Origin of the sequence: Vibrio sp. nBUS_14 (assembly GCF_051201655.1) — a bacterium.
In the GTDB taxonomy this organism is placed as follows: domain Bacteria; phylum Pseudomonadota; class Gammaproteobacteria; order Enterobacterales; family Vibrionaceae; genus Vibrio.
In genome coordinates, this window is record NZ_CP179207.1 from 57,672 (window position 1) to 288,357 (window position 230,686).

At 43.6% G+C, this 230,686-nt stretch carries 175 protein-coding genes and 32 pseudogenes (2 of these 207 only partly in view); 109 read left to right on the forward strand and 98 right to left on the reverse strand.

Annotation, left to right across the window (positions count from 1 at the left end; translation table 11 throughout):
• Window positions 1-808, reverse strand: partial view of an MFS transporter gene (locus tag ACMAZD_RS17835; protein WP_435250022.1) — the 5' portion only. It extends 374 nt beyond the left edge of the window; 808 of the gene's 1,182 nt are visible here — the first part of the coding sequence; it begins with the start codon at window positions 806-808; its stop codon lies beyond the left edge, outside the window.
• Between the two features lie 368 nt (window positions 809-1,176).
• On the opposite strand from ACMAZD_RS17835, the pseudogene ACMAZD_RS17840 reads away from it, so the two are divergent.
• A pseudogene (locus ACMAZD_RS17840) lies at window positions 1,177-1,443 on the forward strand (MFS transporter); the annotation flags it as partial.
• A gap of 89 nt (window positions 1,444-1,532) precedes the next feature.
• Here ACMAZD_RS17840 and ACMAZD_RS17845 read toward each other — a convergent pair.
• Window positions 1,533-3,351 (reverse strand): annotated as a pseudogene (locus ACMAZD_RS17845) (hypothetical protein).
• A gap of 233 nt (window positions 3,352-3,584) precedes the next feature.
• Window positions 3,585-4,013 carry an IS200/IS605 family transposase gene (tnpA, locus tag ACMAZD_RS17850; protein ID WP_435248912.1) on the reverse strand — a complete coding sequence of 143 codons (429 nt, stop codon included), beginning with the start codon at window positions 4,011-4,013 and terminating at the stop codon, window positions 3,585-3,587.
• Between the two features lie 111 nt (window positions 4,014-4,124).
• On the opposite strand from tnpA (ACMAZD_RS17850), the pseudogene ACMAZD_RS17855 reads away from it, so the two are divergent.
• Window positions 4,125-6,356: pseudogene (locus tag ACMAZD_RS17855) on the forward strand (DUF1566 domain-containing protein); the annotation flags it as partial.
• A 586-nt stretch (window positions 6,357-6,942) separates the two neighbouring features.
• Here ACMAZD_RS17855 and ACMAZD_RS17860 read toward each other — a convergent pair.
• A pseudogene (locus tag ACMAZD_RS17860) lies at window positions 6,943-7,647 on the reverse strand (IS5 family transposase); the annotation flags it as partial.
• 500 nt (window positions 7,648-8,147) lie between these two features.
• Window positions 8,148-10,163, reverse strand: a complete 2,016-nt coding sequence (locus tag ACMAZD_RS17865) for a hypothetical protein (RefSeq protein WP_435250023.1) — start codon at window positions 10,161-10,163, stop codon at window positions 8,148-8,150.
• Between the two features lie 241 nt (window positions 10,164-10,404).
• Here ACMAZD_RS17865 and ACMAZD_RS17870 point away from each other — a divergent pair, with 241 nt between their 5' ends.
• The 18 genes from ACMAZD_RS17870 to dsbD all read left to right on the forward strand — a co-directional run bounded on the left by ACMAZD_RS17870 (window position 10,405) and on the right by dsbD (window position 30,709).
• Complete coding sequence (locus ACMAZD_RS17870; RefSeq protein WP_435250024.1) at window positions 10,405-15,264, forward strand: DUF1566 domain-containing protein; 4,860 nt, start codon at window positions 10,405-10,407, stop codon at window positions 15,262-15,264.
• A gap of 70 nt (window positions 15,265-15,334) precedes the next feature.
• Window positions 15,335-15,514, forward strand: coding sequence for a Flp family type IVb pilin (locus ACMAZD_RS17875; protein WP_435250025.1), 180 nt, complete (start codon window positions 15,335-15,337; stop codon window positions 15,512-15,514).
• A gap of 30 nt (window positions 15,515-15,544) precedes the next feature.
• The gene (cpaB, locus tag ACMAZD_RS17880) at window positions 15,545-16,423 is read left to right on the forward strand and encodes a Flp pilus assembly protein CpaB (RefSeq protein ID WP_435250026.1); all 879 of its coding nucleotides are present in this window, start codon (window positions 15,545-15,547) and stop codon (window positions 16,421-16,423) included.
• Window positions 16,416-17,813, forward strand: coding sequence for a type II and III secretion system protein family protein (locus ACMAZD_RS17885; RefSeq protein WP_435250027.1), 1,398 nt, complete (start codon window positions 16,416-16,418; stop codon window positions 17,811-17,813). Before cpaB ends, ACMAZD_RS17885 begins: the two co-directional genes overlap by 8 nt.
• A gap of 7 nt (window positions 17,814-17,820) precedes the next feature.
• Complete coding sequence (locus tag ACMAZD_RS17890) at window positions 17,821-18,444, forward strand: CpaD family pilus assembly lipoprotein (RefSeq protein WP_435250028.1); 624 nt, start codon at window positions 17,821-17,823, stop codon at window positions 18,442-18,444.
• Window positions 18,441-19,601 carry an AAA family ATPase gene (locus tag ACMAZD_RS17895; RefSeq protein ID WP_435250029.1) on the forward strand — a complete coding sequence of 387 codons (1,161 nt, stop codon included), beginning with the start codon at window positions 18,441-18,443 and terminating at the stop codon, window positions 19,599-19,601. Before ACMAZD_RS17890 ends, ACMAZD_RS17895 begins: the two co-directional genes overlap by 4 nt.
• The gene (locus ACMAZD_RS17900) at window positions 19,601-20,944 is read left to right on the forward strand and encodes a CpaF family protein (protein ID WP_435250030.1); all 1,344 of its coding nucleotides are present in this window, start codon (window positions 19,601-19,603) and stop codon (window positions 20,942-20,944) included. Before ACMAZD_RS17895 ends, ACMAZD_RS17900 begins: the two co-directional genes overlap by 1 nt.
• Window positions 20,944-21,858 carry a type II secretion system F family protein gene (locus tag ACMAZD_RS17905; RefSeq protein WP_435250031.1) on the forward strand — a complete coding sequence of 305 codons (915 nt, stop codon included), beginning with the start codon at window positions 20,944-20,946 and terminating at the stop codon, window positions 21,856-21,858. Before ACMAZD_RS17900 ends, ACMAZD_RS17905 begins: the two co-directional genes overlap by 1 nt.
• On the forward strand, window positions 21,855-22,706 hold the full coding sequence (locus ACMAZD_RS17910; protein WP_435250032.1) for a type II secretion system F family protein: 852 nt from the start codon (window positions 21,855-21,857) through the stop codon (window positions 22,704-22,706). The genes ACMAZD_RS17905 and ACMAZD_RS17910 overlap by 4 nt, the downstream gene beginning before the upstream one ends.
• The gene (locus ACMAZD_RS17915; RefSeq protein ID WP_435250033.1) at window positions 22,703-23,443 is read left to right on the forward strand and encodes a tetratricopeptide repeat protein; all 741 of its coding nucleotides are present in this window, start codon (window positions 22,703-22,705) and stop codon (window positions 23,441-23,443) included. The genes ACMAZD_RS17910 and ACMAZD_RS17915 overlap by 4 nt, the downstream gene beginning before the upstream one ends.
• A complete protein-coding gene (locus ACMAZD_RS17920; RefSeq protein WP_435250034.1) occupies window positions 23,443-23,889 on the forward strand; it encodes a TadE/TadG family type IV pilus assembly protein in 447 nt (148 codons plus the stop codon). The genes ACMAZD_RS17915 and ACMAZD_RS17920 overlap by 1 nt, the downstream gene beginning before the upstream one ends.
• Entirely contained in the window at window positions 23,876-24,436 is a 561-nt protein-coding gene (gene tadF, locus ACMAZD_RS17925) for a tight adherence pilus pseudopilin TadF (RefSeq protein ID WP_435250035.1), read from the forward strand. Before ACMAZD_RS17920 ends, tadF begins: the two co-directional genes overlap by 14 nt.
• Window positions 24,429-25,631, forward strand: coding sequence for a vWA domain-containing protein (locus ACMAZD_RS17930; protein WP_435250036.1), 1,203 nt, complete (start codon window positions 24,429-24,431; stop codon window positions 25,629-25,631). The genes tadF and ACMAZD_RS17930 overlap by 8 nt, the downstream gene beginning before the upstream one ends.
• Window positions 25,632-25,715: 84 nt before the next feature.
• Window positions 25,716-26,180 (forward strand): TlpA family protein disulfide reductase, encoded by a 465-nt coding sequence (locus ACMAZD_RS17935; RefSeq protein WP_435250037.1) that lies wholly within the window; start codon window positions 25,716-25,718, stop codon window positions 26,178-26,180.
• The gene (locus tag ACMAZD_RS17940; RefSeq protein WP_435250038.1) at window positions 26,180-26,671 is read left to right on the forward strand and encodes a DUF4266 domain-containing protein; all 492 of its coding nucleotides are present in this window, start codon (window positions 26,180-26,182) and stop codon (window positions 26,669-26,671) included. Before ACMAZD_RS17935 ends, ACMAZD_RS17940 begins: the two co-directional genes overlap by 1 nt.
• A 51-nt stretch (window positions 26,672-26,722) precedes the next feature.
• Window positions 26,723-27,949 (forward strand): DUF3570 domain-containing protein, encoded by a 1,227-nt coding sequence (locus tag ACMAZD_RS17945; RefSeq protein WP_435250039.1) that lies wholly within the window; start codon window positions 26,723-26,725, stop codon window positions 27,947-27,949.
• Entirely contained in the window at window positions 27,939-28,916 is a 978-nt protein-coding gene (locus ACMAZD_RS17950; protein ID WP_435250040.1) for an FAD:protein FMN transferase, read from the forward strand. The genes ACMAZD_RS17945 and ACMAZD_RS17950 overlap by 11 nt, the downstream gene beginning before the upstream one ends.
• Complete coding sequence (dsbD, locus tag ACMAZD_RS17955; RefSeq protein WP_435250041.1) at window positions 28,913-30,709, forward strand: protein-disulfide reductase DsbD; 1,797 nt, start codon at window positions 28,913-28,915, stop codon at window positions 30,707-30,709. Before ACMAZD_RS17950 ends, dsbD begins: the two co-directional genes overlap by 4 nt.
• A gap of 81 nt (window positions 30,710-30,790) precedes the next feature.
• Here dsbD and ACMAZD_RS17960 read toward each other — a convergent pair whose 3' ends face one another.
• Both ACMAZD_RS17960 and ACMAZD_RS17965 read right to left on the reverse strand, forming a co-directional pair.
• Window positions 30,791-31,951, reverse strand: coding sequence for a phosphotransferase (locus ACMAZD_RS17960; RefSeq protein ID WP_435250042.1), 1,161 nt, complete (start codon window positions 31,949-31,951; stop codon window positions 30,791-30,793).
• Between the two features lie 11 nt (window positions 31,952-31,962).
• Window positions 31,963-32,247: a GNAT family N-acetyltransferase gene (locus ACMAZD_RS17965; RefSeq protein ID WP_435250043.1), complete on the reverse strand. Its 285-nt coding sequence runs from the start codon at window positions 32,245-32,247 to the stop codon at window positions 31,963-31,965.
• Window positions 32,248-32,480: 233 nt separating this feature from the next.
• Here ACMAZD_RS17965 and ACMAZD_RS17970 point away from each other — a divergent pair, with 233 nt between their 5' ends.
• A complete protein-coding gene (locus ACMAZD_RS17970; RefSeq protein WP_435250044.1) occupies window positions 32,481-33,227 on the forward strand; it encodes a flagellar brake domain-containing protein in 747 nt (248 codons plus the stop codon).
• Window positions 33,228-33,333: 106 nt separating this feature from the next.
• Here the strand turns inward: ACMAZD_RS17970 and ltrA are convergent, their stop codons facing one another.
• Window positions 33,334-34,626: a group II intron reverse transcriptase/maturase gene (gene ltrA, locus ACMAZD_RS17975; protein ID WP_435249317.1), complete on the reverse strand. Its 1,293-nt coding sequence runs from the start codon at window positions 34,624-34,626 to the stop codon at window positions 33,334-33,336.
• Between the two features lie 680 nt (window positions 34,627-35,306).
• Window positions 35,307-37,667, reverse strand: a complete 2,361-nt coding sequence (locus ACMAZD_RS17980; RefSeq protein WP_435250045.1) for a Lon protease family protein — start codon at window positions 37,665-37,667, stop codon at window positions 35,307-35,309.
• 241 nt (window positions 37,668-37,908) lie between these two features.
• Between ACMAZD_RS17980 and ACMAZD_RS17985 the strand changes: the two genes are divergently transcribed.
• Window positions 37,909-38,403, forward strand: coding sequence for a hypothetical protein (locus ACMAZD_RS17985; RefSeq protein ID WP_435250046.1), 495 nt, complete (start codon window positions 37,909-37,911; stop codon window positions 38,401-38,403).
• A gap of 12 nt (window positions 38,404-38,415) precedes the next feature.
• Entirely contained in the window at window positions 38,416-40,044 is a 1,629-nt protein-coding gene (locus ACMAZD_RS17990; RefSeq protein WP_435250047.1) for an ABC transporter ATP-binding protein, read from the forward strand.
• A gap of 285 nt (window positions 40,045-40,329) precedes the next feature.
• Here ACMAZD_RS17990 and ACMAZD_RS17995 read toward each other — a convergent pair whose 3' ends face one another.
• Together ACMAZD_RS17995 and ACMAZD_RS18000 are read right to left on the reverse strand one after the other, a co-directional pair.
• Window positions 40,330-40,869, reverse strand: coding sequence for a redoxin domain-containing protein (locus ACMAZD_RS17995; protein WP_435250048.1), 540 nt, complete (start codon window positions 40,867-40,869; stop codon window positions 40,330-40,332).
• A 10-nt stretch (window positions 40,870-40,879) separates the two neighbouring features.
• Window positions 40,880-41,632: a hypothetical protein gene (locus ACMAZD_RS18000; protein WP_017107684.1), complete on the reverse strand. Its 753-nt coding sequence runs from the start codon at window positions 41,630-41,632 to the stop codon at window positions 40,880-40,882.
• A 92-nt stretch (window positions 41,633-41,724) separates the two neighbouring features.
• Here ACMAZD_RS18000 and ACMAZD_RS18005 point away from each other — a divergent pair, with 92 nt between their 5' ends.
• On the forward strand, window positions 41,725-42,300 hold the full coding sequence (locus ACMAZD_RS18005) for a MarR family winged helix-turn-helix transcriptional regulator (RefSeq protein ID WP_435250049.1): 576 nt from the start codon (window positions 41,725-41,727) through the stop codon (window positions 42,298-42,300).
• A gap of 312 nt (window positions 42,301-42,612) precedes the next feature.
• Entirely contained in the window at window positions 42,613-43,533 is a 921-nt protein-coding gene (locus tag ACMAZD_RS18010; RefSeq protein ID WP_435250050.1) for an IS5 family transposase, read from the forward strand.
• A 39-nt stretch (window positions 43,534-43,572) separates the two neighbouring features.
• On the opposite strand, the gene ACMAZD_RS18015 is transcribed toward ACMAZD_RS18010, so the two are convergent.
• Window positions 43,573-44,868: a carbohydrate porin gene (locus ACMAZD_RS18015; RefSeq protein WP_435250051.1), complete on the reverse strand. Its 1,296-nt coding sequence runs from the start codon at window positions 44,866-44,868 to the stop codon at window positions 43,573-43,575.
• 53 nt (window positions 44,869-44,921) lie between these two features.
• Between ACMAZD_RS18015 and ACMAZD_RS18020 the strand changes: the two genes are divergently transcribed.
• On the forward strand, window positions 44,922-45,233 hold the full coding sequence (locus tag ACMAZD_RS18020) for a hypothetical protein (protein ID WP_435250052.1): 312 nt from the start codon (window positions 44,922-44,924) through the stop codon (window positions 45,231-45,233).
• Window positions 45,234-45,240: 7 nt separating this feature from the next.
• Here ACMAZD_RS18020 and ACMAZD_RS18025 read toward each other — a convergent pair whose 3' ends face one another.
• Window positions 45,241-47,301, reverse strand: a complete 2,061-nt coding sequence (locus ACMAZD_RS18025) for a prolyl oligopeptidase family serine peptidase (protein WP_435250053.1) — start codon at window positions 47,299-47,301, stop codon at window positions 45,241-45,243.
• A gap of 11 nt (window positions 47,302-47,312) precedes the next feature.
• Window positions 47,313-48,230: a LysR family transcriptional regulator gene (locus ACMAZD_RS18030; RefSeq protein ID WP_435250054.1), complete on the reverse strand. Its 918-nt coding sequence runs from the start codon at window positions 48,228-48,230 to the stop codon at window positions 47,313-47,315.
• Window positions 48,231-48,477: 247 nt separating this feature from the next.
• Between ACMAZD_RS18030 and ACMAZD_RS18035 the strand changes: the two genes are divergently transcribed.
• From ACMAZD_RS18035 to ACMAZD_RS18045, 3 genes are all read left to right on the forward strand, one after another.
• Entirely contained in the window at window positions 48,478-50,172 is a 1,695-nt protein-coding gene (locus ACMAZD_RS18035) for an L-lactate permease (RefSeq protein WP_435250055.1), read from the forward strand.
• A 290-nt stretch (window positions 50,173-50,462) separates the two neighbouring features.
• A complete protein-coding gene (gene lldD, locus ACMAZD_RS18040) occupies window positions 50,463-51,602 on the forward strand; it encodes an FMN-dependent L-lactate dehydrogenase LldD (protein ID WP_435250056.1) in 1,140 nt (379 codons plus the stop codon).
• Window positions 51,603-51,764: 162 nt separating this feature from the next.
• Complete coding sequence (locus tag ACMAZD_RS18045) at window positions 51,765-54,620, forward strand: FAD-binding and (Fe-S)-binding domain-containing protein (RefSeq protein ID WP_435250057.1); 2,856 nt, start codon at window positions 51,765-51,767, stop codon at window positions 54,618-54,620.
• 490 nt (window positions 54,621-55,110) lie between these two features.
• Here ACMAZD_RS18045 and ACMAZD_RS18050 read toward each other — a convergent pair whose 3' ends face one another.
• A complete protein-coding gene (locus tag ACMAZD_RS18050) occupies window positions 55,111-55,356 on the reverse strand; it encodes a hypothetical protein (protein WP_017107691.1) in 246 nt (81 codons plus the stop codon).
• 23 nt (window positions 55,357-55,379) lie between these two features.
• Complete coding sequence (locus ACMAZD_RS18055) at window positions 55,380-56,249, reverse strand: AraC family transcriptional regulator (protein WP_435250058.1); 870 nt, start codon at window positions 56,247-56,249, stop codon at window positions 55,380-55,382.
• A gap of 113 nt (window positions 56,250-56,362) precedes the next feature.
• Here ACMAZD_RS18055 and ACMAZD_RS18060 point away from each other — a divergent pair, with 113 nt between their 5' ends.
• From ACMAZD_RS18060 to ACMAZD_RS18075, 4 genes are all read left to right on the forward strand, one after another.
• A complete protein-coding gene (locus ACMAZD_RS18060; protein WP_435250059.1) occupies window positions 56,363-57,511 on the forward strand; it encodes a PLP-dependent aminotransferase family protein in 1,149 nt (382 codons plus the stop codon).
• 314 nt (window positions 57,512-57,825) lie between these two features.
• On the forward strand, window positions 57,826-58,815 hold the full coding sequence (locus tag ACMAZD_RS18065) for a rhodanese-related sulfurtransferase (protein ID WP_435250060.1): 990 nt from the start codon (window positions 57,826-57,828) through the stop codon (window positions 58,813-58,815).
• Window positions 58,816-58,971: 156 nt separating this feature from the next.
• Window positions 58,972-59,229, forward strand: a complete 258-nt coding sequence (locus ACMAZD_RS18070) for a YdcH family protein (RefSeq protein WP_102268683.1) — start codon at window positions 58,972-58,974, stop codon at window positions 59,227-59,229.
• Between the two features lie 141 nt (window positions 59,230-59,370).
• Window positions 59,371-59,853 (forward strand): GNAT family N-acetyltransferase, encoded by a 483-nt coding sequence (locus tag ACMAZD_RS18075; RefSeq protein WP_372142171.1) that lies wholly within the window; start codon window positions 59,371-59,373, stop codon window positions 59,851-59,853.
• 24 nt (window positions 59,854-59,877) lie between these two features.
• Here ACMAZD_RS18075 and ACMAZD_RS18080 read toward each other — a convergent pair whose 3' ends face one another.
• Window positions 59,878-62,793: an alkaline phosphatase family protein gene (locus tag ACMAZD_RS18080; protein WP_435250061.1), complete on the reverse strand. Its 2,916-nt coding sequence runs from the start codon at window positions 62,791-62,793 to the stop codon at window positions 59,878-59,880.
• A 173-nt stretch (window positions 62,794-62,966) separates the two neighbouring features.
• Complete coding sequence (locus ACMAZD_RS18085; RefSeq protein ID WP_435250552.1) at window positions 62,967-63,302, reverse strand: DUF1840 domain-containing protein; 336 nt, start codon at window positions 63,300-63,302, stop codon at window positions 62,967-62,969.
• 84 nt (window positions 63,303-63,386) lie between these two features.
• Between ACMAZD_RS18085 and ACMAZD_RS18090 the strand changes: the two genes are divergently transcribed.
• Window positions 63,387-64,490, forward strand: a complete 1,104-nt coding sequence (locus ACMAZD_RS18090) for an ISAs1 family transposase (RefSeq protein WP_435247125.1) — start codon at window positions 63,387-63,389, stop codon at window positions 64,488-64,490.
• Window positions 64,491-64,510: 20 nt separating this feature from the next.
• On the opposite strand, the pseudogene ACMAZD_RS18095 reads toward ACMAZD_RS18090, so the two are convergent.
• Window positions 64,511-65,383: pseudogene (locus ACMAZD_RS18095) on the reverse strand (carbohydrate porin); the annotation flags it as partial.
• Between the two features lie 434 nt (window positions 65,384-65,817).
• Here ACMAZD_RS18095 and glgX point away from each other — a divergent pair.
• Together glgX and ACMAZD_RS18105 are read left to right on the forward strand one after the other, a co-directional pair.
• Window positions 65,818-67,791 (forward strand): glycogen debranching protein GlgX, encoded by a 1,974-nt coding sequence (glgX, locus tag ACMAZD_RS18100; protein ID WP_435250062.1) that lies wholly within the window; start codon window positions 65,818-65,820, stop codon window positions 67,789-67,791.
• Between the two features lie 511 nt (window positions 67,792-68,302).
• Entirely contained in the window at window positions 68,303-69,025 is a 723-nt protein-coding gene (locus ACMAZD_RS18105) for a tRNA (adenine(22)-N(1))-methyltransferase (RefSeq protein WP_435250063.1), read from the forward strand.
• 154 nt (window positions 69,026-69,179) lie between these two features.
• Here the strand turns inward: ACMAZD_RS18105 and ACMAZD_RS18110 are convergent, their stop codons facing one another.
• Window positions 69,180-70,124, reverse strand: coding sequence for an acyltransferase (locus ACMAZD_RS18110; protein ID WP_435250064.1), 945 nt, complete (start codon window positions 70,122-70,124; stop codon window positions 69,180-69,182).
• 355 nt (window positions 70,125-70,479) lie between these two features.
• Between ACMAZD_RS18110 and ACMAZD_RS18115 the strand changes: the two genes are divergently transcribed.
• The 3 genes from ACMAZD_RS18115 (at window position 70,480) to ACMAZD_RS18125 (ending at window position 72,966) form a co-directional block, all read left to right on the forward strand.
• The gene (locus tag ACMAZD_RS18115) at window positions 70,480-71,283 is read left to right on the forward strand and encodes a ferredoxin--NADP reductase (RefSeq protein WP_435250065.1); all 804 of its coding nucleotides are present in this window, start codon (window positions 70,480-70,482) and stop codon (window positions 71,281-71,283) included.
• A 134-nt stretch (window positions 71,284-71,417) separates the two neighbouring features.
• Window positions 71,418-71,750, forward strand: a complete 333-nt coding sequence (locus tag ACMAZD_RS18120) for a DUF1971 domain-containing protein (RefSeq protein ID WP_435250066.1) — start codon at window positions 71,418-71,420, stop codon at window positions 71,748-71,750.
• Window positions 71,751-71,973: 223 nt separating this feature from the next.
• Complete coding sequence (locus ACMAZD_RS18125; RefSeq protein ID WP_435250067.1) at window positions 71,974-72,966, forward strand: 2-hydroxyacid dehydrogenase; 993 nt, start codon at window positions 71,974-71,976, stop codon at window positions 72,964-72,966.
• A gap of 119 nt (window positions 72,967-73,085) precedes the next feature.
• Here the strand turns inward: ACMAZD_RS18125 and ACMAZD_RS18130 are convergent, their stop codons facing one another.
• The 8 genes and pseudogenes from ACMAZD_RS18130 to ltnD form a co-directional block, all read right to left on the reverse strand.
• The gene (locus tag ACMAZD_RS18130) at window positions 73,086-73,958 is read right to left on the reverse strand and encodes a patatin-like phospholipase family protein (protein WP_435250068.1); all 873 of its coding nucleotides are present in this window, start codon (window positions 73,956-73,958) and stop codon (window positions 73,086-73,088) included.
• A gap of 230 nt (window positions 73,959-74,188) precedes the next feature.
• Window positions 74,189-75,640, reverse strand: a complete 1,452-nt coding sequence (locus ACMAZD_RS18135; RefSeq protein WP_435250069.1) for a catalase — start codon at window positions 75,638-75,640, stop codon at window positions 74,189-74,191.
• 200 nt (window positions 75,641-75,840) lie between these two features.
• Window positions 75,841-77,010, reverse strand: coding sequence for a glycerate kinase (locus ACMAZD_RS18140; RefSeq protein WP_435250070.1), 1,170 nt, complete (start codon window positions 77,008-77,010; stop codon window positions 75,841-75,843).
• Between the two features lie 113 nt (window positions 77,011-77,123).
• Complete coding sequence (locus tag ACMAZD_RS18145) at window positions 77,124-78,578, reverse strand: GntP family permease (protein WP_435250071.1); 1,455 nt, start codon at window positions 78,576-78,578, stop codon at window positions 77,124-77,126.
• Window positions 78,579-78,723: 145 nt separating this feature from the next.
• Window positions 78,724-79,500 (reverse strand): 2-oxo-tetronate isomerase, encoded by a 777-nt coding sequence (otnI, locus tag ACMAZD_RS18150; RefSeq protein ID WP_435250072.1) that lies wholly within the window; start codon window positions 79,498-79,500, stop codon window positions 78,724-78,726.
• The gene (gene otnC, locus ACMAZD_RS18155; RefSeq protein WP_435250073.1) at window positions 79,500-80,147 is read right to left on the reverse strand and encodes a 3-oxo-tetronate 4-phosphate decarboxylase; all 648 of its coding nucleotides are present in this window, start codon (window positions 80,145-80,147) and stop codon (window positions 79,500-79,502) included. Before otnC ends, otnI begins: the two co-directional genes overlap by 1 nt.
• Before the next feature lie 11 nt (window positions 80,148-80,158).
• Window positions 80,159-81,415 (reverse strand): annotated as a pseudogene (otnK, locus tag ACMAZD_RS18160) (3-oxo-tetronate kinase).
• A 2-nt stretch (window positions 81,416-81,417) separates the two neighbouring features.
• Window positions 81,418-82,332: an L-threonate dehydrogenase gene (ltnD, locus tag ACMAZD_RS18165; protein ID WP_435250074.1), complete on the reverse strand. Its 915-nt coding sequence runs from the start codon at window positions 82,330-82,332 to the stop codon at window positions 81,418-81,420.
• A 280-nt stretch (window positions 82,333-82,612) separates the two neighbouring features.
• Here ltnD and ACMAZD_RS18170 point away from each other — a divergent pair, with 280 nt between their 5' ends.
• A complete protein-coding gene (locus ACMAZD_RS18170; protein ID WP_435250075.1) occupies window positions 82,613-83,371 on the forward strand; it encodes a DeoR family transcriptional regulator in 759 nt (252 codons plus the stop codon).
• Window positions 83,372-83,539: 168 nt separating this feature from the next.
• Here the strand turns inward: ACMAZD_RS18170 and ACMAZD_RS18175 are convergent, their stop codons facing one another.
• Complete coding sequence (locus ACMAZD_RS18175) at window positions 83,540-83,878, reverse strand: Fis family transcriptional regulator (protein ID WP_435250076.1); 339 nt, start codon at window positions 83,876-83,878, stop codon at window positions 83,540-83,542.
• Between the two features lie 223 nt (window positions 83,879-84,101).
• Between ACMAZD_RS18175 and ACMAZD_RS18180 the strand changes: the two genes are divergently transcribed.
• The 7 genes from ACMAZD_RS18180 (at window position 84,102) to ACMAZD_RS18210 (ending at window position 90,657) form a co-directional block, all read left to right on the forward strand.
• Window positions 84,102-84,827: an IclR family transcriptional regulator gene (locus ACMAZD_RS18180; protein WP_435250077.1), complete on the forward strand. Its 726-nt coding sequence runs from the start codon at window positions 84,102-84,104 to the stop codon at window positions 84,825-84,827.
• A gap of 58 nt (window positions 84,828-84,885) precedes the next feature.
• The gene (locus ACMAZD_RS18185; RefSeq protein WP_057623545.1) at window positions 84,886-85,941 is read left to right on the forward strand and encodes a TRAP transporter substrate-binding protein; all 1,056 of its coding nucleotides are present in this window, start codon (window positions 84,886-84,888) and stop codon (window positions 85,939-85,941) included.
• A gap of 135 nt (window positions 85,942-86,076) precedes the next feature.
• A complete protein-coding gene (locus ACMAZD_RS18190) occupies window positions 86,077-86,556 on the forward strand; it encodes a TRAP transporter small permease (protein WP_435250078.1) in 480 nt (159 codons plus the stop codon).
• Between the two features lie 2 nt (window positions 86,557-86,558).
• A complete protein-coding gene (locus ACMAZD_RS18195; RefSeq protein WP_435250079.1) occupies window positions 86,559-87,827 on the forward strand; it encodes a TRAP transporter large permease in 1,269 nt (422 codons plus the stop codon).
• A 14-nt stretch (window positions 87,828-87,841) separates the two neighbouring features.
• Complete coding sequence (locus ACMAZD_RS18200; RefSeq protein ID WP_435250080.1) at window positions 87,842-88,987, forward strand: mandelate racemase/muconate lactonizing enzyme family protein; 1,146 nt, start codon at window positions 87,842-87,844, stop codon at window positions 88,985-88,987.
• 133 nt (window positions 88,988-89,120) lie between these two features.
• Window positions 89,121-90,029 carry a 2-dehydro-3-deoxygalactonokinase gene (locus ACMAZD_RS18205; RefSeq protein ID WP_435250081.1) on the forward strand — a complete coding sequence of 303 codons (909 nt, stop codon included), beginning with the start codon at window positions 89,121-89,123 and terminating at the stop codon, window positions 90,027-90,029.
• Complete coding sequence (locus ACMAZD_RS18210) at window positions 90,019-90,657, forward strand: 2-dehydro-3-deoxy-6-phosphogalactonate aldolase (protein WP_435250082.1); 639 nt, start codon at window positions 90,019-90,021, stop codon at window positions 90,655-90,657. Before ACMAZD_RS18205 ends, ACMAZD_RS18210 begins: the two co-directional genes overlap by 11 nt.
• A 112-nt stretch (window positions 90,658-90,769) precedes the next feature.
• On the opposite strand, the pseudogene ACMAZD_RS18215 reads toward ACMAZD_RS18210, so the two are convergent.
• The 3 pseudogenes from ACMAZD_RS18215 to ACMAZD_RS18225 all read right to left on the reverse strand — a co-directional run.
• Window positions 90,770-91,072: pseudogene (locus ACMAZD_RS18215) on the reverse strand (Gfo/Idh/MocA family protein); the annotation flags it as partial.
• 37 nt (window positions 91,073-91,109) lie between these two features.
• Window positions 91,110-91,397: pseudogene (locus tag ACMAZD_RS18220) on the reverse strand (DNA glycosylase AlkZ-like family protein); the annotation flags it as partial.
• 34 nt (window positions 91,398-91,431) lie between these two features.
• Window positions 91,432-92,079, reverse strand: a pseudogene (locus ACMAZD_RS18225) (DsbA family oxidoreductase).
• Between the two features lie 121 nt (window positions 92,080-92,200).
• Here ACMAZD_RS18225 and ACMAZD_RS18230 point away from each other — a divergent pair.
• Window positions 92,201-93,407 (forward strand): annotated as a pseudogene (locus ACMAZD_RS18230) (MFS transporter).
• Between the two features lie 90 nt (window positions 93,408-93,497).
• On the opposite strand, the gene ACMAZD_RS18235 reads toward ACMAZD_RS18230, so the two are convergent.
• Both ACMAZD_RS18235 and tnpA (ACMAZD_RS18240) read right to left on the reverse strand, forming a co-directional pair.
• Window positions 93,498-94,295 (reverse strand): Cof-type HAD-IIB family hydrolase, encoded by a 798-nt coding sequence (locus ACMAZD_RS18235; RefSeq protein WP_435250083.1) that lies wholly within the window; start codon window positions 94,293-94,295, stop codon window positions 93,498-93,500.
• A 201-nt stretch (window positions 94,296-94,496) separates the two neighbouring features.
• Window positions 94,497-94,925: an IS200/IS605 family transposase gene (tnpA, locus tag ACMAZD_RS18240; RefSeq protein ID WP_140150538.1), complete on the reverse strand. Its 429-nt coding sequence runs from the start codon at window positions 94,923-94,925 to the stop codon at window positions 94,497-94,499.
• Window positions 94,926-95,145: 220 nt separating this feature from the next.
• Here tnpA (ACMAZD_RS18240) and ACMAZD_RS18245 point away from each other — a divergent pair, with 220 nt between their 5' ends.
• The gene (locus tag ACMAZD_RS18245) at window positions 95,146-95,487 is read left to right on the forward strand and encodes an ArsR/SmtB family transcription factor (protein WP_435250084.1); all 342 of its coding nucleotides are present in this window, start codon (window positions 95,146-95,148) and stop codon (window positions 95,485-95,487) included.
• A 105-nt stretch (window positions 95,488-95,592) separates the two neighbouring features.
• Window positions 95,593-96,648, forward strand: coding sequence for an ACR3 family arsenite efflux transporter (arsB, locus tag ACMAZD_RS18250; RefSeq protein WP_435250085.1), 1,056 nt, complete (start codon window positions 95,593-95,595; stop codon window positions 96,646-96,648).
• A gap of 92 nt (window positions 96,649-96,740) precedes the next feature.
• Here arsB and ACMAZD_RS18255 read toward each other — a convergent pair.
• Window positions 96,741-96,836, reverse strand: a pseudogene (locus ACMAZD_RS18255) (LysR family transcriptional regulator); the annotation flags it as partial.
• A 500-nt stretch (window positions 96,837-97,336) separates the two neighbouring features.
• Here ACMAZD_RS18255 and ACMAZD_RS18260 point away from each other — a divergent pair.
• The 4 genes from ACMAZD_RS18260 to glpD all read left to right on the forward strand — a co-directional run bounded on the left by ACMAZD_RS18260 (window position 97,337) and on the right by glpD (window position 102,760).
• Window positions 97,337-98,191: an MIP/aquaporin family protein gene (locus ACMAZD_RS18260; protein ID WP_435250086.1), complete on the forward strand. Its 855-nt coding sequence runs from the start codon at window positions 97,337-97,339 to the stop codon at window positions 98,189-98,191.
• A 59-nt stretch (window positions 98,192-98,250) separates the two neighbouring features.
• Window positions 98,251-99,771 carry a glycerol kinase GlpK gene (gene glpK / locus ACMAZD_RS18265; RefSeq protein WP_435250087.1) on the forward strand — a complete coding sequence of 507 codons (1,521 nt, stop codon included), beginning with the start codon at window positions 98,251-98,253 and terminating at the stop codon, window positions 99,769-99,771.
• Between the two features lie 309 nt (window positions 99,772-100,080).
• Window positions 100,081-100,872 carry a DeoR/GlpR family transcriptional regulator gene (locus ACMAZD_RS18270; protein ID WP_435250088.1) on the forward strand — a complete coding sequence of 264 codons (792 nt, stop codon included), beginning with the start codon at window positions 100,081-100,083 and terminating at the stop codon, window positions 100,870-100,872.
• Window positions 100,873-101,200: 328 nt separating this feature from the next.
• The gene (gene glpD / locus ACMAZD_RS18275; RefSeq protein WP_435250089.1) at window positions 101,201-102,760 is read left to right on the forward strand and encodes a glycerol-3-phosphate dehydrogenase; all 1,560 of its coding nucleotides are present in this window, start codon (window positions 101,201-101,203) and stop codon (window positions 102,758-102,760) included.
• Window positions 102,761-102,940: 180 nt separating this feature from the next.
• Here the strand turns inward: glpD and ACMAZD_RS18280 are convergent, their stop codons facing one another.
• On the reverse strand, window positions 102,941-103,177 hold the full coding sequence (locus tag ACMAZD_RS18280) for a YdcH family protein (RefSeq protein WP_435250090.1): 237 nt from the start codon (window positions 103,175-103,177) through the stop codon (window positions 102,941-102,943).
• 733 nt (window positions 103,178-103,910) lie between these two features.
• Here ACMAZD_RS18280 and nfsA point away from each other — a divergent pair.
• On the forward strand, window positions 103,911-104,633 hold the full coding sequence (gene nfsA, locus ACMAZD_RS18285) for an oxygen-insensitive NADPH nitroreductase (protein ID WP_435250091.1): 723 nt from the start codon (window positions 103,911-103,913) through the stop codon (window positions 104,631-104,633).
• Between the two features lie 76 nt (window positions 104,634-104,709).
• On the opposite strand, the gene ACMAZD_RS18290 is transcribed toward nfsA, so the two are convergent.
• A complete protein-coding gene (locus ACMAZD_RS18290; RefSeq protein ID WP_435250092.1) occupies window positions 104,710-106,239 on the reverse strand; it encodes a phospholipase D family protein in 1,530 nt (509 codons plus the stop codon).
• Window positions 106,240-106,851: 612 nt separating this feature from the next.
• On the opposite strand from ACMAZD_RS18290, the gene ACMAZD_RS18295 reads away from it, so the two are divergent.
• A complete protein-coding gene (locus ACMAZD_RS18295) occupies window positions 106,852-107,142 on the forward strand; it encodes a putative quinol monooxygenase (protein ID WP_435250093.1) in 291 nt (96 codons plus the stop codon).
• Between the two features lie 223 nt (window positions 107,143-107,365).
• Here ACMAZD_RS18295 and ACMAZD_RS18300 read toward each other — a convergent pair whose 3' ends face one another.
• Together ACMAZD_RS18300 and ACMAZD_RS18305 are read right to left on the reverse strand one after the other, a co-directional pair.
• Window positions 107,366-108,364, reverse strand: a complete 999-nt coding sequence (locus tag ACMAZD_RS18300) for a LacI family DNA-binding transcriptional regulator (RefSeq protein WP_435250094.1) — start codon at window positions 108,362-108,364, stop codon at window positions 107,366-107,368.
• Window positions 108,365-108,462: 98 nt separating this feature from the next.
• A complete protein-coding gene (locus ACMAZD_RS18305) occupies window positions 108,463-109,902 on the reverse strand; it encodes a 6-phospho-beta-glucosidase (RefSeq protein ID WP_435250095.1) in 1,440 nt (479 codons plus the stop codon).
• A 350-nt stretch (window positions 109,903-110,252) separates the two neighbouring features.
• On the opposite strand from ACMAZD_RS18305, the pseudogene ACMAZD_RS18310 reads away from it, so the two are divergent.
• Window positions 110,253-110,795 (forward strand): annotated as a pseudogene (locus ACMAZD_RS18310) (bifunctional metallophosphatase/5'-nucleotidase); the annotation flags it as partial.
• 4 nt (window positions 110,796-110,799) lie between these two features.
• Here ACMAZD_RS18310 and ACMAZD_RS18315 read toward each other — a convergent pair.
• From ACMAZD_RS18315 to ACMAZD_RS18325, 3 genes and pseudogenes are all read right to left on the reverse strand, one after another.
• On the reverse strand, window positions 110,800-111,330 hold the full coding sequence (locus ACMAZD_RS18315; RefSeq protein WP_435250553.1) for a hypothetical protein: 531 nt from the start codon (window positions 111,328-111,330) through the stop codon (window positions 110,800-110,802).
• 51 nt (window positions 111,331-111,381) lie between these two features.
• Window positions 111,382-111,603 (reverse strand): annotated as a pseudogene (locus ACMAZD_RS18320) (VOC family protein); the annotation flags it as partial.
• A gap of 1 nt (window position 111,604) precedes the next feature.
• Window positions 111,605-111,846, reverse strand: a pseudogene (locus ACMAZD_RS18325) (transposase); the annotation flags it as partial.
• A 501-nt stretch (window positions 111,847-112,347) separates the two neighbouring features.
• Here ACMAZD_RS18325 and ACMAZD_RS18330 point away from each other — a divergent pair.
• A complete protein-coding gene (locus ACMAZD_RS18330) occupies window positions 112,348-114,315 on the forward strand; it encodes a TonB-dependent receptor domain-containing protein (RefSeq protein ID WP_435250096.1) in 1,968 nt (655 codons plus the stop codon).
• Between the two features lie 40 nt (window positions 114,316-114,355).
• Here the strand turns inward: ACMAZD_RS18330 and ACMAZD_RS18335 are convergent.
• Window positions 114,356-114,658: pseudogene (locus tag ACMAZD_RS18335) on the reverse strand (IS30 family transposase); the annotation flags it as partial.
• Between the two features lie 20 nt (window positions 114,659-114,678).
• Entirely contained in the window at window positions 114,679-116,298 is a 1,620-nt protein-coding gene (locus ACMAZD_RS18340; protein ID WP_435250097.1) for an IS1634 family transposase, read from the reverse strand.
• Window positions 116,299-116,485: 187 nt separating this feature from the next.
• Between ACMAZD_RS18340 and tnpA (ACMAZD_RS18345) the strand changes: the two genes are divergently transcribed.
• From tnpA (ACMAZD_RS18345) to ACMAZD_RS18360, 4 genes and pseudogenes are all read left to right on the forward strand, one after another.
• Window positions 116,486-116,797, forward strand: a complete 312-nt coding sequence (gene tnpA / locus ACMAZD_RS18345; RefSeq protein WP_016767112.1) for an IS66 family insertion sequence element accessory protein TnpA — start codon at window positions 116,486-116,488, stop codon at window positions 116,795-116,797.
• Window positions 116,794-117,147: an IS66 family insertion sequence element accessory protein TnpB gene (gene tnpB / locus ACMAZD_RS18350; protein WP_016785808.1), complete on the forward strand. Its 354-nt coding sequence runs from the start codon at window positions 116,794-116,796 to the stop codon at window positions 117,145-117,147. The genes tnpA (ACMAZD_RS18345) and tnpB (ACMAZD_RS18350) overlap by 4 nt, the downstream gene beginning before the upstream one ends.
• Before the next feature lie 59 nt (window positions 117,148-117,206).
• Window positions 117,207-118,733, forward strand: coding sequence for an IS66 family transposase (gene tnpC, locus ACMAZD_RS18355; RefSeq protein WP_435250098.1), 1,527 nt, complete (start codon window positions 117,207-117,209; stop codon window positions 118,731-118,733).
• A gap of 64 nt (window positions 118,734-118,797) precedes the next feature.
• Window positions 118,798-118,911 (forward strand): annotated as a pseudogene (locus ACMAZD_RS18360) (IS110 family transposase); the annotation flags it as partial.
• A 380-nt stretch (window positions 118,912-119,291) separates the two neighbouring features.
• Here ACMAZD_RS18360 and ACMAZD_RS18365 read toward each other — a convergent pair.
• The 3 genes from ACMAZD_RS18365 to ACMAZD_RS18375 form a co-directional block, all read right to left on the reverse strand.
• Entirely contained in the window at window positions 119,292-119,702 is a 411-nt protein-coding gene (locus ACMAZD_RS18365; protein WP_102267048.1) for a cytidine deaminase, read from the reverse strand.
• A 168-nt stretch (window positions 119,703-119,870) separates the two neighbouring features.
• Window positions 119,871-120,485, reverse strand: a complete 615-nt coding sequence (locus tag ACMAZD_RS18370) for a hypothetical protein (RefSeq protein ID WP_435250099.1) — start codon at window positions 120,483-120,485, stop codon at window positions 119,871-119,873.
• Between the two features lie 108 nt (window positions 120,486-120,593).
• The gene (locus ACMAZD_RS18375; RefSeq protein WP_435250100.1) at window positions 120,594-121,259 is read right to left on the reverse strand and encodes a hypothetical protein; all 666 of its coding nucleotides are present in this window, start codon (window positions 121,257-121,259) and stop codon (window positions 120,594-120,596) included.
• Between the two features lie 299 nt (window positions 121,260-121,558).
• On the opposite strand from ACMAZD_RS18375, the gene ACMAZD_RS18380 reads away from it, so the two are divergent.
• From ACMAZD_RS18380 to ACMAZD_RS18420, 9 genes and pseudogenes are all read left to right on the forward strand, one after another.
• The gene (locus tag ACMAZD_RS18380; protein WP_435250101.1) at window positions 121,559-122,515 is read left to right on the forward strand and encodes an integron integrase; all 957 of its coding nucleotides are present in this window, start codon (window positions 121,559-121,561) and stop codon (window positions 122,513-122,515) included.
• 109 nt (window positions 122,516-122,624) lie between these two features.
• Complete coding sequence (locus ACMAZD_RS18385) at window positions 122,625-123,524, forward strand: homocysteine S-methyltransferase family protein (RefSeq protein WP_435250102.1); 900 nt, start codon at window positions 122,625-122,627, stop codon at window positions 123,522-123,524.
• A gap of 112 nt (window positions 123,525-123,636) precedes the next feature.
• Entirely contained in the window at window positions 123,637-124,647 is a 1,011-nt protein-coding gene (locus ACMAZD_RS18390; protein ID WP_435250103.1) for a Gfo/Idh/MocA family protein, read from the forward strand.
• A 9-nt stretch (window positions 124,648-124,656) separates the two neighbouring features.
• Window positions 124,657-126,161: pseudogene (locus ACMAZD_RS18395) on the forward strand (SgrR family transcriptional regulator).
• Window positions 126,162-126,295: 134 nt separating this feature from the next.
• Complete coding sequence (locus ACMAZD_RS18400) at window positions 126,296-126,694, forward strand: DUF1090 domain-containing protein (RefSeq protein ID WP_372195866.1); 399 nt, start codon at window positions 126,296-126,298, stop codon at window positions 126,692-126,694.
• An 852-nt stretch (window positions 126,695-127,546) separates the two neighbouring features.
• Window positions 127,547-129,130 carry an SgrR family transcriptional regulator gene (locus tag ACMAZD_RS18405; RefSeq protein ID WP_435250104.1) on the forward strand — a complete coding sequence of 528 codons (1,584 nt, stop codon included), beginning with the start codon at window positions 127,547-127,549 and terminating at the stop codon, window positions 129,128-129,130.
• Between the two features lie 617 nt (window positions 129,131-129,747).
• Window positions 129,748-130,485 carry an AraC family ligand binding domain-containing protein gene (locus tag ACMAZD_RS18410; RefSeq protein ID WP_435250105.1) on the forward strand — a complete coding sequence of 246 codons (738 nt, stop codon included), beginning with the start codon at window positions 129,748-129,750 and terminating at the stop codon, window positions 130,483-130,485.
• Entirely contained in the window at window positions 130,472-131,665 is a 1,194-nt protein-coding gene (locus ACMAZD_RS18415; protein ID WP_435247018.1) for an IS91 family transposase, read from the forward strand. The genes ACMAZD_RS18410 and ACMAZD_RS18415 overlap by 14 nt, the downstream gene beginning before the upstream one ends.
• 167 nt (window positions 131,666-131,832) lie before the next feature.
• A pseudogene (locus tag ACMAZD_RS18420) lies at window positions 131,833-131,976 on the forward strand (helix-turn-helix domain-containing protein); the annotation flags it as partial.
• An 88-nt stretch (window positions 131,977-132,064) separates the two neighbouring features.
• On the opposite strand, the pseudogene ACMAZD_RS18425 reads toward ACMAZD_RS18420, so the two are convergent.
• Both ACMAZD_RS18425 and ACMAZD_RS18430 read right to left on the reverse strand, forming a co-directional pair.
• Window positions 132,065-132,286: pseudogene (locus ACMAZD_RS18425) on the reverse strand (glutathione synthase); the annotation flags it as partial.
• Between the two features lie 174 nt (window positions 132,287-132,460).
• A complete protein-coding gene (locus ACMAZD_RS18430; RefSeq protein WP_435250106.1) occupies window positions 132,461-133,396 on the reverse strand; it encodes a LysR substrate-binding domain-containing protein in 936 nt (311 codons plus the stop codon).
• A gap of 120 nt (window positions 133,397-133,516) precedes the next feature.
• Between ACMAZD_RS18430 and add the strand changes: the two genes are divergently transcribed.
• Together add and ACMAZD_RS18440 are read left to right on the forward strand one after the other, a co-directional pair.
• Entirely contained in the window at window positions 133,517-134,515 is a 999-nt protein-coding gene (add, locus tag ACMAZD_RS18435; RefSeq protein ID WP_435250107.1) for an adenosine deaminase, read from the forward strand.
• A 118-nt stretch (window positions 134,516-134,633) separates the two neighbouring features.
• Window positions 134,634-134,771, forward strand: a pseudogene (locus tag ACMAZD_RS18440) (maltose acetyltransferase domain-containing protein); the annotation flags it as partial.
• Between the two features lie 49 nt (window positions 134,772-134,820).
• Here ACMAZD_RS18440 and ACMAZD_RS18445 read toward each other — a convergent pair.
• Complete coding sequence (locus ACMAZD_RS18445; protein WP_435250108.1) at window positions 134,821-135,360, reverse strand: disulfide bond formation protein B; 540 nt, start codon at window positions 135,358-135,360, stop codon at window positions 134,821-134,823.
• A gap of 9 nt (window positions 135,361-135,369) precedes the next feature.
• The gene (locus ACMAZD_RS18450) at window positions 135,370-135,525 is read right to left on the reverse strand and encodes a DUF5993 family protein (protein WP_004736852.1); all 156 of its coding nucleotides are present in this window, start codon (window positions 135,523-135,525) and stop codon (window positions 135,370-135,372) included.
• A gap of 333 nt (window positions 135,526-135,858) precedes the next feature.
• On the opposite strand from ACMAZD_RS18450, the gene ACMAZD_RS18455 reads away from it, so the two are divergent.
• The gene (locus tag ACMAZD_RS18455) at window positions 135,859-138,120 is read left to right on the forward strand and encodes a hypothetical protein (protein ID WP_435250109.1); all 2,262 of its coding nucleotides are present in this window, start codon (window positions 135,859-135,861) and stop codon (window positions 138,118-138,120) included.
• 90 nt (window positions 138,121-138,210) lie between these two features.
• Here ACMAZD_RS18455 and ACMAZD_RS18460 read toward each other — a convergent pair whose 3' ends face one another.
• Window positions 138,211-138,471 (reverse strand): DUF5062 family protein, encoded by a 261-nt coding sequence (locus ACMAZD_RS18460; RefSeq protein WP_017108265.1) that lies wholly within the window; start codon window positions 138,469-138,471, stop codon window positions 138,211-138,213.
• A 449-nt stretch (window positions 138,472-138,920) separates the two neighbouring features.
• Here ACMAZD_RS18460 and ACMAZD_RS18465 point away from each other — a divergent pair, with 449 nt between their 5' ends.
• Window positions 138,921-139,136, forward strand: coding sequence for a hypothetical protein (locus ACMAZD_RS18465; protein WP_435250110.1), 216 nt, complete (start codon window positions 138,921-138,923; stop codon window positions 139,134-139,136).
• Window positions 139,137-139,202: 66 nt separating this feature from the next.
• On the opposite strand, the pseudogene ACMAZD_RS18470 reads toward ACMAZD_RS18465, so the two are convergent.
• A pseudogene (locus ACMAZD_RS18470) lies at window positions 139,203-140,123 on the reverse strand (IS5 family transposase).
• A gap of 288 nt (window positions 140,124-140,411) precedes the next feature.
• Between ACMAZD_RS18470 and ACMAZD_RS18475 the strand changes: the two are divergent.
• Together ACMAZD_RS18475 and ACMAZD_RS18480 are read left to right on the forward strand one after the other, a co-directional pair.
• Window positions 140,412-140,654, forward strand: a complete 243-nt coding sequence (locus ACMAZD_RS18475; protein WP_435250111.1) for a hypothetical protein — start codon at window positions 140,412-140,414, stop codon at window positions 140,652-140,654.
• 413 nt (window positions 140,655-141,067) lie between these two features.
• A pseudogene (locus ACMAZD_RS18480) lies at window positions 141,068-141,509 on the forward strand (IS5/IS1182 family transposase); the annotation flags it as partial.
• Window positions 141,510-141,623: 114 nt separating this feature from the next.
• On the opposite strand, the gene ACMAZD_RS18485 reads toward ACMAZD_RS18480, so the two are convergent.
• Entirely contained in the window at window positions 141,624-142,049 is a 426-nt protein-coding gene (locus tag ACMAZD_RS18485; protein ID WP_435250112.1) for a hypothetical protein, read from the reverse strand.
• A gap of 782 nt (window positions 142,050-142,831) precedes the next feature.
• On the opposite strand from ACMAZD_RS18485, the gene ACMAZD_RS18490 reads away from it, so the two are divergent.
• Window positions 142,832-143,074, forward strand: a complete 243-nt coding sequence (locus ACMAZD_RS18490; RefSeq protein ID WP_435250113.1) for a hypothetical protein — start codon at window positions 142,832-142,834, stop codon at window positions 143,072-143,074.
• Window positions 143,075-143,658: 584 nt separating this feature from the next.
• On the opposite strand, the gene ACMAZD_RS18495 is transcribed toward ACMAZD_RS18490, so the two are convergent.
• Window positions 143,659-144,852: a collagen-like protein gene (locus tag ACMAZD_RS18495; protein ID WP_435250114.1), complete on the reverse strand. Its 1,194-nt coding sequence runs from the start codon at window positions 144,850-144,852 to the stop codon at window positions 143,659-143,661.
• A gap of 417 nt (window positions 144,853-145,269) precedes the next feature.
• On the opposite strand from ACMAZD_RS18495, the gene ACMAZD_RS18500 reads away from it, so the two are divergent.
• Entirely contained in the window at window positions 145,270-147,126 is a 1,857-nt protein-coding gene (locus ACMAZD_RS18500) for an Ig-like domain-containing protein (RefSeq protein WP_435250115.1), read from the forward strand.
• 500 nt (window positions 147,127-147,626) lie between these two features.
• Here the strand turns inward: ACMAZD_RS18500 and ACMAZD_RS18505 are convergent, their stop codons facing one another.
• The 4 genes from ACMAZD_RS18505 to ACMAZD_RS18520 all read right to left on the reverse strand — a co-directional run bounded on the left by ACMAZD_RS18505 (window position 147,627) and on the right by ACMAZD_RS18520 (window position 152,582).
• A complete protein-coding gene (locus tag ACMAZD_RS18505) occupies window positions 147,627-148,808 on the reverse strand; it encodes an EAL domain-containing protein (RefSeq protein WP_435250116.1) in 1,182 nt (393 codons plus the stop codon).
• Entirely contained in the window at window positions 148,801-149,661 is an 861-nt protein-coding gene (locus ACMAZD_RS18510) for a helix-turn-helix domain-containing protein (protein ID WP_435250117.1), read from the reverse strand. The genes ACMAZD_RS18505 and ACMAZD_RS18510 overlap by 8 nt, the downstream gene beginning before the upstream one ends.
• 247 nt (window positions 149,662-149,908) lie before the next feature.
• Complete coding sequence (locus tag ACMAZD_RS18515; protein WP_435250118.1) at window positions 149,909-152,257, reverse strand: ATP-binding response regulator; 2,349 nt, start codon at window positions 152,255-152,257, stop codon at window positions 149,909-149,911.
• 16 nt (window positions 152,258-152,273) lie between these two features.
• On the reverse strand, window positions 152,274-152,582 hold the full coding sequence (locus ACMAZD_RS18520; RefSeq protein WP_435250119.1) for an Hpt domain-containing protein: 309 nt from the start codon (window positions 152,580-152,582) through the stop codon (window positions 152,274-152,276).
• A 268-nt stretch (window positions 152,583-152,850) separates the two neighbouring features.
• Between ACMAZD_RS18520 and ACMAZD_RS18525 the strand changes: the two genes are divergently transcribed.
• On the forward strand, window positions 152,851-153,144 hold the full coding sequence (locus ACMAZD_RS18525) for a helix-turn-helix domain-containing protein (protein ID WP_435250554.1): 294 nt from the start codon (window positions 152,851-152,853) through the stop codon (window positions 153,142-153,144).
• Between the two features lie 204 nt (window positions 153,145-153,348).
• Here ACMAZD_RS18525 and ACMAZD_RS18530 read toward each other — a convergent pair whose 3' ends face one another.
• The 8 genes from ACMAZD_RS18530 to ACMAZD_RS18565 form a co-directional block, all read right to left on the reverse strand.
• Window positions 153,349-156,021 (reverse strand): Lcl domain-containing protein, encoded by a 2,673-nt coding sequence (locus ACMAZD_RS18530; RefSeq protein WP_435250120.1) that lies wholly within the window; start codon window positions 156,019-156,021, stop codon window positions 153,349-153,351.
• A 129-nt stretch (window positions 156,022-156,150) separates the two neighbouring features.
• Window positions 156,151-156,948 carry a LysM peptidoglycan-binding domain-containing protein gene (locus ACMAZD_RS18535; protein WP_435250121.1) on the reverse strand — a complete coding sequence of 266 codons (798 nt, stop codon included), beginning with the start codon at window positions 156,946-156,948 and terminating at the stop codon, window positions 156,151-156,153.
• Between the two features lies 1 nt (window position 156,949).
• Window positions 156,950-157,978 (reverse strand): hypothetical protein, encoded by a 1,029-nt coding sequence (locus ACMAZD_RS18540; protein WP_435250122.1) that lies wholly within the window; start codon window positions 157,976-157,978, stop codon window positions 156,950-156,952.
• Window positions 157,978-158,688, reverse strand: coding sequence for a hypothetical protein (locus tag ACMAZD_RS18545; protein ID WP_435250123.1), 711 nt, complete (start codon window positions 158,686-158,688; stop codon window positions 157,978-157,980). The genes ACMAZD_RS18540 and ACMAZD_RS18545 overlap by 1 nt, the downstream gene beginning before the upstream one ends.
• Window positions 158,688-159,407 (reverse strand): hypothetical protein, encoded by a 720-nt coding sequence (locus tag ACMAZD_RS18550; RefSeq protein WP_435250124.1) that lies wholly within the window; start codon window positions 159,405-159,407, stop codon window positions 158,688-158,690. Before ACMAZD_RS18550 ends, ACMAZD_RS18545 begins: the two co-directional genes overlap by 1 nt.
• A gap of 10 nt (window positions 159,408-159,417) precedes the next feature.
• Entirely contained in the window at window positions 159,418-162,162 is a 2,745-nt protein-coding gene (locus ACMAZD_RS18555; RefSeq protein WP_435250125.1) for a TcfC E-set like domain-containing protein, read from the reverse strand.
• Window positions 162,162-162,677, reverse strand: a complete 516-nt coding sequence (locus ACMAZD_RS18560; protein WP_435250126.1) for a hypothetical protein — start codon at window positions 162,675-162,677, stop codon at window positions 162,162-162,164. The genes ACMAZD_RS18555 and ACMAZD_RS18560 overlap by 1 nt, the downstream gene beginning before the upstream one ends.
• A 197-nt stretch (window positions 162,678-162,874) precedes the next feature.
• Window positions 162,875-163,411: a hypothetical protein gene (locus ACMAZD_RS18565; protein WP_435250127.1), complete on the reverse strand. Its 537-nt coding sequence runs from the start codon at window positions 163,409-163,411 to the stop codon at window positions 162,875-162,877.
• Window positions 163,412-163,598: 187 nt separating this feature from the next.
• On the opposite strand from ACMAZD_RS18565, the gene ACMAZD_RS18570 reads away from it, so the two are divergent.
• Window positions 163,599-164,522: a helix-turn-helix transcriptional regulator gene (locus ACMAZD_RS18570; protein ID WP_435250128.1), complete on the forward strand. Its 924-nt coding sequence runs from the start codon at window positions 163,599-163,601 to the stop codon at window positions 164,520-164,522.
• Between the two features lie 406 nt (window positions 164,523-164,928).
• Here ACMAZD_RS18570 and ACMAZD_RS18575 read toward each other — a convergent pair whose 3' ends face one another.
• Both ACMAZD_RS18575 and ACMAZD_RS18580 read right to left on the reverse strand, forming a co-directional pair.
• Window positions 164,929-165,636: an SDR family NAD(P)-dependent oxidoreductase gene (locus ACMAZD_RS18575; protein WP_435250129.1), complete on the reverse strand. Its 708-nt coding sequence runs from the start codon at window positions 165,634-165,636 to the stop codon at window positions 164,929-164,931.
• 158 nt (window positions 165,637-165,794) lie between these two features.
• Entirely contained in the window at window positions 165,795-166,292 is a 498-nt protein-coding gene (locus ACMAZD_RS18580) for an NADAR family protein (RefSeq protein ID WP_435250130.1), read from the reverse strand.
• A gap of 852 nt (window positions 166,293-167,144) precedes the next feature.
• Here ACMAZD_RS18580 and ACMAZD_RS18585 point away from each other — a divergent pair.
• Entirely contained in the window at window positions 167,145-168,671 is a 1,527-nt protein-coding gene (locus ACMAZD_RS18585; RefSeq protein ID WP_435250131.1) for a phosphatidylinositol-specific phospholipase C domain-containing protein, read from the forward strand.
• A 403-nt stretch (window positions 168,672-169,074) separates the two neighbouring features.
• Here ACMAZD_RS18585 and ACMAZD_RS18590 read toward each other — a convergent pair.
• From ACMAZD_RS18590 to ACMAZD_RS18670, 17 genes and pseudogenes are all read right to left on the reverse strand, one after another.
• Window positions 169,075-169,241: pseudogene (locus tag ACMAZD_RS18590) on the reverse strand (ISAs1 family transposase); the annotation flags it as partial.
• A gap of 12 nt (window positions 169,242-169,253) precedes the next feature.
• A complete protein-coding gene (locus tag ACMAZD_RS18595) occupies window positions 169,254-169,910 on the reverse strand; it encodes a Qnr family pentapeptide repeat protein (RefSeq protein WP_435250132.1) in 657 nt (218 codons plus the stop codon).
• Window positions 169,911-170,226: 316 nt separating this feature from the next.
• Entirely contained in the window at window positions 170,227-170,709 is a 483-nt protein-coding gene (locus ACMAZD_RS18600; protein WP_017105440.1) for a MarR family winged helix-turn-helix transcriptional regulator, read from the reverse strand.
• A gap of 363 nt (window positions 170,710-171,072) precedes the next feature.
• The gene (choV, locus tag ACMAZD_RS18605) at window positions 171,073-172,287 is read right to left on the reverse strand and encodes a choline ABC transporter ATP-binding protein (RefSeq protein ID WP_435250133.1); all 1,215 of its coding nucleotides are present in this window, start codon (window positions 172,285-172,287) and stop codon (window positions 171,073-171,075) included.
• Between the two features lie 2 nt (window positions 172,288-172,289).
• Window positions 172,290-173,132, reverse strand: coding sequence for a choline ABC transporter permease subunit (gene choW / locus ACMAZD_RS18610; protein ID WP_017105438.1), 843 nt, complete (start codon window positions 173,130-173,132; stop codon window positions 172,290-172,292).
• A gap of 108 nt (window positions 173,133-173,240) precedes the next feature.
• Window positions 173,241-174,212, reverse strand: a complete 972-nt coding sequence (locus tag ACMAZD_RS18615; RefSeq protein ID WP_435250134.1) for a choline ABC transporter substrate-binding protein — start codon at window positions 174,210-174,212, stop codon at window positions 173,241-173,243.
• A 157-nt stretch (window positions 174,213-174,369) separates the two neighbouring features.
• Window positions 174,370-176,097: a choline dehydrogenase gene (gene betA / locus ACMAZD_RS18620; RefSeq protein WP_435250135.1), complete on the reverse strand. Its 1,728-nt coding sequence runs from the start codon at window positions 176,095-176,097 to the stop codon at window positions 174,370-174,372.
• Between the two features lie 71 nt (window positions 176,098-176,168).
• Entirely contained in the window at window positions 176,169-177,629 is a 1,461-nt protein-coding gene (gene betB, locus ACMAZD_RS18625; RefSeq protein WP_435250555.1) for a betaine-aldehyde dehydrogenase, read from the reverse strand.
• A gap of 115 nt (window positions 177,630-177,744) precedes the next feature.
• Window positions 177,745-178,347: a transcriptional regulator BetI gene (gene betI / locus ACMAZD_RS18630; RefSeq protein WP_435250136.1), complete on the reverse strand. Its 603-nt coding sequence runs from the start codon at window positions 178,345-178,347 to the stop codon at window positions 177,745-177,747.
• A gap of 429 nt (window positions 178,348-178,776) precedes the next feature.
• On the reverse strand, window positions 178,777-179,280 hold the full coding sequence (locus tag ACMAZD_RS18635) for a hypothetical protein (RefSeq protein ID WP_435250137.1): 504 nt from the start codon (window positions 179,278-179,280) through the stop codon (window positions 178,777-178,779).
• 9 nt (window positions 179,281-179,289) lie between these two features.
• Window positions 179,290-180,972: an LruC domain-containing protein gene (locus tag ACMAZD_RS18640; RefSeq protein ID WP_435250138.1), complete on the reverse strand. Its 1,683-nt coding sequence runs from the start codon at window positions 180,970-180,972 to the stop codon at window positions 179,290-179,292.
• Window positions 180,973-181,181: 209 nt separating this feature from the next.
• Complete coding sequence (locus tag ACMAZD_RS18645; RefSeq protein ID WP_435250139.1) at window positions 181,182-182,366, reverse strand: M24 family metallopeptidase; 1,185 nt, start codon at window positions 182,364-182,366, stop codon at window positions 181,182-181,184.
• Between the two features lie 37 nt (window positions 182,367-182,403).
• A complete protein-coding gene (locus tag ACMAZD_RS18650; protein WP_435250140.1) occupies window positions 182,404-183,747 on the reverse strand; it encodes a TRAP transporter large permease in 1,344 nt (447 codons plus the stop codon).
• Window positions 183,744-184,286, reverse strand: coding sequence for a TRAP transporter small permease (locus ACMAZD_RS18655; RefSeq protein WP_435250141.1), 543 nt, complete (start codon window positions 184,284-184,286; stop codon window positions 183,744-183,746). Before ACMAZD_RS18655 ends, ACMAZD_RS18650 begins: the two co-directional genes overlap by 4 nt.
• A gap of 120 nt (window positions 184,287-184,406) precedes the next feature.
• On the reverse strand, window positions 184,407-185,450 hold the full coding sequence (locus tag ACMAZD_RS18660; protein ID WP_435250556.1) for a TRAP transporter substrate-binding protein: 1,044 nt from the start codon (window positions 185,448-185,450) through the stop codon (window positions 184,407-184,409).
• A 186-nt stretch (window positions 185,451-185,636) separates the two neighbouring features.
• Window positions 185,637-186,848, reverse strand: a complete 1,212-nt coding sequence (locus ACMAZD_RS18665) for a M20 aminoacylase family protein (RefSeq protein ID WP_435250142.1) — start codon at window positions 186,846-186,848, stop codon at window positions 185,637-185,639.
• A gap of 101 nt (window positions 186,849-186,949) precedes the next feature.
• A complete protein-coding gene (locus ACMAZD_RS18670) occupies window positions 186,950-187,744 on the reverse strand; it encodes a maleate cis-trans isomerase family protein (RefSeq protein ID WP_435250143.1) in 795 nt (264 codons plus the stop codon).
• A 310-nt stretch (window positions 187,745-188,054) separates the two neighbouring features.
• Here ACMAZD_RS18670 and ACMAZD_RS18675 point away from each other — a divergent pair, with 310 nt between their 5' ends.
• Entirely contained in the window at window positions 188,055-188,546 is a 492-nt protein-coding gene (locus ACMAZD_RS18675) for an Lrp/AsnC family transcriptional regulator (RefSeq protein WP_004732456.1), read from the forward strand.
• Between the two features lie 175 nt (window positions 188,547-188,721).
• On the opposite strand, the gene ACMAZD_RS18680 is transcribed toward ACMAZD_RS18675, so the two are convergent.
• Together ACMAZD_RS18680 and ACMAZD_RS18685 are read right to left on the reverse strand one after the other, a co-directional pair.
• Window positions 188,722-189,921: a diaminopropionate ammonia-lyase gene (locus tag ACMAZD_RS18680; protein ID WP_435250144.1), complete on the reverse strand. Its 1,200-nt coding sequence runs from the start codon at window positions 189,919-189,921 to the stop codon at window positions 188,722-188,724.
• 337 nt (window positions 189,922-190,258) lie between these two features.
• Complete coding sequence (locus ACMAZD_RS18685) at window positions 190,259-191,359, reverse strand: alpha/beta hydrolase (protein ID WP_435250145.1); 1,101 nt, start codon at window positions 191,357-191,359, stop codon at window positions 190,259-190,261.
• Window positions 191,360-191,639: 280 nt separating this feature from the next.
• Here ACMAZD_RS18685 and ACMAZD_RS18690 point away from each other — a divergent pair, with 280 nt between their 5' ends.
• From ACMAZD_RS18690 to ACMAZD_RS18730, 9 genes and pseudogenes are all read left to right on the forward strand, one after another.
• Window positions 191,640-192,344, forward strand: coding sequence for a response regulator (locus ACMAZD_RS18690; protein WP_435250146.1), 705 nt, complete (start codon window positions 191,640-191,642; stop codon window positions 192,342-192,344).
• A gap of 36 nt (window positions 192,345-192,380) precedes the next feature.
• Window positions 192,381-193,700, forward strand: a complete 1,320-nt coding sequence (locus ACMAZD_RS18695) for a sensor histidine kinase (protein WP_435250147.1) — start codon at window positions 192,381-192,383, stop codon at window positions 193,698-193,700.
• 135 nt (window positions 193,701-193,835) lie between these two features.
• Window positions 193,836-194,111 (forward strand): annotated as a pseudogene (locus ACMAZD_RS18700) (hypothetical protein).
• A 545-nt stretch (window positions 194,112-194,656) separates the two neighbouring features.
• A complete protein-coding gene (locus ACMAZD_RS18705) occupies window positions 194,657-197,041 on the forward strand; it encodes a M4 family metallopeptidase (protein WP_435250557.1) in 2,385 nt (794 codons plus the stop codon).
• Window positions 197,042-197,154: 113 nt separating this feature from the next.
• Complete coding sequence (locus ACMAZD_RS18710; protein WP_435250148.1) at window positions 197,155-198,690, forward strand: M28 family metallopeptidase; 1,536 nt, start codon at window positions 197,155-197,157, stop codon at window positions 198,688-198,690.
• Between the two features lie 657 nt (window positions 198,691-199,347).
• Window positions 199,348-201,240 carry a methyl-accepting chemotaxis protein gene (locus ACMAZD_RS18715; protein WP_435250149.1) on the forward strand — a complete coding sequence of 631 codons (1,893 nt, stop codon included), beginning with the start codon at window positions 199,348-199,350 and terminating at the stop codon, window positions 201,238-201,240.
• Between the two features lie 216 nt (window positions 201,241-201,456).
• The gene (locus ACMAZD_RS18720) at window positions 201,457-204,054 is read left to right on the forward strand and encodes a hypothetical protein (protein WP_435250150.1); all 2,598 of its coding nucleotides are present in this window, start codon (window positions 201,457-201,459) and stop codon (window positions 204,052-204,054) included.
• A 12-nt stretch (window positions 204,055-204,066) separates the two neighbouring features.
• Window positions 204,067-204,816 carry an ADP-ribosyltransferase gene (locus ACMAZD_RS18725; RefSeq protein WP_435250151.1) on the forward strand — a complete coding sequence of 250 codons (750 nt, stop codon included), beginning with the start codon at window positions 204,067-204,069 and terminating at the stop codon, window positions 204,814-204,816.
• A gap of 15 nt (window positions 204,817-204,831) precedes the next feature.
• On the forward strand, window positions 204,832-205,605 hold the full coding sequence (locus ACMAZD_RS18730; RefSeq protein WP_435250152.1) for an ADP-ribosyltransferase: 774 nt from the start codon (window positions 204,832-204,834) through the stop codon (window positions 205,603-205,605).
• A gap of 127 nt (window positions 205,606-205,732) precedes the next feature.
• Here ACMAZD_RS18730 and ACMAZD_RS18735 read toward each other — a convergent pair.
• The 4 genes and pseudogenes from ACMAZD_RS18735 to tnpA (ACMAZD_RS18750) form a co-directional block, all read right to left on the reverse strand.
• Window positions 205,733-205,864: pseudogene (locus ACMAZD_RS18735) on the reverse strand (L-2-hydroxyglutarate oxidase); the annotation flags it as partial.
• Between the two features lie 16 nt (window positions 205,865-205,880).
• On the reverse strand, window positions 205,881-207,407 hold the full coding sequence (gene tnpC / locus ACMAZD_RS18740; RefSeq protein WP_435247105.1) for an IS66 family transposase: 1,527 nt from the start codon (window positions 207,405-207,407) through the stop codon (window positions 205,881-205,883).
• Between the two features lie 59 nt (window positions 207,408-207,466).
• A complete protein-coding gene (tnpB, locus tag ACMAZD_RS18745) occupies window positions 207,467-207,820 on the reverse strand; it encodes an IS66 family insertion sequence element accessory protein TnpB (RefSeq protein ID WP_435247104.1) in 354 nt (117 codons plus the stop codon).
• Window positions 207,817-208,128: an IS66 family insertion sequence element accessory protein TnpA gene (gene tnpA / locus ACMAZD_RS18750; RefSeq protein WP_016767112.1), complete on the reverse strand. Its 312-nt coding sequence runs from the start codon at window positions 208,126-208,128 to the stop codon at window positions 207,817-207,819. Before tnpA (ACMAZD_RS18750) ends, tnpB (ACMAZD_RS18745) begins: the two co-directional genes overlap by 4 nt.
• A gap of 187 nt (window positions 208,129-208,315) precedes the next feature.
• Between tnpA (ACMAZD_RS18750) and ACMAZD_RS18755 the strand changes: the two genes are divergently transcribed.
• From ACMAZD_RS18755 to ACMAZD_RS18785, 7 genes and pseudogenes are all read left to right on the forward strand, one after another.
• Window positions 208,316-209,935, forward strand: coding sequence for an IS1634 family transposase (locus ACMAZD_RS18755; RefSeq protein ID WP_435247103.1), 1,620 nt, complete (start codon window positions 208,316-208,318; stop codon window positions 209,933-209,935).
• A 148-nt stretch (window positions 209,936-210,083) separates the two neighbouring features.
• Window positions 210,084-210,653: pseudogene (locus ACMAZD_RS18760) on the forward strand (porin family protein).
• A gap of 126 nt (window positions 210,654-210,779) precedes the next feature.
• Window positions 210,780-210,893: pseudogene (locus ACMAZD_RS18765) on the forward strand (IS5/IS1182 family transposase); the annotation flags it as partial.
• Window positions 210,894-210,998: 105 nt separating this feature from the next.
• Complete coding sequence (locus tag ACMAZD_RS18770; RefSeq protein ID WP_435250153.1) at window positions 210,999-212,192, forward strand: IS91 family transposase; 1,194 nt, start codon at window positions 210,999-211,001, stop codon at window positions 212,190-212,192.
• Between the two features lie 174 nt (window positions 212,193-212,366).
• Window positions 212,367-212,816: pseudogene (locus tag ACMAZD_RS18775) on the forward strand (IS5 family transposase); the annotation flags it as partial.
• 123 nt (window positions 212,817-212,939) lie between these two features.
• Window positions 212,940-213,778: pseudogene (locus tag ACMAZD_RS18780) on the forward strand (helix-turn-helix domain-containing protein).
• 97 nt (window positions 213,779-213,875) lie between these two features.
• Window positions 213,876-214,514 (forward strand): esterase/lipase family protein, encoded by a 639-nt coding sequence (locus ACMAZD_RS18785; protein WP_435250154.1) that lies wholly within the window; start codon window positions 213,876-213,878, stop codon window positions 214,512-214,514.
• Between the two features lie 159 nt (window positions 214,515-214,673).
• Here the strand turns inward: ACMAZD_RS18785 and ACMAZD_RS18790 are convergent, their stop codons facing one another.
• Window positions 214,674-215,648: an arginine deiminase-related protein gene (locus ACMAZD_RS18790; protein WP_435250155.1), complete on the reverse strand. Its 975-nt coding sequence runs from the start codon at window positions 215,646-215,648 to the stop codon at window positions 214,674-214,676.
• A 625-nt stretch (window positions 215,649-216,273) separates the two neighbouring features.
• On the opposite strand from ACMAZD_RS18790, the gene ACMAZD_RS18795 reads away from it, so the two are divergent.
• The 7 genes and pseudogenes from ACMAZD_RS18795 (at window position 216,274) to ACMAZD_RS18825 (ending at window position 223,829) form a co-directional block, all read left to right on the forward strand.
• Entirely contained in the window at window positions 216,274-218,106 is a 1,833-nt protein-coding gene (locus ACMAZD_RS18795) for an ABC transporter ATP-binding protein (RefSeq protein ID WP_435250156.1), read from the forward strand.
• Between the two features lie 270 nt (window positions 218,107-218,376).
• Window positions 218,377-218,687, forward strand: a pseudogene (gene tnpA / locus ACMAZD_RS18800) (IS66 family insertion sequence element accessory protein TnpA).
• On the forward strand, window positions 218,684-219,037 hold the full coding sequence (tnpB, locus tag ACMAZD_RS18805; RefSeq protein WP_435250157.1) for an IS66 family insertion sequence element accessory protein TnpB: 354 nt from the start codon (window positions 218,684-218,686) through the stop codon (window positions 219,035-219,037). Before tnpA (ACMAZD_RS18800) ends, tnpB (ACMAZD_RS18805) begins: the two are co-directional and overlap by 4 nt.
• A gap of 59 nt (window positions 219,038-219,096) precedes the next feature.
• Entirely contained in the window at window positions 219,097-220,623 is a 1,527-nt protein-coding gene (gene tnpC / locus ACMAZD_RS18810) for an IS66 family transposase (RefSeq protein WP_435247148.1), read from the forward strand.
• Window positions 220,624-220,894: 271 nt separating this feature from the next.
• A complete protein-coding gene (locus ACMAZD_RS18815) occupies window positions 220,895-221,029 on the forward strand; it encodes a hypothetical protein (RefSeq protein ID WP_435250158.1) in 135 nt (44 codons plus the stop codon).
• Between the two features lie 152 nt (window positions 221,030-221,181).
• Window positions 221,182-222,375 (forward strand): IS91 family transposase, encoded by a 1,194-nt coding sequence (locus ACMAZD_RS18820; RefSeq protein WP_435247758.1) that lies wholly within the window; start codon window positions 221,182-221,184, stop codon window positions 222,373-222,375.
• Between the two features lie 260 nt (window positions 222,376-222,635).
• Entirely contained in the window at window positions 222,636-223,829 is a 1,194-nt protein-coding gene (locus ACMAZD_RS18825) for an IS91 family transposase (protein ID WP_435247018.1), read from the forward strand.
• Window positions 223,830-223,988: 159 nt separating this feature from the next.
• Here the strand turns inward: ACMAZD_RS18825 and ACMAZD_RS18830 are convergent.
• Window positions 223,989-225,059: pseudogene (locus ACMAZD_RS18830) on the reverse strand (replication endonuclease); the annotation flags it as partial.
• Window positions 225,060-225,339: 280 nt separating this feature from the next.
• On the opposite strand from ACMAZD_RS18830, the gene ACMAZD_RS18835 reads away from it, so the two are divergent.
• On the forward strand, window positions 225,340-226,044 hold the full coding sequence (locus tag ACMAZD_RS18835) for a DUF445 domain-containing protein (protein ID WP_435250159.1): 705 nt from the start codon (window positions 225,340-225,342) through the stop codon (window positions 226,042-226,044).
• 179 nt (window positions 226,045-226,223) lie between these two features.
• Here ACMAZD_RS18835 and ACMAZD_RS18840 read toward each other — a convergent pair whose 3' ends face one another.
• Window positions 226,224-226,712: an Lrp/AsnC family transcriptional regulator gene (locus tag ACMAZD_RS18840; RefSeq protein WP_102434491.1), complete on the reverse strand. Its 489-nt coding sequence runs from the start codon at window positions 226,710-226,712 to the stop codon at window positions 226,224-226,226.
• A 279-nt stretch (window positions 226,713-226,991) separates the two neighbouring features.
• Here ACMAZD_RS18840 and ACMAZD_RS18845 point away from each other — a divergent pair, with 279 nt between their 5' ends.
• Window positions 226,992-227,162, forward strand: a complete 171-nt coding sequence (locus ACMAZD_RS18845; RefSeq protein ID WP_435250160.1) for a hypothetical protein — start codon at window positions 226,992-226,994, stop codon at window positions 227,160-227,162.
• A gap of 62 nt (window positions 227,163-227,224) precedes the next feature.
• On the opposite strand, the gene ACMAZD_RS18850 is transcribed toward ACMAZD_RS18845, so the two are convergent.
• Window positions 227,225-227,449 (reverse strand): hypothetical protein, encoded by a 225-nt coding sequence (locus ACMAZD_RS18850; protein WP_435250161.1) that lies wholly within the window; start codon window positions 227,447-227,449, stop codon window positions 227,225-227,227.
• 292 nt (window positions 227,450-227,741) lie between these two features.
• On the opposite strand from ACMAZD_RS18850, the pseudogene ACMAZD_RS18855 reads away from it, so the two are divergent.
• Window positions 227,742-228,239: pseudogene (locus ACMAZD_RS18855) on the forward strand (MerR family transcriptional regulator); the annotation flags it as partial.
• Window positions 228,240-228,350: 111 nt separating this feature from the next.
• Here ACMAZD_RS18855 and putP read toward each other — a convergent pair.
• Together putP and ACMAZD_RS18865 are read right to left on the reverse strand one after the other, a co-directional pair.
• Window positions 228,351-229,841, reverse strand: coding sequence for a sodium/proline symporter PutP (gene putP, locus ACMAZD_RS18860; protein ID WP_435250558.1), 1,491 nt, complete (start codon window positions 229,839-229,841; stop codon window positions 228,351-228,353).
• A gap of 152 nt (window positions 229,842-229,993) precedes the next feature.
• Window positions 229,994-230,686, reverse strand: partial view of a 1-pyrroline-5-carboxylate dehydrogenase gene (locus ACMAZD_RS18865; protein ID WP_435250162.1) — the 3' portion only. It continues 12 nt past the right edge of the window; 693 of the gene's 705 nt are visible here — the last part of the coding sequence; its start codon lies beyond the right edge, outside the window; it ends in the stop codon at window positions 229,994-229,996.

The following is a 230,686-nucleotide window of genomic DNA, read 5'->3' on the forward strand; positions in this document are numbered from 1 at the left end:
GTTCACCAATTACACCAATTAATCGACCTATACGTTTTGCAAATAAGAAGTTAAACAGGTAATTGATTAAAAACAGTAGAGTGACGTCAGCTGCAGAGTAACCGAACTTTTCCACCATCAAAAAGCCTGCGAATACGGTAAATATCTGTCGTCTTGCCCCGCTCATAAAGGTCAAAGCATAATAGAGCCAGTAACGTTTTCTAAGCACTAATTTCTTGTTTTGTTGAGTCTTGGTTTGAAATTCAGGGAAGCCAAAAGTTATCACTAGCACCAGAACAAAACCTAGACCACCAGTAATGCCATAGACCCAAGCGAAATCGAGCTTTAACTGCTCCAGCATCACCCAAATAGAGCCATAGGTGATCAACGATGCGAAAGCACCAACCGAGATCATTTTACCCAGCATCTCTGGCGCTTCTTCTTTACTCAGCCATTGCAGGGACAAAGACTGCTTCAGCGTTTCAAAATAGTGAAAGCCCGTCGACATCAAAATAGTCGTCAGCAACAAGCCTGTGAGTGTAGGAAATAAACCGGTAATCGCCGTGCCTACAGTTAACATCGCCAGCGATATCAACATAAAGCGTTGCTCACGAATGAAGGCTAAAACAAACACCACGGTAAACGCTAAAAAGCCTGGGATCTCACGAACACTTTGTAGCAAGCCAATATCAGCACCATCAAAGTTCGCCTTTTCTATAACGAAGTTATTAAGCAGAGCCATCCAGCTCGAAAACGCGATAGGAACAATAATAGAAATCAGTAATAAAAAGTTTTGCGGCGTTTTCCAGCCCGTATTCGATGCACTCATAGCTGCCAAATCCTGAATGATAATATTACATAATACTCTGCTTTTCTCTTAAGTCACAAATCATTAACACTTCTGAGAAGTTAAAATGACACGACTTTCATCGTTTACATAGGGCAGTATAATAATGGAAATCGAAGCCTTGCATTTGTGAAACATTATGTTACATTTACCGGGTACTTGATCACAACCAAGTGACGGGAATAACAACCCTGCGTAACACTCCTCTCTACTACGCGCATCCCAATATCAAAACTTCATTCTAAGCCTACCTGCACTTGCAGCGTTTGCGCTTCTGACTTTTATAATAATAACTCATTGGATTAACTATGTTTCCCATCTCTCATGAGGGGAAGTGGTTTCGATTTTTAATGGTATTCATATTTCTTGGTGCTGCCATGGAGACGGATATCTATCTACCCAAATTTCCCGATATATTGAACGACTTCAACACTGACGCGGTTATGGTGCAGCGCATTCTGAGCTATAACTTTATCGGCATCTGTATTGGTTCCTTACTCTATGGACCACTATCGGATCATTTTGGTCGCCGAAAGATACTAATGTTTGGTTTTAGTGTCTTTCTAGCTGCAAGTATCGGCTGTATTTATGCTTCGAGTATCGAGCAATTACTGGCGTCAAAGCCGATTTAAGCAGGCTGAAAATATGGAGTAAATATCTGAATAAAGAAGGGAGCTAACCTCCCTCCTTTATTCATTAAATGTCTTTATAGAGCTTTATAGAAGGTTAACCACTCGCCTCGCTCTAAGCCGCTAACGTTCACGCCAGTGATACCACTCGAGCTTGTTGCATTAGATGGAGAGAATGAAAGGTTAACGTTTTTGAATTTATCGGAGAGTTCACTTTCTGTACCCGTTTGAGAAAGAATGTATCCCAAGTTAGTAGAATTCCAGCTTGAGTTTCCACCGTCTTCCCATTTTTTGAGAAGATCTTTTGTCACCAGTTGGCTGCCAACTTTGAGTGCTGGGCCACTAATGTTTCGGAACTGATAGTAGTCAGCGCCAGAAGAGGTAACCGCAATAACCTTTTCTTCCAACACGTACAAAGATTTAATGGCATTGCTACTCAGAGCCTCTTGTACGAGTAAGGCTCTTATCATGTTATCAACGATATACAGAGAGTTCGCCGTTGTAATGGCGCTGATTTTTCCATCTCGCGATGTCGCAATCTTGCTAATTTCAGCATCGACGCTCAGCTCTCCAAGTACGGTTTTTTGTATCGAGTTAGATACCCACTCAATCTTATTACTATCCAACCCTAACAGTATTTACTGATTCGCGGCAATACTGGCTGTTTTAAGGTTTAAATTATCAACGGTCATCTTAGTCGAAAGGTTAGAGGTATCAATAATTTCTGCCGCTAAATTGCTGTTTGAAAAGTAATTCTTATAGACAATCAAAGCTTCACTTTCGTCATAAGATGGCATGACTTGAGGTGAGGAAGCTTTCAACGCGTGACCCCAGCATTTCATATCTAGTTTATTAGAACTTAGCGATTTGAGCTCTTTCTGTGAGTATATCGAGCTTCCGGTATTTTTAATCGCTAATAACGAGCCGCTTTGTAACAAGGGAACCATTGAGGCTCGTGAGGAAAACACCATTAGCGCCTTGGCTATTACAAATATCACTCGCTGTCGGTGAGACGTAAGCGGTCGGCTTGTAAACCTTGTAGGCCTGAACACCATTTAACGCCGCTACTAACTGAATGATTTCATTAGCATCTACCGTTGTTTCCCCACCACCAGTACCACTTCCGTGATCGAAATCGTGGTCATCATCGTCGTACGAACGGATACTAACCAAACCAGAAACTACCTGAGATGCAGGGTCGCCATTGACTGTCACAGGTTTATTACGTGACGTACTATCAATCTGCATAACCACATCGTTCGCCGTAACAAACACAATCTGGCTGTTCGCAGGGTTCAATGCAATCGACTTAGCTCTATACAGTTCTGGTACTGACTGGGAACCTCTTTCCACCAATGAATCTTCAATTTGTAGATGTCTAGAAACCGATCCTGCAACATCAATGGCAGATAAATCTAAAGTCTGGTGCTTTATCATTAGATCCAGAGCGTGAGCAATATTTGTGTAAGAGGCTTGCTTACCGTCATTTTTTTCCTTTTTCAACGATTTTAGCAACACATTAGACAGTTCTTTGGGGCCATACGTTGTATCTAGCAAGCTGAAATTGATGCCGACATGATCACCCAATTTACTTTGAAGTGATGCTTTTGCTTGTTCAATATCGTTGCTTACGCTGGGGTTAAACATCATCTCACTATGAATCAAGGTCGTGAAAGGTGTTACCAATTCCATACTGGGAGAGGCGGTCAAAATTGCACCATCATATTGCCTCTGTTTCGCGTACCCAGAGACCACTTCAAGCTGTTTCTCTTGGTCACTACATACGCCATTCAGATCTGCATCAGCACATACTAATGAACCTTGATAAGGATAGCCTTAAGCAGACGTTCCCACAGAACTATTTCCGCCCGAACCTCGACCGCAGCCAACGACCATTAAGACACTAGAGATAGCTAGTGATAATTTGCATATTAAGAATTTATTGTTAATTTTTTCGACCAATTCACCTAGCCTATGACTTAGTCGATAGCATTTAATCTGGCTATTAAATCACTTAACGAAATAAAAGATCAAATGATATTGATAATCACTATTATTTAAATTAACATCCTCTGCCTTTTCTATGGATAATTTGTAGATACCCCCGTGCATGCACGGGGTACTTACTGTTACAACTCCATGCGGAGTTGACCAGAATCCTTTTCGCCCTGGTGTCTAACGTAATTCGCTATAACTTGTTCATTCACGCCTACGCTACTGACAAAGTAACCTGGCGACCACACAATGTTCTCTTTCCAGTAAACCTTACTTAGCCAACTGAACGTTTTTCGCATGTGGTGCGACGATTGGCTTTTTAGTTTACCCATGACGTCTGAAATACTGTATTTCGGTGGGATAAGCATCATCATATGCAGATGATCTTCATCAAAGCCTATCGTCTCTATCTCAACGCCAGGTAAACTTCGCAGTAACTTTGGCATAACCTTCCGTAGGTAGCTGCACATACCAGGATTCAGGATTTTCCGACGGTACTTAGTTACCCAAACTACGTGATACTTCGTGTAGTAGATACTATGGGATGAGGTGTAATATTGCATTTATCCATCGTACCGTCTCCAAAGGCATTCATCCACGGGTAAACCCGTGGTTTTCTGTATCCACAGAATAAATAATTTGGAGTTCAGATGGTAAGAAATCCATACAAACTAATGAGTGTTTCACTCATTTCCACAATGCTTATGGCTTGTGGTGGTGCAGAATCAGACCCCAAGCTTAACCAGTCACAAACTCAGCCAAAATCCTCGAATATCTCAGGTATAGCGTTAGATGGTTATTTGCACAAAGCCAAGGTCTGTTTAGACAGAAACAGCAATGCGATGTGTGATTCTGCCGATGGAGACATTGCCACTACGGACACCGAAGGACGATTCCAACTAGACGTCGACAATGATGTCGTCCAATACCCAATATTGGTCGAAGCGGTTGCCGGTATAACCATCGATATGGATTCACCGAATCAGCCTATTGAATCCGGATTTACGCTAGAAGTACCGAGTAGCAATTCGGACGTGATTAGCCCCGTGACGTCTCTCATTGCAAGTGTGTCGAGAACCAGTGGTATCAGTTTTGATGCAGCATCCCAGCTTGTTGCCAATGACTTAGGAATCGACAAACAACTGGCTATTGGTGATTACTCCGGTTCTAGCGCAGCTAAAAGCCGCGAAGTACATATGTTTGCGCGCGGCGTTACTCGCGTACTTCAAGAAGCACAAATAGCCTCTGTTGATGCAGGTGTCGACCAAGTAAATGCTCGAAAAGGATCTATCTACAAGCTGGCAGAGCTTGATTTAGTAAAATTTAAAGCCGAGACCGATAAGCTGTCTCATGGCGCATCAGGAACCGATAGCGCATTGAAACAACTTGGTAAGGAATACCGAGACCAACTCAAAGTTTCCCAAGAAGACATCGATGGAAATAAAATCATCACTAGCCCGCCAGCGCCTAGGTACGGTCAAGTTCGAGTTGCTGCGTCTGACGTTCGTAATACGCCAGCAGGTAAACCGCTTCTTTCAGACAAAGCATTTACGCTTACAACAGTTCCGGCAGCACCAGCTTCGATTACGGTAAATAACGCGATCAATCAATTTGATTGGGCATTTGTCGACTCGTTTAATGAACTAGGTTTGTATGAATATTCATTAGATGACGGCTTAAACTGGATACAAGCCACTGAAAAACCACAGAACATCCGAGATCTCGATATTCCTCGTGGACACCTAAAAGTTCGTGTTGCTAAAGATGATTCTCTAGGTCACCCAACCGGTTTAAGTGCAGCTTCAGAAACACCGATGACGGTAACCCCAGTACAACCGACGCAGCCAGTACTGGAATTTGCTGATGACAGCACCAATCAAATCAATTGGCTTTGGGTTAACGGATACAACGCTCCGTCTTTCTACGAAATTAATCTAGGTAGCGGTTGGAAAGACGTGACCACACTACCTTATCTCGTTGGCAATGTTTCACTTCCTGCAAACACGATTTCGGTTCGCGTTAAGTCAAATGCATTGGATGCACGCCCTGCCGGCGTTCCATTGGTCATTGGCTCTGCATTCATTCGCTCAGAGCATCAGCCTGTAGCGCCAACCATGCCTATTGTTGACGATGCTGAAAACTCGTTCGCATGGACAGACGTTGAAGGATTTACGGGCAGTGACGACTACGAATACTCTTTAGACAGAGGTATTACTTTTAGCCCTGCAACTAGCAACCCACAAACAGTCCCAGATGAGGTGTTTGCTAAAGGGAAAATCTGTGTACGGGTGAAAGCAGAATCGGATCCTCAACATGAAGCCGGTGAAACGCTGTGCTCCGATAAACCCTATACAGAAACACCACAGCAACCAGAAGCACCGACCGCCCCGATCACAGATGATGATAATGATACATTTGATTGGACATTCGTACCTGGGTTCAGCAGCAACAACGATTATGAAATCCAAATTAATTCATTAGGTAATTGGAAGTCAGTTACGCACAAGCCATATCAATTAGGTCAAGAAGATTACGCGGTGGGTTCAATCATCGTTCGGGTCAAAGAAGATTTCCAAACGGGTCGTCCTGTAGGCGATGAATTATATAATGATGTTGAGTTTACAGCGGTTCCGAAAGCACCCAAAGCCCCGACTGGTCTGGTGGTTAACGACGTAGACAACACACTCAATTGGGCATACTTCGACGAGTTCACTCACCCCGAGTACTTTGAAGTCACGCTCGACTCAGGTACAACTTGGGCAACGGTAACTACGAAACCTATTCCAATTGGAAATATAGCCAAAAAAGCAGGTGAAGTTCAGGTACGTGTGCGTGAAAATCCTGACACTGGTATGCCTCACGGAGCAGAAGCATCAACAAGCAAAAGTTTCACCATAGAAGTCCCTAAATGTAAAGATTTTGGTGGCCCGTGTATTTATTTATGGCGCCAAAATGATGGAAAGTTGATTACTTTCCCCCCTTCACAGGCTTATCTAAACACTCTTGGGGGGGTATTCAAAAGATTTGATGACACAAAAAATTCCAGCAAAGTGTCTTATGAGACTCCGGGGGGGCTTGATGGTAAAGCTTATTTCTATAATTTCTCTCTTAGTGGAGCACACAAATTATGTGGAGTTTATAACAATAAATTATTAGGAGGTCGATCAAACTGGCGTTTGCCAAGTGCAAATGAACTGATAAAAGCCTCTAATGAAGCTGCTGGTGATGTGTATTTTGATTTTGTCTTTGAACCTAATGATCCGACATTTTGTGTGTCAGAATCAAAATCTGAACATAGTAAATATAATACTTACCTTTATGATTCTTCCGACAACGACGTTATTACTAGCAAACATTTTTATAGACAAAACTATGTAGCGTGTATCTCAAACCCTTAGTCTTTAACTCTAATCGATTAAATTAATTTGAATGGCCTCACTCGAGGCCTTTTTTGCCATATAAGGTTATCTCTTATTGCAAGAGATAACCTTATAACTTCTGGCAACCCACTGCGAGATTTCTAGGGTGACCACGCACCCAGAAGACTGTCCCTTCTCTTGGGGAAACAAGCGCAACGGCTTGCTTCATCTTAATAGCAGCGTGACACGCTTTCGTGTCGTAAACGCCATCACCAGACACCCCATGGATACTTCGGCGCGTTTGTTTCAGTCGGTTCGGGAGGGCTTCGTGATCTGTAACCGTCGATCAACTTAGATCGGCTGCAATAATTTCATTAGTACTTGTATCGACGGCAATATGCAGCTTTCGCCAGACTCTACGCTTTCCGTCCGTCTCGTGTTTTTTGACTTTCCATTCACTTTCGCCACAAACCTTAAGGTCAGTCGCATCAATGGCTAGGTGCTGTATTGCTCCTCTCATTTTAGTCTTAAATGAGACCTAACCTGCTTGGCTCTATGACTGATGCAGGTGTAATGCAGACAACTTAATGGAACATGAGCAAGTCTAAATACCGAGTAGACAAATCCTTTCAGCACTCTCAGTGGCATAGAAAAGACTCGCTTTATCTGAGCGCTGTCGTGATAGCTAAATCACTGAACCGACGTGGCCTCCCGCGCTTATTCTGTTTGCTTTGCGCCCACCCGCTTATCGCCTCTCATCAGTCCAAAAGGTCAGAGACCTGCGGTTAATGAGTGATTGGTTGTATTGCTTCCTGTTGATTGTTTTGTAACGAGGCATAGGGCTACGAGAGGTAGTAGACGTAGCTGATCAGATCGTAGGTTCTTGATTTAGTTCCACTGAATTACGCAACAAAGCCAAAAGTTACTCAGCAAATTCAATCATAGTTCGAGTTAAAGAGGATATCATCACAGGCCGCCCTGCGGGCATCGAATTAACCAATGATGCTCCGTTTACTGTTAAGTAAAAAAACGTAAATGTGTACCGACTTAAACTCAACCTTAAATAATGCGTGTATTGATATCTTGAGTCTCGACGGTAAGTTATTTACCAGCTCACTATCACAGGAGTACTTAAATAGCATTGGTTATAACACTGAAGCACTTGGAGAGCATTGGGAAGATGGTTAATAAGGCCCACGCGGTTATTTCAGCACCTTCACCCAGAATCAGATGCTATGTATGATGCTTACAGGTGGCGGACCTATCAATTTTACAGGTCGACAAGTAATTCACCTATGAGAGAGGGAGCTGACCTCCCCCTTTCATAAACAACATCCCTTATAGAGCTTTATAGAAGGTTAACCACTCGCCTCGCTCTAAGCCGCTAACGTGCACCCCAGTGATGCCACTTGAAGTTGTCGCATTGGTCGGAGAAAACGAGAGATTGACGTTTTTAAATTTGTCGGAGATTTCACTTTCTGTACCCGTTTGAGAAAGAATGTATCCCAAGTTAGTAGAGTTCCAGCTCGAGTTTCCACTGTCTTCCCACTTTTTGAGGAGTTCTTTGGTCACCAGTTGACTGCCAACTTTAAGAGCCGGACCACTAATATTTCGGAATTGATAGTAATCCACCCCTGAAGAAGTCAGTGCAATGACCTTATCTTCTAACACATACAAAGACTTGATAGCATTGTTACTCAGAGACTCTGTTACAAGTAAGCTTCTCGTCATGTTATCAACGATATAAAGAGAAGTTGCTGTGGTGATAGCACTGGTTTTTCCGTCTCGCGATGTCGCTATCTTGCTAATTGCAGAATCGACATCCAACTCTCCAAGTACCGTTTGCTGAATCGAGTTTGAAACCCATTCAAGCTTGTTATTATCCAACCCCAACAATATCTGCTGATCCACGACAATATTGGCTGTTTTAAGGTTTAACTTATCAATCGTCATCTTCGTCGATAAGTTGGTCGTATCAATAACCTCAGCTGCTAAGTTGGCGCTCGAAGAATAATTCTTATAAACAATCAAAGCTTCACTTTGGTCATAAGATGGCATGATCTGAGGCGAAGAGGATTTAAGTGCGTGACGCGAATTATTCATAGTTAACTTGGCAACACTTAACGATCTGAGCTCTTGCTGCAAGTAAATCGAACTGCCAGTATTTTTAACTGCCAATAACGAACCGCTTTGCAGCAATGGAATCACTTTTGTAAAGTTATCGTTGATACATGATTGAATAGAATCAGGAGTTTCAGCGGGTTTAGGCTTAGGAATTGGCGGCAGCGTTCCTCCACTTCGGCTACTGTAGGTATCAATCTTAAACGCCTTTGCACCACTATTATTATTGGTACTGGTTAGACTCGATAAAAAGATGCCGTTGGCACCTTTACTATTACAAATATCACTCGCCGTCGGTGAGGCGTAAGACGTAGGCTTATAAACTTTATAGGCTTGACTACCATTCAATGTAGGTACTAACTGAATGATTTCGTTAGACTCTACCGGTATCTCTCCGCCACCAGTTCCGCCTCCATGGTGGTCATCATCATCATCATCATCATCATCATCATCATCATCATCATCGTAATCGTAATCGTAATCGTCATCGTGAGAACGAATACTAATCAAGCCAGAATTATCTTGAGAGGCTAAACCACTATCAAGGGTAACAGGCTTATTACGTGAAGAGCTATCGATTTGCATCACGACATCATCTGCCGTTAGAAACACAATCTGACTACTTGCTGGGTTGAGAGCAATCGACTTCGCACCAGATAACTGTGGTACTGATTGTGAACCGCGAACAACCAAAGCATCCTCTATTTGTAAGTGCTTCGAAGCAGTCCCTGCGACATCGACGCCTGACAGGTCTAACGTTTTATGCTCGATCATGAGGTCGAGAGCATGGGCAATATTTGTGTATGCAGCTTGCTTTCCGTCAGTTTGCGCCTTTTTCAGCGATTTTAACAACAGATTTGATAGATCTTTAGACCCATGAGTTGAGTCTAGAACATCAAAATTGATGCCAACATGATCGCCTAACTTACTTTGAAGCGATGCTTTTGCTTGTTCTACATCGTTACTTACCGTTGGGTTAAACATCATCTCGCTATGAATCAAAGTAGTGAAAGGCGTCACCACTTTCATACCAGGAGAAGCAGTCAAAATTGCACCATCATATTGCCTTTGCTGTGCGTACCCAGAAACATCAGCAATCTGTTTCTCTTGATCACTGCATACGCTATTCAGATCTGCATCAGCGCAGACTAATGAATCTAGAAACGCATAGCCTGAAGCCGTAGACCCAACTGGGTTTTCGCTATCAGAACTGCCTCCACATCCTGAGACCATTAAGACACTAGAGATTGCTAGTGATAATTTGCATATTAAGAATTTATTGTGCATTTTTCGACCGATTCACCTAATTTATGATTTGATTGATAGTATTTTATTTTGCTATTTAATCACTTAACGAAATAAAAGATCAAATGATATTGATAATTACTATTATTTAAATTAACATCCTTCGCCTTTCCTATGGGTAATTTATAAATTATTTGGAGTTCAGGTGGTAAGGAATCCATACAAATTAATGAGTGTTTCACTCGTTTCCACAATGCTGATTGCTTGTGGCGGAGCAGAGTCAGATCCGAAGCTCAAACAGTCACAAACTAAGCCAAGTTCTCAGAATATTTCGGGCATAGCTTTGGATGGTTATTTACGCAACGCGAAGGTTTGTTTAGACAGAAACAGCAATGCTATGTGCGACTCTGCTGATGGAGACATTGCCACTACGGACACCGAAGGACGATTCCAACTAGACGTCGACAATGATGTCGCCCAATACCCAATATTGGTCGAAGCGGTTGCCGGTATAACCATCGATATGGATTCACCGAATCAGCCTATTGAATCCGGATTTACGCTAGAAGTACCGAGTAGCAATTCGGACGTGATTAGCCCCGTGACGTCTCTCATTGCAAGTGTGTCGAGAACCAGTGGTATCAGTTTTGATGAAGCAACCCAGCTTGTAGCCAGCGACTTAGGCATCGATAAAAAACTGGCTGTTGGTGATTATTCCGCATCAAACTCAACCAAAAGCCGTGAAGTACACATGTTTGCGCGCGGTGTTACTCGCGTACTTCAAGAAGCACAAATGGCCTCTGTTGATGCAGGTGTCGACCAAGTAAATGCTCGAAAAGGATCTATGTACAAGCTGGCAGAGCTTGATTTAGCAGAATTTAAAGCCAAGACCGATTTGCTGCCTCATGGCGCATCAGGAACCGATAGCGCATTGAAACAACTTGGTAAGGAATACCGAGACCAACTCAAAGTTTCCCAAGAAGACATCGATGGCAATGAAATCATCACTAGACCACCAGCGCCTAAGCACGGTCAAGTCAATGATGCCTCAGACACCTTCGATTGGCAGCTTGTGCGTGGCTTCACTCACAATACAGATTACGAATATTCATTGGATTCAGGGAAGACTTGGACAACGGTAATTCGTAAGCCGATTGTTGTAGGGAAACTGGCGTTCGACAAAGGAGCCGTTCAAGTTCGAGTTGCTGCGTCTAACGTTCGTAATACCCCTACCGGAAAGTCCATGCTTTCAGACAAAGCGTTTACGCTAACGACAGTGCCTGCTGCTCCAGCCTGGATTAGTGTGAATAACGCGATCAATCAATTTGATTGGGCATTTGTCGACTCGTTTAATGAACTAGGTTTGTATGAATATTCATTAGATAACGGCTCAAGCTGGACGCAAGCGACTGAAAAGCCTCAAGAAATTCCAGATCTAGATATTCCAGTTGGACATCTAAAAGTTCGTGTAGCCAAAAATGACTCGCTAGGTCACCCAACAGGATTAAGTTCAGCGTCAGAACAATCGATGACGGTAACCCCAGCGCAACCAGCAAAACCTGTGCTGGATTTTGCAAACGACAGCACTAATCAGATCAACTGGCTTTGGGTCTCTGGGTATGATGCGCCATCTTTCTACGAGATTAATCTAGGTAATGGTTGGCAGGACGTAACTGCACTGCCGTATCTTGTTGGCAATGTTTCACTTCCTGCAAACACGATTTCGGTTCGCGTTAAGTCAAATGCACTGGATGCCCGCCCCGCGGGAGTTCCGTTGGTTATCAGCTCTGTATTCACTCGCTCAGAAAATCAACCTATAGCACCAACCTCACCGATTGTTGACGATGCAGAAAACACATTCGCATGGACAGACGTTGAAGGATTTACGGGAAGTAATTTCTACGAATACTCTCTCGATAGAGGCATTACTTTTACCCCTGTAACTAGCAACCCACAAGCAGTCCCAGATGAGACGTTTGCTAAGGGACAAGTCTGTGTGAGAGTGAAAGCAGGAACAGATCCTCAACATGAACCTGGTGAAACGCTGTGCTCAGATAAGTCATACTCGGTGACACCTGACAAGCCATCGGCACCAACATCTCCAATCACTCACGATGGGTTAGACACATTTGATTGGACATTCGTAACAGGCTTTTCAGAAGCTGCAGATTACGAGATCAATGTACTCAACACTGGTTGGGCAACAGTTACTCAGAAACCTTATCAGTTAAAAGATCAAGCTTACGCTGTTAACTCAATTCAAGTACGAGTCAAAAGAGATCCAATCACCGGTCGTCCTAGTGGATCAGAGCTGAAAAATGATACTGCGTTTACCGTTCGTCCATCTGCACCCAATGCTCCAACAGGTCTAGTGGTGAACGATACGGACAACACGCTAGATTGGACATACTTTGGTGAATTCACTCAGCCCGAGCACTTTGAAGTCACACTCGACTCAGGTTCTACTTGGACAAAAGTAACCGCTAAGCCTTTAGTGATTGGTAATATCGACAAAAGTATCGGTGAGGTTCAAATACGCGTCGCTCAAAACCAGACGAATGGTATGCCTCATGGCGTAGCAGCATTAACCACACAAGCCTTCACCAAAGTGTTTGAGATTCCAGCACCAACATCGCCTGAGATAACCAACACTTTTACTGGCTCAAACCCAATCAAGACCAATGGTTTTGAGTGGGACTACTTAACGGCTAACGTTGATGGTCAATCTGTCCGCTTTGATGATGCCGAATACTATGAGTTCACCAACGACAAAGGCCTCACTTGGCACCCTGCTATTTCGAACCCACAGTTCATTGGCCCAGAAGCATATGACAAGGCTAGTGTCGGTATCCGACTAAAAGGAAATGCGAAAGAAGGTGTCGCAAACTCAACCAGCGACACGCTTTGGGCGACAGCGGCGAGTAGTAGCTTCACGGCATTAAAATTCGTACCAATGAAAACCCGTTCGCAAGCCGCTGATTTTAGTTACGACGGCTCATGGAATACGTACTCGCTCAATTGTATTGCTGAATACGACGATAAAGGGCAAGGGGAGCCGACGTTTCGGGCGAGGCGATTCTCTTCAGAAACCGATACCGTCTTCGATAAAGTCGCTCGACTCATTGCTTGTGATATCACTGGTTGGGCGCTTCCAGACACCAATGAAGTGATTATGCTATCGCAACGGGACCCTGCAACACTGCCATCAGATCTAAGAAGTGGTGGTTACTTGGTATCGAATCAGTCAACAAATATATTAGCGGATAAAAATGGCGCCGCTGTCACTATCAACAAAGGCCAAGAGTCTGTTGAGCAATATTATTCAAAATACGCATACGCTAAATGGCAATTGCCATCAGGCAAAGAGTTACTCACTGGTGTAAATAGCGCGACGACTGAAATAACCGCCTTTCTGGGTACGCAAGATACAAAAATTAACGCTACAGAGCTTTATTTAGAAACCTGGCTAACCGCCAATCAATCTAAGAGCAAAGGTTACGCTGCATTAGAAGCGGAAGCTCAAGCTAAAGTAGTAGAACTGCAGGCTTTGACCCAACCATGGGCAGATGATCTTAAGAACACAAAGCTAAAGCTAAAAGCTCTTGAGTTTCAGGCCTCTGTTGCTCAAAGCCGAACTGATGCTGAGAGCCTTGAATTCATTAACAAGGTAAAAGCGTATAAGGAGCAAGTCGCTAAATTAGAGCAAAACACCGTTGTACTAAGCGCACTAGTCTCTGGTTCTGAGTTTGCTCAAAAATTAGCGTTCATGCAGCAAAAGTCCGTAAGTCTATCTAGCTCGACCAACGCACTAAGCTCAGCGTCATTGGCTAAGGACATTCACCAGGCAAGTTTAGACCTGTACAAGGCTATCTCAGACCTAGAGTATCAATATGGCATGGTTAATTCGTTCGCAAGTGATCTGAATACATCGACACAATCGCTGGGCTCGGAGTTTGCCACCCTAACTACATTGTTCCAGAAGTTTATCAGTGAGATGAACACGACGGCCAAAATCCACAACCTAGTACAATCAAAAGTGCTAGCAAAAGATGGACTAAAACTGGCGAAAGACAATGGCTTTAGCGTTTCTCAAGCTGACGCAATGGTAAGCAGCCGCTTTGCTAAATTGGACGAGTTAGGTAACTACCTACCAAAAAGCACCACCTACCAACAAGGCTGGCGTTGTGTTGAAGACACTGACATCACAGGCAAACGCCGAGTATGGACACTGCTCAAAGACGGCCGACCAAATGGTGCTGACGATCTTGCTTATGACGCTTCGGCCTCTGGTGTAGCAAGTGTTTTAGGCAGTAACGGCCTGCTAGAGAGCACTAATAATGCGAACTTATGTGGCTTCAATGATTGGAAAGTACCAGCGCTGTCTCAGCTACTTTCACTGCAAACTAAAGCAATCTCTAGCTCAAACTCGACCATAACAATCGATACAGATGCATTCCCTCATCACCGAGGGCTGGATCCGGAGTATGACAAATCTAGCTATTACGGTGGCGTGATTTTTTACTACTGGTCGAATCAAGCAAAGGACAACAAACAATACATCACAAACTACAGCTCTGAACGCAGCTACCAAGATGTCCGTCGTTCGGCAGTCGATGGTACTGAAGATGCCGTCATCTTAGGGCGTCTGGTTAGAGAAAAAGCGACAACATACCAGTACCTAGATATGCAAGGGAACGTGGTAGCCGATCGCCAAAATGCAATTTGCGCGCAAGACGCTGACAGTAAGCTGATTTGGCAACTGTTTACCAACGGAGACAGCAGTCGTTTCAAGAAGTACGTAGAGGTAACACCTTTAATTTCAACACGAAATACACAAAAGGTGTGTGGTAAAGCAAACTGGCGCTACCCATCAAAAGCAGAACTATACGGGTTGCTACCCATCAACTCCAATGTCTTTAAATTTAATGACGTGACGAGTGGTGGCTACTCGAACTATGGTTCTTATATCACCAGCGATGCCGCTCGTTATGGGCGTGTCCTCGGGTTGAATATGACAACCATGGATGAAAGAGACGTGGGTACTCAAAGTTACGACGGCCGCTACCTATACCGACTCGTTGCCAAATAGGCAATCAAACACCATTACTTATTACCACAGCAGCCTCAGCTGAGGCTGCTTTCATCTAGGAAATAACAACATGTTGAACAAGAAAAAACAGCGCGGCGCGGCCGCTATCGAATACGCAATCCTCGCAGCAGCAATGTCTGTGGTCTTGCTTAATTTTGTAGGCGGCGAAAATGGTGATCTAACCGAAGCCATTAATGGTGCTTACGAAACTGTCGTCAAGCAGCTCACCGAAGCTCAAAAATCAGAATAAGTCCGTTTACCGTAAATTAAAGGAATAGTTATGACTGCCAAGCGACTCATGTTGCTGTCGTTATTTTGCTCGGTGCTCGGATTATCCGTTTTACTGTTGAGTCAAACCAATAACGAGTCTGCGAGCACCTCCGTATCGGCTGCTGAGAAAACGATCAAAGTGCTGGTGCCGACTCGCACTATCGAGATAGGCCAAACCTACACGCCAAACTCGTTCCGATGGAAAGAAGTTCCACAGCAAGAGTTGGAGAACTACATCGACCACGTGACGCCGGAAGATATTTCAGCCAACCACAAGATGTCGGGGCTTGCACGCACCAAACTCGTCAAAGACTCAATATTGTCGAAAGCGGACATCACCGAACCCGAAGGTGGCTACTCGCTTTCATTGAAGTTGCAACCAGGCTATCGCGCGATTTCAGTCCCTGTCGATCAAGTCACATCTAATTCAGGCTTCATTGAACCGGGCGACAGAGTGGATATTCTCCTACTCGGTTCACAAGATGGTGAGCTACTTCGTTATGGCAATTCATCTCAAGGATTGTACGTTACCACGATAGTGCATGATGTAAGAGTCTTGGCATTTAATAACAAGCAAACGGCAGAATCTTATCAAAAGGCTCGGGAATCTAATGGTTTCGAAAATGGTATCCCTGACGACAGCAGTGTCTCTTTAGAAGTGACACCCGAGCAAGCAAACCAGGTGGTACTTGCAAAACAATTAGGAAAGTTAACGCTTGTATTACGCGGGCAAAACGAGGCTCAAGTTCAACCTCAACACGCAAATGCCGTGACGCTCAAAGTCATTTCTCCAGACACAATTCAGGTATTACCTGACGTGGGTTTGGTGGAATTTAGAGCCGAAAATAAAACCGTCAATAATAAAACTGGAGCTGATAACAATGGCTAACATCTGTCGTTGGTGGGGTATTCTCCTGCTATCAAGCCTATGTGTCTCTTTTGCATCTGCAGCATCAACATTTGATGTCACGATCAATGAGGCGAGAATGATTCGCTTACCTGAAAAAGCGAAATCCATTTTCATCTCTAACACCCATATCGCTAATTACCAAACCTTAACCAATACCAAGGTGATGATATTCGGTAAGCAGGCTGGCAGCGCTACGATCACGGTTTTGAATGAACAAGAACGCGTGATTTATACCAACAAGATTCGCGTCACGCATAACAGCCGTGAGTTCAATGAACTGGTTAAAAACAAGTTCCCAGAAGCGTCAGTCAACGCGGAATCTCTGGGCGGAAAGTTATGGCTTAAAGGTCGTGTTCCCTCTCCTATGATGGCACACAATATCGTGTCGCTCGCGAAAGGCTATTTATCCCCTATTGTCGGTTCTACCGAACAACAAGAGAGCTCGAATTCACAGGGAAACAGTAACAAAAGCAGTAATTCAACCAATCAAAATCAGCAGACTAAACCCAATGATGATGAGCTGATCAATCAATTGGTTGTCACCATGCCAAATCAGGTCAACCTTCGTGTAAAAATCGCTGAAGTCTCAAGAAATGTATCCAATAAGTTGGGCATCAAATGGGGTTCAATCGCCGGTGGTGTGGGGCAATTTTCGTTTTCAAAGCTGCCTAATGTCAGTAGTTGGGGCAAGCCGAGCATTACTGCTCTGATTGATGCGCTAGCAACCAACGGCATGATGTCTGTGCTTGCTGAACCTAACTTGACCGCGATGTCAGGCGAAGATGCAGAATTTCTAGTGGGTGGAGAAGTTCCTCTGCCATTGATTACCGCTGACACCACTGAGATTGAATATAAGGGTTTCGGTGTGAAACTGAACTTCACCCCAACCGTGCTCAGCCAAAACCGTATCAGCTTAAAAGTCAATCCCGAGGTCAGCAACATCTCAATCGAGAGCCAACAAGTGATAAACGGAACTAACTTCCCTTCTTTTACTACTCGTAAAGCCTCCACCACCATTGAATTGGCGAGTGGGCAGAGCTTTGCTTTAGGCGGATTATTAAAATCGGAAGACATCGAACAACTGCAGAAAGTCCCGTTGATTGGCGAGGTTCCCGTTCTAGGTTCACTGTTCCGTTCAAGCGAGTTCACTCGTAGGGAAACAGAGCTGATCATCATTGTAACGGCGTATCTGGTGCAACCGACACGTTCAGACTCAATGCCACTACCAACCGATGGCTTAATTCCGTTGAGTGATGTTGAACGATTACTGGCACTGCCGAGAATTCAACGTAAAAGAACGTTTAGTCAAGACACATACACCGACAACCAGAAGCCTCGCTTACTGGGTGACAACGGGTTCTACTACTGAGGACATCATGAACAAATTATCCTTATTACTGCCCGCTCTCATTGCGCTTGCGGGTTGCGCGCCAACGCCTACAACCCAACAACCTTCTGTGGATGTGGTGTCCGTGACAAACAAACTGACTTTAACACTGTCGGGCAAAACGTTATCGGGCCAAGAGAAAGATGACATCTCTGATTTTATTGCTCGTCGAGGCACGCTATCCAACTTAATGGTTAAGATTGAAAATACGACTCAGAAAGGAGAAGGCCAAAGTGAAAAAGTTAGGCTTCGTCTGATCGAGTCAGGCCTCTACCCTTCGCAAATTTCAGTGTCAGACACTGCGGCGCAAGGTAAAGGCGACATCACGATTTTTGTTGAATCTTATCGTGCCAAAGTCACGGCATGTGACGCGGGTAAAACACCAAGAACCACACTCAACGCTTATCGTACTCAGCGCAATTTTGGCTGTGCGAATGCCAATGCACTGGCGCAAATGGTCGCCAATCCAAAAGACCTGATTGTTGGTCAACCCATCGACAGTGCACAAGGACAAAAAGCGGTGTCTGGCATCGATAACTACTTTGCACCACCAGCACAAAACCAACAGACAAACTCTGGTTCTTCGAATACCACGCTAGGAGGTTCGCAATGAATCAAGTACATAATTTAACGGTACTCATCGCGGCATCGGAGCAACTCGATACATTAGCGCTCACATACACACTGAATGATTTCGGTATCAACAACATCACGACCTCTTCGAATCAAGAAGATGACGTGGTGAGACAGGTACTTAAGAATGACGTTAAAACCATCTTTCTCGATGTACTGAATAGCGAATTGCCAGAATCGAAACAGGTTGTGCAGCGTTTAATACAACGTACTGGGTGCCAAGTTATCGCGATTGGTCATTCAACTGAAATTTTTGCTTACCGTGGAATGCTCGCATCTGGTGCCAGTGACTATTTAGTCAACCCTGTGACACCACAAGATCTTGAACACGTCTCCTTTGCTGCTTTGCAACTCAACAACGAAAAACGAAATGAAAAAGTCGTTTCCATTGTCAGTGCAAAGGGCGGCTCAGGAAGCAGCACCATTCTCGCAACGTTATCGCAGCAGCTTGCCGAACTCGATAAACGAGTAACTTGTATGGACCTCGATTTTTCGATGGGTGATTTGGATTTGCTACTCAATGTCGAAGGCAACACGGCGTTGGTAGAGCTTTTACAATACCCAGAAAGATTGGAACCTCTCGTGTTTGAGCGCAGTGGGATCAGTGTGTCACCCAAGCACACGCTCTTTACCGGTTATCTGCCTTTAGACACCACACCATTTTGGCCACAAAAGAGTGCATTCGATCAGTTTACAAAGTTCTGCCTGCAAAGTTCAGACTACTTATTGATCGACATCCCGACCTATTCATTGCGTGACCAAGTTGGTTTTGAAGCGCTTAAAAGTGCCGATATCCGAATCATTGTGGTGGAACCAACACTCAGCTCCATTCGCAATGCAGGTCAGATAATCAAACGACTTCAAACCCAAGCCGCTTCACAAACTATTGTGGTGTTGAACCATTGTAAGTCCGATTCCGCATCCCTTATTTCGGTCAATGATGTGAAGAAATCACTCGGAACTTCCGTAGACGTCGTGATTCCATTTTTGCCTAACCATTTCTTGAGCAAGTCATCGCTTGGTCAGCCTGCCCATAAAGGCAATAGGAAAGTGAAGCTCGCGTTTAACTCTCTACTTGAACTAGTCACTGGTGAGCCGCAACAAGGCAACCGCCGTTTTTGGAAGCGAGGCGCATAATGTTTGGTCAGAACACACAAACCATAGATCCGATTGAAGCGAATAGAGCTCGGTCTCATGAAGCCCTAACATCAACACCTTCGGTTCGTGAGCATTATCATGTGATCCATGAAGAGGTCATTAAGGCGATCGACCCATCGGTTGTAGTGAGCTTAAGCGCATCCGATCTTGAAGCTAGAATTGCCGAAATGGTGTCAGATATCGTGGTCTCTAAGCAGTTACCACTTGGTCACAAAGATGTCGCTCACTCAGTAGAACAACTGCTTAATGAGTTTCTAGGATTAGGTCCACTACAGCCCTTAATTGAAGACCAAGGCATTACCGACATCATGGTCAATGGGTACCGTGAAGTCTACGTAGAACGCTCAGGAAAATTGCAAAAAACGCCAGTTCAATTTCGCAATGAAGAACAACTTCTCAACCTAGCGCGACGCATCGTCAGCAAGGTTGGACGAAGAATCGATGAATCAAATCCATTAGTTGATGCTCGATTGGATGATGGTAGCCGTGTCAATGTGATGATCCCACCGCTAGCGCTTGATGGAACCTACATTTCCATCCGAAAATTCAATGAGAATAAGCTAACACTCAGCCAATTAGCTCAGTTTGGCGCAATGTCGAAATCGATGGTTAAACTTATCGATATTATTGTTCGCTCACGCCTTAATGTGCTTGTTGCAGGAGGCACTGGTGCAGGTAAAACCACACTGCTCAATGCGATGTCTTTTAGCATTTCACCTCAAGAACGCATCATTACCATTGAAGACACCGCAGAACTGCGTCTACAACAGCCTCATGTTGTGCGCGCTGAAACTCGCCCAGCCAACGCCGAAGGCTTAACGCCAATTACCCAGCGAGAGTTGGTGCGAAATGCTCTACGTATGCGACCAGATCGCATCATTTTAGGCGAAGTTCGTGGTGATGAAGCCTTTGAGATGATGCAGGCAATGAACACCGGCCATGATGGTTCACTGTGTACATTGCACGCAAACTCAGCGACTGATGCACTCGTTCGCATGGAAAACATGTTGATGATGAGCCAAGCGACCCTGCCTCTGTTCTCATTGCGCCGCCAAATCGCAGACACCATCGATGTCGTTATACAAGTTGAAAGAATGCGTGATGGCAAAAGGCGCATTGTTTCGATCACCGAGGTGCAAGGGTTAGAAGGAGAACAATACATCACTCAAGACTTGTTCAAATTCAAACCTTTATCGGAAGATCAACAAGGTAACCTGATTGGAGAATACAAGAGTGCTAAGTGCGTACCAAGCTTCAATGAAAAAGCCAAGTATCACCAACTCGATGCTCAACTCAAAGTTGCGATGGAGCTTGAAGCCTGATGATCCTAGTTCTCACTGTTTTCGTTTTGTTTATCGCGATTGGGTTGATCAGGTTGAGCTCAAAGCAAGCCATCGTCAATAAACGGCTGTTATTGGTAAGCGACAGTCAACGCTCGTTTAAAACTGACGTTTCAATCAAAAAAAACAACCACCAACGTAGTAACAAACTGCATGCTTTCTTTTTACGAATGAATGCATTGCTGCCAGTTTGGGATAAGTACTTTATTGCTTTATCAGCTATCGGCTTCCCTACATCTGGCCACATGTTATTTCCCCAACTGGCAATGCATCATCAACTTTTCGCCGCTGTTGGACTTTGGTTTGTATGCGCATGTGCCTTGGTGATGTACCGCCGAAAAATGCAGGTAGAAGAGTTCGAGCAAGGCATCATCAATGTACTTGGCTTAATTTCTAGAGCGGTGGCTGCGGGGCTCTCAGTCCCACAAGCGATTGAACAAGTGTCAGAAACCCAACCAGGGTTGTTAGGACGTGAGTTCTCCTATATTCGCGATAACTTAACGCTCGGTTTAAGCCTTCGACAAAGCCTCGATGATGCATGCGTTCGCCTTCCTTACAGCAGTTTCCGCTACTTCTCGGTCGCGTTAATCCTGAATCAATCGAATGGTGGCCAACTGCGTGACATTCTTCAAAGCTTAAGCAGAACCATGCATGACAACCGAGCGATGAGAAAAAAGGTCAAGAGCTTAACCTCGGAGCCTCGTATGACAGCCCTCTTTCTTTCTATCTTACCCCTGGGGTTATTGGGTGGTATCTATTTGATGGAACCGACCATGATAGCCCAATTGTTCAACACCGAATCGGGGCAGCGGGTACTAACCTACGCCGTCATTAGCATCAGCTCAGGTACACTCATTTTGAACGCTCTGACTCGTAACAAAAGGTTCTCATCATGATGTATGTTGCCCTGCTTCTGTTGGGGTGTGCATTACTACTGACAGTTGTCGCACACTTGTCTTCTTTCAAACGAGATGTTGTCGCTGAGCGACTGACTCGCGTATCGAGCTACTCCTCTAAGTACACCACCGCTTCTAGCAAATGGCGCTTCCAAGGTGCAAAACCACGACGCCAGAAGTTAATCCTCATTGGCTGGTTGAGTCCTAATGCAGAGATCTACTTTCTTGGCTTAAGACTACTAACGATGGTGACGGGCTCTATTGCTTGGTATGTCGCTCGAATCCAAGTGCTTAACATGAACTCTGTGGCCGAATGTATCGCAATCGCCATTGTGGTTGGCATCCTGTTCGACCGCATTCTAGATTGGCGCGTGAACCAAGTCCGAATGCAAATTAGCCGCGTTATTCCTGATGCTGTCGATCTGATGGTGGTATGTGTCGCATCAGGTCTAACACTCGAAGCGGTATTTCGCTGTGTCGGTGAAGAAATGCGTGCGATCTCTCCAGCGTTGTCACGCGAATGGCTACTCACTGCGACTGAAATATCGGTTCTTGATTCACCACAAACAGCGCTGTCAAACCTAGACAAACGAGTGCAGCTTCCTGACATCAACAATATTGTGACCACCATGAATCAAGCACTTCAATACGGCACGCCTCTCGCTGACGCGTTAAAGCTGATTGCCTCTGATAGCCGCCAATATCACTTCTTAGAGCTTGAAGAGTGGGTAGGAAAAATACCAGCCAAGATGTCATTCCCTTTAGTGGTCTTCATCATGCTACCTGTCGTGGGCATTATTGTCGTGCCAATCATGTTATCCCTTAAACAAACCTTGGGGGGCTTATGAACAAGATCTTTCTCTTGGGTTTAGCGCTAATTTTAGTCGGCTGTCAATCAACGAATAGCATTGAAAAAGAGACTTCTGAAGACATGAAAGTCGCGGAGGTTGCACTGATGAATGGCAAACCAGAAAGTGCCATGGATCTCTATCGCAAAATGCTGGTAGCGAAACCCAATGACCCGCAGTTACTGCTGTTGATGGGCTCTGCAGCCAATCAAGCCAGTCGTTATGACGAAGCACTGCATTACTTAAAGCGTGGCATCGAGCTTAATCAAGCCAGTGCGATTTACCGTGAGTTAGGCCGTTCATGGTTAGCTTTAGGAGAGCTTGAACAAGCGACCTCCGCTCTTGAAGAATCTGTTCTACTGGAAGCTTCTGATGACGTTGCTCAAAATAGCTTAGGAGTCAGTTACTCGCTCAATAAGCAGTATTCAAAAGCCAGAGAGTGTTACTCAAATGCGCTTAGCTTAATGCCTTCAAGCAACGAATACCGGAACAACCTCGCTATGGCTTGGATACTCGATGGTAAACCAGAGCAAGGGATTCGTATTCTGCACCCGATCTTTGTCCGAGGTGAAGCGAGCGTAAAACTGCAACTCAATCTAGCACTGGCTTATGCGCTTTCTGGAGACAGTGCGTCCGCCAAAAGTATCGCTCGCGCGCACCTATCTCAACCTGAGTTCGCCAACAATAGCCTGTATTACCAAGAGCTTGCTGCTAAAACTGAGCAAGGAGAACTGTGATGCTCTCTCGTCAAAAAGGGGCGCAGAGCGTCGAGTTTGCAATGTTGGTAATACCGTTTCTGATACTCATCATTGGTTTCTTTGAGATCTGCCGTCTGCTGCTGGTCAACATCATCTTTGATGTAGCCGTTAATGCGGGCGTTAGAGAGGCTAAGACACGGCCGATTAGTCCTAATTCAGATCTCGCCTTTACCGAGAGCATCGCCCAGTTCCCATTGATAAGTAAGGATAAAATCAGCTTATCTTCACCGATATACGCCGAAAACTTCTCAGATTTAGTCAATAACAAATCGGTTTCCAAAAGCAGAGCCGTGTTGGGGGAGTACAAGGTATCTTACTCATTTTCATTTGCCTTATTACCTAATCTATCAACTCAGTTTTCTGAGTCTATCGGCAACATGACAACCTTGAAAAGAAAGGTACTGGTTAGTTATGACAACAAATAAAACACCTCGAAAAAAACAAGCGGGGTCAGCAGCGATTGAATTCCCCTTCGTTGTACTCGCACTCATGATCATTTTGTGGGGGCTTGTTGCCATCTATCGCTTATTCAACCTACAGATTCAGCTCGACAACGTGACATATAACCTAGTGAATGCCGTTTCACTAACGCAACTGAAACCAGAGCAAGGCCCAAACGGATTGCCTAATACGTTAAAGGATCAGCTTCTCGATCTCGCCGAGCGTTATCTTCCGCAAGACATTAAGCGCAGCAATATTGGGCTTTTACTTGAAAGTCGTGTCTTTGATATTGCTACTTCAACGTGGGAATACAAACATCTGTATGCGGGAAGCGACTGCCAAAGTGATCGGCCGATTGAACAGCTTACGGAGATGCTCGTTGTAGGCAGTGGCGATCCTGCGTTGGATGGAAGGCCTTCCACCTTAGTTCAGCTGACCTTATGCGTGGAGACACCATTTAGCTACGAACGGCTCGCTCTTCCAAATAACCTAAAAAGCTCATCAGTAGTGGTAGGTAAGCATTATGGTTAAACCAATATTCGGCAGCATTGCGCTTAAAAAGCAGCAAGGCTCCATGACCATTTCATTCTTGGCGTTACTGTTTCCAGCGCTTTTCATTGCCGTTGGCACCCTGATGATCTCCGCACAAGTAATGGTTTCAAACCGAGCAGCGCAAGCCGCCGATTCGGCCGCATTAGCGTGTGCTTTTGCTGACCAAGCCACTCTCCCAATGATGCAGGCTTACCAAGATTACTATAAGCCAACCCTAAAAGGTGTGAGTGGCTTAGAACCAGAAATCATAGGCTCAGAATGCCGTATTAGCCTAGGTTATTCATTGTCACCCTTACTGCCCAACTTCCAATATGAGAGCTATGCCACCAAGGTAACGGCGACGGGTGGTGGTTATAAAGGTGTGGTTGAAAGCAAGCAATCTCCGATTCCAACGGAGCTGGTGTTAGTACTTGATGTGTCTGGTTCGATGGGTTCAAACATCCAGTCTTTGAAATCCATTTTGTCCGACGCTTTGAATACGATTCAATCTCAGAGCAAGAGCGCTAACGATTTAGAATCAGTAAGAATTTCAATCGTTCCTTTCGACTCTGGCGTTGCAGCGCAGCGCCCACCTTGGTTATCAAAAGAAGCGGCCGGAATCTACTGTATCGATGGGCTTAGCTATCGCAGTGGCAATTTCTCTGCGGCACTGACCGTCGATAACCTAGCGACGCTTCACTCAGAGCGACCGGTGAAATTACCACCACCAAGCTACTGCAATCAAGATTCACCAATGCTGCCATTGACCAGCGTATTTTCCCGCGTCCAAAACTCGATAAACAACCTAACAGCAAATGGTGGCACTAGCTCTTATCACGGTTTGGTATGGGGAGTGAGACAGCTTATCCCACGCTGGCAACAAGCATGGAGAATTAACGCCAGCACAGTACCCGAAACCAGGAGGAAATTGGTGCTTTTTACCGACGGTGATGATAGTGGAGACGCGTTTACCCAACTGGTTAACGCCGGGTTCTGTACTACCGCAATTAATCAATATGGCATCGAAATGAACTTCATCGGCTACGGCGTCAGCGCATCTCGAATCGCTCAATTCGAGAACTGTGCCGGGGATACACAACGCGTGTTTAGCGCCACCAACACGGCTCAACTCAACGAGTACTTTTCCGATATTTTGGCGGTTGAATACTCGGCAACCATCAAACTCACTCGCTAATCCAAACAAAGCGTTTGATTCGAAACACCTGAATTTAAGCATTGAATTAAAAACAAACAAGTTAAAAACAATATGGAGAAAAACATGTTTACACGAGCCCTAGCGCTATTGGCGCTGTGCCTTTCTTTACCTGCATTGGCTTATCAAGAAGGCGAGTCTTTATCACCAAACGTCATCGAGAAACTGCAACTCAACAACGAGGAGCTCACCATTGTCGACTTCTTCGCAGAGTGGTGCGTGTCTTGCCGCGAAGAGCTTCCAGAAGTAAACCGACTCTACACCGAACTTAAAGGCACCGGCGTGACGTTCAAAGGCGTTGATGTGGATGAAGATGTTGAGGTTGGCTTGGAGTTTCAAAAACAACTCGAACTGGAGTTCCCTGTTGTTAACGACCCTGAACAAGCGTTGATCGCAGAGTTTAAACCTATCGGTATGCCTGCGCTTTACTACATCTATCAGGGCAAGGTTATCAAGATTCGTTTTGGTGCCATTAACCACATTAGTGACGTGATTACTGACGACCTCACCCAAATGGGAGTGCAACTGTAATGCTAATCAAAGCCACCCTTGTTGGGCTACTCACCATTCCAATGATGGCTAATGCCACGCTAGAAATCGACCTCAGTGGTCTGGGCAAAAAGCCCGTTGAGCAACAAGCCACTGACAAAAACGAAGGTCCTATCGTTGAAGAAGAGATCATCTCCAGCACCGTTTATTCAAGTGGCGGTGATTATTCAAACCAAGAAGCAAAACGTGCAACCAGACGAAACATTGAAATGGTGAAACCCAAGGCAAAGCAACTGGTTATCGAACGGAAAGCACCAGAAGAGAGTAACAAACCTTCTGCTTTGGCTTTCGTTGATGAGTTTCTTGGTATTGAACCTGTAAAGCCTTGGGAAAAAGGCACATTGGCTCAAAAAGAGATGAAACCCGGTGGCACGGTGCCTGAGTTCGACGTCTTTTCAGAAAAAGTCTTCGCTTACAAACAAGGTTCCGTCGGCGGCAGCGGCGTTGGTGGCGGAGGCTGTGGTTGTAACTAACCGCTCCTTCAACGAATAAATCAGTATTTAAAAAAACAAAATAAGAAAAAAATGAAAAAATTACCAATTACGCTGCTGAGTACAGCGGCAGTGGCTAACGTTGCATTAGCTGAAGATCATATCTCTGTTCATTACCTTAGCTATGAGGAATACGATGACAGAGTATCAGCCAATGACACCATGGTTTCGATTGAGAAAAGTATCGGCTTAGATTGGACACTCAACGCAGAGATAAGCTATGACAGTGTTTCTGGCGCCTCACCAGCGTGGGGACCAACGACACCTCTTGCTTCGAATGCCGATCAGATAAATCGCGCCCTGAAAACTCAGCAAGCTCAAAACAAAACCAACGAGGTCATTCGTGCAGGTTACGACCCTCATCGAGACAGCTACGAAATCCAAAAGTTCGATCTTGAAGACACCAGAAAGTCCATCAGCTTAAGCGCAACCTACCGTGACACGTTACGTAATGAATGGACCTTTGGTGGTAACGCCTCTCAAGAAGAAGATTACGAAAGCCTTGGTATCAATGCCAAAGGTTTGGTCTATGCCGATAGCACTAAAAACCGCTCTTACAGTCTAGGTGGCTCTGCCCTTTTCGATCAGACTCAAGCGTTCGGCAAATATTCATTGGCTTCATCAAACAGCCAGAGTTGGGAAGACATTTTTACGGGCAGTTTAGAAGCGGGGTTATCTCAAACCTTCACGCCGAATCTATACAGCATTTTTACCGCTTACACGGGTTACCGCAGTGGCTATTTGAGCAATCACTATTTAACGGTTCTGCGTGAAGTCGATATCAATGACGACGGTAAGATCGATGACGATGAAGTGTTCTTGGGGCAAGATTCTCGACCGGATACGCGACTCTCTGGCGGTATTAATATCCAAGCCTTTTACTCATTGTCCGACAGTTTAAAAATCCGACCAAGATACAAGTGGTTTATGGATGATTGGGGCGTAATGTCTCACCAGTTAGGCGGCAAATTATCTTGGCGAGTGAGTGAATGGTTAACGTTAGCACCGGGCTATTTTTGGTACACGCAAGATGCAGCCGATTTCTATCGCGACCCAAGTAGTGCGGTTCCTTCTTTTGCATCGTCAGGTTACGCGACTTCTGACCTTCGCTTAGGTAACTTCACGGCCAATGCCTATGAACTAGGGGCGAGTATCAAGGTACATAAGAAGTTACGCTTAAATGCGCTTGCTGCGTATTACGAGCAGAGCAACGGTTTTGAAGCTCAGTGGTGGGCGGTTGGAGCAACCTATGAGTTCTAACCTACCCTTTGTGCATCGTTTTCATGCCATGACCGTACCGTGTGAAGTGCAAATTTTGTCGATTGATTTGGCTAACTTTCCAAAGACAACCGCAAAAGCAATCGCGACCGAGATAGAGCAGAACACACGCCGATTAGAAGACAAATATAACTTCTACTGCGACGACTCGTGGCTAACACAATGCATTAATCAACGAGCATCATGTGATGTCGAACTCGACTCTGAATCTGCCGAGGTTTTCCAACATCTCGACCGATTGAGCCAACTGACGTTCGATACCTTTGATACTACGGTCGGCAGCATCAAACATCTTTTAAAACACAAACCGAAGATGTTGCACAGCCACGCCTTCCAAGCCCTATCTTCTGCTTTGGGTAAGCAAGCGTGGGAATTGAAAGGGACAATGGATCAAAAAGGGGACGTCGATCGACAAAAGGCTGACGATCTACAAGGGACCCTCGATCTACAAAGGACAAGGCTACACGTCCCTGACTCACGCACTCGTTTCGATTTTGGCGGCGTCATCAAAGAGTACGCCGTTGACCAAGCGGTAGTGCTCGGCAAACAGCTCGGCGCGACGTCGATGTTAGTGAATTTTGGCGGTGACATCTATGCGTTGGGAACCAAACCGGATGGCTCGGCATTTAACATTGCTGTATTGGACCCAAGAGACAACAAGACCCCATTTTTCGCCGTTCCGTTAACGGACGCAGCGCTCACGACTTCGGCTCACAGTGAACGTCAGATGCAGTTTGGCGACAAGACCACCTCTCATATTCTGTCGAAGCAGGATATTGAAAAGAAAATCATGTCTGTTACTGCTATCGCGTCGTCCACATTAGAAGCAGGCGTGCTCAGCACTTCTCTGACACTGAACCCAAACATTTCAGTACCCGAAGACTGTGCTGTTATCTACATCGACGAGCAATTACACATTCACCAAAACACGGAGTTCCTTCTTCCATGAAGTGCTACCTACTTACGTTAATTCTATTATTTAGCGGATTGTTACATGCTCAAGAAAACGAGTTTCTTCCCGTTGAAGAGGCCTTTCCTGTTACATGGGAAGCGACAGACCAAGGCGCGGTGATCAGCTTAGATACCCACAAGGGTTACTACCTGTATCAATCTCGATTTTCATTCAAAGGGGAGTCGTCATTATCAACGTTAGAACCGAGTTATTCGCTGCCAGGTGAAGAGAAAGAGGATCCAAACTTTGGTAACGTCATCGTATTTCACGAGCCCGTTACCGTTACTGTTCCTTACTCGGGAAGTGGCAAACTCACCGTGCGTTATCAAGGCTGCGCAGACAAAGGACTTTGCTATCTGCCGCAAAAGTTAGTGCTCGATTTACCTATGTTTGAAACCGTAGCTGAACCGCTGGTTGAGGAGCCATCAAACTCTCTATATGAAACCTTAGGTGAGATCAGTGAAGACACGAATGGCTTATCTTCGTTCCTATCCCAAGCCGGTAAGCTACAAGCGCTTCTTGTGTTCTTCTTGCTTGGTTTAGGCTTATCCCTAACGCCATGTGTACTGCCTATGATTCCAATCTTAGCTAGCATCATCGGTGGCGAAAAAGCGATGACAGGCAAGAAAGGCGCGGCACTCTCCAGTTCTTACGTTTTGGGAATGGCGACCAGCTATGCCATGACGGGGATCTTAGTCACCACCTTGGCAAAAGGGGTCAACCTACAAGCCGCGATGCAACAACCTTGGTTGTTAAGTAGCTTTGCAGCGGTTTTTGTTCTGCTTGCGTTGGCGATGTTCGGATTCTATGAACTCCAACTGCCTGCTGCCCTTCAGCAAAAGCTTAACAGCGGCTCAGACAAGCTTGGAGGCGGTAAGATCGCCAGTGTCTTTGCCATGGGCGCAATATCAGCCTTGGTGGTGTCACCGTGTGTCAGTGCACCATTAGCTGGTGCGTTGCTGTACGTATCAACCACTCAAGATTGGATGTTTGGCGGAGCGACTCTGTTCGTAATGGCGCTTGGCATGGGCGTACCGCTTATCGCTATCGGAGCGAGTGGCGGGCGTTTGCTATTAAGAAGTGGCGCATGGATGGTTTCAGTCAAGCAGGTATTCGGCGTGCTGCTATTGGCAGTTGCTATCGTGCTATTAAGCCGCTTTGTCGCTCCATCGATCATTATGATCTTATGGGCGCTGCTTGCTATTGGTACTGGTGTACATTTCGGGGCTTTAGAAGCCGCACAACCGGGTTGGGCGCGTACTCGTAAGTTCTCAGCTTTGCTACCACTGAGCTACGGGTTAGTTCTGTTTGTCGGATTTCTCTTAGGTAATACCGATCCTCTGAATCCGCTTGCAAACCGAGAGTCAGTCCAATCCGTTGCAATCACTACATTTGAAAAAACAGATTCGATTAATCAACTAGAGAAACAGATACAAGCCGCTACCAATACCGATCAAAAGGTGCTGGTCGATCTTTACGCAGATTGGTGTGTCTCTTGTAAAGTGATTGAAACGAATGTGTTCAACGACCAACAAGTGAGCCAACAGCTTAAAGAATGGAAGACCATAAAGCTTGATGTGACCGAAAGCTCTCCCGAGCAAATGGCGTGGCTCAATGATAAGAATGTATTTGGCCCTCCAGCTATTTTCTTTTACTCACCCGCCGACGGTGAAATAGAACCTGCGCGAGTAATGGGGGATATTGATAAAGAGGGTTTCAATAAAAAACTCAAACTTGCCAATAAGCTCGCTTACACACAAACAACAGAAGCTGATAGCCAAACGAACTAAGGCCTACGTGAGATAAAATCAAAATCGCCCAATCATAAATTGGGCGAATTTTTCTTATTTGGTTGGCAGATATGAGGTAATTTATTCTGAGCTTTCTAGCTGCTCAATAACCGTTTGAGTCAATTGCTCAGTATACGGGTTGATCTTCCAGTGCTCTGGGCTCCAGCCTTTTACGAAACGTTGAAAGTCAGCCCACGCCACGTAAAACATGGGGCTCCATGCGGCTTCAACATCATCAAAAGAAAGTTGTGGTTGATAGTGTGTAAGTGCCTCTTTCAAATATCGAAAATAAGCCTCTAATATTTCTGATTCAAGCTCTTCGCAATCTTGCGGCCTAACCGCGCTGCTCATAAACAGAGCTACATCTTTCATCGCACAACCATGACCCACATATTGGAAATCAACCGCAGCAGCGTTTTGGCTTTCTGAATCAAAACAGAAATTAGCGAGCTTGGCGTCGCCATGCACCAAGGTTTGATACGGACACTCCCGGAGTAAACGATCGATGTATTGCGCTTGATTTTTCAATGGTAAGTCAGCCAACGCATTTAACTCATCAGGCCGTGTGTCTAAATGCCAGTAAGTACCGACTTGCCACAATGATGCAGACTGTTCTTGGTCGATATGGATATGCTTAGCATGAAAGTTAGCGAGCCACTTTAGGCAGGCATCACGTTGTTTTTGCTCTTCAAAAGTGTAGCCAGACGCCAGTTCAGACTGCGTATCTTTGGTTACCAGATCGTCAGAGACAGCAAGCACATCAAACTGAGAAGTTAACGGAAAACCGATATCCACTAAGTCTTGTATCACAATCAGCCACTCGTTCTCTTCTAGCTCACATTGCAGTCCAACAGGGACAGGGCAACGCTCATCCCACTGTTGGGTGAACAATTGATACCATGCAGTCTCTACTTGGTAAGAGTACACCTTTCGCTGATGAGATAATTTGGTGTTCCAGCCTTTGGGGTGTTCGGTTTTATCTGGCAGTGCGACATGCTTGACGATGACGCTGTTCATCGAAGCATTGTTTGTCAAAGCACTATTCTCGCGAGCAAAGACCAAGCGTACTAACTCGCCGTATCCGCCCCACAAGCGTTGAATTACTTGAACATCAAACCCTTGATGGCACCCCAACGAGGTCGCTATTTTTTGATAAAGCTCATTTTGATAAAGTTCAGGTTGGTTTTGACTCTTACTCACTTGTGATTGAGCAAGATTATTTGACGGCATTGATTGAGACATATAACTCGTTACTATGCTTTATCGGAGAGAAGATGCGACCATTGCTTTTGCCTGTTCATGTAATGCACGACATAGCTGCACACCGGAACAATTTTAAAAACCGCCTGTTCAATTTCAGGTAATACTGATTCCATCATCACCTTGCCAAAGCCTTTGCCTTGCAATTCATCAGGGATACGAGTCGAGGTAATATGTAGTACGTCTCCATCCTTTTGATACTTAACAACAGCGAACTGATTTGGCTCTAGCTCAACCGTGATCTGGCTATCTTTTTGATCCCATTTTATGGCCTTCATTCTCAACTCCTGCAAATAATTGGTACGCCAAACAATAAGAGTTTAAAGTATCAGTTCCTTGTAATAGACTAACGCAAGTGCATATAAATAAAACTAAGTACTTACAAACACAGAAATAATTTAGAGTTAACTGCTTTATATAAAGTACTCCTGTTAAATCTAGCACGTAATAACACCTTGTTAGCAAGTTACCAAATAACTAACAGACGCATGTTGGCGGATGGAGAAATATAATGAACGCACCACTGAAGAAGCCTTTGGAGCATAATCAGGCACTTCAAGACTCTCGAAATCGCACTATTTCCACGATTAATAGTACCGATGCCCTTGCCATGATTGAACACGGCAGTGAACTGACGTTAAACGTATCGACTCCGGTTGGCACTAAGTTTCTCGCCACCACTAAATTTATAGGTACGCACAGTGATAACTGTATTGTGGTTGAGGTTCCCGAGGTATCCAATGAAGATCTTAATTTTTTCTTTCAAGAAGGTTTTTGGATGACCGCTCGTGCCTATTCTCTACGAGGTGAAGGCGCACTTATTCACTTTAGAAGCCAAATTCACCATAAGATTGGTGAACCCTTCCCTATTCTTGTGCTTTCGACACCAAACACGATGCAAGTCACTCAGCTGCGTAAAGAAACACGCTATGAAGTGAACTTGGCATCAAGAATTATCTTCAACGACCAAAGAGCAAACTGTGAGATAAGAGACTTATCGAAAAGTGGTTGTCGTTTTGTGACCTCACCGACCTCTCGTGCAATTCAGATTGCCGATCGAGTGTCTATCGAGATTACCCCTGAAAACTATAATGGCCCTCTTATACCTCCATTGAGAGGCACCATCTGTAATCTGCAAAAATCGACGCACTACACTCGATACGGTGTGGGATTTGATGATATTGGCCGCGCTAATGCGAAGAATCTACTGGGTAAACTCAAATTCGATGGCACTAAGCTTCGTTTACGTAATGCTTAAGTGTTCGTCAGTTCCGATTTAACATCTATCTGAACACCCACCTATGCATCGTAAAATTCAAAGAACCCAAAATCGAGTAGGAGGAGGCCTCGCAGCCTCCGTCCTCTCACACCACCGTACAAGCGTGGGTCGCATACGGCGGTTCCGAATATACTTTCAGTGACTCGTACCCATCTCTTAATGAGTACAGCCCCAACCCCTCGAACCATTTTATTGGCATGGCGTGATTAACCTGTGGCGTTAAAGCTAGATGCCACCAACCCTTATCTGACATCGCTAGCTTCCACGCATTACGCTCCGTTACACCTTGTCGCTGTAACCATGTCGCTATGCTGTGTCTGCGTTTGCGCTGCTTTAGTCGGTAGCACCTTAGTCTACGCCGTATCCATTCATCTAAGCGCTGCATTGCACTTTTACGAACAGTAAGCTTGAAGTAGTGTTGCCATCCTCTTAGGTATTGAGTTAACTCCGTGATTATCACCTGTAACTCTCGTCCTCGATTTCGCTTCGTTATCTGACGTACTCGCTTCTTCATTTGAGCTTGTGCCGTCTTCGATATCCCGATTGTTCCGTCTATCTGGAAGCGATGGCTTAGGTAAGTTCGCTTTGTCACTCTCGTTGCTGCACTTTTCTTACGGTTTACCGTCAGCTTTAGTTTCTGCTCCAAGAACTCCGTTATCGACTCTTTGACTCGATGAGCGGCTTCCTCACTACGCACGTAGATTTGGCAGTCATCTGCATATCGACAGAACTTATGCCCTCTACGCTCTAACTCTTTATCCAGTTCATCTAATACAATATTTGATAGTAGCGGAGATAATGGCCCACCCTGGGGTGTGCCTCGTTGTCTCTGCTCAACTAGTCCATGTCGCATTATGCCTACCTGTAGGTATGACCTAATTAGCTTTAACACGCGTTTATCAGCAATATCTTGTGACAGCCTGTGCATTAGCCTATCGTGATTCACTGTATCGAAGTATTTTGCTAGGTCTATATCTACTACATAACCTCGACCCTCTCGGATGTAGCGACTGGCGGCCGCCAATGCATGGTGCGCACTGCGGTTGGGTCTAAACCCGTAACTATTGTCGGAGAACTTCGGCTCATAGATACATGACAGCACTGATGTGATTGCCTGTTGGACTACCCTATCAAGGACTGTTGGGATACCTAATTGCCTTACGCCACCACTAGCTTTGGGGATTTCTACACCAAGAACAGATTGAGGTTGATAGCTTCCATCCAGAAGAATCTGGCGAAGCTCTTGCCCGTTTGATGCCTGTCGAAGTCTTGAGATAGTGGCGTTGATGTCGAGCTTGTCGACTCCTGCACACCCTTTGTTCTTCTTCACGCGTCTAAGAGCTTGATTCAAATTGGTTGAAGAGCAAATTTGCTCCATCAACGAAGTTGAGGTCACCAAGACTCGCCCTCCTGTCTACGCCGACCATGCTTGTCATTCTTCGTATCCATGAGCTTTACTTGCGGTATTGCCCTTTGGGACGTAGAGATGAGTTTCATCTTGCTATGACTCCACATGATTGAGTGTCTAGTGACTGCTTCTTGATATATTCAGTTCAGGCCTTCCTTTGAGTTGTACATTCTCAAAGTACTATGCCTTCTGCTGACTTCTTATTGTCCATCACACAACATCACTGCTGTATTAGTCTCTATTGAGACAAACAATAAGATCTCCCGAGGTAAGGCGTTGTTCTTTCCCTTGGCTGTGCCTGATTTACCACTACACACTTCCCGTCGAGGCATTGGACTATTCTATCTATGGCTAGGTTGCCCAAGTTGTAATGGCCTACTATCAGATTTCTGTTCGTCACAACCAAGTTTTGCCATTTGCTTCCTTCAGATTTCACCTCACGGTGAACACCCTTGCATAGGCTAACGGTTCTCGCTCGACTGAGCCCGTAGAGGACTTTCACCTCCTAGATCAACGCCATGCTCGGCGCACCAAAAAAACAGCCATCGATAATATCGATGGCTGTTGCGTTTTAGCTAAATCAAAGGATAACGGTTATTTACCCGATCTTGCTTAGCTAACGTAAATAGCTATTTACCTAACGTATTCAGCTATTTACGCAGAGCATTGAGCTTGGCTTGAGCGATGCCAAAAATAGTATCGATAGGATAACTCCCCTCATCGCTCGCCTCACCTGCCGCTTTGCCCGTGAACAGCTCAATCGCTTCTGTCACATGGTCTATCGCCCAGATGTTGAACTCGCCTTTTTCAACCGCTTTCACGATGTCACCGCGCAGCATCAGGTTGTGAACGTTAGAACGCGGAATAATCACCCCTTGCTCGTTTGAACGTCCTTTGATTTCACACACATCAAAGAAACCTTCAATTTTCTCGTTCACACCACCAATTGGCTGAGACTCACCGAACTGATTCATCGAGCCAGTAATCGCGATGTCTTGACGATTTGGCTGCTTAGAAAAAGCAGACACTACCGCACAAAACTCGGCCATACTCGCACTATCCCCGTCCACACCACCATAAGATTGCTCGAAGGTGATGTTGGTCGTAAGTGGTACTTTCGCTGTCTTACCAAATACCGAAGAAAGATAAGCAGACAAGATCATCACCCCTTTCGAGTGGATACTGCCACCTAAGTCTACGTTTCTTTCAATATCAATTACTTCACCGTCACCGTAAGCTGTGGTTGCCGTGATTCGGTTCGGCGCACCAAACATATGATCGGTGGTACTGAGTACTGACAAAGCATTAACCTGTCCGACAGCCTGGCCATCAACATGTATCAAGGTCGTACCGTTTGTAAACGTCTCCATTACGCTGTCTTGTAGTCGTCCTACACGCATCTGTTGATTAGACAGTGCTTGGTCGACGTGGGTAGAACGAATCAGGTTCGATTTCGCCCCTCTCGCGACGTAGTTAGACTCACGAAGCAGGTTCGCAATGTGTGCCGAATGCAGCGATAGCTTGCCTTGGTCACCGGCCTGACGTGAGCTGTGCTCAATGATGCGAGCAATCGCTTTACGATCACAATGCAGCATATTGTTGTCGTGCACGATACTCGAAATGAAGCGTGCGTAATGCATTTCAGAATCCGCGGTACGCTTCATCTCATCTTCAAAATCAGCCGTCACACGGAACAGTTCACCAAACTCCGCATCGTAATGCTGCAGCAGTTGGTAAGTGCGATAATCACCAAACAGAATGATTTTCACATCCAATGGAATCGGTTCTGGGTCAAGCGATACTGCGCCCGTTAGGGTCACTTCTTTCTCCAATGACGCAAAGCTCAGTTGACGTGAACGTAGCGCGCGTTTAAGCCCTTCCCATACATACGGTTGCTCTAACACTTTCACCGCGTCCATCAGTAATACGCCGCCATTAGCTCGGTGTAAGCTGCCCGCACGAATCAAAGAAAAATCGGTAAATACCGTGCCTTTGAACGTCGCCGTTTCCACATAACCAAACAGCGAGTGATAGTTCGGATTCTCTTCGACCACAATCGGCAGAGACTGCTCTTTTTGGCTAACAATGACGTTCACTTTGTAACGACGTGGCATTTTCTTATCCAGAGAAGCCGTCGCGATTTCAGCTTGCTCAGTGCTCTCTTCTAAGAAAATATCAGCGTTTTCGACAATATCCTTACGCAGTGCCGTGAGATACTTTTTGATCTCTGGATATTGGCTGTAATCTTGCTTCAACTGCTTAACAAAGTGGGTTATCACATCCCTTGCCGTATCATCATTCAGCTTTTGAATTTTCTCTGTATACGTCTCTTCAAGTTCAGTCAGCTCTCGAGAAATCGTTCGTAACCCCACCTCTAATCCATCAATGGTTTTATCGAACTGATCTTGTTCTTCCGGCGAAAGCAAATCAAAGCTCTCTTCGGTATGAAGCTCCTCGCCGTTCATTGCGACAAACTGGTAATCGCCCTGAGTGGTAATCGTTAGGTTAATACCCTTTTCTTTCGCTTCTTGGCTAATACTTTCTAGCGCTGCTTGCTGTTTGGCTGCCAGCTGGTTTTTAAGCCTGTCTGCACGGCTAAAGTACATCTCATTATCAAACGCAAGAGGCATACCTTTAAGCAGTTTACGCATCAATTTTTCGATATCTTGTTTTAAATTGCTGCCAACGCCACTCGGTAACTTGAGCACTTTAGGTGTACGAATATCTTCAAAATTCGCGATGTAACACCAATCAAAAAGCTCCTCGACTTCTTGAGGGTGACGGTTGAGATAACGCAAGATCATAGTGCGTTTACCTAGACCATTGCGTCCTATCGCGTAAATGTTGTAACCCTTTTCCTTAATTGACATCGCGAACTCAACGGCTTTTTGCGCCCGTTCTTGCCCGACGATCTCGTCAATTGGAGCCAGTTCTTTGGTCGACTTACAGGGTAGCTTCTCTAGCTCTGCTACCTGATACAGCTGTTCTGTATTGAGTCTTTGAATCGCCATGGCCGCCTCCTTAGTCCTTTATTACTTGGGGGTAGATAAAATCAGTGTAGATGTAATTTCCCATAAATTTAGTGACTTACGCAACATGGCAGTTCAACTGAACAAATAACACACAATTCGAGCCGATTATTAAGAATAAAGGGTTATTTTATTTACCAACCTAACACGTAAATGATTTTAATTTGCAATTGATAATAAATATCATTAACATTCCATGATATTATAAATTGAGGATGTGGATATGGAAATTGAACGATGCTGGATGCACTACCTAAAAGCTGAACAGTTAATGGAACAAGGTCACTGGCCTAAAGCACAACGCCTTTATAGTGATGTTCTCAATTCTCTTCCTCATCACATCCAAGACGCGGCGTACCAAAGCGACATCAAACCCTGTCAGTTTGCTTGTCTATTGGCAGGGCTAAGAGACGCAAGCGTAGCTCAATCAGAAATTCTTAACCGTCAGGGTCTGCAACAGCAAGCCTTCGACACATTGAATCAGTCATACGCGCTGATGCAGTTTATCTCTTTAGAAAGCACTGAACTGATTCAACGGACTTATTCACTACTGGAAAAGCAAAGTGAAGATCTACTCAATCACTTGATCGCTTTTTGCAGTGCTCAGCGCAGCTCACATTGGATGCTAGAGCTAGAACAAATTCAGCGTGCTCATCACCATTTTGGGCAGCTTAAAACAACGTCAGAAGTTCAATCTTCACCTAATGTCTTAAATTGATAAGGATATATCATGTCGGACCGGGCCATTCTCAAAGTCAGTAACCTCTCCGTTAGCTTCACAACCAATGATGGAATCATTGATGCGGTTAAAAAGGTTAACTTTACCCTTAACTCCAACGAAACCTTGGCCATTGTTGGTGAATCAGGTTCAGGTAAATCAGTCTCTTCCAACGCACTGATGCGTTTGCTTCCTGATAACGCCATTATTGACCCTCAATCTCAAATTGAGTTTGAAGGACAATCGATACTCGAAAAAACAGAACGCCAAATGCAGTCAATTCGGGGCGATAGAATCGGCATGATCTTTCAAGAGCCGATGACCTCTTTGAACCCATATTTGCGTGTAGGCATTCAAGTGGCTGAAGCCATTATGTGTCACCGTAAGGTATCAAAGTCAAAGGCCAAACAGCGCGTACTTGAGCTATTTGAGCTTGTTCATCTGCCAATGCCAGAGCAAGCCTACACTAAGTACCCTCACGAGTTTTCTGGTGGTCAGCTGCAACGCATCATGATCGCAATGGCCTTAATTAATGAACCCGACATTTTGATTGCCGACGAACCAACGACGGCATTAGATGTGACAGTTCAGGCTGAAGTGCTCTCTCTTATCAAAGAGATTCAAAGCAAGATGGGAATGGCTATTTTATTTATCACCCATGACCTTGGCGTAGTAAAACACTTTGCAGACCGTGTTCTGGTGATGTGTAAAGGTGAACTTGTTGAAGAAGGGGTGACTCAAGCCTTATTCGAAAACCCAAGACACGACTATACACGCATGCTGATTAACTCGATTCCGAAAGGCGCTAAGGTTCCTGTTGAGGCATCAGCTCCAGAGCTATTGTGTGCTGACGACATCCGAGTTCAATTCTTGGTTAAATCACATTTCATCAAGAGTAAAAACCAGTACTTCGAAGCCGTCAAAGGCATTTCTTTGAACCTAAAACAAGGCGAAACCCTCGGCATTGTCGGCGAGTCTGGCTCTGGTAAATCAACCCTTGGACGTGCGTTAATCGGTTTATTGCCAAGCTCAGGTCGTATTGTTTATAAGGGACAAGACGTTAACTTACTCAACGACAAACAGCGCCATAGCCTGAAAAAAGATGTTCAAATGGTTTTCCAAGACCCTTATGGCTCCTTGTCACCACGTATGACGGTTGGCGAAATCATCACCGAAGGCTTAACGGTACATCAACCTCACTTGTCAAAACAAGAACGTTTAGAAAGAGCTCGCAAAGCGCTGATTGAGGTTCGTCTAGAGCCAAACTCAATTAACCGCTACCCCCATGAGTTTTCTGGCGGACAAAGACAACGTATTGCGATTGCTCGTGCACTGATTCTTGAGCCATCTTTCATTTTGTTGGATGAACCGACATCAGCACTCGATCGCTCAGTGCAGCTGACCGTGATTGACCTGCTCAAAGACATCCAAACTAAGCACAATATTGGCTTCCTATTCATCAGTCATGACCTTTCGGTCGTGAAGGCACTTTCGGATCGTGTACTTGTGATGCAGAAGGGTGAAGTGATGGAAAAAGGCTCAGCTGAAGAGATTTTTAATGCGCCGAAAAACGACTACACCAAGAAACTCATCGCAGCGTCATTCGATCTAGAAAATAATTCAGAAAAAAATGCCGCTTAAAGGGAACTAATCAAGGTTAACGACGTCTTAAAATTACATTCTGAAAAAGCATCTGATGGATTGCACTCTAGAATGGATATAGCAAACTGGTTTGGCCGCCAAAAGAAAAATGTCGCATGGATGCGACATTTTTCGTTTCTGACATGTAAAGAAGATCAGTTTAGTGGTTGAAAACGATGGTCACGCATATTTACTATATGTTAATAGCCTTTTAAGACTGTCAATTGAGTACAACCTCACTCCACCTATTGTACTCAATATCCAACTGCATGCCCGCAATGACGTTCAACTTACTGAGCATTTTCCACCACTCGAGCTTGAGTCATTGGCATTGAAATTAAAGCTATCATCATTTGAAGTTACTTCCCCCAACAAGGATGACACCATTTTACTCAGTATCATGTCGTCAATGGTGCCATGATGAGTAAATCGAATATGGCCCATTTTATCAATTAGAACCAATCCAGGTGTCCCCCCTAATCCATATTCGCCCATTGTAATAGGTATTGATCCGCCTGAGGGAGCATCAATTGCGATTGGAAAATCTAGACGGTATTCATGTACAAATGCTTTAAGTGATTTAAGCTGCATAGCTTCATGGTGTTCAAAAACAGTATGTAGTCCTATGACCTCTAACGCTTCATCCTTGAAGAAATGTGCTAACTTGGCAGCTTGTGGTAATCCATGACTTACACAACCAGGACAGAGCATCTGAAATGTGTGTAAGGCAATGACTTTCCCTCTCAACTCACTAAGAAGCAAAGGAGTATCTGTATTTAACCAGCTCGATACCTTGAGCTCTGGGGCTTTTGACCATTGGTTCATGTTAGCCCTCCTATTGGTTCGTTTTACCCGGCAGTGATAAATCACCAGATGCAACATCAAAAACATCAACCACACAAAGCAAAGGTGAATGTGCACTAGCATTGACTCTCAGACCAGACGTGACTCCGTCAAATTGTGCTAATTTCAGCGCCTCTACATTGTCAAACTGAAAACTTACATTAACCGAATTTTCTTTGAAGTTGGGTTTGTAATCAGGACTATCAATCAGAATCGGTAAACCTGGCCAAGTTTTGGGTAAATTAGGCTTGGCTCCTTCGGGAATATTAACCACACCAAGTGCACCAGCTCCGCACTGCTCATTGGGCTCTAAAACCACCCAGTGACTATGCCAGACATCACCATCATTCGCTTTATTCCCATCACCATTCTCGTCATACAATGGCGTATCATCAAAATCTGGATGAGACGTCACAGCTAGCGCGAGTATTCCTGCATTATCGTCGAAACCAACCAGACTGCTGTTGAGAGTTGTCGGCCAAACGTAAGAGAACACATTACTACCTGCAAGTTTACCTGTTGCCGTAGGCTTAATCTCTCCTGCTCGCTCAGAGACTGCCATATGAAAAGTCGCGATATTCCCTTTCGTCGTGACTTTGGTGTGAATAATGTCAAATGGTGCCAATGTGCCAGAACTCATCTGAGAATTAATACCACCTGTGTGGTTTGCATGTGCGAACACCTGACCAGAGCTTGCCACTACCGATGCCGTCAATATAGATAAACCTAGCTTAGAAATTTTCATCTTTTGCCTTTTTAGTTTCGAGTCGATACCAAATAGCATAGTCGTATAGAAACCCACTTGTCAACATTGTTTTTAGTCGATACTATTAATTCATGAATACAGAAATTTTATATCACTTACTCGATAGAGTCGGTAATCTGCTCAGAAATGAAGTGCGGGCCGATCTAACGCCTTATGGCCTTCAGCCTATCCATTTTGAGGCATTATACTACTTATCAATTTGCAATCGATTTTCTGACACGCCCAAAGCCGTGACTGAATATTTGGGTTTAACAAAAGGCACGGTTTCTCAAAGTCTTAAAGTACTGGAAACAAAAGGCTACTTGATCAAACAACCCGACATAACGGATAAGAGGGTTACACATTTAGTCGTTTCACAACAGGGCAGGAAGCTAATCAAAACCGTGTTCCCACCACCGTTGATGAAACGGGCAATAAATACGAACAAAAAAAAGGAAAGTACAGGTGTTGATGGCGCAGAATTACAACAGCAATTGCAACTTTTACTGCGTTCAATTCAGAATCAAAACCGTCTGCATACCTTTGGTGTATGTGCCACATGTCAACATAATCAACCTTTATCTAAAGGCACCCATCTATGCGGTTTAACTCAATTACCTCTCTCAGATAAAGATATAGAATTGATTTGTATTGAGCATCTTGAATAACAACAATGTTTTTCCTTCAATACCAAGGTTAAAGATAAGTTCTTCTTACTTTTGGCTATAGAACGCTAGTTTTTATCGCCACTGATTTTGGGGAGTCATTTGATAAAACTAAATCAACAACCTACGCTCTGATCCGTTACGTTCCTCTGACATAACTCCATCAAGCTCACTTTATCTGCGCACCTAATCAAGTTCCAGCCATAACATACATTTGGAAAATTGCATAAGAAAACGGCTTTGTTGCGTAATTCAATGGAACTAAATCAAGAACCTACGATCTGATCAGCTACCACCACTCTCTCTCGTAGCCTTATGCCTAAACCTCGTTACAAAACAACCAACTGGAAGCAATACAACCAATCACTCATTAACCGTGGTTCTTTGACCTTCTGGATTGATGAAGAAGCAATAAGTGGGTGGGCGCAAAGCAAACAGAATAAGCGCGGGAGGCTACGTCGGTTCAGTGATTTAGCTATTACGACAGCACTCATGGTGAAACGAGTTTTTTCTATGCCACTGAGAGCGCTGCAAGGATTTATCGACTCGATATTTAGGTTAGCCCATGTGCCGTTAAGTTGTCCGCATTACACCTGCATCAGTCGTAGGGCCAAGCAAGTTGTGGTCTCATTTAAGACTAAAACGAGAGGAGCGATACAACACCTAGCCATTGATGCAACTGGCCTTAAGGTTTATGGCAAAGGTGAATGGAAAGTCAAAAAACACGGTACGGATGGCAAGCGTAGAGTCTGGCGAAAGCTTCATATTGCCGTCGATACCAACACTCATGAGATCATTGCCGCCGAGCTAAGTTTATCGACGGTTACAGATGGCGAAGTACTCCCGAACTTACTGAAACAAACACGCCGAAGTATCCTTAAGGTGTCTGGTGATGGCGCTTACGACACGAGAGCGTGTCACGCTGCTATTAAGATGAAGGGAGCCATTGCGCTTATTCCCCCAAGAGAAGGTGCAGCCTTCTGGGAGCGTGGTCACCCTCGAAATCTCGCCGTGGGTTGCCAGAAATTATACGGCTCAAATAGGTATTGGAAAGAGCGGTATGGATACCACAAACGTTCATTGTCAGAAACAGCGATGTATCGAGTTAAACAGTTGCTAGGAGGACGATTGAGCTTAAGAAATTACAATGCACAGGTGGGTGAAACTTACGCGATGATAAAAGCGTTGAACAAGCTTACTGGGTTAGGTATGCCTGAAACTTGTCGTATTGATTAAGAAATACGCGAAACGGGGTAGTTCTATCTTTAAATTTAATTACGCAACAAAGCCCCACCAAGCTTCAAACATTGCGCCGAACGACAATGTATCAACATTGGTTGTCTTCACTGTGTTGCCTTTCGTTTCTACATCACCGACGGTTGTGTAGAAGCGAAGCATTGGACGGCTCCAAGGTAAGCCACCTAGAGAAACGTTTTGAGACAACGTTACTTTCCACGCGTTCTCTTCACCGTCGTCATCGTAATCAACCATACCGTAGCCCGCTTCTAACCATGTAGAGTGAACATCATCCCATTGGTACTGTGGACGAACGATACCCGCGTATTCAGTATTCTCACGATCTAAGTCTGAGCCAGAATTGTCTTTGTAAGACACTAAGTAATCGATGATGAACTGTTCAGATGCCGCGTAGCTACCCTCAACACTTGCATACAAAGTCTGGTAATCACCTTTAAGGTCATATACCGATGAATCTGCACCGTCACCGTACTTAACAACCAACTTATTAGACTCACCCAAACCTAATGTTGCACCTACTAGGTATGCTGTTTCATCACTTACTTTTGGATCACCCGCTACGTCTGCTTCATCTGAAGCAAAACCATAGTTAGCATAGAGGTCTAGTTGACCGATACCCGCGTTAATTGAGTGAAGCTTAGAAGTAATTGCATATCGACCATTGTCATTTACTAGGCCGCCTTTCACTTGGCCTACAAAGCCCATGTCGAGCTTGGCACCACCAAAGTCTAAGTTGTTAAAACCAGCACCTTGACCATCGTGTGTCATCCAGAAGTAGTCGTTCAAACCTTGTTGTGGACGTTGATGGAAGTCACGACCAGCCCACATGTAAAGTTCTGGTTGGCTTTCAAATACATTGGTTACACCAGCGTACATTTTTTTCATGCTCAAGCCGCCGTCGTCAGCCCAAGCGTCAGCTTCCCAGTGGTCAGCCATGAATACGATGTCCCAGATAGCGCCGTTGTCAGCTTCGAAAAGCTTAGCTAGCTGAACCTCGCCACCATTAGCTTCGTTACCTAAACGACCGACTGAACGACCTGTTGTACCGATGTCTACGTAACGTTCATCACCACTTTTGTAATGAGCGCCGTAACGAGCGTAACCAGAGAAGACAATGCCATCTGGCACATTTGTTTCAGCCGTTAGAACCGCTTGTTGTTGGTCATCAACATATTTGATATCTCCAACTTGAGATTCTAACTCTAGGATTCGTTGTTCTAGAGCAGCAAGATCCGTCTCTGCAGCAAAAGAAGAGAGTGAAGCAAGCGAAGCCGCCACTGCGACCGTTATTGGCAAAAGCTTAAATTTTTGCATTGTAATTCCCTATTATTTTTTTGAGTTTTCATCGAACAGGGAAATATTAAGCAATGAAAGAGTTGAAAAGTTGGTCGCTGTTCACACTGATAAATCAGCTTAAATGTCATGAAACTTTTAGAAAATCCACAGGGGAAACTACTACAATAATATCAATAAGTTATGGAAAAAAATACGTGACATTTCAGCTTGAAATCGCTTTCATTTCATCAGTAATGGTGGCGGCTATCACGGAAAAGGGTGTAGGAAAACAAAGAGAATTGGATGTAAATTTGATTGATTTTCATACATTTGGAAAAACCTCAAAACCTAAGGCAGATTTTGAGGCTTTTGGACTGAGTCAAATACCCAGTTATCTAAAATAAGTATTTTCTAGATTAAACCTAGAGACTCTATTCCCATATTGAACAGGGTAAATGCGTAGATATCAGCAGTAAGATCGATCGCTTTACTCAGCGGCATTCCCGCACCATGTCCTGCATTTACGTCAATACGAATCATCACAGGCGCGCCACCTTCATGCTTGTCTTGCAGCTCTGCAATGAACTTATAAGAGTGCGCAGGCACCACACGATCATCGTGATCTGCGGTGGTCACCAGTGTTGCTGGGTAATCGATACCTCGCACCACATTATGAACCGGAGAGTAACCAAGCAGGTATTCGAACATCTCTTTGTTTTGCGCTGACGTGCCGTAATCGTACGCCCAGCCTTCGCCAGAGGTGAATGTGTGGTAACGCAACATGTCCAACACCCCAACCGCAGGCAAAGCGACTTGGAACAGCTCAGGTCTCAGGGTCATACAAGCACCAACCAACAAACCACCATTAGAACCACCGCGGATCGCTAACTTATCGCTACTGGTGTAGTTTTCTTCAATTAAGAACTCGGCAGCAGCAATGAAGTCGTCAAAGACATTCTGCTTTTTCTGCTGAGTTCCGGCTTTGTGCCACGCCTTACCATACTCACCACCGCCACGCAGGTTTGGCACCGCATATACGCCACCCAGTTCTAGCCAACTGCCAACCGTGCCCGAGAAAGAAGGCGTTAGGCTAACGTTAAAGCCACCATAGGCGTACAACATGGTTGGACTATTACCATCTAACACTAATCCCTTCCTATAAGAGATAAGCATCGGAACCTGAGTGCCATCCTTCGAGGTATAGAAGACTTGTTTAGACTCAAATTGATCCGACTCAAACGGAGACTCAGAGCGTTGGTAGATTTCAGAGCTTCCAGATTCAACATCAAAAGAGAAAATCGTTGGCGGCGTTACATAGTTGGTAAAGGTGTAATAAAGCTGAGTTTGCTCGTTTTTTCCACCTAAGCCACTGGCCGTTCCAAGGCCAGGTAAATGAACTTCACGAACTAGGTTGCCTTGGAAATCCAACTGCTCAATCTTAGACACCACATCCACCATATAGTGGGCAAACAAGTAGCCGCCACCAGTGCTGATGTCTAATGGCTGTGGCTTTTCAGGGATGATTTCGAGCCACTGTTGATTGCGAGTATCAAAGCTCATCACCTTGCCATTAGGCGCATCGAGATTAGTGTATAAGATGAAGACTTCATCTTGGTTATCAATTAGATAGATATCGCTATCCACATGATCAATCAGCGTATTCAGCTGTTGTTCTGCTGAGTTTAAATCGATATAAAACAGGCGATTACCCGATGTCGACTCTCTCCCTATGATGACCAAGTAACGGTCGTCTTCAGTGGTGTAACCCGATACATAGCGGTGCTGCTCGGTGTTGTTCTCACCAAAAACCACCTTGTCGCTGGCTTGTTCTGTTCCCAATTCATGGAAGTACAGCTTGTGTTGTTCGGTACGTGCCGAAAGCTGACTGCCGTCTGGCTTATCGTAGCTGGAATAATAGAAGCCACGATTGCCTAACCAAGAGATACCGGTAAATTTAGCATCGGTGATTTCGGCTTCAAGCTGTTGTTTGGTCTCGGTATCGATAACAAAAATCTTGCGCCAGTCACTGCCGCCCTCAGAAATGCTGTACGCCACCAAGCTATAATCTTTCGAAAACGACACAGAACCCAGAGATGTCGTGCCATCTTCCGAGAAGGTATTCGGGTCCAAGAATACTTCAAGCTGCGAGCCTTCTTTCTGACGATAGAGAATGCTGTGATTCTGCAGGCCATCATTCTTATAGAAATAAGTGTAATCACCTCGCACAAACGGCTGTGAGCTCTTTTTGTAGTCTTGCGCTTTCGCCAATCGCTCTCGCAGTTCTGCGCGATACGGGATTTGAGCAAGGTAATCGAACGTCACTTCATTTTGACTTGCCACCCACTGCGCGGTTTCGTCACTTCTGTCGTCTTCTAACCAGCGATATGGGTCTTCGATTATTTGACCAAAATAGTCATCGCTGACGATCTGTTTGTTGGTGATTGGATATTGATACTCTTTTAAATATCTCATCGTGATCCTTATTAAAAATAATGTGAAATCGTCAGGTAGCGCGTTCTGATGTGTTCAATCAATAACTTAATTTTATTTGGCGGCTGGCGAGTAAAGGGGTACACCGCATAAATACCGAGCTTTTTACCCACCAAATCTGGAAAGATGTCCACCAGCTGGCCGTTACGAATGTCGTGATAAACCAGACAACGTGGCACGTACGCAATCCCATGACCGCCCAGCGCCGCTTTTCTTAATGCAGTCGCGTTATCTGTAGAAAATGAACCCGAGACACGCACGATGTATTTGTCGTTGTCGGTACAGCCGTCTTTACTATGCAGGAACTGCCACTCGCTAGCGCCCGTTGTTTGATAGGCGTATTGCAAACAGTTGTGCTTCACCAAGTCTTTAGGCAGCATCGGCTTACCATTCTTGCCGATATAAGACGGCGAGGCACACACTACCCATTGTGAATCCAATATATGACGTGCAATAAGGCTTGAGTCTTCCAAGTAACCAGTGCGAATTACCAAGTCCAAACCATCCTCAACCAAATCGACAAAACGATTGTTAAGTGACATATCGACCGTTAAACCTGGGTGCATATTACAAAACTCGGCAACGGCATCTGCCAGAATCAAATCTCCGGAGATAGTAGGCACTGACATTTTGATATGACCACTGACATTTTCACCAAAGCCTGAAACTGCGTCCATAGCCTCTTGTGCCGCCTGCTTCACATTTTTGGCGCTATGTAACATTGCCTTGCCCGCCTCAGTCAGGGTCAATTTACGCGTGGTTCGATATAATAATTGCACGCCAATTTCTTCCTCTAATCGCGCAATTCTTTTACTAACTACTGAATTTGTAAGGTTATTTTGCTCTGCCACCTTACTAAAACTACCCAGCTCTACTACCTGTGAAAACAGGATCAAATCGTCTGCTCGCATCTGATTATGCCAATTTTGGAATTAATTATTTTCATTATTTCCCTATATCAATAAAAAATAAAGGGGTAAATTCACGCCCAATTAACAAAAAAATTACAAAAAAAGCTTTTGCAATCAAATCGGTTACCAATAAAGCGACTCTAATTACAACAATTGAACCCTCGAGATTCAGATTACACCTACAAAACTAATGACGTGTTATTCACTTCAAACATGAACGTTTGAAAACAAGTACGAGGAAGTACCCATGAGTGAAACTCTACTAGCATTATTGGCCTTTTCGCCAATAGTTGTTGCATCGATTCTGCTGGTTGGCCTTAACTGGCCTGCAAAAAAAGCGATGCCCGTGGCATTTGCATTAACCGTTGCTATCGCCCTATTCGCATGGGATATGTCTAGCACTCGCGTGCTGGCTTCAGTATTCCAAGGCTTCGGCATTACCGTGTCGGTTCTCTGGATTGTGTTTGGCGCCATCTTCTTATTAAACACTTTGAAACACACCGGAGCTATCACCACCATCCGCAACGGCTTTACTGACATATCAGCAGACCGTCGTGTGCAAGCGATCATTATCGCTTGGTGTTTTGGTTCATTCATTGAAGGTGCATCCGGCTTCGGCACACCCGCTGCAATCGCCGCTCCATTGTTGGTTGCAATCGGCTTCCCTGCGTTAGCAGCGGTACTGATGGGCATGATGATTCAATCTACTCCGGTATCGTTCGGCGCGGTTGGAACACCTATCATTGTTGGTGTAAACAAAGGTTTGGATACGCACAACATCGGTGAAAGCATGATTGCCAATGGTTCAACATGGGATGCTTACCTACAACAGATCACATCAAGTGTTGCAATCATCCACGCCTGCGTTGGTGTGATGATTCCTGTATTGATGGCGATGATGCTGACTCGCTTCTTCGGTAAGAACAAAAGCTGGACTGAAGGTCTTGATATCCTGCCATTCGCACTGTTCGCAGGTGCCGCTTTCACCATTCCTTACGCACTAACGGGTGTTTTCCTCGGAGCTGAGTTCCCATCACTGATTGGTGGTTTGGTTGGCCTTGCGATTGTTGTAACAGCAGCAAAACGTGGCTTCCTAGTACCCAAATCAAAATGGGATTTCGAAAGCGAAGACAAGTGGCCAGCAGAATGGCTAGGCTCTTTGAAAATCGACCTTGATGACAACAACCAAAACCATAAAAAAATGAGCATGGCGATGGCATGGGCACCTTATGTGCTGCTCGCCGTCACTCTAGTGACTAGCCGTGTAAGCCCTGAGTTCAAAGGCCAGCTTAAGAGCGTTAGCCTTTCTTTCAGCAACATCCTTGGCGAGACAGGCGTAAGCACAGCGATTCAGCCTCTGTATCTACCTGGCGGTATCTTGGTCTTCGTCGCACTGATTGCTGTTCTAATGCAATCACGTAGCGCAACGCCACTGGCTAAAGCTTTTGGTGAGTCGAGCAAGACTCTGATTGGCGCAGGCTTTGTGTTGGTGTTTACCATCCCAATGGTTCGTATCTTCATTAACTCTGGCATGAACGGCGCTGATTTAGCAAGTATGCCAGTAACCACTGCCAACTTTGCAGCTAACCTAGTCGGCAGCGCATTCCCAGCGTTAAGTGCCACGGTTGGTGCCTTAGGTGCCTTCATTGCAGGTTCGAACACCGTTTCAAACATGATGTTCAGCCAGTTCCAATTCGAAGTAGCACAAACTCTGTCTATCTCTAGTGCCGTGGTTGTTGCTCTGCAAGCGGTGGGTGCTGCAGCCGGTAACATGATTGCGATTCACAACGTGGTAGCTGCATCGGCGACCGTAGGCTTGTTAGGACGCGAAGGCGCAACACTACGTAAGACAATCATCCCAACGTTCTACTACTTGGTGATGACAGGAATTATCGGCCTAGTGGTTATCTACGGCTTCAAAATGACAGACGCACTTATGTAAACCATAAGTCGTTACAAAAGCACTTGGCGTTAATACTCAATTCCCCGACTGCAACACCGTCTAATAAGACAGTTGATGAGTTTCGGAATGGATACTAAAACACATCAACACCCTCAGGTATTAACGCCATTTTATTGTTTCACTGTTTATTTGCTTCACCAATTAATTGCCTAACTGGTTAATTGCTTCACTGTTTAAGAAAGAACCAACGCTTACTTTTACAAGAATTAAAGCAGCCCAAGCCAAGCTCTCATAGAAGGGCGACATCCCAAGAATTTAGGACTGAAATTATGATCATATCCGCATCGACTGATTACCGCGCCGCAGCAAAAGTGAAATTACCACCGTTTCTTTTTCACTACATTGACGGCGGTTCTTACGGAGAACATACCCTACGCCGCAACACGGCCGATCTTGCAGAGATCGCGCTCAAGCAGCGTGTCCTCAATGACATGTCAGATCTGAATTTGGAAACTGAGCTGTTTGGCGAAAAGCTAGCGATGCCGATTGCCTTAGCGCCCGTTGGTCTAACAGGCATGTACGCACGACGTGGCGAAGTACAAGCTGCAAAAGCCGCAGACAATAAAGGCATCCCTTTTACGATGTCGACCGTATCGGTATGCCCGATTGAAGAAGTCGCACCTAAGATTGAGCGCCCAATGTGGTTCCAACTTTACGTACTAAAAGATCGTGGCTTCATGAAGAACGTATTGGAACGTGCAAAAGCGGCAGGCGTGACGACACTGGTCTTCACCGTTGATATGCCAGTACCCGGCGCTCGTTACCGTGACATGCACTCAGGAATGAGCGGTCCAAATGCAGCAATTCGTCGTGTATTTCAATCTATGCGTCATCCTAGTTGGGCTGTTGATGTTGGCCTACTAGGCAAGCCACACGATCTTGGCAATATCTCTACTTACCGCGGTTCTCCGACCAAACTTGAAGACTACATCGGTTGGTTGGGTGACAACTTCGACCCGTCGATTTCATGGAAAGACCTAGAGTGGATCCGTGACTTCTGGGACGGCCCGATGGTCATCAAAGGCATTCTTGATGAAAAAGATGCAAAAGACGCCGTGAGATTTGGCGCAGACGGTATCGTAGTTTCAAACCACGGTGGTCGTCAGCTTGATGGTGTTCTATCAAGTGCTAAAGCACTGCCTGCGATTGCAGACGCGGTAAAAGGCGATACTAAGATTCTGGTCGACTCTGGCATTCGCACTGGCCTAGATGTCGTTCGCATGATGGCGATGGGCGCAGACTGCACCTTGCTTGGTCGCTCTTTTGTCTACGCGTTAGCAGCGCAAGGACAAGCAGGTGTTGAGAACCTACTCGACCTATATGACAAAGAGATGCGCGTTGCGATGACTCTAACTGGCGCCAGGACAATCAGAGACTTAACTCATAATTCTCTGGTGGGGCTAGATTAAACCTCAACGACTTAGGTTCGGATTCGGACTAATGCTTTGGTCTACTTAGACTGAAGTTCAATCGTTGTCACAGCAATTACACTGCCGTTGTGACACCGTTTAAACACTGGAAAATAAAATAAAAACAAATCAGTGCCAAATAAGAAGCACAAGGAAGCAAAGATGGAGACAACCACATCCCATGAGCGAGTAATAGACGCACAAGCTTATCAGCAGCTTGGAGCGATACTGGCTCAAAAAATAGAAACAGAGCGCATTGTCACTCAAGAGGCAAAGCGATTGGCTTACGGCACCGATGCGAGTTTTTATCGCTTGGTACCGAAAATGGTTCTAAGGCTCAAAAACTTAGACGAAGTCATACTTACCATTCAAAGCTGTCGCGAACTCGGTATTCATTTTACCTTTCGCGCCGCAGGCACTAGCCTGTCAGGACAAGCGGTTTCAGACTCGGTACTCATCACACTGACCGATGACTGGCGTGGCCACGAAATCGTCGACAACGGCAATCAGATCATCCTTCAACCGGGTGTGATTGGTGCTGATGCCAACAAATACCTTGCCCCTTTCCAACGTAAAATCGGCCCAGACCCAGCCTCTATCAATACCTGTAAAATTGGTGGTATTGCCGCGAACAACGCCAGTGGCATGTGTTGTGGTACTGCGCAAAACTCGTATCGCACCGTCGAGAGCATGAAAATCGTATTGAGTGATGGCTCCCTGCTTGATACAGCTGATAACGCAAGTGTTGAGGCATTCAAACTATCACATAAAGACCTGTTTGAAGGCATTGTCGAATTACATCAACAGACAGCTTCAAACCAAGAACTTGCAGACAGAATCCGCCACAAGTACCGCCTCAAAAACACCACTGGCTACGCTCTGAATGCTTTGGTTGATTACCACGATCCAATTGAGATCATCAAACACTTGATGATTGGCTCAGAAGGCACGCTAGGTTTCATTGCTGAGATTACCTACAACACGGTTATCGAGCACCCGAACAAAGCTTCGGCGCTGTTGGTGTTTGCCGACATCGAACAAGCAAGTAAAGCCGTTACTACATTATCAAAAACACCCGTTGCTGCGGTTGAATTGATGGATGGCAGAGCACTACGTTCAGTGGCTGATAAACCGGGTATGCCTGCATTTATGCCAAGCTTGGACTTGGAAGCAGCAGCTATTTTGGTTGAATCACACGCCAGATCCCAGCAGGACTTAGATTTACAATGTAAATCAATTTTGGATGCATTGACTGAATACACGATTGTTGAATCGGTGCCTTTCACTTCCGCTCCAAAGACAGTCGCAACCCTGTGGGGTATTCGAAAAGGCATGTTCCCTGCTGTTGGCGCAGTGCGTGAAGTCGGTACGACCGTTATCATTGAAGACGTGGCATTCCCTGTCGAAAACCTTGCTAATGGTATTCGAGAGCTGCAAGAGTTGTTCGATAAATATGACTACAGCGAAGCAATCATTTTTGGTCACGCCCTCGAAGGCAACTTGCACTTTGTATTCACTCAAGGCTTCGATAGCCAAGAAGAGACCGACCGTTACGGCGGTTTCATGGATGATGTTGCCGAACTGGTTGCGGTGAAATACCAAGGTTCTCTGAAAGCAGAGCATGGTACAGGTCGTAACATGGCGCCTTATGTGGAGTTGGAGTGGGGCAAAGATGGCTACGCCTTGATGCAAAAGATCAAAGCGCTGTTCGACCCAGAAAGACTGCTCAACCCTGGCGTTATTATTAACGACAATCCAAATTCACACATCACGAATTTGAAGCCAATGCCTGCTGCTGATGACCTTGTCGACCGCTGCATTGAATGTGGTTTCTGTGAGCCGGTATGTCCGTCTCGCACGCTGACTCTATCACCACGTCAACGCATTGTTCTGTACCGAGAACTGCAACGCCGCCGAGCTGCGGGCGAAGAAATAGAAGCAAGCGAACTAGAGAAAACCTTCGAATACCAAGGTATCGATACCTGCGCCGCAACTGGCCTGTGTGCCGAGCGTTGCCCAGTGGGAATCAACACCGGTGATTTGATCAAGAAGCTTCGTATTGCCAAGTACGAGAAATTTACGCCAATCGCTAAGTGGACAGCGGATCATTTCTCGACCACCACTAAACTGACTAAGGCTGGCCTCAAAACCAACCAAGTGGCGAGTAAAGTATTAGGCGCAAATACCGTCGGCAAGCTAACCAACGGCTTGCGCTCAATAACTAAAGGTGCGACACCCGTTTGGATGCCGGAGATGCCGCAATCCAATAGACACTCGCTAGTCTCATCACCAGCGACGGCAGAAAACTCAAGCAATCATAAGAAGGTGGTTTACCTCCCTTCGTGTGCCAGTCGAACTATGGGACAACAAAGCGATGCGGGCGATCAACGTCCTCTAACGGAAGTGACCATGTCTTTGCTTAACAAAGCCGGATTTGAGGTTATTCTTCCGAAAAAGCTCGATGACCAATGTTGTGGTATGCCTTACGACAGCAAAGGGATGACCGATTTAGCCCAATCGAAAGCACAACAACTCGAAGAAGTGTTGTGGCAAGCGAGTCGTCAGGGTGAATACCCAGTATTAATGGACACCAGTCCATGTGCTAAACGCAGTATTGAACAGTTCACCAAACCGTTAGAGGTATTAGAGCCGACAGGGTTTGTGAATCACTATCTGCTTGAGCACCTGACACTTGAGCCGCTGCAAGAAACCGTGATGCTGCATGTCACGTGTAGTTCTCGTCGAATGGGCTTGGAAGGCGCGATGTTGAGCCTTGCTAAAGCCTGTACCGAAGAGGTCATCGTTCCTGAGCATATTCAGTGTTGTGGTTGGGCAGGTGACAAAGGCTTTACTACGCCAGAGTTAAATGAGGCAGCTGTGCATCCACTCAAGGAACAAGTACCGAGTAACTGCACTCGTGGTTTCAGTAACAGCCGAACCTGTGAGATCGGTTTATCACACCACAGCGGCATTCCTTACCAGTCGATCTTGTACTTGGTTGATGAAGTGGCGCAATAGCTAGATATTAAAAGCTAGACACACTCTAAATAAAAAGGTTGCCTTGTTGGCAACCTTTTTGTGGCTCTGATTAAAGCTCCCTCATGATTATTTGACAATATATGTCGTTTTCTGGGCAAAAACTTAACGAATTGTTCATCTCGTTATTGAGTTCTTGAGCGTGACTGGTAGAGACCGTAATCAATTGTACCAGTGCGACTAAGATGATTATTTTCTTCATTACTATTTTTCCTAAATATACAGTTAACAATGAGCCTTCAAGTTTAAGCATATTAAAAGCTGGCTCACTCCGAAAAACCATACTATTCAGAACTTTAAATAAGAATGCCCTGTTCTTAAAAAAGACGATGGAAGACTCAAAGCCGCATGTACTTTCTCTGAATAATGACTACCAGTCCGAATCAAGCTGAGTTTAGTGATAAGCAATATTACTGATTTTCAATATGTTACAATGCACTTTGTTTAAACGAGACCATACTCATCGCAATGGTTACGCACCAATGAATGTCGCTAACTCTTGCGCAGAATAGTGCTCAGCCTCTTGACCTCTGCAGATCAAGTCAATCACTTGAAACTCGCTCATATCACCAAATTCCTTGATCAAGTAATCACGAAACGCTTTTTCGTTCGGCCATTTTCCTCGCACAATATAACCCTCTTCTTTGTCGAAATCTTCCGTCTCAAAGAAAGAAAAATCAGTCATACCGATGTTGTGGCAATACAAAACGAGATACATGTTTACTCCTCAAAATGGGTGGATTAATAAAAACTTACCGGAAGATAAAAATCAAGTTCGAACACTTCATCACTATTCAAAAAATGATTCTGATGATAGTGCACATAAGCTGGTGTTGAACGCTGCTTGAAACCTGATGTAGGTAACCACTTTTCTAATACCATACTGATTTGCGGTAGCAACTCTCCATAACGGCCATTGAGTCGAAACACGGCATGCAGCCCGCCGGGAATTACCATCTGATTAACCACACTTCGATACTTGATCGGTTCACTGATCGCGATACACGCCACATAACGACACTGGTCCATCTCAACCCAAGCAGGGTTTGAATGGTGCAAACCAAATTGGCTCGAAAAATCACGTTGCTCAGAGTTCGCCCACGCTTTCAATATCAACCACGCATTACGTATAGAGCGGTTATAGCCAGTGTGGCGAACATAGGCTGCCATGCGTTCAGGTGTTTCCACTATTTTGGGCTCGGGTAATGCCCGCAGTGCGACATTTTGATAACCAGCCGCCACTTCAGGATCTTTCAAATAAGGCTTTTCGGCAATCTGCAAATCGTGTTTTCGCCACTCGCCCGGAGACATATTAAAGGTCGCTTTGAACGCTCGGCTAAACGAAGACACAGAACTGAAACCACATTTATTGGCTATCTCAACCACCGATGAGCTGGTATCGAACATCAACTGATTAGCAGCATACTCCATCCGAGTGCGTCGGATATATTGATGCAGCGACTCCCCCACCACACTTTTGAAAGTCCGATGAAAATGTTGCTCTGAGTAGGCCGCTATCTCAGATAGCGCTTTTGCCGACAAAGGCTGGCTGATGTCTTGGTGAATATGGAACAGAACATCATTGATTCGGGATATGTGTTGTCGTGACATTTTTTAAATAGCATAAATGGACATGTTTATGAGCATAAACGGATACGATTGTTTTTACAATTGCCGTGTAATATCAAGCGATAGAATAAAAACGAAAACACGAGACACAACACATGGAAATCGCACAGTCATTACAACAGATTCAATCTTCATACATTCGAGAGATCCTCGCAGCCGCAAGCAATCCAAATATCATCTCATTGGCCGGTGGTTTACCGGACGAGAAAACATTCCCTATCGATTTGATGAAGCCAACGCTAGAAAACCTAGCGAACATGCCTGAAGTTTTCCAATACGGCTCGACAGCGGGTTACGGCCCGTTGCTTGAACACCTTACGCAAAGCTACCAATTGCCAGATACTCACACAGCAATGATCTGTACTGGCTCTCAGCAAGGTTTGGATTTGATTGCTCGTGCGTATGTTGATCCGAATGATGTGGTTGTGATGGAAGCGCCAAGCTACCTAGGTGCGATGCAGGTGTTTGGCTTAGTTCAAGCGAACATTGTGACTGTGTCTCAAACAGAATTTGGCCCGAACCTTGATGAACTGGAAACGTGCTTTGCACAGCAATCGCCAAAAATGTTCTATGCCGTGCCAGATTTCCACAACCCAACGGGCGTATGCTGGACAACAGAAACTCGTCAAAAAGTGGCTGAGCTGTGTATCAGATACAACGTGGCCTTCATTGAAGATGCACCTTACCGCGAGCTGCGCTTTACAGGCACTGAGCTGCCAATGGTTTCTTCATTCTGCCCTGACAACTCTATCGTTCTTCGTTCATTCTCTAAAATTGCATCGCCAGGTTTACGTATTGGCGCGGTAACAGGTAAACGCAGCTACCTTGAGCCACTGATTAAAGTGAAGCAAGGCGCTGACTTACACTCAAGTGTACCTATGCAAGCGCTGCTTGTGGGTCTTCTAAAACATGAAGATTTCAACCTGCACATGGAAAACATTCGCACCCTTTATAAATCTCGTTATGAAGTGCTGTTTTCAGAGCTAGAAAAACAACTGCCTGCTGACTGTGTACTGAAAGCAGTAGACGGCGGAATGTTCATTTGGGTAGAAATCCCAGAGTGCGACACTTTCGAATTGGCAAAAACTCTACTTTCGAATGGTGTGGCGGTTGTACCAAGCCCAGTATTCTATCCAAAGGCTGATGAAGCAAAAGCTGCACTGCGCTTAAACTTCACCAATGCCACCCCAGCAGAATTAACCGAAGCGGTGAAACGCTTAGCGGAAGTACTTAACCAAGCATAATCGCTGATTAAGTAAAACGGACTAGATACCAAGGCCCTGCTGTATTGTTACAGCAGGGCCTTTTTGGTTTGGGAATACGTGTTGTCACTCATACCAGATAGAACGATATCATTGAATACCTTAATTCATAAACCACACAAATCGAAATGATAAATAGCCCTACTTTTAGTTGGTTTTTGTCCTTCCTTGGCTTGGTTATACTGCGGCGGATTTTAATAAGCCAATATGGGCAAACCTGAGCAAATCAAACTCAGTATATCTCATAAAAGGCAACCGCTCTGGATTTACGTTCCAGCTCGCAGAAAGGAAAAACCATGTCTCAATATGTTGTATGTGCTTTGTATAAATTCGTAGCACTTGATGATTACCAAGAAATTCGCCAACCGCTAACTGAGCTTCTAGAAGCTAATAACATTCGCGGTACTTTGTTACTCGCAAGTGAAGGTATCAACGGTACCGTTGCAGGTAAGCGCGAATCTATCGACGCTCTTCTTCAATGGTTCAAGCAAGACGACCGCCTAGCGGATGTTGTTTACAAAGAGTCGTTCAACGAAGAACAGCCATTCAACCGCACCAAGGTGAAACTCAAGAAAGAGATCGTAACCATGGGCGTTGAAGGTATCGACCCTCGCCACGTTGTTGGTACTTACGTTAAGCCAAACGAATGGAACGACCTCATCTCTGATCCAGATGTAATTTTGGTTGATACTCGTAACGACTACGAAGTCGATATCGGCACGTTCAAAAACGCAGTAAACCCGAACACAGAAACCTTCCGTGAATTCCCTCAATATGTGGCAGAGAACCTCGACCCTAAGAAACACAAAAAAGTCGCGATGTTCTGTACGGGTGGTATTCGCTGTGAAAAATCAACAGCCTACATGAAAGAGCAAGGCTTTGATAAGGTATACCACCTTGAAGGCGGGATTCTTAAGTACTTAGAAGAAGTACCAGAAGAAGAGAGCATGTGGGAAGGCGACTGCTACGTATTTGATGGCCGTGTAGCGGTAAACCACCAGCTAGAAAAGAGCGATTACGATGTGTGTAACGCTTGTCGTCTACCAATCACTGACGAAGATAAAGCCTCTGAACACTTCGAGAAAGGCGTAAGCTGCCCTAAGTGTATTGATAAGCACAGCGACGAGCAAAAAGCCCGTTTCCGCGAACGTGAAAAGCAGGTTCAACTGTCGAATGCGCGTGGTGAAACCCACGTAGGCGGCGATGCAGCTCACCTTATCGATCAACGTAAAAAAGAAAAGCTAGCACACAAAGAGCAGCAACGCTCTGGTAAGAAAGCGAAGTAGTTTTTACTATTACTAAAATAACAAAGGGCATCAGCGAACCCACAATGGAACGTTTATGCCCTTTTTTGATCCTGCTCTCGCTTTGTGTTTAGGAACACATTTATCTTCAAAAATAGAATCTATACTGAAGATAATTCGACTAGAGAGGAATTCCCAATGCTCAATGAAAACCATGCCTTTATCTTAGATTTCCCGGATCTTAAATTAGACATTGTTCAGCTCAACCACGACGACGAAAAATTCAAATCAGACATGCAGAAATACCACCAACTCGACTACGATATCCGTCAGCTAGAAATCTCTGGCAGCCCTATCGATGACGACAGCATGCACAACCTCAAAGTAGAACGCATGGCGCTAAAAGACTCGCTACACAAACAGCTCACTCGCCATCATGCGCTTAAGCTAGTTTAAGCGGACCTCTACAAGTACGACTTTCAGAGCCACGTACATCGCGTGGCTTTTTCACTTCATATAATCAAGCACATAAACAAATTACTTCACCAAATATGTTACTGTTTGCTTAATCCAATAGATTGATAAGGAGCGAGCGCCGTGACAACTAAGGACGGAAACATACAAGTCAAACCCGTTTCAAATTCTGAATTTGAAGCGCTATTTGATTGCGTCAAACAAGGTATTTTCATACATGTTGATAAGACTTTCGGCTGGGACGATGACTTTCAACGTCAACGCTTAATCAATGATTATCATCCCTCTTGGTTTCATTGGATATACCATAAAAGTGAGAGAGTCGGACTCGTCTGCTTCAAGCCCTACGGCAACGCATACCATGTGCATCTTCTGATCATTTTCCCTCAATACCAAGATCAGTCTCTTGGTAAAAAAGTCATGTCACGCATCCACGAGAAAGCCCATCAAGAGCAACGAAACCAAGTCACTCTGTCGAGCTTTAGAAGTAACATTCGCGCTATCAGTTTTTATCAGTCGCTTGGCTACCAAATAGTTGATGACAACGATGAGGATTTTGTAGGGATGGCTCTCTACCTAACTAATCTATTACAAACAGATAGTTAGGTAGATAGATAGGTATCGAAGTCACTAGCGATCAACTGAAACATCCAACTTATTCAGCAACGACGGGAAACCCCAGCCATTCTCGCCTACGACCACAGCTTCTCCGGTTAAGTATTCAAATAGCGTCGGCGCTAAAGAACCGTTGGCTTCGATTTTTAGTGGTTGAGAGTTTTCACCAATTGGCGTTCCCCAGAACCCTAGAAATGCATCTTTCTCTAAATAGTCCTCACCGGCATGACGCCCCGGTACTATCGTGTTGTAACCCATTCCCGCTTTGGGGAACAAATTAATGGTACCGGCTCTATCCTCAAGATAAATATTAGCCAATTGATTGACCGAATCAGGTCGAGGAGTCAAATGAGTTAAATCCGTCCACTCGCTACGGCTACACCACGTTGAATCATCTTCTTTAACTGAACGATTAATGCATTTGTCCACCAGCTTAGAGTAAGCAGAAAAATCAGCTATGCTTGGTAACGCGAGATATGGGTTTAACGTTTGTGTATTCAATAAGATAGGTGCTTGATTTCCCATTAATGACTCATAAAATAACTTATCTCCGTATCGGGTGATCAGCTCGTCAACGCGTTTGAGATCACGGGTACCGATCACTCGAACAGAACACGATCGCTCGTCACAAGGCGCCTCTCTAACCACCATATAATCGAGACTCTCAGGTAAGCGTTTTGCTATCTCATCAATAACATTAATGCTGTCATCTTTGAGTGCTGCAATGGGCTTCCACTGTACCAACTCCTGATAAACAGGTTGTACTGTCCAACCTTGTTTCGAGTTAAAGAAATCCATCATAAAATTACCGCCAGCAGTCGAGGCAACAACCACATCAATGTCTTTTGAGCTCGGATAGCTCAGAGCATTGGTGATTTTAGGTCCCTCACCTTCGTCTGATGATATTTTCTTAACGACTATTGGGTAATCTAATTCTGCTTGTAAGCCTTCAAATACTTGCTTCTCAGGGTTAAGCGCATAGAACACTGGCGTTAGTCCGTGATCGCCCGCCATTCCCCAAAGGGTTTTATCGTAGACCCCAGCACTACGGTAAGTTGCTTCAATTTGACGAATCCAATAATCCAATCGGTTTAGCTCTCCAGTTGGCATCAAGATTTCGTCACTAAAAGGGCCTGTAAGGTGCGCAAAGTGATCCGGCCATGGGTTATAAACCAAGGTATAGTCAGGCATCCCTTTTCCATCGAGTTCAGCTAGCTGTGTGATTGCCTGCTTCACCTGAACCTTTTTGGAATACTTGGTGAAGAAATCAAAACCAGAAATAGTCTGATACGCCTCAATATCTTCAATCAAAGCTACACGCTTATCTCGCAGTGTCACCTCGACTTCAGAACGTTCTTGAAGCTCTTTAACGCAGCGTTTCTCACCATAATCACGTAATGACTCTCCCAAACCTAAGTTCACGAGGCCGTCGTAAGTCGTATGCGCATTCCAGTCATATTGAGCGTTGCAGTTCAGCGTTTTAAGGTAATCAAGGCGATCAAACATGGTTTGTACCTTGTTGTCTGCCATCAACACATCTAACTGCAGGGCATCATTACCAAAGAAGTAATACGCTCGGTCGATCTCTCGGTCGACAAAGTGGAAATTAGGGATGCCAGTGCCACCTTGCCCCGATACTTTTGCGCCCGTTTTGATGATAGGTAGGTTACGTACGCTGATCGTCGGAGTAGAAGAGATACCCACTCGGCTTATATTATTTCGATTCTCTTGATAGAGTTTTTTGAAGAACGGAAGATAATTCGGATCACGGTAGGTTTGTTCAGAAAGAACCTCCATGAACCTCACCTGCTGTTGGTGTTCAGGCTCAATCACTTTTTCTAGCTGAGGTTTGTATTGCGTTCGGTTTTTATGATTTTGGTAAGCCACCGAGATGAAAGGTGCATTATCATCGACTAAACCTTCAATTAAGCCTTGCTGTAATCCATCAACAGTCACTTGAACTGCAAAGCGCTTATGCTGTTGGGATTCTAAGAACTGAATAAGTGCATCAGGCTGGTCACTGAACGCTTGTTGCATCCACTCATCGAGGGCTTCTTCACGTTCTTCTTTAAAAACAAATTGGCGGTAAGCTTTAAGCAAATTTAAGCGCACAAAATCGATGAGCGTAATAGTCAAGGCTTGCGCTTTATTGTTCGGCTTGTCGGCGTTTTCTGGCTTGCCATCTTCAGCGATCGCGAGCATTGCTGACTTCATATCACCTTCATCCATCCCTGTGGCCGCTTTATCGATTAACTCGACAATGATCGGTTGAATCTGAGCGATGATCGCTAAATCTTCAGGGCTATTCGTTAAATAGGTGTAGTGATCCGGGAGGTTGTCCATATTTTGCCAAACACCGATTTCAAAGAGCGCATCGTAGATAACGACCATGTTGGCAATGAAATGTTCATCAATACGAATCCCTTCATGGTGACCTGTCGCTTCCGTCGATGTATCTGGCTCTTTGTACTCTGAAACCGGCTCATCACCGACATAATAGAGGCTATGTTCAAAGCCTTTTAACGCCTCATCATCATAGACTGTCGACAGATACCCTTTGAATACATCTTCACTCCCCAAACCTGAATAGCGGTCGTAGTAACTATAGAGAAAGTAGCCCAAAGGAATTGAATAGGTCGGGTTGGATAGCTGAGCGATCACTCGCGCTTTTGTTTTAGCATCCAAAGGCAGCGCGAGAATGTACGCATCTAATGTTACGCCACCGATAGTAAAAAGTGCCGCGTCGCGAGTAAGCGTGGCTGAGTAACTTAAACTTGAAAGCACCTGATTTTTCAGAACTTCACTAGAGCTGAAAACGCCACCAATGACAGGCGTTGTCGAAATATCCGCAATACTCGGCGCTGAAATAACCGCCAAAGAAAGAGAACTAACTAAACTCGTGTAGTGACGTGCTCGGAAATAGAGGCTCATCAAGTACCCTTTATTGTAATGTGTGATTATAAATGTAACTTATTGTTCCAGGTTACTTTAATTATCAAAAATAGGCATAATTACGCTTACAAACAGAGCACGAACAGCTCATCTTAAATAATTGAGCTTAGATAATTCGTCTTAGGTAAGTGAGCTTAAGTCATTAAATCAGCCTACCAGCGCTTGCCGCTGCCGTCTTCCCACATCACTTCGCACTCATCTTTGATGGCTGCTTTTAACAGTTCAACCAACGGGAAAGCTCGGCTGCCTATATTGACTGGCGCTTCAACGACCTCTTCTTCATCGTCGTCATCAGTGTTCTCTTGCTCTACAGGTTTGCTCTGCTCTGCTGCTATCGCAGTACGTAAATTATCCAGAGCTTGAGGAACGTCTGGGGCATCAATTGCTCCAGGGATCGCGCCACTATGTCCAAGCATCTTAATAAACTGAAGACCGACCTCACCAAACATCGTAACGCTAGCATAAGGGCGGGATCGAACTTTAGTTATTGAAAATAAATAACTTTATTTTCAATTGGAACTTTTCCTGATAGTCACGATCAGATCATGAAATAAAAAATATGAGAAACTCGCATGATTATCATTGAACAGCTAAAAAAAGTGAAAGATACCCGTTCGCACATCAACCAAGTCTACCCTGTTATAGAAGTCGCTTTTGTTGTCATAACAGCCATGCTTTGTGGTCAAAACAAGTGGACGGATATCAAGGATTTTGGTGAAGGAAATATCGACTGGTTACGTGAGTATTTCCCCTACGAAAATGGCCTTCCTACTCGTCATAATATTGCAGCAATTATGAGGACTATTGTTCCTGAAACACTCTTAGAAGCTATGGTGGGCTGGGTTAATTTGCATAGAGAGAGGCATGCTCAACCTATCATCAGTGTTGACGGGAAGGTACTAAAAGGTGCTAAAGCAAACAAACAAGATAACCCCCTTTATATGGTCTCGGCATTCGATGTTGATGAAGGTTTGACCCTCACACATCAACCCTGTAAAGGCAAAGGGACGGAGCTAACAGCGATAAGAAACCTGTTAGATACTTTAGATATAAAAGGATGTCTATTAACGGCTGATGCCCTGCATTGTCAGGTTGAAACTCTGAATAAAGTGGTTGATAAAGGTGGCGATTTCTTAGTGCAAGTCAAACTGAATCAGCCCAGTTTGCTTGCAGAAGTGGATGCACAATTCCAAGACTATTGGTCTTTGCCTGAAGATAAACAAGAGTCATACATCACCGAAGATAAAGGGCATGGCAGAAAAGAGGTTCGTGAGGTTTACGTTCTCCCAGCAGCCTTCAGTGAAGCACTCAGAGAAAAGTGGTCTGTCGTTAAAAGTGTTGTTGCAGTGGTGAGAGATAGAAGTGTCAAAGGGAAAGGAAGTTATGAAACATCGTATTATATTTGCACAGATCACTTGTCGTTAGAGTTAGCCTTACAAGCGACCAGAAAACACTGGCACATCGAGAACCAGCAGCACTGGGCGTTGGACGTTATTTTCAAAGAAGATGAACAATGTATTTATGCTGGAGATTCAGCACTAAATATGGCTTGTTGCAGACGTTTTGTTCAGAACTTGTTTAGAAAATCCGAAGGGAACTTGTCAGTACCCAGGAAGATGAATAAAGCGGTATGGGACAAAGATTACAGAGCTTCGGTTTTGTTTACATCAAATTAACAAAGTACATTCGTGCCCTTACCCGCTAGGTAAGCTAGTTGGTGACCCATTTCCCAAGATTCGCCAAGGTTCATTACACCCCAGTTAATTAAACGGAAACCAGATGCTTCGTTGAATGCTTCAGTACCACGCGCGTAGTACGAACCTGAACCCCAGAAGTTTGCCGCTTGTACGCCGTAACCGTTAGTACCGTACTGAAGTACTGTTTGGTGGAAACCGTTGCTCGTTCCTTGATGTAAAATTGCAGATGCTAGTAGACCATCATCAGCAGACTCGCTTGCGTCATCTGAATCAGTTGCGAAGTTGTATGCTAGTGCAAATTCTAGAGAAGCATCTTGCCATAGGCCAATGTTCGCTAGACGAGCATCAAAGATGTAACCTGTTGAATCGTCAGTGTCACCATCTTGAATAAGCGCTACAGAAAGTTTTTGGTCACCAATAGAGATGTTTTCAACACCACCACCAGTACCTGATGTATTTAGGTAGTAGAAGTCTGTAATGTGGATATCTTTACGTTGGTAGTATGTTTTACCAGCCCAAAGAGTCGCTTCTTGGTCAAAAGATAGAACGCCTTTCGCTTTAACAGCAAACTGAGCAACGTTAAAGTCAGAATCTTCCCAACCATTTGCGCCTGGAGCACCAGAAGCAATCATTGACTCAACGCGCCACGTTTGCTCACCAGTTTTCAGTTCTTCAGCCAGACCAAACTCAGAATAGTTATCGTTTTCGTTACCTAGACGACCAATACCGTTCTTGTTAACTGATACATCACCATTACCGTTACCGCTGATACCAGTACCAGCACGCATGTAACCATTAAAGTCAACAGCGAACGCAGAGCCAGCAGCTAGCGTTGTCGCCACTGCAGCAGCAATCAAACTTACTTTTTTCATTCTTAACTCCATTAAGGACGATTTATTTTAGGTTTTTATATTTTTGCTCTCTTGCGGCAACCAAAGGCAGTTATGGCGGACGTAAGATAGAGAGGTTTAGGGTTTCCCCTGATTCGTTTCAACGGAGTCAATATTAAGAGGGGATGACAAGTTTGACTTCCTCCACCCCTCACTTAATTAAGGGGGACTAGAGGGGAGTAGAAATTATACAGAATGGTATTTTAAAGAGGTAGATCACTTAATCTAGGAGGAGTAGGCAGCACTCAGATCTAATTATTCAGTATAAGTGAGATCTAGTTCAAATATATAATTTGAACTTCATCGATGAATTATTTTTTTCATCGTAATTATTATGTGAAGTTGCTTGACCTTACTGTGACAAAGCTTTTTACTAATGGTTCACTGATGTTGATAAACGAACAAGAAATCAAGCAATGACTAGAACGCTCGCTCGCCCTTATCCGCTAGGCGCAACGCTAGGTAACACTGGCTGTAACTTCTCTATTTATTCTCCTGACTGTAAATCCCTCTCCCTCACATTATTCGATGAGAATGACGAATTCGTTACTTATAAACTAGACAACGAATACGCTGATATTAGATATGTGTTTGTTGAAGGCATAAAAGCAGGACAAAAATACGGTTTCCTTGCTGAAACTGATGAAGGCCCGATCCTGCTGTCCGACCCCTATGCAAAAGCAATCAGCGAACCACTCGATTACGTCACGCCATATAGCCATGAAAAGAGCTTTTCGATGGCAAAATGTCTTGTTGTTGATGACACCTTCGATTGGCAAGACGTAGAAAAGCCACGTATCAGCCGAGAAGATACCGTTCTTTTTGAAACCCATGTAAAAGGCCTCTCTCAGCTTCATCCAAAGATGGCGACCAACACCAAAGGTCGTTACATGGGTTTAGTTAGCCCTGAAATGCTAGCGTTCTACAAACAGCAAAATATCAACTCTCTACAACTTTTACCGATTGCTGCATGTATGCATGAACCTCATCTGCTAGACATGGGGAAAGTGAATTATTGGGGTTACAACCCATACCTGTTCATGGTACCAGACCCTCGCTATGCAGAAAAAGATGCTGTGACCGAGCTAAAGACAGCAGTTCGCGAGCTACACCGTAATGGTATTGAAGTCATTCTTGACGTGGTCTACAACCACACGGCAGAAGGCGGTGAAGGTGGTACAACCTTCAACCTAAAAGCACTCGATAGCCGCTACTACATTAAGCATGGTTGTCATTACGCGAACTTCACTGGTTGCGGTAATACGGTCGACCTTACTCACCAGCCAGCACTGAACTTGGTCATGGATACCCTTCGTTACTGGGTCAGTGAGTTCCAAATAGACGGCTTCCGTTTTGATTTGGCAGCAACACTGGGCCGTGAAGGCGATAACTACAATCCTGAGGCCGCTTTTTTCAAAGCCGTTGCTCAAGACCCTGTACTCAAAGAAACCAAGCTCATCGCCGAACCATGGGATATCGGTCCTAATGGCTATCAAGTGGGTAATTTCCCACTCGGTTGGAATGAGTGTAACGACAAGCTCAGAGACATCACACGCAGCTTCTGGCGCGGTGATCAAGGCTACCTGAAAGAGTTTGCAACCCGCTTGATGGGATCTCGCGATATCTACAGTGCCGCGCATTGGCCCTACAAATTAACCGTCAACTACATCACGTATCATGATGGCTTCACCATGCAAGATCTTGTCTCTTACAAGCACAAGCATAATGAAGAGAATGGTGAGAATAATCGTGATGGGCATGGTGACAACCGCTCTGACAACTATGGTGTCGAAGGGGAAACTGAAAACCCACTGGTGATTGCGACTCGTGAAAAACAAAAGCGCAACTTTATGGCGAGCCTGTTATTCGCCTTTGGTATTCCGCATATCATGACCGCAGATGTACTGTCTCATTCTCAGAAAGGCAACAACAACGCTTACTGCCAAGACGACGTAACCAGTTGGCTAAATTGGGAAGACTCTGAACGCAAGACGTACTTCAAGACTTGGCTGTCGGAAATGATCTCTGCACGTCAGCAGTACATGGTGCCATTTATTAAGGCATTCAGTGGTGAAAAGCGTAACTCTAACCGCATCTTCTGGAGCCGTGTTGATGGCACACTCATGGAGCATGATGATTGGAACCGTTTAAGCTCGGTGGCACTGCACTTAGGAATTGGTAAAGATGGCGACGAGTTGATTTACTTGATCAACCAGACGAATGCACCAGCACGCTTCTCGTTACCTAAGGATCGCGATCAAAACTGGGTGACCATTTGTGATACCAATCTGAGAAATGTAAAACCAGGTCATGCAGAAGGTGAAATGCTGCTATCGCCGACTTCAATGGCGATTCTGCACTATTCGCCAGACAGGACTGAGTTGAGTTGAGTTGAGTTGAGTTAGGTTAGGTTAGGTTAGGTTAGGTTAAAAACTAAGTCAGCTTGAAAAAACGTTAAAAATCATAGGAGCCAGCTATGTTTATAGCTGGCTTTTTTGTTAGCCGAACATCACAAAACTCATTCATTTATATGGAATAATTTTCATTAATGCGATCTCGAAAACTGTTTAGTATGGCCGTACTATAAAAATGAATCTATAACGTCTTTGGATATCATGGCTTTACCTAATCGGCTTTTCACACCCTACGTACTCTTATTAAGCGGAGGAATGCTCTATCTAGAGCAGCGCAATTGATCTAAGTAGAGACGCAGCAACTCGGAAAGAACAGACTGGAAGGCCATATAAGAGCCGTCGCGCAAGCTTCATAAACCACCGCAGATTCACTTGTACACATAAAGCACCTAGGATTTAACCTCTAGGTGCTTTTGTTTTTGTATAAAGTCATTACAATGCGCCTTCGATACGACAACGCCTATCACTTTCAAACGACACGAATCTTATGAAGCTCAGCAACCGACTGCAAACTCTCCGCTCTCTTGTCAGTAATGACTACCAGCACATTTGGGACTGTTGCTGTGATCACGGCTTCTTGGGCGTTCAACTGTTGTCAGACAACAAAGCGCCTTTGATTCACTTTGTCGATATTGTCCCGTCTCTGATGAACGAGCTTGAAGGCAAGTTAACGCGTTACTTTCCTCAAGATAACAACGTTGATCAACACGAGCAGAGTCAGTGGAAAGTCTATTGTTTAGATGTCGCAGCTATCCCACTGGATAAACACACCGGCAGACACCTCGTTATTATTGCAGGTGTAGGTGGCGACCTAACGCAAAAGCTCGTCGATGATATTCACCGTCAACATCCAGACAAAGCAATCGATTTCTTGCTATGTCCTGTGCATCAGCAATTCGAATTGAGAAGCCATTTAAAGTCGCTCAATTTTGGCCTTATTGATGAAGTGTTGATTGAAGAAAACCGCCGTTACTACGAGATTTTATTGGTCAGTAACAACCGAGACGAAAGCGAAAACATTCGAGTACTTCATGAGATATCGAACGTTGGTGACAAGATCTGGGCGTCGAGTTGCGAACAGCAGTTACAGATATCTCAACAATACAAAACCAAAACATTGCAGCATCACTTACGCATTCACCAAGGCCAAGAGCGGCAAGGTAAGCCTAGCGAAGTGAAGCACATTATTGATGTTTACCAAGCGATTTAGCCCTCACTGGCTCTGCATATAGTATTGCTTCTAATGCGATTAGTTTATAGTAAGTACTAACTTTATCGCTTATCTATGATAAATCCGATTCAATAAAAAAGCCGATATTTCAATGAACTATCGGCTTTTTTGATGCTATCTGTTTGGTTTGAGCTTACTGATCTTGTCTTTTATGAACCGCATAAGGCCCATCCATCGTTTCACCCTCACAGGGAGTATCAGCCCCATAAACCGTATCAAGATAGTCATCTTTCTCTTTCCACGTGTTATTCAACCAGCAGTGGAAACGACGTTTAAAGGCTTTGTCTTCGAAGTAGTTACCGTTTACGTTCTCATCCATTGGGTGCAATTTAATACGTACGACCACCTTCTTCATCTTACCTTTCAGCATGTCTTCAAACGGAGAAGTCTGATTCTCTGGATAAGCCAAAGTAACATCGACGATACCATCTAAGATTGGGCCCATTGCAGACAGAGCAAACGCCACACCACCGGTTTTCGGTTTTAGTAGGTGTCGATAAGGTGTTTTCACTGTCGATAGCTTCTCGTGATTAGCACGCGTTCCTTCGACGAAGTTTACCAATGTTGTCGGGGCAAGTTTGAACTTGGTGCACGCCTTATTAATCGCATCAAAATCATCATTACGACGTTCAGGGTTACGTAATAAAAACTCGCGTGAATGACGTTTCATGAACGGCATGTCTAAACCCCAGCAGGCCAAACCGACAAAAGGAACATACAACAGTTCATGCTTAAGGAAGAACTTAGTCATCGGCATCTTGTCTTTCAAGATAGAAGACAAAATCACAATATCCGCCCAACTTAGGTGATTCGACATCATCAAATACCACTGCTTGGTCGAGATATCTTCCCCGCCTTCAACTTGCCACTCGATATCGTTATTGGCGTTAAGCATCCACAAGTTAAGGGAAGCCCAGCACCAGAACGTGAAGTTAGCTAATCGAGTACACACTTTTTGAATCGGATGTATTGGGAGAATCAGTTTGATGAGGCCAAAGAAACTGACGGTAAAAGCCGTCATGGCAGTATTGATTGTCACGAACAAAACGTTCAAGACCATACGAAGATTATCAAGCATAAAACAAGGCTATATTGTGATTGAAAGCCGCCATTATACTCATCTGTAAATTATTCTCTTCAGTTATTGGTGGAATCGTTCAAGGGTCAAACCACTCATTGAGTTTGATCAAGCTCAGTTCAAAACTAGCCATAACCAAGTCACCACGACCCAACCTCCAAATGAAAACAAAAAGACAACCATGAGTCATTAAGACACCTATCAACATGGGTATTTTTGACTCCATTGAAAGTAATTTCCCTCACAGATATAGTATTGATAAGCATTCTCATTATTGGCATGGTACATGCAACTCCAAAAAGTAAGATAGTTGAGTATCCTTAATGAGATAACTTCTCTAAATAAAGGTGATGATATGACAGATATTCCTCATGGCTTAGTAACCGGAAAAGTCTTACACAAGACCGAATGGACAGAGCAACTGTTCTCGCTTCAAGTCAGTGCGCCAATCTCGTCCTACCAAGCAGGGCAATTCACTAAGCTGGGACTACGTAACAGTGAAGGCGAGTTTGTTAGACGTGCTTACTCAATGGTGAATGCGCCAGAGCACGAACGCGGTCATCAATCGCTTGAGTTTTTAATTGTTAAGGATCAAAACGGTCAGCTCTCTCCTCAACTTAATCAATTAAAGGTAGGCGACGATATCTTTGTCGGTAAAGATCCAAGTGGGTTCATGACATTGGAAGAGATCCCAGAGATCGCAGATGATCTATGGATGCTTTCAACCGGAACGGCCGTGGGCCCTTTTATCTCTATGCTCGAAAGCCTGTTGATAGAACAACAAGGCAAAGTAGATTTCAAAAAAACAACGTCGTTCAACAACCTTGTGCTGGTTCATGCTGTAAGAACTGAGCAAGATCTCACGTATCAAGACCGAATCAATCAACTCGTTGAACACTTTCAGGGGAAACTTAAGTATGTGCCAATTATTTCTAGAGAATCAGTCACCGGAACTTTGCGCGGACGAATCCCAAGCTTGTTACTTGGAGGCGACCTTGAACGAGCCTCGTCTATCACTATCAATCAAAGACATAGTTTCCTCTATCTTTGCGGTAATCCCCAAATGGTTCGAGACACGAGCGAAGCACTAATATCATTGGGATTACAAAAACACTTACGCAAGAAGCCAGGTCAATTTAGTAGCGAAAACTATTGGTAACCCTGACCACCAATGTCATTGAAGCGATGACGACTTTTCACAAAACAAGCTTCAATGCATTAATTTCAAAGCATTAGGTCCAACACACTAATTTCAATACATAAGTAAAAACACAGTTCGAAAAGAGGTTTTATATGAATCATTTACGTATTCCGTCACACTGGAAAATTCAACGTTCAACACCATTTTTCACCAAAGACAACATACCGGCTGCATTGCTTAATCACCACAACACCGCAGAAGGCGTATTCGGCCAGATCTGCGTAATGGAGGGGACGGTCACCTTTTATGGCTTTGCTGATGCTGAAGCGACGGAACCAGAAAATGTTATCACGATCCAAGCCGGGCAATTTGTCACCATGCCACCTCAATATTGGCATCGAGTGGAACTGAGTGACGACGCGCAATTCAACATTAACTTCTGGTCAGAGAAAGAGACCAAGAAGATGTTCAACACCCGAAAGTAAACTCCATCCAATATTGATGAGCTTATAAGCAAACTACTTCGTAATGTGATTTTTAATCTTCAATAAGTAAATATAAAAGACTAAATAACCATAGTAAATACAATGATTAATCGTGATAGACAAGACAAAAAAACTCTAGCACACTGGACAAAGTTATTAATTTTAATCCCGTTTCAGATAATGAATAAGTGGATTATTTATATTTTAGGTAAGAGAGGAAGCCATGCTCAACATTGCTTTTTTTAGCTCAAAATCATACGACGAAAAATCATTTGAACTTGCAAAAGGCGAACTCAACGCCGAATTTCATTTTCATGATTTTCGACTCACCACAACAACAGCAAAAATGGCGCACGACAACGAAGTCGTTTGTGCGTTTGTAAACGACGACCTATCGCGAGATGTGCTAGAGATTCTAGCGAAAGGCGGCACCAAGCTGATTGCGATGCGCTGCGCTGGTTTTGATAAAGTCGATTTAAATGCCGCCAAAGAGTTTGGTCTGCAAGTGGTTCGCGTTCCTGCTTATTCACCAGAGTCGGTAGCAGAACACACCGTCGGTATGATGATGTGTTTGAACCGCAAGCTACACAAAGCATACCAACGTACTCGTGATGCGAACTTCTCCCTTGAGGGTTTAGTTGGCTTTAACTTCCACGGAAAAACCGTCGGTGTGATCGGCTCTGGCAAAATTGGTCTAGCAACGATGCGTATTCTGAAAGGTTTAGGCATGAATATTTTGTGCTACGACCCGTACCCGAACCCATTGGCAAAAGAACTGGGCGCTAGATACGTAGAACTCGACGATCTTTACAAAGAATCTGACGTGATTTCTCTGCACTGCCCAATGAGCAAAGAGAACTACCACCTATTAGATGCAACGGCATTTGGCAAAATGAAAGATGGCGTGATGATCGTCAATACAAGTCGTGGTGAGTTGCTTGATTCAACCGCTGCAATTGAAGCGTTGAAACAGAGCAAGATCGGTGCACTTGGCCTTGATGTCTATGACAACGAGAAAGAGCTGTTCTTCCAAGACAAATCTAACGATGTGATTGTCGATGACGTATTCCGTCGCCTATCAGCTTGCCATAACGTGTTGTTCACAGGCCACCAAGCTTTCTTAACCAAAGATGCTCTGTTCAACATTGCCAATACAACGCTAACCAGCGTCGACGCTTTCTTTACAGGCAACACCAGTGGCAACGAACTGGTTTAACAACAACTTGAGTTAATAGCAGACTGAGTTAGTAATAGACTCAATCTAAAAATAGAAAGCCACGCTAATTCTTAATGAACAGCGTGGTTTTTCGTTTATGCGATTATCGAAAAGAAATACTAGATGCAGAAGTGACAATCCTCGGTACCCAAACCATAAACGCCTTTGCGAATGGCCAGATGCTCTGCACCTGCATTCACACCCATATGATAACCTGCGTCCAGAACAGTTTGATCCATGGTTAATCGCTTAACCGCGAACGCTTCTGGCGGCGCTATCACCTTGATGGTCGCATCTTTGGGTGGATTACGAATAAACTCCAAAGACTGGTTATAGTTTTCAGCTCGCACCGCCATCGACTCTGCAATATTCGGGAATTTTTTTAGCAGCTTTTTCAGCATCCACTGATACTTCTGAGGTTTCATTCGGTAGCTAAGTGGGTGAGAAAGAATCACGGTAATGTCTCGCGCACCACGACGATATGCTTCGCGAACCGGAATAGAGTCGGCTACGCCACCATCGGTATAGCAACCACCAGAGAAGCACGGAGTTTCACGGTAAGCGATAGGTAGAGCCGTTGTCGCTTCAACCACGTTAGAAAGGTTTTCTGGTTTGATGTGATAATAGTCTGCACTGCCAGTATCAACATTAGTCACAGCCGCGATGAGTGGGATACTTGAGAACAGCTCACCACAATCCAGCGGATAACGTTGGTTAGATTCATCCCACAACCACTTAACGTCGACCAAGTTGCCACCTTTAGCAAAGCGAGCAGGGTTAAAGAACGTCTTATCGGTCGCCATAGTGGTGATCACGTTGTAGCTGCGTGTAGGCGCTTGAGATAAGTAGCCAACCAAATTCGACACACCCGCAGACACGCCAATGGCGAAATCATATGGACGGAAATCGTCTTGCATAAAGGCGTCCAAAACTCCGGCAGCGAAAATGCCTCTCATTGCCCCACCTTCAACGATCAATGCGCTTTTACTCATCTCAAACTCTATTACTTTATAAACGGATAGCCGTAGGATAATCTCGCCCATCTTATAAAGATAATGGGATATGTTTATCAATTTGATAGGTAAAAACTATCAATAGAAATGGTGCTAATTTTCAAGTAATTGGCACTACTTACATGACTCACCTAATACACAGCATGATCAAAAAAGGCCGTTGAGTGATTCACTCAACGGCCTTTCATTTAATTAATCAAACTTATTGATTACGACTTAAATTCACTCACGTCGATTTCAAGCAGTTTACCAATGCCTTCACCGTATGCTGGATCGGCTTTGTAACAGTGTCTTAGGTGACGCAGTTGAATCTCTTTGGGCACGCCGCCTAGGTTACGCGCTGTATTATCAAACAGAGTCGCTTGTTTCTCTGGCGTCATCAGACGGAACAGATCACCCGGTTGTGAGAAGTAATCTTCATCTTCGCGGTGATCCCAGTGCGCTGCAGCGCCATCTAGGTTCAATGCTGGTTCTGCAAAGTCTGGTTGTTCTGCCCATTGGCCTTCGTTGTTTGGCTCATAGCCAAGTGTGCTACCAAAGTTACCATCAACACGCATCGCACCATCTCGGTGGTAGCTGTATACAGGACAACGAGGTGCGTTCACTGGGATATGCTGATGGTTAACCCCCAAACGGTAGCGTTGCGCATCACCGTAAGCAAACAAGCGACCTTGCAGCATCTTGTCCGGTGAGAAGCTGATGCCCGGAACCACGTTCGCCGGGTTGAATGCCGACTGCTCAACTTCTGCGAAGAAGTTTTGCGGGTTACGGTTCAATTCAAACTCACCCACTTCAATCAAAGGGTAATCTGCGTGTGGCCAGATCTTAGTCAGATCGAACGGGTTGTATGACACTTTCGCTGCATCCGCTTCTGGCATCACTTGAACTTTCAACGTCCATTTAGGGAAGTCTTGGTTGTCGATGCTGTCTAGTAAATCACGTTGGTGGCTCTCGCGATCATTACCGATCAATTGTCCGGCTTCTGCATCAGACAGATTTTTAATACCTTGCTGAGATTTGAAGTGGAATTTCACCCAGAAACGCTCGTTGTCTGCGTTAATAAAGCTGAACGTGTGGCTACCAAAACCATGCATATGGCGGTAAGTAGCAGGAATACCACGGTCGCTCATTACGATGGTGATTTGGTGTAGAGCTTCCGGCAGAGAAGTCCAGAAATCCCAGTTGTTCTTGGCGCTGCGCATATTGGTGCGCGGGTCACGCTTAACCGCATGGTTTAGATCTGGGAACTTAAGAGGATCACGAAGGAAGAATACTGGCGTGTTGTTACCCACCATGTCCCAGTTACCTTCTTCAGTATAGAACTTCAATGCAAAGCCACGGATATCACGCTCAGCATCAGCGGCGCCGCGCTCACCGGCAACCGTTGTAAAACGTGCAAACAGGTCGGTCTTTTTGCCTATTTCAGAAAACAGTTTTGCCTTGGTGTATTTGGTAATGTCATGCGTAACAGTAAATGTACCGTAAGCTCCTGAACCTTTCGCGTGCATACGACGTTCTGGAATGACTTCGCGGTCAAAATGCGCCATTTTTTCTAAAAACCAAACATCTTGAAGCAGTTGAGGCCCGCGTTTACCCGCAGTTTGAACATTCTGGTTATGAGCAACAGGACAACCCGCAGCTGTAGTTAGTTTTTTACTCATGATCTATTCCTTAAGGTTTAAAGGTGCAGCAATAGTAAGTGCACCTTGATATTTATACTGGCTTTCGCTCAAAAGCCCCTAAAATAATATGGATATAGAATAGACCTCTAGTGGCATAAAATATAATCGTTTCTATTTATCGTTATAATCTATAAAACCTATTAAGCGACTGATTTAGGCATCATATTCTAAGGCACTGACTAATCGAGTATTTTCCTTCCTAGTTTAAGCGTCGCTGCAATATTCCTAGCCGTTCTTGTCAGATTTTTTTCCGCCTCCAGCAAGACTTGGTCAAGTGACTGAGGAGAACGTACTGTTCCAAACAAGCTGCTCATTTCTCCATAAAGAGCTTCTACTTCAGTTCCCAATGAGCCTGCAATCCCAATTGTAGGAATACCTTGTAAACTCGCTCGTTTGGCAATCCCATAAGGTGTTTTTCCTTGTAGAGTTTGATTGTCCATCTGTCCTTCCCCCGTAATCACAAGGTCGGCACCTTTCAATATCTCATCAGCTTGCAATACATCAAGCACCATCTCAATGCCCGGTTTAATCTGCATATTGAATAGCAAGCTCAGCCCCATCGGTGTGCCACCAGCCGCTCCATAACCGGTACGCTTGTAGACCGACTCATCACCACCAACAAAGCCTTGTGACTCAGAAACTTGAGCAAAATTCGCTAGCGTCTTATCAAGCAGTAAGACTTGTTCAGGCGTCGCCCCTTTTTGTGGGCCGAAGATATAGCTGGCACCGTTATCACCACACAATGGATTATCAACATCGCACGCCACAATCAATTCGACATCTGCACAGCGCGAATCTAAGCGGGTAAGATCTATTGATGCGAGTTCTGCAAGTGCAGCACCACCTCTGCCAAGCTCTTGCCCATTATCATCAAGTAATCGGCCACCTAGAGCTTGAACAATACCTGCACCGCCATCGTTAGTCGCACTGCCACCCAATCCAAGAATGATGGTTTGAGCACCCTGTACTATCGCTTCTAAAATTAGCTGACCTGTCCCAAAAGAAGAAGCAATCAAAGGATCACGCAGTTCTGGCGTCAGCAAGTCCAAACCAGACGCGGCAGCTATCTCTATCAAAGCCGTTTTATTGGAGCTCTGAGCTGACGGTTCTAACATCGCCCAATCAGCATGAACCAATTCACCCAACGCCCCTTCAACTTGATGTGTTCGCTTTTGCCCTGCTAAGCCTTGCAGTAACACATCGACCGTACCTTCGCCACCATCGGCCAGAGGTAAGGTCACATAGTCAGCGTCTGGAAAGATTTCACGGAAGCCCTTTTCAATGCACGCCGCCACCGATACAGCAGATAAAGATTCTTTAAACGAGTCTGGCGCAATAACAATTTTCATACTGAGAGATCCAAAAGATTAGTAATTTTGATGAGTGCCCGATCCAAAAATGCCCCTATTGAAGATCAGCAAGCTAATCACTTGATAGGGGCAGTATATAAAGGTAAGCAGTATTAATTAGTAACGGCTGTCTTTACTTGTGATTTCTCTTTGCTTTTTAGCCATACAAATACAGCACCTAGAACCGCAATTGGAATCAGTGGGTCAATCAGCGTACCGCCTTTACCAAACACCAAGTTTAGAACCATGATGATGCTTGCACCAATCGCCCATGCGATGGTTGAAGACACAGACCAGATCTTGATTTGGTCAGCTAGTTCAGTAATCCCTAGCGTACGGTTGATGATGTGGAAGTACGAGTCGTTCAGGTGAGAGAAACCTACAGGGCCTACCGCACAAGCCAGAGCGACGAACACAGGGTCTAGACCTAACGTTTCGACTAGAGGCAGTGTCATCGTTGCTGCAACCATCATTGATGCCGTTGCTGAACCTTGGATTAAGCGAAGCATTGATGCGATGGCTAACGGGACTAATAGTGGAGGAATCCCACTGCTCGCAATCGCTTCTGCTACTTGAGGGCCAGCACCTGATGCTTTAAGTACTGCACCCATTGCGCCACCACAACCAGTCACTACAAGAATTAGGCCCGTAGTAGACAAAGCATCATCCATAGAGCTAACCATGTCTTTACGCTCAATATGGCGAGTAAGACCGTATAGCGCCATAAGAACACCAATACCAACTGCAACTACAGGATTACCAATTAAAGAGATCACAGTGTGCATTGCGCTGTCCCCCTGACCAGCAAGTGTGTTGATTAGGATAAAGGCGATCGGAAGAAGGATTGGACCAAATGATAAGAAGTTACTTGGCAGTTCTTTGTCATCCGTCTCTTTTACTTTTTCTAGATTTGCCCAATCAGCTTGGTTAGTGATCCATGTTTCACCGTTTGGTACACGGTAGTATTCGTTACCTACTCGGCGAATATAAATCATAGAAAGCAGCATCATAGGGATAGAAACCATCAAACCCCAAAGCATGTACTCACCTAGGTCTACACCTAAAATACCCGCAACCGCTACCGGACCTGGTGTTGGTGGCACAAGTGCGTGAGTGATCAGGAGGCCAAGCGCTAGCGTCACACCCAAGCCAACCGCAGACTTACCGGTATCACGTGAAATTGCGCGAACAAGAGAGTGCAAAATGATGTACGCAGAATCACAGAAAACCGGAATAGCGACAAGTACACCTGTAAAGCCTAGTGCTAAATCTTCACGACCTTTGCCACACAGCTTAACGAAGGTTTTCGCCATACGAACCGCCGCACCAGAGCGTTCAAAACACGCGCCCATAATCACGCCAAACGCGATGATCAAACCAATGCCACCAAGCACACCACCAAAGCCCGCTTTGATTGCGTTGATCAACTCTGTTGGTGCCATACCAGCAAACAGACCCATAATGATACTGGCAATAATCATAGCAAGCGCGACTGGGATTCTCGTTTTAATGATCATTCCCATCATGGCAATAATACCAATCACAATGCCTATCAATGCTCCATCCATTTTTAATTTCCTTTTGTTTCTTATTTTGTAAGAAAGTACTGTAGGCAGTTCGATCTACCCACAATGCTTTCTATGCAAGCGATTTATTCGTTGTTAAATCGTCGAATTATTTATTTTTTATTCGGTTCTTGTTTAAGTTGCCTAATTAGAGATACGGCTTGACCCAACCGAGACCTTGTTCTGTTGTGTTTCTTGGGTTGTACTCACAACCAATCCAACCTTGGTAACCAGAATCATCCAAAACCGTGAAAAGGTGCGGGTAATTCAGTTCACCTTCCGACGGTTCATGTCGTTCAGGTACTGATGCGATTTGGATATGACCCGTATAAGGCGCGACATTGCGAATCAATGTGCTTAAGTCGCCATCCATAATTTGTGCGTGGTATAGGTCGAGCTGCAATTTCACGTTTGGACGATCAACTTGCTTGATAAGCTCTACAGCTTCACGTTGATGTGCAACAAAGTAGTTCGGCACATCGCGACTGTTGAGAGGCTCTATCATCAGATCGATGCCCTGCTCTGCAAATTTGTCAGCTGCGTAGCGGATGTTCGAGATGAAGGTATCAACGTGCTGTTCACGTGTGAAACGCGCATCAACAATGCCAGACATGGCGTGAACCTTTTTACAGTTCAGCGCGTTGGCATACATCAGTGCAGTTCCAACGCTTACTTTGAACTCTTCTTCACGACCTGGGATAGCTGCAAAGCCACGCTCACCTGCATCCCAATCGCCTGGAGGCATATTGAACAGTGCTTGTTCAAAGCCAAACAGCTCCATCTTGTTTGCGAGCTCTTGTGCTTCGAATGGGTATGGGAAAAGGTATTCCACCGCTTTGAAGCCAGCTTGGTGCGCTTTTTCGAAACGCTCTAGAAACGGAACTTCTGTGAATAACATGGTCAGGTTTGCTGCGAACTTAGCCATTATTTACCTATCCCTTTAAGGTCTTGAACCTCAGCATCCGTTAGGTAGCGGATGTTGCTGTCTTTAAGAATGAACGCAAGTTTTGCTGTCTCTTCCAGCTCTTCGGCGTTGTCTACTGCATCTTCAAAATCAGTACCCGTAATTACTGGGCCGTGGTTCGCCAGCAAGAAGGCACGGTAATCGCCTGCTCGCTGCGCAAGCTCTTCTGCGATTTGCGGATCGCCCGGGCGCAGATAAGGAATCACTGGTAGCTCACCAATACGCATCACAAAGTAAGGCGTAAAGGCTTTAATCGCGTTCTCACGATCTAAACCATCTAGGCAAGAGAGCGCTGTCAGGTAAGTCGAATGCAAGTGCACAATCGCATTGCATTCTGAGTTATTGCGATAAATCGCTAGATGAAACGCTGCTTCCTTCGATGGCTTCTTACCTGATATATGGTTGCCATCGATATCGACAACCGACAATTCCTCAGCCACAAGACGACCAAATGAAGAACCTGTTGGTGTTGTTAGAAAATGTCCATTTGGTAATTTGACAGATAGGTTACCTGCGCCACCAGTGGCGTAACCTCGTTCGAACATTGAACGAGCGAGCGTGACCATTTGCTCTCTTAACTGCTGCTCGTTCATTACAATTTTACTCATCTGAATCTCGCTTATAAAAAGAATGACTGCGCTTTAGCGAAGAAGTTTTCATCACCAAAGTTGCCCGATTTAAGCGCTAGCGAAAGCTCACCTTCAACCGACTTAACCCAAGGTACACCAGGTGCGATTTGAGGGCCTATATGGAAACCTTTCATAGCCAAACTTTGCGTCACGACACCTGATGTTTCACCACCAGCAACTATGAAGTTTTTCACACCATGCTGTTGTAGTTTGATAGCTAGTTGACTAAAAAACTGTTCAACGGCGTGGCTTGAAGCTTGTGCGCCGTATTCTTCTTGAATAGCTTTAAGCGCACCAGCGTCTGCCGTTGCATAAACCAACGGAGCAAACTCGCCTTGGTTGTTGGTCATTACCCAACCGAACACTTCATTGGCATATTGATCGTTGGTTAAGCATGCCTTCACATCGATAGCAAAGTGAGGAGCAAGCTGCTTGTATACTGCAACCTGTTGGTTAGTCATTACCGAGCAAGAACCAGAGAACACAACTGTTGGTGCTTTTATTGGGCTACCTGCGTTTTTTGCATCGCTTTGGTCAGCAAGATGTTCAGTCCAGTTTTTTGCAATACCAGCAGCTAAGCCTGAACCACCTGTGATTAACTTCAGAGATTTAGCTGCTTGGCCTAACGTCACCAAGTGCTCTGCGTTAAAGGCATCAACTACCACATAACGGATGCTTTGAGCTTTTAATTCGTTAAAACGAGCGGTAATTGCATCAGAGCCCTGTTCAATCGTTTGAAAGTTAACCAAACCAGAAACACCTTCTGATTACGCGTCCATCATTCGAACCACACTTGAATCCGCCATTGGTGTAACAGGGTGATTACGCATACCTGAATCACTGAGCAACTCACCAAAAACAAACAAGTGGCCGTTGTAAACCGTGCGACCATTTATTGGTAATGCAGGGCAAACCATAGTGAAATCTTCGCCAAGTTCAGCCAACAGTGCATCAGTTACAGGGCCAATATTACCCTCAGCCGTGCTGTCAAAGGTCGAGCAATATTTGAAGTAAAACTGTTGGCAGCCTTGAGATTGAAGCCATTTAAGCGCAGTTACTGAGTCGGTTACCGCTTCATCTACTGGGCAAGAGCGAGACTTAAGGCTAATAACAACGGCATCGGCTGAAGCATCAAAGTCTCCCGTCGGAATTCCGTTCAATTGAATAGTACGCATCCCGTTTTCAACAAGGAAACCCGCTATATCTGTTGCGCCAGTAAAGTCGTCTGCAATAACACCTAACAACATGATTACTTCTCCACTTTTGGTGTGTTAACACCTGGTAGGTCAATGCCTTGAAACACTTTGATCACAGCGCTGTCGTCTTCTTGACCAAAGCCAGCATTACTCGCACTCACGAACATATTCAGTGCCGCACTTGATAGAGAAAGTGGGAATTTCAGGTCTTGAGCGGTATCCGATACCAAGTTCAAATCCTTAACAAAGATATCGACCATAGATTTTGGAGAGTAGTCACCATCAACAACGTGCTTCATTCGATTCTCGAACATCCAAGAATTGCCCGCCGCATTGGTCACTACGTCGTACATCAGATCTAGAGGGATGTTTGCGCGTGCCGCTAATGCCATCGCTTCCGCGCCTGCAGCAATGTGAACACCTGCAAGTAACTGGTGAATAATCTTCACAGTCGCGCCAAGTCCAATAGCTTCGCCAACGTTGTAGACTTTTGCAGCGGTTGCATCGAGAACAGGATCCAGAGCTTCGAATGTGCTTACTGCACCTGAAGCCATGATGGTCATTTCACCAGCTTCTGCTTTTACTGCACCACCTGAAACGGGCGCATCAAGCATCACAAGGCCGAACTCAGATAACTGAGCTTCGATTTGTTTTGCGTCTTCCGCGGAAATTGTCGCCGATACCATAACTGGCGTATTAGGTCTTAATGCCGCCGCGAGACCTGTTTTGAACAGCACCGTGTTTGCTTGAACAGCGTTCACAACCAATACCAAAACAGAATCGAGTTTGTCAGCAAACTCCACCGCACTGGTTGATACCGCTTTTGCGCCATATTCACCCAAGGTTTCAAGCGCTTGTGGATTCAAATCAAAACCATATACATCAAGCCCTGCACGTACACATGACTTAGCTGCACCCATACCCATAGAACCTAAACCGATAACACCAACAGATTGAACTTCACTCATAACAAGATGCCTTTCACGTAATTATTGAACTCTAGATTTGTTAATTCTTGTTTATGTTTGTGATTATATGTGAGGCAACCGAATGCTACTTAGTGATAAGTCACACTTTTAACAAAAGTTAACAACCAAAGATAACTTAACCCTTTAGAGGTATTTGACAATGGTAATTTCGGCGGCTATCACAGTTCTAATTACTATTTAACAACAGATATTCACAGATATTCACAATATCGCGAAAGATTGATAGGATGATGAAAAATAAAAACATAGAAGAAGAATCATGATTCCAGCGGAACGTCAGAGAACCATTTTGTCACTGCTGTCACACCAAGAGGTGATCAGTATTTCTGAGCTCATTGAGCACCTAGAGGTGTCTCATATGACCATTCGTCGAGATATCGTAAAGCTAGAAACATCTGGGAAAGTGATTTCTGTTTCGGGTGGCGTGCAGCTAACTAAGGCACTTCACAGCGAGTTGTCCCACGACATAAAAGTAGAGCAACAGTCCAGTGAAAAGGCTCAAATTGGCCAATTGGCTGCACAGTTGGTTCCTGAGTTCTCGACTATCTACCTAGATGCAGGAACAACTTCTTTGGAGATCGCTCATCAACTTGCTGGTCGTGATGACCTACAGATTATTACCAATGACTTTGCTATTGCCGCATACCTAATGAACAACACACAATCTGAGATTTACCATACTGGTGGTAAGATTGATCGTGAAAATCAATCGAGTATTGGGGGGAAAGTGGCTGAGTTCTTGGCAGGGATTAATATTGATATTGCCTTTATCTCTTCTTCATCTTGGAATCTAAAAGGGCTATCAACACCTTGTGAAAATAAGGTATTGGTCAAACAAGCCATTGTTCAAGCTGCTAATACTAACTATCTGATTTCAGACTCAACCAAATACGGGCGCATCGCTACTTTCCACGCCTTAGATTTAAGTGCGCTTGATGGTGTGATCACCGACATTGATCTTTCAAGCAGCGTAATTGATGAACTTCAAGACAAAGGTATCAAGGTCATTAATTCATAACTTCATATCGCGGCTTTATTTCAGGCTCCCACTATAACATTCGGAGCCTGACTGCCTCCACGCCCAAATACATTCCCCTATCCACTCGATAAAAATGTAACAAAGCCTACCTCGTGTAGGCTTTCGTTCTTTAGTTAGCGAACCAATCAGAACTCTGACTAAAGCTTCTTAAAGTCTATGGCTCCACTTACCTTGATGGTCACGGTCGCAATTCTCTTGTGTATCGAAGCTCACGTGCTTATCGATATTCTTCAATGTAATCCCAACCTGACTAAACGCCTTTTGGATGGTAACAGAGACCTCCTGCTGACCTCCTCCCTCTAAGAAGTTAGCTCTATCTTGATTGGTGTCGAATACGCAAACGATTTTTAGGCTCTGTGGAAAAGAAGAGAAATTGACCGTATGAGTCACCCATAGAAAACCATCGTAGCTTTTCAACGTATCTTCACACACGTCCGTTAACACGTCTCTGATCTGATTTTCGATCTTCTTATCTGATTTACGCATACAGCAAACTTCCTATTTAACACCTTAAAAATAAGGTTTTTCGGTCAATATTGTCTTAACCGACATTGGACACTGTGGCTGTTTCAAATGCAAAGTATTTATACTTATACCGATAAATTCCACAATGTGGGACTCTTGTTTCACAAAGCGGAATGTTGAGAGTTATCACATTATCAATAGCAAACTACCGCTATATTTCTCTCATACAACGAGAGGCGGTTTTATGGGCAAGTTACAAGGTAATCAAGCATTGGTAAAAGCAATCGCGGTCATCGACTCGATCGCTGAAGGTAATCGACAACTGAAAGATGTGTGTGAACATTTGCAGCTGCCGAAATCTACGGTGCACAGAATTATCCAAGGCCTTATTGAAGCTCGCTATATCCGAGAAGTGAAAGGGATTGGTCTAGTGCTAGGTACTAAAATGATTCAACTTGGTATCCGCGCCCAACAAGACATGCCTCTCAAAGAAATTGCGAAACCCTTTATTCGCGAACTTGCTGCTCAAACTAAAGATACTGTCCATTTAGGTATCCAAGATGAGGATCAAATCTTCTACCTAGATAAAATCCCGGGAGAGCGTGCAATTCAACTGCGATCTCAAGTGGGAGACCGACTGCCAATGTCTGCAACGGGTATTGGAAAAGCGTTAATGATTGATATGCCAAAGATGGAATGGATTCGACTTATTTCATCGCAAACTAATCATGACGTCGAGTCGATGCTAAAAAGAATGAATGAATATTCTAAGCATGACTACAGCTATGACTTAGAAGATAACGAAGACCTTGTACGTTGCGTTGCTGTACCAATAAGAAATAAATATAACAATATTATTGCAGCTATATCAGTAACCAGCATTAAAGAATACATGTCTGATGAAAGAATGACGGAGTTAATTCCTGTTATTACTGAATATTGTCAGAAAATATCCAAGCAACTTAATTAACCCTACAGGTGTATGTAACATACACTTTATATAAATAATAAATTAATCAGGTACGACTATGTCTAGAACCGGAAAAATTCTAGCCATTGGTGGGGTGTTTGTCGCCTCAATCATTGGTGCAGCTATTGCTACAAATTCTCAAGGAAATAACCAATCGAGTATTGCAGCAGGTGAATCTCAAGTTCAAACATTACGTTTCAGCATGAGCTCTAATAACAAACATCCTATCTATGATGGTGCTGCTAAGTTTAAAGAAATTGTTGAGAAATTTACTGAACTGAAGGTGGATATATACCCTTCAGCGCAATTAGGTGATGACCGTGCGGCGATTGAAATGCTGCAATTAGGAACACTTGACGTATCTATTCCATCGACGGGTCCACTGGCTAACTTCTACCCTGAATACAATGTGTTCGACCTTCCCTTTATGATCACCAGTGAAGATGTCGCAGATAAAGTGCTACGCAGTAAATTTGGTGACGACATGTTGAAAAGACTAGAGTCAAAAGGCTTAGTCGGCCTGGATTTCTGGGAAAATGGCTTCCGTCATGTAACTAATTCACGTCGTGCTGTGAAATCGATTGAAGATGTGAAAGGCCTAAAGATCCGTACTATGGAGAGCCCACTTCACCTAGACGCTTGGAAAGCAATGGGCGCAACACCAACGCCGATGGCCTTCAACGAACTGTTCACAGCACTGCAGCAAGGCACGGTTGACGGGCAAGAAAACCCTTACCCGAATATCGCACTGAACAACTTGTTCGAAGTACAAGAAACCTTATCAAACACAGGCCATGTATACACACCATTAGCTTTAATTGTTAGCCAAGCGACATGGAACAAACTAAGCCGTCACGATCAAAGGGTTCTGCGCCAAGCCGCTATTGATGCTGGCGACTACGAGCGTCAAGTTAACCGTCGAGTCAATCTGGAAAGCTTGGATGTTATTAAACAAAACATGGAAGTCGTAACGCTAACACCTGAAGCACTGGTTGGCTTCCAAGAAGCGACTAAGCCCGTTATTGAGAAATACACACCAATCATTGGCAAAGATGTTGTCTCCGCTTTCCAAGAACAAATTAAAAAAGCTGAAAACGAATTAGCCGCTCAGTAACTTAAGCCATCACTTAACATTTAGGCCATTACATTATTAATACTGACTATTTTGATGATTAACCCTCAATAACTATCATTAATAAATAATAAACAAGTAATAGGTCTAAGTAATAAGTGAACAAGGAACCTTATTATGTTGAATTGGTTAGATAAGTATTTTGAAAATACGATAGCCGTAATACTGCTCGTTATTATGACGGCGGCAATATTCTTACAAGTAGTATCCAGAACATTCGATTATTCAATTGCTTGGACTGAAGAGTTAGCTCGCTATTGTTTCATTTGGTTAGTTTATATCGGCATCAGCTTTGCTGTCGCGAAAAAGAGCCACATAAAAATAGAAGCTATAGCAATGTTAATTGATGACAAGGAAAAAAAGTACCTAAGCCTATTTTCGGACTTCGTCTTCTTAGCATTCTCTGTTGTTATTTTATTTAAATCAACGCAAATGGTGGCGAACCTATATTACCTAGGTCAAACATCACCAGCACTTGGGTTGCCAATGTGGATCGTTTATCTAGCAGGCCCAGTAGGCTTTGCACTTACATCAATCAGGTTGATTCAACAGATGGTATCACCACTGATGACATCAAAACAGCGAAATAGGAGGTAATCATGTCAGTATTTATTTTGTTTGCGACTTTCGCACTACTCGTTATTGCCTCTGTGCCCATTGCTATCTCATTGGGTATGGCAACGCTACTCACCATTATTTCAACCGGCACCTTAAGCGTTGATTTTCTTGTGAGTACCTTAATCACCTCTGTCGATTCTTTCCCAATTATGGCAGTACCATTTTTCATCCTAGCGGGTGACATCATGGGCAGCGGCGGTATCTCGCAACGTTTGGTGAACTTTGCTAACTCATTAGTGAAAAACATCACGGGTGGCTTCGCGATTGCTTCAATAATTACATGTATGTTCTTCGCTGCTATCTCGGGCTCTGGCCCAGCTACGGTAGCAGCGGTTGGCGGCATCATGATTCCAGCGATGATCAAGTACGGCTACGACAAGGGCTTTGCAACCGCGGTTGTCACAGCAGCAGGTGCGATTGGTGTCATGATTCCACCAAGCATCCCAATGGTGATGTACGGCGTATCTGCAGGCGTATCAATTGGCGACTTATTCATTGCAGGCATCATCCCAGGCATCTTGGTATCGCTTTGTTTGATGACTTGGGCATACATCTACTCTAAGAAAAAAGGCTACAAAGGATCAGACGAACCATTTAGCTGGAAAGAGGTGTGGGCTCAATTTATACACGCTCAACTCGCACTGCTTATCCCAGTAATCATTCTTGGTGGTATCTACGGCGGTATTTTCACCCCAACAGAAGCAAGTGTAGTAGCGGTGGTTTATGGCCTTATTGTGAGCCTATTCGTCTACAAAGAAATTACCTTTAAAGACTTACCAAAAATCTTCACTAAATCGGTGATTACTTCCGTGATTGTGTTGTTGATTGTAGGTACCGCGACAGCCTTTGGTAAGTACTTAGCACTTGAGCAAATTCCAACACAAATTGCTAACGCGATGCTTGAGTTCTCTGATAGCAAGGTGATCTTCATTATCTTGATGGTAGCACTACTGCTCGTCGTCGGCTGTTTCATGGAGACCGTTGCGGCAATCATTATTTTGACGCCAATCTTGGTTCCAGTGGCCATGCTATTCGGTTTCAACCCAGTACACATTGGCATCATCATGGTGGTGACATTGGCTATCGGGTTTATCACTCCTCCTCTGGGTCTAAACTTATTTGTTGGCTCGAGCGTTTCAGGGGTCTCTGTTGAGAAACTTTCTAAAGCCATTATCCCGTTCTTCCTAGCCATGATGTTCGCGTTAACGCTGATTGTATTTATTCCTCAGATATCTCTGATTCTGATTTAAGTAAGGTATTTATTGTGAAAATTATTGATGTCATTCCACACGCAATCTCAGTTCCATTAGAGACGCCGTTTTACTTCGCACAAGGCTGGGTTCATAACCGTAGCTCAATGATCATCGAAATCGTTACTGATGAAGGGGTTGTTGGTTTTGGTGAAGCTCTGTGTCACGGCCTACAGAGCCCGCACATTGCGGCGGCATTTATTGAACATACCTTTAAGCCACTACTGCTCGGACGCAGCCCGTTCGACGTGGAAGTGCTTTGGGAAGAGATGTACAACGTGACTCGCCCATACGGTCAAGGTGGTTCTGCGGTGAACGCGATCAGCGGTGTTGATATTGCACTGTGGGATGTCATTGGTAAGGCTCTCAATAAACCAATTCACTCACTGATCGGCGGTGCTTTCCGCAAGGAAGTCACCCCGTACGCAACTGGCTTCTATCGTGTCGCAGACGCGAAATATCCAGAAGCAGCTATTGAGGAAGCACATCGCTATGTCGATGGTGGCTTTGAAGCGTTCAAACTCAAAATTGGATTCGGCGTAGATGAAGACATCGCCTTCATTCGTTCAATTCGTGAAGCCGTTGGTAATGATGTGAAGATCATGGCTGATGCTAATGGGGCGTACAACGCCGCTGCTGCACGTCGTATCATCAAAGAAACAGAAGAGTTCAACCTGTACTTCTTAGAGGAACTGTTAGCTCCAGAAGACATTACTGGCTATCAAGAAATCAAGAACCTTTCTACGACTTATATCGCCGCAGGTGAGCAACTGTTCGGAAAAATGGGCTACCGACCTTGGCTTGAACAGAGAGCGTTAGACGTGATTCAACCTGATCTATGTTCTTCAGGTGGAATCACGGAATGTAAGAAGATTGCAGCAATGGCACAAGCAAACCACACCATGATGATTCCACATGTGTGGGGTTCTGGCATTGGTATTGCGGCCTCTTTGCAGTTTATTGCTTCACTACCAAGTTCACCTCTATCACTCAACCCTATCGAGCCAATGCTTGAATTCGACCAGTCTTCACACCCATTTCGCAAAGATCTCATTTGCGATGGCATCAAGATGGAAAGCGGCAAGGTACAAATCTCTACTAATCCGGGCATCGGTGTCGATGTGAATACCGACATCATCAAGCAATACAAGGTTAACTAAAGGGGTAAGGTTAACTAAATAAACAGAGTTAGCTAGACCCGAAACGTTAACGGTTCGACAAAGTAAACAGATAAAAAGTACATCAACTAAACCTAAAACTGCGCGCCCTAGGGCGCGTCTGTGAGCTGTAATTATGAATCAAAAAAACAAAATCAGTTGGCTAATTCTGGATTGGGGAACGACAAACTTTCGTGCCTTTGCCATGGATGAACAAGGACAGGCCGTTGATAAAACAGGACGCAAAATGGGACTGCTTCAGGTTGAAGATGGTGCCTTTGCAACCAAGCTTGAATCATTGCTGAGTGAGTGGCTCGGCGAATACCAACACTTACCCATTTACATGGCAGGTATGGTTGGTTCCGCCCAAGGCTGGGTCAACGTCCCTTATATTTCCACGCCAACTAATGTGCAGTCCTTGGCTCGAAACACCCATCAATTCGACCTCCCTTGGGGGGCAACAGCCACCATCATTCCGGGTGTCAGCCATTGTGATGAGCATGGTAACTACGACGTCATGCGTGGTGAAGAGGTTCAGTTGTTTGGACTTCTTGAGTTAGCAGGCAAACTGACGCTTGAAGCAGCCTTTCCGGGTACTCACAGCAAACACGCAAATATTGAAGCGGGTAAGTTAGTCTCGTTTTCAACCTACATGACTGGCGAACTATTCTCTGCACTATCGACACACACAATCCTAGGGCGTGGCTTACCTGAACAAATCAGCTCTAACGCTGCTTTTGTAAAAGGGGTAGAGGAAAGCTCGAACCCGTCAATCACTAATCAGCTCTTTAAAGCCAGAACGCATCGTCTATTCGGCAATCTAGAAGAGAGTGAAGTGTTTGATTACTTATCAGGGCTGTTAATCGGTAACGAAGTACGCGAACTGCATCAAGAGAGCATCTACTTGGTGGGCGGGAAAGCCCTATCAGAACGCTATGACCAAGCATGTCGTCAGCTAAAGAAAACAACCGAATACGTGAATGGCGATGACACTTTCATCGCTGGAATGTTAAAAATTAAAGAGGTAATGAACAATGACAAATAAAGACTTTAACCTAAGTGATCACTTACCACTCGTTGCTATTATCCGTGGTGTAGAACCGGCAGATTGTATTCGTGTGACGCAGATTTTGATTGAGGAAGGCTTCTCAATGATTGAAGTGCCATTGAACTCACCAGATGCATTAACCAGCATTAAAATGCTAGTCGAACATTTCGGTGATCAATACTTAATTGGCGCGGGTACCGTTACCACACCAGAAAAAGCACAAGCTGTGATTGATACGGGTGCAAACTTAGTCGTAACGCCGAACTTCAACGAACAAGTCGTGAAAATGTCAGCGGCTGCAGGTTGCGTCAGCTTCCCTGGTGTAGTTACGCCAACAGAGGCGTTCGCTGCACTTGCTGCCGGCGCGACAGGGTTAAAACTATTCCCAGTTTCTGTGCTTGGCCTTGATGGCTTTAAAGCGTTGAATTCCGTACTGCCTCCTGAAGCAATCTGCTTACCTATAGGAGGAATCAACCCTACCGTCGAGAGCATGAAACCGTACTTAGACATAGGTGCAAAAGGCTTTGGTTTAGGAGCGTCACTTTACAAGCCTGGCTTATCTGACGACGAGATTCGCGCCAATGCAAAAGCATTCAATACCGCCTTTAAAACGTCTGTAGCTTAAGTAAGCTCGCCCAAAAAGTAAGCAGAACCAACAATACGGCTCATATTTGTCTATGTGATTTTGTTATCAAGTCATACAGAACAACATGAGTCGTATTTCTTTTACTAAGACACTAGCTAGCCGCTTGTTCCCAATCAGTCAGTAACTTCATGATGACGCGAGAGTCTTGGTGAGTCGCCATTGGTGAAGTGAGCTGAGTATCACCTCGCTCAACCGCTTGGCGGATATTGCGCACTTGATAATGGAAGCCATCACCTTGCGCTTCAACTTTAACTTCGCGTGTGAATGTTTCATAGATCTCAACCGTGAACGAATTGTCTTCGGGCGGTAGCCATGGGTTGGTGTCGAGAGTGATGCAGCCTTTGCTACCTAGAATCGTAAAACCATGCTTTAAGCCATGGCCTTCTGCAGTATGAAAATCTTCGTCTACGTAGTGGAACAGGGCAGCTTTCGTAGCACCGCATGGGTAAATACGCAGCGGCGTGCGACCAATACTCAAACACTTCTCGACGCTCTAACAGCTTATCCAGATGGTTCAGTTGCTAGTCTTGATTACGATTCCACAGCGTATGATGGTGGGCTCGCTGAATCACAGAAATGGTATCAATTTGCACATAGCCAAGGTTTTCAATTGCAGACAGCGTGTTCGCCAAAGCGCCACTATTACGTTGCTTTTTAGGCGGTAGCTTTTGCGAAAGCAGTACAATTTTTTGCGCTTGAGCGAGTGACAATGATTCCATGAAATTCAAACTCTAATTGATACCAATGACTGACTTATGATTCAGCAATAAGTTCTTGAAGGATTTGCTTGTACGTTTCAACCATCTGCGCGCCTATCACTGCACTCTTGCGGTTGAATACCACAGTAGGTACCGCAGAGATCCCCATGCGTTGCCATTCAAAATCTTGCGCTTCAATTTGCTTCAAGTTGTCGATGTTCTTTAAGCGCTTCAGTGCCTTGGTTGAATCTAGCCCAACCGCTTCAATTTCTTACGCAATAACTTTAAGATCAGACAGATCTTTCTGTTCTTAAAAGTGCGCCGTAAAGAAACGTAGCTTTAACTCCGTCTGTTTACCGTGCGCTAGAGCAAAATCGAGCAGCACATGCAGATGACGAGAATTCACCATTCTCATGCGGTCATAGAAGTTAAAATCGAACCCAACGGCTTGGCCACGAGCAGCCAGTTGCTCACGAGAACTTTGGCTCTCTTCCGCACTAGAGCCGTATTTTCTCATGATATGGTCACGCAGGTTTTCACCCTCTTGTGGTATATCAGGATTCAGCTCAAACGGCTGCCATTCAAGTTCAATCTGTTGTTCTAAGTCAAGCTCCGTAATGGCTTGCTCTAAGTTTTTGTAGCCGACCACACACCAAGGGCACATTACATCAGAAATAATATCGAGTTGAAGTTTCTTGCTCATCGTCATTCAAAATATCGATATCTCCCCTCCAGAATAACTCTAACTTCTGTCAATTAACCTTTGACTTAAAGTTAACTTTAAGTTGTAGAGTTATGCAAAACAGAGAAGATGAGACAACGATATGAAGAGAAAAACACCACCCTACCTTACCGGACGCTTCTTTGATGGCATTAGCTCAGGGCTGTTTATGTTAGCACTGCCTTGGTTAATGCTAGCGACACCTAACATGGGAACTTTTGTAGCGCTGACCGCCCTGCTTTGTACCGTCACAACTTTTCTAGTAACCCCGTATTTTTCTGCGTTGATCGACCACCATTCTCGTAAACACATTCTGATCATCGCGCAAATAATTCAAGCTTCAACCGCATTTATTGTCGCTGCTATATACTGGCTCGGATTTGGTTCGATTATGGTGTTAGGTGCGGCTCAGCTGATCTTTTGGGTCTCCAGTAGCCTAGCATGGCACACCAACAACGCCTTTACACAAGAAAATTACGATCACCACGAATACGCCAAAATCTCTAGCCACCAAGAAATTATTCTGCAGTCGACAACATTAGGTGCGGGGGCTTTGGGCGTTGTGCTACTAGAACAATGGAGCATCAATGAGTTTGCGATTTTTGCAGGTATTGCTTCGACTATTTCAGCTATCAGCTATCAGCTATCTAATGACTCCCTACAGAAGACGAATCAAGGACAGCGTAAATACACCTTTCAAGCAGCAGCTAATCGAGATTAAGGATGTATTTGCTCAGTCGCCACAATTCTACGGGTTTCTAATTGTGTCTTGTCTCTCATATCCGATGATGACTTTTTTAAGTCGTTTGGTTCCTATCTGGTTTTCAGAGCTCAATGTGACCGGAGATTGGCTCGCACTTTACAACATCTCACTCGGCATGGGCGCACTGATCATTGGCGTGTCTTTACCATTAATTCTAAAGTCCGCTTCCCACAAAACAATCATCCAAATAGCCATGGTGATCATCGCCGTCTCTTTATTGCTCATGAGCCAAGTAGAAAATCCAGCGTATATCATTGTGCTGACTTTCATCTTCGGGGCATTCAACGCGCTCAATAGAATCGCACGTACCAATTGGATGCACCACGCGGTGGCAATGAAGCAGCGAGGAAGAGTGGATGGAGGATTAGCCCTATTCGCCACACTCACACAAAGCCTAAGCTATGTGTTGATTGCGGTATTGGCGCAAGCAGATGCCATTGAGTATGGTTTTACCATTGCAGGAATTGTGGTTCTAGCTGCTACATTTTGGATGAGTAAACTTGGTAAAAAAATCAAACCTGAATGTACGTTGGCCAACCAATGTTAAAACGGATTATAAAGTTCAGGCTCACCAACAAAAAAGCCAACTCATATTCACGAGTTGGCTTTGATAAAAATCGGATGAAGCTTTACCGCGTTACGCTAGCAGGTTCTCAAGCACTCGGAAAACACCTGCATCGACGTTACTTGGCGCGCTAAAACGTGCGATCTCTTTTAACTTTGGATGCGCGTTTTCCATCGCGTAAGAGTGGTAGCTCTCTTTAAGCATTTCCAAGTCATTCAAGTAGTCGCCAAAACTCATGGTCTGCTCGTAGGTGAAGCCTAATGAGTTTTGTAGATGCTTAATCGCCGCACCTTTCGACGCTTCAGCATTCATCACATCCAACCATATTTTTGCACTGACAACCACTTGATATTTCTCACCAAATGTGGATTCAATAGTTGGGTTCACTTTCTCTTGTGAACCGTCGAAATGGCAGATAGCCACCTTAATGAAATCGTCTTCTACCGCCAGTAAGTCTTCTACTTGCTCTCGGCGATGGTAGTACTTCGAGATCTCCGCCAGAGCACGCTCATCTTTGGTTTCGATGTACGCTGATTTCTTACCACATAACACCACATATGCACCTTCCATGGCACGCGCTTCTTGGATGATGTCTTTGATGGCATCAGTATCAAGTAAGCAGCTGTAGAGCTCTTGGCCTTTGTGCATCACTAATGTGCCGTTTTCAGCAACGAACATCATGCGATCTTTTAACGGAGAAAATGTCTCCATCAGGCTGTAATACTGACGGCCCGATGCCGCAGCAAAAGTGATGTCTTGAGCTTCTAGTCGCTCGTAAAGATTGAAGAATTCAGGGTCTAACTTTCCGTGTTCATTAAGCAGAGTGCCGTCCATATCAGCAGCGATAAATTTGATGTTCTGTTGTGGCATTTCAGGGCTTACCTATAAGTAAAGATTAAAGTGTAAATTATGATTTTTCGTTATCTTGTGTAACGGTTCTGCATTCGATTATATCGCTAGATTAGCCAGTGAATGCAATGCTTTTCGGTCGATTTATTTGTTTAAATCTAAAATCTTGTTTATGCGCAATAAGAAGGTAGATACCCCCGTGCATGCACGGGGTACTTACTGTTACAACTCCATGCGGAGTTGACCAGAATCCTTTTCGCCCTGGTGTCTAACGTAATTCGCTATAACTTGTTCATTCACGCCTACGCTACTGACAAAGTAACCTGGCGACCACACAATGTTCTCTTTCCAGTAAACCTTACTTAGCCAACTGAACGTTTTTCGCATGTGGTGCGACGATTGGCTTTTTAGTTTACCCATGACGTCTGAAATACTGTATTTCGGTGGGATAAGCATCATCATATGCAGATGATCTTCATCAAAGCCTATCGTCTCAATCTCAACGCCAGGTAAACTTCGCAGTAACTTTGGCATAACCTTCCGTAGGTAGCTGCACATACCAGGATTCAGGATTTTCCGACGGTACTTAGTTACCCAAACTACGTGATACTTCGTGTAGTAGACACTATGGGATGAGGTGTAATATTGCATTTATCCATCGTACCGTCTCCAAAGGCATTCATCCACGGGTAAACCCGTGGTTTTCTGTATCCACAGAATAAAAACAGATAAAAATCGAATATCAAGCTTAGCTAAAACCACTGATCTGAGATGCCAATTTAGGCCGACTTTTAAATTTCGCATTGACCAATAAAAGAAATGGGCTTACTATCAATCGTCTTTTAACGATTATTGAAAGCGAAACATCAATATGAACGAAACTTGCTCTACAACTGGTGGCTGTGCTCTACCAATCGGACATGGTGATGCCGAAGCTAATAAGCAAATGGCAGCTCTAGCGAAAGCACTCGCTCACCCGGCAAGAGTACGTATATTGAGTATCCTTTCAACGTTAGAAAAATCGGGCGGCTGTTTGAACAGTGACTTGGTGAGTGAATTAGGTTTGGCTCAGTCAACGGTATCTGAGCACTTACGAATCTTGAAGAACTCAGGCTTCATCACCGCCGAATCGATACCACCGAAGATGTGTTATCGCATTAACCGAGATAATATTCAGCAATTTGAATCGCTGATCGACGCTATTTTAAAATAGATTAACCACGCTTAGCTTGTCGAACATAGAATAAACTAAGCGTATTTTTTTACTTTCAAGTATCGTTTTTCGACGATTAACGATATCAACCAAAGAGATAATATCATGAAACCAAAATTAGGTTTTCTCGATCGCTACTTAACACTGTGGATCTTCATCGCCATGGGCATTGGTGTACTGCTTGGCACCTTGTTTCCACAAATCGAACAGTGGAACGAATCAATGTCTGTTGGCACAACCAACATTCCACTTGCGATTGGCCTTATCTTAATGATGTATCCACCTTTGGCTAAAGTTAACTACAACCTATTAGGCACTGTGGTTAAAGATAAGAAAGCCATTAAACTGTCTCTGATCATGAACTGGATTGTCGGTCCTATTCTAATGTTCGTGTTGGCACTGATTTTCTTAGGTGATCACCCAGGTTATATGGTGGGTGTTATTTTGATTGGTCTTGCTCGTTGTGTGGCGATGGTTCTGGTTTGGAACGATATCGGCGGCGGTAACAAAGAGTATGGCGCAGCTTTGGTTGCTTTGAACAGCGCATTCCAAGTCGTGACTTACAGCTTTATGGCGTGGTTATTCGTCAGCGTTCTACCGCCTGTATTTGGTTACGAAGGTATGATGGTTGATGTATCGATGACCGATATTGCTCACAGTGTACTTATCTACCTAGGTATCCCATTCCTAGCGGGCTTCTTAAGCCGTAAGATCCTAGTGTCGATGAAAGGCGAGCAGTGGTACAACGATGTGTTTATCCCACGCATCTCACCAATCACACTGATTGCACTACTGGCAACGATCGTTCTAATGTTCAGCCTAAAAGGCGAGATGATTGTTGAACTGCCAATGGACGTATTATTGATTGCGGTTCCACTGACTATCTACTTCACTGCAATGTTCTTCATCAGCTTCTTCATTGGTAAGAAGATGGGTATTGAGTATGACAAGAACGCGTCAATCGCATTCACAGCGACAGGCAACAACTTCGAGCTAGCCATTGCCGTAGCAATCTCTGTATTTGGTATCAACTCAGACCAAGCGTTTGCCGTTGTTATCGGTCCACTGATTGAAGTACCTGTACTAATTTACCTAGTGAACGTTGCACTTAAGATGAAAGACAAGTACTACAACGGTCTAACAGTGAAATCTACGAACTAGAAAATCGTGTATCGCTTAAAACAGAAAGGCTCACAAAGTAATTTGTGAGCCTTTTCTTTATTCTAGTTCATCCAATTTAAGTCTCATCCAGCTTATGTTTCGTCAAATAGGCCTTTCAATGCTTGTTCAAGCCATAGCAATGCTAGCCCTTTCGAGCGTGTTTTCGATAAAACCAAATCAACCGGAGGCGGTAAGAGACTACTTTGTAACACAAGGCAAAGTTAGCGCTCTCAATTAAGTCACTAATTCGCTCAAATATCACCACTGAGCGATAGACCAAGCGAATTGCCAGATTCAGTATGGATCTGGAATTTTTTGTCACAGCGTAAGTACATCCTTGTTTGTTAACGCTTTTCCAACATTTGAGAGCCCGGATAAGTCCACAAGATCCAAGTTTAATAAACCACCACTCGCGAATCAGCATCACAAATCCAGCCATCAACTCCTCGTACCAGTTGTGCATCCGTTTACATACAGGTAATTTTAGCGACCTCGCAACCTATCAATTCTAGCAATGACTTTCATGCGAGCTTCTTTTTCGAACAAAAGTGTTCGGTTTAACATTTAAAGTGACTTTAGTTAACAACTTCATGCTCAAACGCTCAAATTTAACGTTCGTTTATTTTCGCGCTCGCTAATATATGCACAATGCACGTGCTAGATAAGCAAAACTAAAAAGGACTCAAACATGACAACTAACAAACACCCCTCTTTATTTGGGCAATGCTTGGCCGAATTTATCGGTACAGGCTTGCTCATATTCTTTGGCGTTGGCTGTGTGGCAGCATTGGTACTAACCGGTGCGACATTCGGACAATGGGAAGTCAGCATCATCTGGGGCTTCGGCGTAGCCATCGCAATTTACTGTACTGCTGGCGTTTCTGGCGCACACATAAACCCGGCAGTGACCATCGCACTCGCAATGTTCCATGGCTTTGATAAGGCGAAAGTTGTGCCTTATATCATTTCGCAGCTACTTGGCGCATTCTGTTCTGCGGCATTGGTTTACAGCCTGTACAGCAACCTATTCACTGACTACGAAATCGCACATAACTTCGTTCGTAGCAGTCAAGACGCACTATCAACCGCTGGTATCTTCTCGACTTACCCACATGCTTCACTTTCTTTCTTGGGCGCTTTTGCTGTGGAATTCGTGATTACGGCTGTGTTGATGTTTGCTATTTTGGCGTTAGGTGATGAGAACAATGGCGCATCTCGCGGTGCAATGAATCCTCTACTGATCGGTATTCTTATCGCAGTAATTGGTGGTTCTTTAGGTCCACTGACTGGCTTTGCAATGAACCCCGCTCGTGACTTTGGGCCAAAACTTTTCGCTTACTTTGCAGGTTGGGATTTCGCATTAAGCGGTGCTCGTGATATTCCTTATTTCATCGTTCCAATTCTTGCTCCAATTGCTGGTGCTTGTTTTGGTGGTTGGTTGTACCCACGTGTTATTGGTGCTTACCTACCAGTAGAAGGCCAAGGCTGCACAATTCCAAACCAATGTGAAACAGAAGAAGAAGCTGAACAAGCTCAAGCTTAATCCCTAAGCGACCTTACATTTACTAAAATATAAATAACGAAAGAAAAAGGATTCTTACCATGACCGAGCAAAAATACATTGTTGCCCTAGACCAAGGCACCACAAGTTCTCGCGCTGTAATCCTCGACCACGATGCAAACATCGTTAGCTCTTCTCAAAGAGAATTCACTCAGATTTACCCGAAAGCAGGTTGGGTTGAGCACGATCCAATGGAAATCTGGGCAACTCAAAGCTCTACCTTGGTTGAAGCACTTGCTAAAGCAGGCATTCGCAGCGACGAGCTAGCGGGTATCGGTATCACTAACCAACGTGAAACCAACATTGTTTGGAACAAAGAAACTGGCAAACCGGTTTACAACGCAATCGTATGGCAGTGCCGCCGTACAGCAGATATCTGTGAAGATCTTAAAGCACGTGGCTTAGAAGACTACGTACGTGACAATACAGGCTTAGTCCTTGACCCGTATTTCTCAGGTACCAAAGTAAAATGGATTCTAGACAACGTTGAAGGCGCTCGCGAAGACGCTGAAGCTGGCAAACTACTGTTCGGTACGGTTGATACTTGGTTGGTTTGGAAGATGACTCAAGGACGTGTTCACGTTACGGATTACACCAACGCGTCACGTACTATGTTATTCAACATCAACGACCTATGTTGGGATCAGAAGCTACTTGATGAGATGGGTATTCCGTCAGTCATGATGCCTGAAGTGAAACGCTCTTCAGAGGTATACGGTCAAACGAACCTTGGTGGTAAAGGCGGTACTCGTATCCCAATCGCGGGTATTGCGGGTGACCAACAAGCTGCACTTTACGGTCAAATGTGTGTAGAAGCAGGCCAAGCTAAGAATACTTACGGCACGGGTTGTTTCCTTTTAATGAACACTGGCCAAGAGAAAGTAACATCAAAGAATGGCCTACTAACAACGCTAGCATGTGGCCCTAAAGGCGAACCTGCATATGCGCTTGAAGGTGCGGTATTCATGGGTGGCGCATCTATCCAATGGCTACGTGATGAAATGAAGCTGCTGGCTGGCGCAGAAGACTCTGAGTACTTCGCAACCAAAGTAGACTCTTCAAACGGCGTTTACGTGGTTCCTGCGTTTACTGGTCTAGGCGCACCATACTGGGATGCTTATGCTCGCGGTACGATTGTCGGCCTAACTCGTGGTGTGAACTCTAATCACATCATCCGTGCAACGTTGGAAGGTATTGCTTACCAAACTCGCGACGTACTTGACGCAATGCAAGCCGACTCTGGCATTAAGCTAGCGAAACTACGTGTTGATGGCGGCGCAGTAGCGAACAACTTCCTAATGCAGTTCCAATCAGACGTGCTTGATACTGAAGTTCACCGCCCTGAAGTAACGGAAGTGACCGCTCTGGGTGCCGCTTACCTTGCTGGCCTTGCGGTTGGTTTCTGGGACAGCATCGACGAGCTTCAAGACAAAGCCGTTCTAGATCGTACCTTCATGCCACACCACGACGAAGAGAAGCGTAACCGCCGTTACAAAGGCTGGAAGCGTGCTATCAAGTGTGCTCAGGTTTGGTCTGAACTGCACGATGACGACGAAGAGTAATGCTGAGTCTTCAGCTACTCGCTATTCGTTTAACACTAGTCGTTCACACAACTGAGGCGTTCGAATAATCACTTTCACGTCGATTGGATTGTTCGAACCTCAGTAAACGAAACTAAAAAGAGCACTATTTTGTGCTCTTTTTGTGTTTGGGGCTCAAATTTTCCGCTCAGAGCACCGTTTTTGCGGTTTAGACACGATTCCTTACCATCATTACTTCTCTCTCTTCTTCAATTCGAGCACAATAGCGCGAGTTTATATTTTCGATTTTGACGCGCTAGAGCCTTTAGCGTGCAGGGAGTGGTAAGTTAAGTGAAGCAGATACCAAGACACCAGCAGATTGTAGACCTGGTTAAAACACAAGGATATGTGAGTACCGATGAGCTCGTTGAAAAGTTCGATGTCAGCCCACAAACCATCAGACGAGACCTCAACGAACTGGCCGATAGCAACAAAATCCGTCGCTATCACGGTGGTGCAACCATTCCTTTAAGCTCAGAAAATACCTCTTATAACACGCGTAAAGCGCATAACTTCAACGAAAAAGACGTGATTGCCGACGAACTGGTTAAACACATCCCAGATGGCGCAACCTTGTTCGTTGATATCGGAACCACACCTGAATCGGTTGCTCGCGCACTCAACAAGAATCATAAACAGCTACGAGTTGTGACCAACAATATTAACGTTGCGAGCGTCCTTTTACCTAACCCTGAGATCAAGGTTATCTTGGCGGGCGGTGAAGTAAGAAACCGCGACGGCGGCATCGTGGGTGAAGCAACCCTCGATTTCGTCAAACAATTCCGCCTTGATTTCGGCATCTTGGGTATCAGTGGTATCGACTTTGACGGCTCACTGCTCGATTTTGACTATCACGAAGTTCGAGTGAAACAAGCCATCATCGAAAACAGCCGCAGTATCTTCTTAGCTGTCGACCACACTAAGTTTGGCCGTAATGCGATGGTTAAGCTTGGTAATATCTCTCAGGCACACATGGTATTTACTAATAAGCAGCCGCCGGAAGAGATTCTCAACATCCTTAAAGATTCAGACATTCCGTTAGAAGTCATCGATACCGCTCAGCCTTCAACACCAAGTGAATAGCCCCTGCTAAGCCAAGCTAGATTAAATTGAGTTGAATGGAGTTAAGCACTCGCATTCGTGAGCAATCAAAAGCCAGTTTTATTGATAAACACTTATCGATAGCTGGCTTTTTTTAATAACTGAACCATCAATACTTGATCCATGTTCATGTCACTTCTATGCTCGAATAAGTTTTATTTTAACCTCTGCTTTCATAAGCAGAGGTTTTTTTATGCGCAAATCACATAAAACGCGCATAAACGAAAATAATAAATGACCGAAAACGAAAGTTAATATAGGATTGAATTATGTTCCAAAATGCTCGTTCGCTCAGAAAGAGGTCAAAACCATGAGTGCTCAACAAAATAATTCAAAAAATAGTACATCTTCAACTCTAGACTTAATCGTGATCGGCGGCGGCATCAATGGTGCAGGCATCGCGGCTGACGCAGCAGGTCGTGGTCTAAACGTTGGTTTATACGAAGCAAATGATTTCGCCTCTGCGACATCGTCTGCAAGTTCAAAACTTATCCACGGTGGCTTACGTTACCTTGAACACTACGAGTTTCGTTTGGTTTCGGAAGCACTGGCCGAGCGTGAAGTATTGATAAGAAAAGCACCTCATGTTGCTCAACCTATGCGTTTCCGTTTACCTCATCGACCATTTTTACGCCCAGCTTGGATGATCCGCTGTGGTCTATTCCTTTACGATAACTTGGGTAAACGCACCACGCTTCCTGGTAGTAAAACAGTGAACTTGGCGAAATCAGGTTTACTGAAGCCAGAAATGAAAACAGGTTTTGAATACTCAGATTGCTGGGTAGATGATGCGCGTATGGTATTGCTGAACGTATTAGCGGCGAAAGAGAACAACGCAGAAGTTCGTAACTACTGCCGAGTTGAAAAAGCACACCGTGAAGGCGATGTTTGGCATGTAACGATTCTTGATGTGATGACAAACCAACGCTTCGAGCGTAAAGCGAAAGCACTTGTTAATGCTGCTGGCCCTTGGGTGAAACAGTTCTTCGATGATGGTTTAGAGCAAACATCACCGCGTAATATTCGTTTGATCAAAGGCTCGCATATTGTTGTGCCACGTATTCATGACGAACCACAAGCGTACATTCTACAAAATAAAGATAACCGCATCGTGTTTATGATCCCTTACCTAGATAAGTTCTCACTCATCGGTACAACCGATCTTGAATACAAAGGCGATCCTCGTGAAGTGACTATCGACGATGTAGAAGTTGATTACTTAATTGATATTGTAAACCAGCATTTTGTTAAGCAACTAGAGCGTGACGATGTAGTGTGGACTTTCAGTGGCGTGAGACCGCTTTGTGATGATGAATCTGACTCACCACAAGCAATAACCCGTGACTACACATTAGAATTAGATGCTGAGTTTGACCAAGCGCCACTGCTTTCTATTTTCGGTGGCAAGCTAACCACTTACCGTAAGCTTGGTGAAGCAGCTGTAAACAAGCTAGAACCTTACCTAAAACATATGGGGTCACCTTGGACAGCTAACGACACGCTACCGGGTGGTAACTTCAGCTGCAGCCGCGAACAGCTTGCCGCAATGATGCACACGAAATACCCTTGGGCATCAGAAGCACTGCTGCTTCGTTACGTGACCCAATTTGGTACTTACACATGGGATCTACTTGAAGGCGCTACGTGTGAAGCGGACCTTGGTATCCAGTTCTCAAGCGAAGCACACGGTGTTTACCAAGCTGAGATTGATTACTTAATCAACCAAGAGATGGCAATGACAGACGAAGACATCTTATGGCGCAGAACCAAGCTTGGCTTGTACATGAGCGAATCTGAGCAACAAGCATTGTCTGATTACTTAAAAGAGAAGCTACAACGTAAAGTAGTAAGCTTTTCTCAAGTAGGCTAATCCACCAGCCAATAAGCACAGTTTAGAAACCTGATTAATAACCAAGCTTAGCGTCCCCCGCGCTAAGCTTTTTTATTACCGGGTATTCGGATCACACTCAATCATTTAAGTAGGTGCCAATCTCTTACAAAAAAACTCCCGAGGGAGTTTTTGTTGTCTATATCTAAAATCTGTTGTCCATTAGCTGCTCAAGCGAGCATATAGCGCATCTTTCAGCACAGAACGGTCGTGCTTCAGCTGATGCATTGAGCCATCATCAATGGGTGAATCTTTCAGCTCAAGTTTACGAATCTCTTTATCAAGGTTGTCGTATGTCTTCATGTCTGTTGCAAAGCCATCATCAATTTTAGCAAGCTCAGCAATTTTGTCTTTCATTTCAGGAAATTCGTGAACAATAGAGTGATTTTCACCTAGCATAGAAACCTCTTCAGTTGATTAAAGTGATTGGTAGTACACATTCATTATTTACCTTAGCAAGGGACTCAAATAACAAATGAGATCCAGTACACAGCACAGAATATAAACAATTTAGATTCACAGATTTACAACATATCCTCACAAAAACAAGAGAATATTAAGTTGAGACTCTCAAGCAATTACTTTTTCCTCAGACTTTATATTGGTCTCTCCGGTCAACAAGCACGAGCTTCCTCGGAATACGCCAAAGCGTATCAACGTTAGTATTGGTTAATAATTCACAATACAGTCGAATAAGTTGTTGAATTTTAAATAAGATACCCTCACAAAATGGAGAGGGTATTCATTTTAGTATTCCTAAAGAAAGAGTTTACTCAAAACTTACTCTCAGAAAAATCAGTGGCTACATGAAAGCTAAATACTTTGAGGATATATCAATGTGTTACTATTGAATCTGTGTGGCGCTTGCTCCATTGAAGCGTTCATTTTTCACTACGGCTAGCGATATCAACAGAGACCAGAGGGAATTGCTCAACTGGCACATGAAAATATGCTCCCATGGCGGTCGCCCGCGTATGTGCATTATAGTCGACACGTATACAGCCAGTCTTTGAACGCAAAAAAGATCCAAGTTCAAAAACAAATGAGTTACGGAGTTAAGGGTTTACCCCACTAAAAAATGTCGTTATGGTGATTTGTAATACATCATAAAAACAAGGACAGTCAGAGCGCTATGAATAGTACGATTGAGACTATCTTGGGGCATCGCTCCATTCGTCAATATACCGATCAACCAATAGAGAAAGAGCACCTCGATTTAATTGTCCAGGCAGGTCTCGCCGCGTCATCATCAAGCTTATTACAGGCTGTTTCAATCATCAGAGTGACAGACAAAGAGAAGCGTAAACTGCTAGCCGAATATGCAGGCAATCAAGCTTACGTAGAAAATGCAGCCGAGTTTTTGGTGTTCTGTATCGACTACCAACGCCATGCTCAAATCAACCCTGAAGTAAAGACCGACTTTACTGAACTGACTCTGATTGGCGCCGTCGATTCTGGCATTATGGCGCAAAACTGCATGCTGGCTGCTGAGTCTCTGGGCTTAGGTGGCGTATACATTGGTGGCTTGCGTAATAGTGCACAACAAGTCGATGAACTGCTAGAACTACCACAACACACCGCCGTGTTGTTCGGGATGTGCTTAGGTCACCCAGCACAACAACCAGAAATTAAGCCTCGCCTTCCTGCTCACGTAGTAATGCACGAAAACCAATACCAACCGCTGAGCCTAAATGAAATTGCCAGCTACGATGATTCGATGCAAAGCTACTACGCAAGCCGCTCAAGCAATCAGAAGCAAAGCAGTTGGTCACAACAGATCACACAAAAGTTGTCTGGTGAATCTCGCCCGCATATTTTGCCTTACTTGAACAGTAAGCAACTGACCAAGCGCTAGCTCCGTTTCGTCATCACAAACAAAAATGTCAGCGCATAATACGCTGACATTTTTAATTTCTAAGGTATTGACACTCTTACAGATATTTCTCAATTGGTAACAGCTGTAGGAAGCCTGACTGCATTCGTTCCCACTTGCCTGTTTCTGGTTCGCTGTCCCAACTTTGCTCGCCTGAATACCAATACACATCACCATCTTCCAGTTCCAATCGCCAGCTGTTTTCTTCACTCATTGCTTGCTCAATGGTGTCAGCTAACGTTTCAGCAATCTCTTTATTCTCGATGATCAAAACCGATTCAGTATTGAGGTAGGTAGAGCGTAAGTTGAAGTTGAATGAGCCAATACTCGCGATACTGCGGTCAAACACCACTGATTTAGCGTGCAAGCCATAAGCCGTCTCGGGCGCACATTTCGACACGTCTTGAGTCGATTCTTCACATAACTTGGATTCTGGTTTTAACTCAAACAAGTCGATGCCATTCTCTAACATATCGTAGCGTCTGCCCGCGTAAGCAGAGTGGTTAGTAACCAAGTCATTTGACGCCATTGAGTTGGTCAATGCTTTTATCTCAACGCCTTCGTTATTCAACGTTTGCCACTCTTCTAATTGGCCATCATCAAATACCAAGTAAGCCGACTCAAGCAAGATCTCTTGTTTCGACTCGCTTGCGAGTTGTCCTAACAGAACTGCCGTTGCTTTTGGTTCATCAGTATTGTCTGAATCGACAGGTACAGGGCGATCGTAAGCAAAACGAGCATTCACCCAAGTCATCTCATCAAGAACCTTTTTCAATAGGCTATCTGCTGCTTCACGATTTAATGGTAACTCTGGGTAGCTTTTGTATTGCGGAACGGTTATATCGTCAATCTTTGAAAGATCCGGTTGTTCGTCGTCACCTAACATATCGACAGGGTAAGACCAACGGCTGTCCCAATACTCAATAAAGCTGGTTTGGATCGTGGTAACAACCGAGCCCATCACCAATACATCACGATCTCGGAAGTTGATCTCGTCAGAAAGGTCGAAATATTCATCGCCAATATTACGCCCACCTACCACTGACAAGGTGCCATCTACGGTAAACGATTTATTGTGCATCCGGCGATTTAAGCGAGAGAAGTCCGCAAGGAAGCTTAACCACTTACTAAAACCACGGCGTGTTGGTGTTGGGTTGAAGATTCGGATCTCGACGTTCGGGTGAGCGTCAAGTGCAGATAATAACCCTTCACGCTCATTGAGGTTGATGTCATCCAACATCACTCGAACCTTAACACCACGATCAGCGGCTGCTAATAAACGGCTAGCGAGATATCTGCCCGATTCATCGGAGTTCCAGATATAGTATTGAATATCAATGGTGTGCTCTGCACTTTCAATCAACGCCAAACGCTGTGCCAATGCATCCCAACCGGATTCTTGTAAATGAACGGCAGTCGTCGCCAGCTCTGATGCGGGTTGATATTCATCCACCAAATCCGATAAAGCGCTTGGTCCATAAGAGGTGTACGGTTCGGCAGGGTGATCGATGCCTTCTGGTAATGAGGAACAACCGCCGAGTACAGCGATGAGTAATAAGGTTAAGCTGATGCGTTGGAGCATAGGCATGTGTTTGACTTCCTTTTCACGGTCAGGTCTTTGAATTGGCCTCGACAACTTTTCAACGACCAAGTTATTCGAGGTTATTCATTGATTATTACTGCTAAATCCAGAAATTTATAGGTAATTATCCAGTAAAATCATACTTAGCTAGTCCAAACGATATACATTCACGCACCCACAACCAAAATGTCGTTCAAAGTACATGATTTTTAGATATTCAGGAATGATTCAAAGGTTAAATTCACCGTTAATATGGAAATCAAAGAGCAAACCGTCTCAAAGTAGTTGAAGCAATTGGCCCTTTAATAGTTACAAAAACCGTGCACGACCTCATAGACCATAGGCTTGATGTATCTCAAGCAAATAAAAACAACAGTAACTCCAAAATATCAATTACTTAATTCATTGTGTGGGCAATTTTAGGTAATCTAATCCAGTCGCACCTGGTTTGCTAATTATTATCAATTAATTTTTGATAATAATTCTAATCGATCGCGGTTTATCCTCATGAACCTTCCTACTATTCTTTGTTCACCGGCACCGATGATTGTTCACCCAATAAAGAGCAACTCAGTGAACAACACCGCTTTGGTGAATCAAATAATATAGGCAACGAACATGACCCAACTGACTATCATCGCAAACATCGTCGCTAACGAAGACAAAATTGAATTGGTTAAAGCAGAACTGCTAAAGCTGATTGATATCACTCGTGCAGAAGAGGGTTGCATCAACTATGACCTTCACCAAGACAATGAAAACCCAGCGCATTTCACTTTCTACGAAAACTGGACGTCTCGCGAGCTGTGGCAAACACACATGGGGAATACTCACCTTGCTGAGTACATGGCTGCAACGAAAGGTTGTGTTGCGACATTCATACTGAATGAGATGGCGAAAATCGCTTAAATCCGTATTCCAAGTTCTTAATTTGAAAGCCCTGCTGAATGTTAGCGGGGCTTTTTCGTTTCAACATTTTCTCATCTAGGCCTACTTATCTCGATTACAGTTTTAAACGAGGCTCAATAGAGTCGATAAATGCTGAGATACGCATGGATTGACTCGATTCAGTGGTGCGTAGCCCATCACTTTTTGTAGGCTAAATATGAAACTCACTCACAGTTAATTAAGCCTAGACACGCGGGGCAACTGAGTCGCGAATTACCAAACTGCCCGTCGTACTCAAGGCTTGTGCTTGCTCAGTTTCACCAACGATTTGTAGAATCGCCTTTTGCGTCATTTGCTCTAGTGGCACACTCACAGAGGTAAGACTTGGCGTTAAAAACGCACCCACTTTACTATTATCAAAACCGACGATAGAAACGTCTTTAGGTAATGAATATCCAAGTTCAGTTAAAGCCTTAATCGCGCCAATCGCCATGTCATCGTTTTCAGACAGAATAGCGGTGAATTTTGCTTTGCTTTCCACTAAAGCTTGAGCCGCATGATAACCACTCTCCATCGTCCAATCGCCTTGAACGACTTTAAATTCATCCAATGTAATACCGTGCTTGGTTAGCACATCTTGATAGGCTTGATAACGCTGTTCATCGGTAGACGAGCCAGCTTTACCACGAATCACAGCAATGTCTGTATGGCCTTGCTCAATGATGTGTTCAACCATCAAACAGGCACTTTGATAATGGTCGGTGGTGATAGCATGATTGGGCTTAGATGGCATTTCGCGGTTGAGCGCTAAAATCGGTGTATCAGTGCTTTCGATGATCTGTGCGATCTCGCTTTCCGTTAAACATTGCGGGTAGATGATGATACCCGCGCACTTCATATCGAGAAGGAAATTGATCGCCTTGCTTTCGTCTTCGGCGCAGTGTTTACCATCGGTGATCACCAGTTGATGATTCGACTTTTCACTATAAGAAGCAGCGTGATACATCAAGGAAGAGAAGTACGGGCCGTTGAACAACTCATTGGTGATTACAAAGCCAATGAAGTTGGTCTTCTTGGTCGCCAATTGCTGAGCTAACAGGTTTGGTCGATAACCTGTTTCTTGAATCGCATCAAATACCTTTTTCACCACATCTGGGCGCACGATATTCTTGCCATTTAAGACACGAGAAACCGTCGATTTAGATACGCCCGCGCGGTTAGCGACATCAAGCATGGTTACCATTCGCTTCTTTTCCTTTATAAAAACTAGCCGACATAAGCCGACTAATTCATTGCAAAATGACAGCTCACAGTTAACATAACTGCGCTGGGCAATGCATTCTAAATAGTGACACCGTTAGATGCAATCACGCCTTTATACCACTCGAACGACTTCTTACGTTTGCGAGCTAAAGTACCGGATTGATCGTTGTGCTTGTCTACGTAAATAAATCCGTAACGCTTTTTCATTTCACCGGTAGTGAACGACACCAAGTCGATACAGCCCCAAGGGGTGTAACCCATTAGATCAACACCATCAATCGTAACGGCTTTTTTCATCTCTTTGATGTGATCCCTAAGGTAAGCGATGCGGTAGTCGTCATTGATGCTGCCATCTTCTTCGATGGTGTCGACAGCACCGAAGCCATTCTCGACAATGAACAATGGCACTTCATAGCGCTCATAAAGAGATGCTAAACAGAAACGCAGACCAGTTGGGTCAATCGGCCAACCCCAATCACTCGATTTGATAAATGGGTTATCGACCGAATTTTCATGGCCGCCGTCCATCGCTTCATCCGTCGATTGGTGAGAAGACGAGTCCAATGTGTTCGACATGTAGTAGCTAAAGCCAAGGTAATCCGCTTTGCCTTCTTTCAAGATTTGCTCATCTTCAGGCTGCATTTCAATGCTGAAGCCTTTGATTGCCCAATCGCGTTTTGCGTAGCTTGGGTAGTGGCCACGTACCATCACATCCGAGAAGAAGTAGCGATCACGCATCGCTTGCTGTGCGACCATGATGTCTTCTGGCTTTGAAGAACGAGGGTAGAAAGGGACCATTGCACACATTGCACCGACCTGAAGATCTGGGTTGATCTCGTGACCTTTCTTAACCACCAAAGCACTCGCAATAAACTGGTGATGAACTGCTTGATACATGGCTTCTTGCGGCTTCTTGCATTGTGGGAACTTCACGCCAGAGCATAACCAACCAAAGATATCTGCCGAGGTGTTCATCTGATTATTGATCTCGTTAAACGTCATCCAGTACTTCACTTTGTGCTGGTAACGCTCCATTACAGTGGTCGAGTACTTAACGAAGAAGTCGATGACTTTACGGTTCATCCAGCCGCCGTATTCTTTGGCTAGATGGTAAGGCATTTCAAAATGGCTCAACGTCACGACTGGCTGAATATCGTATTTGAGCAGCTCATCAAACAGATCATCGTAAAACGCTAAACCCGCTTCACACGGCTCGGCATCATCGCCATTAGGAAAAATACGTGTCCACGCTATGCTGGTTCTAAAACACTTAAAGCCCATCTCAGCGAATAACTTAATGTCTTCTCTGTAGCGGTGGTAGAAATCAACAGCCACTTGGTTTGGGTAGTTTTCACCATCAATCACACCATCGGTGATTCGACGTTGTACACCATTAGCACCCGCCGTTAATACGTCGACGACACTCACACCCTTGCCGTTCGCATCCCAGCCGCCTTCTAGCTGATGCGCAGCTACTGCACCACCCCATAAAAAATCGTTCGGAAATTCGTTGTTCATATCGTTACTCGCTAAGAAAAAAGACTCGCTAAAAAGCGACTAAATAAAGTTATTCGCTAAGAAAAGTGAATGGTTTAGAGTCACAAACTTAAAATCCTCAACTATGAAACTGATTTCATCACAGAATAAAGATACACTCTGAAACCGGTTTCAAAAATACCTTTTTGATCAAACTTAGGATTTATTTGAGCTCATACCTCTGCCAATCGACTCTTTTCATTAAACCAACTCAAAAGGCAATTCCTTGGTTTAAAGGATCAATCTAGGCTAAGGACTGTGCTTTGGAGCACACTCATCCCACTCGTGCTCACTAAAATGGCAAACGTTCCCTTCACTGACATGAGCACGCTATGAAAAACCTTAAAATGAAACCTTTATGCTTTGCTGTCTCGGTATTAACGACAGTGGCTTCAATGCCAACCCTAGCCGAAATAAAAGAGATCACTCTGCTTCATACCAACGATATTGAAAGTGTTTACGAACCAGTCGATGCGTTCTACAACACAATGTGGAAAGGAAACCGTAAAGGGCTAACCGTCAAAGATCCTACGGAAATCGCTCAAAAATGGGCTGATAAAATCCGCGATGATGTCGACATGATCGTAGTACTAACGCACCAAAACAAAACGGCGCCAATGCAAACTGCCAAAGAAGCCGATCCAGAAGTTCAACGTGGATTTGATGAAGATTACGAAATGGCAGGCAAACTTTTGGGAATGGATGTCATCTTCGGTGCTCACTCGGATAATGGCTTGATCGAACCTGTTGTTCACCCAAAAACCGGCACAGTTATCGGCTTAATCTTTGGTCAAGGTATTCACCTTGGCTACACAAGATTTACTATCGATACCGAAAAGCATGATGTCAAATTTTTTGGTGGTAAATCTCAGCCAAACCTTAATGCTGTTCAAAATACTGATCATGTTGTGATTTGCCAGATTGATCTTGGTTTCCAGGGTAGAACTGTACGAGTGTCTGATCTGCGAGAGTAAGGTGAATCCAGCCTTCTTTAACTCTAAGCCAATTGGTGCCGTTTGTCTCATAGACGCTAGGAAATTTACCCCAGCCAGACTCGGAGACCTGTAGCTCTTGGAAACGGTCAATCGGTGGTAGTTGATTACTTTCGAAGTTAGCTTCGGTATAAACAAACAAAGGCTCCATGGCATCGTTTGGCTTGAAAGTATAACAATTCACGGAAGTGGATGTGCGATCAAACCATTGGTAGGGCTTCGCTCCTATGAGATCATAAACCGCACAGTCATTAAATTTAAGAGCCCACTCTTGATGAACTTTAAAGCCGAGGTACCCTATTGGTTGTGATGGTTCAGGTTCAGGCTTAGAGTTAGTCTCTGACTCATAAACCGGTTCTGAGGTAACACACCCCATAAGCCCAATACCAAAAAGGAAAGTCACAGCACGCTTCATCATTGTCATACCTCAGCTCTGTTTGTAGATGATTAACTCAATTAAGTCTCTACATTAAACGGTAAGTTCCAATCGATTACCATCAGGATCGAAGCCATCGCCAGTGCTTCTTGGGCCATCTAAGCGCTAATAACCATCTCCAACCAAACGGTTGGTGAGTTCATCCACCGCTTGTTTTGATTCTAGCGAAATCGCCATATGAATGAAGCCGGTAAATTGATCATAGAGGTCATCTTTCGATTCAGGAACCAACCCCTTCTCTTCGTGAAATAAGCGCAATGGCTAGGTGCTGTATAGCTCCACTCGTTTTAGTCTTATATAAAACCTCAACTTGCTTGGCTCTACGACTGATGCAGGTGCAATGCGTATTACTTAACGGTACATGGGCCAACCTAAATATCGAGTCGATAAACCCTTGAAGCGCTCTCAGTGGCATAGAAAAACTCGTTTCACTATGAGTGCTGTCGTGATCGCTGAATCACTGAACCGACGTGGCCTTCCGCGCCAGTTCTGTTTGCTTTACTCCCACCCGCTTATTGCTTCCAGTTGTTTGTTTTCTAAGGGTTTAGGTATGGAGCTACAAGAGAGAATGGAAGTAGCAGATCAAATCTTAGGTTCTTGATTTAGCTCTATTGAATTACGCAACAAAGCCCTATATTGCTTATCCTTAGCCATTGCTGACTGAATTATAAGCAGATACACAATTTAAATTACAGGCTCGGATAGATAACCATCACACCATAATATATGGTTTTCGATCTGTTATAACCTTTGATTATGCACCTATGATTTATCATTAGCGAATACCAGTGTAACAAAATGTAAATAAGTGTAAGTAATGTAAGTAATGTAAATTTTATTCTAATGATAATAATTATCATTAGAATTGAGATCCTTATGTAAGCAGGCTGTTTTCACTATAGTTTTATATTTACAGTTGATACTCGTTGTACTCAATGGGTTTCTATTTTTTTGTTTATATTTTCTGCTTCTATTATTTTATTTTGTTATGGATTAAATATGAAGATAAAAAATGTTTCTTTGATGATAGCTATTGCCTTAAGTGCAAATAGTTACGCTTCTAATGATGCAGATGAAACTGTGTTAGTTGTCGGAAGCCAATTAAAAAATTCGATTTCTGAAGAAGAAATTGAATTGAAGCAAGCCGATCATTTAGCTGATTTATTAAGGGATAAAGCTGGGGTTGATGTTGGTGGTACACATCAAACGGTACAAAGAATTAACATTCGCGGCTTAGAAGATGAAAAATTAGACATTACTATTGATGGAGCAAAGCAAGGTGGTAGAGCCTTCCACCATTATGGTTCAATAATCGTAAACCCTGAAATGTTAAAATCCGCAGATATTCAAGTTGGTAATAACTCTGTTACACAATCAGGTATTGGGGGAGGAGTTGCTTTTGAAACAAAAGATGCCGCAGATCTTCTAAAACCAGGGCAAACAATAGGAGCTCAGGTTCTTGCTGGAACTGCTACGAATAATTATGATTCATATAGTGCAGCTGTATATGGAAAATTGGGGAGTTCATTTGATGCTCTGGCTTATTATTCTGGAAGATCGACAGGGAATACTGAATATCCATCAGGTAAGAAAGAAGAAGGTGGCGAAGGGCAACTGAATAACATCCTTATAAAAGCTGGGTGGGATATTTCGGATACGAACCGTCTTGAATTATCTTATGATAATTATGATGATAGTGGGGATTACCCTGAAAAACCTGAGTTCGGTCAGAGTAATAGCTATAGTCGTGGTACTGAAGATGTTGAAAATAAAAGAGAAACATTAACCTTAAATCATGAGGTTAGTTTTGCCAACACAGATGCAAAATCTACTATTTATGCCAATAAAGTTACGCATAAACAAGACAGTGGCGCTGATAACGTGGCTGGCGATTGGGTTCCTTCAGACGCAACTGGGGTAACAGAAACATATGGAGCAAAAACATTATTCATTACACACGATAGTCTGTTGGGTTTAAACAGTATTTATCGCTATGGTGGTGAATATAGTGATATGGAAAATTATCGAGAAAACTTCGCAGAAGAAGTTGTTGTAAAGAAAACACCAGTCCATACATCTAAAGAACTGGCTGTATTCGTTGAATCTGAAATTGAAGCGTTAAATGGACTGTACTTGACTCCTGGTGTCCGTTATACAAATTATAATATCAATATGTATAACAAAGAAGACTCGTTTAATGAAACTGTATTTGCTTTAGCTGGCAAATATGAAATTAACAGAAATTGGACGACTCAAGTGAGTGCCGCGCAATTTTCTAATGGTCCAGAGCTTGACGATTCATTTAGCTCACGCAGTGAGACGAAATCTTTTAATTTGAAGCCGGAGACCGGAATAAACTATGAACTCTCTTTGAACTATAAGAACACTGAGCTACAAGCCGTTGATAGATTCGCAGTGGATTTAACTATTTTTGAAACTCATATTGATGATTACTACTCATTAGGAGAGTTATCAAACGATGGTGATGTCAAGATTAATGGTTTTGAAGCGAGCATGAAAGCAGATAAAGGTATTTATTTTGCTACGCTTTCATACGCACATTCTGACTCTGAATATGTTTCTTCTAATAATGATGATGTTATAGTCGGTTCATCACTAGAAAATCAAGTTGGTGATAGTGTAGCGTTGAGTTTAGGCCTTACTTCAGAAGAGACTGGTTTAAGTGTTTTATGGACAAGTCTTGTGACCTTCGACCTTGATGCTAAAACGAATAGTGACAGAGATAAAAAAGGTTATGACGTACATAATATAAATCTGCAATGGACACCTAAGTCTATGCAAGATTTAACTATCACTGCTGGTATTGAGAATATCTTTAACAAAGAGTATGTATCACATGCATCAGTTGTATTTGAAGAAGAAGGTTTTGATCGCCCAGGTAGCTCTTTTGCGAGTGATTATGAACCAGGTGTGAACTATAAAATACAAGCAGCTTATAAATTTTAATTAGCCCGAATTCAACTCCGAAGTGCGACACTCTCCAATATCAAGCAGCCAATACCATTTCTTTAAAGACAATCGCTGGTTGCTTGAAGTCTAAACACTTTTTCGGTCGATAATTTATCCGTGATACAGCGAATTCAATATCGCTGTCTGTTACCGTTGTTAAGTCGGTTCCTTTCTTCACATATTGCCTTAAAAGCCCGTTAGCATTCTCATTGGCTCCACGCTCCCAAGAACTATAAGGGTGGGCAAAGTACACATCAGCCTCCAACGCCTTTGCGATGGTTTCGTGGCCTGCAAACTCTCTCCCGTTATCTGCCGTGATGGTATGGACATGTTCCTTATAACCGACATTCCGCACCTCATTTAGGAATAAATTGCTTCATATAGCTTACCTAGCAATTGAAGCAATCTCCTCTGATGGTCTTGAATGCCGGTGATAAACCATTGTTCGCCGAACTCAAGTGTATCGACCCCTTCAAATTTTAAAAACACCCAGCGAGCAGTTGGCTTAGATGTGGTTTTGTTCTTAACCATGCTTGGAAAAAATTCTTCAGTAACAGCCAACTCTTCACGTATCTTATGCTCGAGTCCAGCATAAACCATTAGGCTTAAGGTCATTATCATGAGTAAAGCTTCGATGCGTTGTGGTTTTTTTAAGAAGATAGATGATGTTAAAAACTCAGGGCTTTTAAGGAAGCGAAAACCTCGCTCGACTTTCTGTTGTGACTTGTAGTGTTCCAGTAACGCAGCCATATCGAAATCGGTACTTTCAGTATCATTGGTCGCAAGAATGAACATACCAACTTTAAGCTTCGCGAGTTTTACTTTTTCTAAATCAGTGAACGGATTTGCTTCAATTTTGTAGTGGTATCCAGTTGGAACCTCATCTTTTTTAGGGCGCCCTCGGCCAGCAAACTCGGGCACTTGCCGTATCTCACTTTGCTCGAAACTCAACAGTTGGCATTGACTCTGAAATTCACTCATAGCCTTTTGTGCATCAGTCGCACAGGCAAATTGTTTCTTAGCTAATTGAGCTAGAGATTTAAGCTCTTTGGTCAGATTTTTATCCAAATTTTTATAAAAAGTGGCTTCTTCTCGCTTTGTCGCTTGCTCGCTGTTCACTAACAACCATCGCTGCTTCACGTTGCCATAATCAGATTCAATCCAGTGCCCCGAATAACCATTACCGATAGGCTCTAATTGCGCTGGCGATAATGCCAGTAGAGCTTGTTTGGCCATTTTAATGGTCATTGGGACGCGTGTAATGAACTTCTGCTTTTGTTCATCAAGTGAGCAAATACTGTCTGACGTGTATAAAGCTGCATCAGCAATAAAGTAACGACTATTTTGCGCGGCTTTAAGACAGTGAATATGGCGCTTAGTGACCTCTGCAAATGCTTTTGCATCGTTCGTGTTTCCACTGAGAGCCTGCATATAAACAGGGAGCCCTGCTTGATTTTCACAAATTAATTCAAGGACAACCTGATTCAATTCAGGTCGGTGATCTCGACTATAACCTTTGACGAGTTGAATAGAATTAATGTCATCCTCTGCTGATTGAGCATATTCACCATCAACATGGAAACTCGTTATATCAAGGTGGACAGACTCTGTCTTGAGGCCCAATTTTTCAACGGTATGCTCTGCAATAACTTGATATAAAATAGATACATCAGCTTCAAATAAAGCATCTAATGTGCGCCCAAGAACATCATCAGTTAAGTGGTACGCTTCTATGTTTTTAGCAAGCAGCTTTGATATTGGCTTTGTCTCGAAAAAGTCAGAAAACATATGCAATGTTCGACTATGGAAGCCCAAACCGTTCAAAATCATGGCTAGAACGGCATCACCGTGTGAGACATTATGCTCTGAATACTTAGGAATTATGCGGTCGATAAGCCCGGGTAAATCAATCTCATGACAGAATGCAGCGATTAATCCAAGATGATCTAAGCGTTTTATGACAGGTTGAGGAGCAGACATCGCAAGTTACCGGCAAATAAAAGTAATAGATCAAAACGGGGGATCTGCGTCAAGTCTCAACTGCAATCATTATTGATAAATGATCGTGGGATCACACTAATTAAAATGTAAGCGCGTCATAAACCCCGCATTCTAATCGCCTAGCGCGAAGAATAAGATCAAGTCTCCAACCATAAGGAGATTTGAAATGGGAAAACGACACACTAATCAAGAATGGCAAACGCTCATCGAGCAATCTGAATCGAGTTCATTGTCAACGCTTGCATTTTGTAAGCTAAATGAACTCAACCCCTCGACGTTTTACGCTAAGCGCCAGCAACTCAAAAAAGCAGATGTCTCTCAAGGCTTTGTACGGGCAGAGATCGTCGAAAAGACAACGAAATATCAAGCTCAAATAGCCACCGCTAACATGACACTTCTCATCAATGATGTGGAGTTGAGCATTCCTCAAGGCACGCCCGCTACCTACCTGGCAGAACTCATTGGAGCCTTGTCATGAAACATATGCTCAGCGCACCAGAGATTTATCTGTATCGTGAGAGTGTCGATTTTAGAAAGTCCATCAATGGCCTCGCGGCGATTATCGAAAGTGACACCGATTTACCCTTGGGAAGTGGCGCACTGTTCCTGTTCACCAATAAACAGCGCGACAAAATCAAAGTGCTGTACTGGGATAAAACTGGCTTTGCGCTTTGGTATAAACGTCTTGAAAAAGCCAAGTATAAATGGCCTACAAAAGAGAAAAATGAAGTGTTTACCCTGACTCAATTCGAGCTTGATAGACTGCTTTCTGGCTTCACGATTATCGGCCATAAACCCGTTCAAATAAACGATTTTACAATGACTTAATCGATAATAAAGCCTTATCTACCAAGCGTAAATGGTATGATTTTAGTATAATCAATGCCATGAAAAAGACGCCAGATATCAACCCAGAAAGCCAAGATGTTGCCAAGCTACAAGCGATGGTGAAAGCGCTGATGGCGTCAGAAAACCAATGGAAACAAGAGCGTCAATCTCTGCTTGAGCAACTCAAACTTGCTTTCGACCGCCAGTTCGCAAAACGCTCGGAGGCGTTAAAGCCTTACGATGAATCTCAAGGTGACCTCTTCAACGAAGTGGAATGTGAAGCCGCTAAGGGAGAGGTGGTTGAGGTAACAACGACCACAACGAAGAAGCGTGGTAAACGCAAGCCACTTCCAAAGACTTTGCCTCGTGAGGTTATCGAACTCGATTTAGACGACCATGAAAAACAGTGTGCATGCTGCCAACATAGTCTGCATAAAATCGGTGAAGACCGCAGTGAGAAACTTGAGTTCTCACCAGCCGTGCTCAAAGTGCTGGAATATGTTCGTCCTAAGTATGCTTGTCGTCAGTGCGAGCAAACTGAAGACAAAAGCCACATCGTTCAAAAGCCAGCGCCCCAGAGCATCATCCCTAAAAGCTTCGCGACAGAAAGCTTGCCAGCCAACATCATCCTTGGCAAATATCAATACGCAATGCCACTGTACCGCCAAGAGTCGCTGTTTACCCAGTCGGGTATCGAGCTATCACGAACCACGATGGCAAGGTGGGTTATCCAAGTCAGTGAGAAGTTCACACCGCTGTATGCGGCCTTGAAAGAGCATCTACTCCAACAAGTGGTGGTTCAGGCAGATGAAACGCCGCTCAATGTCCTCAAAGAAGATAAACAGTGTTATATGTGGCTCTACTGCTCGGGCGCAGACTCGCCCGACGCTGCACTGCCGAATGTAAAGAATATCGCCTTGTACGACTATCAAAACAGTCGCGCGAGGGCATGCCCTGTTGCCTTCTTGGGGGATTACAGTGGTTATCTGCAAACCGATGGCTATGGTGCCTATGATGGTCTTCATCACGTAACCAATGTTGGTTGCTTGGCACATGCACGGCGTAAGTTCATGGATGCTAAGAAGCTTCAAGGTAAAGGTAAGTCAGGCAAAGCAGATAAAGCGCTAGCCAAAATCCAGAAGCTCTATGGGATAGAATCGCGCTTAAGAGGTGCGACTGTCGAAACACGAAAAGCAGAACGTCAACTGCATGCCAAGCCGATACTGGATGAGCTGTACGAGTGGATGACGACTCAACAAGTGCTAGCGTCTAGCTCGCTGGGCAAGGCGATAAAATACACGCTCGGCCAATGGCCGAAACTTATCCGCTATATCGATGACGGTCATTTATCTATCGATAATAATCGTGCTGAACGCGCCATTAAACCGCTGGTCATTGGCAGAAAAAATTGGCTCTTCTCGAACACACCAAATGGTGCTGATGCGAGCGCGATGCTTTACAGCATCGTCGAGACGGCGAAAGCCAACGGCCTTATCCTCTACGACTACATGGTCAAGTGCATGAAAGAGCTTGCGAAAGCTGAGCCTGATATCGATGCGCTCCTACCTTGGAACTTCAAACATTAACAACATCGCCTCGTGGGTTCATGGGGCGTTTACATTAAAATCTAGAATTGGCTGCGGAATGACGGTTCTAGAGCGGAGAGGAATGAACCGAGCGATAGTGGCACTTGCCGCGAAGAACGCACGAATTATATGGTCGCTTTTACACAATCAAACAGAATATGAAAACTATGCTGCCTAAGTAAAACTTAAGCAGCATAAAGAGTTAAACCCACCGGGTCATTGCAGACGCTAATGATGGAGATAGGTTAAGACCACTTGCGGAGAGCCTGTTAATGCGGCGGACACACTAGATGTCACCTAACGAATAAGGCACCGCAGTCGCGCAAGTCATCAGGGCCACGACGTATGCGAATCGTCGATAAGTAGGCCGAATGTAGAGCGGCAGTCCAAAACCCATCAACATAAGTTTAGCGGATGTTTGACAACCGGGGGAATCCATGTAGCCGCGTTAAGTAGTGAGCAACGCCAGCCACCCAACCTAAACCATTGCACCTTAAACACTTAACCCAACTTTGAATGCAAAATGCCAAGTGTTGGGAATCTGTCTTAAATGTCTTGTTATAGCGCTTTGCCGTTTACAAGTGACCAATGATGAGGCATTAATTCTCGTATAGTTTTGAAAACCAATGCATTATCTGAAGTCGTAATTGCTGCTTTAACATCCCCACCCCAGTGGACAAGGCGCTCTTGGCAAACCCCGCATGGTGACAAGATTAGAAACTCATCGTTCTCATTTTCACGACACAGACATAATGAGTGAGTCACTCGCTCATTGAGTTTGTGAGCCTCTAAATACGCTCCCACTTCCATGCATAGGGAAAGAGCATCGTTTTGGGTATCAGGAGCAACGCTTGTTAATATTTTTCCTGACTCTGTTCTAATAGCTGCGGCACCACCCCAACCCGAAGGATATCGCATATTTACTAGTTCTACTGCCGCTTGATAAAGCTCTTTTTCGATACTTTCCATCACCATCCATCTTCAATTTTATCGGGCGCTATAACGCCTTGTTAACTAGTGACAAAACGTTGCCACTAAACCCTGTTTGAACACCTTAATTACAACAACTAGCCATTACGAAAATGCCGAGCGTTTTGGAATCCAGTTGAACAATTTGTTAGCCCTGTACTGAAATTTTTAGCTTAACTCTAATTCAGCTCTCATTTGGCTGATGATGTCTTGTTTTAAAACTTTAATTTCTTCACCTTTAGATTTCATTTGAGAAGCAATCGGTGAGTCAAACTCATCTGCGGTAAAGCCTTGCTTGAACTCTTCAATCCAAAGTGGAGACAACTCAAGTAACTCTTGATGTAAAGATTCAAACCTAGTCGTTAACTCGAACAACTTCGGAGAGCCTAATACTTGTAGAGTCGTGGCCTCTTGAGTTGCTTTTCTATGAGCTGACTGTATTTTAGAAGGAAACTCGTTCACAGACGCTTGAAACTCGATCAAAGCTTCATGGGAATTATTTGATTCCAATAACTTCCGAAATTGCTCTTTTAGCGTTACTTTTGAAAAGTGTTCGTATTCATTACCTGTTTCTTGTGATGCCTCTTCGAATTTTTTAAAGTATTCAGAATATACTTTTGTTCTGATTTCTAGAATCCGGTCGGCACGTTCACGCCGAGACTTGAGGAAGTGTAAAGCGAAAGGAACTATGACCGCTGAAACTAAGACTGAAATAGCAGGAACTAGAACTTTGGGTTCAAGCCAAGAGTTACTAAAGACAGTTTGTACTACTTCTACTGACATGCATATTTCCTATTAAGGGCTAACGCTAAACTAACCCGCATGAGACCTTGGCATAGACTTTTGCGAAGCAAAAATGCCAAGCGTTGAAGTGTCGGGTTTAGTGCCTTGTTAGTTGCGTACTTCAATCATACGCTCAACACTCTTACAGGCCTTCACTAACTCAGGCTTTAATCGAGAGGCCAAAATATGATTTCCCCTGAGAAATGTACTGAATTGAACTCGCATGATTGGGTCTGCCGTTTTTATTGTATAAATCGCAAGTTTCTCTCTATTTACCTTTAACGCTGAAAATTGAGTTTGTAACTCTTCGCTTTCTCCATGATAAAACTCATACTTGTCATGAAGCCTTACTAACTCTCTCCATGAAGATCGCTCACTTTCAATTGCAAGGTCAACTTTAGAATTATCTAAGGCGGATAACAGGCAATTTTTATCATCGGGGATTGATTCACATAGTAACTCAGCCTCTCTTAGCCAGCGTCTTAACGACAACTTCAAGTCCAAAGCAGCATCACTAATTTTTGGCTTCTTCCAATCATTCCTTACTTGTATAAGAAAATATAAAGTGCATAACGTTCCGAGAGCTGATAGCGAACCAGCAAAAGCAATAACTCCATTGATGTAATTGGCAGTACTTTGATTTTCTCCGCCACCTAAACCATAGCCGACTCCTAAAGAAGCGACCAAAGATAGACCTACAATAATTCCAAGCAAACTCTTCAATACATAACCCTCGGTTTTCACCTTAGCAACTAACATTTTAATATCGTGCAAGCACGAATCCATCCGCTTAACATATCAAAAAGATCCCTCATAACCAACTGAATGATTTGCATTTAATATAAAAGTGGGTCTAAACATTCAGGGTGAAAACGTGCAAGCACACAGTGCCGCCTATGTAACGCTCATTATCATTCTTAACTATCCAAAAATACCACTATCAATCAATAATTTAATATCAACTCATTGTTCAATTCGTGCTCATTCAGAGTTAAAAACCACTCTTTTTTAAGTCATTAATTTTTCAACAAGCAATAAACTGTTTGTGTGTACAGTTTTTTGGAGGGGGATATATGGCGAGTCAATTCATGCAGGCAATTTGCGAACATATGACGATGCGGGGCTATAGTCGCAGGACAATCAAAGCCTACAGTTATTGGATTAAGTACTACATTCATTTTCATAAAATGAAACACCCTGAACAGATGCATGCAACTGAGGTTGTGTCCTTTCTTTCTCATTTAGCTAATCAACAAAAAGTCGCCATCAATACTCAAAAGGTTGCCCTCAATGCTCTAGCCTATCTGTACAATCAATTTATTAAGCAACCTCTAGGTGACTTAGGGTTCAGCTATGCAACTCGGTCTCGAAAAATTCCTAGCGTACTCAATCATGCCGAAGCTATCTCGGTGATCAATGAAATAGTCCCTAAATATCAACTGTTTTTTCGCTTGTTGTATGGTTCAGGTTTGAGAGTATCTGAATGCCTGAGGCTTCGAGTACAAGATATAGACCTAAAACAAGGGTCTCTCACTGTCCACGATGGCAAAGGAAATAAAGATCGAGTCACAATTTTAAGCTTTTCACTCACTGAGGCTATTCAAGACAAAATTTCACAAGTTGCTGAGCAGCTTGCTAAAGATAACTTGAATGGGTTTGGGCCATCATTACCACATCGATTAGGTAAAAAGTACCCGAATGCCTATCGACAACTTGCTTGGATGTATCTATTCCCATCAAAATCCGTCACTCAACACCCAGAGTCGGGGATCGTATGCCGACACCACCTACACGATTCGGTGCTCCGAAAAACACTGAAGAAGACGACTAACTTTAATAAATTGCGCCACAAACAAATTAGTTGTCATACTTTCAGGCACAGTTTTGCCACGCAACTTCTAAAGTCAGGCTCCGATATCAGAACCGTTCAAGAGCTACTGGGGCACAGTGATGTTAAGACAACTCAAATATACACTCACGTTATTGGGCAACACTTTAGTGGCACGATCAGCCCGCTAGACGGCCTATAACGAAACTCCCTCATCGATAGCTAAACCTTGTCTTGATGGCTTCTGTCTGACAAAGTTGTCTGATATGGTGGCGGCAGAACTTCAGCAATTGTTTTAGATAGTATTGAATATGAAAACACTCACCATACTTGATGGCGGCATGGGCCGAGAACTCAAAGAAATTGGCGCGCCATTCTCACAGCCTCTTTGGAGCGCTCAAGCACTAATTGAAGCACCCGAATTTGTCAGCCAAGCGCATCAAAACTTTGTCGATGCAGGTACTGAAATCCTGATCACAAACAGCTATGCGTGTGTGCCTTTTCACTTGGGTGACGATCTCTTCCAACAACGAGGCTTTGAGCTAGCAGCACTTTCTGGTGAACTGGCTAAAGCGGTTGCTGACAATGCCCCTCACGCTGTAAAAGTCGCGGGCGCGATTCCACCGCCATTTGGCAGCTACCGACCTGACTTGTTCAGGATAGAAGAAGCGGCGCCAATCATCCAAACCCTTTACGATGCCCAAGATCCAAACATCGACCTTTGGATCGCGGAAACGATTGGTAGCCTGAAAGAATTCGAATCCATTCATGGGGTACTTAAGCAATCAACGAAACCGTGTTACTACGCCTTTAGCTTAGAAGATACCAAAGGCGATTCTGCGTCTATTCGTTCTGGTGAGAGCGTAAAAGAAGCCGTCAAACTGGTATGCCAGTCTAACGCGACAGGCATCATGTTTAACTGCTCGGTGCCCGAAGTGATGGATCAAGCGATTATCGATACCAAACAGGTAATGGATGAGTTAGACCAAGAGCTAGAAATAGGTGTTTATGCAAACAACTTTGCGCCGATCAGCAGTGAACATGAAGCGAATGACATGCTTCAAGAAATGCGCGAGTTAGGTGACCAAGGTTACTTAACCTATGCAAAACGCTGGCATGCCCTTGGCGCGAATATTATTGGCGGGTGTTGTGGCATCGGACCAAAACATATTAAAGCCCTAGCGGATTGGAAACTATCCACGCAAAGCTAAAGCGCCACTTCGATTGGAATAATAAAAATAGAGAACAGTTTGAAAGATCTGTTCTCTATTTGTATGTGAGCCAACTGAGTACACTGGACCAAATCAACGATTGGAGTAAGTGATGAGTGACACGCAACGTAAGATAAAATGGGGTATCGCAGGGCTCGGCAATATCGCGAATAGATTCGCAACCGCGCTAACAGAGCACTGCTCATTTGGTGAACTCTACGCGGTGTCAGCACGCGACCAATCAAGAGCGGATCTGTTTGCTGATAAATTTGGTTGCGACAAGGCTTATGGATCTTATGGAGCCATGGCTCAAGATCCCAATGTTGAAGCAGTGTACATTGCGACAGTTCACCCTTATCACAAATCTCTAGCAAAACTATTTCTAGGCCATAACAAGCACGTATTAGTAGAAAAACCGGCCTTTACTAACCTTGGTGATTGGTTAGAAATGAAAGCTCTGGCAGAACAAAATGGTGTGATGTTGCTAGAAGCGATGAAGACCGTCGTGTTCCCTGCTTATCGTGAGCTCATCTCATTCTTAACCAACAACAAGATTAAGATTGATTCAATAGAAGCCAACTTTGGTAATGAGCACGACTACGACCCTAAACTGTTTATCTTCAACCCTGATTTAGCCGGCGGGGCAACACTTGATGTTGGAGTGTATGGCTTGTGGTTCTTCTACGATTTATGTCGCACTCTTGAGATAACGCCTTCTATACCTCAAGTCGAAATGTCGAGCCTCTATGAGGGTTCGAATGTTGATACCGATTCATGCTTCCAGTTCTCTGGAGAGATCAACGCGACCATATCGGCTTCGACGGTAAGAAACCTGCCACGTGCAGCGCGATTAACGGGCCCAGATATCGCCATTACGATTAAAGAGAAGTGGTGGAACCCAGCCCATATAACGGTGGAGTACAAACAAGAAACCTTCACCATCGAGCACCCCGTTCAAGGTAATGGGTTTGAGTATCAAATCGAGCACTTCTCGCAACTTGTATTAGAGGGACAACTTGAGTCTGATATCCTAAGCTCAAATATAAGTGCACAGGTTCTTGAAACCATGGAAAAAGCGCTCGCTGATGCAGGCTACCAACACTTAACTCAACCTAACATTTAGGAATTCGAATTGGGCAAGCTAAAGCGCAAGCTTGAACTGTACGAAAAGATATTTCAGGTTTTTGGGCCTGGAGTATCACGCTGCCAAGTCAGTCAAATCGCAACGCTTCTACATGTGAGTGAGCGTCACGTTCAAACACTACTCAAAGCAATGACAGCGCAAGGCTGGATTGAGTGGCAAGCCAGTTCAGGACGCAATAAAAAGGCACAACTCACGTGTCTGATTGAACCGATGGAAGCGTGCTACCAATACGCACAAAGCCAAGCAGATTCCGGCAACATCGAGCAGGTCTTCAGCACCTTAAGCTTCAATGGACGCAATGCTGGTACAGAGCTGCAAGCCTTTCTAAATAGCGCTAGTCAATCGGCGCAGAGCGTCGCATATATTCCCTTTAACCGTGAGCTCGAAACACTTCATCCTCAGCGTGTACTAAGACGGACGAGCGTTTCTTAGTGATGCAAATTTGCCAGCGTCTCACCTCGGTACAACAAGGCAAATTATGTGGCGACTTGGCTTATCATTGGCAACCCAATGAAGATGCAACGATCTGGCGTTTCCAAATTCGTAATGGTGTGCAATTCCACAACGGCCGAACACTGGAAGCTCAAGACATTGCACACTGTCTGACTTTGCTCTCTTCAAGCAAGTTATGGCATCGCTGCTATCAACATATTGCTGCAGTCTCTGCGTCTTCAGGTAACATCATCACAATTAAACTCAGCAAGACGGATTGGCATCTGCCCCGCTTGCTTGCCAGAGCCGAAGCATCGATTTTTGAGCCTAATTTTGTCGAGAGGCTGGTCGGTTCAGGTCCGTTCTCATTGGCGATCTTCTCAAACAAGATGCTAAGACTGAACCGCAATGATGCGTATTCAAGTCAGGTTCCGATCCTAAATCGAGTCGAATTATGGGTTTACCCAGAGTGGGCAGAGAGTAAAGCGTGTGCGCAAAATCAGGTGTGCGTAAAAATGCCTGAAAAGACACTCAAAGTTGGCGAATACTACTGTGGACATGCTCAAGCTCACGGCTCTACTTTTTTCAAAATTCAAAATCCAAAGTTGTCTTCTCCCAACCGAACATTCACCGTTGAAGACACCTCGGAATGCCAAGCTTATTTCAAGCAATCTTCAGAGCCTGGTGAGACTAAGCTCACCGTCGAGTATGGGGATTTTTTAACGATAAGAGACGCGGCTTTATGCAGTATTATCGATGAAAACCACTCATTCTCTTCTTGGTTAGGCTTCTTCACCCGTTTCACTTTCGAAGATTTGTCACTACCCGTTGAAATGCTCGCAACCATCGAACAGGCTTTAACCTCAATTCAGTGCGAACCAGACTTTGAGCAAGCCGCCAAAACGCTCTTGAAACTCAAATGCTGGCTATACAAGACTGAAGTTGTGGTTGAGCTTAAGAAAGAGGCATTCAATCTAGAGGTATCTGAAAAAATACACGGAGCACGAGTAAATGGATTCGGTTGGTGTGACCTCGATAAGTTGTGGATTAGCCATATTTGATTCTATCTTTAACAAAGGTAAGTCATTCTACACATAGACTTACCTTTAACACTCCTCTGCCATAAGCAATGCATGCGAGTGTTAAGTTACGAGTAAACTAGGCTCAATCCTACAAAACCAGTAGAAGGTAAATCATGAATCGACACCTAAAAGGCTCAATACTGCTCCTCAGTGCATTTTCTTTTAGCAGTATGGCAAGTACCGAATGCGACGCGCTCAAAGGCTGTGAGAAGAAATTCTGTGAGATCGAATACCAAATAAAGAAAGCGGAACAGTACGACAATCAATACAAAGTCGAGCGATTGACCACAGCACTGAAAGCTACGAAAGAGAACTGCACCAACGAAGGTTTGAAAGACGACCTTCGTGAAAAAATCGAATCCAATGAGGAAGATTTGGCTGAATACCAAGCCAACTTAGAAAAAGCCAAACAAGACGACAGGTCGGACAAAATTAAAAAGTATCAGCGCAAGATAGAAAAAGAGCAGCGTAAAATAGATGACTTAAAGCAAGAACTGTCTGAAATCCCTTAAATCAAATTCGCGCACATCGTAGCGGCTTCAATTAAAAACAAAAATGGTCTTACTCATTCGTAAGACCATTCACAAAAAACTGCTATAAACCAGCATCCACAGTCAACACTACAACACCAATGAGTTAGGCGGAGCAGAAGGGTCAACATGCTTGAAAGCCTCCACCATCATTTGGAAATCGCTTTTTGAGTACCAGTCGATTCGTGTGTTGGTATCCATATTATAAATCTGCGACGACCTTAATTGTCTCTCTCTTCAATATTTATATTCGAGTACGCCAACCGGATAATCATTATGAAGTTTTACAAGCTCAGTGGTAGCTAAGGAACCTTTATAGCTGAAGCCATATTTGAACCTGAAAAAATGCAACCACCACTACCATCAAAAAGTATTTCAATCTACTCACATATGGTTGCACAAAGTTAAGAAGCTAGAGTTATCCTAAACCGTTAACATTGAGATATGTCAGATTTATCATTTGTAACACACGTCGTTTACACTCAGCACCCGCGAACTATGTGTATTAGCAACGATTCTTCAGTTAGTAAAACAGGAACAAACTCTATAAGTGTTCCGGTTTTGTCTTTCTGAAATCATTTAGCCTGTCTATGCTTTCATTCATACAGGTAAAAAAGATGACAACTTATGACTACATTGCAAAGTTCATTCAATCAACTTATCAACACGAGAAAACACGGGGATTGCTGGCTCGGATTTTCTATATGACACCAGCGCAAAGAGTGCAAAGGCTCAATGAAATATTTGACACTAACAAGTTTTGGGAGGATACACAGAGAGAGAACCGTACTCGAATGACTCAACGAGAACAGCCCAATGAAACTGCGAAAATAAATGAATAAACGTAAACTAGAATTGTACGAGGACCTGTTTCAAAAAATGGGTCCCGACACGAATAAGGTGACGATTGAACAGATCGCTACCGCCTTTATGTGCAGTGAAAGGCATACCCGAACTCTACTTAAACAAATGTCCGAAATGAATTGGCTGACTTGGGCTCCAGCTAGAGGACGAGGCAAAAGAGGGCAACTTAACTGCGTCGTAGAACCAATCGATGCTTGTTACGCACAAGTAGATAAAGCTATAGAAAGCGCAAAATATGAACAAGCACACCAATTAGTGAGCTTTAACAAACGAGATGCTGCAGTCGGATTAAAGCAATATTTGGAGCGAACATCTAGCCAAAATGAGAGAACTATCTACGCTCCATTTCACAGAAAGATAGGACCACTACACCCTCACAACTCTATAGAGCGAACTGAAAGACATCTAATTCATGAAGTTTTTCAGACTTTAGTCACCTATGACGGGTCAGAGCTTATAGGAGATCTTGCGCATCACTGGGAAAGTGATAAAGGCCATATGAATTGGACTTTTCATCTGAGATCCTCAGCAATTTTTCATGACCAATCAGCCGTAACAGCAATAGATGTTGTTGAAAGCTTAAAAGCCTTGTCTCTATCTGTGTACTGGCAAAGGTTATACGATCATATTAGCGACATAGAAATAGCTTCGTTGTATTGCATTATTATCAGATTGAAAACCAAAGACCCTAGCCTACCTCTGTTGTTGTCCAGAGCTGAAACAGCAATTATGCCTAAACATAGTATTTATCAGCCAGACATGAGTTACTTGCCCATAGGATCTGGGCCATTTCTTGTTGAGGTTAACTCAACTCGAGTTCTTAGGTTAGCACGAAATGACCAATACAGCGGCCAATGCGCATTAATTGAAAGGATTGAACTTTGGATTCATCCGGAATGGGAGCAAGACAAAAAGTGCGCTGAGAATTTCTTCTTTCTTGATGGTGATGAGAACAAATACAAAGTATCAACGAGTGATATTGGTTACTTTTTCATTTTACTTAATCATAGTGAGCTCCAAACCACTTCCATCAAAAATTCACTAATCAATTTATTTCAATGCAATGACCAATCATCATTTGAATGGCCATTTCCCATATCGTTCAGCTATGAGAACAACAATGAAAATCGCAACTTTGCTCGTAAGTTAGTGCGTGTCAATTCATCCATAAGTAAAAAGCCTATTGGTCGTCAGCATTCATACGGACGTGCTGTACCTAACCAAGACTTGGCTATTGGTGGGATTCGATTAGAGGGAGATCGAGTTACAAGCTTGTTTGCTTTTTTCAAGCTTTACCCTTTTTGGAGTAAAAATCTAACTTGGGAGCAGCATGATAATTTAGCTAACACTTTAAACATCATACGTAAAACTGAGTCCCCTACTCAGAGAGAAACCTTAATAGATGGCCTAATAACTGATCTCTACAACAATAATGTATTTGCGATCTTCAAATCAGAGAGTTTAACGCTAACGGTTCCATCTCGAGTAAGAAATGTCGAAATTAACTCTATTGGTTGGTGCGACTTTGCAAAGCTTTGGGTAAATCCAGATTAAGTGAACCTGTTGGTCATTAGGCGTTACCTGAAGCTCGAAACCTTTGATAATACTACAACACCTATTTCCAAGGTTTTCAAACAGAAAAAAGCGAAGGGAATTCAGTCTATATTTTAGACCTTGATGGTCATATGCACTCAGGCTCAGTTGGGGGGTAGGTTAGAAGCACTTAAAGCGAACCCATACAGCGGAATCATTTGGCTTTACACACAATAGGCGTTTAATTGCTCTTTAATCTAACGCCAGCCCGAAAAAGCAAATTCACTCAACTTACTCTCGCAAACAGCTTAATCGAACTGCCTAAAAAACATTTTACTGCGCCCAATAGTAGGTAAACCAATTGAGAATCTTGTGTCTTTTTAACAATCAATTATCGCAGCCAGCGATGGCTAGGCTCAGAATCGAAATAACGGTACTATAACAAGAATAACCCGCCCAGTACCAAATCAATGGGAACTGGCTCAAGGTAGAATGATTGTTCTACCCATATCAATGAGATCTTCTATAGAGCCTAAAAAGCCAATCACCTTAAATCCATTAACTTGACGCGAAGCGTAGGTGACACTAACCTTGACCTAATAGAAGTATTAAATACAAAAACATTAAGATTAAGACAAATGGCATTTATCGATGACAGCAGTGCTTTTGATGCCGATAGCATTAAAGCAAGCGTAGTGGGAATAGCAGCAGAGCTAGGACAGCATGATTCAGGTATTCATCAGCATCGCAAAGGGCAATTACTTTATGCGCCGCAAGGGTGCATTACCTTAACACTGGATAATGCTTTGTGTATTCTGCCTCCGACTAAGGCTGTGTGGATCCCGCCACATGTTCCACACCGAGCGCAAATGACCAACGTAGTCGCGTATCGTTCTCTGTATTTTGATACCGATGTATTTGAGTGCCCAGAAGAGATCACCACGATTAAAGTTAACGATTTACTGAAAGCGCTGATCAATAAGATCGCATTATGGGAATGGGATATCACGGAGCACAAGACACTCAATACGTCTGCACTTTTTTGGGAAGAGTTTCATTCCTTAACACACCAAACCTTAATGCTTCCACTCCCAACAGACCGACGATTGGCGCGTTTCTGCGCACAAGTCAACCAAGCCGATTTTATCGTCCCCCCGTTGAATGTATTGGCATCATCCGTCGGAGCGAGCAGTAAAACCATCACTCGTCTATTTAAAGCCGAAGCCGGCATGACCTATCAAGATTGGCGTCAACAATGGCGGTTGATGAACCGGCGACGGTGTCGCCTGAGCGGCCTACGGCCGAAAACAAAGAGACTCAACCGACTAGGGTGCTTTACATGGATCGTTTATCCTATAGGTCATGCATCCGAATAAGCCCATCAAACAACTCTTCAATGCCAACGATACTTGGCTGAACTACCTCAATAAGTACCGAGAAACCCTCCGAACCGTCGTCATTGAAAACGTCACCAAGATGCTCGCTTGCAGTACCGCTGCTTTTGGCTCTAAAGAGTATCGATGCACTCATGCTGACTGCACCCATCACAAATACATTCACCAGACGTGTAAATCTCGCTTTTGCAGCAGTTGTGGCATAAAAGCCACAGAGCGGTGGATACGAAAGCAACAACATGTCTTTCCTGAGTGTGAGTATCAACACGTTACGTTGACGCTACCTCACACGCTGTGGCCCATCTTTCGGGATAATCGTTTTCTTCTCAATCATCTCTTTAGCTGCGCAGCCAAAATCTTCTTAGGATGGGCAAAGCAACTCGATATCGATATTGGCGTGTTCTGTGCACTTCATACCTACGGCAGAAAGCTGAATTGGAATGTGCACATCCATTTGTCTGTCACCCGTGGGGGTTTATGTAAGAAGACTGGTCTATGGAAGCCGATTTTCTTTAAAGCTAAGACCACTGAGAAGTGTTGGCGCGGTGCCATCACTCAACTTCTCAGCTCCAATTACTCAGAGTTAGACTTGAGTGGAGAGGACTGCCCTTTCATTCGTAATGAGCAAGATTGGTCCCGATTTTTAACCAGCCAATATTGCCGTCGATGGAAGCTGCACTTTGCAAAGAAAACAGCCAACGTGACGCCAACCATGACTTACCTGGGTCGATACCTAAAACGGCCACCGATATCGGCGTCGCGTTTACGACATAACTTCCAGGGAGGCTTGGTGACGTTTGATTACCTCAACCATAGGAATGGTCGAACGGAATCCCTCATTTTGAGTCCAGAAGCTCTGATAGAACGCATGATTGAGCATATTCCAGATAAGCACTTCAAAATGATTCGATACTTCGGTTTTCTATCAAACCGACGTCGTGGTGAGATGCTCCCTAAGGTCTACGGTGCCTTGGGTGTCGCTCCTAAAGACGCACCTGAAATGCCCGGTTACGCAGCTATGCTGAAAGGGTATGTGAAGGTTGATCCGTTTGAGTGCATTCTTTGTGGGCACCGTTTAACGTTTCTTCGCTTTAGGGCTGGGGAGCCGCTGTCAGAGCTGGTCCACCATGCTCTGGTTCAAGCCCAAATCAGGTCAATTTAGGCGTTTCACAGGATGGGTGTATCTGAAATAGCGAAAACAGCATGAAAGTGTTCAACAAACATCCGTGTTTAGATTGTAGAGCAGAAGTTAGGTCTGTCCGGGACTCATTCTGACGTGAGTTATGCCGCGATTGTTCAGGTCAGGAAACATTGAGATTCCTTACCTTCAAGGCGATCGAGCTACTTGCTCAAAACCGAACGGTTACCGACACCGCGCACTATTTAGAGTTCTCTTCGAACAGCGCCTTCATTGCCTTTTTCAAGCAACAAACCGGACAAACACCCTTAGCTTTTACTAAGTTAGGGACGTGATTGTTTTGGTATCAAAACATAGGCTTTGCTAAGAGCAGATACAAAAAAACCAGAACATGAGTTCTGTTTTTTAAAGATGTTCATTTAATTAGTCAATCAACACCAAAGAATCCAAAATCCCTTTGCTGCTGTGGATCCCGCTTTCATTTTCGCGGGTTGGTTTACTGCGGATCAAGTAGCCTGCGTAACCATCCAGTTCGGTAACTGGCTTACCTTGATAGTAAGCGGTGAACAAACCGATTTCGCTCACCAAATCCTCCACAATAATTTGCTGAGTATCGCGCACAGCGATGGTTGGCGTGCTGGTTTCAAGCGTTCATCCACACTGCCGTGAGCTTGTTGTGGTAACAGTGAAGTTGTCATATATCACATCCAAATAAAAATAGCCCTCAGAATAAGACGAAGCCTAATTCCAAAAGACGAAATAAATTCTATTTATTTCGTCACTAATTTTACTTTCAGAAAAACCAAATTGAAAAACAAATTAACGTGTCTGCTGGATAATCAACTCTCGTAGCCATTTGTGGCTCGGCTCTGAATCGAAGTATTTGTGCCATAACAGGAACAAGCCTCCAGGTACCAAATCAACCGGAACGGGCTTCATCACTAACTCACCGCTATCAATATAATCCCGTACCGAATTGTATGGGTAACACATCAGAAGATCACTCTGCTTACACAGCTTAATGGCACTGGTGATGTCCGATACGTTAGCGGCTTTATTGACTTCCAATTGCTTAGAATTCAGCACCTCCATTAAGAGCCAATCACCCGCACCACCTGTCACCAACTGTATATGTCGATATTTTAAAAAGGTGTCGAGATTCCACTCCTCTTGCAACGCAGGATGGTTATTTCGCATCAAACACACCGAATAATCCAAGCATAGCTCAACGTAATCTAGATCATCAGGAATGCACTGCACATGGGTAGACGCTCGTTCATCCAGCTCAAAGATACCGATACCAAAATCCACTTCACGTTTGAGTAAGCGCTTGAAGCTGTCACTGCTCCAAGTTGAACTATTGATGGTAATGTGAGGCGCATCCGAAAGAGCAGTCGGCATAAAGTGTGGATAGATCGCCGTGTAAGCGGTTTCGACAAGGTCTATAGTGAAGGTACGTTCACTGTCTTTAGGGTCAAAAACTTCGGGAACGGTCAGCTTTTCGATTTGCAACAAGATTTGGTGGATCTTAGGCGCTAACGCGAGTGCTTTGGGCGTGGGGAATAACCCTTTGGATTCTCGCTCAAACAGCGGGTCATCAAACAAAGCTCTGAGTTTGGTGAGCTGTTTACTTACTGCAGACTGGCTCAAAAAGAGTCGCTCTGCCGTCTTGCTCACACTGCGTTCTTCAATCAGAACGTGTAAGCAAAGCAGCAAATTCATATCGCATTTAAGTAAGCTTTTAACATCTACCATGATATTCCCTAAATTCAGGTTAATGATGATTAATTGTCACTTTAAATCATATCATTGTCTTGGTAAATTTAGCGCATGTGAGTTAAAACACTCAAAGAATAATAGAATTAAGGAATACTCATGGATTTTCTAGCACTACCAAAGATTGATTTACACTGCCACCTAGACGGAAGTGTTCGCCCAGATACGATTATTGACCTAGCAAAACAGTACAATATCGAATTACCTGAAGATCGCGATACGGTTGTTCAATCTCTAACGGTGCCAGAAGATTGCAAAAACCTAGATGAGTACCTAGCTTGTTTCAGCCTGCCACTACAAGTAATGCAGACTGAAGAAGCGATTGAGCGTATCTCTTTTGAGCTTTACGAAGACGCAGCACTAGAAAATGTTAAGTACCTAGAAGTTCGTTTTGCGCCAATCCTACATGTGAACAAAGGTCTGTCTCTTGATACGATCATTGCAAGCGCAGTAAAAGGCATGAAGCGTGCTGAAGAGAAATACGACATCAAAGGCAACTACATCATGTCTGTGCTTCGTATGTTCCCTAAAGACTCTATCAAAGACGTGATCGACGCAGGCCAACCCTACTTAGGTAAAGGTGTTGTTGCGTTTGATATCGCAGGTGGTGAAAAGCCAGGTTTCTGTGCTGAATTCCCAGAATACACACAATACGCACTTGAAAAAGGCTACCGCATTACAGTTCACGCTGGTGAGCAATGGCATGGTCAAAACGTTTACGATGCAGTAACTATGTTGGATGCTGAACGTATCGGCCACGGTGTTCACATCCAAGGTAACGAAGACGCATACAACATCGTTAAAGAGAAGCAAGTTGCACTTGAGACTTGCCCAACAAGTAACGTTCAAACCAAATGTATTCACAAATTCAGCGACCACCCAATTGCTGAATTCAAAAAAGACGGCATCGTTGTAACGATCAACACAGACAACCGCACTGTGTCGAACACGACCATGACCAACGAAGTGAAGCGTGTGTGTGAAACATTCGGCCTAACAAAAGAAGATTACGTAGAAATCTACAAGTACTCTGTCGAGAGCGCGTTTGCTTCAGACGAAGTGAAGCAGCATTTAATGGGTTTTGTTAAGCAAATCTAATTTAAGCAACTTTGATTGCTAGCTAGAGAAATAGGAAGAGAAAGGCTGAGGCTTTTCTCTTTTTTTATATCCGTTTATCCGTATTCAAAAACCCACGTTGACTAGTAAGATGCAGACAATGAAAACAGAGCTCGAGAAAATGCTGTCCGGCGAAATTTTTGACGGTGCAGACCATGAAATAGGCCAAATGCATACGCACGCTAGCAAAGCGTTGTCAGACTTTAACCAATGTTCAGCTGCCACTCAACAACAAAGCCACAGCAATAAGCTGTGGCTTTTCTTTTCACTATAAACTGACTCGTCAGTTAGTTAAGCAGCCAATAACTCACTGGATTGTCTGAACACTGATAAGGTCCACATTCAACAAAAGTAGCGATAGCATTGAGTGCAACCACAACGATGGCTAATAAGCATGCCACACGTCCCAAGTTGCTCATCTTATAAGCTTCTTGCGACGACTCTTTGTTAGTCAATATTAAAATGACGGCAACCGCTAATATGGTCGCAGCAAATAACACGAAAGCCCATGTGTAGTAGTGCATTCCAAAGATAGGACTACCATAGCCAGGCGTACCTGGAATTACATGTAATGAGACCTGCCTTAGTGAAGTGGCAACACCATATAAGGCGCCGATCAAAATAATGCCATAGTGCCGAGGTTGAGGCCCATAAACCACATTCAACATAAAGCCAAACGCAACCATCACGAAACCGATACGTTGCAATAAACACAACGGGCAAGGCAACTCATGAAGAACAAACTGAAGGATAAAGCCTATCAACAGAACGGCTGTCATGCCGAGTAGGCCTAGCGTATTTAGGAGCGTTAACTGATTTCGATTCATGTTAGCTCCTTACAATAAAATGGGTAATGAATCAGTCGCATGGTGATTAAACCAATACAACCCAAGGATCACGGAGCCCGCAAAAAAGCCATAAGCCGCGGTCTTCTTGTCGAAAAAAGCGCATAACATCGCCACGAGTAATAGTAGAAACAGTAAAGACATCATAAGAGGTATTCCCTCGCTATTTATTAATTTCAGTCATATTGAACGTCATAATGAAGATCCACACCTACGCCCCAAACAGCATTCAAAATCGGCAAATCTATTGATTACAGATTAAAAATCATCAATTTAATACTTGTTAGTAAGCGTTAACTTGTCAAGTTACCACAACTAGTAAAGCGCTTCCACGAACAGGAGATGCAAATAACACGCCGAATCAAGAAAAGCGTGCGCACCTCAACATCAGGCATGTCACGAAACAGAACACAGATATTACGATTGGCTACACTTACCAAACAGGGATAACACTTAAAGAGTGAATGGCTAGGAAACATAATGAAAACAACACGATTAGTCTCTGCCCTATTTCTTACCAGCCTTACCATTCCCAATATTGCTTGGGCCAACTACGCGATCGTTCTACCCGGCCAACATGAGCAAGGGATCGACTTACAAGGTAATGAAATATCTGCCCACGATGTAATTAATTGGGAGATCAACCATAACGATTTGATATTTGGAGTTAATGCTAACCAAAAACTTAAAACCAAAATTCCGGCGGTTGGCTACATGTACAACCAAAAGCTAGAGTTAAACTCAGGAGCACTCGAAGACAAGATTAGAGAAATAGCAGAACGATACGGCATCGATTACGAAGATTTCTTTTTACACTTTTCAGAAGACACCATCCTTGCAGAGCCAAACTCAGCTCATGGCGAGAATACCCTGTTAAATCGTAAACCCATGCTTGTGGGTTATACCGCAGACGCAATGCACGCTGGTTTTGCCCTTTACCAACCACCTCCTTGGGATGCCGATGTCTTTGAACATTTCCAACAAGGTGGTGCACTCTACCTATACCACTCAGAACAATTCGATAGTGTGGAGTTTCAGTTTTCACGTTTTGCACAAGGTGGGAACTTTTGGATTGAATATCCTTCAGAGGTGAACACCAACAATCAAGTCACTGCATGGTCTCATCTTGTTATAAGTGAAGATAACACCGAGAACATGATTCAAAACCAAGCGGTTAGCTGGCAAGTGCCCTCTGACTGGGTAAGAGCAAGCACTCATGATGGTAGTGGTAAAAGTTATGGTGGCGGCCAATATTTTGGCTCCTCTTTTGTCCGTGATGGTGGGCGTTTATACGTAGTTAGAGTGCGTTGGCAAGGTCAGGGCAGTGATATTCGACCCCGTTTAAGTCGCATTCAGTTCACAGATAGCTTTCCAAGAATTGCTATAGAGAACTTACCGTTGAAAACCATGAAGCTTGGCTCTAGAAAAACTAGCCAAAAGCCCCCTAGCCATGCACCAAAACATTGGCGAAAAATTCGTGGCTTCGACCAATCGGCCGACCTTAACCAAGACAACTACTTGTCTCCTGCTGAGTATAAAAATCGAAGCAACACATCTGCCACCGCTCGGTTCCGTTGGGAATCTCGTGTTATTCCTTTTGGTCGAATGTGGGACCAGAACTCATCATGGTCGCTAACCAATTTGGTAAGCCCGGGGCTATTAATAGCAATGGGCAGTTATTATGCTCAATATTGGACACAACAAGGGCTAGATGGCGCCTACAACGATGACACCAACAAGCTTTTAGGTAGCAATCAATTTGATATCTACTCTGGTGGAAACATCGCTGAACTTGGTGTTATCGCAGGCTCAATTGATGCTAATGAACGCTACAAACAACAGTTTTCCGCCTTGCTCAAACGATTGACTGCCGTTATTGACAAACCGTTAATCGGGCTCAATATTGGAACGGCCAACCTTTATGGTAGAAATGGGCAATCGCACCTTTTGGGTGCAGGAAACCTGTATTTCAGGGAGCACTATATATTCCCGTCTACTGGCTTTAGCGGCTATAGCGGACTATCGAAGTTTTGGGATAACTCAGCACTCGCCTATTCAGGTTCAAAGGTCATCCAACAAGCGACTACGCGCTATGGACGCGTACAATACTTGGGAAACAACCAAGAAAATTGGCAACAAGACCAGTACTCAACTATCGTAATCTATTACCTTAACTACCACCCAGGACGCAGCTACTTCAATCAGTGGAACAGTGATTACGTGTATGGGAGCAATAACACCACAACAGATAATTTCTGGAAAGATCGCGTACCCAAAAATATGGCTTACCAACCCACAGCACTACTCAATATTGATCTGGGTATGCCTTCAGCTATCATTCCAAAGGGCTTTCAACCACTTACACTGATGCTCTCGACTCACTCTCCACAGCCTGAGGACTACACGATTGTCGGTAACGCTTCGCAATCTCAGGTCGCTCATCAAGATCTACCGGATGAAAAGGTTTTACTACTACCCACTCATGCCTACTTCCTTTATCAATCAGATAAACAGGTTGTAGAAGGCGGCCCAGAAGACATGGTGATTGCCAGAGAATTTGAGCATGGACGCGTTCTCTATCGCACCGATTTTTATGGTAGAAATGCTGACTTTTATGCCGCAGAGAAAATCTCTATCCGATTAGACCCACCAATGAAGCCCGTAAGTGCTGATGGCAGAGTAGGTGAATATATAGATAAAGTGCAAGTAGGTGGTTACCAAGGTTTGATACTACTTTACTGAAGCAAATCAAACTTAAAAAGGTCACCATAAAACAAAGAAACCTAGCGAATGGTCGCTAGGCTTCAAACATAAAAACAAATTAGTCTCTACTTACTTCAGAGGATCGTTATCAGGCAATGCGTTGTGTATCCATAGCGCCAAACGCTTTTTAATATTGGCCCCATCAAGCTTACTTTCTGGAAGAGGCGTAATCTGATTCACTTCGACCAAAAACAGGTACACTGATTTAATTTTTATAGGTTGAGACGAGTGCGGCAAATCAAAACCTTGTAATTTTGCCATTTTAAAACCGACTTCCAACGCCTTCTTGACCAACTTATCTTCATTCATGATCTTCGCGGTTTTCGACATATCATCTCCATCACATTTTTCGAATGTACATTGAGTATATCAAACAGATTTGCGAACGAGATTACCGCGATCTCAAATCAAAAAATCTCTTTGAGAAATAAAATAAAACGCATCACAGACTAAAAACTGATTCTAATCATATAGACATTGACGCGACAAATAATGATAGGCAAACGGTCTCTTAATAGAATACTCAATAAATGAGATCTCCAGTCAAGAAACCAAAAATCGAACAATGTTTGACTTATCATTTTCAAGGATACGGAATACTATGCCTCTCATATGACTGGTAAGCATTCTATCAACAAGCAATAACTTAATGTTATTTAAACAGTTTTATACTAGAACGACTTAGATCATATTTACGGGCATCTGTAACTAAAAACCTATTTACAAAGTACTCATTAAGAAAATAGAATAAAACCACTAACTTTATACTGGTGTTAAAAATGCGTTACCTATGGGCTTCATTCTGTCATAAAAACCCTGTTCCCGGACGAATCGTTCATATCCTTGTTATGTTGATAGCGTTAGCTTCTATCGTCGTGCCACTGATTTCCAAAGATGCCACAACCATCGTAGCCTCACTATGTGTCGCACTTGTATGCTTTGTACTGTTTGTGTTCTTTGCGCTAGCCGACAAAATGCGTTCAGATATGCATTAATCAGCCCTATATTGGCTTTGTTGCTTAATTCAGAGAGAAGGTATATCTGTCCGTTGTGCTTAACTCCTAAACGATATACTGAGTTTCAGGCATACCTAGCCCCGCAAGCTTATTCAATGCTTTGATATTGCGTAAGTCTCACCAACCTGAGCGTTGTAGTTCCTCAAGCTTAACTTTCCGCCTAACAACTGTTTCACTCAATACATTGCTGTCTCTGATAGTGAGCGCTTATGATAGCCAAACCAATTTTTTCACTTCTTGTTAGAGCCGTAGAGCTTCTGGCAACCTACTGCTAAGTGGCGAGGGTGTCCTTGCTCCCAGAAGGCTGCCCCTTCGCGTGGCGGGATGAGCGGCACCGCTTGTTTGCTCTGTATAGCATCATGGCAATTCTTTGTGTCATAAGCGCCATCGCCTGCTATCTCAACGATTTTACGACGTGTCTGCTTAAGTAAGTTGGGGAGCACTTCGCCATCGGTTACGTTAGATAAACTTAACTCTGCTGCGATTATTTCGTCGGTACTGGCATCTACAGCGATATGCTGCTTACGCCACACTCTGCGCTTCCCTTAAGTACCATGCTTCTTGACCTTCCATTCACCTTCCCCATAAACTTTGAGGCCAGTAGCATCAATGGCTAGGTGTTGTATTGCTACTCTGGTTTTGTTTTTAAATGAAACCTCTACTTCTTTAGCTCGACGACTTATACAGGTGTAGTGTGGACCAATAAGCGGGATGTTAGCGAATTTAAACACTGAGTCGAGAAAACCTTGCAGCGCTCTCAATAGCATAGAGAAAACGCGTTTCAGCATCCGTGCGGTAGTATATAGCTAAGTCACTGAGTCGGCGTGGTCTACCACGCTTGCCTTGTTTGTTTTTCTTCCACTCGGCTATCGTTTCCTCATCAACCCAAAAGGTCAAAGAGCCACGGTTTATTAAGGCTTTATTGTACTGTTTCCAGTTAGTTGTTTTGTAACGAGGTTTAGGTATGAGACTACGACGATTAATGGATGTAGCCGATCAGCTCGTAGTTTCTTGATTAAGTTCCATCAATTTCAGCAACAAAGCCCCTCTTGTGCTGTGGTGAAAACAGAAAGTCTCGCCATACTATCCAAATGTCTTAATGGCAATTTCGACTCATACCTCTCACTTCAAATCAAAGTTAACAACATTTAATACAATTGGAGCAATTGATATTTATAACTATTTATTTTACAAAGTGCCTCGGAGGGGCGATTATTAGCACATCAAAAACACGGAAGTTAAAGGTGCCTAGTTATGCGTTCATTACTTATTGTTTCAACAGCTATATTAGCAACTCTTATCTCTTACCAATCAGTGGCGGGGAATATCACCCTACGTTGGACTGGGACAGTGCCAACGGCTAATTGTGCATCTAACCCAATCAGTAACCAAGTACAGTTCAATTCACAGAGTGCTCGATGTAAGACTGAGCTCAAATTGACTAAAAAGAAAACTCATAAAAAAGAGACTCATAACATGGTCTCATTTGATATCTAGATGAACTTTTGGCAAAACGAGTACACATTTTTGTACCAAGAATGGGTTGCCACTCATCGAGAGAGAATCGCTAGTGTCACATGCTCTCTCTACCATTAAGTAATTCTTTTTTGCCCACTTTCATTCAGACTGAGAGTGGGCTTTTAATTTTTTGCATACCAGTAGAACTCACACGATTGATTTGGAGGGAGACCTTTGAGGATCACCACAAGGCGATACAACGTAGAAAAGAGCGCAAACAACTTTATTGAAAACACAAAACCTAAGCCCATAAGACTCATCTATTCATCTCCTCGCTTTGCTTTCATCTTCTTATCGACACGCGCAACCGTTCTAACTGAAACACCTATCATTTGCGCTGTTTCGTTAATGCTCATCAGAGCATTTCATTTCAAGCGTAAACTCCACAGATATTGGGAGCGACTGACCTTAAGGTTTATGACTAAGATGAATGGAAAATCAAAAAACACGGAATGGGCGGGAAACGTAGAGTCTGACAAAAACTGTATATTGGCGTCGATACAAGCATACATAAGATGTCTGGTGATAGCGTTGACGACACGAAAGCATGTCACGCTGCTATTAGGATGAAGCAAACCATTGTGCATATTCCCATAAAAGAAGGAGCAGCCTTCTGGGGGCGGGGTCAACCTAGAAACCTCGTCGTGGGTTGTCGCTCAAATAAGTATTGGAAAAGCGGTATGGATACCACAACAGAAACCGTGATATATCGAGTTAAACAGTTGCTAGGAGGGCCATTGAGCCTAAGAAATTACAATGCCCAAGTGGGCGATGATAAAAGCGTTGAACAAGCTGGCTGGGTTAGGTATGCCTGAAACTTATCGTATTGATTAAGAAACACACGAAACGGGCAACTCTGTCTCTAAACTGAATTACGCCACAAAGCCCGAAGCCAACAGAGTAAATCAATGAATGAGCGTAATAGCCAGTTAACTTCGATGGTAGTTATTAATTTAAAATATTATACTCAATAGAGTTTTGTCTTACTGACGGCTCATGGGTACCGCTATTTTGAGTGAAAACAGCTAAACCACTAGTATCGCTTCTGCATTTAAATAAAACAGTATGTGAAGGTTTAGTAAAAGGTAATGATTCATAACCTTCATATAATCCAATACCTTTATCAGCATCCAAAACTCTATATTTATAGTAACCTTCAAATGGGCCTAAATCACGGTTAATAAACTTTGTTATATACTTTTCCTTAGAATAAGTAACATGTGCAACTGCCCCTGCATTTGTATTGAGTACGTTGTAAAGAGGAGAAATAACATTGGTGAATGTGATACCATTTAAATCAGAGGGTACTCTGCAGTTAGCAAAAACATTCATAGATAAAAAGAAAAATAAAAGTACTAAAAATTTATTAACCATAATATTGTTCAACCTGTTTGTTGCTCTTCATTTTTTGATAATCAGTATAATAAGGCGCTTAACGATAAAGCTTTGATTTAGGTTCGGGTGGTGCCAGGTCAATAAAGAGTTGGATAAATATAACTAACAACCACAAATTTATGTTTAGCTTATGCATAAAATAAAAAGCACCTATTGCTGCCGATGAACAACAATAGGTGAAAGCGTAGCTAATATATGTATGCAACCATCACGGTACACAACATGTATAGTAAACACTTTTATAGTGTTTGTTTAATAAATAGTTATAAAACATCTTACACGACCTAAGTTAGGCTTCACGACCCTATCAAACCAAATCGTTCATACTTCCAGGCACTTAAGCTTAATCGCTAGATTGGGAAGTTACGAATAAGTTGTTTACTCTAAATATCTCGAAGCTTAGTAAATCACTTTACAACGACATTCCACTAAAACTTCTGGTGTGGTTCCGTTGTCTGAAGGCGAGTAAGGTATCCAAAAAAGAGCACACTCCTCATAAAAAAAACTTAAAAAACCAATGACCACCAAGCCTATTGAATTGCTCATCCGCTTAATTACCTCTTTAAAGTTCGCTTAACTCTCCAGTCCAAACCTCCTAATAGCATTTCTATTGATAGAAAAAACATTAAATTTAACTTACAAATTTAAATTGAATCTTATGCAATCGAAATGATGCACATTTATAACTATTTATTTTACAAAGTGCCTCTGAGGAGTGATTATTAGCACATCGAAAACATGGAAGTTAAAGGTGCCTAGTTATGCGTTCATTACTTATTGTTTCAACAGCGGTATTAGCAACTCTTATCTCTTACCAATCAGTGGCGGGGAATATCACCCTACGTTGGACTGGGACAGTGCCAACGGCTAATTGTGCATCTAACCCAATCAGTAACCAAGTACAGTTCAATTCACAGAGTGCTCGATGTAAGACTGAGCTCAAATTGACTGAAAAGAAAACTCATAAAAAAGAGACTCATAACATGGTCTCATTTGATATCTAGATGAACTTTTGGCAAAACGAGTACACATTTTTGTACCAATAATGGGCTGCCACTCATCGAGAGAGAGTTGCTAGTGTCACATGCTCTCTCTACCATTAAGTAATTTTTTTGCCCACTTTCATTCAGCCTTGAGAGTGGGCTTTTTTACTTGTGGCAAACTAGTCGCACACACGCTTCTCTCGAAGCAGATTTTTGTTATTGGATTGAGAATGGCAACAAGGCGAATAAGCCATTCGGAACAGAACCCTAGAGTGTGGAAGGAGGCTTACCTAAAACCCCTGATGAAGCCTACTTCGGTAAACAGAAATACACAGCATAAGCTAAAGTGTGATTACAACATGCAGATATAACTTTGTAAGAAAGAGACAAAGTGATAATTAGGCATAAACCTATCAGCGGAATCTCCAATTTAGAATCGCACAGACAAGTTCAAGTATGGTAGCCCTACATCAATCGCCAAATTGATTCAGCCACTACAAAATCAGTAAAGTAAACGTAAGATACCTATAAAAGGCCTGCCACAACATTTTTGTGTTTGCGACAGACCTTTTTATTGCTATCTGGGCAATTGTATTGAGCAACAACTAGAAAGAGAAAGCTTTAAAGCAGCCTTGCACCCAATGTTTACTCGTTCCTAGAATACTATATTGTCTGGCTTTACCAACACCATGAGCAAATATTTGGAGTTTTAGACCATTAAGCTTGTGGTTGAAGGTGATAGTGGGAGTATCGCCACCTAAAAAGCGCGCAATCTTAACCCCGGGAATAGAGGACTCAAGTATTACCGCTTCATCTATTGCTTTGTAATAGGTTTGAGTTCCTAGAAACAGTTTTACGTAAAAATCGTCCCCGCTTTCACGGCCAAGAAACTCTAAAGTCACGGCTTTTGCTGCAGAATGAGAACTAGGAGCAGGAATCTTCTGCCAATACGTATTATTTGTGCCGCTTGTCATGCAAACCGAGCCAGAGTCTCCACTCGGCCCCACAGGACCGGTATAACCTCTAGGGCCTCTAGAACCAGTATATCCTCTAGGGCCTCTATCACCTTTGGCTCCTGTGTCACCTTTGGCTCCTGTGTCACCTTTGGCTCCTGTGTCACCTTTGGGGCCTGTGTCACCTTTAGCACCGGTGTCACCTTGAGCACCTTTAACACCAGGGTCACCTTTATCGCCTTTGGGACCAAAATCACCCTTGTCGCCCTTCAATACGCCTCGACCTACCCACTCACCTTGTTCATTGATGACTTGTTCACCTTTTATACTGATTGATGACGTATCAATAGTGTTAGGAGTGATATCTCCAACGACATTGGAGGCTATTTTGGCGACCCGAGCATATAAGACGGGCTGTGCTTCGTATTTAACTGAACCATTTTCAGGATCCATTTTGCCAACGCTCACTGATACATTTGATATATCAAAAGAAACAGAATTTTCGTTTACTAAATCTGGAGCATTGATTAAAAAGGAGACCCCTTTTAGATTATCCAAAAGAGTTAAATTGCTTTGATTTACTGGTATTGAGCATAAACCATTAAAAAATGCACAATCATGACGTTCATTACCTACAACCTGCCCGCTCACATTGTCAACAATATCGACCTCGACATAATGTATACCGTCATTGATAGGCTCCCCGCTTCGGCTATCAAAAAGATTTACATTAAGAGCATGGGGTTGGTTAAATACGTCCTCTGCCATTACAAAGTTAGATAAAGGGAGAGCTAGAAACAAACATACAAAATGCTTGTTAGTTAACATATTAATTTTTTTTATCAAAATAAAGGCCCTATTAGCTTGAGTTAAAAAGTCAAGATAACAAAGAGATAAAAAAGGAGAAATAGCATTTAATTTTTATGTATTCCGCCAGAGCCTTAAATTAAACCAATATTAGATAGAATTACAAATAAGCTATAGTGTGACTTACCAATACTATAATAAAATTCTCCCTAAAATTGAAATATTTTAAATTAAACTCAATCTAATTTTAACAAATAGTCATTATCCCTATCAAATACAGAGATAATGAGCACTACTATTAACTAAAATTATAAAGTGCCATCTATGATTGGCGATATATTTATTAGTATTAATTTTTCATATAGTTAAGATAGAGTATAATTTTTTATTATGAAAATATCACCATCGAAAATTTTAATTTTCTTGAGCTTAATTGCTCTTATTGGATGTCAAGGAGTGAGTGAGATCGTTATTACCCCTCAACAAGAACGTGTTGTTAAGGGGCTTGAACTTCAACTCAAAGTAGAAAAAGTATTCACAAATGGAAAAGTAGTAGATATCACGAATAGTCAAACTGTAAAGTGGCAAAGTTCTAATGAATCCATTGCCATAATCAGTAATAAAGGGCGGCTTTCGAGTGTAAGCGCCGGGGAAGTAAAAATCAGCGCAACGGGGACCTTCGGCGGAAAAGTCTTTAATGCTACGACAATGATCCATGTTATCGAACTGACTGTAAAGTCGATTACAGTCACACCTCAAGGGGGAACAGCTGCCATTGGTCTAACTAAATCGTTCACGGCAATGGCCCACCTATCCAATGGGCTAATCGTTGATGTCACAAACGATAACTCGACCAAATGGACTGTTAATGACACTGACATAGCAGAAGTTTCAAATCAGAAGGACTCTAAAGGTGTTGCAGAAGGAAAATCGACTGGCTCTACCAGTATTACAGCGAACAGTTATTTCGCAGGAAACCGCTTCAGCGACTCGGCAACTTTTAATATTAATGACGCCCTTGCAATATCATTAGACGTGTCGCCCCCAAAAAAAACGATTATTGTTGGTTTGGAAGGGCAGTTATCGGCCGTACTCCAACTGGATAACGGTGACATTCTTGATATCACAAATAACCGCTCAATTTCTTGGTCAAGTAGTAATCCCGAGACGGCTACCATCTCAAATGATATGGGATCGAAAGGTCGAGTTACCGGGGTAAATCCGGGCTCAGTCGAAATATTTGCTTCCGTTTTAGTAAATGGTCAAAACGTTTACGGAAAGGCAAATTTTGAAGTGCTAGAGTCGAAAATTACATCATTAGAAATTCAGCCAAAACATCAAACCGTTGCTGTTGGACTAAAAAATCAACTCAAGGTGTTTGCGCACCAATCTAATGGCAACATCATAGATGTAACCAAAGACAGCGCCATCAGTTGGAGTAGTAGCAACACGGATTTAGCAACGATATCCAATTCATTACTTGATAAAGGTGTCGCTAACGGGTTAAAGGTAGGCAATGTTACCATTACCGCATTTGTTGAATCCGATACTTATAATATAACCGATACTGCTACACTTAACATTTCAGATGCCGTTATTGTTGACTTGGATGTTACCCCAAAACCACAACTCAACCTAAATACTCCCCAAATTCCATCGAATTCAAATAAACAATTTAAAGCTGAAGTCATTATGTCTGATAATGAAAGATATAATGTAACTAAAGACGCTCGATTAACTTGGCAGAGCCAAGACGAAAGTATTGCAACAGTATCGAATACGCTTAAAAACAAAGGAGTGGCAACAGGTAAATCTACCGGAACTACCTCTATCAGTGCGAAATTTCACGCCAATGATAGTGATTTTGATGACATCGTAGAGCTCACCGTTACCCCCCCTCACCTCATCAAGTTATCCGTATTCTCGGACGTCTACCGTCTTAAGTCTGGTGAATATACAGGATATTATAAAGATGTAATGGGGAGTCATTGGGTTACTGAGGGGCAAAAGTATTTGAGTACTTACATCACAGCTGCTTATGCCCTCAAAGTTTTTAGTTCTGAAGGTTCAGAGAGTGAGGTTGCTTTTATTTTTGGGCAAAATACTCATCAACCAATTTCAGGTTCATTACGCTATAGCGCAGAATTTAAATGGTCTGACACCACAGTAACGAGAGGAGTTTTAGAGTGGGATTTCGAAAATGCTTATTATAAGTTAACGGATAATCAAGCCATTGAGAAACTGCTTCAAGACCAGTTAGACTTTGAGCTTACGGTGTCGAATTTAATGCTAACCCCCTTAACTCTTCAATAACGTTAATCCCTCCGGCTTTGTTTACACACGCTCAAACCCTCTTCTATTTGAGCGTTTTTACATAACCAACAAAACTAACAGTGCTTAAATGACGCTTAAAGAAACGATAGGGACGTAAACACAACCTACATTAGCAAAGCGAGGTTTGCGAGATGGCGCACAAGATCTAACGATATACACAAAGCGACTAGGATTAAGAAGCGACACCTCTAAACCTTCCATATGGAAACGCTGCTTACTACTACTGGAGGGGGAATGTTAGCGTAATCTAACGGTTGGCTGCAAAACTCTATGGGTAACCCAAAGTCCGAACAACAGTGCTGTCGTTAAGAAAGCAGTGAGCGATGGTTGTGCAACACCGCTATGTATTTGTCTTAGTGAGTGCGACTTGAGGCTAAAGCGCGTTTTACCAGCGATAGCCCCTTATTAAGACACACAAAGCTTGATAGATACCCTCTATAAGATTTTTTCTAGCAGGAAGGTCGCCTTGCAACACCTTATTAGGATGAAACCTCAACTTTTTGTCTAGATAACATCTCAACCGCTATTTTAGGTAAGGATGGAACCCCATGAAAGTAACCTTGCTGATTAAAACCATCAAAAGCTTGCAAATAAGCACAAGTGTCTTCGTCCTCAACCCCCTCGTAAATAATACGGATATTTTTTACAGAAGCTAACTTTTTGACTTCTTCTACTCTTTTAAAAAATTCAATGTTATAACTAAGTCCACAAGTGAGCTCTCTATCAATTTTTACTTCATTGAAGGGGAAGGCAACCATACGCTCAACATTAGATGCTTCGATACCGAAGTCGTCCATTGAAATCTCAAAACCCTTCATCTTCAGTCTTAACATATTTGCCAATAATGCCTCATAATCGACGTCGGCGGAAAGGCTTCTTTCCGTCAACTCGACAACAATAGTATGGCTTATCCCTTGATTATAGATCTCAAAAAGGTCATCAATAATGGATTGGTCAATGAGTAAGTTGGGATCGACATTAATTGAGAAACGCAACGAACTGTCCAACTCACTAAAATGCAAATGATAATCTTCAACAAACTTTTTGATCACAATCTTAGTAAATATTTTTTGCTTCCCCAATTCTTCAATAACTGGCAAGAAATAGCTAGGTGGCAGTAAACTTCCATCGTTATCAGACCACCGAGACAACACTTCAAACCCAACAATAGCCTTCTTATTCGAAATAACTTGCGGTTGATAAACTAAGTTTATGGGAAAGCTATCGCTAATGGACAATGCACAGCTATCAATGTCTGATTGAGTAGGCGCTGACGCTTTCTGTGTCAGAACTTTATGAACTAATCCACTCATCTGATCGGCAAAGACAGGCTTTTTTAGTGACGCTGCAATACTTAACTCATAGAGTTCTCCCAACATATTCGTGGAACTAACAATAGATTGATCTAACGCTGAAATAATTACGATTTTAGAATTAATCTTTTTTTCAGACATCATACTTAAAAGTTCAAAACCGTTACCATTGGGCATCATAATATCCATGATAACTAAATCATATACAGTATTTTTCATTTTATTCATTGCATCAAATGCATTTTCAGAAAATTTCACAAGAACATTTACACCCGATAAATTAACAGCGTTTTTAATAATTTCTCTTGATAGTTCTACATCATCAACAATCAATACAGTTTTATTCATAACCATCACCTTTATAATTGGAGATCAAGCTAACCCACGAGCGATTTGATTTAATTTTATTCACTTCAGAATACATTAACTTCATCGACTGACCGCTTCTTGTTATAGTCCGATACTCGAACCCTAAAGAAAAAAACAAATCAAACATTTTTTTGTTATTAATAAATAAATAAATTTTTCTATCTGGATTTAAGCTTTGCAGATATTTATAAACTTCTTTCGACATTGTATAAATAAATGCTGGAAAGTAGGTGCAGTTAAATGTAATAATTTGGTGGGCCTGCTCTTTTTTGTAAATATCGCCGAGTTCTAAAAAATCACTTGCGGGCATATCGTTAGAACTGAGTAAATGGCTTATCAATTGTCCATTCACAGTAACAAGTATTAAATCACCGCCATATTGGTTTATAATTTTTGTGATTATTGCCTGTCGACTTAGCCCTGTCTTTTCTAAAGCATGAAAAATTAAATTTTCTTCATAATCGAAAATAACATCAATTAATTTACTTAATCCATTTATAAGATAAGAGTTATTTGAATTTATAGTAACAACTTCGGTATTATAAGCCTGATTAGTATCTAAATATCCATTTTTGTTTAACTTTTTTGTTATCTCTTCGACATGCTTTTTTGATTGACCTACCTGCCATACATCAAAAATATTTGCTCCAATCAAATTTAACAATTCGTTCTGTCTTTTAAAATGAGGTGTCGTAACACCACGTTCCCAACGACTTAGTGTAACGACGTCTAGGTTACGAAAATGGGAGCTACTCGTTTGAACCAAGTCAACGAACATCGTCTGAGATAAACCGTTGTTAACCCGAAAGGTACGTATAATATTTCCAAACATTAGTTCAATTTCTTATTTATTGTTGTGATTGGTCATATTATTGTAGATAGAGAAATAAAAGCTAAGGGCAGACTGCAATCTAAAAAATATAAAATGCCCACCATATTAAATGAAATGTGCATCTTTAATGGAGATTGTCATCATTCGATCACTGATAATAATGAAATTCATTAACTCTAGATCAAAAACTCAGTAATAATGGCTAAAAACCGTTAGATAACTCATTGATAATATACTTTAAAGTCCATCAGTGAGGAGCTGGTTCTGATAGTACGTCATCGAGCTTTTCTTTCAACTCTATAGGGTTGATCGGCTTTGTTAGGTAACATGAAAAGTAGTGACTCATTTGAGATACGTCTGTCGTTGTCGCTCTAGCCGTAACCGCAATGATAGGTGCCGGTACTTTATGCTTTTCTAATTCACGAGCAAGCTCTATACCATCCATAACAGGCATAGATATGTCAGTTAACACAACATCAAACTCATGTTGCAAGGCGAGGTTTAACGCTGCTAAACCATCATTGGCTGTCATACATTCAAACCCCATCTCTGTTAGGTGAAACTCAAGAATCTCTCGGTTAAATTCAACATCGTCGACAATTAAGCTCCTTTGTCTTGCAAAGTCTGATTTATATTTTAATGTATCTAAATTGGGTGTTTTTTGATGTTTTGAGCATTCACCTATATTCAATATTTCGGTCGCAGGAAGATAAATTCTAAAAGTACTACCCACTCCCAACTCACTCTCTACTGTTACGGTGCCATTCATAAGCTCGACGATTAACTTGGTGATAGCCAACCCCAGACCAAAACCAAACTGTTGATCTTCTTGGTTAATCTGCTCATAACTGTTAAATACTTCATCTAGTTTATTCTGCGGAATCCCGACTCCCGTATCGCACACTGAAATAGTGAACACCTTACCATCGGTCGCCGTTTCGATGGTCACGCCCCCCTGGCTCGTAAACTTGATCGCATTTGAAATAATATTACTGAGTGCTTGTTTTAAACGAAGCTCATCAATCATCAAGGTAGCGCCACTATCGAGATGACTAATAACCTTCAGCGACAGCGCCTTTTCTTCAAAGAGTGGTAAGAAAGTTTCTTGTATTTCATCCACAAAAGTTCGTAGACATATACATTGAGGATTCAAACTGAAACTTGAAGCCCTAACTCGCTCAAAGTCCAGCAAGTCATTTACAATATTTAAAATGGTATTACTCGCACTCGATATGCCTTTCAAATGCAGCCGATGAGACTCTTTAGTCGAACTGTCGATTAGCAGCATATGCGTGTAGCCAATAATTGCATTCAGTGGAGTCCTTACCTCGTGAGACACATTAGAAAGTAACGTTGACTTTTGTATACTGGCTTCTTTAGCCTGCTTTGCTGCACTTTCATATTGTTTCGTTCTGTCTAGCACCTTCAGCTCTAAATCTTCAACCAAATGCTTGATCTCAGTGCCAGCTTCCGAATAGGCTTTGGAAAGCTGTTCAATTTCATCGCCGTGACTTAGAACCCTATGGGTTACATTATTAAAATCACGATGTTTTAAGTATTCAGCTTGTTCCAACAATTTAGAAATAGGGACCAACATCTTACTCGCTGTCACGTAATTGATAGCAAGAAAGAAAGTCAACAAGATAAGGGCGGCGAAAAAAATACTTCTGTTCAACCAAATGTCGCCCGAAAGCACCAACTCTTTAGTAATATCAAAAGTAGAATGCACGACTTCCTCTGGAGTGACTAAAGCTAGCCGCCACCCCGTTAGATGGTTTAGTATAAAAGTTACGTTAAATATACCCTCCCTTCCCTTAACAACAACACTGCCTAACTCTTGAGACATCATATAATCGGCAACAGTTAACTGTTCTTTTTGACCTAAAACCGTCTCAAACATAAATTTTTCAGCGCTCTGTTGGAGATTGGAAGTGACTAGGTTACCGCTATCATCCAACAAAAAATAACGATACTGAAATTCATCCGCCATATTTTCAAAAGTAAGTGACCTTGAAAAATACTCTAAGTCGAGGTCAAATTTAAGAACCCACTTTTTCCAACTTTCCCAGTTTTTTGGTTGGGTGTAAATTGAATAAACAGCTATATGGTTATCTTCATATTCTTTTTGTATATGAAAATTCTCATAACGAACCATACTACTTAGATCTAGTGGAGTGACTTGACTGCCGATGCCGCTGTGGCCACCGCTACCAATAATAAAAAATTCTTCATTACTCTCAGTGTTAATTAACGTAATATTTTTGATAAAATTTTTACTTTCATTATTAGCATAGATCAGTTGTTCGAAGAGTTGTCCTCTATCTTTCATCTTGTCATTCGCATTGTATGCCATCTCTACTGCGATGGAGTCAACTTCATTAGTGATCAGTTCAACCTCTTTGTCCAAACTGACATTTAAAGACTGAACAAAAGTAAATAACAGCTTTTTATTGCCACTTATAATACTCTCCTTGATCTCATCAATTTGATTGAGTGAGGATTTTTTTACGATTTGAATAGATGAATATGTTAGCAACAAAACAAATAAAATAAGAATTAACGCATTAATTATTATGATTTTATTTTTAAATGACAAAGCTCGCGCCTCCTAATTAAACATCGCAAAGCTCAATCATAGACATAGCCACATCTTTCAAAATCTTTTGTGTCGCACTTTCATTGATCATTTGATGATAATTCTCTAATTTGAGGCATATTCTTGCGATCTCCAGAGCACCACAAGATAAAGCAATGCCTTTTATTTTGTGTGCTGTCGCACGACTAGAGTCTGTTCGTTGTAAGATGTCACCGATGATCGTGTGCAAGCTTTTGACCGCAATTCGTCGAAAGCGAATACCTGTTTCTGATTGGAAATCACACCCTGTTGTGCTTAAAAATGTGCTTTGATTAATGTGATACATACTATGCTCCCTCTTTGATATGCCCAATAAGTTTTTATCCAAATAGGCAAAATTTACATAGCACCATGTAAATTTATCTTCTGATAATGCCCACGCATGTTTATGAACTGTCGTAGCCAAGCAAACCGACCCAACTAGGCACATTGTTCTATGTGTCTTTTGAGCTGACATTGCATATTAGCCGTGCGAGTCAATAATGTTGCGAACGTATTAAACAGGTTGTTTATGTATGAGTATTCTATTACATAAAGGTCCACTGAGGCTCACCATGACTGAGCACCCCAAATCACCTCCCATACAGCTCACGCTCAGTGAGTTTCTTGTGCTCAAAGAGTTGTTGATTCATCAAGGGCAGCATTTAAGCAAAGGACACCTGATTAGAGCGGGCTGGCCAAATTCCTACGTATGTGACAACGCATTAAACATGGTGATTATGTCTTTAAGAAAAAAATTACTTAGGTACCGTGATTCGATAGAGATCAATACCATTTATCGGGTGGGTTATAGCCTTAATACAGTAGCGAATTGCGCTCACTATGTTGAGTCAATGTGCGGTGAGTAAATCTAACGATGCTGACGACTGATCTTATAAAGACCACAAAGACGGCTCGCAATTTCTTTATAATATAACCAACAAAGAACCACGGTATCACCCGTGGTTGTTTGTAAAGCGCACCGCTTACTGAGTTTAAAAATAAACCTTTAATTTTTAAAAAAGAAAAAACGGCCCTGTGGGCCGCAAACTCTAAACGTTGAACGTTAAACCCTAAGAACCTGAAACGCACGAGGCGTAGCTCTGATAGGATGGGTAGTAGTTGCTGCTGACGTAGCCATTGCTGAGGCCCACGCGGTAGTAGGTGGAACCAGTGGGCGTCGACGACCAGTAGCGGTAGTGGGTCGCCCAACCCTTCGCAGTAAACATACTTGAATAGGTATTATAAAGATTCACCAACTCATTTTTCGTTGCTAAACGCCAATCATTCTTACCTTGGAGGTTAATGTCGTTATATTGAGTACAAAGTTGGACAGCCTGAGACTGTGTGAAAAGAGCAAACACACCGCCTTTAGGGCCCAAGCTACCAGACTCCTTGAAAGAAGAACTATAATCAGCGTAGTCTATAGCCTGTAAAAAGTTGACACTTGGGGTTCCGGTATACAGCTTTCCGCCGCTTTCCGCCACTTTGATGCAGTCACCCGCGGCGTTTGCTTTATCAGCATCGCCGACCTGACCACCACACAAATACGCGTTAAAGGCAACTGAGCTAATAAACTCACTCTCTTTACCGGTTGCTGTCTCATATGATGACGTCACGTCGAAAGTCATGGTCTTTGTCGGGGTTGCAATGTCTTTATCCCACTTTACCCGGACTTTTTGCTCACCAAACTGATCGGTTTTCGTCGTCTCATCTTCAAGTATAGGCATCACTGATTCTCCGGTATCGGGGTGCAGTTGTGCACTGACCTCTGACGTAACTGAGTAGCCTTCTACCGGGTTATCATTTTGGTCAGTCAAGGTTGCAGTCACCTGACCACCTTCGACCGATGTGAAAGGTACGTTGTCAACGGTTGTTTTCGACTTCACTTCAGCCGTCGTTTCATCGCCAATAAATATCACGTCATACGTTACCGTTTCACCTTCAGCATCAAACGTTAATGTAACCTTTTCAGCGCGCAGACTTATTAAGCTAAATGTTGCTACACCGTCATCGTTAGTCGTAACACTATCATCAAAAGTCGGAAAAGTGCTGGAGGAAGTGGCACGAACGAGCGTATTAGGCCTGACTTCATTACCAAGTTTGAGCTGCACGACGACTTTAGCTTCTTTAGTATTATCCGCAACAACTGTCTTGTCTGAACGGTCAAGTAACACTTGAATTGCTCCTGACTTAACACAGGTGACATAGTAATTGCTTCCCCCTATAGCTAGGACTGGAGTAGCGCTCTCGTCACCATCCTTCAAACTAACCTGATAGGGTGCAGCGGCAGTATCATCATAAGCGAGGTAGTTAGCATCAGTAGGCCAACTCTTGTCCCTCTGTAACTTGGTGTTTGCGGTCAACTCCTGCAATGTTTTCACGTCGGGCAATTTAGCACCAATATCTTCGCAATAATTTTTTGCTGTACTATAGCGAAAACCTGCCATATCAATAGCTGGATCCCATCCAGAATCGGTGAGTTTAGCATCATAAACCACTGTTTGGCTCGCGGCATCCATAGCGGTGAGTGGCGCTGTAAACAGGTCTAAGCCATAAGAAATATCGGTCCACCTTGCTGACTGAAACGGATCCGTAACTTCAACTCGGATCAGACCCATGTCATAAGTGCCATTATGATCAGAGACACCAAAACTCACATAGTGATAGCCAGGTTTTGACGCTTCAAAGGAAATGATTTTATTTCCGAGGCTATTATTTTTAGGCTTTGCTATCGCGTCAAAGGTTTCAACGTAAACCAATTGAAAGTCATCTTCATCAACTGATTTAACATAGTCCTCAAGATTAATTTCTTCCTTCTCGTTAACATGAACGACAGTTGGGTATTTAATCTTCTCATCGATAATAAAGCCTTCATTTGCTTCATAGCCGACAGCAATATCTACTATACCCATTAACACCTTCTTATTATTAGAGTGCTTAAAGGAATAAAGAACACGGTCAATTCCGGTAAAACTGGCTTCTGGTGTGTAGTCGAAAGTTTGATTATTTGATGCATTGATTGTTACCGAACTCGAATGTCCGTAGGCAATGTTCACAGTGTCAAGTGTGAACTCCTCAGTTAAATCATACCCCACATTTTTGAGTTCTTTTTTCAGGTCAACAGAGACCTTTTCATTAATCAATGTGGTCGCACTCACTGGAATCAGCGTGGTCTCACTCGGGTCTTCACTTACAGCAACACGGGCGAGCGCAGAACTTGAACCTTCAGCTTGGCTACCGCTCATTGCCATGGCAGATTGGTTGGCCGACGCCGTTTTAGGCATTACATGATATCGATAATCACAGACTTTAGTATTAGAAGCTTGAATAACAAAGCTCGTATTATTAATGCTTTCTAGTTGACAGCTATTATCACTAGACAAGACGTCTACCTCTGTAATTTTAAAGCCGCCACCGGTTGATGAGAAAACCTTTGCCGATAGATCGACCTCAAACGTCTCTGAAAAGGCAGTAGAATAGGTTGTATCATAAGCAGACAGCGACGCACTCGAAGTTGGAGGGGTATAGGTTGCCGAACCAGCACCACTTGATGAGTCATCACCACCACCACACCCAAAAAGAGCGAACGTTGTCGCGAGGAGGAAACTAAGGCGGGCCCCCTTTCCTCTATTGTGGTTTATAACGTGCATAATTAGTTCCTTAATCGGATTAATGGCTGATTTAAAATTATATTCCATACCATTGACGTTGTACTGGGCATTTATTGTTATATTGGCAAGCATAATGCCATGTTCTTGAGGCGATCAGATTTAATTGACTGAATGTAAAGGCCATAAATTAACTCACTTGCACTTATAGACAATCACAATTAACCAAGGTTTTAGCATTATATTGAATGCGAATAAGGTTATTTAATCTGAGCAGCCCAACCGAGGAATAAGTATTTTCTCGCCAGGATAAATTAAATTGAGGTTACGGCTGTTTAATTTTGAGTTGATATCCAATAATAATTTAAAGTCGGTATCAAACATTCTCGAAATTTGCAGTAAATGGTCTCCGGAAACAACTCGATACTCAATAGGTTCTGTCTGACAAGAACGTTCTTTATCCGGTGTGGTTTCAGCCAACAAATTGGTGGCTTTAATCCGAGAATTAGCCTGATGCTCAACGCGTATATCCGCACTCGGCCTAACAATAACATCCTCGGTATTTGGCGGAGTACTGTCGACTGAAAAGCGATAAAACAGTTGTGTATTAAACGCATAAAGGTCCGCATCGTACCTCATTTCACTAAAGACACCTTGATAACTGAAGTCAGCGTACCAGTGTTGATTCAACTGATACTTTATGCCTATTGATGACGTTAAATTTGTCTTGTCGCTTGAAAACGCCCCCCCAATACCAGCATAAAGAGCCGCATATTCACTCACCGGTAACAAGAACTCTGTTTCAGCCATCAAGGCTTGCAGGTTATGGGTGGCTTGACCAGAAAAGGCCGAAAAATCCGCATACCCAAGCTCGAAGAGCACATTGTCACTAGCTTGATAGCCGAGTGAAGCCCGATAACCGATCATTTCAGTCTCTCTCGCATTATCATCCAATACAGACACAGTGACGCCCCCACCGATTTGGATTGGTAATACTTCGGCTAGCGTATTAGTAGATAACAACACTAAAATAAACCATAACTTGAGGGGTACGATTTTCATATTAAATCCCTGGCTCCAACATGATTCTAATAGTATCCGAATAGTCACCGGATATGACGCTGCTTCCCTCGATGTCATAATCAAACTTTAAGGTAAAGTTGACATCGGTTTGAACTCCAGCTCCTTTGGAAATGGCCGAAGTCTGTTGCTTTAATTGACCTTCGTTAACCAAATTAGCGTTACCACATTGAGCACATTGGACATTGTATGGAATAACCATGCTAGTGTTCTCCGTGTTAACCAATTGGTAATCTCGTTGCGGCATTGTTAAAACAATGCCATTATTAAAATAGCCATTTGCAGTAATATCATATGATGTATTCGCACTTATTTTTTTTTGAGCTGTATTATAAATAGGGTTCATAATTCCATCACCTCTTACCGTCACGCTGTCGAGCTGTACGGGTTGATAATCGAATGAAAACAAAATGACTTCATTAATATTACGATACGTCTTAATCCCGTCATTTTCATAGTAATAGCGAATAATCAACGGTACCGAGGCTGAATATATACCTTCTGCCTGCCCGTTTAGTGCTTTGATTATATCGCTTTCTTCAATATCAAACATCGGTCTAAAAAAGATAAAAGGGGACGACTGTCCCTCATTAATTAAACGAGTATTTGAAACGCAGCTTGCTCCCGTCACGGTAACAATAGGCAGTTGCACCTCATCAATAGTGCACCCCCCCCCCTGGTTTGTGGATTGGGCTAATTTAATGCCGGAGGTGTTGTATTGTACACCTAATATATCAATCGCTATTGGCTGTGATCCCCCCCCACTCCCACCGATTAAACGCATGGATGATTGTGGTTTAACTGCAAATGTCCCAGCCGCCCACGCCTCTGATGCCTGAAGACTAGGTGGCGTGCCCCATGCACTTGGCAGTTTTTTTCCCTTATACAGAGTGACGTTATCCCAATGAACAGTATTCGATTCGACTTTAGCGCGAACCTCAAAAGCAGCATGCGCGATATTAGTTATAGCCAATATACTTAAGGATAAAAAAAAACTTATATGTTTCAACATTATATTTTCCCTCTTACAACCTTCTCTTTTTTGGAATAACTGTTATCGTGAGACGCCACAGTCACATTTAACTCATTACTTTGCATCGAGTCTGTCAAAGTAAAAGTCTTGTCATTACCCGCAAAAACCGTGAACTTTTTTCTACAGCCATTGGTATTTTCATCATTACACGTGTCGGTAAATACCTTAATCATGGTATTACTGTTATTTTCAACCCTGAGGCTATTACCATTATTAAATAATCGATAATCATACTTTGGTGTTGCAGTCGGAATGATATATAAAGGTGCAAAACCGTAATTTATTTCAACTCCATCTAGCTCTTCACCCGGCTCCCTGTATTTAGTTGGCGAAAAAGATAACAGAAACATCAAATCTTCAGACCTCTCACAATTGATGGTTTTGCATAGACTGCGTATACCGACATCTTTTTCTTCACCAGGTTTTAAAACTAACTTTTGATGAGTCATGGTAATTTTCCAATCATTCAAATTCTCTCGTGTATAGGGAGTACGTTCGATTATTGACCCATCGACAATCTGAATTTCATCAACCTGAGCTTGGACAAAAATAGAATGAGGTTCGTCATTAAATAATGTCACTATGCCATTCTCTTTATCATCCGAGATAATAATCATTTTATCGACATTAAAGGCTTGAGCAGTCATTGACAGTATCAATGCTGCCAAGGATACGATAATTCTTAACATTAGTTTTTTCCTCGTTTAATCGTCGCTTTCTTCGAATAACTGTCATCGTGAGATGCTACGGTAATATTCAGTTCATTACTTTGTATATTCTCACTAAGGGGAAAGGACTTAGTTCTTCCTGCCACGACAGTAAACTTTTGTAGGCATTTTTCTTTCTTCTTGACATCGCATGTATCAATAAAAACATTTATCATAGTATTACTATTATTTTCAACCGTTAGGCTGTCACCATTGTTAAACAACTCATAAGAATAATAAGGATTGGGCGTTGGGATAATATAGACAGGTGAGAACCCATAATTCATTTCAATACCACCTGTTGTTTGTGAGCTATACCTACTCGGAGAAAAAGACAGCATAAACATCAAATCTTTTGAGTTGTCGCAAGTGGCGTTATGACACAAACTACGGATACCGACCTCTTTCTCTTCACCGGGTCGTAATACCAACCTCTGATGCGTTAAAGATATTTTCCAATCACTTATATTATCTCTGATATAAGGTTTTTTTTTCACCGCTCCTTTACCTGAAACATCTATTTCATCGACCTGCGCTTGTACAAAAAGCGCCTGATCCTCATCATTGGTGAGAGTGATGACTCCGTTGCCTTTATCATCTGAGGTGAGCAGCATTTTATCAACACTGAATGCATGAACACTGACTGATAACATAATATTTATGACTAAAGAAGCACCGATTATGATTTTGTTTAATTTCATTGAAACCTCGTTAGTTCGCTTGTGCAACAGGATATGTTATTGCGTTGCTGCCATTAAGCTGCATTGCTAAAAGCCTTAATTCATCGATATCTCTTTTATAAATTGCGATAGAGTCCATTATATCTATCGACGAATGAGCTAAATATATTGCAGTGAAATTTCCTATTTCTTTTTGAATGATTCGGTAACCTCTTGACTCGAGCTTTTCAAGTGCAATATTTAGTTTGTTAGAATTTTGATACGCGCCCAAAAATACAGCCGTCAATTGCATTTCGCCATCATCCAAGCTTATTGGTTTATCTTTTTCAACTGGTAGACAATAATTTAAACCAAAATTCGTCTGTTCAATTGACGTTAGCTCAAAAGGCAATAAACATTGACTCTCCTTGGAAGAGAGTGTGAAATCCATGCCTTCTAACACCGATACGCGATAAACGCCATCCGTCATTTCATTCACGTCAATGCAAGCTTCACCGTGACACTCCATCTCTAAAATTGGCTGCTCAGATATATCATTGAAAGCACTGACAAATGAAACCACTCTACTGACTTTAGGCTCTATCAAAGCCACGGTTCCAGGGTGCGTGAATACCGTCGTACTGCTGTCACCAGAATTGTAGATATCAAGACTTTCTGAATCGAAGTTAGCACGATACTGACGGTAATCCTCCAGAGGGACAATTGTTTCATCTTGGTACACAATAAATTTACCGCTACTACGACCTTCTTTTTTAAGAGAGAACAGACCTTTTTCATCCATGATTCTCTCCATGTTACCCACCTGTTCTATATCGACAAGCGTATAGGATGAAGCCGCTCTATCTGTTACATACACATTGTCACTTGTGGCGATTTGACTACTAGAAAGACCGCCTGTAAAACCATTAGAACCGTTAGTCGAAGTGCTTATGGTTCCATTCATACTCGCGTATTTTGTCGTGCCATTCGCGACTAACTGCGCGTCTTGGTACATGTCATTATTTCCTTGAGCATAAGTGTTACTCACTTCGAGCGATGTATTAAAAACCTTCGAGTCGACTAATTGCTTTCGTCTTAAAGTGGTTTTGAATTGATTAACTTCCTCGTCAGTCCCTGTAAGCCCAAAAATTGTCTCTACGGTATCCGACAAAGGAACACTCCATAATAAACTAACAGATGTATCATCCGTCGCTTCTGAGTAGTCAAGATTAATATTGATATGTGAGTTTAGCGCTGCCGGCGCACTATATCCCACCGACAGAAACTGTTGCTCTTGTTTATTATCACTATTTATATTAGATGTTGGATTATCCTGATTTAACGAGTAAGTAGCATACAATGAATGCCCTCCCGAAAAGTTATATGATAAATCCGCGGATAAGCGCGAATAATCCGCCCCCCCATAGATATACGAAGCTATAGGATCGCTGTGTTGATTGTCTAACCGATTGTAGGAGAGGCTTAAATGAGGGATACCCACATTCACGTTGAGATAAGATGCCTCTTCGAATTGATTGTATACAGCTTCAGAATCCAACCCCCAATCTATCATATTATATGAACCGCCAATCGAGTACATGGAACCACTCTCAGTGATTAACCCTCCTAAACCAATGAGTATGCTCGAAGTGAATTGATAGCTAATGAGACCCTTACTATAGAAGTCATTTTCTATATTTTGAATATCATTATTCGAGTCATCGTAAGCACCTCCTGAGAACAGCCCCCCAGTCGCCACAAAATCGAAATCCCCTTGAGTCAGCGTATCTGTTCTTGCATTGTATACTTGAAAAGTTTGCGTGTTGATGACTTGCCCGCCACTCATCACATTCAGAACAACCTCATAACGCCCCATAGGTAATTGACTATAAGATATTGAGTTTTGCCCTTCTGGCACAACGCCTTGAAAAATTAATCGGTCATCACGTAGTACTTGCACACTGCCGCTTGCGGGCGCATAAAAACTTAATGCTTTGTTATTGTTATTCCCCCCAACAAGCAAATTTTGGGATGTACCTATGATAATTGAGTTTTGAGAGATACGTGCCATATTATTCAAGAAGTCAGTTGAGTTTATTTCGGGGTCATACTCAAAATGCCCCGCTTTTATTGAATAAGACTCAACGTCTAGGTGATAGGCGGCTTCGTAAAGCTTAGAGCTATCATCACGGTTACTGAGGTTAAAATCACTTTTTAGATACCCATATGGAAGACCTACTGTTGTTTGATCATTGAAAGAAATAGTAGAATTTTGATCTTGGTAATCACTGATATAGAGATCGAATGAGTTAATTAAACCATTATTTTCACTGAGGGAAGAATGATACAATACCTCTTCGTTATTATCGGAGTACGACAGCACGTTAGGGGAAACATATAAATACAACTCTCGATCATTATAGTTATGTACTATTTCAAATGTTTCAGGATATAATTCACACTCATTGAGCTTTCCCAAACAGCGCGAGTGATCTTTTACACCAATCATAAGCTGCTCAACAATCGACTGTTGATATTCATCCAATATGGAATTATCGTTTAAATATTCAAAAATTGACGAGATCGACTCTTCATTGTTCGACTCAAGTTTAATAGTGTTAAACGACGTTAAAAAAACAATCGGCGATGTGAAAGAACCATCTAAATTACGAAGACGTACTTTTTCAGGTTTTATTTCAAAAAGATCCTCAAAACCTTCAAGCATGCCTTGACTATAACTAGATTGCGAAAGCATCGGTAATAATAAGCAAAAAAATATTGCTGACAGTCTAAACATTAAATATCAACCTCTATATCAAAATTTACTTCACCACTACAACTCTCTGGTAATCCTTTTGTGGTGATATTTTTAAATGGAGAAAAACTTAATTTTATTTCATGTTCACTAGCCATCGTTGAACCATTATTAGAATTAAATCGGTCAAAGTAGATAGCCTCTCCTTCAGAAAGGTCCTTCTGATCAATCGTTAATTTAACAAATTCTTTTTGCTCATTTACCTCACCAGAATAATCCGTACAGCTTGCCGTATTTTTTGTTAACTTCGCTTTATATGGAATATCTATAGTTCCGTTGGGAATATCGGTTTCAATCCTTAAAATACTATTAACATCATCAAATTGTTTTTTATCTTGACTTACTTTTAATTTTAAATTGCTCGGTTTAAATACAACTGACGTAATTGACTCTTCATAAAGTTGTCTTACGTCTAATGTCGTTTTTATACTAAGTAATGTGCTCGCCCCCTCTACATTCATAGTAATCAAGGCTAGTATTAATATGCATCTTTTCATTGTTACTACCTTTAACATGCTCGGTATGAATTGTTAGTTCCATAAATATTAACGTTAAAAATGATAGATTAATCATTTATTCAATTCTAAATACTCTATATTTATATACTCAGCACTTATCTACGAGTGTGATTTTTCTCAATAAAAAAGCCCTTATTTAGGGCCTAATTTATTCTTTATCAAATAGACCATCAGAACTATTGATCGGTACCACCGGTAACAACATCTGCGATTAACGTGATTGACGCCGCAACCGCTTTGCCGGCTACATCACTTGTGTCCAAAGATTCAGTCTGGTGAATTGCCGCTTTGATCGATGACGCGTTATCCACTGTTTCGCTTATCGCTTTCACTTCATCGTTGAGATAAACTACAGGCTTAGTGCCGTTAACATCAACACCATCGTATGTGATAGTTGCTTTTTTCAGTGTCCATTGTACTGGTTGTAGTTCACCCACTTTAAACTCTTCTGCTGAAGTGCCTTCATTTTTACGGGCTTCAAGAGTCAGGCTTGAAGATTTAAATTTACCATCGACCTCAGCGACAATCGTACCCAGTACTTCAGCCAAATCACCACCTTGACCGGTAATCATTAGGCTATCTGATATTCCAGTTTCTGGCACAGTACCTTGCCAGATAAGAGTTGCATTAAGCGGTTCTGCTGATGCATTGGTTGCCGCCATTAAACATGTTGTCATTGCTGCAGTAATCGTTAGTTTTTTTAGGTTAGTCATTTTTCTTTTTCCTTTAGAAGTTATATACTTTTCTCAGATTTAATATTTTTTAAATCAGCATTGAGTTGCTTTTCAATCAACGTTGAGCTGATGGATGTATTATGCAGATCATCAGGAAGGAATAACTTAGCATCGTGAAATTTAAATTTAATTAAATGCCCACTTCAAGGCTAACTTAAGGATAGATATGCCAATAACATTTCCAGAATTCCTAAAAAAAGTAAGAAATACTCGGAAATTAACACAGCAAGAGGTGATTGATTTATTGATTGAGTCGGACGATGTATTTTCTAAGATCGATCTGACCACATTTAGCCGCTGGGAGCGTGGCGTGACCTCACCTAAACTTGCAAGGCAATTACTTGTTGCTCGAATCATGGATGAGGATGTGGCTCTGCTCATTAACCCAGAAGCGCAGCCGGCAATGAAAAACGTCGCTAATTTCGAGCAGATACGTTTAAGAGTTCGCAACCCGTATAGTTCAGATGTCGCTCCATTTACAACGCATCATTATAAATCCCTATCGAACCAATCCGAACTTTGTCATAAGTTAATGACATTTCATCAAGATTATTTAGGGATGAACGTTAATTTGTCGGATTTTGAACATCCCAATCTTATGCTCGATGTATTTATTGATAGCTCAGGTGTTCTGATTGGACACCTTCTTTACGGATATTTAGACGCTTCAAAACTCGATTCAGGATACGTGCCATCCCTTCTTTCAGAATGCGATTTCTTGCAACCTAAAGAGCATACCAACACCAACCTAACTTTATATGTCGTTTCCGTATACAGTGCACTAGCTTCACCAAGAATGGTTATTGTTTTAATGCTGCTGGATATATTGCGACAGAACAATAATATCAGATATTTACAAGCTAACTGTCATGATCAAGAAGGCTATGCATTTTACGAATCAAACTCGGACTGCGAGTTAACGAGTAAAGGTCCTAGCTTACCCTTCGGAGGTGTTAAAGTGTATGGCAAACATTTTCGTTATGTCCGAATAAAAACCAACACCGAAAGTCTTTTGGCCTGCGCACTGTTTTCTGAAATGCTGCCTTTTACTCATGATTACATCCAGAAATTACTCAATAAATCTTCATAACAGTTAAGAATATTAATCGTCTTATGTTGTAATAAAGAGGGTTCAAAACCGATTACACTACGGCCAGCTAACCTGAAGAGAGTTAATTTTGACTCTCGTTAGTTTGGCAACAAGCAGTAAGCAATATCGTATGTTAACCTTCGATATTTTTCACAATACTGTAACTAATTCACTCATCACTACTTGGGCTATTAAATTCAAAAAAAGGCCCCATACTCGGAGTATATAAGAATGGGGCAAACAACACATCAGAGAGTTATTTATATGTAATAATTCACATATGATGAATAGCATTTATTTATAAGCATTACGATAAGTGCCTACTTGGCACGATTGAACTGGGCATTTCAAGTTTGTAAATTGTAAGCGCTCCATAAAACCCGCAAACTACCTATCTAGGATATGTCTATTCTAAATCTATGATTCGGCACCTTATGGATAAGGTATTTATTACAGCTCCTGAAGATAGACTTCGAATAAATCTAAATGCCTTGGCTAGGTCTTGTGTTTCAATTTTAAAATTATTATCAATACGCCCATCGTTAGTCATATCGCTATCCACTACACTAGGGCACAAACAGCAGACTGTTATCCCAAAAGGAAGAAGTTCTTGATAAAGTGAATGGCTATAACTAACTATTGCAGCTTTTGTCGCTGAGTATGCGGCAATCTTTGCGACTGGTACTAAACCAGCTGTAGAACCGAGAGTATAAATTTCACCGTATCCTTGTTGTTTCATTTTATCCGCAACTAAATTACAGACAGTTATTGTCGATAATAGGTTTACGTTTACCAACTCAGAAAGTTTAGCTAAGGATAGGTTAGTATTACCAGCCGCCAATACACCAGCACTGTTAACCAAAACGTCAATATTTTCATACTTTTTGTGGATTGATCTGATTGTACTTTCAACTTCAGATGGATTGTTGAAATCGACTGTAATTACCTCAGCGAGGCATGAGGGATACTGTGATTTAATTTCGATTTGAGCCTGCTCAAGGTTTTGCTGATTTAAGGAAAGTAACACCAAAGTGTATCCTTCTTGCGCAAAGTAATGAGAAATAGTTTTACCAATCCCGCGACTAGCACCTGTGATTATGGCAATTTTAGACATCATGATTCCCTCTGAGCGATATGATCTGTGTATTATTAGAGTTAAATAGCGTCGCTAATTTAGAATTAGTCTTTGTGAATTTGAATACGACCATAATGCTGCTCCGAGCCAATCAAACCATTGCATCGATCAATTCGACAGTAAGCTGGCTTATATCTTCAACAGCAGTAAACAGGTACTTGTAACGGAAAAACTGATCCCGCAGTAAGTTGTTGCCGCACCGCCATCAAGATCTTTCCCAAATGGTTTTCTCCCGTTCCATCTCCCCCATCGCCCCAGAAATGGTCTTTAGGAGTATGCTCTTTGATTATCGACTTACCGGTACTTTGCAAAAATGAGAGCAAATATGGATTCTGTCTAAACTTCTCGGTCACAATGAAACGCATTACCCTGAGGCGGATGTCATGCCAATCGCCTCGAACTTGATCTTTGTATTTGCGGCTCAAAATAAATGCTTCATTTGGTGTGCTCGCCTCAAAAATGTTAAGTCTAAGTTTTTGTGAAGTAAACTTCATCGCTTGATAGTAATGCTCACTGGTTGCCCAAACTTGCCCATCAACCATGATAGGACAGATCGCAAAATTTGAAAGGTATCCATTCGGATCCTCAGGTTCATAAAACAAGATTTCCACAGCTTTATCCATATAAATTGACATTGCCTTCTCCTTACCAATGAAAAATACAACCAAATGCTTATCGTATGATTGCATAGCAAATTAACGAAGCTCACTTTACCTCAATACAATCTGATCAGCACTGGCATTTAATATCACAAAGCCTACAAAATGCCTTCAGGTGCAATTTGAGGGACGCTTATTCCTTTCAATATAGCGAATTGCTACTCATTCTATTTCTATACCATTACTTTTACGCGATATATGCCTGTTGGTAACACACCTCGACGAAAACCTTTTACATTCTGCTCTTCTAATGCTTTAACGAAAAAATCTCGGCTTTATTGCGTAATAGTAAATGTGACCTTTTTTAGTAATATTAAACAGGAGTACCGTCTTTATCCGACGATTTACTAAACCGTAAGAGGTTATAGAAGCGCAGCCTAAGATTTAACAGATAGAGATAAAGATTAGGGTGTGTTGACCATTCGTGGTTAAATTTCGTTCGGGTGGGGACGCCTAGTCAAAAGCGTTTTAATCGCGGCGAGGGAGAAGTAGCCTAGCCATTCTAAGAAAATCTCCCTCAACAAAGAGTAAAACGCTTTTAGTCGAACCCTTCGGGCAGCGTTTGCTGCAAAAATCAGATCGAAAGATCAATACGCCCTAATCAATAATTTTTTATGCTACAAATCCAGAATCTGTTGTGAATCCAAAGTTTCAGTATGCAGTTTATTAAATTTATAAATTTTTATTGTTAATAAATCATCCTATTGTTCATTATCGATAGTGAAAATTTTTACAATTTTTATTTTTGATAAATATCGTTTTTATTGTTCAAGCAAAGCTAATTCAATAATTTAATATTTTTCACCATTGGATAATTTAGGTTACTTCATGTTAAAAAAAACTTTTTTATTTTTTATTTTATTAATAGTTAATGATTGTTATGCTCATAATGACAATGCGTACTATCATGGCTCATCACTTCAGCAAGATCGAAGTAAATGGCAGCAGAGATTACCTGATAATGTTAAAATTCGCTCTATATCCATTCCTGGAACACATGGTTCTGGATTTTTCCATGGAGGGGATGGTTTTAAAACTCAAACTTTATCAATTTCACATCAATTAAAGTCCGGGATTCGATTTATGGACATACGATTGAGGCATATTAATGATTCTTTTGCAATTAACAATGGCATTGTATTTCAGAAACAGTTCTTTGATGACATTTTAAGTGGTTCCACCCAATTTTTAAAAGAAAACCCTTCAGAATTTATTTTGATGAGAATTAAAAAAGAATATAATGAAAAAAATAACACAAGGTATTTTAGTGATACATTAAGGGAGTATATTAAAAACCCACTATATAAAAAATATTTATATAGTGGAGATAGTGACAACCCTAATATCAGCGAAGTAAGAGGTAAAATAATATTTTTAAATGATGGGATATATAGTGACATTGGTATAGATTATCTTTCATTTAATATTCAAGATGAAAGTAAAGTATCTACTAACTGGGATTTATATTCAAAATGGGAAAATGTTAAAGAATACTTAACGTATGCCTCTGAACAAAAAAAAGATGTTATAAACTATTTAAGCGCATCTGGGGGTTCTTTTCCTTACTTTATTGTTAGTGGGCACTCGTCACCTCAAACAGGAGCACCAAGGCTACTAACAACACCTGGTTGGTGGTGGAAATACCCTGACTTTCCTAGAGTTAGCTGTTATATCGATATATGTAATATAGCTTTTGAAGGGACAAACACTCTAACAAAAAATTACATTTTAAATAATAACAGTAAATATGTGGGCATAATAGTAACTGACTTCCCAGGGCAAGGGCTCATAGATGCTGTGATTAATTCTAATAATTTTGCTTACTTAGAAGTTTTTGAACATAGAAAATTTGAAGGAGATAAAAAAACAATATTTAACAATATTGATTGGATAGGAAAAAGTTTTAATGACAAAATTTCCTCTTTGATTGTTCCTTATGGTTTTTTTGTTAAAGCTTATGAACACGCTAATTTCCAAGGAAGAGTTAAACTATTTTCGGGTAAAGTTGGTTGGGTTGGAAATAGTTTCAATGATAAAATTTCGTCTTTAAAGCTATTAAGGAAAGGTACTGAGGTTATTTATGATGATGCAAAGTTGAGAGAGTTGTCGGATACTGGTGAAGAGGGATTTTCAAAAATACTTAAAGAGAATAGCACTATAAAATTAATTATATCGAATGGTCACTGGGCTCCACATTTCTCTTTACCATTTAAGTCAAATAGAGGAGATAAAGTTATATTTGATAGTTCAGCAGATTTGAGGTTAACTATTTATTATAATGATAAATCAATAGAGTTGAATAAAAACCATAAGTTAACCTTTGTTTATGATGATGTTTGGCATATTTCGAAATAGCAATTCACGCTGATATTGCTTAGCTTTCTCAATATTATTTAGGTATTTAAACTTTTCGTCAATGCTTTACATTATCGTTAGATATTTGCTCAATACCTACCGAGTGATCTCTATCTTAATTTTTAGAGATTAGTACTTTGTATCTGAGGTGTCCGACTGGACGCCTCATTTACTTTATAAATTGTGGAGTTAACACAGGAAGACGGAGCTTTAGTGCACTGTCAGTTTCTGGTCATCACAACATGACCAAAAATCAAATTGTCCCTTACTCAGCAAAGAAGGCCGGCCGCATGAGGGATCGCCTGGTTGAAACCTGCACTTAATACTGTCTCTAACATCGCACTATTCATCACGCATACACATTGTTCATATGGGTGGTGCGCGCTTTATCTTCTCGATTTTATGAGCCTAGAAGCATCTTTCCGTCGTCAGGAACAGCTTGACCTTCGGTAAGCGTTTGTGTCGATAACATCCTGTCGATGAAGCACTCTGAAACTGCTCTGGTTCAATTAGAGAAATTATACGAGCGATAATGTCATCAGCAGGAATACCGTTCAAAAATTGGTCATTTCACTCGCCTTATCAATCAGGCATAACCACAATACCCATAGTTTCAAGCAGTTGCTCTTGTTGCCAAGCGACAATTTTAATGCCCGATGTGTCGACCTTACGAGGGTCTAACCCCTCTAATTCAGCGTGACACAAGTTTGCACCCTGAATACTGAACTGCCCCCATACATCTTCAGAGAATACGCCTCGGCTCAGATCTGACTCCTTTAATGACGCTCCTGCAAGGTAAGTCTCTATCCAACGGTTCTCAAACAACTCACACTTTTCTAAGCAGGCCTGTTCAAAGTTTGCATAGGAAAGGTTACAGCCTGTGATATACGCCGAGCAAAAATACATGCGATTACTCACCTGATTAGCAAAATTTGTTCGCGTAAAGTTCGCTCCTTTCAAGTCACATTCACGTAGCTCAATCCCATAACAATTGGCGTTGCTAAAATTGGCCATGGCGAGCTGGCAGTTCTGAAAACTTGCATCACGCAAGTCTGCGATACCAAAGTGACACCCTTCGATATCGCCTTGCTCGATGAACTTACAATTGATAAACGTTGCATCGCGTAAATTCGAGCGCCTAAAGTCGCATCGAATGAAAGTGCACGCTGTAAATGTTAGCTCTGATAGATCTTGATGAGCAAAACTGTGTTGATGATAAGTGCTGTTATTGGTGTCCATTTAGCCCCCTAAAGAAATGAAGCTCAGACTACCACTGTGATCTTTAAAAAACATTAAATTAAAAACTAATAAAAACAGCCACTTAAAACACCCCAATTTGGACATTTTAAGGTACCAAACAGACTCTTTAAGGTTGTTGTTTTCAGTTTATAGGACGCGCCTATAGTGAAAAAAGTTTTGTTGCTTAGAGGAGGGAGAGGTAAATAACTGCGCACAAACCTGATTACCTCTAATTGAGATCAAAAATGGCCGCTCAAAGCGACCACTAAATAATATTCTAATACATTTTTTTTAAGTAATTAACTCAGCTAGCTAATTAGCTCTTAACAACGTTGGCAATGCCTTCAAGCTGTAGAACTGGGGCAGCGTCGATGTCTTCTGCGTTCATCATTGCAGACACTCGTTGCATCGAAGAGAGCAGCAGGCTTTGCTCCCATGCTTCTAGGTTTTGGAATTTTTTAACGAAGTTATCTTGTAGCGGTGGTGGCGCATTGTTAAGTAGCTCTTGGCCTTTATCAGTCAAATTCGCGTGAACTTTACGTCGATCAGCAACACTACGGATACGTTGCACATAACCATTAAGCTCTAGACGATCGATGATTGTCGTTGTCGTCGCTTGACTCACATTAGTTTGATTAGACAATTCTTTGATCGTCACATTACCCATCTCTTGGATTGCGCGCATTAAAATCAATTGAGGGCCCGTCAAACCATACTCTTTACTCAGCTTTTTCGAGTGTAAATCGATAGCGCGAATAATTTGGCGAATAGCGACCAAGATTTCGTCATGTTTATCCAAGATGCAGACCTTTGTACTAATATACTGTGAGTGGCTTTACAGTGCTGTAGCGATGAGATTTTCCAAACTGAACAGCTTAGGATCGCTCGAATTACACTGTAAATTGATAATTTACTTCATTGATTTTTCCGCATTGTACTGATGTTAATACTATTCTCAATCTTTTCTATACCACTAAACTTGCTTGGTACGGCACTTTTACTTAATGAAGGGGGAATCAAAGCTTCAATGAAGACAAAAATAATGAGTCAGAGAATACAAACTCAAAGAATAATATATCTTAATAATCATAGAGGTAGAGAGAATTATCCCTCTCCACTCAATATAAAACCAGCCCCAATAACTAAGCTAAAAAACGAAATTTTACGCAGCGGTATTCATCTGAAAGTTACCAGTAAGCGCACTATAAAATTCACTGTTATCCAAAATACCGACCAGTTTATTGTCTTCCACCAGCAAAATCGGGTGATTACTTAGCTGTTTCAGTTTAATCGCATCACGCATGCCAATCTCTGGACTTGCCACTACAACACTTGATGCGCTGATTGCAGTCAAATCATCAGATTCGTTCCACTCAACAAGCGCCAACGTCGATTCACCTTTTACAGATAACGTACCTTCATTCTGCTCAATCCATAGGTCTTTAGAGTCACAGATATTCCAACTTTCATCTTCTTGTTTCAAAGAATCCAGTGGTTGCATCAACGAACGACCTTTGAGGACGTTCAACGGGTTAGTGTGTGCGACAAAATCTTTCACGTATTCTGTTTTTGGCGTGAGTACGATCTCTTCAGGCTTACCGTGTTGAATCAATTTTCCTGACTCCATGATCGCAATGTTATTACCAATCTTCAGTGCTTCATCTAAATCATGACTCACGAATAGAATCGTTTTGTTAAGCTTGTTTTGCAATAGGATTAGCTCATCTTGTAACTGCGCACGAATCAACGGATCAAGCGCCGAGAATGGTTCATCCATCAATAGAATGTCAGTATCCATCGCAAATGCACGCGCCAAACCAACACGTTGCTGCATACCGCCAGAGAGTTCATGCGGATACTTGGTTTCCCACTCTGCCAAACCTACCATTTCTAGTTGTTCTCGTGCTTTAGCACGACGAACATCTTTAGCGACACCTTGCATTTCAAGACCAAACGCCACGTTATCTAACACGTTTAACCAAGGCATTAGGGCAAACTTTTGGAACACCATCGAAACGCGGTGAGTACGAAGGTGACGTAAGGTCGCTTCGTCACACTGTTCACCTAAATCAACCAGTTTGTCTCCATCTTTGATCGCCAATGAGCCACGGCTGATCGCATTCAAGCCATTCACTGCACGCAATAAAGAAGATTTACCTGAGCCCGATAAGCCCATCAGCACACAAATCTCGCCTTCTTCGACGGTCAGCGACACATTGTCTACGCCAACGACTTGGCCAGTCTCATCAATGATCTCTTGGCGAGGTTTACCTTGATCGAGCAGCTCAAGCGCTTGCTTCGGCTTATCACCAAACACAACATCGAGATTTTTAATAGTAATCGCGCTCATTGTCTTTTGTTCATGAGAGTTAGGCATGATTAAGCTTCCTTCTGGTTTGGTGTTTTGCACAAGCGATCAAGAATAATAGCGACTAATACGATCGCCAGTCCGGCTTCAAAACCTTGTGAGATGTTCACTGTGTTCAATGCACGAACAACAGGTTTGCCAAGCCCGTCAGCACCAACAAGTGCCGCAATCACTACCATAGAAAGCGATAACATGATGCACTGAGTGACACCAGCCATAATGCTTGGCAAAGCCGCTGGTAATTCCACTTTGAGCAGCAATTTCATACGGCTAGCGCCAAACGCTTTACCTGCTTCAATGAGCTCTTCTGGCACCTTAGTCACGCCCAAGTAGGTCAGACGTATTGGCGCCGCGATAGCAAAAATAATGGTTGAGATTAAGCCCGGAACAATACCTAAGCCGAATAAAACCAAGGTTGGGATAAGGTAGACAAATGTTGGTACCGTCTGCATTAAGTCAAGAATGGGGCGCAGTAACGTATACAACCAAGGGCGATGCGCGGCCATAATGCCAACTGGAACACCAATTAATACGGAAATCGTTGTCGCCGCAAAGACGAGAACAAAGGTTTCCAGCATTTCTTGCCAATATCCAAGATTTAAAATAGTCAGCAAGGCTGCAACCACGAAAATCACAAGCGAGGGTTTACGGTGTAAATACCAAGCAATCGCCGCAGTAATCACGATTGGTAAAGCCGGTGGCATCCACTTAAATACATCGACTAAAAACATAATGATGGTTTCTAAAAAAATCGAAATAGCGTCAAAGAATCCTGCTGCATTGATCGTTAACCAATCAACACCCGCTTCCATCCATTGACCAACAGGGATTTTGTTTTCCGTAATAAAATTCACAATATTGCCTTTTATTATGGGTGGGCTACTTCAAACCAATCGAACAATTGGCAAGCCCACCTTTTTTATTTATAGAGCTTTGATAAATAGATCGATAGATAGGTAGAACTAAGCTTTAACTTGTTTTAGGTATTCAGTAACCGCTTGCGTCGCTGATTCACCTTTATGCGTTTTTACGTTGTCTAACCAAGCTTCAACTTGTTGTGGGTTAGCATTTAACCACTGTTGCGCCGCTTTTTCTGGCTTCACTTTTTGGTTAAGAATCTCTTCCATCAACTGGTTTTCCATCTCTAACGTAAACTCTAGGTTTTGCAGAAGTTGACCGACGTTTGCACACTCAGACATGTAGTTTGAACGAACATTGGTGTAAACATTTGCTCCACCGTAGTTCGGGCCGAAGAAGTCGTCACCACCTGATAGGTATTCCATCTCAACGTTGCTGTTCATTGGGTGTGGTGCCCAGCCTAGATAAACGATCCACTGGCTACGACGAGCAGCGCGAGATACTTGCGATACCATGCCCGCTTCACTTGATTCAACTAAGCTAAAATCTTTTAAGCCAAAAGCGTCAGAATCGATCATCGATTGGATTAGGCGGTTACCATCGTTGCCCGGCTCAATACCGTAGATGCGGTCTTTGAATTTATCGGCGTGCTTAGCTAAATCTGCGAAGCTTTTAACCCCCGCGTCGTACACGTATTTTGGTACGGCTAGTGTGTATTTTGCACCTTCAAGGTTGGCACGCACTGTCTCAACCGTTCCCGCTTCGCGGTACTTAGCGATGTCGCCTTCCATTGTTGGCATCCAGTTCCCTAGGAACACATCGATGTCGCCGTTCGCCATTGAAGAATAAGTGACCGGAACGGAAAGTAGGTCGGTTTTGGTTTTGTAGCCTAGACCTTTCAGTAGTTCTGAAGTGACAGCCGTTGTCGCTGTGATGTCTGTCCAACCGACATCAGCGAAGCGTATGTTTTCACATTGTTGAGGTTCAACAGAAGCGTTAACACTAAATGCAAATGAGCTGATGGCTAGTGCTGTTAACGTTTTTGTCGTCACGTTCTGAATATTTAGAGTCGTCATAATGGTTCCTTTTTATCTTTCCTTTTTCTGCTCGATATCAACACCGATAGAGAGCAGTTCTTCTGACTTTTGACTAATTAGTTTTGTTATTTTTTGCTTGTTACTTGTTGTTTTTATTCTTTGCTACTTTTGCTATTTTTCAAACAATAACAGACGCTTACGCTTCTCGTACTGGCTTATTGATTCTTTGTGTTTCTTCCCATTCCGGTGCTATCCATACCGGAACGTTTTGCTCTTTTAGAACGGGCTTGCCCAGAATCAGATCCGAGGCACGCTCAGCCACCATGATGGTAGGTGCGTTAAGGTTACCGTTTGGAATAACAGGGAAAACAGAGGAGTCGACCACGCGCAGATTATCAATACCGCGAACACGACACTCTTCATCAAGTACCGCCATTGGGTCATCATCAGCGCCCATTTTGCAGCCACAAGAAGGGTGATAAGCACTTTCAACGTTCTGCTTAACCCATTCGTCGATCGCTTCGTCAGAAGTTACGCTCAGACCAGGCTGAATCTCTTCGCCACGATAAACATCCATAGCAGGTTGCGACAAAATCTCACGCGTCAGCCGAATACAATCGCGCCAATCTTGGCGGTCTTGTTCGGTCGAAATGTAATTGAAAATGATCTCAGGCTTGACATGTGGATCAGCCGAAGTGATCGCCACCGTACCGCGACTTTCTGGTTTATTAGGCCCAACGTGAACTTGGAAGCCGTGACCATCAAAAGCCGCTTGTCCGTCGTAACGCATCGCTGCTGGCAGGAAGTGATATTGAATGTTTGGCCACTTCAAGCCTTTGCGAGAGCGAATGAACGCGCACGATTCAAAGTGGTTAGTAGCACCCAAACCTTTACGAGTCAGAATCCATTCCGCGCCAATCATGCCCTTGCTGACTAAACCAAGTTTGCTGTTGAGAGTGATGGGTTCGTTACAGTGGTATTGGAAGTACACTTCTAAGTGGTCTTGTAGGTTTTCACCGACACCACTGAGTTCGTGTTTCAGCTCAACGCCCGCCTTCTCAAGTACCGCTTTAGGGCCGATACCAGACAGTTGCAGCAGTTGAACAGAGCCAATAGAACCCGCAGAAGAGATCACTTCTTTGTTCGCTACCGCGACTTGGGTATTGCCTGACTTTTCAAACTCGACACCAACCGCTTTCAAGCCTGATTGACCTTTTGATGACTGGTCTTTTACGACGAGTGACTCAAGTAAGAAACGACGTGCCACGATGCCTTTTTTCAATATAAGGTTTGAACGCTTCAATGCACGGCGTAGATAAGCGTTAGAGGTTGAGGCTCTAACCCCCTTGTCTACCGTCATGTGCATGGTGCCGAAGCCTTCTTGCTGATAGCCATTGTAGTCTTGTGTTTCTGGGTAACCGGCGTCTTTACCTGCATCGATGAAGGCTTGATAAAGTGGGTTAAGCGCCATATCGTTACCGTTACATGTACCGACTGGGCCATTGTCACCACGGTATTCGTCGCCACCTTTGTTCCACGATTCAGCACGGCGGAAATAAGGCAAACACGCTTGGTAATTCCAACCCGCTGCGCCCTCTTCTTCCCACTGGTCGAAGTCGCATGCGTGGCCACGCACGTAAACCATGCCGTTGATCGATGAGCTACCGCCTAACACCTTGCCGCGTGGGCAGTGCAGTTCACGCCCATCAAGGCCCGGTTCCTGCTCGGTTTCAAATTGCCAAGCGTACTTTTCAGTATTCATTGGGTAAGAAAGCGCGGTTGGCATCTGGATAAAAATGCTCTTATCTGTACCACCCGCTTCGAGTAATAAAACGCTATGTTCACCGCTTTCTGTTAGCCTATCCGCTAACACACAGCCGGCCGAACCCGCGCCGACGATAATATAATCGTAGCGTTGTTCCATGTTATCTATTCCCTGAGATGAGTCAGTTGGGCTAACTCTATTACGCTAGCCCGTTAATCGAGTGTTACGCGTTAGGCATAAGGGCTGGCGTAGTCGCCAAGTTCAATAAGAATGCTCTTAGTCTGCGTATAGTGGAGTAGAGTCTCTGGTCCGTTTTCACGGCCAACCCCTGAAAGTTTGTAGCCACCAACAGGCATTTCTGCCGGTGAGTCACCCCACGTGTTCACCCAGCAAATACCCGCCTGCATTTGATGAATAACACGGTGAGCGCGAGAAAGGTTTTGCGTGAATACGCCAGCAGCAAGGCCGTATTGAGTATCGTTAGCACGACGAATCACATCGCCTTCATCAGTGAACTTCAACACTGACATAACCGGGCCGAAAATTTCTTGCTGAACGTGAGGCATGTCGTCATGGCAATCTGTGAATACTGTAGGAATAACAAAGTTACCGTTTGCTAAGCCGTTTTCCGTCACTTGGTAACCGCCAGTCAGCAATGTAGCGCCCGACTGTTTAGCCAGCTCAATCGCTTCAAGGACTTTTGAAAGATGTTCTTTAGAAATCAACGCACCGATCTGAGTCTCCATATCCATCGGGTTACCAATAATGAGCTTTTCAGTACGTGTTTTAAGTTGATCGATGAAATCGTTGTAGATATTTTCATGAACGTAAACGCGAGTACCGTTAGTGCACACTTCGCCTTGGGTGTAGAAGTTTGCGACCATAGAAGCTGACACCGCATCGTCCAATTTCGCGTCATCAAAGATGATCATGGGTGATTTACCACCGAGCTCCATCGTTACAGACTTGAGTGTTTTTGCACTGTCTGACATTACCGCTTTGCCCGTACCTGTTTCACCCGTGAAAGACACTTTAGCGATGTCAGGGTGAGCCGTTAGTATTTGACCCACTCGGTAGTCACCTTGAACTACGTTAAACACGCCATCAGGAAGGCCAGCTTCTGTGAAGATCTCAGCAAGCTTAAGTGCCGTTAGCGGCGTTTCTTCTGAAGGCTTGAAAATCATCGCGTTACCCGCAGCGAGTGCTGGAGCCGATTTCCACATAGCGATTTGGATAGGGTAATTCCACGCGCCAATGCCCGCACAAATACCTAGCGGTTCGCGGCGTGTGTAGAAAAATTGAGTGTCACTAAGGGGTTGTTGATCGCCTTGCAACGTAGGTGCTAGCCCTGCGAAATACTCAATAACGTCAGCGCCAGAAGCCACATCGACTTCGATCGCTTCTTGTAACGGCTTACCCGTATCGACAACCTCAAGGTTCGCAAGGTCATCATTTCGAGCTCTAAGTATCTCTACCGCCTTTAAAAGAATACGGCTACGTTCTACGGCTGTCATTGCTGACCACACCGCAAATCCGCGCTTCGCCGATTCAATCGCATGTTCAACGTCAGCTGAAGAAGCTTGGCCAAGCGTTGCGATAGGTTCACCGTTTGCAGGGTTAATGCTGACGAAAGTTTCGCCTGAGGTAGCGTCAACCGCTTTACCATCGATGTATAACGAGTTCATTTCCATTTGATCTTCTGACTTAATCATTGTTTTAGACTCTATCGGTCTATGTATTTGTGAATGCATATCGTTGTTGAGAGCGAGCCTTTTGAGCTCACTCACTAGAATTTTTGATGAATCATTAATCGCGCTGACACGAGTAAAACGTAAGCTGCTTGTCTAAGTAGTCATTGATGATTGCACGAGCTTTATCGGCGTTAATGCCTTCAGGATTGAGCGTCCCTCTCAGCCAGATCCCATCAATTAATGATGCAATGCCGTGTGCGATCAATTCCGCTTGAACAGGTTGAAAAATCGATTTTAATTCAATAAGTAAGTGAGAAATCAAACGCTTTTCATTCACGCGTTGAAGACGCTTGAGTTGAGCGTCATGCATCGAATAAGACCAGAATGCGAGCCATGTTTTCGACACTTTATTTTCCGCTTGATAGCCTTCGAAATTACCGTTGATGATAGCGTTGATCCTTTGCTGGTGAGCATCAGCAGGGAGCGCTTTTAATTCTGTTGTTACGGTATTCGAAAGTTGACGCAGTATTTCTCGCATGGTCTCTTCAAGCAGGCCATGTTTCCCACCAAAATAGTGATTAATGATCCCTGTCGACACACCCGCCTCTTTACTGATCAGAGCAATGCTCGCAGCATGTAAACCTACTCGATCAATCACGGTCATCGTAGCTTGGACGAGTTGTGGTTTACGTATATCAGGCATCCCTACCTTGGGCATTTCTTAGTCCTTTTATTTTTCATTGAACGTTCAATTAATTATAAAATGACAGAAAAGTCGTTAGGGTTCAAATTATTATTTAAAACAAACTCGTAACAACACAGCATCCAAACCACAACAAATCACTTAAAAACAAACACTTAAATATCATTCAGGGTACTAATGAAATCAATTAAAGATTTGAGGTGTGATAGTTATTGGTCAAATGTTTTTACTCAATAAGCGTAAAAATCAACCACACCTAACCCACAAAGAAACTCGGGGTGAGTGATGTGCAACTGGCTTTTAGGGTAGGAATTGAAGACCAAATAACAAGAATGAGAACGGAAAGGAGAAGTAGAATAAAAAGAACTGGAGCACCCTCATTTATTTGGATGCACTAGCTCTAAGCGGACCACTAATAGGCAATGATTGACTGACTCAAAACATCTAAAACGCTAGGTGGCAACTGTTGCTCGCTTGGTTCATTTTAATCACCCAACTCTGCTCTTGTACTTTGCTGCTCATCGGAACCCAACGGGCATAGATTTGCTCCCAATTACCATTGACCTCCAGTTCCACGACATCGGTATGAGTTGGGTAAACCGTGGTAATTCTGGAAGTGGGCTCTGCCACCACATCGCCGTTACTCATAACGAATGCTGATTCAGAGTATAAGTGCAAGGCACCGAGCGTCACACCGGTGTAATCCAACGACAAACTGATTTTCTCACCGATATCAAACGAGAAGTCGACGGGGGCCACAATATCCGAGGTGTTGATTGCCGCAGCCGCAACAGGTTGAGAGGGCGTTGCGGGTGATTGAACCGGCGTTGGGGTAACAACTGGAGTCTGCGCTGGTGATGCACTTGAGTTGCCACCACTGCCTCCTCCACAGGCGCTAACCAACAACGAGAGAGATGTCATAGCGATTAATTTACTCGTATTGTTCATGGTTCTCTCCTATTCATCCGTCGCTGAAATAACTTTATTGATGGTCGATGCTTTGTACCATTCTCTGTCTGTTTCGCCGTTACTGGTTACCCAGGTTGGAAATGATGTGTAAGCTTCACTGATATCAACCAACTCCACTGGGTGATCCCACTCATCACGAATATTAATAACCCATGGCATATTATTGCTGGTTTTGAAGGACTCAGAGCCTGAAGAGCTATCATCGTGGCTGTTGAACAAAGTGTCATTCATATCACTGGTACCTGAAAACTCTTTTAAGTGAGTTTGCCACGTCATACCCGGAGGGGTCGCAACGAAGTCACCGTGATAAGTACCATCAGCCCCAAAGATAAATGAATCATAAGGAGGATAACCTACGTCATCACGTGATACTGGTGTAGTAAACTCCACGTAAAGCTGATATTTAAGCACCTCAGCGTTTTGCACCCCAGAACACGCACTTTGGGTTCGGTAGAAAACACAGCTTTCTGTTAACTCGCCTAAGTTTTCCAGATCCTCTCTTAGGTCTTCTGACACCATCAATATCGTCTCACTGTCTCCCGCTTGTAAAATCGTGTGACCGACTGCAACACCGTTACGAGTTAGTGTGGTAGATGCTACGTTCGCAGGTAAAACATTCGGTAGTTTCACTGCATAACCATTCGAGTAACCCGCACCCATCGCTTGAAGTGTGTAATCTACGGTTAAATTTTTGAGTTCTCGTTGACCATTAAGCTGCTCCGTCACTTTGTAACGCCATACCACGTCATTAAAGTCGTAGTCGCCTTTCAATGGCCAATTGTCTTCAAATGCGATCGTTGCGTAGCTGTTTGAACTTGGGTACACCGTTGTTACAGTCACATCTTCGTTGTTCTCTTGAACAAGCACCTCATACTTCGAATCTGTTGTGCCGTCCTCGTTAACCCCATCAACAGCAATAAATGGCGTAACTTCAACGGTAAAGATCAAATCATTAAAGTCGTTGTCTCCAGTTGGACGGTAAATGTCCTCAAAACCAAGTACCAAAAACTCATTCTCTGTATCCAAGAAGGCAACATTGTGTCTTCTATTTTCGGCTGTCGCCTCTGGGTTAATCGAAGGATAGCTGTAGAAGGGTACTCCCCAACCACCAAGCCACGGGATGTTGTTATAAGATCCTTCCCAACCCCAACCATTGGAAATGATGAAAAAAGCCAATGTTTGGCCTGCAGTAAGTTGGACACTGAGATCAATAGAGTCCCCTTCTTGCATTTCCCCAACATCAGCAACGGACGTATTAGGAAACACCACGACATGTGCGTTGATATCGTCTTTAGTTGCTGGAGGGTTATTGGTATCAAAAACGAAGTAGCCAAGGGTGTTGCGGTAACCCGCCCCTTCGTTTAAGAAAGTGATTGTGGCAGTAGCGTACTCTGCACCGTCCAACTCATCATCAATGTCGATGCTCGAGTAGCGCTCAGGTGCAATAAAAGCGCTATTGACCGTACTTCCTTCAGGCAACATCAAATAGACGTTAGTTAAAACATCTTGAGGAAGTGACGCTGCAACCGAGTAAGTATTATTGGGTTTGCCTTTTGCAGAATAGTTAGAAGCATCCGCTCCAGACTCAAATGTTAAGTCCGCAGTGGTCAACGCCAACGCGACACATGGCATCAAGCAACTAGGCAGTATGACTGAATTCCAATTTCTCATTATGTTCCCTCTTCACTAGCCTTAAACGTGTAGATAGATATATGGAGCAAAGATAATGCCGGGAATTAATCTATTATTTAACAGTACTTTAGAGTTTAATCTTCCGTTTCTCTCATTTTGAGAATGAAGTTGATTTGAAAAAAGCCGCAGGTTTATTCGCGACCTTTATTTGAGTGGGGGGATGTGACTAGAAAGCAACGAGCACCCAATTATTGAGTAATAATCGGCATCGATTGCCAGACTCTTTGGTGCAGCATCTCGCAGCCAGACTCTGTGATGACGATGTTTTCCTCGTGTACCATCATACGGTTTTTCGCAAACGCCATGCCCGGCTCAAGGGTTAACACCATACCGGGTTTTAATATCACATCCCCATTTGGCACATGTGATGGCCATTCAGTTAGCTGCATGCCTAAGCCGTGCCCCATGCGACCCACATCGTTGCCGAGTGCACCGTTCTTTTCGAGCACCGACCACATGGCTTGCCACACGTCTCCGGTTGTTCGTCCCGGCTCTGCAATCGCGAGCCCTGCTTCTGTCGATTGATAAACGGCGTCATAAGCCGCTATCGTATCTAGCTGCGCATGCCCAAACGCATAATTCCGGTCAAAATCACTGAAATAGCCATCAAAGTTGGCCCCCGTATCGATGATCAACACGTCACCTTCAGAGAGCACACGATCCGTTGGCCCCATGATGATGTTGTCATAGCCACCTTGGCCAGATGCCGAAATCAAATAAGGACACGCATCGGCACCCAAACGCAACATCTCCAAATGCATGGCTTTACACGCCTGTCGCTCTGTCATCCCTATAGCGAGATTATGACGAAGATACTCAAAGCCCGCCGCCGTGACTTGGCAAGCGAAGCGTACTTTATCGATCTCCGCTTGAGACTTAACACTGCGAAGATCGCGAACCATCAGTGACACATCAACCACACTATGTTGGCTCAATTTCTGCTGTAACAATACATAGTTAGCGGCTGGCATACGCAAATGTGTTTCAGGGCCAATCATCGAACCGATTCTGCGAGAACCCTTGGAGACCTCAGATAGCGTAGAAGCTAACAAAGAGATGCCGTCATCTTCTGGCCTTGGTGACGGCCAACTGCGCACATCGTCAATCCATGTATCGTCAAAACCAGCCACACCAATCTCTGGCACTACCGCTATGGGCTTACCAACCGCTGGCACCACCAAAAACCAAGGTCGAGTTGGGCTTTCCCAAAACTGCGATTTAAAACCACTGAAATAGCGGAATTCAGGCTCGGTCGTGAAAAACGCAGCATCGATGTTTTGCGCGCGAAGACGTTGTTGCAACTCGACAGTACGTTGCTCTAGTTCTGCTGATTCAAACCCTCTCTGCGGAGGTGTTAATGGCAGTATACTCATATCTCTATCCTTGATTGAATAAGGGTAACTCGACGGATTAATTGAATAAAATGTCTCTTGGTAACAGAGCGATATTTGGGAAGAAAATCAGCAACGCAGACATCAATATCAAGATGAGGAAAAACGGCAGTGTTCCGCGGATCACTTCCATATAAGGACGCTCGAAAATCGCAATCGCGGTGAATATGTCACAACCGAATGGCGGCGTGGCCGACCCAATCGCCATTTGTAGCGTCACCATCACACCGACCAAGATTGGATCGATGCCCGCAGCCTCAACAATCGGCATGAAGATGGGTGTCAAGATAAGCAGCACCACCAACGAGTCCACGAACATGCAACCGACAAAGAAAGTCAGTGCGATAACAAACAGAATGAATTCAGGCGAAGCGTCTTCTAGATTGAGGGGAGCCAACAACTCTTGAGGAATTTGTTCAAACGAGATGTACCAAGAGAACGCCTGACCAACACCCACTAGCATAAATACCACCGCCGTAATCAAGCCAGTATTTAACGCCGCATCGCAGATGTCTTTTACGCCAAGTTTGCGATAAAAAATGCACTCAACGATGATCGCATACAGCACAGCGAATGAGGCCGCTTCGGTTGGCGTGACAATGCCCGAATAGATACCACCGATAATCAAAGCAGGAAAACCAAGAGGAAGAATCGCTTTCTTGATCGCTTCAATGCGTTCTGCGGTGTTGGCTTTTTCAACCAAAGTGATGGTGTCGCTGTGTTTTACGCTGTAGACATAGCTGTACAACGAGAACAGACTCGCGAGCACTAAACCTGGGCCAATACCGGCAATGAATAATTCACCCACACTGGCGTTAGCTAAGGTGCCGTAAAGAATCAAACCGATACTCGGTGGGATAAGAAACGCGATGTCACTGGCATTAATGATCAACGCCATCACAAAGCTGTCTTTGTAGCCTGCTTGCAGCAACTTCGGACGCATGATCTGGCCGACCGACACCACGGTCGCTTGGGTCGAACCGGAAACAGACCCAAACAAGGTACAACTGATACACGTCGTAATCGGTAACCCACCACGCAGATGTCCAACAAACGCTTGAATCAGGCCAAGTAGGTTATAGGCCGTGTGTCCACGCGTCATAATATCGGCCGCCAAGATAAACATGGGAACCGCAATCAATGCGTTGGGTGAGATGCCCGTGACCATCTGCTGAATAAGCACTCCCGGCTCAACCTGAGAGAAATGAATCAAGCCAATTAGAGCCCCAACCGCTAGCGGCACAATCATTGGGAAGCTCAAAAACAGCAGAATCACCATCACAGAAACAAGAGTAAATGTGATGACATAAATATCTAATTCGCCGGCAATAATGTCTGAGAAAAACTGTGCTACATCGCTCATTCGAACTCACCTACTTTTGTGTTTCTATTTTCAATCACGTCAAATGACACGTAGATCTCTTTGTGCAGTAAGTTCATCAAGAAACTCATGCTGTATTGCAATCCGGCAATGAAAAAACCAATCGGAATGATCGCGTACACCCAATAAACCGGGAACTGCAGGGCTGGACTTAATCGATTGATGTCTTTGAGCTCTTTGACGTAGAAGAACGCATGGTAGGTGAGGTAAAACATCAGCATCGCGGTGAGTAGCGCAATGCTGGTTGTGAGAACTTTTTGAGCTTTGGCACTCAATGAATCGTAGACCGCGGTCATGCGAATGTTTCGACCTTGGCGCACCGCATAAGCGAAGCCAATAAAGGTGACTGAGACGATCAAAAACTGATTGAGTTCTTCTGAGAAAAACAGGCTTTTGTTAAAGGCATAGCGACCAATCGCATTGGCCGTGGAATTGATCATCATCGCGAGAATGGCGGTCATGATTAAAAAGCGTTCTAGCTTTTCTGTCGCGACGCTTATTTTATGTAGCAGTTCTTTCATAACAGGCAGTGCTCCATACTTCGTTCAGTGACAGGGGTCCATTGCCACAATTTGGAGAAGGTGGGGATAAGCTACCCGCTGCCAATAAACAGCGGATAGTATTCATCCTAACAACGCTTTCTATTGCGTCGCTGAAGCAGCCTTCACTTCATCTAGGATTTCTTCGAGAATGGTTTTCGCACCCTCACGCGCTTCACTTTGCTCACCAGAAGGATAAGCATTTGCTACCACGTCATAGTAAGTCGTGTGCAGCTTTTGACTGAGAACCTTGAAGCGTTCACGCTCTTCCTCAGTTAACACAACCACTTGCATGTTTGGACGCTCTTTTAAGATCTTGTCCATGTTCTCTTTGTTGATGCGGATCTGATAATCGTATGCGGCTTGGTCTGCCGCTGTGATCGCTTTGTCGACCATCGCTTTCTTCTCTTCTGACAGGCCGTTGTACCACTTGCTGTTGGTCGAAACGGTGCTCACATAAGGTTGCTGACCTGGGAACATTAGGTAATCTTGAACCTCATGCCACTTCGCGTTGTAGATGAAGTAGATAGGGTTAACCATGCTATCAATGGTCTTAAGTTGCAGTGAACCGTACACTTCGCCCCAAGAAAGAGGGGTAGGTGTTGCACCAAACGCTTTGTAGGTTTCAACAGGAATGGTTGAAGTGAAAGTACGGATCTTCTGGTTCGAAAAATCTTCAGGTGTGCGGATAGGTTTGTTGCCACCCCATACCATTTCGCCTTCAGACATCATCGACAACAGCTTAAGGTTTACGCTCTCAAACTTAGGTGCCAGCTTGTTGTAGATGGTTGGGCTTTCCGTTAACACCTTATGCGTGATCGCTTCATTGGTACCCAGTACATACGGCAAGCTCACCGCTTGTACTTCAGGAACATAAGACCCTAAGTGACCCGCGCCTACAGACACAAATTGAATGGTGCCTTTGGCAGCCAGTTCTACGATGTCGTTTTCTGTACCCAGTTGACCGTAGTAATAGATGCGAACACGGATGTCACCATCAGATTCCTTCTTAATCACTTCCGCAAATTTTTGCGCATAGATGTCTTGAACGTCTGTTTTGTCCTCCTCTGAAGCAAACTTCCATGTTTCGGCATGAACGCCAAAAACCATGCTCAAACTTAGCAGTGCTACGCCTAATCGTTTCATCATGTCTTTCCTTTTTATTATCCTAATTACACGCTGATGACCTTGGTCACTTCACGCGCTTCAGTTTTGGCTGTGTCGACAATAAACTCCGTTTAAAGTCAACTACCTTGCAGTGCCAAATGCATCACTGCTGAATCTGTTTCTCTTCTGATTGCTTCTAATTGAGCTGCTTCTAATTAAGTGTTTCTAAATTGATCGTGCTAAACGATCGTTCACCAACTGAATCCAGTAACTCGCACCGAGCTTTAAGATGACGTCGTTAAAGTCATATTCAGGGTTATGCAATGCGCAGCCACCGACCGATTCCGTGCCATTACCCAGCAGCACATAACAGCCCGGTTTAACGCGTAACATGCTTGAGAAATCTTCCGAAATTGTCAGTGGGTCGCAGGCGTCATTAACATTCTCGACACCAAGCACCTTCTGCGCGGCAGCAACCGAATATTGGGTTTGTTGCTCGCTGTTGATGGTTGGGTAGAAGGTATTGATAAACTCGAAGTCGTAAGTCGCGCCTGCTGCCTGACAAATGCCCGCCACAATCCTTTCCATACTTTGTTTGATTCGATCGAGAGAGGCTTCAGTGAAGCAACGACAATCACCTTTAATGGTTACTTGGGTCGGAATAACGTTAACTGTGCCATCGGTAATAAACTCGGTCGCAGAGACTACAGCCGTATCGTGAATCGCACTGAGATTACGAGATACTATGGTTTGAAGACCAAGAATGACTTGTGAGCCAACGACTAAAGGATCGACCCCTTGATGCGGCAGGGCGGCATGCCCACCCACACCGTTGATCGTGATCTCAAAGCTGCTCTCACTCGCCATTAATGATCCAGGACGAACCATCAATTCACCCTCCGCTAAACCGGGAAAGTTATGTACGCCATACACTTCATCAATCGAGAATCGCTCAAACAAGCCGTCATCAATCATCGCTTGTGCGCCGCAGCCATGCTCTTCATCGGGTTGAAAAATGAAATACACCGTGCCATCGAAGGTTGAGTTCCCTGCCAATAGGTTTTCGGCTAAATAACTTGCCGCGCCAAGCAACATTGCAGAGTGCCCATCGTGGCCACAAGCGTGCATCTTCCCATCATGTTGTGAGCAATGCGCAAAGCTGTTTTGCTCATGAATGTGTAGCGCATCCATATCAGCTCTTAGGCCAATACTCGTTTCACTTGCTCCGGAACGAAGTATCCCTACCAATCCTGTTTTACCGATGTTACGCACCACTTCTACGCCAAAGCTCTCAAGCTTACTGGCGATGAAATCAGAGGTAAGATTGACGTCAAAGCCACACTCAGGAAAGCGGTGCAAATGCTGACGCCATTCCGTCATGCTTTGAATAAGCAGCGAAGACAGTTGGTCAGGTTTAATCGAGAAAGTAGACGGCATAGTAGTGATCCCAAAGTGTCATTCTTTGTATTAACGTTAAATGTAGAGTTAGCTTGGCTGCTGAAGTTAAACGCCAAGCGAGCAGCTTTAATCAAAGGTCGTTACAACAACAGCGACCTTCGGCAATTATCTGAGGATGGTTGGAGATGGTACTCTAGCAGTGCACCAAACCCTTTAATGGGTATGGGGTAGTTCATCAACTGAAGCGAGTGCCAAGCCAACACCTGATTGCTGCTGACAACGGGCTTATCTAATCGCGCTTCAATAGATTCAACAACGGATGCTGCTCGTAATGCCGTGCAAGAGATAAACAGAAGATCCGCTTCAGGGTCACAGACTTGTAGTGCGGCGTGTTTAATGTCCATTGGATCAATGAACGTCATCGCGGTGTCATCTTCAAAGCCAAAGCCAGCGATGCTCAGCACCTCGATGCCTTGCGACTCAAAAAATGCAGCCACGTCTTGATTCACGGCTTCGGTATAAGGCGTTAATACCGAGATACGCTTCGCTTTAAAGCTGTCGAAAGCCGCTAAGGCAGCGGTCACCGGATTCGTTACCGCAGCGTTTGGGCGAGACTGATGAATGAGCTGGGTAATTCGCTCGCTGCCAATCGCTATGGTGCCGGAGGTACAAGCGTAAATCACCACATCCAATTCGGTGCCCGGTAGGATGGTATCCGCACAAGCAGCGAGCCCCGGTTCCATCTTACGCAGGTTTTCTATCGTCAATGGATTGTAGTTTCTTAGGCGGCTGGTGAACGATTGCACATCGTTTGGATACAGCGCGTTTAAATCACGCTCAATATTGAAATCTGTCGCCAACGCAATCACACCGACGCGTCCTGCTGGTGCCAATTGTTCTAATTCAAACTGTAAAGTAGCGATTGCAGATTTCATACTTTCCGACTCCTTGAACTGCCGATATCAACACTCAATAAATGTTAACAAAATGTATAATATAAACTTCAAGCTCTGTTAATTTGAACTTTACATTTCGTTCACAAGGTTAATAATGCACCGATAACTTTAAGGATTATCATTAAACGAACACCTTATCGTGCGGAAATTCCGCATTTTTATTGCGCTATAATGATTTTTTTCTCTCATTCATCGAGGGCGAATTGTTAAGGCTAAATACCTTTAACTCGATCACACACTGGTTCAAAAGAAACAATTAATTTACAAACAGATATTGGGAAGTATGGGTATGACACAGCAACCTGCATTGGTGGTCGACAGTTTCGACAAGAAGATCCTCAACATCGTACAAGACTCAAACAGAGCTACTTCAGACAAAATTGCAGAAAAGGTAGGGCTCTCTCCTGCTGCTGTTCAGCGCCGTTTAAAACGCATGAGAGCACAAGGTGTCATTCAAGCTGATGTCTCAGTGATCAACCCAAAAGCAGTCGGCCATGGAATGACGTTTATCGTTCAGGTAACGCTAGAGCGTGAGCGTGTGGATTTGATGCACAATTTCAAAAAAGAAATGAGTTCAAACCGCTCAGTACAGCAGTGTTATTACGTGACCGGCAGTTCAGATTTCATCATGATTGTCACTGCAGCAGACATGGAGGGATACGACAACTTTACTCGTGAAGCCTTCTTCGATAATGCCAATATCAAGAGCTTTCAAACCAATGTGGTGATGGATAACGTTAAGGTAGGGCTGACAATTCCAATTGATGAGCAGCGCGATTGATGACCGGATCGATTAGAAAACAAGGCGTGTCGTGAAATGAAGTAAAAAATGAGAGAAAAAAGACGGTATGAAGAAACCTTACATACCGCCAACCTTGGGGCTTACTTTATTATTTGTTGTTCGCGATTAACGGCTAACTACTAACTGCTAACTGCTAACTATGTACTTTTCGCTATTAGATTTTGTTGTCGATGATTTGTTGGTAGAGATCCGGGTCGGTTGCTCCTTCAGTACCAATCACCAACACTCGGCTGTCTTGAGTTAAATTCAATTTTTCAGCGAAATTTGGGGCCTGCTTAGCGATGATCGCTGCAGCAAATCCAGGAACTGCAGATTCCCCCCCTTCTATCGCTACTTCCGTTTTTTCACCACTCGCCAGCATACGCATCGATTGAGGAATGGCCTCTTCGCTCAGCGTCATAAAATCATCAGCGCCATTTTGTAGAATCGTCCACGCCAAGCTTGAAACCTCACCACATGCGAGTCCTGCCATCAGCGTCTCTAAGTCGCCCGTAACCACAATCGGTTTACCCGCTTGAGCACTCTTCTGTAAGCAGTTAGCCTGCTCAGGTTCGACGATAATAAAACGTGGACGCTCAGCGCCCCACAGATCCCAGAAGTAACCACAAACAGCGGATGCCAAACCGCCCACACCGCCTTGTACGAAAACATGAGTGGGGATTTCACCATCCAATTGCTCGACAATTTCAGCCAACATCACGGTATATCCCAGAGCAACGTCTTTAGGTATTTCCATGTAGCCTTCGTAAGAGGTGTCCGACACGATCACGCGATTTTTCGCTCGCGCTTCTGAATCGGCCAAACGAACCGATTCATCGTAGTTACCGGTGATGCGAACCACTTCTGCGCCAAACGCTTCCATCGCTTGCTTACGCCCTTCCGACACATCGCGATGAATGTAAATCACACAATCACAACCAAACATTTGTGCGCCCCACGCGACCGAGCGGCCATGGTTTCCGTCTGTCGCACAGCTGACAACAATTTCAGCAACTTCTGATTTCCATTCCCCGTTGAGCAGCTCACTGATGGTCGGATTCTTCCCATAACGGTTGGCGATCTCAATCTGAAGCTGACGCGCAACCGCATAAGCGCCACCGAGTGCTTTAAAACTCTTTAGGCCAAAACGCTGCGATTCATCTTTGTACCAAAACTTGTTTACGCCGATCTCAGCAGAGATAGCATTCAGCTCATGCAAAGGAGTAACAGAGTAGCCTGGCCATTGAGAAATATCTTTAATCGCCTGTTGTGAGTTCGCGACACTTAAAATGTCACGCTGCTCACTCGAGTATTCCAATTCAGGGCGTGCTTGAGGGTTAGCGTAGTGTGTCAGAGTGCCTGCCAGTAACTGCATAAATGATCGTCCTTATTAGTCATTCACATGCTCCTTACATCGTTAGATTATAGAAACCTATCGGCCAGTAAGGCTGCGGATAATAAATTCTATCGACAAAAAAGTGCCGTGATTACACATTCTTATCACTCGATCTGCGGGAATTAATTGTTACACCATGGTTAAATGCAGTATTTGTTCATCTTATGACATGAGTAAAGCATTCGTTGTTAGAACAGATAAAAACCTTTGCTCAACCACTACAAAGGTAAAACTAAAAACATCAGACACAAAAAAAGGCTGGTAATGACAGAGCCAAGACCAACCTTTGCGGAGTCATTATTGCTACTTTCTTTGACTACTCAATACGTGTAATGAAACCATACTTATCCGAGTCGGCTTTGGTCATCCAGTGTTCACCGGAAGCGGGGGCTGAATCTAAAGTGAAGATGTAGAAATCGATCCCTTTGCCTCCCATCACCTTTGTAAAATAGGTCGCTTGTTGACGATGACTCTCGTTGGTGTACGGGAATTCTTTCGCCGTTTTATCACCCTCGGCCCAACTATGCACACCAACCTGCTTATTCAGTTCAACGGCCTTGGTAGTATCAGCGCGTTGCAAAATACGTGGATTACCTGCAGCAAACAAGTCCGTGCCGCCAGAGAACACTGACCCCGTAGGCGTTACGATCGTCGTCATGTTGTTATTGTGGATCATGCGACCAGTGTACATATTGATATCATCGTCGGCACTACCACCAATATGGTTGGTAAACTTCAGCGTCATCTCACTGCCTTGATACAATTTTACAATATCAAACAGCTGAGAATAAGTTGATGCACCCAGAGTCGACTGAATTCGATCAACAGCGCCAGTCTCATTGAGCACATCGCGGTAAAAAGCATTGAAAGCAAACGACGTGGTGATCGTAACCTTGTTCCCACTTTTGGTTTTACTCAGGATTGTAGAGCCCAGGCTCGTCACGTATTGCGACAACTCGCTTTGGTATTCAAGCTTAACAGCAAGCTTTCTATCGCTCGTTGTCGTTTGGATTAACGTCGTATCATTGCCAATTGAACGTTGAGCCGTACCACAATCAAACACGTCCAAACCCTTACTCTCCGTGTAGATACCACAGCTCTCAAACCCTGCATCAGGAAAATACAGGTCAACGCTTTGACCTAAACTATCCGCAAGACTGACCACTTTTTGCACATCACTAATGTCTTCAGCAAACAGAATGGTTTCATACTGCACACCATCGTAAGTCAGCTTCATTGCCTTTTGGAGCTCTTCTCGCTCTTGATACAACTTGCCTAATTTCACTGATGAAAATACGTAATCAGCCTTAGGTTTCGCTTGCGCTTTAGTAGCAGGCTTATTCGAACTGGAACTTGAATTGCAGCCCGCTAAAAGAATCAAAGGTAACGCCAGTAATGCCTTTCGATAGTGGTTCATTGAATTATTCCCATCATGTTTTGATGGGAATGATTCTATTATTTAAAGACATACACATCTGTCTCATGAATGTATGAGAATGTAATTCTTTTTGAACGTTGTTTTTTATTTTCCCAAAAAGTCAAAATCATCATTGAACTGGCGTAGAAAGTGTTTAATCATTCACGTCAGGTATTTTACGTAAAGTATGGAAATTGGATATCTAGTAATAGCTAGCAATACCACAAGGCTCCCTCACGTAATCTCAATAAATGAAACGCACGATAAGGCTGATAATGGAATGACAAAACCTAAAATGATCATCGTAGAAGACGATTTAAAACTTCAGCGAATGCTAAAGGATTACTTTGTTACGCAGGATTTTGATGTCTCCACATTAGATGATGGTAGTGATGCTACGCAAACCATCCTTGCCGAACAGCCTGATATCGTGTTGTTAGATTTAATGCTCCCTGTAACCGATGGACTGACAATATGCCGACAGACGCGTACGCACTGTAAAGGTAAAATCTTGATGCTCACCGCTAGCGATGACGACTTTGATCACGTCGCTGGTTTAGAGACAGGGGCTGATGACTATGTCACCAAGCCAATTAAACCAAGAGTTCTGCTGGCCAGAGTTCGTTCGCTATTACGCCGCCAAGACGTCAATACGGCTTCAGTCGATGACTCAGACAACCTTCAGTTTGATCAACTCGTTCTGAAAAACACCTATAAGAAGTGTGAACTTTCAGGTGCCATTTTATCACTCACTGACAGTGAATTTGACCTACTTTGGTTATTGGCAAGCAACCCAGATACACCGTTATCTCGTGACTACTTGACGCAAACATTGCGCGGGATTGAGTACGACGGAATAGACCGCACAATAGATAACAAAGTCGTGCGTCTAAGAAAGATATTGGGCGACGACCACACACCAGCAGAGAGAATTCAGACCATTCGCGGTAAAGGCTACTTGTTTGTTTCAACCGCCTGGCATTAACTTCGCTCACTACGAGCGTAATGAAAGAGAGCGATTATGCGACGTATCTTTTTGGAATCCCTATTAGGGCTGTTAGTTTGCTTTATGGGCGGCATTGTCGCCTACGAAATCTGTGTCTATCAGCTTAATACCGACTACGAATATGTTCTGCAAGATTATGAAGCAACAGCCCACCAGCAACTCATAGAAAACATCGCTAAAAATCAGGGACTTGAAGCGGCTCAACAAGCCATGAACCAGTTTGTCGAAACCACTCGCAATAAACTGGTGACGTTCAACCCAAAAGATGAAATACCAAACCCAGTTTCGGAGTTCTTCAGTACCAACCCAAATACCTTTATCTTTCATGATGATGAACGTGATCTATGGTTTCGCTTAGCAAGCAGTGACAATACCTATCACTACCTACCCAACAGTGAAGCGTTCGTTAGGCAAAAAATAGAGTTGGAAGATGACCTCATTTGGTTGTTCTTCCTAGCAAGTTTTATTTTATACGGCTTATGCCACCTATTTATCATCTTCCGCCGAGTTAAGAAGCTTGAATCAGCAACTCTAGCCTTTGCAGAGGGAGATCTCTCTTCACGAGCCGAGACCTCAAGTGGTATCGCCATCGGCTCACTCAACAAATCCTTCAACCTAATGGCCGACCGAATCCACCGCTTGATTGAGAGTAATCGCTCACTCACTAATGCCGTCGCTCATGAACTGCGCACGCCGATATTCCGTATCCAATGGCAAGCTGAAATGCTCAAAGAAACGCCACTCAACGAGTCTCAGCAAAACACTGTAGAAAGCATTGTTGAAGATACCGAAGAGATGGAGAAGATGGTCGATGAACTATTATGTTACGCCAAATTGGATAGCTGCGACCTCGAGAATTTGCAGCAGCCTGTCGAGATAAATGACTTTCTTGGTCACGCAATGACGCGTTGGAAAAAAGACACTGAGCTCGACATCAACCTATCACTGCCAGAGCAACCTTACGAGGTTCTTGCGGATGAGATACTGCTGAACCGCGCCCTAGATAATCTCGTACGCAACGCCATGAAATTCGCACGCTCTCAGGTGTTAATTGAAGCCAGCGCGCATCAAGAACAACTGAAAATTGCAGTACATGATGATGGCGATGGTGTGGCTCAAGAGCATCAGGCTCGCCTGTTTGAACCGTTTTACGTTGGCGACAAAGCGCGTAACAAAGCCAAGAGCGGTCATGGTTTAGGGCTTTCTATCGTCGAGAAGATCTGTGCTCAACACAACGCAACCGTGGAAGTGGGTAAGAGCCAAGCCTTGAAGGGTGCGGTATTCACCATAACCATTCAGCTATGTAATGATTCAACTGATAAACCCATACAGTAACTACAAAACACCTCTGGAATAATGTTCAACATCGGTCGGGGGATGCTGTCCCCCATGAACTTATTGAATCTAGATAATCATGACATTGCCTTTGTGGCTTGCCATCTCGATTCCAATCATTCTTAAGGTATTTTTATGAAAAAGTTATTAGTTGTTTTAGGCATTGTTTCTCTAGCAGGTTGTTCAGGTATCAGCCACAACGAAGAAGCTTACACAGCGCACGCTGAGAGCTTCAACATTGTCGGTTTCCAAGTTGCTGGTAACACACAAGATCGTGCAATGGAATGAGTACCAGAAGGCACTACGATTGAGACTATTCGCTCTACAAACTCTGACACAAGCTCTGTTCTGGGTGTCATCAACCGTATTATCGGTATCGACTACGTTCAAGTTGGCGGTAAGAAGCAGTAATTTACTAAAGCCTATATGCCTTTAAAGGCTAGCCTGTACAAACTAAGTTCATCTAAGCCAGTGACCTCGTCACTGGATTTTTTCATCCAGCCGTTTTTGTACTCTGTGCCAAATAAGTTCTTAATTACCCTGCCCTCTTATAAGTAACAATTCTAAAAATAAGCCTAAAAACCTTCAATTTCTTATCAAAATGGCCCCTAAATTCGCTTTATTACCTCCCGCTTAAACTAACACGCCCAAATCGTTAATCCTTCTATCAGCCCAAAATTCGTTAATTGAGGCACAGATAAATTTACCCAGAAATCTTAATTTCTATAAAAAAATAACAATCAATAAAAGTGTCATAATTTTATAAATAAACATATAAGTGCATTCAAAAATAAACAGAAACGATAACTATCTGTAAATACGAGAAATATAATTTTCATGAATAAAAGAGATCATTGCCATGCTACTAATTAATCAGATCGAATAATGTAAATTCGTTGCGATAATTTTGTTACGTTTTCATAGATTTTACATGGAAAGAGAAAATAACAATGAAAATGAAAATGAAAAAGCGTTTAGTTGCCGTTGCTATAGCGAGTGCTATGTCTTTAACAGTGCATGCAAGTGAATCCGTTAACATCGATCAACCGATCAACTTTACTAGCTTTTCTGGGTTGAACACTCAGTTAGGTGTCAGTAACGCTTCTAGCTTTAAGATGGTGAAGGAAGTTAACCTCAAAAAGCGTGGTATCTACAAAGTTAAGATCCAACAGAACATTTGGGGAACACCCGTTTGGGGGCATTACCTAAACGCCACTCAAAGTGTACAAGGTGGCGCACTTAAATCGGTTCAAGGCAGCTACCTTAAAACGACGACCCTAGAGCGATCTTTTGTTAAACCATCAATCAACAGATCCCAAGCCGTTGAGCTTGCGAGTAAAGATCTCAAGGTTCAGGGCTTAACCAGCAAATCTCTAGACAACGTACAACATGAGCTGTTTATTTATCAGGGGACATCTAACCAAGGAGCCGATAAACAAGGCATTGGTAAACAAGGTGCGGATAAAACACGCCTAGTCTACGTTATCTCTTATCTCGTTGAAGGCAGCGAACAACCGACTCGACCATTCACCATGCTAGACGCGCACACTGGCGAAGTTATCGACCGTTGGGAAGGTATTGCTCACGCACAGATCGGTACTGGTCCCGGTGGTAATGAAAAAACAGGTATGTACGAGTACGGCACCGACTACCACTACCTTGATGTGGTAGAAAATGGTACAGAGTGTGTGATGGAGTCGGAGAATGTTGTCACCGTTGACCTAAATGGTGCGACCGATGGCGACACTACTTACAGCTACGAATGTCCTCGTAACGAGCATAAAGAAGTGAACGGAGCCTTCTCTCCACTCAACGATGCGCACTACTTCGGTAACATCGTGTTCGACATGTATAAGAACTGGTTCGACACAGCGCCACTCTCTTTCAAACTCATGATGCGTGTTCACTACGGTAACAACTACGAGAACGCATTCTGGGATGGCAAGGCAATGACCTTTGGCGATGGTGAAAGCTTCTTCTACCCACTTGTTAGCCTGGACGTGTCAGCGCATGAAGTGAGCCACGGTTTTACAGAACAAAACTCAGGTTTGATTTACGCGAATCAATCAGGTGGTATGAACGAAGCTTTCTCTGATATGGCAGGTGAAGCGGCGGAATACTACATGAAAGGCACCAACGACTGGATGGTCGGCCGTAATATCTTTAAAGGCGATGGAGCTCTGCGTTACATGGACGATCCATCACGAGATGGTTCTTCAATCAACAACGCATCTGAGTATTACGATGGCTTAAATGTGCACTACAGCTCTGGTGTGTTCAACAAGGCCTTCTATCACCTTGCAACCACACAAGGCTGGGATACTAAAAAAGCATTCGAGCTTTTCGTGCTATCCAACCAAATCTACTGGTCGGAAAACAGTGACTTCTGGCAGGGTGCTTGTGGCGTGAAAAACTCAGCAAACGACCTCGGCTACAATGCCGATGACGTTGTTTCTGCGTTCGCTCTTGTGGGTGTTACCCCATGTGCAGAGCCACCACTGCCGCCAGAACCGGAATATCAACGCCTTGAAAACGGTGTTGAAGCTGCAGTTGCTGGTGAAACCGGCTCAAAAACTTACTTCGATATCGAAGTACCAGAAGGCCAAGACAAGCTAACGATTGATCTTGCGGTATCTACTGGTGATCCGGATATGTATGTCGGTCTAGATTACGCACCAAGCCCGCAAGAGAATATCTGTAAGAGTGAAAGCGTGACTGACGAAGTGTGTGTGATTGAAAGCCCAATAGCTGGTCGCTACACGGTGAACATTCTGGGTTACTCAGATTACGCAGGTGCAAATCTGAAAGCATCATACGAATCAGGCAATGCTAACATACCGCCAGTTTCTTCTTTCGAACACACCATTGTCGGCAAAGAAGTAGAACTGCGCAGCACAAGTTCGGACAGCGATGGTCAGATCGTCTCTTACCAATGGAACCTTGGTGATGGCAACACACAAACCGGTGAAGTGACTCGTTATACCTACGCTGAAGCTGGCGACTACGTGGTGACTCTAACCGTGACTGACGATGCAGGCGTTGCAACATCAACAAGCAAGTCGATTACGATTGAAGGTGACTCAGCAGAAGGCTTCCCACTAAAACTGAAGTTTGGTAACAAAAACCCGAATGGCAAAGCTCGCGTTAAGCTGGCATGGGATTACGACACCAATGACTACTTCGTGATTAAGCGTAATGGTAAGAATGTTGGTGCTACAGACTTTAACTCATACGTCGACAAGTTCCGTCACAACGGCACAGTAGATGTTGAATACCAAGTGTGTACCTCAAGCGATATCTGTTCAGAAACCAAGCACTACCGTTTCATTAAAACACAATAATCGATAGTAAATTCAGGGCTCCGAAAGGAGCCCTTTGACTATGTGGGTAATGAAAGCCCTCATAACTAAAGCAATCAGAAAAGCAACAATATCAACGATAGAAAGGACATTAAATGGCTATTCAAAAAAGCATTCTCGCTGTGGCTCTATTTGGCAGCGCTACGGCTTACGCATCCCTGGGGATTACACCGCCAAAAAACTCAGAAGTTTGGATCACAACCGATGCTGACGCTCAGCACCTGATAGTTGAACACGGTGCAACGGTGTACCCAGCGGTGAATGGAAACAAACACTCGGTCGTTGCAAAAATCAACACGAAACAACTGGCTGCGCTCTCGAGCCACATGCACGAAGAGACTCACCGTTGTGGTGGCTACATGGTGCACGAAGACAAAGCAAGTGCGCTTAAAGCTTCGGCAATGCCACTAACAATGAGCACCTTCGAAAAGCCGGTGATCAGCCATCAAGATACGGTCAACGATTTGCTTGCTCAAGTTGAGTCAAGCAACATGGTTACGACCATTGAAAATCTAACCAACTTCACCAACCGTTTTTATACTACTTCTACTGGTGTCGCTGCTTCAGATTGGCTTTTAGAGCGTTGGGAAACCGAGATTAAGGATGTACCATACGCATCTGCACGCCAGATCACGCATGCCGAATATCCACAAAAATCCGTTGAAGTGACACTGCTTGGCGCTAAATATCCTGAAGAGATCGTCGTTGTTGGTGGACACCTTGATTCGACCGTTGGATCTTGGACAAGCGAAGGCACCATCTCACCGGGAGCCGATGATGATGCGTCTGGCATTGCAACGGTAACAGAGTCGCTTCGCCTGATGATCGCCAGTGGCATTCAGCCAGACAAAACCATTAAGTTCTATGGCTATGCTGCAGAAGAGGTAGGGCTGCGCGGCTCACAAGATGTCGCCAACGCTTTAAGAGATGAGCAAGCAAACGTTATATCAGTACTGCAATTAGACATGACCAACTACAACGGTTCAGCGCACGATATTACCTTCATCACAGACTATACCGACAGTAACTTAACCGCCTACTTGAGCGAGCTGATCGACACTTACGCTAGTGAGATCAGTTACGGTTTCGATGATTGTGGCTATGCCTGTTCTGACCACGCCTCTTGGCACAATGTTGGCTACCCAGCCGCCATGCCATTCGAGAGCATGTTCAATGATTACAACCCAAGTATTCATACCCAGCACGACACGCTTGAGAACTCCGACCCTACGGCGACACACGCGACTAAGTTCGCCAAACTGGCCATTGCTTACCTTGTCGAAACCAGCCTTGATTCGCCTGTTACAGGTCCTAAAGAGCTGCAAAATGACGTGCCTGTTGAAGGACTTACTGCAGGATATGGTGAAGAGCAGTTCTTCACATTTACGACTCAAAGTGCAGGTCAGTTAACGGTCACATTAACAGGCCCTCGTAGTGGCGATGCCGACCTTTACGTGAAACACAACGGCACCGTATCGAAAGCAAGCTACGATTGCCGTCCATACCAGAACAGCAGCAACGAGCAATGTGTATTGAACAGACCAGCGGGTGAATTCAACATCATGGTGCGCGGCTATCGTAACTTTAACGATGTCACCATCGTCGCTAACTTCGTGCCGGGTTGGCAGTAACTAACCACTTAGGCGAAAACATAACGCAGCTGAACTGGCTGCGTTTTTTTGTCAGTGGCAATGAAGATGAAAATAGTTACTTCACCAAAAGCTAATTAAGCACCCCTAAATATAAATAAAAGGTTATATTTTAATTAAGTAGTTTAAGCCCCTTACTCCTAATACGTCCACCTTATATTCAATTCTATAAATAACCAACACGAACAATAAAGCAATCACTTAATTAGTTAATGCTTATTCTATTGCTCTCTAATCATGAGGAATATAATACCCACCACCTAAGTCGATAAATAATTTAAATATAATTACACAAACTTTCATTTAATTATTTATTTAAAGTAAGTCAACGCTATATACCTATTAAAAATAAGGATAAAAATAAGAGTTGAACTCAAGAAAACAAAGAAATAACCAATACACACAACAAGTAAGACCAGCTCAATTACGAGACACCGGTTCAATTAATACAAGCACTCCATACACCAAAAAAATAAGACCTCAATGAGTTTAATAAATATTGCATATATTAACTAGATGTATATTATCTATAAATAATTCCAGAGTTATATGTACATTTTATAAGTGTTATATTATTTACATTCAGGAATAACCCTGAATTATAAAAATAATCAAACACTGCTTATATTGGAACTAGTTATGAGTGCTAAACTAAAAATCATTCTTTCTATTATGGGGCTGACTGTCATTTTGATCATGACGACAAGTTTCTTAAGCTGGAAGAACTTCGAAACATCATCGACCATAAGTTACAAAAAACAGTTAGGGTACAAGTCTCAACTTATCGCAGACACTATTGGACAGAAGATCAATCGTTACTTTGATGTTCTAACTTTGGTAAGCAATGAACTTTCGTTCACTGAGGATGGTCAAGTCGATACTTCGCGTGCAGTCAAAACACTCCAAAGCGCAATGCACTCAATAAATGTCACCAACGTCTACTTTTCATTAGCAGACGGAACCTCTTACTCATCAAAAACCAATGGCATCATCGAAAACTTTAATGCCAAAACCAAACAACGTGAATGGTTTTTGAAAGGTATGAGCGGCCAAGACAAGATCATTACTCGCCCTTATCTGGCGACAACAGGTGATCAGGTGATGTCCCTCGCCATGCCGATCTACAAACAAGGCAAAATTGTGGGTGTTGTCGCGCTTAACATCTTGGTTGAAGATCTCAGCAAGTTCACAGAACACCTCACCACGAACAACAAGATCTTTGTCACTCGTGAAGATGGTTTTATCTTAGCGGCACAAAGCTCATCCATGGTAGGTAAAAACATCTTCAACGAAATTCCATCTTTCAAAAATCGAGATACCTCTCGTGAAGAAAGCTTTGAATATGTTTATCAAAACACTGAGTTCTTGGCATCAGCCGCTAACATAAAAGGCCTTGGTTGGAGTGTATGGGCATGGGACAAAGGGTCTAACGTCAATCAAGACTCACAAGATAACCTTACTGAAACGCTGATCACCTCTTTGACACTGTTGCTTATTTGCGCAAGCTGCGTGTACTACGTTGTCGAAGTATTGGTTTACCGCCCAATAGGGGGAGAGCCGAGCGAGATAGAAGCAACGGTTGCCAAGGTGGCTTCAGGTGATTTTACCGCGATTAACCAGCAACAAGGGAAAGCGATTGGTATCAATGCTGCAGTTAACGATATGGTCAATGAGCTGAGCACCACGATCGACATGATTCGCAGTTCATCAAACGACTTGTTTAAGTTTGCAGAAGGTATCACGACCGCCGCAGACAGTGTAAATTCGAGTTCCGCTTCCCAAATGGAGCAATTAGAACAAACCTCAACGGCAATGAATGAAATGTCGGTCGCCGTCGATGAAGTTGCACAGAACGCTCACCGAGCTTCAGAAGCTGCGATGCAAGCTGCTCAAGAGGCACAATCGGGCAACCAAACCTTTGATACTGTGAATATCAGTATTGTGAACCTTTCACGCGGTATTGAGGAAGTCTCAGATGTCATTAATACCGTTGGCGAAAAAACCTCGAGTATCGGCACCGTACTGGATGTCATCAAGGATATTGCAGACCAAACCAACCTACTCGCGCTTAATGCTGCTATTGAAGCTGCACGTGCAGGTGAACAAGGGCGAGGCTTTGCCGTTGTCGCTGATGAGGTTCGTAATCTCGCAAACCGCACTCAACAAAGTACCAACGAAATCCAAGAAGTTATCGTCTCACTTCAGCACGAAGCTAATAACTCAATGGAAATGATGCTGACTAACCGAGAAGCTTCAGATCTCACAATGCAGAATGCGAAAAAAGCCCAGACATCACTCCACGAAATATCGAATTCAATCACCGTTATTGAAGATATGAATACTCAGATAGCCACTGCGACAGAAGAACAAACACTTGTCGCGGGGGAAATCAATCAGAGTATTGTGGACGTCAATGACAAAGCTCGCGAAACCCATAGCTTGTCAGCGTCTAATCAAGAGAAAGCCTCTGAACTTATTGCTCTGTCAGAGAAACTCACGCAAGCGGTGAGCACGTTCAAACTAAACAGTTAAACCCTGTATTCACTTAACACTAAATAGGGGAAATCGCTCCCCCAACTCACAACATCTGAGTTAAATAATCAAGTCACCTTACAAAGTGGCTTGATTAACGATTTACCGTGTCCACCCAACAACATAAACCCCTCGTTTTCTCTTTGCCATATTGGCAAGGAGAGGCTTTTTGCTTTCTAAAATAAGCAAACAACTTCTCAAAAAAAGGATAACTCTATGAAGTTAAATAGATTAGCGCTCATTACGGCCATGATTTCATCTAGCGCCGGCGCTTTTGAAATCTGTAAGATTGGGGACGAATATAACGTCTTAGATAGCGAGAGCTTCCACCAAATCCGCCAAAAAAATTACGATGCATTTAGTGATGGCATTACCCCTGAAAACCTTTTTCCGTCGGCGCCGGAACACATTATCGACTTAAAACCATCGCTATCCGAAGCCAGTGATATTTTTCCAGAAACCGCCACATTACTGGAGACAGGGCCAGCCTCGGCGATTGCGATAGAACAGGCAGAAGCGACACGACTAATGGAAACCTTGGGGCGTTCAACCAGTAGACTAGCACAAGGCGCGTTAGAAGCCTTGGGGCCAATTGGTGATGCGGTTGCGGTCGGCCTTTGGGCAAAAAGCGTTGCCAATAGCTTTCAGGACGAATCGCGCACCTCTTATGACAGGTTCTCCACCGTTATGGAATTGGTCGATTGGTTTGGCGTATTAAAGCTTCCAGCCAGAGAAATAGATCGTCAAATATTAAGTAGCCGTTGGGATAGGATTGCGGCGGGGGACCATTATAGTTATCGCGTTCATGATGACCTGATTACTCAGCAAGATCTAAGAGACAAAAAACATTGGGCTGAACTCGCATCCAAACAGCAGGCCATGTTAAACGCAGTAGCACAAGGCTTCGCGACCGATCTTGCACTCAAATACCAACAGCACTATCAAGAAGTCGTTCAAGCTCAAACCATCATGGCAGAAGAGCTGATTACCGGTGTCGAGCATGAACTGCGCAAAACCCTCTTTAGCCAGCTTGCAATCGACCATCAAGGCTCTCGCCTTTTCGCATCAGACATTGCCTTGAGCTGTAATGAAGAAACCCAATCATTGGCAGAGCTTTACCCTCAACAAGGTGTTGAAGAAAACAATAACCGCCCACCAGCGGTGCCGTCAAAGCGCCAAGCCAACCGAGCTCTTGCCAAACTCCAACACTGCCAGCAGCAACTATTGGATGAAGCGATTACCAAACTTGATGCCTTACGAGCGGGACAAATTCCGGGCCTTGACCAAGCCGCTGTGGAACAACTTTATACCCGAACATTAGCAGCAAAGACGCAGATCATTGAAACCGCGGACAACCATGTCAATTTGCTCAAGAGTAAGCTGCAAAAAGAAATGTTTACACAAGGTGAAATCGCCGTTGAACAACTATTCAGTTCAGGCTCTGTAGACACCATGCATAACTTCTTTAAGGCACAAGCGGAACGAAACGCTATCGACGAAATGACACGCAGCATTCTTGGCCGACCTGCGACCACACAAGAAATACGCAACAAAGAGATTATTCTCCAAAGCGGTTACAGAAAGTGCGTCCGTATTGGTATTCTCGGGGGAGACCCTAATTTTCGTGGCTGTGTCGAATATGCTTGGATACCAGCGGAAACTCGCCCGTTTAATCCATCTGAAGATACGGTTATTGCGCAAATCTACCCGCCTAATCAAGAAGCGGTGAAGCGAGTTCTTTTCGATACGCTAAGCACCTTGATTGACCATGGCTGGAACTCAGAAGACGAGGAGCATTGGTTAGAGCAACAGATCTTGAATTTTTCTGCACAGCAGCGCCTAAAACAACAAGCCGAATTCGATAAACAGCAGGTTTATCATTGGCTGTTAGATTCAACCGCGCAACTAGGAGGTAAATGTACAGGTGGCAGTTCATGCGCAGGCTGGAGCCCTTCTTACCTACAAACAGTGAACCTATCACGTCAATCGTCGCTGCATTACATCAACAATTGGCATACTAACTATTCGGGCAAATACGCAAATGTACACTCAAAGCGTTATCAAAAGCTCGAAAGCCTCATCGCAGTGGCGCTGGCAAGTGAATGGCAGGCCAAGCAAGCAGTAGAATTTTTTAGTTTTACTTATCCAGGTAGTGCCGATCTCGAAACTAACGCGCCATTAATTTACTCAGCACTCAAGTCTTCATCACTAGACATTACGGACCTGCAAGGTAATACGCTACAACTGGCTAAAGGAATAGTGAAAACTCGACTTGCCGAGGCGATAAGCGTGTCAGACAGCAACGGTATTGAGTGGCTACATTCGCAAGTGGGTCAATTCCAACGCTACACGTCTATCATCCACTCTCAACATATCTCTACGGGACATTACGCCTCTGGGGAAGAAGGGGTTACCGCTCTATTTTCAGAGATGCTACCCGCGCACCTAATGCGTTACCTGATTTCAGACATAATCCCTGATAGTTATGATGCCCGTTTGGAGCGCTCAATTGAGGCACTGTTTAATCCAGCCTCAGAACTCAACCAAAAACTAGACAGCTTAAGCCTTACAAATGAAAGCTTTACCAACAAACCGGGTCGCAGCTGCTTGATCTACTATCCGTACCTTAAGAGCGCTCTTCTCAGTGTGGCTGAAGAAGAAAATCTGTACTGGCTTTCACCTATCTCAGAATGGTACGACGCCGTCACTCGACAACAACTTAATACTTTTCGCGCACTTCAGTCTGCCGTAATCAACCAGAATACTTTTGGCATTCCTTGCGACCTAAGCCCAAACAGCTACCAATACCAATAAAGGACGACCACTATGAATATTCGTTTTTTATTACTTCTCTGTTGTTTGAGTTTTGCTAGCTTCTCTCAGCCGTTTGATACGCTCAAACAGCCAAACCGTTCTGAGGAAGAAATCACCCAACTAGCAGAAGACTTCAAAGACTGGTCAAAGGCTTCCAATGGTTGGCGCTACTCATTCATAACTGCCAATGAAAAGGAAGCTGTGGAAGACTTTTCAATTTCCGGCTATCAGACCGCTAACGACTACCTAAGAGCAACTGACACTTCAACATGGGGTGTCGCCGGGGCGGATGCGAGGCAGTACATTCGCATGGTTAAATCGGCCCTCAACAAGCTGCCAAAATACAAAGGGACCACCTATCGAGGGACTTGGGTAAAACAATCTCTGCTAAATAAGATCGAAGAAGGGGACGTGTTAGTCGAGCCAGCATTTACCTCAATGTCTACTCTGCCAGAAGTCGCTAAGCGCTTTTCGGTAGTGCATCCCAACTCACCGCAAAGACTCAAGCGAGTGCTCTTTGAGGTAAAGGTCAATCAAGGGGGTCACACCATTGCAGGGCTTTCGGAGTACAGCAAAGAAGCAGAGGTTCTATTTGCGCCAAATGCACACTTTCGAATCACCCAGATAGAGCGAGCTTCTAACCATACCTACATCGGCGTTGAGACAGTGAAGGCGTCTGCCGTCAAAAATACTCAGAAATATAATCTCTATTCAGGCAAAGAAGTAGAAGCGTCATTTTGGCACTCTCTCGTTTGTACATAAGCTAAGGATCAAGCAATGAAAAAATTCATTTGGGTGCTTTGTCTCTCTTTACTGACAAGTTTTTCGGTACAAAGTGAGGAATTTGCGGAATTTAAAGGACGTCCACTCTCCCATGAAACCCAGCAACAAATTGCTGATAACTTAATGGATTGGGCTACTACTCATCATGTGAACGCAGAAAAAAAGATGGTGCCTGAAGAGTATTCCGCAATCAAAAACTATGGCCGAGTGGATCACGACGTGGTCAATGAATACATGCGGGCTGGAGAGCCTGAAGGGTATCTGTCGGAAATGTTTGGTCGTACATTAAAGTCGCGAGTCTTTCATATGCGAAATGTCATGAATAAACTCCCTAACTACAAGGGCACAGTCTACCGTGGCTCATCGATAAAAAATACGCTACTGGATAAGCTAAATGTTGGTGATATTCTGCACGAGAAAGCCTTTTTATCGACATCGACACTGCCTAGTGTTGCCAAGAACTTTTCGTCGGCTGGCGTTTACGAAGGCGCCTCTGCCGCTCAATTCAAAATTGAGTTAAAGTCAGCAGGCCGGGCGATCAACGCTTACACATTCAAACCAGATGAAGCTGAAATACTCGCTAAACCCAACACTTACTATCGAGTAGAAGCAATTGAAAAAATATCGCCACACAAAAACTACATCAAGATGAGAGAGGTAAAAAACCCTAGTCGTTATCTTAAGGCTGAACCCGATATCCATATATACGACAGCTTTAATGGTGAAGAAGTCTCTCTCAGAAATCGCAGTTCCCTCTACTGCCTGTAGCTTGATGCACCTGTCTATAGCGTAATGCACCGTCTTCTCAGGTTATGTTCTTAACGAACGATTAAATACAAAAAGACCATCGAAATGATGGTCTTTTTTATTACTAATATCCGCTAATTTAGCGCTATTAACTGGCGGTTTTACGCATCACCTTGCCACAAATGTACTCACCAATAGGCATTGCCGAAGTCGCTGCAGGCGATGGCGCATTACAAACGTGCAAGCTTCTTGGGCTTTCGGCAAACAGAAAATCATGAACCCACGAGGCGATGTTGTTAATGTTTGAAGTTCCAAGGTAGGAGCGCATCGATATCAGGCTCAGCTTTCGCTAGCTCTTTCATGCACTTGACCATGTAGTCGTAGAGGATAAGGCCGTTGGCTTTCGCCGTCTCGACGATGCTGTAAAGCATCGCGCTCGCATCAGCACCATTTGGTGTGTTCGAGAAGAGCCAATTTTTTCTGCCAATGACCAGCGGTTTAATGGCGCGTTCAGCACGATTATTATCGATAGATAAATGACCGTCATCGATATAGCGGATAAGTTTCGGCCATTGGCCGAGCGTGTATTTTATCGCCTTGCCCAGCGAGCTAGACGCTAGCACTTGTTGAGTCGTCATCCACTCGTACAGCTCATCCAGTATCGGCTTGGCATGCAGTTGACGTTCTGCTTTTCGTGTTTCGACAGTCGCACCTCTTAAGCGCGATTCTATCCCATAGAGCTTCTGGATTTTGGCTAGCGCTTTATCTGCTTTGCCTGACTTACCTTTACCTTGAAGCTTCTTAGCATCCATGAACTTACGCCGTGCATGTGCCAAGCAACCAACATTGGTTACGTGATGAAGACCATCATAGGCACCATAGCCATCGGTTTGCAGATAACCACTGTAATCCCCCAAGAAGGCAACAGGGCATGCCCTCGCGCGACTGTTTTGATAGTCGTACAAGGCGATATTCTTTACATTCGGCAGTGCAGCGTCGGGCGAGTCTGCGCCCGAGCAGTAGAGCCACATATAACACTGTTTATCTTCTTTGAGGACATTGAGCGGCGTTTCATCTGCCTGAACCACCACTTGTTGGAGTAGATGCTCTTTCAAGGCCGCATACAGCGGTGTGAACTTCTCACTGACTTGGATAACCCACCTTGCCATCGTGGTTCGTGATAGCTCGATACCCGACTGGGTAAACAGCGACTCTTGGCGGTACAGTGGCATTGCGTATTGATATTTGCCAAGGATGATGTTGGCTAGCAAGCTTTCTGTCGCGAAGCTTTTAGGGATGATGCTCTGGGGCGCTGGCTTTTGAACGATGTGGCTTTTGTCTTCAGTTTGCTCGCACTGACGACAAGCATACTTAGGACGAACATATTCCAGCACTTTGAGCACGGCTGGTGAGAACTCAAGTTTCTCACTGCGGTCTTCACCGATTTTATGCAGACTATGTTGGCAGCATGCACACTGTTTTTCATGGTCGTCTAAATCGAGTTCGATAACCTCACGAGGCAAAGTCTTTGGAAGTGGCTTGCGTTTACCACGCTTCTTCGTTGTGGTCGTTGTTACCTCAACCACCTCTCCCTTAGCGGCTTCACATTCCACTTCGTTGAAGAGGTCACCTTGAGATTCATCGTAAGGCTTTAACGCCTCCGAGCGTTTTGCGAACTGGCGGTCGAAAGCAAGTTTGAGTTGCTCAAGCAGAGATTGACGCTCTTGTTTCCATTGGTTTTCTGACGCCATCAGCGCTTTCACCATCGCTTGTAGCTTGGCAATATCTTGGCTTTCTGGGTTGATATCTGGCGTCTTTTTCATGGCATTTATTATACTAAAATCATGCTGTTAACGCTTGGCAGATAAGGCTTTATTATCGATTAAGTCATTGTAACATCGTTTATTTGAACGGGTTTATGGCCGATAATCGTGAAGCCAGAAAGCAGTCTATCAAGCTCGAATTGAGTCAGGGTAAACACTTCATTTTTCTCTTTTGTAGGCCATTTATACTTGGCTTTTTCAAGGCGTTTATACCAAAGCGCAAAGCCAGTTTTATCCCAGTACAGCACTTTGATTTTGTCGCGCTGTTTATTGGTGAACAGGAACAGTGCGCCGCTTCCCAAGGGTAAATCGGTGTCACTTTCGATAATCGCCGCGAGGCCATTAATGGACTTTCTAAAATCGACACTCTCACGATACAGATAAATCTCTGGTGCGCTGAGCATATGTTTCATGACAAGGCTCCAATGAGTTCTGCCAGGTAGGTAGCGGGCGTGCCTTGAGGAATGCTCAACTCCACATCATTGATGAGAAGTGTCATGTTAGCGGTGGCTATTTGAGCTTGATATTTCGTTGTCTTTTCGACGATCTCTGCCCGTACAAAGCCTTGAGAGACATCTGCTTTTTTGAGTTGCTGGCGCTTAGCGTAAAACGTCGAGGGGTTGAGTTCATTTAGCTTACAAAATGCAAGCGTTGACAATGAACTCGATTCAGATTGCTCGATGAGCGTTTGCCATTCTTGATTAGTGTGTCGTTTTCCCATTTCAAATCTCCTTATGGTTGGAGACTTGATCTTATTCTTCGCGCTAGGCGATTAGAATGCGGGGTTTATGACGCGCTTACATTTTAATTAGTGTGATCCCACGATCATTTATCAATAATGATTGCAGTTGAGACTTGACGCAGATCCCCCGTTTTGATCTATTACTTTTATTTGCCGGTAACTTGCGATGTCTGCTCCTCAACCTGTCATAAAACGCTTAGATCATCTTGGATTAATCGCTGCATTCTGTCATGAGATTGATTTACCCGGGCTTATCGACCGCATAATTCCTAAGTATTCAGAGCATAATGTCTCACACGGTGATGCCGTTCTAGCCATGATTTTGAACGGTTTGGGCTTCCATAGTCGAACATTGCATATGTTTTCTGACTTTTTCGAGACAAAGCCAATATCAAAGCTGCTTGCTAAAAACATAGAAGCGCACCACTTAACTGATGATGTTCTTGGGCGCACATTAGATGCTTTATTTGAAGCTGATGTATCTATTTTATATCAAGTTATTGCAGAGCATACCGTTGAAAAATTGGGCCTCAAGACAGAGTCTGTCCACCTTGATATAACGAGTTTCCATGTTGATGGTGAATATGCTCAATCAGCAGAGGATGACATTAATTCTATTCAACTCGTCAAAGGTTATAGTCGAGATCACCGACCTGAATTGAATCAGGTTGTCCTTGAATTAATTTGTGAAAATCAAGCAGGGCTCCCTGTTTATATGCAGGCTCTCAGTGGAAACACGAACGATGCAAAAGCATTTGCAGAGGTCACTAAGCGCCATATTCACTGTCTTAAAGCCGCGCAAAATAGTCGTTACTTTATTGCTGATGCAGCTTTATACACGTCAGACAGTATTTGCTCACTTGATGAACAAAAGCAGAAGTTCATTACACGCGTCCCAATGACCATTAAAATGGCCAAACAAGCTCTACTGGCATTATCGCCAGCGCAATTAGAGCCTATCGGTAATGGTTATTCGGGGCACTGGATTGAATCTGATTATGGCAACGTGAAGCAGCGATGGTTGTTAGTGAACAGCGAGCAAGCGACAAAGCGAGAAGAAGCCACTTTTTATAAAAATTTGGATAAAAATCTGACCAAAGAGCTTAAATCTCTAGCTCAATTAGCTAAGAAACAATTTGCCTGTGCGACTGATGCACAAAAGGCTATGAGTGAATTTCAGAGTCAATGCCAACTGTTGAGTTTCGAGCAAAGTGAGATACGGCAAGTGCCCGAGTTTGCTGGCCGAGGGCGCCCTAAAAAAGATGAGGTTCCAACTGGATACCACTACAAAATTGAAGCAAATCCGTTCACTGATTTAGAAAAAGTAAAACTCGCGAAGCTTAAAGTTGGTATGTTCATTCTTGCGACCAATGATACTGAAAGTACCGATCTCGATATGGCTGCGTTACTGGAACACTACAAGTCACAACAGAAAGTCGAGCGAGGTTTTCGCTTCCTTAAAAGCCCTGAGTTTTTAACATCATCTATCTTCTTAAAAAAACCACAACGCATCGAAGCTTTACTCATGATAATGACCTTAAGCCTAATGGTTTATGCTGGACTCGAGCATAAGATACGTGAAGAGTTGGCTGTTACTGAAGAATTTTTTCCAAGCATGGTTAAGAACAAAACCACATCTAAGCCAACTGCTCGCTGGGTGTTTTTAAAATTTGAAGGGGTCGATACACTTGAGTTCGGCGAACAATGGTTTATCACCGGCATTCAAGACCATCAGAGGAGATTGCTTCAATTGCTAGGTAAGCTATATGAAGCAATTTATTCCTAAATGAGGTGCGGAATGTCGGATGTAACGATTCAAATTACAAAGTCATACAGTAAAATCGATAAAATTATGGAATAGTGCTCACCAACGGTCAAAAGGCCTAAAAGATAAATGATTAATACTGCACAATATTAAAGAGTGAGTAAGAACAATGAACAAATTCGCGAAATCAGCATTAGCACTGGGCTTAATCGGCACGGTTTCTCTTCCCGCTTTAGCAGCAGGAACTGACGGCGGTGCGTACATCGGTGGTGGCCTTGGTGTGTACCAAGATTCTGATACAGACGGTCAAGGCAACCTAGACTCGGACGGCATGGGTTACAACCTGTATGGTGGCTACTAGTTCAACCGTATCGTTGGTGTTGAACTTGGCTACAATGATTACGCAGACTACAAACAAGGCACTGCAAAAGTCTCTCCGACGTCTGTTTCTTTGTCAGCAAATCTTGGTTACACATTCGACAACACAATCCGTCCATTCGTTTTGGCAGGTTTAAGCTCTGTTGATCTGAACGCAAATAAGAGTACTGGTTACGCTGATGATAACGGTACGGGTTTCCACTTTGGTGTAGGTGTTGAATACACGCCGGTTGAACACCTAACACTTCGTCTAATTTCGCAAGCAGACGCAGTAAGCGTAGAGAACGACTACGGTTTGTATAAAGAAGACAAAACACTTGCCTTCAACAGCATTAGCTTCGGTGGTTCATACAACTTCTAATGTGATTGAACCACATAGAATAAGCTGAACATACTAGGGCGTATTAATCTTTCGAGAGTGTTTTTTTGAACAGCATGGTAAAGAGTTATAATTTGCTTCGCCAAAAATAAAACTATAACCAATACCATGCCAAAAACAATGCTAACTGATATTCGCTGGGAACTGCTACTCCAAGTTATGAAAAGTACAGGTCGTATTTACGATAAAATTGAACATCGAATGACATTTGAAGGAATACTTTAACGAATGAGAACCGACGACGGTGTCGCCTGAGCGGCCTACGGCCGAAAACAAAGAGACTCAACCTACTAGGGCGCTTTGGATGAATCGTTTATCCTATAGGTCATGCATCCGAATAAGCCCATCAAACAACTCTTCAATGCCAACGATACTTGGCTGAACTACCTCAATAAGTACCGAGAAACCCTCCGAACCGTCGTCATTGAAAACGTCACCAAGATGCTCGCTTGCAGTACCGCTGCTTTTGGCTCTAAAGAGTATCGATGCACTCATGCTGACTGCACCCATCACAAATACATTCACCAGACGTGTAAATCTCGCTTTTGCAGCAGTTGTGGCATAAAAGCCACAGAGCGGTGGATACGAAAGCAACAACATGTCTTTCCTGAGTGTGAGTATCAACACGTTACGTTGACGCTACCACACACGTTGTGGCCCATCTTTCGGGATAATCGTTTTCTTCTCAATCATCTCTTTAGCTGCGCAGCCAAAATCTTCTTAGGATGGGCAAAGCAACTCGATATCGATATTGGCGTGTTCTGTGCACTTCATACCTACGGCAGAAAGCTGAATTGGAATGTGCACATCCATTTGTCTGTCACCCGTGGGGGTTTATGTAAGAATACTGGTCTATGGAAGCCGATTTTCTTTAAAGCTAAGACCACTGAGAAGTGTTGGCGCGGTGCCATCACTCAACTTCTCAGCTCCAATTACTCAGAGTTAGACTTGAGTGGAGAGGACTGCCCTTTCATTCGTAATGAGCAAGATTGGTCCCGATTTTTAACCAGCCAATATTGCCGTCGATGGAAACTGCACTTTGCAAAGAAAACAGCCAACGTGACGCCAACCATGACTTACCTGGGTCGATACCTAAAACGGCCACCGATATCGGCGTCGCGTTTACGACATAACTTCCAGGGAGGCTTGGTGACGTTTGATTACCTCAACCATAGGAATGGTCGAACGGAATCCCTCATTTTGAGTCCAGAAGCTCTGATAGAACGCATGATTGAGCATATTCCAGATAAGCACTTCAAAATGATTCGATACTTCGGTTTTCTATCAAACCGACGTCGTGGTGAGATGCTCCCTAAGGTCTACGGTGCCTTGGGTGTCGCACCTAAAGACGCACCTGAAATGCCCGGTTACGCAGCTATGCTGAAAGGGTATGTGAAGGTTGATCCGTTTGAGTGCATTCTTTGTGGGCACCGTTTAACGTTTCTTCGCTTTAGGGCTGGGGAGCCGCTGTCAGAGCTGGTCCACCATGCTCTGGTTCAAGCCCAAATCAGGTCAATTTAGGCGTTTCACAGGATGGGTGTATCTGAAATAGCGAAAACAGCATGAAAGTGTTCAACAAACATCCGTGTTTAGATTGTAGAGCAGAAGTTAGGTCTGTCCGGGACTCATTCTGACGTGAGTTATGCCGCGATTGTTCAGGTCAGGAAACATTGAGATTCCTTACCTTTGAACAGTATTCCTTGGCGAGATCTACCACCTGAGTTCGGAGAGTGGAGTACCGTTTACAGACGATTTAATCTTTGGTCAAAGAAAGGGATTTTAGATAAACTTTTCAGAAGTTTATCTAGCATGGCTGATTTTGAATGGGTCTTTCTTGATGGCTCTATAGTTCGAGCGCATCAGCATAGTACAGGTGCAGCTACTGAAAGCTCAGAGCAAATAGGAAAAAGTCGCGGGGGCAACTCAACCACTATTCACTTAGCCGTGGATAGTGGTGGCTTGCCGATTTGCTTTGATATATCAGAAGGACAACGCCACGATATAGTGCATGCCGAAAGCTTAGTTGAGCAACTCGATGAAGTTAATACCATCATTTGTGATAAAAGATATGACAAGCTAGAAAGGAATTATGCCAGCATGTTATCGCTGGCATTCATGTTAATGTGGCTACCGACGTATTGGTGAATACGAAATGTACAGCAAAGATCAACACGCCCTAGTCATTACGTATTCAGCAAAGAGAAAACTATCTTCCTCAACGATAGACACATATAGTTATTACAACGCTAACCTCAAATAGAATGTCGAATGATCAATTGGTTACAGTCTCCAAAATCCTCTGTTGTTGCTCAATACATTGATTGTTATTGGTTGATCGAGAAAACGCCCGACGCCGAAACTCATCAATTTCCCAAGCTCAACCCAGCTCCTTCAGCACACTTGATTCTGTCCCCAAACGACCAGCCTTATCACTACACGATAGAGCAACAAGTCGATCAAGGCATTGGTCGCCATTTGCTGCTGCCACACCATAAGCGATTGAACTGGATCACTCGAAACCGTTTATTCATTTGGGTATCAAGTTCCATGTTGGCGCCTTGTACTCGTTAAATATTCCAAACTGTCCGCACCCTAACCTAGACAGTGTTAACCCTATCGATCTCGCGAATTTGTTAGGTAATCCTAATGCCGAAGCAATGTCGCTGATCAAGCTCGCTCAAACCGACTTTGAAGCTTGTTGTCAGCAGTTGGATAAACTGCTGCTGCCTTGGCTATAGACAGGTAAAACCGACAGACACTGCGAACTCACCCGCAAGGTGTTAGAAGTGCTTGGTACAACGCCGATTGCAGAGCTCGGCGACAAACTGTTTTGCTCGCAACGCACCTTAGAAAGAAGCTTTAACAAGGTGACAGGACTGACATTGAAACAATGCCAATCAATGAACAAACTCGAGGCGATGCTCGAATACTTGTACAAACGAGATTTTGATGACATTGATTGGATAGACGTCGCCTACCAGTTTGGATTTAGCGACCAGCCACACCTGATTCGCTACCTTAAGAAAACCATCGGATTAACACCGAATACCTACGCCAAAGAAGGTGGCTTAACCATTGATGTATATGGTGGAGTGCGATCGGATTAACGGACGCTCTGTCTTTTGTGTCCCATTATCTGCAAGTTTTATTGAGTTTAGATTTGCGACTAAATATACTGGAGACACCATCAGACGGAGGACAAAAATGAATAATAAAAACAAACATATAGTTTTAATTCATGGTCTATATATGCCTGCGTTGATCATGCAGTATCTGGATAGAAATTTCAAAAAACGTGGCTTTACAACGCACAAATTTGCCTACAACTCGCTACGTTTTCCTTCGGCCGCTAAACGCCTCAACCGCTTTATTAATGCGCGTTTTAATGAATACGATGAAGTCTATTTCTTTGGTCACTCACTGGGTGGCTTGCTCATTCGTCACTACTTTAAGTTTTACCAACCCGACTTTGCAGACACCTGCATCATTACCGCAGGCACACCGCACAACGGCGCGACTATCGCTAAAACACTGTCTAACCACGGTTTTAGTTTTATATTTGGTTCGAGCAAAATGATCTTAAGTGATGGCTTGGGTGACTACGACATTGATGTGCCAATTGGCGTCATTACCGGTACCTACGATGCTGGTGTTGGACGTATTGTATTAGGCCGAAACCCAGGGCCAGGGGATGGCACGGTCACACTCGAAGACGCCAACCTAAGGGGCGCGACAGATACCTGCGCCCTCAAGCTCAATCACACCGCGCTTGTTTACTCCAAAGAAGTGGTTGCGCTGTCTGCTCAGTTCATCGAACACAGAACTTTCAAGAACGCTTCATAGCTTTTGTGCGCGTTAGCTCGTATATCTAGCTCTGGTTCTCTTATTGCTGTCTTCTTACTTCTGGTAGACCGATACAAAGATAGACAAAAAAAAATACCACTCTGCGATGAGAGTGGTATCCATAAATTCATGGCTGAAGTCAGTCGCTTGCTATACTTGCTACAGGAGATCAAGTCGCGTTGGCAAGAACACCTCACCCAACATACATCGCACCGAACCACCGCCGATGTCTTCGATCGTTTTCACGTTAAATGGCAGTAGCTTTCCGTGTGTCGAAAGCTGAGCTAACTGAGTTGGAGAGAATGCATCGTATGCCGATTGAGACATCGCGATCACTTTGTCGCCATTCACTGTTTCCAATTGCAGAATGTTGCCACAGAATCGGTTCATCTGATCGATTGAGATAGAGATAACCTGCTTGTCTTTAGCCAGTGATTTCACCACAAAGCGGCGCTCAAATTCTGGAATCACTTCATCACAAATCACGCAGAAGTTATCACCAATCGCCATCATCACATTGGTGTGGTAAACCGGCTGACCAGACGGTAATGCTGTTTGGAAAGAGACCATGCGAGAATAGCCAATACGCTTCGCATAATCTTCTAACACTTCACGGTCACAACGCTGAGAAAGCGCCGCATAGATCGTCTTATTGATATGATCGATCACCATCACACCAGTACTCTCTAAATAAGAACCTTGAGCAACGTACGACTCCATAGACTCACTATGGTTAACAATACGACCAGTCGTTTCTAGCGCTTCAATAAGAGCATGTGGCTTAACTTCATGTTGACGATTTTCACAGGCCATAGGGAAAGTGAATAAGCTTCCATCACCACAAGTGCTGAACCAGTTGTTTGGGAATACAGCATCGGGTGTTTCCACGCCTAATTCAGGGTAATCAAACTCTACAACTTGCACACCTTCTTTACGCAACGAAGCGACCATAGTTTTAAACTCGGCCATCGTTTCTAACTTAACCTCAGCTTCAGTCAGATTGACTCTGTTTTGAAACTCATTATCACGTGCAGTTTCTTCGTTAAATTTAAATTCCTTTGGTGGCACCATAACAACGCAATTGGCGTTTTGAACATTAGTAATATTAAGTGATTTTTTGTGTAGGTTTAACATCTCAACCGTCCCTATCTTTTATTTACCTCAGAATTGTAAACAAGTTGTTACGACAATATTCACTGAAAACAATAATGATTTGAATATTTATCCCAAACAATTACTGCAAAACTCAGTTTATTCGGTAATTTTTACTGCAAGATAACAGCACATCAGAAATAACCAACGGTTTGTATATCCGTTTAAGAACTTGCTGAATAAATATCCGAAACTCATTCTCTAGCTTGCCACGAGTTTAGGTTACAATTTATACCATTTAACGTTAGGATTACCATCGTTGCATAACCATCAATTACGTTTGAAATAAGCTTAACTTTTCCTGTCTACTTCAATCTAAAATAAGCGTCATGAAAGACACTCTTTGGACCTTTCCTGCCTCGCTTAAACAAAGCATTTAACGTTAGAACCAAGTGATTAAAGCCAAGTAATTAAAGCTAAGTGCTTAAATCAAATACTTAGATAAGAGCTAGAAAAAATCCATCGAATGATTTAATGATTATAAGAACGCATTGGCACTTATATAATTTCAAACTAAGACTGAAAAATTCAAATCAAGACTATAAAAACAAAGCTACATATCAAGATGCTCTAACTCAAAGATGTAGTAGCTTATAAAGGGAAAACTATGTACAAGAAATTTGAAGGCTTTACTGAAGCATTTCCAAAGGGAGAGCCGATACAACCTCCTAATGGAATACTGGCATTCTGCCGCCATTACACACGAGGTTTTGAAAAGCCGTTGATCTTGCTTGGCTTTATGAGCATGACCATCGCGATCATCGAAGTCGCGCTGTTCGGTTACATGGGACAACTGGTTGATTGGCTATCAACAAGCAACCCAGACACTTTTTTGGCAGACAACCAATCCACATTGATGGGACTTGGTATCCTATTGCTGGTCGTGATGCCAATCTTGATCAGTGTTTACTCGCTATTGCTTCACCAAACTTTGCTGGGCAACTATCCAATGTCGATTCGTTGGTTAGCGCACCGCTATCTTTTGAAGCAAAGCTTGTCGTTCTATCAAGATGATTTTGCTGGGCGTGTCGCCACCAAAGTTATGCAAACGTCGCTCGCAGTGCGTGAAACCGTAACGAAAATGGTCGATGTGTTTGTTTACGTGACAGTTTACTTCACAGCGATGCTGTTCATGCTCGCTGAATCGGATTGGCGCTTAATGGCTCCAATGTTGATTTGGTTGTTCATTTACGTCTGCATTCAACTGCACTTCGTACCAAAGCTGAAAGATGTGTCTTCAGAGCAAGCGGATGCACGCTCATTGATGACAGGACGCATTGTTGATAGCTACACCAACATTGCAACGGTCAAACTGTTCTCACACAGCAAAAGAGAAACCGAGTATGCCGAAGAAGGCATGGAAGGTTTCCTAGACACTGTGCATCGCCAAATGCGCTTGGTTACTGGCTTCAACATCTGCGTTGAATTCGCGAACTACCTATTGGTATTCAGCATTGCTGGTATCTCTATCTACCTGTGGCTAGATAACGCGATCACGGTCGGTGCGATTGCCATTGCAATCAGCTTGGCTCTGCGTATTAACGGTATGTCTAAGTGGATCATGTGGGAAATCGGCGGTCTATTTGAAAACCTAGGTACTGTGATTGATGGCATTAAAACTCTGTCTAAGCCCATCTCTATCGAAGACAAGAAAGACGCTGAACCATTGAAGGTTCCACAAGGCGGCATCAACTTCGACAACGTTAGCTTCAACTACGGTGAGAACAAGGGCGTGATTAACAATCTGAATCTCAATATCAAGCCGGGCGAAAAAGTTGGCTTAGTTGGCCGTTCAGGGGCAGGTAAATCGACATTAGTTAACTTACTACTGCGCTTCCACGATGTAGAAGATGGTCGAATTTTGATTGATGGCCAAGAGATCTCATCGGTGACACAAGACTCGCTACGCAGCAATATCGGCATGGTGACTCAAGATACCTCACTGCTGCACCGTTCGATCAAAGACAACATTCTTTACGGTCGACCTGAAGCATCAGATGAAGAAGTTTACGCAGCCACTAAACAGGCGCACGCACATGAGTTTATCGAAACCCTAACCGACCCATTTGGCAACGTTGGTTACGATGCTCAGGTAGGTGAGCGTGGCGTTAAGCTTTCTGGTGGTCAGCGTCAACGTGTCGCTATCTCGCGTGTTCTTTTGAAAAATGCGCCACTACTTGTTCTGGATGAAGCGACGTCGGCACTCGATTCTGAGGTAGAAGCGGCAATCCAAGAGAGCTTAATTGAGCTAATGGAAGGCAAAACGGTTATCGCGATTGCACACCGCCTATCGACCATTGCTGCGATGGATCGCCTGATCGTGCTTGATGAAGGCAATATCGTCGAAGAAGGTACGCACCAAGAGCTGATTAACCAGAATGGTATCTACGCGCAACTGTGGAATCACCAAACTGGTGGATTTATTGGAGTGGAAGAATAACCAATTAAAAACAATTACTTAAAGTAACTTCAATCATCAAGTTGCGATAAAGTGGCGGCAAATTTTTTTATTTTTCATTTACCGTAATGGTTCCATTTTTATTGAGCATTTACACGGCTTTGATTATGCTTCCTAACTGTTCAACAAGCTCTAGTGCTTCTATTTTCCGTTGAACCTCTTTGCCATATTCGTAAGCGCTCCATAAAACCCGCATTCTAATCGCCTAGCGCGAAGAATAAGATCAAGTCTCCAACCATGAGGAGATTTGAAATGGGAAAACGACACACTAATCAAGAATGGCAAACGCTCATCGAGCAGTCTGAATCGAGTTCATTGTCAACGCTTGCATTTTGTAAGCTTAATGAACTCAACCCCTCGACGTTTACGCTAAGCGCCAGCAACTCAAAAAAGCAGATGTCTCTCAAGGCTTTGTACGGGCAGAGATCGTCGAAAAGACAACGAAATATCAAGCTCAAATAGCCACCGCTAACATGACACTTCTCATCAATGATGTGGAGTTGAGCATTCCTCAAGGCACGCCCGCTACCTACCTGGCAGAACTCATTGGAGCCTTGTCATGAAACATATGCTCAGCGCACCAGAGATTTATCTGTATCGTGAGAGTGTCGATTTTAGAAAGTCCATCAATGGCCTCGCGGCGATTATCGAAAGTGACACCGATTTACCCTTGGGAAGCGGCGCACTGTTCCTGTTCACCAATAAACACCGCGACAAAATCAAAGTGCTGTACTGGGATAAAACTGGCTTTGCGCTTTGGTATAAACGCCTTGAAAAAGCCAAGTATAAATGGCCTACAAAAGAGAAAAATGAAGTGTTTACCCTGACTCAATTCGAGCTTGATAGACTGCTTTCTGGCTTCACGATTATCGGCCATAAACCCGTTCAAATAAACGATGTTACAATGACTTAATCGATAATAAAGCCTTATCTGCCAAGCGTTAACAGCATGATTTTAGTATAATAAATGCCATGAAAAAGACGCCAGATATCAACCCAGAAAGCCAAGATGTTGCCAAGCTACAAGCGATGGTGAAAGCGCTGATGGCGTCAGAAAACCAATGGAAACAAGAGCGTCAATCTCTGCTTGAGCAACTCAAACTTGCTTTCGACCGCCAGTTCGCAAAACGCTCGGAGGCGTTAAAGCCTTACGATGAATCTCAAGGTGACCTCTTCAACGAAGTGGAATGTGAAGCCGCTAAGGGAGAGGTGGTTGAGGTAACAACGACCACAACGAAGAAGCGTGGTAAACGCAAGCCACTTCCAAAGACTTTGCCTCGTGAGGTTATCGAACTCGATTTAGACGACCATGAAAAACAGTGTGCATGCTGCCAACATAGTCTGCATAAAATCGGTGAAGACCGCAGTGAGAAACTTGAGTTCTCACCAGCCGTGCTCAAAGTGCTGGAATATGTTCGTCCTAAGTATGCTTGTCGTCAGTGCGAGCAAACTGAAGACAAAAGCCACATCGTTCAAAAGCCAGCGCCCCAGAGCATCATCCCTAAAAGCTTCGCGACAGAAAGCTTGCTAGCCAACATCATCCTTGGCAAATATCAATACGCAATGCCACTGTACCGCCAAGAGTCGCTGTTTACCCAGTCGGGTATCGAGCTATCACGAACCACGATGGCAAGGTGGGTTATCCAAGTCAGTGAGAAGTTCACACCGCTGTATGCGGCCTTGAAAGAGCATCTACTCCAACAAGTGGTGGTTCAGGCAGATGAAACGCCGCTCAATGTCCTCAAAGAAGATAAACAGTGTTATATGTGGCTCTACTGCTCGGGCGCAGACTCGCCCGACGCTGCACTGCCGAATGTAAAGAATATCGCCTTGTACGACTATCAAAACAGTCGCGCGAGGGCATGCCCTGTTGCCTTCTTGGGGGATTACAGTGGTTATCTGCAAACCGATGGCTATGGTGCCTATGATGGTCTTCATCACGTAACCAATGTTGGTTGCTTGGCACATGCACGGCGTAAGTTCATGGATGCTAAGAAGCTTCAAGGTAAAGGTAAGTCAGGCAAAGCAGATAAAGCGCTAGCCAAAATCCAGAAGCTCTATGGGATAGAATCGCGCTTAAGAGGTGCGACTGTCGAAACACGAAAAGCAGAACGTCAACTGCATGCCAAGCCGATACTGGATGAGCTGTACGAGTGGATGACGACTCAACAAGTGCTAGCGTCTAGCTCGCTGGGCAAGGCGATAAAATACACGCTCGGCCAATGGCCGAAACTTATCCGCTATATCGATGACGGTCATTTATCTATCGATAATAATCGTGCTGAACGCGCCATTAAACCGCTGGTCATTGGCAGAAAAAATTGGCTCTTCTCGAACACACCAAATGGTGCTGATGCGAGCGCGATGCTTTACAGCATCGTCGAGACGGCGAAAGCCAACGGCCTTATCCTCTACGACTACATGGTCAAGTGCATGAAAGAGCTAGCGAAAGCTGAGCCTGATATCGATGCGCTCCTACCTTGGAACTTCAAACATTAACAACATCGCCTCGTGGGTTCATGGGGCGTTTACATTCTGCGGAGCAACTCTATGCTGTGAACCAAGACTATGCAAAGTGTTTGGATGTTCTATTAGGCAATTTTAAATCAGATGCCGAAGCCCAAGAAGCAATGTCCAAATTTTACAAAGCTCTCACTGCCAATACGGAGCAGCTCCTAGAGTTGCAGCTTCAAGCTAATGATGAAGGGATGTTGGCTTTTTAGGAGTGCTACATGACCGTAAGGTTTTACTGGGTTATATGGTCGCAAAAATGTCTGAACCTGACATAGCATTCGAAGCTGAGAAAGCTCAGTTAAAAGAGGCATATAGTTTCGACTGGAAACTAGTTCATCAAGAGCTTTGGAGAACTAATGGCTGTAATGCGATTTACGGTTCACTTGACTAAACGTTCAACAATCTGTTTAAGAGTGATTCCCAACGCTTGGCATTTTTGCTTCTACTTGAACCGGCGACGGTGTCGCCTGAGCGGCCTACGGCCGAAAACAAAGAGACTCAACCGACTAGGGTGCTTTACATGGATCGTTTATCCTATAGGTCATGCATCCGAATAAGCCCATCAAACAACTCTTCAATGCCAACGATACTTGGCTGAACTACCTCAATAAGTACCGAGAAACCCTCCGAACCGTCGTCATTGAAAACGTCACCAAGATGCTCGCTTGCAGTACCGCTGCTTTTGGCTCTAAAGAGTATCGATGCACTCATGCTGACTGCACCCATCACAAATACATTCACCAGACGTGTAAATCTCGCTTTTGCAGCAGTTGTGGCATAAAAGCCACAGAGCGGTGGATACGAAAGCAACAACATGTCTTTCCTGAGTGTGAGTATCAACACGTTACGTTGACGCTACCACACACGTTGTGGCCCATCTTTCGGGATAATCGTTTTCTTCTCAATCATCTCTTTAGCTGCGCAGCCAAAATCTTCTTAGGATGGGCAAAGCAACTCGATATCGATATTGGCGTGTTCTGTGCACTTCATACCTACGGCAGAAAGCTGAATTGGAATGTGCACATCCATTTGTCTGTCACCCGTGGGGGTTTATGTAAGAAGACTGGTCTATGGAAGCCGATTTTCTTTAAAGCTAAGACCACTGAGAAGTGTTGGCGAGGTGCCATCACTCAACTTCTCAGTTCCCATTACGCAGAGTTAGACTTAAGTGGAGAAAACTGCCCTTTTATTCGCAATGAGCAAGATTGGTCCCGATTTTTAACCAGCCAATATTGCCGTCGATGGAAGCTGCACTTTGCAAAGAAAACAGCCAACGTGACGCCAACCATGACTTACCTCGGCCGATACCTAAAACGGCCACCGATATCGGCGTCGCGTTTACGACATAACTTCCAGGGAGGCTTGGTGACGTTTGATTACCTCAACCATAGGAATGGTCGAACGGAATCCCTCATTTTGAGTCCAGAAGCTCTGATAGAGCGCATGATTGAGCATATTCCAGATAAGCACTTCAAAATGATTCGATACTTCGGTTTTCTATCAAACCGACGTCGTGGTGAGATGCTCCCTAAGGTCTACGGTGCCTTGGGTGTCGCTCCTAAAGACGCACCTGAAATGCCCGGTTACGCAGCTATGCTGAAAGGGTATGTGAAGGTTGATCCGTTTGAATGCATTCTTTGTGGGCACCGTTTAACGTTTCTTCGCTTTAGGGCTGGGGAGCCGCTGTCAGAGCTGGTCCACCATGCTCTGGTTCAAGCCCAAATCAGGTCAATTTAGGCGTTTCACAGGATGGGTGTATCTGAAATAGCGAAAACAGCATGAAAGTGTTCAACAAACATCCGTGTTTAGATTGTAGAGCAGAAGTTAGGTCTGTCCGGGACTCATTCTGACGTGAGTTATGCCGCGATTGTTCAGGTCAGGAAACATTGAGATTCCTTACCTGAACCGACGACGGTGTCGCCTGAGCGGCCTACGGCCGAAAACAAAGAGACTCAACCTACTAGGGCGCTTTGGATGAATCGTTTATCCTATAGGTCATGCATCCGAATAAGCCCATCAAACAACTCTTCAATGCCAACGATACTTGGCTGAACTACCTCAATAAGTACCGAGAAACCCTCCGAACCGTCGTCATTGAAAACGTCACCAAGATGCTCGCTTGCAGTACCGCTGCTTTTGGCTCTAAAGAGTATCGATGCACTCATGCTGACTGCACCCATCACAAATACATTCACCAGACGTGTAAATCTCGCTTTTGCAGCAGTTGTGGCATAAAAGCCACAGAGCGGTGGATACGAAAGCAACAACATGTCTTTCCTGAGTGTGAGTATCAACACGTTACGTTGACGCTACCACACACGTTGTGGCCCATCTTTCGGGATAATCGTTTTCTTCTCAATCATCTCTTTAGCTGCGCAGCCAAAATCTTCTTAGGATGGGCAAAGCAACTCGATATCGATATTGGCGTGTTCTGTGCACTTCATACCTACGGCAGAAAGCTGAATTGGAATGTGCACATCCATTTGTCTGTCACCCGTGGGGGTTTATGTAAGAAGACTGGTCTATGGAAGCCGATTTTCTTTAAAGCTAAGACCACTGAGAAGTGTTGGCGCGGTGCCATCACTCAACTTCTCAGCTCCAATTACTCAGAGTTAGACTTGAGTGGAGAGGACTGCCCTTTCATTCGTAATGAGCAAGATTGGTCCCGATTTTTAACCAGCCAATATTGCCGTCGATGGAAGCTGCACTTTGCAAAGAAAACAGCCAACGTGACGCCAACCATGACTTACCTGGGTCGATACCTAAAACGGCCACCGATATCGGCGTCGCGTTTACGACATAACTTCCAGGGAGGCTTGGTGACGTTTGATTACCTCAACCATAGGAATGGTCGAACGGAATCCCTCATTTTGAGTCCAGAAGCTCTGATAGAACGCATGATTGAGCATATTCCAGATAAGCACTTCAAAATGATTCGATACTTCGGTTTTCTATCAAACCGACGTCGTGGTGAGATGCTCCCTAAGGTCTACGGTGCCTTGGGTGTCGCACCTAAAGACGCACCTGAAATGCCCGGTTACGCAGCTATGCTGAAAGGGTATGTGAAGGTTGATCCGTTTGAGTGCATTCTTTGTGGGCACCGTTTAACGTTTCTTCGCTTTAGGGCTGGGGAGCCGCTGTCAGAGCTGGTCCACCATGCTCTGGTTCAAGCCCAAATCAGGTCAATTTAGGCGTTTCACAGGATGGGTGTATCTGAAATAGCGAAAACAGCATGAAAGTGTTCAACAAACATCCGTGTTTAGATTGTAGAGCAGAAGTTAGGTCTGTCCGGGACTCATTCTGACGTGAGTTATGCCGCGATTGTTCAGGTCAGGAAACATTGAGATTCCTTACCTTGGACGTTTACTTACAGTGATGTCAGATAGATTTGGCTGTTGGTATTGGTAGTCTTCATCTTCTCCGGTCAAAGGTTCTGGCGGTTTAGCCTCAACTTCTGTTAGCCAAGACAAATCTGGTTTGGGTTGGTGCTCTTCAACAAGCTGGGCTGGACGCACCGCTCCGCATGGCAAGTGTTCCGCAGGGCGGATTCTTATACTCGTTTCATCATCAATTCGAATTGAACTGCCTTGTTGCAGCGTGATTAAGGCTGAACTATCAATATTTGGCGGTAAACCACCACCTACAGAGTAAGGTTCTAATAATCGCTTAAGCTGATCGCTGACCCGTACTTTCTTCGGTTGCGTACAGTTATTGACAGAACTCCGAGAGGAATCAGAGATTCCAGAAAGAGCAAGGTCAAGAGCAGGAGCAAGAGCCCCCGCTTCAGCTTCTATCGTTTCCTTGGAAGTAACTTTTTTACCTTTTAACCTCCATGTGGTCGGGTTTTCGCTTGGCTTATCAAACTCGTAAACTGTTTCGGTATTCTTCTTAGTTTTCTTTGTGATGGTCCAGGTTCTGAAACGTGTTTTAAGCAGTTCACCTGAAGCGATAAAACCTTCAATTTTACGAACGTCTTCACCGTGCGGAGAAGCGAACGGCAACACTTCATAAGAGTTAGTGATAAGTAAATCTTCACGCTTAACGAATGGGCCCCCCTGCCCCATGATGTATCCCTTCCAGTCACCTTGGTCGGCTGACTTCATCGTTTCAGATACGCTCGCATCATCAGTACTCATACGTGCTTCGTAATGATTTGAAATAACCTCAAGCAGCTCCGCATTCTTCATTGTACAAGCGGACTTAAACGGACCAACTAACTGGTAATGAGACATTAAATAGATATTGATGAGGTCTTCACGTTGCTGGTTAAAAACGTATTCAATGAACGCTTTTTTGTTTTGATTCGCTAAGCGGCGCAATTCACGATAAGTGGTAACTGGTGCACCACCAAAGAGTTGGAATTGACGAATACCGTGGAGGCTTTTCCAAGCGCTAACGTTTTTGGCCATAGCTTGTGTTGTGCTACTTTAAAAGTGCGGCGTAATTCACACCAATTTGTTAATTAACGGTAAATTACACGTAGCAGAATGTTATGTCGTAATTATATAATAGCGATAACAGATCAAGACGCTTCGCTTGCGCGTTCTGGAATAAGGCTAGACTTCGGGGGGAGGCTAGCCTTTTTTATGCCTGTTATTGAGAACTCTTTTCTACCTGCCCCATAAACTTCATCGATCCTTTTGTTTTTTTCTTGGCGTTTTTTTCTTAAAATGCGCACAGTATTCTTTCTAGAGATCAACCATGAACAAAAGTGTCTTAACTAACGTTATTGCGTTAGCGCTGCTTACTGGCGGCTATGCGACAGCAAACCAATACTTGCTTTATGCAGGCCTATTCGCCTTTTCAGGTGCCATCACCAACTGGCTTGCTATACACATGTTGTTCGAAAAAGTCCCCGGTTTGTACGGTTCTGGCGTTATTCCAGCTCGTTTTGAAGAGTTCAAGGCCGCTATTAAGCAACTGATGATGGAACAGTTCTTCACTGAAAGTAACATCGACCGTTTCCTTAGCAGTGAGATAACCGGAAAATCGCTCAATCTAGAGCCCGTGATTAAGAAGATCGACTTCAACCCTGCATTCGATTCATTGGTTCATGTTATTGAGAACTCACAGTTCGGTGGCATGTTGGCAATGGTTGGCGGCACAGAAGCCCTGCAGCCGATGAAAGCGCCATTTGTAGAAAAGATGCAAGAGTCTGTGATTGAAATCAGCAAGAGTGATTCGGTAAAAAATGCCATCAAGGATGAACTTGAATCACCTGCCATGATGGATGAAATCAAAGAGAACATTGAAGCGATTATCGACCAGCGTTTGAATGAACTAACACCAAAACTTGTGAAAGAGATGGTTCAGACCATGATCAAGAAGCACCTTGGCTGGCTAGTAGTATGGGGTGGTGTATTCGGTGGTGTGATTGGCTTAATCTCAGCGGTAATTACCCTGTAATCGGTTTACCGACAACCAACTTATCTGATTGCCTACCTCTGACACTCAACAAAAAATGGAAGCTCATGAGCTTCCATTTTTTATATCTAATCTATTTATACCTAATCACTAGCTCGTTACTGCTCATTAGTAACTAAGCAACCGCTAACAACCAATTGAGAAACAGTTTCGGCATCGAATTACTTTAAAGTTGCCAACAACTCAGGGTTCACGCCAAAGCCCTTCTTATGCTCTTCAATCACCACTTCGCTTCGAGTCTGGATCACGCCCGGCAATGTACCCAGCTTGGTTGCCATAAACGCTTGGTATGCCTTCATGTCTTTCACTCGAACCTTGATCATGGTGTCAAAGTCACCGGAGAGGGAATAACACTCCTCCACCTCGGGCATCATTTCAACCGCCTGTGCAAACTTATCAAAAATAGAGAAGCTCGTTTGGTCGAGTCGAATATGGATAAAGACTTGAACATCGAGCCCTAACTTCTCAGAACACAGCTCAGCATGATAGCCGGTGATGTAGCCATCTTTTTCCAATCGTTTGAGTCTATCGGAACATGGAGAAGTGGTTAGGTTGACTTGTTTTGCCAACTCAACAACAGGCAAACGCCCTTTCATATGCAGAATTCTTAGTATCTCTTTATCGATACGATCGAGTTGGTGCTGAGACATAACATTCCTTAAACATTCTAAATTCGGCTCAGTATATTCCATAGTGATCAAAATGGAGCAAAACCCCGCTCACACATTTAAAAAACTAAATGCACAGGAAGCATTCACAGGGTGCATAAATAAACCCAAACCGATAACAAGCCTTATAAGTCATCTTCTGGTTATTAACAAATTATTATAAAAATGACCCAAATAACAAATAAGTTGAGCCAGAAACGAAAGAAAGGATATAGACCAAAGTGAATAATAGAATTATCAAAGAGAAAGGATGACTCTATTATGAAAACGCAGGAACTCGCATACAAGCCGTATGGCATTGGCTCATGGACACACGTAACCGTATCAAAAGACGTCGCTCAAGCACTGGCAAATGAGTACTCCAACTACGGATGGGACGTGAAAATTGATGGTAACTCCATTGAAGCAGAGCTAGCGTTAAAAGCCGCATAAAAATGAAAAAACCTCCAAGGCGGAGGTTTTTTTGATCTAAATAAGTAAGTACTTACTATTGACTAAGCTAAGCCAACTTGTGGGACGATACGCCCAGATTCGCAACGGCAATTACACGTTCGACAAAAATGTTGTGTTTCCATATCGTAGTACTGGTTGCCACTAAAAAGCTTAGATGTCCATTGCAACATGCGGCCAGAAGTCGTCTCAGGCTCTGATTCACAACGTTTCATTATAGACTTATGTAGTGTTGTTTTTTTACATCCTTTGCAATAGAGATCTGGCATACCTTTGTCCTATAGGTCTTTAGCTGTTACTGATAATTGACACATCATGTTCAATTCGGTTCCACAATTCACCTTGCTAGTAACAAAAGTGAGCGACAAGTTCAAAAATTAGCCACTTTTCTGTGTCATTTTTTGACATCACACTCCATTGAGTAAATTGATCTTTCCCTTCTCACGCAAGATCCAACCACTTCGATTTACATTGTAAAACCCCAATAACCGCTCGATCACGGCAGATTCCCCCCCGATCTTAAGTACGACAAACGTCGCACCTCAGAAAAATACCGACGTCATTCAACTGTTCAAATTGCCGAATCAAAACCCCATTCTTTATTACGAACGTGCAAGGTTGTTACTACCTAACTGTCGTTCAGACAATGGCTACCGTTGGTATGGTGAGAAGGAACAGGCTCGCATAGAAAGCATTATCTCTTACCGCTCCTTTGGATTATCCACCCAAGAAATGACCGCGCTACTTGATCGCAAAGACGACTCGAAACAAGAGCAAACCTTAGTGAACCGGTTCAATGCTCTAGAGAAAGAGGTTCAGAATCTTCGCCAACAACAAAAGGCAATTGTCATTCTACTAGAACAACCTGAATTGCTTGAGCAGAAATCGCTGACTAAGGTTCGCTGGGTTAAAGTAATAGAAAATGCTGGATTCAGCGAAGATGACATAAAGAACTGGCACAAACAGTTTGAGAAGATGGAACCGAGTACTCACCAAGAGTTCTTGGAGTCATTGAATATCGTTCAAAAAGAAGTCGAGAGCATTAGGGACTGGTCAAAAAATAGAGCCACCGGAGTGACTCTATTATTTTTACTGATATTCTTTGCTAAATCATCAGAGTTTTACAATGTAAATTCGCCTAGCTTCTCACCTAGACGAATGACAATAAAACTAGTCTAGTTCTACCAGATTTTTCTCGAATTCAGCGTGTTGCTTCTTCACTTCGTCTTCTGGCTCACCCGTAATTAGGCTCACGATAACGATAGAAAGAGTCGATAGGATGATTCCTGGTACGATTTCGTACACATCGAACCAACCACCCGTGAACTGCTTCCAAAGTACAATCGTAACACCACCAACCACGATACCCGTTAGAGCGCCGTTACGGTTCATACGAGACCAGTAAAGGCTCAACACGATAGCTGGACCAAATGCAGCACCAAAACCAGCCCATGCGTAAGATACAAGGCCAAGTACTGAACTGTCTGGTGTCATCGCTAAAAATAGCGCGATAAGAGAGATTAGGATTACCGCAAAGCGACCCACACGAACAATCTCTTCTGACGTTGCGTCTTTCTTCAGAACTTGCTTGTACAGATCTTCTGCCATTGCAGATGAAGAAACAAGAAGTTGTGAATCCGCAGTACTCATGATTGCCGCTAGAATTGCAGCAAGTAGGATACCTGCGATTACTGGGTGGAACATCGCGTTAACAAGAAGCATGAAGATCTTCTCGCCATCGTCTAGCTTAGGTGCACCAGAGTTAGTCACGTAAATTAGACCAACCAGACCCACTAGCATTGCACCAATCATAGAAAGAGCAGTCCAAATAACCGCAATGCGGCGTGCTGTCACAAGATCTTTGTTTGAACGAGTTGCTTTAAAACGAGCCAAGATGTGTGGTTGACCGAAGTAACCTAAACCCCATGCCGCTAGAGATATGATCGCAATAGCAGAAAGAGGCTCACCCTTCGCATCATTCCATAGCGTTAATAGCTCTGGGTTGATGTTGTGTAGGTCGCTAGAAAGCTGACCTAGGCCACCGTCCATTGCAGCAATTGGTACAATCAATAGTGCTGCAGACATCAGTAGACCTTGAACCAAATCCGTCCAAGCTACCGCCAAGAAGCCACCAAACAAGGTGTAAGAAACCACACATACAGTACCGATGATTACCGCTGTTGTGTAATCTAGGCCGAATACGGTTTCAAACAATTTACCACCTGCTACCAAGCCTGAACTTGTGTAGAAAAGGAAGAATAAAAGGATAAAGAAAGCAGAGATTGTTTGAATCAGCTTAGAGTTATCATTGAAGCGGCGAGATAAGAACTCAGGCAGAGTCAGTGATTCAGTCGTAATACTGTAAGTACGTAGACGTTTAGCACTGATTAACCAGTTAGCCCAAGTACCCACAAGTAGACCACCAGCAAGCCAGAATGCTTCAAAGCCAGCAGCGTAAGCGTAACCAGGCAGGCCTAGTAGCAACCAACCACTCATGTCTGATGCACCAGCAGAAAGTGCAGCAGGCCATGGGCCTAACGAACGACCACCTAGGAAGTAGTCAGTTGAGTTAGATGTACGCTTGTAAGCAATAACACCGATCGCTAGCATCATAATTAGATACGCAATGAACGTCGTCGTTATTGCAAAACTGTTTTCTATCATTTGATAGTCCTCATTTTGTAGAAAGCCTTCCATGCCTAATTCGATGCAATGCACTCACCGCAAAGGTAAGCGAATACATTGAATTAGGGATTATGGCTCCAAATACCAATGGAAAACCCAAAAGTCTTTAGAGCCAGATTTAATGAAGGTTAGTGAGCTTCGCTTCCAAGTTCGAGCAAGGTCGCGTTACCGCCCACGGCTGTTATATTTATAGTTCGCGTACGCTCGGTAATGAAGCGCAGCGATAGGTGTGGATCATTGGCAACATTCATTGCGGTCAGATCCGTTTCAGCTACTAAACCGACGATTGCACCGTCACGCTTAGCAAGCTGTAAATTGATAGCTTGTGCCGTTTGCGAGTTACCCACGTAACCCACGCTACGTACATCGCAAGACAACAACTGTTGAGCAGCGTCATACGAGGCAACCTGCACCAAGTTGGTTGGTAGATTCGCTTGTTTTGCAGCATCTACAATTAATGTGTTGAACTGTACGTCATCACCGCACAGTTGCACGCTGTTACCTGCCAATAGTGCTGCGGTAATCATCGCTGTTGCGGTTTGTCGTGCGGGCACTTTCTCTTCGCAATCATCAACAATAACCAAAGCCACACCGCGACCAGCGGCATACAACTCATTGGTTTCGCCCGTAGGGCCAGCCATTAGATGATGTTCAGAAAGCAGCGCAGACGCTTGCTCTAGATGATAAGTCGCCACCATTGCCAAAGGCGCAGATTGGCTTTCGATCTCTGATTTAAGCGCAAGTACCTGAGCACTCTTGTAATCAAAGTCTGTAAGGTTCCATTGTTCCCACGCTAGCAAAGCATCAGAAAAACCTGTCAC

Excerpts from the sequence above, each read along its gene's own strand:
- tnpA (WP_435248912.1), bottom strand. The coding sequence starts at position 4,013 with ATGCAATATTACACCTCATCCCATAGTATCTACTACACGAAGTATCAC.
- ACMAZD_RS17865 (WP_435250023.1), bottom strand. The coding sequence starts at position 10,163 with ATGGTCTCAGGATGTGGAGGCAGTTCTGATAGCGAAAACCCAGTTGGG.
- ACMAZD_RS17870 (WP_435250024.1), top strand. The coding sequence starts at position 10,405 with ATGAGTGTTTCACTCGTTTCCACAATGCTGATTGCTTGTGGCGGAGCA.
- ACMAZD_RS17875 (WP_435250025.1), top strand. The coding sequence starts at position 15,335 with ATGTTGAACAAGAAAAAACAGCGCGGCGCGGCCGCTATCGAATACGCA.
- cpaB (WP_435250026.1), top strand. The coding sequence starts at position 15,545 with ATGACTGCCAAGCGACTCATGTTGCTGTCGTTATTTTGCTCGGTGCTC.
- ACMAZD_RS17885 (WP_435250027.1), top strand. The coding sequence starts at position 16,416 with ATGGCTAACATCTGTCGTTGGTGGGGTATTCTCCTGCTATCAAGCCTA.
- ACMAZD_RS17890 (WP_435250028.1), top strand. The coding sequence starts at position 17,821 with ATGAACAAATTATCCTTATTACTGCCCGCTCTCATTGCGCTTGCGGGT.
- ACMAZD_RS17895 (WP_435250029.1), top strand. The coding sequence starts at position 18,441 with ATGAATCAAGTACATAATTTAACGGTACTCATCGCGGCATCGGAGCAA.
- ACMAZD_RS17900 (WP_435250030.1), top strand. The coding sequence starts at position 19,601 with ATGTTTGGTCAGAACACACAAACCATAGATCCGATTGAAGCGAATAGA.
- ACMAZD_RS17905 (WP_435250031.1), top strand. The coding sequence starts at position 20,944 with ATGATCCTAGTTCTCACTGTTTTCGTTTTGTTTATCGCGATTGGGTTG.
- ACMAZD_RS17910 (WP_435250032.1), top strand. The coding sequence starts at position 21,855 with ATGATGTATGTTGCCCTGCTTCTGTTGGGGTGTGCATTACTACTGACA.
- ACMAZD_RS17915 (WP_435250033.1), top strand. The coding sequence starts at position 22,703 with ATGAACAAGATCTTTCTCTTGGGTTTAGCGCTAATTTTAGTCGGCTGT.
- ACMAZD_RS17920 (WP_435250034.1), top strand. The coding sequence starts at position 23,443 with ATGCTCTCTCGTCAAAAAGGGGCGCAGAGCGTCGAGTTTGCAATGTTG.
- tadF (WP_435250035.1), top strand. The coding sequence starts at position 23,876 with ATGACAACAAATAAAACACCTCGAAAAAAACAAGCGGGGTCAGCAGCG.
- ACMAZD_RS17930 (WP_435250036.1), top strand. The coding sequence starts at position 24,429 with ATGGTTAAACCAATATTCGGCAGCATTGCGCTTAAAAAGCAGCAAGGC.
- ACMAZD_RS17935 (WP_435250037.1), top strand. The coding sequence starts at position 25,716 with ATGTTTACACGAGCCCTAGCGCTATTGGCGCTGTGCCTTTCTTTACCT.
- ACMAZD_RS17940 (WP_435250038.1), top strand. The coding sequence starts at position 26,180 with ATGCTAATCAAAGCCACCCTTGTTGGGCTACTCACCATTCCAATGATG.
- ACMAZD_RS17945 (WP_435250039.1), top strand. The coding sequence starts at position 26,723 with ATGAAAAAATTACCAATTACGCTGCTGAGTACAGCGGCAGTGGCTAAC.
- ACMAZD_RS17950 (WP_435250040.1), top strand. The coding sequence starts at position 27,939 with ATGAGTTCTAACCTACCCTTTGTGCATCGTTTTCATGCCATGACCGTA.
- dsbD (WP_435250041.1), top strand. The coding sequence starts at position 28,913 with ATGAAGTGCTACCTACTTACGTTAATTCTATTATTTAGCGGATTGTTA.
- ACMAZD_RS17960 (WP_435250042.1), bottom strand. The coding sequence starts at position 31,951 with ATGTCTCAATCAATGCCGTCAAATAATCTTGCTCAATCACAAGTGAGT.
- ACMAZD_RS17965 (WP_435250043.1), bottom strand. The coding sequence starts at position 32,247 with ATGAAGGCCATAAAATGGGATCAAAAAGATAGCCAGATCACGGTTGAG.
- ACMAZD_RS17970 (WP_435250044.1), top strand. The coding sequence starts at position 32,481 with ATGAACGCACCACTGAAGAAGCCTTTGGAGCATAATCAGGCACTTCAA.
- ltrA (WP_435249317.1), bottom strand. The coding sequence starts at position 34,626 with ATGGAGCAAATTTGCTCTTCAACCAATTTGAATCAAGCTCTTAGACGC.
- ACMAZD_RS17980 (WP_435250045.1), bottom strand. The coding sequence starts at position 37,667 with ATGGCGATTCAAAGACTCAATACAGAACAGCTGTATCAGGTAGCAGAG.
- ACMAZD_RS17985 (WP_435250046.1), top strand. The coding sequence starts at position 37,909 with ATGGAAATTGAACGATGCTGGATGCACTACCTAAAAGCTGAACAGTTA.
- ACMAZD_RS17990 (WP_435250047.1), top strand. The coding sequence starts at position 38,416 with ATGTCGGACCGGGCCATTCTCAAAGTCAGTAACCTCTCCGTTAGCTTC.
- ACMAZD_RS17995 (WP_435250048.1), bottom strand. The coding sequence starts at position 40,869 with ATGAACCAATGGTCAAAAGCCCCAGAGCTCAAGGTATCGAGCTGGTTA.
- ACMAZD_RS18000 (WP_017107684.1), bottom strand. The coding sequence starts at position 41,632 with ATGAAAATTTCTAAGCTAGGTTTATCTATATTGACGGCATCGGTAGTG.
- ACMAZD_RS18005 (WP_435250049.1), top strand. The coding sequence starts at position 41,725 with ATGAATACAGAAATTTTATATCACTTACTCGATAGAGTCGGTAATCTG.
- ACMAZD_RS18010 (WP_435250050.1), top strand. The coding sequence starts at position 42,613 with ATGCCTAAACCTCGTTACAAAACAACCAACTGGAAGCAATACAACCAA.
- ACMAZD_RS18015 (WP_435250051.1), bottom strand. The coding sequence starts at position 44,868 with ATGCAAAAATTTAAGCTTTTGCCAATAACGGTCGCAGTGGCGGCTTCG.
- ACMAZD_RS18020 (WP_435250052.1), top strand. The coding sequence starts at position 44,922 with ATGAAAGAGTTGAAAAGTTGGTCGCTGTTCACACTGATAAATCAGCTT.
- ACMAZD_RS18025 (WP_435250053.1), bottom strand. The coding sequence starts at position 47,301 with ATGAGATATTTAAAAGAGTATCAATATCCAATCACCAACAAACAGATC.
- ACMAZD_RS18030 (WP_435250054.1), bottom strand. The coding sequence starts at position 48,230 with ATGCGAGCAGACGATTTGATCCTGTTTTCACAGGTAGTAGAGCTGGGT.
- ACMAZD_RS18035 (WP_435250055.1), top strand. The coding sequence starts at position 48,478 with ATGAGTGAAACTCTACTAGCATTATTGGCCTTTTCGCCAATAGTTGTT.
- lldD (WP_435250056.1), top strand. The coding sequence starts at position 50,463 with ATGATCATATCCGCATCGACTGATTACCGCGCCGCAGCAAAAGTGAAA.
- ACMAZD_RS18045 (WP_435250057.1), top strand. The coding sequence starts at position 51,765 with ATGGAGACAACCACATCCCATGAGCGAGTAATAGACGCACAAGCTTAT.
- ACMAZD_RS18050 (WP_017107691.1), bottom strand. The coding sequence starts at position 55,356 with ATGTATCTCGTTTTGTATTGCCACAACATCGGTATGACTGATTTTTCT.
- ACMAZD_RS18055 (WP_435250058.1), bottom strand. The coding sequence starts at position 56,249 with ATGTCACGACAACACATATCCCGAATCAATGATGTTCTGTTCCATATT.
- ACMAZD_RS18060 (WP_435250059.1), top strand. The coding sequence starts at position 56,363 with ATGGAAATCGCACAGTCATTACAACAGATTCAATCTTCATACATTCGA.
- ACMAZD_RS18065 (WP_435250060.1), top strand. The coding sequence starts at position 57,826 with ATGTCTCAATATGTTGTATGTGCTTTGTATAAATTCGTAGCACTTGAT.
- ACMAZD_RS18070 (WP_102268683.1), top strand. The coding sequence starts at position 58,972 with ATGCTCAATGAAAACCATGCCTTTATCTTAGATTTCCCGGATCTTAAA.
- ACMAZD_RS18080 (WP_435250061.1), bottom strand. The coding sequence starts at position 62,793 with ATGAGCCTCTATTTCCGAGCACGTCACTACACGAGTTTAGTTAGTTCT.
- ACMAZD_RS18090 (WP_435247125.1), top strand. The coding sequence starts at position 63,387 with ATGATTATCATTGAACAGCTAAAAAAAGTGAAAGATACCCGTTCGCAC.
- glgX (WP_435250062.1), top strand. The coding sequence starts at position 65,818 with ATGACTAGAACGCTCGCTCGCCCTTATCCGCTAGGCGCAACGCTAGGT.
- ACMAZD_RS18105 (WP_435250063.1), top strand. The coding sequence starts at position 68,303 with ATGAAGCTCAGCAACCGACTGCAAACTCTCCGCTCTCTTGTCAGTAAT.
- ACMAZD_RS18110 (WP_435250064.1), bottom strand. The coding sequence starts at position 70,124 with ATGCTTGATAATCTTCGTATGGTCTTGAACGTTTTGTTCGTGACAATC.
- ACMAZD_RS18115 (WP_435250065.1), top strand. The coding sequence starts at position 70,480 with ATGACAGATATTCCTCATGGCTTAGTAACCGGAAAAGTCTTACACAAG.
- ACMAZD_RS18120 (WP_435250066.1), top strand. The coding sequence starts at position 71,418 with ATGAATCATTTACGTATTCCGTCACACTGGAAAATTCAACGTTCAACA.
- ACMAZD_RS18125 (WP_435250067.1), top strand. The coding sequence starts at position 71,974 with ATGCTCAACATTGCTTTTTTTAGCTCAAAATCATACGACGAAAAATCA.
- ACMAZD_RS18130 (WP_435250068.1), bottom strand. The coding sequence starts at position 73,958 with ATGAGTAAAAGCGCATTGATCGTTGAAGGTGGGGCAATGAGAGGCATT.
- ACMAZD_RS18135 (WP_435250069.1), bottom strand. The coding sequence starts at position 75,640 with ATGAGTAAAAAACTAACTACAGCTGCGGGTTGTCCTGTTGCTCATAAC.
- ACMAZD_RS18140 (WP_435250070.1), bottom strand. The coding sequence starts at position 77,010 with ATGAAAATTGTTATTGCGCCAGACTCGTTTAAAGAATCTTTATCTGCT.
- ACMAZD_RS18145 (WP_435250071.1), bottom strand. The coding sequence starts at position 78,578 with ATGGATGGAGCATTGATAGGCATTGTGATTGGTATTATTGCCATGATG.
- otnI (WP_435250072.1), bottom strand. The coding sequence starts at position 79,500 with ATGGCTAAGTTCGCAGCAAACCTGACCATGTTATTCACAGAAGTTCCG.
- otnC (WP_435250073.1), bottom strand. The coding sequence starts at position 80,147 with ATGAGTAAAATTGTAATGAACGAGCAGCAGTTAAGAGAGCAAATGGTC.
- ltnD (WP_435250074.1), bottom strand. The coding sequence starts at position 82,332 with ATGAGTGAAGTTCAATCTGTTGGTGTTATCGGTTTAGGTTCTATGGGT.
- ACMAZD_RS18170 (WP_435250075.1), top strand. The coding sequence starts at position 82,613 with ATGATTCCAGCGGAACGTCAGAGAACCATTTTGTCACTGCTGTCACAC.
- ACMAZD_RS18175 (WP_435250076.1), bottom strand. The coding sequence starts at position 83,878 with ATGCGTAAATCAGATAAGAAGATCGAAAATCAGATCAGAGACGTGTTA.
- ACMAZD_RS18180 (WP_435250077.1), top strand. The coding sequence starts at position 84,102 with ATGGGCAAGTTACAAGGTAATCAAGCATTGGTAAAAGCAATCGCGGTC.
- ACMAZD_RS18185 (WP_057623545.1), top strand. The coding sequence starts at position 84,886 with ATGTCTAGAACCGGAAAAATTCTAGCCATTGGTGGGGTGTTTGTCGCC.
- ACMAZD_RS18190 (WP_435250078.1), top strand. The coding sequence starts at position 86,077 with ATGTTGAATTGGTTAGATAAGTATTTTGAAAATACGATAGCCGTAATA.
- ACMAZD_RS18195 (WP_435250079.1), top strand. The coding sequence starts at position 86,559 with ATGTCAGTATTTATTTTGTTTGCGACTTTCGCACTACTCGTTATTGCC.
- ACMAZD_RS18205 (WP_435250081.1), top strand. The coding sequence starts at position 89,121 with ATGAATCAAAAAAACAAAATCAGTTGGCTAATTCTGGATTGGGGAACG.
- ACMAZD_RS18210 (WP_435250082.1), top strand. The coding sequence starts at position 90,019 with ATGACAAATAAAGACTTTAACCTAAGTGATCACTTACCACTCGTTGCT.
- ACMAZD_RS18235 (WP_435250083.1), bottom strand. The coding sequence starts at position 94,295 with ATGCCACAACAGAACATCAAATTTATCGCTGCTGATATGGACGGCACT.
- tnpA (WP_140150538.1), bottom strand. The coding sequence starts at position 94,925 with ATGCAATATTACACCTCATCCCATAGTGTCTACTACACGAAGTATCAC.
- ACMAZD_RS18245 (WP_435250084.1), top strand. The coding sequence starts at position 95,146 with ATGAACGAAACTTGCTCTACAACTGGTGGCTGTGCTCTACCAATCGGA.
- arsB (WP_435250085.1), top strand. The coding sequence starts at position 95,593 with ATGAAACCAAAATTAGGTTTTCTCGATCGCTACTTAACACTGTGGATC.
- ACMAZD_RS18260 (WP_435250086.1), top strand. The coding sequence starts at position 97,337 with ATGACAACTAACAAACACCCCTCTTTATTTGGGCAATGCTTGGCCGAA.
- glpK (WP_435250087.1), top strand. The coding sequence starts at position 98,251 with ATGACCGAGCAAAAATACATTGTTGCCCTAGACCAAGGCACCACAAGT.
- glpD (WP_435250089.1), top strand. The coding sequence starts at position 101,201 with ATGAGTGCTCAACAAAATAATTCAAAAAATAGTACATCTTCAACTCTA.
- ACMAZD_RS18280 (WP_435250090.1), bottom strand. The coding sequence starts at position 103,177 with ATGCTAGGTGAAAATCACTCTATTGTTCACGAATTTCCTGAAATGAAA.
- nfsA (WP_435250091.1), top strand. The coding sequence starts at position 103,911 with ATGAATAGTACGATTGAGACTATCTTGGGGCATCGCTCCATTCGTCAA.
- ACMAZD_RS18290 (WP_435250092.1), bottom strand. The coding sequence starts at position 106,239 with ATGCCTATGCTCCAACGCATCAGCTTAACCTTATTACTCATCGCTGTA.
- ACMAZD_RS18295 (WP_435250093.1), top strand. The coding sequence starts at position 106,852 with ATGACCCAACTGACTATCATCGCAAACATCGTCGCTAACGAAGACAAA.
- ACMAZD_RS18300 (WP_435250094.1), bottom strand. The coding sequence starts at position 108,364 with ATGGTAACCATGCTTGATGTCGCTAACCGCGCGGGCGTATCTAAATCG.
- ACMAZD_RS18305 (WP_435250095.1), bottom strand. The coding sequence starts at position 109,902 with ATGAACAACGAATTTCCGAACGATTTTTTATGGGGTGGTGCAGTAGCT.
- ACMAZD_RS18315 (WP_435250553.1), bottom strand. The coding sequence starts at position 111,330 with ATGATGAAGCGTGCTGTGACTTTCCTTTTTGGTATTGGGCTTATGGGG.
- ACMAZD_RS18330 (WP_435250096.1), top strand. The coding sequence starts at position 112,348 with ATGAAGATAAAAAATGTTTCTTTGATGATAGCTATTGCCTTAAGTGCA.
- ACMAZD_RS18340 (WP_435250097.1), bottom strand. The coding sequence starts at position 116,298 with ATGTCTGCTCCTCAACCTGTCATAAAACGCTTAGATCATCTTGGATTA.
- tnpA (WP_016767112.1), top strand. The coding sequence starts at position 116,486 with ATGGGAAAACGACACACTAATCAAGAATGGCAAACGCTCATCGAGCAA.
- tnpB (WP_016785808.1), top strand. The coding sequence starts at position 116,794 with ATGAAACATATGCTCAGCGCACCAGAGATTTATCTGTATCGTGAGAGT.
- tnpC (WP_435250098.1), top strand. The coding sequence starts at position 117,207 with ATGAAAAAGACGCCAGATATCAACCCAGAAAGCCAAGATGTTGCCAAG.
- ACMAZD_RS18365 (WP_102267048.1), bottom strand. The coding sequence starts at position 119,702 with ATGGAAAGTATCGAAAAAGAGCTTTATCAAGCGGCAGTAGAACTAGTA.
- ACMAZD_RS18370 (WP_435250099.1), bottom strand. The coding sequence starts at position 120,485 with ATGTCAGTAGAAGTAGTACAAACTGTCTTTAGTAACTCTTGGCTTGAA.
- ACMAZD_RS18380 (WP_435250101.1), top strand. The coding sequence starts at position 121,559 with ATGGCGAGTCAATTCATGCAGGCAATTTGCGAACATATGACGATGCGG.
- ACMAZD_RS18385 (WP_435250102.1), top strand. The coding sequence starts at position 122,625 with ATGAAAACACTCACCATACTTGATGGCGGCATGGGCCGAGAACTCAAA.
- ACMAZD_RS18390 (WP_435250103.1), top strand. The coding sequence starts at position 123,637 with ATGAGTGACACGCAACGTAAGATAAAATGGGGTATCGCAGGGCTCGGC.
- ACMAZD_RS18400 (WP_372195866.1), top strand. The coding sequence starts at position 126,296 with ATGAATCGACACCTAAAAGGCTCAATACTGCTCCTCAGTGCATTTTCT.
- ACMAZD_RS18405 (WP_435250104.1), top strand. The coding sequence starts at position 127,547 with ATGAATAAACGTAAACTAGAATTGTACGAGGACCTGTTTCAAAAAATG.
- ACMAZD_RS18410 (WP_435250105.1), top strand. The coding sequence starts at position 129,748 with ATGGCATTTATCGATGACAGCAGTGCTTTTGATGCCGATAGCATTAAA.
- ACMAZD_RS18415 (WP_435247018.1), top strand. The coding sequence starts at position 130,472 with ATGCATCCGAATAAGCCCATCAAACAACTCTTCAATGCCAACGATACT.
- ACMAZD_RS18430 (WP_435250106.1), bottom strand. The coding sequence starts at position 133,396 with ATGGTAGATGTTAAAAGCTTACTTAAATGCGATATGAATTTGCTGCTT.
- add (WP_435250107.1), top strand. The coding sequence starts at position 133,517 with ATGGATTTTCTAGCACTACCAAAGATTGATTTACACTGCCACCTAGAC.
- ACMAZD_RS18445 (WP_435250108.1), bottom strand. The coding sequence starts at position 135,360 with ATGAATCGAAATCAGTTAACGCTCCTAAATACGCTAGGCCTACTCGGC.
- ACMAZD_RS18450 (WP_004736852.1), bottom strand. The coding sequence starts at position 135,525 with ATGATGTCTTTACTGTTTCTACTATTACTCGTGGCGATGTTATGCGCT.
- ACMAZD_RS18455 (WP_435250109.1), top strand. The coding sequence starts at position 135,859 with ATGAAAACAACACGATTAGTCTCTGCCCTATTTCTTACCAGCCTTACC.
- ACMAZD_RS18460 (WP_017108265.1), bottom strand. The coding sequence starts at position 138,471 with ATGTCGAAAACCGCGAAGATCATGAATGAAGATAAGTTGGTCAAGAAG.
- ACMAZD_RS18465 (WP_435250110.1), top strand. The coding sequence starts at position 138,921 with ATGCGTTACCTATGGGCTTCATTCTGTCATAAAAACCCTGTTCCCGGA.
- ACMAZD_RS18475 (WP_435250111.1), top strand. The coding sequence starts at position 140,412 with ATGCGTTCATTACTTATTGTTTCAACAGCTATATTAGCAACTCTTATC.
- ACMAZD_RS18485 (WP_435250112.1), bottom strand. The coding sequence starts at position 142,049 with ATGGTTAATAAATTTTTAGTACTTTTATTTTTCTTTTTATCTATGAAT.
- ACMAZD_RS18490 (WP_435250113.1), top strand. The coding sequence starts at position 142,832 with ATGCGTTCATTACTTATTGTTTCAACAGCGGTATTAGCAACTCTTATC.
- ACMAZD_RS18505 (WP_435250116.1), bottom strand. The coding sequence starts at position 148,808 with ATGAATAAAACTGTATTGATTGTTGATGATGTAGAACTATCAAGAGAA.
- ACMAZD_RS18510 (WP_435250117.1), bottom strand. The coding sequence starts at position 149,661 with ATGTTTGGAAATATTATACGTACCTTTCGGGTTAACAACGGTTTATCT.
- ACMAZD_RS18520 (WP_435250119.1), bottom strand. The coding sequence starts at position 152,582 with ATGTATCACATTAATCAAAGCACATTTTTAAGCACAACAGGGTGTGAT.
- ACMAZD_RS18525 (WP_435250554.1), top strand. The coding sequence starts at position 152,851 with ATGACTGAGCACCCCAAATCACCTCCCATACAGCTCACGCTCAGTGAG.
- ACMAZD_RS18530 (WP_435250120.1), bottom strand. The coding sequence starts at position 156,021 with ATGCTTGCCAATATAACAATAAATGCCCAGTACAACGTCAATGGTATG.
- ACMAZD_RS18535 (WP_435250121.1), bottom strand. The coding sequence starts at position 156,948 with ATGAAAATCGTACCCCTCAAGTTATGGTTTATTTTAGTGTTGTTATCT.
- ACMAZD_RS18540 (WP_435250122.1), bottom strand. The coding sequence starts at position 157,978 with ATGTTGAAACATATAAGTTTTTTTTTATCCTTAAGTATATTGGCTATA.
- ACMAZD_RS18545 (WP_435250123.1), bottom strand. The coding sequence starts at position 158,688 with ATGTTAAGAATTATCGTATCCTTGGCAGCATTGATACTGTCAATGACT.
- ACMAZD_RS18550 (WP_435250124.1), bottom strand. The coding sequence starts at position 159,407 with ATGAAATTAAACAAAATCATAATCGGTGCTTCTTTAGTCATAAATATT.
- ACMAZD_RS18555 (WP_435250125.1), bottom strand. The coding sequence starts at position 162,162 with ATGTTTAGACTGTCAGCAATATTTTTTTGCTTATTATTACCGATGCTT.
- ACMAZD_RS18560 (WP_435250126.1), bottom strand. The coding sequence starts at position 162,677 with ATGAAAAGATGCATATTAATACTAGCCTTGATTACTATGAATGTAGAG.
- ACMAZD_RS18565 (WP_435250127.1), bottom strand. The coding sequence starts at position 163,411 with ATGACTAACCTAAAAAAACTAACGATTACTGCAGCAATGACAACATGT.
- ACMAZD_RS18570 (WP_435250128.1), top strand. The coding sequence starts at position 163,599 with ATGCCAATAACATTTCCAGAATTCCTAAAAAAAGTAAGAAATACTCGG.
- ACMAZD_RS18575 (WP_435250129.1), bottom strand. The coding sequence starts at position 165,636 with ATGTCTAAAATTGCCATAATCACAGGTGCTAGTCGCGGGATTGGTAAA.
- ACMAZD_RS18580 (WP_435250130.1), bottom strand. The coding sequence starts at position 166,292 with ATGTCAATTTATATGGATAAAGCTGTGGAAATCTTGTTTTATGAACCT.
- ACMAZD_RS18585 (WP_435250131.1), top strand. The coding sequence starts at position 167,145 with ATGTTAAAAAAAACTTTTTTATTTTTTATTTTATTAATAGTTAATGAT.
- ACMAZD_RS18595 (WP_435250132.1), bottom strand. The coding sequence starts at position 169,910 with ATGGACACCAATAACAGCACTTATCATCAACACAGTTTTGCTCATCAA.
- choV (WP_435250133.1), bottom strand. The coding sequence starts at position 172,287 with ATGCCTAACTCTCATGAACAAAAGACAATGAGCGCGATTACTATTAAA.
- ACMAZD_RS18615 (WP_435250134.1), bottom strand. The coding sequence starts at position 174,212 with ATGACGACTCTAAATATTCAGAACGTGACGACAAAAACGTTAACAGCA.
- betA (WP_435250135.1), bottom strand. The coding sequence starts at position 176,097 with ATGGAACAACGCTACGATTATATTATCGTCGGCGCGGGTTCGGCCGGC.
- betB (WP_435250555.1), bottom strand. The coding sequence starts at position 177,629 with ATGGAAATGAACTCGTTATACATCGATGGTAAAGCGGTTGACGCTACC.
- betI (WP_435250136.1), bottom strand. The coding sequence starts at position 178,347 with ATGCCCAAGGTAGGGATGCCTGATATACGTAAACCACAACTCGTCCAA.
- ACMAZD_RS18635 (WP_435250137.1), bottom strand. The coding sequence starts at position 179,280 with ATGAACAATACGAGTAAATTAATCGCTATGACATCTCTCTCGTTGTTG.
- ACMAZD_RS18640 (WP_435250138.1), bottom strand. The coding sequence starts at position 180,972 with ATGAGAAATTGGAATTCAGTCATACTGCCTAGTTGCTTGATGCCATGT.
- ACMAZD_RS18645 (WP_435250139.1), bottom strand. The coding sequence starts at position 182,366 with ATGAGTATACTGCCATTAACACCTCCGCAGAGAGGGTTTGAATCAGCA.
- ACMAZD_RS18650 (WP_435250140.1), bottom strand. The coding sequence starts at position 183,747 with ATGAGCGATGTAGCACAGTTTTTCTCAGACATTATTGCCGGCGAATTA.
- ACMAZD_RS18655 (WP_435250141.1), bottom strand. The coding sequence starts at position 184,286 with ATGAAAGAACTGCTACATAAAATAAGCGTCGCGACAGAAAAGCTAGAA.
- ACMAZD_RS18660 (WP_435250556.1), bottom strand. The coding sequence starts at position 185,450 with ATGAAACGATTAGGCGTAGCACTGCTAAGTTTGAGCATGGTTTTTGGC.
- ACMAZD_RS18665 (WP_435250142.1), bottom strand. The coding sequence starts at position 186,848 with ATGCCGTCTACTTTCTCGATTAAACCTGACCAACTGTCTTCGCTGCTT.
- ACMAZD_RS18670 (WP_435250143.1), bottom strand. The coding sequence starts at position 187,744 with ATGAAATCTGCAATCGCTACTTTACAGTTTGAATTAGAACAATTGGCA.
- ACMAZD_RS18675 (WP_004732456.1), top strand. The coding sequence starts at position 188,055 with ATGACACAGCAACCTGCATTGGTGGTCGACAGTTTCGACAAGAAGATC.
- ACMAZD_RS18680 (WP_435250144.1), bottom strand. The coding sequence starts at position 189,921 with ATGCAGTTACTGGCAGGCACTCTGACACACTACGCTAACCCTCAAGCA.
- ACMAZD_RS18685 (WP_435250145.1), bottom strand. The coding sequence starts at position 191,359 with ATGAACCACTATCGAAAGGCATTACTGGCGTTACCTTTGATTCTTTTA.
- ACMAZD_RS18690 (WP_435250146.1), top strand. The coding sequence starts at position 191,640 with ATGACAAAACCTAAAATGATCATCGTAGAAGACGATTTAAAACTTCAG.
- ACMAZD_RS18695 (WP_435250147.1), top strand. The coding sequence starts at position 192,381 with ATGCGACGTATCTTTTTGGAATCCCTATTAGGGCTGTTAGTTTGCTTT.
- ACMAZD_RS18705 (WP_435250557.1), top strand. The coding sequence starts at position 194,657 with ATGAAAATGAAAAAGCGTTTAGTTGCCGTTGCTATAGCGAGTGCTATG.
- ACMAZD_RS18710 (WP_435250148.1), top strand. The coding sequence starts at position 197,155 with ATGGCTATTCAAAAAAGCATTCTCGCTGTGGCTCTATTTGGCAGCGCT.
- ACMAZD_RS18715 (WP_435250149.1), top strand. The coding sequence starts at position 199,348 with ATGAGTGCTAAACTAAAAATCATTCTTTCTATTATGGGGCTGACTGTC.
- ACMAZD_RS18720 (WP_435250150.1), top strand. The coding sequence starts at position 201,457 with ATGAAGTTAAATAGATTAGCGCTCATTACGGCCATGATTTCATCTAGC.
- ACMAZD_RS18725 (WP_435250151.1), top strand. The coding sequence starts at position 204,067 with ATGAATATTCGTTTTTTATTACTTCTCTGTTGTTTGAGTTTTGCTAGC.
- ACMAZD_RS18730 (WP_435250152.1), top strand. The coding sequence starts at position 204,832 with ATGAAAAAATTCATTTGGGTGCTTTGTCTCTCTTTACTGACAAGTTTT.
- tnpC (WP_435247105.1), bottom strand. The coding sequence starts at position 207,407 with ATGAAAAAGACGCCAGATATCAACCCAGAAAGCCAAGATATTGCCAAG.
- tnpB (WP_435247104.1), bottom strand. The coding sequence starts at position 207,820 with ATGAAACATATGCTCAGCGCACCAGAGATTTATCTGTATCGTGAGAGT.
- tnpA (WP_016767112.1), bottom strand. The coding sequence starts at position 208,128 with ATGGGAAAACGACACACTAATCAAGAATGGCAAACGCTCATCGAGCAA.
- ACMAZD_RS18755 (WP_435247103.1), top strand. The coding sequence starts at position 208,316 with ATGTCTGCTCCTCAACCTGTCATAAAACGCTTAGATCATCTTGGATTA.
- ACMAZD_RS18770 (WP_435250153.1), top strand. The coding sequence starts at position 210,999 with ATGCATCCGAATAAGCCCATCAAACAACTCTTCAATGCCAACGATACT.
- ACMAZD_RS18785 (WP_435250154.1), top strand. The coding sequence starts at position 213,876 with ATGAATAATAAAAACAAACATATAGTTTTAATTCATGGTCTATATATG.
- ACMAZD_RS18790 (WP_435250155.1), bottom strand. The coding sequence starts at position 215,648 with ATGTTAAACCTACACAAAAAATCACTTAATATTACTAATGTTCAAAAC.
- ACMAZD_RS18795 (WP_435250156.1), top strand. The coding sequence starts at position 216,274 with ATGTACAAGAAATTTGAAGGCTTTACTGAAGCATTTCCAAAGGGAGAG.
- tnpB (WP_435250157.1), top strand. The coding sequence starts at position 218,684 with ATGAAACATATGCTCAGCGCACCAGAGATTTATCTGTATCGTGAGAGT.
- tnpC (WP_435247148.1), top strand. The coding sequence starts at position 219,097 with ATGAAAAAGACGCCAGATATCAACCCAGAAAGCCAAGATGTTGCCAAG.
- ACMAZD_RS18815 (WP_435250158.1), top strand. The coding sequence starts at position 220,895 with ATGTCTGAACCTGACATAGCATTCGAAGCTGAGAAAGCTCAGTTAAAA.
- ACMAZD_RS18820 (WP_435247758.1), top strand. The coding sequence starts at position 221,182 with ATGCATCCGAATAAGCCCATCAAACAACTCTTCAATGCCAACGATACT.
- ACMAZD_RS18825 (WP_435247018.1), top strand. The coding sequence starts at position 222,636 with ATGCATCCGAATAAGCCCATCAAACAACTCTTCAATGCCAACGATACT.
- ACMAZD_RS18835 (WP_435250159.1), top strand. The coding sequence starts at position 225,340 with ATGAACAAAAGTGTCTTAACTAACGTTATTGCGTTAGCGCTGCTTACT.
- ACMAZD_RS18840 (WP_102434491.1), bottom strand. The coding sequence starts at position 226,712 with ATGTCTCAGCACCAACTCGATCGTATCGATAAAGAGATACTAAGAATT.
- ACMAZD_RS18845 (WP_435250160.1), top strand. The coding sequence starts at position 226,992 with ATGAAAACGCAGGAACTCGCATACAAGCCGTATGGCATTGGCTCATGG.
- ACMAZD_RS18850 (WP_435250161.1), bottom strand. The coding sequence starts at position 227,449 with ATGCCAGATCTCTATTGCAAAGGATGTAAAAAAACAACACTACATAAG.